General features: G+C 32.9%; 200 protein-coding genes, 3 pseudogenes, 5 riboswitches and 1 other annotated feature (1 of these 209 cut by a window edge). Of the genes and pseudogenes, 53 read left to right on the plus strand and 150 right to left on the minus strand.

Annotated features, from left to right (window positions below):
- Nucleotides 1–301 (plus strand): hypothetical protein (locus B7R67_RS22000; RefSeq protein WP_158095005.1); only part of this gene is annotated, 301 nt, incomplete at its 5' end.
- A 108-nt stretch (nucleotides 302–409) separates the two neighbouring features.
- Here B7R67_RS22000 and B7R67_RS02320 read toward each other — a convergent pair.
- From B7R67_RS02320 to B7R67_RS02380, 13 genes are all read right to left on the minus strand, one after another.
- On the minus strand, nucleotides 410–847 hold the full coding sequence (locus B7R67_RS02320) for a hypothetical protein (protein WP_088067180.1): 438 nt from the start codon (nucleotides 845–847) through the stop codon (nucleotides 410–412).
- Between the two features lie 174 nt (nucleotides 848–1,021).
- The gene (locus tag B7R67_RS02325) at nucleotides 1,022–2,356 is read right to left on the minus strand and encodes an LLM class flavin-dependent oxidoreductase (RefSeq protein ID WP_088067181.1); all 1,335 of its coding nucleotides are present in this window, start codon (nucleotides 2,354–2,356) and stop codon (nucleotides 1,022–1,024) included.
- A 14-nt stretch (nucleotides 2,357–2,370) separates the two neighbouring features.
- A complete protein-coding gene (locus B7R67_RS02330; RefSeq protein WP_088067182.1) occupies nucleotides 2,371–2,904 on the minus strand; it encodes a GNAT family N-acetyltransferase in 534 nt (177 codons plus the stop codon).
- A 10-nt stretch (nucleotides 2,905–2,914) separates the two neighbouring features.
- Entirely contained in the window at nucleotides 2,915–3,391 is a 477-nt protein-coding gene (locus tag B7R67_RS02335) for a DinB family protein (RefSeq protein ID WP_088067183.1), read from the minus strand.
- A 10-nt stretch (nucleotides 3,392–3,401) separates the two neighbouring features.
- Nucleotides 3,402–4,568, minus strand: a complete 1,167-nt coding sequence (locus tag B7R67_RS02340; RefSeq protein WP_208615620.1) for an amidohydrolase — start codon at nucleotides 4,566–4,568, stop codon at nucleotides 3,402–3,404.
- 25 nt (nucleotides 4,569–4,593) lie between these two features.
- Nucleotides 4,594–5,604 carry an LLM class flavin-dependent oxidoreductase gene (locus B7R67_RS02345; RefSeq protein ID WP_088067185.1) on the minus strand — a complete coding sequence of 337 codons (1,011 nt, stop codon included), beginning with the start codon at nucleotides 5,602–5,604 and terminating at the stop codon, nucleotides 4,594–4,596.
- A gap of 22 nt (nucleotides 5,605–5,626) precedes the next feature.
- Nucleotides 5,627–6,379, minus strand: coding sequence for an amino acid ABC transporter ATP-binding protein (locus B7R67_RS02350; protein ID WP_088067186.1), 753 nt, complete (start codon nucleotides 6,377–6,379; stop codon nucleotides 5,627–5,629).
- Complete coding sequence (locus B7R67_RS02355) at nucleotides 6,376–7,086, minus strand: amino acid ABC transporter permease (protein WP_088067187.1); 711 nt, start codon at nucleotides 7,084–7,086, stop codon at nucleotides 6,376–6,378. Before B7R67_RS02355 ends, B7R67_RS02350 begins: the two co-directional genes overlap by 4 nt.
- Nucleotides 7,083–7,865 carry an amino acid ABC transporter permease gene (locus B7R67_RS02360; RefSeq protein ID WP_088067190.1) on the minus strand — a complete coding sequence of 261 codons (783 nt, stop codon included), beginning with the start codon at nucleotides 7,863–7,865 and terminating at the stop codon, nucleotides 7,083–7,085. The genes B7R67_RS02355 and B7R67_RS02360 overlap by 4 nt, the downstream gene beginning before the upstream one ends.
- Nucleotides 7,866–7,890: 25 nt before the next feature.
- The gene (locus tag B7R67_RS02365; RefSeq protein ID WP_088067192.1) at nucleotides 7,891–8,718 is read right to left on the minus strand and encodes a transporter substrate-binding domain-containing protein; all 828 of its coding nucleotides are present in this window, start codon (nucleotides 8,716–8,718) and stop codon (nucleotides 7,891–7,893) included.
- 44 nt (nucleotides 8,719–8,762) lie between these two features.
- Nucleotides 8,763–9,308: an NADPH-dependent FMN reductase gene (ssuE, locus tag B7R67_RS02370; protein WP_088067194.1), complete on the minus strand. Its 546-nt coding sequence runs from the start codon at nucleotides 9,306–9,308 to the stop codon at nucleotides 8,763–8,765.
- Nucleotides 9,309–9,492: 184 nt separating this feature from the next.
- The gene (locus B7R67_RS02375) at nucleotides 9,493–10,380 is read right to left on the minus strand and encodes a LysR family transcriptional regulator (protein ID WP_328587359.1); all 888 of its coding nucleotides are present in this window, start codon (nucleotides 10,378–10,380) and stop codon (nucleotides 9,493–9,495) included.
- A 364-nt stretch (nucleotides 10,381–10,744) separates the two neighbouring features.
- The gene (locus B7R67_RS02380; protein ID WP_088067196.1) at nucleotides 10,745–11,119 is read right to left on the minus strand and encodes a hypothetical protein; all 375 of its coding nucleotides are present in this window, start codon (nucleotides 11,117–11,119) and stop codon (nucleotides 10,745–10,747) included.
- A 551-nt stretch (nucleotides 11,120–11,670) separates the two neighbouring features.
- Between B7R67_RS02380 and B7R67_RS02385 the strand changes: the two genes are divergently transcribed.
- Nucleotides 11,671–12,921 carry an MFS transporter gene (locus B7R67_RS02385; protein WP_235822067.1) on the plus strand — a complete coding sequence of 417 codons (1,251 nt, stop codon included), beginning with the start codon at nucleotides 11,671–11,673 and terminating at the stop codon, nucleotides 12,919–12,921.
- 282 nt (nucleotides 12,922–13,203) lie between these two features.
- On the opposite strand, the pseudogene B7R67_RS22430 reads toward B7R67_RS02385, so the two are convergent.
- Nucleotides 13,204–13,580 (minus strand): annotated as a pseudogene (locus B7R67_RS22430) (glutathione-dependent formaldehyde dehydrogenase); the annotation flags it as partial.
- 263 nt (nucleotides 13,581–13,843) lie between these two features.
- On the minus strand, nucleotides 13,844–14,713 hold the full coding sequence (locus B7R67_RS02395) for a GNAT family N-acetyltransferase (protein WP_088067197.1): 870 nt from the start codon (nucleotides 14,711–14,713) through the stop codon (nucleotides 13,844–13,846).
- Nucleotides 14,714–15,013: 300 nt separating this feature from the next.
- Nucleotides 15,014–15,098: riboswitch (cyclic di-GMP riboswitch) on the plus strand.
- A 20-nt stretch (nucleotides 15,099–15,118) separates the two neighbouring features.
- Between B7R67_RS02395 and B7R67_RS02400 the strand changes: the two genes are divergently transcribed.
- Nucleotides 15,119–15,715: a hypothetical protein gene (locus tag B7R67_RS02400; RefSeq protein ID WP_088067201.1), complete on the plus strand. Its 597-nt coding sequence runs from the start codon at nucleotides 15,119–15,121 to the stop codon at nucleotides 15,713–15,715.
- 118 nt (nucleotides 15,716–15,833) lie between these two features.
- Here the strand turns inward: B7R67_RS02400 and B7R67_RS02405 are convergent, their stop codons facing one another.
- Complete coding sequence (locus B7R67_RS02405) at nucleotides 15,834–16,151, minus strand: cupredoxin domain-containing protein (RefSeq protein WP_088067613.1); 318 nt, start codon at nucleotides 16,149–16,151, stop codon at nucleotides 15,834–15,836.
- 366 nt (nucleotides 16,152–16,517) lie between these two features.
- Here B7R67_RS02405 and B7R67_RS02410 point away from each other — a divergent pair, with 366 nt between their 5' ends.
- Nucleotides 16,518–17,384 (plus strand): hypothetical protein, encoded by an 867-nt coding sequence (locus B7R67_RS02410; RefSeq protein ID WP_088067203.1) that lies wholly within the window; start codon nucleotides 16,518–16,520, stop codon nucleotides 17,382–17,384.
- Nucleotides 17,385–17,490: 106 nt separating this feature from the next.
- Here the strand turns inward: B7R67_RS02410 and B7R67_RS02415 are convergent, their stop codons facing one another.
- From B7R67_RS02415 to gntK (B7R67_RS02475), 13 genes are all read right to left on the minus strand, one after another.
- Nucleotides 17,491–18,579 carry a DNA alkylation repair protein gene (locus B7R67_RS02415; RefSeq protein ID WP_088067205.1) on the minus strand — a complete coding sequence of 363 codons (1,089 nt, stop codon included), beginning with the start codon at nucleotides 18,577–18,579 and terminating at the stop codon, nucleotides 17,491–17,493.
- 29 nt (nucleotides 18,580–18,608) lie between these two features.
- Complete coding sequence (locus B7R67_RS02420) at nucleotides 18,609–19,379, minus strand: hypothetical protein (RefSeq protein WP_088067207.1); 771 nt, start codon at nucleotides 19,377–19,379, stop codon at nucleotides 18,609–18,611.
- Nucleotides 19,360–19,857, minus strand: coding sequence for an ECF transporter S component (locus B7R67_RS02425; RefSeq protein WP_088067209.1), 498 nt, complete (start codon nucleotides 19,855–19,857; stop codon nucleotides 19,360–19,362). Before B7R67_RS02425 ends, B7R67_RS02420 begins: the two co-directional genes overlap by 20 nt.
- 14 nt (nucleotides 19,858–19,871) lie before the next feature.
- Complete coding sequence (locus B7R67_RS02430) at nucleotides 19,872–20,471, minus strand: histidine phosphatase family protein (protein ID WP_088067211.1); 600 nt, start codon at nucleotides 20,469–20,471, stop codon at nucleotides 19,872–19,874.
- Entirely contained in the window at nucleotides 20,468–21,208 is a 741-nt protein-coding gene (cobS, locus tag B7R67_RS02435; protein ID WP_088067212.1) for an adenosylcobinamide-GDP ribazoletransferase, read from the minus strand. Before cobS ends, B7R67_RS02430 begins: the two co-directional genes overlap by 4 nt.
- Before the next feature lie 10 nt (nucleotides 21,209–21,218).
- Nucleotides 21,219–21,779, minus strand: a complete 561-nt coding sequence (gene cobU / locus B7R67_RS02440; RefSeq protein WP_208615621.1) for a bifunctional adenosylcobinamide kinase/adenosylcobinamide-phosphate guanylyltransferase — start codon at nucleotides 21,777–21,779, stop codon at nucleotides 21,219–21,221.
- Between the two features lie 129 nt (nucleotides 21,780–21,908).
- Nucleotides 21,909–23,024, minus strand: a complete 1,116-nt coding sequence (locus B7R67_RS02445) for a Ger(x)C family spore germination protein (protein ID WP_088067214.1) — start codon at nucleotides 23,022–23,024, stop codon at nucleotides 21,909–21,911.
- A gap of 8 nt (nucleotides 23,025–23,032) precedes the next feature.
- Nucleotides 23,033–24,499, minus strand: a complete 1,467-nt coding sequence (locus tag B7R67_RS02450) for a spore germination protein (RefSeq protein WP_088067215.1) — start codon at nucleotides 24,497–24,499, stop codon at nucleotides 23,033–23,035.
- Nucleotides 24,496–25,566, minus strand: a complete 1,071-nt coding sequence (locus B7R67_RS02455) for a GerAB/ArcD/ProY family transporter (RefSeq protein ID WP_088067216.1) — start codon at nucleotides 25,564–25,566, stop codon at nucleotides 24,496–24,498. The genes B7R67_RS02450 and B7R67_RS02455 overlap by 4 nt, the downstream gene beginning before the upstream one ends.
- A 496-nt stretch (nucleotides 25,567–26,062) precedes the next feature.
- On the minus strand, nucleotides 26,063–30,238 hold the full coding sequence (locus B7R67_RS02460; protein ID WP_088067218.1) for a S8 family serine peptidase: 4,176 nt from the start codon (nucleotides 30,236–30,238) through the stop codon (nucleotides 26,063–26,065).
- 507 nt (nucleotides 30,239–30,745) lie between these two features.
- On the minus strand, nucleotides 30,746–34,906 hold the full coding sequence (locus B7R67_RS22725) for a S8 family serine peptidase (RefSeq protein ID WP_088067220.1): 4,161 nt from the start codon (nucleotides 34,904–34,906) through the stop codon (nucleotides 30,746–30,748).
- A gap of 335 nt (nucleotides 34,907–35,241) precedes the next feature.
- Nucleotides 35,242–36,492 carry a helix-turn-helix domain-containing protein gene (locus tag B7R67_RS02470; RefSeq protein ID WP_088067222.1) on the minus strand — a complete coding sequence of 417 codons (1,251 nt, stop codon included), beginning with the start codon at nucleotides 36,490–36,492 and terminating at the stop codon, nucleotides 35,242–35,244.
- Between the two features lie 250 nt (nucleotides 36,493–36,742).
- Entirely contained in the window at nucleotides 36,743–38,290 is a 1,548-nt protein-coding gene (gene gntK / locus B7R67_RS02475) for a gluconokinase (protein WP_142289508.1), read from the minus strand.
- Nucleotides 38,291–38,686: 396 nt separating this feature from the next.
- On the opposite strand from gntK (B7R67_RS02475), the gene B7R67_RS02480 reads away from it, so the two are divergent.
- Complete coding sequence (locus B7R67_RS02480; RefSeq protein WP_088067224.1) at nucleotides 38,687–39,535, plus strand: MurR/RpiR family transcriptional regulator; 849 nt, start codon at nucleotides 38,687–38,689, stop codon at nucleotides 39,533–39,535.
- A gap of 152 nt (nucleotides 39,536–39,687) precedes the next feature.
- Here the strand turns inward: B7R67_RS02480 and B7R67_RS02485 are convergent, their stop codons facing one another.
- A complete protein-coding gene (locus tag B7R67_RS02485; protein WP_088067226.1) occupies nucleotides 39,688–40,296 on the minus strand; it encodes a TetR/AcrR family transcriptional regulator in 609 nt (202 codons plus the stop codon).
- 176 nt (nucleotides 40,297–40,472) lie between these two features.
- Between B7R67_RS02485 and B7R67_RS02490 the strand changes: the two genes are divergently transcribed.
- Nucleotides 40,473–41,666: a YhgE/Pip domain-containing protein gene (locus B7R67_RS02490; protein WP_088067228.1), complete on the plus strand. Its 1,194-nt coding sequence runs from the start codon at nucleotides 40,473–40,475 to the stop codon at nucleotides 41,664–41,666.
- Between the two features lie 70 nt (nucleotides 41,667–41,736).
- Here the strand turns inward: B7R67_RS02490 and B7R67_RS02495 are convergent, their stop codons facing one another.
- Nucleotides 41,737–41,919 (minus strand): hypothetical protein, encoded by a 183-nt coding sequence (locus B7R67_RS02495; protein ID WP_088067231.1) that lies wholly within the window; start codon nucleotides 41,917–41,919, stop codon nucleotides 41,737–41,739.
- A gap of 154 nt (nucleotides 41,920–42,073) precedes the next feature.
- Between B7R67_RS02495 and B7R67_RS02500 the strand changes: the two genes are divergently transcribed.
- Nucleotides 42,074–42,937, plus strand: a complete 864-nt coding sequence (locus B7R67_RS02500) for a hypothetical protein (protein WP_088067233.1) — start codon at nucleotides 42,074–42,076, stop codon at nucleotides 42,935–42,937.
- Between the two features lie 170 nt (nucleotides 42,938–43,107).
- Here B7R67_RS02500 and B7R67_RS02505 read toward each other — a convergent pair whose 3' ends face one another.
- From B7R67_RS02505 to B7R67_RS02535, 7 genes are all read right to left on the minus strand, one after another.
- A complete protein-coding gene (locus tag B7R67_RS02505; protein ID WP_088067235.1) occupies nucleotides 43,108–43,584 on the minus strand; it encodes a YbaK/EbsC family protein in 477 nt (158 codons plus the stop codon).
- 108 nt (nucleotides 43,585–43,692) lie between these two features.
- Entirely contained in the window at nucleotides 43,693–44,790 is a 1,098-nt protein-coding gene (locus tag B7R67_RS02510) for an MBL fold metallo-hydrolase (protein ID WP_088067237.1), read from the minus strand.
- A 257-nt stretch (nucleotides 44,791–45,047) separates the two neighbouring features.
- Entirely contained in the window at nucleotides 45,048–45,509 is a 462-nt protein-coding gene (gene ribH, locus B7R67_RS02515) for a 6,7-dimethyl-8-ribityllumazine synthase (RefSeq protein WP_088067239.1), read from the minus strand.
- Between the two features lie 16 nt (nucleotides 45,510–45,525).
- Nucleotides 45,526–46,719 carry a bifunctional 3,4-dihydroxy-2-butanone-4-phosphate synthase/GTP cyclohydrolase II gene (locus tag B7R67_RS02520; protein ID WP_088067240.1) on the minus strand — a complete coding sequence of 398 codons (1,194 nt, stop codon included), beginning with the start codon at nucleotides 46,717–46,719 and terminating at the stop codon, nucleotides 45,526–45,528.
- Between the two features lie 12 nt (nucleotides 46,720–46,731).
- Nucleotides 46,732–47,379, minus strand: a complete 648-nt coding sequence (gene ribE / locus B7R67_RS02525; RefSeq protein ID WP_088067242.1) for a riboflavin synthase — start codon at nucleotides 47,377–47,379, stop codon at nucleotides 46,732–46,734.
- Nucleotides 47,380–47,725: 346 nt separating this feature from the next.
- A riboswitch (FMN riboswitch) is annotated at nucleotides 47,726–47,873 on the minus strand.
- Nucleotides 47,874–48,050: 177 nt separating this feature from the next.
- Complete coding sequence (locus tag B7R67_RS02530; protein WP_088067244.1) at nucleotides 48,051–49,112, minus strand: hypothetical protein; 1,062 nt, start codon at nucleotides 49,110–49,112, stop codon at nucleotides 48,051–48,053.
- 511 nt (nucleotides 49,113–49,623) lie between these two features.
- Nucleotides 49,624–50,892 (minus strand): APC family permease, encoded by a 1,269-nt coding sequence (locus B7R67_RS02535; protein WP_088067245.1) that lies wholly within the window; start codon nucleotides 50,890–50,892, stop codon nucleotides 49,624–49,626.
- A gap of 131 nt (nucleotides 50,893–51,023) precedes the next feature.
- Here B7R67_RS02535 and B7R67_RS02540 point away from each other — a divergent pair, with 131 nt between their 5' ends.
- Nucleotides 51,024–51,923, plus strand: a complete 900-nt coding sequence (locus B7R67_RS02540; RefSeq protein WP_088067246.1) for a LysR family transcriptional regulator — start codon at nucleotides 51,024–51,026, stop codon at nucleotides 51,921–51,923.
- A gap of 280 nt (nucleotides 51,924–52,203) precedes the next feature.
- On the opposite strand, the gene B7R67_RS02545 is transcribed toward B7R67_RS02540, so the two are convergent.
- The 4 genes from B7R67_RS02545 to B7R67_RS02560 all read right to left on the minus strand — a co-directional run bounded on the left by B7R67_RS02545 (nucleotide 52,204) and on the right by B7R67_RS02560 (nucleotide 56,999).
- Nucleotides 52,204–53,550: a GntP family permease gene (locus tag B7R67_RS02545; protein ID WP_088067248.1), complete on the minus strand. Its 1,347-nt coding sequence runs from the start codon at nucleotides 53,548–53,550 to the stop codon at nucleotides 52,204–52,206.
- 20 nt (nucleotides 53,551–53,570) lie between these two features.
- Complete coding sequence (gene gntK / locus B7R67_RS02550) at nucleotides 53,571–55,115, minus strand: gluconokinase (RefSeq protein ID WP_088067249.1); 1,545 nt, start codon at nucleotides 55,113–55,115, stop codon at nucleotides 53,571–53,573.
- Entirely contained in the window at nucleotides 55,115–55,840 is a 726-nt protein-coding gene (locus tag B7R67_RS02555; RefSeq protein WP_088067251.1) for a GntR family transcriptional regulator, read from the minus strand. The genes gntK (B7R67_RS02550) and B7R67_RS02555 overlap by 1 nt, the downstream gene beginning before the upstream one ends.
- Nucleotides 55,841–56,039: 199 nt before the next feature.
- Nucleotides 56,040–56,999, minus strand: a complete 960-nt coding sequence (locus B7R67_RS02560) for a LacI family DNA-binding transcriptional regulator (protein ID WP_088067253.1) — start codon at nucleotides 56,997–56,999, stop codon at nucleotides 56,040–56,042.
- A 304-nt stretch (nucleotides 57,000–57,303) separates the two neighbouring features.
- On the opposite strand from B7R67_RS02560, the gene B7R67_RS02565 reads away from it, so the two are divergent.
- Together B7R67_RS02565 and B7R67_RS02570 are read left to right on the plus strand one after the other, a co-directional pair.
- On the plus strand, nucleotides 57,304–57,483 hold the full coding sequence (locus B7R67_RS02565) for an H-type small acid-soluble spore protein (RefSeq protein WP_088067255.1): 180 nt from the start codon (nucleotides 57,304–57,306) through the stop codon (nucleotides 57,481–57,483).
- 279 nt (nucleotides 57,484–57,762) lie between these two features.
- The gene (locus tag B7R67_RS02570) at nucleotides 57,763–59,169 is read left to right on the plus strand and encodes an amino acid permease (RefSeq protein ID WP_088067257.1); all 1,407 of its coding nucleotides are present in this window, start codon (nucleotides 57,763–57,765) and stop codon (nucleotides 59,167–59,169) included.
- A gap of 52 nt (nucleotides 59,170–59,221) precedes the next feature.
- On the opposite strand, the pseudogene B7R67_RS02575 reads toward B7R67_RS02570, so the two are convergent.
- Both B7R67_RS02575 and B7R67_RS02580 read right to left on the minus strand, forming a co-directional pair.
- Nucleotides 59,222–60,426: pseudogene (locus B7R67_RS02575) on the minus strand (macrolide family glycosyltransferase).
- A gap of 32 nt (nucleotides 60,427–60,458) precedes the next feature.
- Entirely contained in the window at nucleotides 60,459–60,722 is a 264-nt protein-coding gene (locus B7R67_RS02580) for a hypothetical protein (RefSeq protein WP_088067259.1), read from the minus strand.
- A gap of 628 nt (nucleotides 60,723–61,350) precedes the next feature.
- On the opposite strand from B7R67_RS02580, the gene B7R67_RS02590 reads away from it, so the two are divergent.
- Together B7R67_RS02590 and B7R67_RS02595 are read left to right on the plus strand one after the other, a co-directional pair.
- Nucleotides 61,351–61,479, plus strand: coding sequence for a YjcZ family sporulation protein (locus B7R67_RS02590; protein ID WP_088067263.1), 129 nt, complete (start codon nucleotides 61,351–61,353; stop codon nucleotides 61,477–61,479).
- A 172-nt stretch (nucleotides 61,480–61,651) separates the two neighbouring features.
- The gene (locus B7R67_RS02595) at nucleotides 61,652–61,831 is read left to right on the plus strand and encodes a small acid-soluble spore protein H (RefSeq protein WP_088067265.1); all 180 of its coding nucleotides are present in this window, start codon (nucleotides 61,652–61,654) and stop codon (nucleotides 61,829–61,831) included.
- A gap of 382 nt (nucleotides 61,832–62,213) precedes the next feature.
- Here B7R67_RS02595 and B7R67_RS22005 read toward each other — a convergent pair whose 3' ends face one another.
- Together B7R67_RS22005 and thiC are read right to left on the minus strand one after the other, a co-directional pair.
- Nucleotides 62,214–62,384, minus strand: coding sequence for a hypothetical protein (locus B7R67_RS22005; RefSeq protein ID WP_158095006.1), 171 nt, complete (start codon nucleotides 62,382–62,384; stop codon nucleotides 62,214–62,216).
- Nucleotides 62,385–62,399: 15 nt separating this feature from the next.
- Nucleotides 62,400–64,178: a phosphomethylpyrimidine synthase ThiC gene (gene thiC, locus B7R67_RS02600; RefSeq protein WP_088067266.1), complete on the minus strand. Its 1,779-nt coding sequence runs from the start codon at nucleotides 64,176–64,178 to the stop codon at nucleotides 62,400–62,402.
- A 134-nt stretch (nucleotides 64,179–64,312) separates the two neighbouring features.
- A riboswitch (TPP riboswitch) is annotated at nucleotides 64,313–64,427 on the minus strand.
- Between the two features lie 232 nt (nucleotides 64,428–64,659).
- Nucleotides 64,660–64,769: riboswitch (TPP riboswitch) on the plus strand.
- A gap of 57 nt (nucleotides 64,770–64,826) precedes the next feature.
- Between thiC and B7R67_RS02605 the strand changes: the two genes are divergently transcribed.
- Genes B7R67_RS02605 through B7R67_RS02625 form a run of 5 tightly spaced genes read left to right on the plus strand, consistent with a single transcriptional unit; the run spans nucleotide 64,827 to nucleotide 68,555 of the window.
- A complete protein-coding gene (locus B7R67_RS02605) occupies nucleotides 64,827–65,474 on the plus strand; it encodes a thiamine phosphate synthase (RefSeq protein WP_235822068.1) in 648 nt (215 codons plus the stop codon).
- On the plus strand, nucleotides 65,458–66,561 hold the full coding sequence (thiO, locus tag B7R67_RS02610; RefSeq protein ID WP_088067268.1) for a glycine oxidase ThiO: 1,104 nt from the start codon (nucleotides 65,458–65,460) through the stop codon (nucleotides 66,559–66,561). Before B7R67_RS02605 ends, thiO begins: the two co-directional genes overlap by 17 nt.
- A gap of 16 nt (nucleotides 66,562–66,577) precedes the next feature.
- A complete protein-coding gene (gene thiS, locus B7R67_RS02615) occupies nucleotides 66,578–66,781 on the plus strand; it encodes a sulfur carrier protein ThiS (RefSeq protein WP_088067270.1) in 204 nt (67 codons plus the stop codon).
- Between the two features lie 2 nt (nucleotides 66,782–66,783).
- Nucleotides 66,784–67,551, plus strand: coding sequence for a thiazole synthase (locus B7R67_RS02620; RefSeq protein ID WP_088067272.1), 768 nt, complete (start codon nucleotides 66,784–66,786; stop codon nucleotides 67,549–67,551).
- Nucleotides 67,548–68,555, plus strand: a complete 1,008-nt coding sequence (locus B7R67_RS02625; protein ID WP_088067274.1) for a ThiF family adenylyltransferase — start codon at nucleotides 67,548–67,550, stop codon at nucleotides 68,553–68,555. Before B7R67_RS02620 ends, B7R67_RS02625 begins: the two co-directional genes overlap by 4 nt.
- 202 nt (nucleotides 68,556–68,757) lie before the next feature.
- Here the strand turns inward: B7R67_RS02625 and B7R67_RS02630 are convergent, their stop codons facing one another.
- The 4 genes from B7R67_RS02630 to B7R67_RS02650 form a co-directional block, all read right to left on the minus strand.
- Nucleotides 68,758–69,573, minus strand: coding sequence for a hypothetical protein (locus B7R67_RS02630; protein WP_088067276.1), 816 nt, complete (start codon nucleotides 69,571–69,573; stop codon nucleotides 68,758–68,760).
- A gap of 487 nt (nucleotides 69,574–70,060) precedes the next feature.
- The gene (locus B7R67_RS02640) at nucleotides 70,061–70,261 is read right to left on the minus strand and encodes a cation transporter (RefSeq protein ID WP_088067279.1); all 201 of its coding nucleotides are present in this window, start codon (nucleotides 70,259–70,261) and stop codon (nucleotides 70,061–70,063) included.
- Nucleotides 70,262–70,273: 12 nt separating this feature from the next.
- Entirely contained in the window at nucleotides 70,274–72,667 is a 2,394-nt protein-coding gene (locus tag B7R67_RS02645; protein ID WP_088067281.1) for a heavy metal translocating P-type ATPase, read from the minus strand.
- Between the two features lie 13 nt (nucleotides 72,668–72,680).
- The gene (locus B7R67_RS02650) at nucleotides 72,681–72,980 is read right to left on the minus strand and encodes a metal-sensing transcriptional repressor (RefSeq protein WP_088067283.1); all 300 of its coding nucleotides are present in this window, start codon (nucleotides 72,978–72,980) and stop codon (nucleotides 72,681–72,683) included.
- A gap of 117 nt (nucleotides 72,981–73,097) precedes the next feature.
- On the opposite strand from B7R67_RS02650, the gene B7R67_RS02655 reads away from it, so the two are divergent.
- Nucleotides 73,098–73,652 (plus strand): hypothetical protein, encoded by a 555-nt coding sequence (locus B7R67_RS02655; RefSeq protein ID WP_088067285.1) that lies wholly within the window; start codon nucleotides 73,098–73,100, stop codon nucleotides 73,650–73,652.
- Nucleotides 73,653–74,125: 473 nt separating this feature from the next.
- Here the strand turns inward: B7R67_RS02655 and B7R67_RS02660 are convergent, their stop codons facing one another.
- Together B7R67_RS02660 and B7R67_RS02665 are read right to left on the minus strand one after the other, a co-directional pair.
- Nucleotides 74,126–75,802 carry an acyl-CoA dehydrogenase family protein gene (locus tag B7R67_RS02660; RefSeq protein ID WP_088067287.1) on the minus strand — a complete coding sequence of 559 codons (1,677 nt, stop codon included), beginning with the start codon at nucleotides 75,800–75,802 and terminating at the stop codon, nucleotides 74,126–74,128.
- A gap of 32 nt (nucleotides 75,803–75,834) precedes the next feature.
- Nucleotides 75,835–76,212: a MerR family transcriptional regulator gene (locus B7R67_RS02665; RefSeq protein ID WP_088067289.1), complete on the minus strand. Its 378-nt coding sequence runs from the start codon at nucleotides 76,210–76,212 to the stop codon at nucleotides 75,835–75,837.
- Nucleotides 76,213–76,515: 303 nt separating this feature from the next.
- On the opposite strand from B7R67_RS02665, the gene poxB reads away from it, so the two are divergent.
- Together poxB and B7R67_RS02675 are read left to right on the plus strand one after the other, a co-directional pair.
- Nucleotides 76,516–78,252, plus strand: a complete 1,737-nt coding sequence (poxB, locus tag B7R67_RS02670) for a ubiquinone-dependent pyruvate dehydrogenase (RefSeq protein WP_088067291.1) — start codon at nucleotides 76,516–76,518, stop codon at nucleotides 78,250–78,252.
- 578 nt (nucleotides 78,253–78,830) lie between these two features.
- On the plus strand, nucleotides 78,831–79,466 hold the full coding sequence (locus tag B7R67_RS02675; protein WP_088067293.1) for a FusB/FusC family EF-G-binding protein: 636 nt from the start codon (nucleotides 78,831–78,833) through the stop codon (nucleotides 79,464–79,466).
- Between the two features lie 69 nt (nucleotides 79,467–79,535).
- On the opposite strand, the gene B7R67_RS02680 is transcribed toward B7R67_RS02675, so the two are convergent.
- Together B7R67_RS02680 and B7R67_RS02685 are read right to left on the minus strand one after the other, a co-directional pair.
- Complete coding sequence (locus B7R67_RS02680; protein WP_088067295.1) at nucleotides 79,536–80,282, minus strand: TerC family protein; 747 nt, start codon at nucleotides 80,280–80,282, stop codon at nucleotides 79,536–79,538.
- Between the two features lie 486 nt (nucleotides 80,283–80,768).
- The gene (locus tag B7R67_RS02685) at nucleotides 80,769–82,481 is read right to left on the minus strand and encodes an ABC transporter ATP-binding protein (RefSeq protein WP_088067297.1); all 1,713 of its coding nucleotides are present in this window, start codon (nucleotides 82,479–82,481) and stop codon (nucleotides 80,769–80,771) included.
- A 413-nt stretch (nucleotides 82,482–82,894) separates the two neighbouring features.
- On the opposite strand from B7R67_RS02685, the gene B7R67_RS02690 reads away from it, so the two are divergent.
- Nucleotides 82,895–85,921 carry an efflux RND transporter permease subunit gene (locus tag B7R67_RS02690; protein WP_088067299.1) on the plus strand — a complete coding sequence of 1,009 codons (3,027 nt, stop codon included), beginning with the start codon at nucleotides 82,895–82,897 and terminating at the stop codon, nucleotides 85,919–85,921.
- A gap of 238 nt (nucleotides 85,922–86,159) precedes the next feature.
- On the opposite strand, the gene chbG is transcribed toward B7R67_RS02690, so the two are convergent.
- The 8 genes from chbG to B7R67_RS02730 form a co-directional block, all read right to left on the minus strand.
- The gene (gene chbG / locus B7R67_RS02695; protein WP_088067301.1) at nucleotides 86,160–86,867 is read right to left on the minus strand and encodes a chitin disaccharide deacetylase; all 708 of its coding nucleotides are present in this window, start codon (nucleotides 86,865–86,867) and stop codon (nucleotides 86,160–86,162) included.
- Nucleotides 86,864–88,195: a 6-phospho-beta-glucosidase gene (locus B7R67_RS02700; protein WP_088067303.1), complete on the minus strand. Its 1,332-nt coding sequence runs from the start codon at nucleotides 88,193–88,195 to the stop codon at nucleotides 86,864–86,866. Before B7R67_RS02700 ends, chbG begins: the two co-directional genes overlap by 4 nt.
- 16 nt (nucleotides 88,196–88,211) lie before the next feature.
- A complete protein-coding gene (locus tag B7R67_RS02705; protein ID WP_088067305.1) occupies nucleotides 88,212–88,532 on the minus strand; it encodes a PTS lactose/cellobiose transporter subunit IIA in 321 nt (106 codons plus the stop codon).
- Between the two features lie 76 nt (nucleotides 88,533–88,608).
- Nucleotides 88,609–89,925 carry a PTS cellobiose transporter subunit IIC gene (gene celB, locus B7R67_RS02710; protein WP_088067307.1) on the minus strand — a complete coding sequence of 439 codons (1,317 nt, stop codon included), beginning with the start codon at nucleotides 89,923–89,925 and terminating at the stop codon, nucleotides 88,609–88,611.
- Between the two features lie 21 nt (nucleotides 89,926–89,946).
- Entirely contained in the window at nucleotides 89,947–90,252 is a 306-nt protein-coding gene (locus B7R67_RS02715; RefSeq protein WP_088067312.1) for a PTS sugar transporter subunit IIB, read from the minus strand.
- 278 nt (nucleotides 90,253–90,530) lie between these two features.
- The gene (ypeB, locus tag B7R67_RS02720; protein ID WP_088067314.1) at nucleotides 90,531–91,871 is read right to left on the minus strand and encodes a germination protein YpeB; all 1,341 of its coding nucleotides are present in this window, start codon (nucleotides 91,869–91,871) and stop codon (nucleotides 90,531–90,533) included.
- A gap of 15 nt (nucleotides 91,872–91,886) precedes the next feature.
- Nucleotides 91,887–92,633, minus strand: coding sequence for a spore cortex-lytic enzyme (sleB, locus tag B7R67_RS02725; RefSeq protein WP_407920368.1), 747 nt, complete (start codon nucleotides 92,631–92,633; stop codon nucleotides 91,887–91,889).
- A 211-nt stretch (nucleotides 92,634–92,844) separates the two neighbouring features.
- Nucleotides 92,845–93,942, minus strand: a complete 1,098-nt coding sequence (locus tag B7R67_RS02730) for a zinc dependent phospholipase C family protein (RefSeq protein WP_088067318.1) — start codon at nucleotides 93,940–93,942, stop codon at nucleotides 92,845–92,847.
- A 533-nt stretch (nucleotides 93,943–94,475) separates the two neighbouring features.
- Between B7R67_RS02730 and B7R67_RS02735 the strand changes: the two genes are divergently transcribed.
- The 3 genes from B7R67_RS02735 (at nucleotide 94,476) to B7R67_RS02745 (ending at nucleotide 97,660) form a co-directional block, all read left to right on the plus strand.
- Nucleotides 94,476–95,534 (plus strand): endonuclease/exonuclease/phosphatase family protein, encoded by a 1,059-nt coding sequence (locus tag B7R67_RS02735; RefSeq protein ID WP_407920369.1) that lies wholly within the window; start codon nucleotides 94,476–94,478, stop codon nucleotides 95,532–95,534.
- 345 nt (nucleotides 95,535–95,879) lie between these two features.
- A complete protein-coding gene (locus B7R67_RS02740; RefSeq protein WP_235822069.1) occupies nucleotides 95,880–96,311 on the plus strand; it encodes an AbrB/MazE/SpoVT family DNA-binding domain-containing protein in 432 nt (143 codons plus the stop codon).
- A 233-nt stretch (nucleotides 96,312–96,544) separates the two neighbouring features.
- Entirely contained in the window at nucleotides 96,545–97,660 is a 1,116-nt protein-coding gene (locus B7R67_RS02745) for a GerAB/ArcD/ProY family transporter (RefSeq protein WP_142289509.1), read from the plus strand.
- 327 nt (nucleotides 97,661–97,987) lie between these two features.
- Here B7R67_RS02745 and B7R67_RS21850 read toward each other — a convergent pair whose 3' ends face one another.
- The 4 genes from B7R67_RS21850 to B7R67_RS02760 all read right to left on the minus strand — a co-directional run bounded on the left by B7R67_RS21850 (nucleotide 97,988) and on the right by B7R67_RS02760 (nucleotide 104,360).
- A complete protein-coding gene (locus tag B7R67_RS21850; RefSeq protein WP_142289510.1) occupies nucleotides 97,988–98,206 on the minus strand; it encodes a hypothetical protein in 219 nt (72 codons plus the stop codon).
- A gap of 469 nt (nucleotides 98,207–98,675) precedes the next feature.
- Nucleotides 98,676–99,605 (minus strand): DMT family transporter, encoded by a 930-nt coding sequence (locus B7R67_RS02750; protein WP_328587360.1) that lies wholly within the window; start codon nucleotides 99,603–99,605, stop codon nucleotides 98,676–98,678.
- 444 nt (nucleotides 99,606–100,049) lie between these two features.
- A complete protein-coding gene (locus B7R67_RS02755; RefSeq protein ID WP_088067325.1) occupies nucleotides 100,050–101,528 on the minus strand; it encodes a protein adenylyltransferase SelO in 1,479 nt (492 codons plus the stop codon).
- Nucleotides 101,529–101,840: 312 nt separating this feature from the next.
- Nucleotides 101,841–104,360, minus strand: a complete 2,520-nt coding sequence (locus tag B7R67_RS02760; RefSeq protein ID WP_088067327.1) for a vitamin B12-dependent ribonucleotide reductase — start codon at nucleotides 104,358–104,360, stop codon at nucleotides 101,841–101,843.
- Nucleotides 104,361–104,754: 394 nt separating this feature from the next.
- On the opposite strand from B7R67_RS02760, the gene B7R67_RS02765 reads away from it, so the two are divergent.
- The gene (locus tag B7R67_RS02765) at nucleotides 104,755–105,249 is read left to right on the plus strand and encodes an acyl-CoA thioesterase (RefSeq protein WP_088067329.1); all 495 of its coding nucleotides are present in this window, start codon (nucleotides 104,755–104,757) and stop codon (nucleotides 105,247–105,249) included.
- 64 nt (nucleotides 105,250–105,313) lie between these two features.
- Here B7R67_RS02765 and B7R67_RS02770 read toward each other — a convergent pair whose 3' ends face one another.
- From B7R67_RS02770 to B7R67_RS02780, 3 genes are all read right to left on the minus strand, one after another.
- Nucleotides 105,314–106,021, minus strand: coding sequence for a M48 family metallopeptidase (locus B7R67_RS02770; protein WP_088067331.1), 708 nt, complete (start codon nucleotides 106,019–106,021; stop codon nucleotides 105,314–105,316).
- Between the two features lie 249 nt (nucleotides 106,022–106,270).
- Nucleotides 106,271–108,007, minus strand: coding sequence for an AAA family ATPase (locus B7R67_RS02775; RefSeq protein ID WP_088067333.1), 1,737 nt, complete (start codon nucleotides 108,005–108,007; stop codon nucleotides 106,271–106,273).
- Nucleotides 108,008–108,397: 390 nt separating this feature from the next.
- Nucleotides 108,398–108,694, minus strand: coding sequence for a hypothetical protein (locus B7R67_RS02780; RefSeq protein ID WP_088067335.1), 297 nt, complete (start codon nucleotides 108,692–108,694; stop codon nucleotides 108,398–108,400).
- A 305-nt stretch (nucleotides 108,695–108,999) separates the two neighbouring features.
- On the opposite strand from B7R67_RS02780, the gene B7R67_RS02785 reads away from it, so the two are divergent.
- Nucleotides 109,000–109,740 (plus strand): hypothetical protein, encoded by a 741-nt coding sequence (locus B7R67_RS02785; RefSeq protein WP_088067337.1) that lies wholly within the window; start codon nucleotides 109,000–109,002, stop codon nucleotides 109,738–109,740.
- A gap of 162 nt (nucleotides 109,741–109,902) precedes the next feature.
- Here B7R67_RS02785 and B7R67_RS02790 read toward each other — a convergent pair whose 3' ends face one another.
- The 5 genes from B7R67_RS02790 to B7R67_RS02810 form a co-directional block, all read right to left on the minus strand.
- Nucleotides 109,903–110,766 carry a carbon-nitrogen hydrolase family protein gene (locus B7R67_RS02790; protein WP_088067339.1) on the minus strand — a complete coding sequence of 288 codons (864 nt, stop codon included), beginning with the start codon at nucleotides 110,764–110,766 and terminating at the stop codon, nucleotides 109,903–109,905.
- 130 nt (nucleotides 110,767–110,896) lie between these two features.
- Nucleotides 110,897–111,565 (minus strand): ribose-5-phosphate isomerase RpiA, encoded by a 669-nt coding sequence (rpiA, locus tag B7R67_RS02795; protein ID WP_088067341.1) that lies wholly within the window; start codon nucleotides 111,563–111,565, stop codon nucleotides 110,897–110,899.
- 366 nt (nucleotides 111,566–111,931) lie between these two features.
- Nucleotides 111,932–113,281: an FAD-binding oxidoreductase gene (locus B7R67_RS02800; protein WP_088067343.1), complete on the minus strand. Its 1,350-nt coding sequence runs from the start codon at nucleotides 113,279–113,281 to the stop codon at nucleotides 111,932–111,934.
- A gap of 241 nt (nucleotides 113,282–113,522) precedes the next feature.
- Nucleotides 113,523–115,802 (minus strand): glycoside hydrolase family 65 protein, encoded by a 2,280-nt coding sequence (locus B7R67_RS02805; protein WP_088067345.1) that lies wholly within the window; start codon nucleotides 115,800–115,802, stop codon nucleotides 113,523–113,525.
- A 97-nt stretch (nucleotides 115,803–115,899) separates the two neighbouring features.
- Entirely contained in the window at nucleotides 115,900–118,269 is a 2,370-nt protein-coding gene (locus B7R67_RS02810; RefSeq protein WP_208615622.1) for a glycoside hydrolase family 65 protein, read from the minus strand.
- Between the two features lie 175 nt (nucleotides 118,270–118,444).
- Between B7R67_RS02810 and B7R67_RS02815 the strand changes: the two genes are divergently transcribed.
- The gene (locus tag B7R67_RS02815) at nucleotides 118,445–119,236 is read left to right on the plus strand and encodes a DUF1189 family protein (protein ID WP_088067347.1); all 792 of its coding nucleotides are present in this window, start codon (nucleotides 118,445–118,447) and stop codon (nucleotides 119,234–119,236) included.
- A 36-nt stretch (nucleotides 119,237–119,272) separates the two neighbouring features.
- Here the strand turns inward: B7R67_RS02815 and B7R67_RS02820 are convergent, their stop codons facing one another.
- Nucleotides 119,273–120,292, minus strand: coding sequence for a LacI family DNA-binding transcriptional regulator (locus B7R67_RS02820; RefSeq protein WP_088067350.1), 1,020 nt, complete (start codon nucleotides 120,290–120,292; stop codon nucleotides 119,273–119,275).
- Nucleotides 120,293–120,670: 378 nt separating this feature from the next.
- On the opposite strand from B7R67_RS02820, the gene B7R67_RS02825 reads away from it, so the two are divergent.
- From B7R67_RS02825 to pgmB, 4 genes are all read left to right on the plus strand, one after another.
- Nucleotides 120,671–121,957 (plus strand): ABC transporter substrate-binding protein, encoded by a 1,287-nt coding sequence (locus B7R67_RS02825; RefSeq protein ID WP_088067352.1) that lies wholly within the window; start codon nucleotides 120,671–120,673, stop codon nucleotides 121,955–121,957.
- 187 nt (nucleotides 121,958–122,144) lie between these two features.
- Nucleotides 122,145–122,993: a carbohydrate ABC transporter permease gene (locus B7R67_RS02830; protein ID WP_088067624.1), complete on the plus strand. Its 849-nt coding sequence runs from the start codon at nucleotides 122,145–122,147 to the stop codon at nucleotides 122,991–122,993.
- A gap of 13 nt (nucleotides 122,994–123,006) precedes the next feature.
- Nucleotides 123,007–123,831, plus strand: a complete 825-nt coding sequence (locus tag B7R67_RS02835; protein ID WP_088067354.1) for a carbohydrate ABC transporter permease — start codon at nucleotides 123,007–123,009, stop codon at nucleotides 123,829–123,831.
- A gap of 19 nt (nucleotides 123,832–123,850) precedes the next feature.
- Nucleotides 123,851–124,522, plus strand: coding sequence for a beta-phosphoglucomutase (gene pgmB, locus B7R67_RS02840; protein WP_088067356.1), 672 nt, complete (start codon nucleotides 123,851–123,853; stop codon nucleotides 124,520–124,522).
- 110 nt (nucleotides 124,523–124,632) lie between these two features.
- On the opposite strand, the gene B7R67_RS02845 is transcribed toward pgmB, so the two are convergent.
- From B7R67_RS02845 to B7R67_RS02910, 14 genes are all read right to left on the minus strand, one after another.
- Entirely contained in the window at nucleotides 124,633–125,964 is a 1,332-nt protein-coding gene (locus tag B7R67_RS02845; protein WP_088067358.1) for a cytochrome P450, read from the minus strand.
- A 227-nt stretch (nucleotides 125,965–126,191) separates the two neighbouring features.
- Entirely contained in the window at nucleotides 126,192–127,079 is an 888-nt protein-coding gene (gene pstA / locus B7R67_RS02850; RefSeq protein WP_088067360.1) for a phosphate ABC transporter permease PstA, read from the minus strand.
- On the minus strand, nucleotides 127,076–127,969 hold the full coding sequence (gene pstC / locus B7R67_RS02855; RefSeq protein ID WP_088067363.1) for a phosphate ABC transporter permease subunit PstC: 894 nt from the start codon (nucleotides 127,967–127,969) through the stop codon (nucleotides 127,076–127,078). The genes pstA (B7R67_RS02850) and pstC (B7R67_RS02855) overlap by 4 nt, the downstream gene beginning before the upstream one ends.
- A 70-nt stretch (nucleotides 127,970–128,039) precedes the next feature.
- Complete coding sequence (locus tag B7R67_RS02860) at nucleotides 128,040–128,933, minus strand: phosphate ABC transporter substrate-binding protein PstS family protein (RefSeq protein WP_088067365.1); 894 nt, start codon at nucleotides 128,931–128,933, stop codon at nucleotides 128,040–128,042.
- Nucleotides 128,934–129,278: 345 nt separating this feature from the next.
- Complete coding sequence (locus B7R67_RS02865; protein WP_088067367.1) at nucleotides 129,279–130,454, minus strand: sugar ABC transporter permease; 1,176 nt, start codon at nucleotides 130,452–130,454, stop codon at nucleotides 129,279–129,281.
- Between the two features lie 15 nt (nucleotides 130,455–130,469).
- Complete coding sequence (locus tag B7R67_RS02870; protein ID WP_088067369.1) at nucleotides 130,470–131,984, minus strand: sugar ABC transporter ATP-binding protein; 1,515 nt, start codon at nucleotides 131,982–131,984, stop codon at nucleotides 130,470–130,472.
- A 116-nt stretch (nucleotides 131,985–132,100) separates the two neighbouring features.
- Entirely contained in the window at nucleotides 132,101–133,249 is a 1,149-nt protein-coding gene (locus B7R67_RS02875) for a sugar ABC transporter substrate-binding protein (RefSeq protein WP_235822070.1), read from the minus strand.
- A 389-nt stretch (nucleotides 133,250–133,638) separates the two neighbouring features.
- Nucleotides 133,639–135,180 (minus strand): response regulator, encoded by a 1,542-nt coding sequence (locus B7R67_RS02880; protein WP_088067371.1) that lies wholly within the window; start codon nucleotides 135,178–135,180, stop codon nucleotides 133,639–133,641.
- Between the two features lie 24 nt (nucleotides 135,181–135,204).
- Nucleotides 135,205–136,620 (minus strand): sensor histidine kinase, encoded by a 1,416-nt coding sequence (locus B7R67_RS02885; RefSeq protein WP_088067373.1) that lies wholly within the window; start codon nucleotides 136,618–136,620, stop codon nucleotides 135,205–135,207.
- Nucleotides 136,610–137,602 carry a sugar-binding protein gene (locus B7R67_RS02890; RefSeq protein ID WP_088067375.1) on the minus strand — a complete coding sequence of 331 codons (993 nt, stop codon included), beginning with the start codon at nucleotides 137,600–137,602 and terminating at the stop codon, nucleotides 136,610–136,612. Before B7R67_RS02890 ends, B7R67_RS02885 begins: the two co-directional genes overlap by 11 nt.
- A gap of 408 nt (nucleotides 137,603–138,010) precedes the next feature.
- On the minus strand, nucleotides 138,011–139,387 hold the full coding sequence (locus tag B7R67_RS02895; RefSeq protein WP_088067377.1) for a purine-cytosine permease family protein: 1,377 nt from the start codon (nucleotides 139,385–139,387) through the stop codon (nucleotides 138,011–138,013).
- Between the two features lie 420 nt (nucleotides 139,388–139,807).
- Nucleotides 139,808–140,728 carry an N-acetylglucosamine kinase gene (locus B7R67_RS02900; RefSeq protein ID WP_088067379.1) on the minus strand — a complete coding sequence of 307 codons (921 nt, stop codon included), beginning with the start codon at nucleotides 140,726–140,728 and terminating at the stop codon, nucleotides 139,808–139,810.
- Between the two features lie 48 nt (nucleotides 140,729–140,776).
- Nucleotides 140,777–141,859 carry a PAS domain-containing sensor histidine kinase gene (locus B7R67_RS02905; protein ID WP_407920370.1) on the minus strand — a complete coding sequence of 361 codons (1,083 nt, stop codon included), beginning with the start codon at nucleotides 141,857–141,859 and terminating at the stop codon, nucleotides 140,777–140,779.
- A gap of 25 nt (nucleotides 141,860–141,884) precedes the next feature.
- Complete coding sequence (locus B7R67_RS02910) at nucleotides 141,885–142,538, minus strand: response regulator transcription factor (protein ID WP_088067383.1); 654 nt, start codon at nucleotides 142,536–142,538, stop codon at nucleotides 141,885–141,887.
- 409 nt (nucleotides 142,539–142,947) lie between these two features.
- Here B7R67_RS02910 and B7R67_RS02915 point away from each other — a divergent pair, with 409 nt between their 5' ends.
- The 3 genes from B7R67_RS02915 to B7R67_RS02925 are packed head-to-tail and all read left to right on the plus strand — an operon-like array spanning nucleotide 142,948 to nucleotide 145,227.
- Complete coding sequence (locus B7R67_RS02915) at nucleotides 142,948–143,070, plus strand: cytochrome c oxidase subunit 2A (RefSeq protein WP_088067385.1); 123 nt, start codon at nucleotides 142,948–142,950, stop codon at nucleotides 143,068–143,070.
- Between the two features lie 17 nt (nucleotides 143,071–143,087).
- The gene (locus B7R67_RS02920) at nucleotides 143,088–143,564 is read left to right on the plus strand and encodes a cytochrome c oxidase subunit II (protein WP_088067387.1); all 477 of its coding nucleotides are present in this window, start codon (nucleotides 143,088–143,090) and stop codon (nucleotides 143,562–143,564) included.
- A 1-nt stretch (nucleotide 143,565) separates the two neighbouring features.
- Nucleotides 143,566–145,227: a b(o/a)3-type cytochrome-c oxidase subunit 1 gene (locus tag B7R67_RS02925; protein ID WP_088067628.1), complete on the plus strand. Its 1,662-nt coding sequence runs from the start codon at nucleotides 143,566–143,568 to the stop codon at nucleotides 145,225–145,227.
- Between the two features lie 381 nt (nucleotides 145,228–145,608).
- Here the strand turns inward: B7R67_RS02925 and proC are convergent, their stop codons facing one another.
- Nucleotides 145,609–146,430 carry a pyrroline-5-carboxylate reductase gene (gene proC / locus B7R67_RS02930; RefSeq protein WP_088067389.1) on the minus strand — a complete coding sequence of 274 codons (822 nt, stop codon included), beginning with the start codon at nucleotides 146,428–146,430 and terminating at the stop codon, nucleotides 145,609–145,611.
- 251 nt (nucleotides 146,431–146,681) lie between these two features.
- Nucleotides 146,682–146,894, plus strand: a binding site (T-box leader).
- A gap of 103 nt (nucleotides 146,895–146,997) precedes the next feature.
- Here proC and proB point away from each other — a divergent pair.
- Nucleotides 146,998–148,101, plus strand: coding sequence for a glutamate 5-kinase (gene proB, locus B7R67_RS02935; RefSeq protein WP_088067391.1), 1,104 nt, complete (start codon nucleotides 146,998–147,000; stop codon nucleotides 148,099–148,101).
- A gap of 164 nt (nucleotides 148,102–148,265) precedes the next feature.
- A complete protein-coding gene (locus B7R67_RS02940; protein ID WP_088067393.1) occupies nucleotides 148,266–149,513 on the plus strand; it encodes a glutamate-5-semialdehyde dehydrogenase in 1,248 nt (415 codons plus the stop codon).
- A gap of 199 nt (nucleotides 149,514–149,712) precedes the next feature.
- Here the strand turns inward: B7R67_RS02940 and rlmD are convergent, their stop codons facing one another.
- From rlmD to B7R67_RS22290, 5 genes and pseudogenes are all read right to left on the minus strand, one after another.
- Entirely contained in the window at nucleotides 149,713–151,095 is a 1,383-nt protein-coding gene (gene rlmD / locus B7R67_RS02945) for a 23S rRNA (uracil(1939)-C(5))-methyltransferase RlmD (RefSeq protein WP_088067395.1), read from the minus strand.
- A gap of 14 nt (nucleotides 151,096–151,109) precedes the next feature.
- Entirely contained in the window at nucleotides 151,110–151,970 is an 861-nt protein-coding gene (locus B7R67_RS02950; RefSeq protein WP_088067397.1) for a DNA-3-methyladenine glycosylase family protein, read from the minus strand.
- 352 nt (nucleotides 151,971–152,322) lie between these two features.
- Nucleotides 152,323–153,123: a delta-lactam-biosynthetic de-N-acetylase gene (gene pdaA, locus B7R67_RS02955; protein WP_235822071.1), complete on the minus strand. Its 801-nt coding sequence runs from the start codon at nucleotides 153,121–153,123 to the stop codon at nucleotides 152,323–152,325.
- Nucleotides 153,124–153,681: 558 nt separating this feature from the next.
- Nucleotides 153,682–155,199: pseudogene (locus tag B7R67_RS02965) on the minus strand (fumarate hydratase); the annotation flags it as partial.
- Nucleotides 155,200–155,311: 112 nt separating this feature from the next.
- A complete protein-coding gene (locus B7R67_RS22290; protein ID WP_088067404.1) occupies nucleotides 155,312–155,479 on the minus strand; it encodes an SE1561 family protein in 168 nt (55 codons plus the stop codon).
- 187 nt (nucleotides 155,480–155,666) lie between these two features.
- Between B7R67_RS22290 and yfkAB the strand changes: the two genes are divergently transcribed.
- Nucleotides 155,667–156,782 (plus strand): radical SAM/CxCxxxxC motif protein YfkAB, encoded by a 1,116-nt coding sequence (gene yfkAB, locus B7R67_RS02975; RefSeq protein WP_088067406.1) that lies wholly within the window; start codon nucleotides 155,667–155,669, stop codon nucleotides 156,780–156,782.
- 284 nt (nucleotides 156,783–157,066) lie between these two features.
- A complete protein-coding gene (locus B7R67_RS02980) occupies nucleotides 157,067–157,285 on the plus strand; it encodes a hypothetical protein (protein ID WP_088067408.1) in 219 nt (72 codons plus the stop codon).
- 162 nt (nucleotides 157,286–157,447) lie between these two features.
- Here the strand turns inward: B7R67_RS02980 and B7R67_RS02985 are convergent, their stop codons facing one another.
- From B7R67_RS02985 to cax, 3 genes are all read right to left on the minus strand, one after another.
- The gene (locus tag B7R67_RS02985) at nucleotides 157,448–158,251 is read right to left on the minus strand and encodes a YfkD famly protein (protein ID WP_088067410.1); all 804 of its coding nucleotides are present in this window, start codon (nucleotides 158,249–158,251) and stop codon (nucleotides 157,448–157,450) included.
- Nucleotides 158,252–158,342: 91 nt separating this feature from the next.
- Complete coding sequence (locus tag B7R67_RS02990; protein WP_088067412.1) at nucleotides 158,343–158,951, minus strand: YczE/YyaS/YitT family protein; 609 nt, start codon at nucleotides 158,949–158,951, stop codon at nucleotides 158,343–158,345.
- A 25-nt stretch (nucleotides 158,952–158,976) separates the two neighbouring features.
- Entirely contained in the window at nucleotides 158,977–160,035 is a 1,059-nt protein-coding gene (gene cax / locus B7R67_RS02995) for a calcium/proton exchanger (RefSeq protein ID WP_088067414.1), read from the minus strand.
- Nucleotides 160,036–160,196: 161 nt separating this feature from the next.
- Between cax and B7R67_RS03000 the strand changes: the two genes are divergently transcribed.
- The gene (locus tag B7R67_RS03000; RefSeq protein ID WP_088067416.1) at nucleotides 160,197–160,607 is read left to right on the plus strand and encodes a pyridoxamine 5'-phosphate oxidase family protein; all 411 of its coding nucleotides are present in this window, start codon (nucleotides 160,197–160,199) and stop codon (nucleotides 160,605–160,607) included.
- Between the two features lie 121 nt (nucleotides 160,608–160,728).
- Here B7R67_RS03000 and B7R67_RS03005 read toward each other — a convergent pair whose 3' ends face one another.
- From B7R67_RS03005 to B7R67_RS03040, 8 genes are all read right to left on the minus strand, one after another.
- Entirely contained in the window at nucleotides 160,729–161,226 is a 498-nt protein-coding gene (locus B7R67_RS03005; RefSeq protein WP_088067418.1) for a VanZ family protein, read from the minus strand.
- 61 nt (nucleotides 161,227–161,287) lie between these two features.
- Nucleotides 161,288–162,160 (minus strand): UTP--glucose-1-phosphate uridylyltransferase GalU, encoded by an 873-nt coding sequence (galU, locus tag B7R67_RS03010; protein ID WP_088067420.1) that lies wholly within the window; start codon nucleotides 162,158–162,160, stop codon nucleotides 161,288–161,290.
- A gap of 78 nt (nucleotides 162,161–162,238) precedes the next feature.
- Entirely contained in the window at nucleotides 162,239–163,228 is a 990-nt protein-coding gene (locus B7R67_RS03015; protein WP_088067422.1) for a lipoprotein, read from the minus strand.
- A 42-nt stretch (nucleotides 163,229–163,270) separates the two neighbouring features.
- Nucleotides 163,271–164,197, minus strand: coding sequence for a GDP-mannose 4,6-dehydratase (locus B7R67_RS03020; protein WP_088067424.1), 927 nt, complete (start codon nucleotides 164,195–164,197; stop codon nucleotides 163,271–163,273).
- A gap of 1 nt (nucleotide 164,198) precedes the next feature.
- Nucleotides 164,199–165,515: a UDP-glucose dehydrogenase family protein gene (locus B7R67_RS03025; protein WP_088067426.1), complete on the minus strand. Its 1,317-nt coding sequence runs from the start codon at nucleotides 165,513–165,515 to the stop codon at nucleotides 164,199–164,201.
- A gap of 200 nt (nucleotides 165,516–165,715) precedes the next feature.
- Entirely contained in the window at nucleotides 165,716–166,477 is a 762-nt protein-coding gene (locus B7R67_RS03030; RefSeq protein WP_088067428.1) for a glycosyltransferase family 2 protein, read from the minus strand.
- Nucleotides 166,470–167,855 (minus strand): O-antigen ligase family protein, encoded by a 1,386-nt coding sequence (locus B7R67_RS03035; RefSeq protein WP_088067430.1) that lies wholly within the window; start codon nucleotides 167,853–167,855, stop codon nucleotides 166,470–166,472. Before B7R67_RS03035 ends, B7R67_RS03030 begins: the two co-directional genes overlap by 8 nt.
- A gap of 42 nt (nucleotides 167,856–167,897) precedes the next feature.
- Complete coding sequence (locus B7R67_RS03040) at nucleotides 167,898–168,704, minus strand: glycosyltransferase (protein WP_088067432.1); 807 nt, start codon at nucleotides 168,702–168,704, stop codon at nucleotides 167,898–167,900.
- A 360-nt stretch (nucleotides 168,705–169,064) separates the two neighbouring features.
- Between B7R67_RS03040 and B7R67_RS03045 the strand changes: the two genes are divergently transcribed.
- Nucleotides 169,065–169,430 (plus strand): hypothetical protein, encoded by a 366-nt coding sequence (locus B7R67_RS03045; protein ID WP_088067435.1) that lies wholly within the window; start codon nucleotides 169,065–169,067, stop codon nucleotides 169,428–169,430.
- A 115-nt stretch (nucleotides 169,431–169,545) separates the two neighbouring features.
- Here the strand turns inward: B7R67_RS03045 and B7R67_RS03050 are convergent, their stop codons facing one another.
- The 20 genes from B7R67_RS03050 to B7R67_RS03145 form a co-directional block, all read right to left on the minus strand.
- On the minus strand, nucleotides 169,546–170,676 hold the full coding sequence (locus tag B7R67_RS03050) for a glycosyltransferase family 4 protein (RefSeq protein WP_088067437.1): 1,131 nt from the start codon (nucleotides 170,674–170,676) through the stop codon (nucleotides 169,546–169,548).
- A 142-nt stretch (nucleotides 170,677–170,818) separates the two neighbouring features.
- Entirely contained in the window at nucleotides 170,819–171,739 is a 921-nt protein-coding gene (locus B7R67_RS03055; protein WP_088067439.1) for a glycosyltransferase, read from the minus strand.
- Between the two features lie 36 nt (nucleotides 171,740–171,775).
- The gene (locus B7R67_RS03060; protein WP_208615623.1) at nucleotides 171,776–173,197 is read right to left on the minus strand and encodes a lipopolysaccharide biosynthesis protein; all 1,422 of its coding nucleotides are present in this window, start codon (nucleotides 173,195–173,197) and stop codon (nucleotides 171,776–171,778) included.
- Nucleotides 173,198–173,374: 177 nt separating this feature from the next.
- The gene (gene rfbB / locus B7R67_RS03065) at nucleotides 173,375–174,388 is read right to left on the minus strand and encodes a dTDP-glucose 4,6-dehydratase (protein ID WP_407920371.1); all 1,014 of its coding nucleotides are present in this window, start codon (nucleotides 174,386–174,388) and stop codon (nucleotides 173,375–173,377) included.
- A gap of 1 nt (nucleotide 174,389) precedes the next feature.
- Nucleotides 174,390–175,253: a dTDP-4-dehydrorhamnose reductase gene (gene rfbD / locus B7R67_RS03070; RefSeq protein ID WP_088067445.1), complete on the minus strand. Its 864-nt coding sequence runs from the start codon at nucleotides 175,251–175,253 to the stop codon at nucleotides 174,390–174,392.
- A 4-nt stretch (nucleotides 175,254–175,257) separates the two neighbouring features.
- Complete coding sequence (rfbC, locus tag B7R67_RS03075; RefSeq protein WP_088067447.1) at nucleotides 175,258–175,818, minus strand: dTDP-4-dehydrorhamnose 3,5-epimerase; 561 nt, start codon at nucleotides 175,816–175,818, stop codon at nucleotides 175,258–175,260.
- Nucleotides 175,819–175,845: 27 nt separating this feature from the next.
- Nucleotides 175,846–176,724: a glucose-1-phosphate thymidylyltransferase RfbA gene (rfbA, locus tag B7R67_RS03080; RefSeq protein WP_088067449.1), complete on the minus strand. Its 879-nt coding sequence runs from the start codon at nucleotides 176,722–176,724 to the stop codon at nucleotides 175,846–175,848.
- A 247-nt stretch (nucleotides 176,725–176,971) separates the two neighbouring features.
- Entirely contained in the window at nucleotides 176,972–177,958 is a 987-nt protein-coding gene (gene tagU / locus B7R67_RS03085; RefSeq protein WP_407920365.1) for a polyisoprenyl-teichoic acid--peptidoglycan teichoic acid transferase TagU, read from the minus strand.
- 193 nt (nucleotides 177,959–178,151) lie between these two features.
- Nucleotides 178,152–179,060, minus strand: coding sequence for a polyisoprenyl-teichoic acid--peptidoglycan teichoic acid transferase TagU (gene tagU / locus B7R67_RS03090; protein WP_088067451.1), 909 nt, complete (start codon nucleotides 179,058–179,060; stop codon nucleotides 178,152–178,154).
- A gap of 196 nt (nucleotides 179,061–179,256) precedes the next feature.
- A complete protein-coding gene (locus B7R67_RS03095; protein ID WP_088067453.1) occupies nucleotides 179,257–180,639 on the minus strand; it encodes a hypothetical protein in 1,383 nt (460 codons plus the stop codon).
- 190 nt (nucleotides 180,640–180,829) lie between these two features.
- Nucleotides 180,830–182,020, minus strand: a complete 1,191-nt coding sequence (locus B7R67_RS03100) for a glycosyltransferase family 4 protein (protein ID WP_088067455.1) — start codon at nucleotides 182,018–182,020, stop codon at nucleotides 180,830–180,832.
- 45 nt (nucleotides 182,021–182,065) lie between these two features.
- The gene (locus B7R67_RS03105) at nucleotides 182,066–183,058 is read right to left on the minus strand and encodes a hypothetical protein (protein WP_142289512.1); all 993 of its coding nucleotides are present in this window, start codon (nucleotides 183,056–183,058) and stop codon (nucleotides 182,066–182,068) included.
- Between the two features lie 270 nt (nucleotides 183,059–183,328).
- On the minus strand, nucleotides 183,329–184,135 hold the full coding sequence (locus B7R67_RS03110) for a glycosyltransferase family 2 protein (RefSeq protein ID WP_088067458.1): 807 nt from the start codon (nucleotides 184,133–184,135) through the stop codon (nucleotides 183,329–183,331).
- 39 nt (nucleotides 184,136–184,174) lie between these two features.
- The gene (locus B7R67_RS03115) at nucleotides 184,175–185,500 is read right to left on the minus strand and encodes a glycosyltransferase (protein ID WP_088067460.1); all 1,326 of its coding nucleotides are present in this window, start codon (nucleotides 185,498–185,500) and stop codon (nucleotides 184,175–184,177) included.
- Nucleotides 185,497–186,660 (minus strand): beta 1-4 rhamnosyltransferase Cps2T, encoded by a 1,164-nt coding sequence (cps2T, locus tag B7R67_RS03120; RefSeq protein WP_088067632.1) that lies wholly within the window; start codon nucleotides 186,658–186,660, stop codon nucleotides 185,497–185,499. Before cps2T ends, B7R67_RS03115 begins: the two co-directional genes overlap by 4 nt.
- Before the next feature lie 37 nt (nucleotides 186,661–186,697).
- On the minus strand, nucleotides 186,698–187,315 hold the full coding sequence (locus B7R67_RS03125) for a sugar transferase (RefSeq protein WP_407920372.1): 618 nt from the start codon (nucleotides 187,313–187,315) through the stop codon (nucleotides 186,698–186,700).
- A gap of 89 nt (nucleotides 187,316–187,404) precedes the next feature.
- Nucleotides 187,405–188,268 carry a UTP--glucose-1-phosphate uridylyltransferase GalU gene (gene galU / locus B7R67_RS03130; protein WP_088067464.1) on the minus strand — a complete coding sequence of 288 codons (864 nt, stop codon included), beginning with the start codon at nucleotides 188,266–188,268 and terminating at the stop codon, nucleotides 187,405–187,407.
- Nucleotides 188,269–188,584: 316 nt separating this feature from the next.
- Entirely contained in the window at nucleotides 188,585–189,358 is a 774-nt protein-coding gene (locus B7R67_RS03135; protein ID WP_088067465.1) for a tyrosine-protein phosphatase, read from the minus strand.
- On the minus strand, nucleotides 189,355–190,050 hold the full coding sequence (locus B7R67_RS03140; RefSeq protein ID WP_088067467.1) for a CpsD/CapB family tyrosine-protein kinase: 696 nt from the start codon (nucleotides 190,048–190,050) through the stop codon (nucleotides 189,355–189,357). Before B7R67_RS03140 ends, B7R67_RS03135 begins: the two co-directional genes overlap by 4 nt.
- Nucleotide 190,051: 1 nt before the next feature.
- Nucleotides 190,052–190,780, minus strand: a complete 729-nt coding sequence (locus tag B7R67_RS03145) for a YveK family protein (RefSeq protein ID WP_088067469.1) — start codon at nucleotides 190,778–190,780, stop codon at nucleotides 190,052–190,054.
- 450 nt (nucleotides 190,781–191,230) lie between these two features.
- Here B7R67_RS03145 and B7R67_RS03150 point away from each other — a divergent pair, with 450 nt between their 5' ends.
- Nucleotides 191,231–191,380 carry a BH0509 family protein gene (locus B7R67_RS03150; RefSeq protein ID WP_208615624.1) on the plus strand — a complete coding sequence of 50 codons (150 nt, stop codon included), beginning with the start codon at nucleotides 191,231–191,233 and terminating at the stop codon, nucleotides 191,378–191,380.
- 75 nt (nucleotides 191,381–191,455) lie between these two features.
- Here the strand turns inward: B7R67_RS03150 and B7R67_RS03155 are convergent, their stop codons facing one another.
- Both B7R67_RS03155 and B7R67_RS03160 read right to left on the minus strand, forming a co-directional pair.
- Nucleotides 191,456–193,291, minus strand: a complete 1,836-nt coding sequence (locus B7R67_RS03155) for a methyl-accepting chemotaxis protein (RefSeq protein ID WP_088067470.1) — start codon at nucleotides 193,289–193,291, stop codon at nucleotides 191,456–191,458.
- 146 nt (nucleotides 193,292–193,437) lie between these two features.
- Nucleotides 193,438–194,127, minus strand: a complete 690-nt coding sequence (locus B7R67_RS03160; protein ID WP_088067471.1) for a winged helix-turn-helix domain-containing protein — start codon at nucleotides 194,125–194,127, stop codon at nucleotides 193,438–193,440.
- Nucleotides 194,128–194,339: 212 nt separating this feature from the next.
- On the opposite strand from B7R67_RS03160, the gene B7R67_RS03165 reads away from it, so the two are divergent.
- The 3 genes from B7R67_RS03165 (at nucleotide 194,340) to pstA (B7R67_RS03175) (ending at nucleotide 197,193) form a co-directional block, all read left to right on the plus strand.
- Nucleotides 194,340–195,293, plus strand: coding sequence for a PstS family phosphate ABC transporter substrate-binding protein (locus tag B7R67_RS03165; RefSeq protein WP_088067472.1), 954 nt, complete (start codon nucleotides 194,340–194,342; stop codon nucleotides 195,291–195,293).
- A gap of 75 nt (nucleotides 195,294–195,368) precedes the next feature.
- Nucleotides 195,369–196,313: a phosphate ABC transporter permease subunit PstC gene (pstC, locus tag B7R67_RS03170; protein ID WP_088067473.1), complete on the plus strand. Its 945-nt coding sequence runs from the start codon at nucleotides 195,369–195,371 to the stop codon at nucleotides 196,311–196,313.
- Between the two features lies 1 nt (nucleotide 196,314).
- Complete coding sequence (gene pstA, locus B7R67_RS03175) at nucleotides 196,315–197,193, plus strand: phosphate ABC transporter permease PstA (protein WP_088067474.1); 879 nt, start codon at nucleotides 196,315–196,317, stop codon at nucleotides 197,191–197,193.
- Nucleotides 197,194–197,267: 74 nt separating this feature from the next.
- Here the strand turns inward: pstA (B7R67_RS03175) and B7R67_RS03180 are convergent, their stop codons facing one another.
- From B7R67_RS03180 to B7R67_RS22010, 16 genes are all read right to left on the minus strand, one after another.
- Nucleotides 197,268–199,316 carry an LTA synthase family protein gene (locus B7R67_RS03180; RefSeq protein ID WP_088067475.1) on the minus strand — a complete coding sequence of 683 codons (2,049 nt, stop codon included), beginning with the start codon at nucleotides 199,314–199,316 and terminating at the stop codon, nucleotides 197,268–197,270.
- A gap of 550 nt (nucleotides 199,317–199,866) precedes the next feature.
- Nucleotides 199,867–200,832 (minus strand): phosphotransferase enzyme family protein, encoded by a 966-nt coding sequence (locus B7R67_RS03185; protein WP_088067476.1) that lies wholly within the window; start codon nucleotides 200,830–200,832, stop codon nucleotides 199,867–199,869.
- Between the two features lie 89 nt (nucleotides 200,833–200,921).
- A complete protein-coding gene (locus tag B7R67_RS03190; protein ID WP_088067477.1) occupies nucleotides 200,922–202,475 on the minus strand; it encodes a response regulator transcription factor in 1,554 nt (517 codons plus the stop codon).
- Complete coding sequence (locus B7R67_RS03195; protein ID WP_088067478.1) at nucleotides 202,453–204,282, minus strand: sensor histidine kinase; 1,830 nt, start codon at nucleotides 204,280–204,282, stop codon at nucleotides 202,453–202,455. The genes B7R67_RS03190 and B7R67_RS03195 overlap by 23 nt, the downstream gene beginning before the upstream one ends.
- Before the next feature lie 287 nt (nucleotides 204,283–204,569).
- Nucleotides 204,570–205,841, minus strand: coding sequence for an ABC transporter substrate-binding protein (locus tag B7R67_RS03200; RefSeq protein WP_088067479.1), 1,272 nt, complete (start codon nucleotides 205,839–205,841; stop codon nucleotides 204,570–204,572).
- 131 nt (nucleotides 205,842–205,972) lie between these two features.
- The gene (locus tag B7R67_RS03205) at nucleotides 205,973–206,803 is read right to left on the minus strand and encodes a carbohydrate ABC transporter permease (protein ID WP_088067480.1); all 831 of its coding nucleotides are present in this window, start codon (nucleotides 206,801–206,803) and stop codon (nucleotides 205,973–205,975) included.
- Nucleotides 206,803–207,741 carry a carbohydrate ABC transporter permease gene (locus B7R67_RS03210; RefSeq protein ID WP_235822072.1) on the minus strand — a complete coding sequence of 313 codons (939 nt, stop codon included), beginning with the start codon at nucleotides 207,739–207,741 and terminating at the stop codon, nucleotides 206,803–206,805. Before B7R67_RS03210 ends, B7R67_RS03205 begins: the two co-directional genes overlap by 1 nt.
- A gap of 414 nt (nucleotides 207,742–208,155) precedes the next feature.
- A complete protein-coding gene (locus B7R67_RS03215) occupies nucleotides 208,156–208,860 on the minus strand; it encodes a DUF4386 domain-containing protein (RefSeq protein WP_088067482.1) in 705 nt (234 codons plus the stop codon).
- Between the two features lie 60 nt (nucleotides 208,861–208,920).
- A complete protein-coding gene (locus tag B7R67_RS03220) occupies nucleotides 208,921–209,142 on the minus strand; it encodes a helix-turn-helix transcriptional regulator (RefSeq protein WP_088067484.1) in 222 nt (73 codons plus the stop codon).
- An 8-nt stretch (nucleotides 209,143–209,150) separates the two neighbouring features.
- Nucleotides 209,151–209,594, minus strand: coding sequence for a hypothetical protein (locus tag B7R67_RS03225; RefSeq protein WP_088067486.1), 444 nt, complete (start codon nucleotides 209,592–209,594; stop codon nucleotides 209,151–209,153).
- Between the two features lie 157 nt (nucleotides 209,595–209,751).
- Complete coding sequence (locus B7R67_RS03230; RefSeq protein ID WP_088067488.1) at nucleotides 209,752–210,102, minus strand: DUF805 domain-containing protein; 351 nt, start codon at nucleotides 210,100–210,102, stop codon at nucleotides 209,752–209,754.
- A 197-nt stretch (nucleotides 210,103–210,299) separates the two neighbouring features.
- Nucleotides 210,300–210,644, minus strand: coding sequence for a DUF805 domain-containing protein (locus B7R67_RS03235; RefSeq protein ID WP_088067491.1), 345 nt, complete (start codon nucleotides 210,642–210,644; stop codon nucleotides 210,300–210,302).
- Between the two features lie 204 nt (nucleotides 210,645–210,848).
- Nucleotides 210,849–211,745 (minus strand): hypothetical protein, encoded by an 897-nt coding sequence (locus B7R67_RS03240; protein ID WP_088067493.1) that lies wholly within the window; start codon nucleotides 211,743–211,745, stop codon nucleotides 210,849–210,851.
- A gap of 219 nt (nucleotides 211,746–211,964) precedes the next feature.
- A complete protein-coding gene (locus B7R67_RS03245) occupies nucleotides 211,965–212,909 on the minus strand; it encodes a DMT family transporter (RefSeq protein WP_088067495.1) in 945 nt (314 codons plus the stop codon).
- A 226-nt stretch (nucleotides 212,910–213,135) separates the two neighbouring features.
- Nucleotides 213,136–214,101 (minus strand): nuclease-related domain-containing protein, encoded by a 966-nt coding sequence (locus B7R67_RS03250; protein WP_158095007.1) that lies wholly within the window; start codon nucleotides 214,099–214,101, stop codon nucleotides 213,136–213,138.
- A gap of 74 nt (nucleotides 214,102–214,175) precedes the next feature.
- Nucleotides 214,176–214,331 carry a hypothetical protein gene (locus B7R67_RS22010; RefSeq protein WP_158095008.1) on the minus strand — a complete coding sequence of 52 codons (156 nt, stop codon included), beginning with the start codon at nucleotides 214,329–214,331 and terminating at the stop codon, nucleotides 214,176–214,178.
- A 313-nt stretch (nucleotides 214,332–214,644) separates the two neighbouring features.
- On the opposite strand from B7R67_RS22010, the gene B7R67_RS03255 reads away from it, so the two are divergent.
- Nucleotides 214,645–216,564, plus strand: coding sequence for a heavy metal translocating P-type ATPase (locus B7R67_RS03255; RefSeq protein ID WP_088067499.1), 1,920 nt, complete (start codon nucleotides 214,645–214,647; stop codon nucleotides 216,562–216,564).
- 252 nt (nucleotides 216,565–216,816) lie between these two features.
- Here B7R67_RS03255 and B7R67_RS03260 read toward each other — a convergent pair whose 3' ends face one another.
- Genes B7R67_RS03260 through B7R67_RS03270 form a run of 3 tightly spaced genes read right to left on the minus strand, consistent with a single transcriptional unit; the run spans nucleotide 216,817 to nucleotide 218,718 of the window.
- The gene (locus B7R67_RS03260; protein WP_235822073.1) at nucleotides 216,817–217,677 is read right to left on the minus strand and encodes a YihY/virulence factor BrkB family protein; all 861 of its coding nucleotides are present in this window, start codon (nucleotides 217,675–217,677) and stop codon (nucleotides 216,817–216,819) included.
- Between the two features lie 17 nt (nucleotides 217,678–217,694).
- Nucleotides 217,695–218,228: a hypothetical protein gene (locus B7R67_RS03265; RefSeq protein ID WP_088067501.1), complete on the minus strand. Its 534-nt coding sequence runs from the start codon at nucleotides 218,226–218,228 to the stop codon at nucleotides 217,695–217,697.
- 13 nt (nucleotides 218,229–218,241) lie between these two features.
- Nucleotides 218,242–218,718 (minus strand): low molecular weight protein-tyrosine-phosphatase, encoded by a 477-nt coding sequence (locus B7R67_RS03270; RefSeq protein WP_088067503.1) that lies wholly within the window; start codon nucleotides 218,716–218,718, stop codon nucleotides 218,242–218,244.
- Between the two features lie 303 nt (nucleotides 218,719–219,021).
- A riboswitch (TPP riboswitch) is annotated at nucleotides 219,022–219,126 on the plus strand.
- A 116-nt stretch (nucleotides 219,127–219,242) separates the two neighbouring features.
- Between B7R67_RS03270 and thiT the strand changes: the two genes are divergently transcribed.
- The 8 genes from thiT (at nucleotide 219,243) to opp4A (ending at nucleotide 227,152) form a co-directional block, all read left to right on the plus strand.
- Nucleotides 219,243–219,824, plus strand: coding sequence for an energy-coupled thiamine transporter ThiT (gene thiT / locus B7R67_RS03275; RefSeq protein ID WP_088067504.1), 582 nt, complete (start codon nucleotides 219,243–219,245; stop codon nucleotides 219,822–219,824).
- 174 nt (nucleotides 219,825–219,998) lie between these two features.
- On the plus strand, nucleotides 219,999–220,154 hold the full coding sequence (locus tag B7R67_RS22015; protein WP_158095009.1) for a hypothetical protein: 156 nt from the start codon (nucleotides 219,999–220,001) through the stop codon (nucleotides 220,152–220,154).
- A gap of 312 nt (nucleotides 220,155–220,466) precedes the next feature.
- Entirely contained in the window at nucleotides 220,467–220,919 is a 453-nt protein-coding gene (locus B7R67_RS03280; RefSeq protein ID WP_088067505.1) for a Dps family protein, read from the plus strand.
- 596 nt (nucleotides 220,920–221,515) lie between these two features.
- A complete protein-coding gene (locus tag B7R67_RS03285) occupies nucleotides 221,516–222,541 on the plus strand; it encodes an ABC transporter ATP-binding protein (protein WP_088067506.1) in 1,026 nt (341 codons plus the stop codon).
- A complete protein-coding gene (locus tag B7R67_RS03290) occupies nucleotides 222,522–223,448 on the plus strand; it encodes an ABC transporter ATP-binding protein (RefSeq protein WP_088067507.1) in 927 nt (308 codons plus the stop codon). Before B7R67_RS03285 ends, B7R67_RS03290 begins: the two co-directional genes overlap by 20 nt.
- A 15-nt stretch (nucleotides 223,449–223,463) precedes the next feature.
- Complete coding sequence (opp4B, locus tag B7R67_RS03295; protein WP_088067508.1) at nucleotides 223,464–224,429, plus strand: oligopeptide ABC transporter permease; 966 nt, start codon at nucleotides 223,464–223,466, stop codon at nucleotides 224,427–224,429.
- Between the two features lie 14 nt (nucleotides 224,430–224,443).
- On the plus strand, nucleotides 224,444–225,349 hold the full coding sequence (locus B7R67_RS03300; RefSeq protein ID WP_088067509.1) for an ABC transporter permease: 906 nt from the start codon (nucleotides 224,444–224,446) through the stop codon (nucleotides 225,347–225,349).
- 24 nt (nucleotides 225,350–225,373) lie between these two features.
- Nucleotides 225,374–227,152 (plus strand): oligopeptide ABC transporter substrate-binding protein, encoded by a 1,779-nt coding sequence (gene opp4A / locus B7R67_RS03305; RefSeq protein ID WP_088067510.1) that lies wholly within the window; start codon nucleotides 225,374–225,376, stop codon nucleotides 227,150–227,152.
- 52 nt (nucleotides 227,153–227,204) lie between these two features.
- On the opposite strand, the gene B7R67_RS03310 is transcribed toward opp4A, so the two are convergent.
- The 3 genes from B7R67_RS03310 to B7R67_RS03320 all read right to left on the minus strand — a co-directional run.
- Nucleotides 227,205–228,611, minus strand: a complete 1,407-nt coding sequence (locus B7R67_RS03310; RefSeq protein ID WP_088067511.1) for an amino acid permease — start codon at nucleotides 228,609–228,611, stop codon at nucleotides 227,205–227,207.
- Between the two features lie 279 nt (nucleotides 228,612–228,890).
- Nucleotides 228,891–230,177 (minus strand): Glu/Leu/Phe/Val family dehydrogenase, encoded by a 1,287-nt coding sequence (locus B7R67_RS03315; RefSeq protein WP_088067512.1) that lies wholly within the window; start codon nucleotides 230,175–230,177, stop codon nucleotides 228,891–228,893.
- 14 nt (nucleotides 230,178–230,191) lie between these two features.
- Nucleotides 230,192–230,686: the 3' portion of an ornithine--oxo-acid transaminase gene (locus B7R67_RS03320; protein WP_088067513.1), read on the minus strand. The gene runs 717 nt beyond the window's last position; 495 of the gene's 1,212 nt are visible here — the last part of the coding sequence; the start codon falls outside the window, past its right edge; its stop codon occupies nucleotides 230,192–230,194.

Here is a 230,686-nt window from a genome sequence, read left to right on the forward strand (position 1 = left end):
AACAGATTTGGCTCCGTTTATAAGCAAAGAAATTATGAATGAATGTGCAATGAGGGATTTTGAAGTAAACGGTATGAAAGGTTTAACTGAAATGGCACCTTTTATTAGTAAAAATATATTAAATGATTGTGCCCGCAAAAGTTATGAATTACACGGAATTAAGTCGTTAACTGCAATTTGTCCGTTTATTGATAAAGAGCTTATAAATGAACTTTCTCTTGATGCAATATCCAAAAAAGGGATTAATGAAATCCTTACAATTATTCCTTTTATAGATTCAAAAATAATTAACTTCAAATAATTAGTGGGCAATCGTAATAATAGCTATTTTGACCTATCCATGAGGATAGGTTTTTTTCTGTAAATCATGGATAACTTTACCATTTGGATAAATTTAAATTTATACTTTTTATACTTGTGCAATTAGCCGATATAAGAGTAAAACAAGGAATCCTGATGTACTTTTGTACAATCTTTTTCTAATGGTTACTAGGATGGTGATACAAATAATGGATACACTTACAATTGGAGAAATAACGATCTTAATTGCTGTAGGTATATTTATCTTAAGTGTAGTACTGCTTGGAGTAAGCAAATTGATGGATCGACCAAATAAAGTGTTACAAAAATGCATTAATAGTAAAATTTGGGAATCTGAAGCTGAATCTGAATACTTAAAACTCAAATAGCCAACTCCGATTAATGTAAATACACCAATCACTAAATTTATGATTAATAAAATTGAAAGTACTTTAGGGGAAAATGCGCCTGTTGTAGAACGAGTTTTTAAATTCGTATTTTGATTTTTTTCTACAAAATTCGTTTCATTTGATTCCAAATTTTCCATATTGAATTTCACTCCTTTGAAATGATTATCTGAATTATGGAATAGAATCCTTAATTTTTACTTAAAAAATATTTATTACAAAACAAAATTGATAAATATGTTTGAGATGATTAAAGCGAGCACAAAAAAAGCTTATAGACAAATGAGTACAGTTCCCATTTATCTATAAGCTAATTAATTATTTGTTTTAACTAGTTTAGCAGCATTTCGATTTTGCGGTACTTGCAAACCTAAGTTTCCTCTTAAAGTAGAAGACTCATACTCTGATCGATAAATTCCTCTTTCCTGTAATAATGGAATGACCTGTTCAGTAAAATCTTTTAATGCACTTGGAATTGCGGAATAGATCATCAGTCCATCAGCTGCCTCCTGTTCATACCACTCTTGAATTAAATTTGCGATTTTTTCTGGCGTACCGATAAATGCACTTCTAGGCGTAGCAGCCTGTAAAGCCACCTGTCGAAGTGTTAATCCTTTTTCTTTCGCTTCTTTCTTAATTTTATCTGTATTACTTCGAAAACTATTTTTTCCTAAATCACCAATATCCGGAAATGGTTCATCTAACGGATATTGAGAAAAGTCATGATGCTCAAAGAAGCGACCTAAATAATCCAACGCATTTTCAATACTTGTTAAATTAACAAGATCTAAATATTTCTGTTCAGCTTCTTCATCTGTGCGACCTACTATTGGAGCAATTCCAGGGAAAATAACGATATCATCTTTTGATCTTCCGTATGCTACTGCTCTTTCTTTTACATCTCTATAAAATTCTTTTGCTTCTTCAATATTATCATGTCCAGTAAATACTGCATCAGCTGCCTTAGCAGCTAACTCTTTACCGCTTTCTGATGAGCCTGCTTGAAATACAACTGGTTGACCTTGTTTTGAACGTCCAATATTTAGAGGGCCTTCAACCTGGAAGTAGTCCCCTTTAAAATTTAATCTGTGCAGTTTTTCTGGATCAAAAAACACACCTGATTCCTTATCACGAATAAATGCATCATCTTCCCAAGAATCCCATAATCCTCTAGTTACTTCTAAATGCTCATCTGCAATTTTATAGCGATCATCATGTGTAGGGTGACCTACTCTACTATAGTTTTTAGCTGAACCTTCAAGTGGTGAAGTAACTAGATTCCATCCAGCTCGACCATTACTTATATGATCTATTGACATAAATTGTCTTGCTACTGTAAATGGCTCACTATAAGTAGTAGATAGCGTACCGACTAACCCAATATTCTTTGTTACTGCTGCTAGTGCAGATAATATTGTAATGGGCTCAAAACGATTTAAAAAATGCGGGATCGATTTTTCTGTTATATATAACCCATCTGCAATAAAAACTAAATCAAATTTTCCATGTTCAGCAATTTTTACTTGCTCTTGATAATAGGAAAAATTAACACTTGCATCGGTCTGTACTTCTGGATGACGCCATCCTGACATACTCCCTCCTACGCCATGTACTAGTGCACCAAGCTTTAGTTTTTTTCGATTTGTCATCTTTTTCCCCTCCATTATTTCGTTAAGATTGCAGTATCTTTTATATTTAGTTCATAGCTTTTAACTAAAGTGTCCCCATTCATAAACTCATATTGTTGTGCTCGCTTAAACCCTATTCTTTCATATAACTTAATAGCAGATTTCATTATATCTGATGTATGAAGAACGATTCGATCATTTCCCCACTCTAAAGAAAGATTGCAGCTTGCTCGAATTAGTTCTGTTGCAATTCCTAATCCTCGTGCTTTAGGAGAGACACCTAGTAGCCGAATAATAGGATCATTAATTTCTAACTTTGACAATCCATATGCTTTTTCGGCAGAATCATAGATAAAACATGCACCTAACATGACATTATCAGCAAGCGCAACTAGCTTTGTTTTCGTATTGCTATGATCAGTTGCATCAATAATGCTATTTTTATAGTTTTCCCACTGTTCCTTAGAAAGAATAGCAGCATATTGCTCATACGCTTCTACTAATACTTTTTTTATATTATCTATTTCATTTGGCTTAGCTTCTCTAATAATTAAGCGTTGTGTAGACATCTTTACCTCCTCAACTAACTAGGTTATATTCATATGAAATACGTTGAATTTGTTTTAAATGAAGCTTTACATGTGAAATAAAAGACTGAATAATTTCTTCAACCGTAACATGTTTGTTTTGAGGATTTATCCCACTTTTATTCCAATCATCACTTGTTAATCGTTTAAGTAATTGAGCATTGTAATTTAGAACAACACGGTATGTTTCTAGCACGTCGGCAACATTCCCATCATTTGCATACTGACCTTTAATCCATTCATCTTGATTAAAAGCCGGTAATTTAACGCTTGATCCTGCTAAAACTTCTCTTAATCGGAAGTTCACTACAAACAAATGATCCAATAAGTGCGTTAATACTTCTGCAATACTCCATGATTTATCATTTTTCTTCCAGTGTAATTGTTCTTTTGGAATATCGATTGTTTTTTGACGCAGTAGCTCATATATTTGAAGATATTCACTTAAATCAATTGATAAAGTATTCATCTAGTTCCTCCTATATAGTAACTACATTTTTTGATAGCTCATTTAAAAGAGCAATTGAAAAATCTGTAAAGAATTTTACGCTTAACGGAATCGCTCTTTCGTCTAAATCAAACTGTGGATGATGCCATTCATAGTTTCCTTCAGTTCCAAAGAATACGAATAATCCAGGAATATCATTTAAGTAATAAGAAAAATCTTCACTCGCTGCTGTCATTTTTGGTTCAATTACTTTTAGATTTTGTTGGTGTGCAATTCCCTGTGCAATAAGAGCTAACTTATCATCATTCATAACAGGTGGTGGACCAGGATTCCAAATGACCTTAACCTCTGAGTTAAATGCATTACTAACTGAATCACTAATTTCACCTAATCTATCCTTGATGGTCTGCCTAACCTCATGATTAAACGTACGAACTGTTCCGCTAAAAACCGCTTTATCTGCAATCACATTCCAGGCGTTGCCACTGTGAAATTTGGTTACACTTACGACTGCACTTTCAAGAGGACTTATACTTCTACTAATAATTGATTGCAAAGAAGTAATAATGTGTGAAGCAGTTAAAATTGAATCTAAACCTGCTTCCGGGACTGCAGCATGACTCGATTTTCCTTTTACTTCCACAGTAAAACCATCAGCAGATGCCATTAAGGGACCAGACTTGATTCCTAAAGTTCCAATGGGTAAATCAGGTTTATTGTGCATACCGATCATAACTTTTGTATCCTTTAGGACATTTGTTTTAATTATTTCTAATGCACCTTTCCCAATTTCTTCTGCTGGTTGAAAAATAATTTGTACTTTTCCTTGTAGATCTTTTTCAAATTTCTTCAATAAAATAGCTGTGCCTAAAATTCCAACAGTATGAAAATCGTGACCGCATGCATGCATTTTATTTGGATTTTTTGATGAATAAGGTAATCCAGTTTCTTCTTGAATTGGTAGTGCATCAATGTCCGCTCTAATTGCAATTGTAGGGCCTTTGTTTTCATCGCCAATTTCTGCAACTAGCCCTGTTTTTAAAGGTAAAGGCAGTATACGAATGTTATACTCTGTTAATAGTTGAACAAGTTTAGCTGTTGTTTCGTATTCTTCAAATGCTAACTCCGGATTTGCATGAAGTTCTCTTCTTATTTCGATCAATCTTTCAATTAAATCAGTTGGTATATCGTAATTCATGATCTCCCCCCCATTAACTAGTGCCCTATACTGTTATTTCTGTAAATGCTTCCTTAATTAATTGAAGAGAGCGTACTCTTCGTTCAAAATCTGGGATTAATGATGTAAAAATAAATTCATCAATGCCAAATTCATTTTTATAGTTAAAAACTCTTTTCTGAAATGCTTCTTTCGTTCCTTTAAGAACATCTGCATCACGTATTTCAGTTGTATACGATTGACCTGCTTGTTTGGCATAAATCTCAGCTTGCTCAAGTGTACCTACGTTAACGATCTGACCGTTTCCTAACGTTACTCTGACAGTTTGTAAATGGCTTGATAACTTTTGTGCCTCTTCTTCTGTTTCTGTTACAATCGTAGATAGCGCTAAAATAAACTTCGGTGCTCTACCAAGTTCATAATTAAATGAATCATGATAAACTTTTATTGCTTCCTTAGCTGCATCTGGATCATTATTTATGAATAAAGCAAATGCATATGGATAACCTTTTTTAGCTGCAAACTCTGCACTAGATACACTTGTTCCTAATAGGAATAAAGGAACTCGAATCTGTGGTAAAGGAGAAGCTTGTAAAGAATCAGATGAACTGACCTCTGAAGCATCTTGATACAAAAAGTTCTCTAGTTCATTAATTTTCTCTTCAAGGGATTGCACTTCTTTCATATTTTTTTGTAACTCTTGACTTGATTTCGGAAAGCCCCCTGGCGCTCTACCAATGCCAAGCTCTACCCTACTAGGTGATAAATTTGCCAATACATTAAAATTCTCAGCTACTTTATACGGGCTATAATGCTGGAGCATTACCCCACCTGATCCAACAGAAATTCGTTCAGTTTTGGCAAGTATATGAGATACAAGTACTTCTGGTGAAGAACCAGCAATTCCTTGCGAATTATGGTGCTCTGAAACCCAAAATCGATTAAAGCCTAATCTTTCTGCTTCTATCGCTAGATTTATAGTATTTAGTAGAACTTCATTAGCAGTTTGACCTGGAAAAATAATACTTTGATCTAAAAATCCATATTTAAGCCCCATATACCTTTCCTCCATTTTTCATTTAAATATAGTACATATCTTCTTGTGAAAAGCGTTTTAAAAACTGAATCGTTCTCTCTTCTTTTGGTGATTGAAATATGTCTTTCGGATTGCCTTCCTCTACCACTATGCCACCATCCATAAAAACAACATGATTGGCTACATCCCTAGCAAATGCCATCTCGTGTGTAACGATAATCATCGTAATGCCTTCTTTTGCTATTTTTCGAATAATCGCTAATACTTCACCAACTAATTCAGGATCTAATGCAGATGTAGGTTCATCAAATAAGATAACATCAGGATTTAATGCTAGTGCCCGAGCAATTCCTACTCTTTGTTGCTGCCCGCCTGATAATTGAACAGGGTAAGAGTCTAACTTATTTCCTAATCCTACTTTCTCTAGCAATTCAACACTTTTCTTGTATGCCGCTTCCTTAGACCATTGTTTGGCTACTATTAAACCTTCCATGACGTTTTCAACTACTGTTTTATTTTTAAATAAATTAAATTGCTGAAATACCATTGCTGTTTTTTTTCGTAACGAAAGTATTTCCGACTTTGAAGCTTGACTAAAATCTACGTTAAAATCATCTATTGAAATTCTCCCATGACTTGGTTTTTCTAAATAATTTATACAACGTAGTAAGGTAGTTTTCCCTGATCCACTTGGTCCTAGAATGGCAACAACCTCACCTTTATTCACTTTTAGATTGATTCCTTTTAACACTAGATTTTTTCCAAATGATTTTGTAACATTCGATAATGTAATCATTTCACTCCACCTCGACTAAATACACTAAATCTCTTTTCTAGTAAACCAGTCATTCTTTCGATAACAAATGTAATCCCCCAAAAGATTAATGCCGCTGCAATATACGCCTCAAAAAACTTCCAGTTCGTAGATGCTACAATTTGAGCCTTTGCGTTTATATCTACAACCGACACGATGAAAGCTAAGGTTGATCCATGTAACATTCCAATGAAAGTATTTGATAAATTTGGTAAACTAACAGCAAATGCTTGCGGAAATACAATTCGTCTAAGTGTTTGAGATGTTGTCATTCCAACAGAATACGCTGCTTCTAACTGGCCTCGATCAATACTTAAAATTCCCGCCCTAACCACCTCGGATAAATACGCTCCCGCTGTAATCGAAAAGGAAATTATTGCAAAGGCCATCATCGGAATTGATGATGAGTTAAAATCAAGATGATACTGTTTAGAAAAGGAATCTAACAACATCGATACTGCATAATAAATAATTAACAAATGGGTGATCATCGGTGTTCCTCGAATAATCGTTACATAACCAGATGCCACCTGACTCAGTAATGGGACATTATAAATACGAACAATTGCAGTAAACGTACCAATAATAGATCCAATAAGGACTGATAAAACCGTAATGAAAAGTGTTGTTGGAATAGCTGGCAGAATTTGAAGGAATGCCTGCCAAATAAATGAGATATCTAGTTTCATAATCTCGTACCCTCTTTCACTACAACGACATCGCGGTTCATTTTTCCAAATAGATTTCGAATTTTAAAAGATTTTTCTGGCTTTTCAACAGTTGATCCCTCGTATTTACCAAATCTTAATTCAAGTAAGCTAAATCCTTTTTCAAGAAATACACTCAGAATAAAATAAACAATTGCAAGTGCAAGATAGGACTCAATAAAATGTCGATTTAGTAAACCTAATGTTTGAGATTGCCCAGTTAACTCCATTACACCTAAAGTAAATGCTAATGAAGTATCTTTTAGCGTTCCAATTAATAGATTTCCTAATATCGGGATCCATATCGCAAATGCTTGTGGTGCTATAATTCGCTTAAAAGCTTGATAGCCATCCATTCCAACTGAATATGCCGCTTCAATTTGGCCCCGGTCCACGGCACTTACTGATGCTCGAATTCCTTCTGAAATAAAAGCGGCACTGTGTAATCCATACGTTAAAATGACAAAATACAAAGCATCAATTTTACTAACATCTACATTTACTTGCTTCAATATTTCTGGCACACCATAATAAATTAAAAACAATTGAATTAATATTGGCGTTCCTCTAAAGAACGAAACATATACTTGTGAAATTCTTTGAAAAACCGGAACTTTGTACATCCTTGGTAGGGCGATGAGTAGTCCAACGCCCAAACCTACTAAGATTGAACTTCCTACTATAATTAAAGAAATTTTTATGAAAGGAAGTAATTTAATAAAGTATTCAAAGACTAATCCAGCTTTAAACTCAGCACCCATTCCTTCTCACCCTCTGGTTTTAGCTTTAGTTATCTGATGTGAAATCCGAACCTAGCCATTGTTTGCTTAAGTTAGCAAGTGTTCCATCAGCTTTTAATTGTAAAATTACTTTGTCTATTGCATCTGCTAATTTTTGATCTTTCGTATCATTTTTTCTAAATGCAAATAAAACATCTGCCTCTGTTAAAGCTGGGCCAACAGTTTTCAATTCACCTTTTGGATCGATTAAAGATAAGACAAAATCAGCAGAAACTGTCGCATCTACACGGCCTGAAGTAATTTGTTGCACAGTATCATTCGCACCGCCATTTTGATAGACAATTTTAATCGCATTATTATGCTCCTTGTTATAGTTTTCAAGAATTTGAGCCTCTGCACTTGTAGCTGATGTTAATACCTTTTTCCCCTTTAAATCATCGATTGATTGAATTGAATTATTTCCTTTCGCAACAACGATTTTATTTTTCCAATGTGCGTAGCTTTCTTTATTAAATAAATACTTCTTTTCCCTCTCTGGATTTTTTTCTATTTCGTGAGCAACAAAATCTATTTTTTTAGTTTCTAAGCTTAGTAATAAGTTCGAGAACTCGTATGTCTTTAAATTGAACTTGTATTCAGGTAATCTTTTATCAATTTCTTTTACTAGTTCAACATCAAACCCAGTTAATTTTCCATCTTTATCGATAAAGCAAACTTTTGGAAATTGTGTACCTGTACCAACAACAATGCTCTCCACTTTTGCTTTCGTACTTGCTGCTTCAGCGCCTTCATCTTTTTTATAATGCTTTAGAACAACAGTTAAAAGTAGAGCCAATACTGCTAATGATGCCAAAGTAATTACAAATTTTTTCATTTTTGATATCCCCATTTCCCAATTTATTTAAATCGTTATTTGACTTACGGTCTTACTGCTAACCAAATTAACTCTTCCGATAGTTCTTCTGCTGATTTATTTAACCTTTCTTCAAGTTCGATTGATAACGTAAACTCATTCGAATATTCTCTTTTAACCCAATCATCAATCGCATATACTCCAGTTATAAAATGATTTCCACCAAGAACTGTGAGAACTGGCTTTAATGCATATTCCAAACTTAGAAAGTGTGCGATTGTTCCGCCTATAAAGATAGGGAATATTACTTTATTTTTTAAACCCTTTTCAGGTATCAGATCTAAAAATGTTTTTAACACCCCAGAGTAAGATGCCTTATAGACAGGTCCAGCAATTACAACCCCAATCGAATTTTCAATTTTATTTAAAGCCTCTTTAATTTCTTCATTGTTAAAGTCGCTTTTCATTAAAGCATCCGAAGGTAAATCTGTAATATTTACTTGACATACATTAATACCTTCTTTCGTCCACTTTTCTCTTATAAATCGAATGATGCCATTTAGTCTTGAATTTGGTGATGAACTAGCAGAAATAATAACAATATCCTTCAAAGCTCTCCCTCCTTTTGATTTAAAACCATAATACCTTATAGGTTAACTAGGAATTAATTGTACTAAACTTTATCACTGACAGAAAATTTCGTCAATGAGTTTTCCAATAGAACTTTTCTATCGTTTTATTAAATATTTGAATTAGCTAGGAAAATTGTTTTTTTAATAAAATAAAAAGAGCTGGTTAATTTACCAACTCTTTACTTAAACTAACTATTTCATTCACCAAATCAGAATACTCCCCGCGATTCGAAAAAATATTCGTTTGTAGATAAATTCCATTTGTTTCTTCAATTTTTATTGGATGTAGTAAACCTTCGTTCACTTCTTTTTTCACACTTATGCTAGGCAAAAAGCCAATTCCAAATTGTTCTAAAATAAGTTTTTTGGCCATCTCTGAGCTATCTGTATGAATTCTTATATTTGGTGGAGCTTCTAAGTTTTCAAATAACCTATGTATTCTAAGCCAATCTAAAGAACCACATTCAAAAAAAATGAGATTTTCCTTTGCAATATCTTGGATTGTAATGACTTCCTTTGATATAAAGTAGTGATCTGGATAAACATAAAGTGTTATTGGATCTTCAAATAATTTAATTGATTGTAAACTTGGGTGACTAATATTTCGAACAAATCCTATATCAATTTCATTATTTAGTACTTTATTTATCAATTCATCGCTCTTTCCTGTAATCACTTTATAATGTATTTCTTTATTACTTACGGAAAGTTTAGGTAAAATTTCTGATAAAACATAATTTGATACCGATACTGTGCAGCCAATTTTCAACTCATTATTATGGGATTTTTTAGGGTTAACGTGCATTTTCCCTTTCTCATAAATTTGTACTAACTGTTGCGCATACGGTAAAAAACGCTTACCTTCCTCTGTAATATTTACTTGTTTTCCAATCCGATGAAAAAGTTTACAATTTAATTCTCTTTCTAATGTCTGAATTCTTGCTGTTACCGTTGGCTGAGACAAAAAAAGTGATTCCGCAGCTCGATTAAAGCTACCGTAATGAATAACATGAATAAATGCCTCTATATTTTCTATATTAATTTCTTTCACTTCCTTAATCTCATAATTTCAGTAAACAAAATATTATTCTTATATTTTATTCTTTACATATTCGTCGATGTTTTTCTAAATCCTTTTTATGTAAAAAAATATCCTGAGTCTAATCATTTTTTGATCGATCTCAGGATATTTTTTAAGTTTAGTCAAATAAGAATGTTGATTTCCGTTACAGGATGCTCGCTTTTTAAAGAGCAGGGACAAGGAATGGCAGGAGATAGGAGAAAGAAAAACTTTAGTGAATTTTATTGATTTCCTCTAAGTTATTTCCCGTCCTGTCTTTCCTGCTCTAACCTTTCACGTTATTCCCACTGGATTCTTGCAACGAAACTTTTAGTATCATATTAGCAAATAATTCTTATGCTAATTTAACTTTTCGAACTACTTGTAACTTAACATGTTTTGGTATATCGCCTTTAACAGTAACTTCTCCATTAGATAGAGCAATTTTTGCTCCCCAACCATTTTTAAACTTTTTAATTTTCACTTGAAGTAATCTAATTTCCACCAGACCTAATCCAGATTTGTTTTTTACTTCTAATTCATGAGTTCGTGCATTACCTATATTATGTAGAAGTAACTTTACTTTCATAATAGGTTCCTGATCACTTTTTACGATAACGTATGCGTTCCCTAACTCATCCTCTTTAAATTGGTCGTATGATACCGAAAAACTATTTGTACTTAAATAAATTTCTCCTTGATCATTTACTTTGTAAACTGGTGAAAACATATGTCTCTTCTCCTTGCTGTATATTCTCAACTATGTAAAATAAAGAAAGCTTGTCTATTGGTCAGCCTTTTAGGCGAAGTCAGAGACGTAGTTGCACTTATACTTTATTCCTAGAATTGGCCAATACGTCGAGTACTCATCATCGCTGCAATTTATACTTTCTTAAAATGAAATAAAAAATTGACGATGAAATAATTTAAATTATTTTAGCGTCAATTCTACTATTAGTATGGCTAAACGATTAAAAAATGTACTTTCCAATTTTTAATATGTTTAAATTCTATTTCCTTGTATTTCAGACAGATTCTTATAGTTTAGTAAAAATTTAATGAAATTGCAATTTTAATACACTACTATTTATAACTAATTTTTGGAAATTCCCTTATTAAAATAAAGGGATTATTTTACATTAAAACTTCAAATCCAAATCATAGAATTTTACCAATAAATATGCTATTGTTCTTATGAATTATTTAAAAATTTAAAATCGAATATTTTATCTGTATTTTTCATCAAGTTAAGAATCACTAAATAGGAAGAAGGAAAGTCAGTTGATTTACAGTAAACAAGACGTACTACATAATGAATCCCAAAGTATTAAAAACGGAGCCGCATCTACAATTGCAATCAGTTTATCTAATAACTATTTTATTTTGTTTGCAATCGCAATATTAGGTGCTACCAATTATCAAGTTAGTTTAATTTCTTCCTTACCTTCAATTGTCGGAATGGCTGCAATGCTTCCAGCAGCGTTTATGGTTAACAAGTTAGAAGAAAAAAGAAAATTTACAGCTTACTCCATTTTCTTTACACGATTTTTTCTTCTAATTATGGTTTTTCTTCCATTTATTAAATCGGAACATATGGCTTGGTTTTTCGTTATCTTAATTGCGTTGATGAACTTTCCTGGCACATTTTTGAATTTGAGTTGGCAAGCATTTATTGGTGATTTAATTCCTGCAGAAAGAAGAAATACATTTTTTGGTCAACGAAATAGAATATTAACATTTACTGGAATGATTGTGACACTTGTCGCTGGTATATGTATGAAATCAATTAATTCTTCGAATGCTCTACCATATCAATTACTATTTTTATTTGCGTTTCTATTTGGAATGATCGAGTTTTTTTACATTCTGAAACATAAAGAGGAGAAGCAAGAGATTAAACCATCAAATCATTACTCCCCTTTTTCGAAACATCTTTTCAAATATAAGCCTTATATTACATTTTTAATTTGTGCACTTTTTTTTAACTTCGCATGGCAAATGGCTTGGTCTTTATTTTCGATTTATCAAATTAGATATGCTCACGCAACTGCTTTTTGGATAAGTTTATTTACAGTAAGTAATCAGTTATCACAAATTGTTAGTTTTCCTTGGTGGGCGAAAATGGCAAACCGATATAGTAATACTCAATTATTAATTTGGATTTCAATCGGCATGGCTTCTGCACCCATTCTAAATATATTATCTACGAATTATGTCTATTTATTTATTGTAAACTTTACTTCTGGTTTTTTTGTATCTGGTACTGTTTTAATTTTATTTAATAGTTTATTAGAAGCTACTGAAGAAGAACATCGAACTTCTTATATTGCGAATTATAATTTCTTACTATCGATTATTGCTTTTATTGCACCACAAGTCGGAGTATTTCTACTGGAAACATACAGTATGAATATCGCTATGATTATATCAACGATTTTTAGAGGATTGGCTGGCGTTCTATTTGGCGTTATGGCATATAGAATGTCACATTCAAATGAACTAGATTATAAACACGATAAACTTTCGCTTTAAGAAAGAAAAACAGAAACGTTGAAATTAATCAATACGGGGTACTCCTTAAGTGGTTTATTCTAAAAATGATCGATGATTCTTTTTTACAACATAAAATAATCTTGTAATCACCAAATTTTCATAAAGGAAGTTGGGTGATGTTCATTTCCAATACAGGATGCATGCTTAAGAGCAGGATTAAGGAAAGGCAGGATCAAGGGGAAAGTGAAAGGAAAAGATATTAAAAGCCTGATTTTCCTGTTTTCCCTGTTTTTCCTGCCCTTCCTGTTTTTCCTGCCTTTTTTATGGCTTAAGGACCACTTTAATACAATTATCTTCCTTATTATTAAAGATATGGTAAGCATGGTCTGCTTCGTCTAATGATAATTTATGGGTAATTATTTTAGTTGGATCAATGTTCCCTTTAGTAATTTGTTCATCTAAGTATGGCATGTATTGTCTAGCTGGTGCTTGCCCCATTCGTAAATTAATATTTCGATTAAAAAAAGCTCCTAATGGAAATGCGTTATAATTCCCACCATAAACTCCTGTAATTTGAACGGTACCACATTTTTGAACTGCTTTTGTCGCAATTTGAATTGGACCTAATGTTCCACCTTGAAGTTTTATTTTTGCTCAATAAATTCTAAAGGTGATTTTTTCCCATCCATTCCTACACAGCTCTCATCTTGCTCATCCTAAAGTCACTTTCATAATGTTACCTTTTGCTTTTTAAATATGTACCTATTTATGTATAGTTACTCATAAATTCAACAATTTCAAAAAAAAGAGCCCTGTAACGGACTCTTTAAATACTCTACAGGAATCTCATAATATGTAAGCTCTGTGAACCAAGCTTATTTATCAGTATGAATAGTGTTTTACTTTTTACATTTCTTGTTCATTAGTTGTAATTAACTAATTCCTTAAATTACTTAAAACTTTATCCAAATACTTGTGCAGCAATACCAAATAAATGATTATTTCGAGTAGGCATTGAGTTCGAATTTTTTATCATGATTGGAGGTTGGCTAACTTTCTCAAACCCTCTATTTTCTAACCATTTCATAAATTTCTCATCCATTAATGGTATATCGATTCGTAAGCTTCCTATATGGTTAAGTGCCAATTGATTAATTAAATAGGTAGCCGCTTTATAATTTGGTGCTACAATAGGTCCTAATATCATATTTACTGGACCAATTACTGAAAAAGCATATCCTACAATCTTACCTACCCCATCTTTTATGACCAAAGATTTTTTGGACTGTTTCATTCGATTTAATAAGAACCCTCTTCGTGAGTCACCAAAAGCTTCACTATCTAATTTTACAACATCCTCAAAATCACTATTTTCTAATTGAACTATTTGATACCTTTCATCTATTGGTTCATCTGACACATAATAGTGAGTACAAATAAATTTAGTTACACTCCCTACTTCAATAAATCCCATTTTTTCATATAATGGCTTTCCATCAGTGGTTGCGATTAATAAGATAGCAGTTTGTTCTGGTACAAGATTCAAACACGCCTGTGTTGTTTGTTTACCTAGGCCTTGTCCTCTATAATCTTTATGTACGATGACCATTCCAATAGATGCTAATTTGGTGTCATAATGAATAATTGCTGCACTAGATACTAATTGTCCGTATTTATTTCTATGTCCTACAATTTTTCCAGATTTCATCACTGTCGCTATCTCATCTCGATCATAATCCCATCCCACAGACTCAGATAAAGTTATTAATGAATCAATATCACACTCTCCTAGAATGTCTAATTTTAAATTATTTATTGTGTTTTTGAACATATATTACCCCTTATCAAAACTACATATTATCCTGATACGTGTTCGTAGAATCCTTCTTTTTTATACCCCAGAAATTGTAATATTCTAATTAAAAGAACTAAACCCTTCTACTATTTTAAAAAAATTATCAATTAGAGTTAATTACTTGTTCAACTAACCTGCATTTGATTCAATAATAAAATGAGCTACCTAAGAGCCGTATTCTTATTTCACTAAACAAGTATTAGTTGAACAAGTTATGTGTTAGATTAAAATTCCACTTAAATTTTTGTATTTAAGTCCGATAAATTATATGAAATACAATAAAAAGGGTACAATCAGGGAAACTTGATGTCACAAAGCCATCGGGGCTAAGGATGAAAATCTATGCCAGCCAGCTGCCGTTACCAAGAGGAGGAAAAGGTAATGAAAATTAAATGGGTTTCAAATGTAATGAGTAGTTTATTTGCTTTAACACTGATTTTTGGTTCAGTGTCTATCGCAAGTGCGAAAGGGCCAGAAGGAGGTAAATCCCATGAGAAACCTGCTAAAGACCACGAGCAAACACAGAAAAAAATTGTTATTAAATCAAATGTAGGAAAAAACCTGGAAAAGCGTTTAAAAACTTCAGAAGCTTCTATAAATAATATTACTAAGTCCATAAACGCGTTTTTCGGAGTAAATGAGGATGGTACAACAGATAAAACATTGAGCAAGAAGAGTGCATCATCCACTTACAATAGCTATAAAGGAAAACTTAATGCGGAAATTAATAAGTTACGTGCAGTAGACAAACAGCTTGCTAAAGATAAGAAAAAATACAAATCCATTTCTGCGGAATTAGAAGCACTAGAGCTTAAGTCAAAAGAACTTCAGAAATTGGCAGCTGATGAAATTACACGAGTTAAAACGTTAACAGAAAAAGCTTCAGCTCCAAAAACAACAGAAGAAGAAACACAGCCAAGTGAGACAACAACACAGCCAACTGAACCGAAGATTGAACCAATACAACCAACTACTTGAACAAGTTAATCATAAAAGTCAGCATTCATGTAATGTTGGCTTTTTTTGTTACTTAGTTATTATGCAAACAAACGCCTACTACTGCCAATAAAAAAGCAAGACCTATTGGCCCTGCTTGTTATTTGACTACTAATTTTCCAACCATTCCATTGTTTAAATGGTATCGACAAATTAGTTCATATGTACCGGACATTTTAGGTGACACGTTTATACTTTTTTCTTTTCCGGGCTGAACTTCTTCGTCAATTCCCAGCTTTTTCACTGTAAAAGTATGTTCTTTGCTACCCACATTTTTCAATACCAATGTCGTCGTTTTTCCTTTGAGAATTGTTATGACATCCGGATTAAAGTAATCGTCATTTAACTTGATTTCAATTGGTGATTGGGTTTCGGCAAATACGATTCCTGATGCTAGATTTGTCGTAACAACAAACATTGCAAGTAAAAAAAACAATCCTGTTAACCACTTTTTCACAGAGCATCCCTCCCCTCCCTAGTCTTTAACACTATTTTTTCTAATTCCCGAAATATTATTACTATAAAATGGTTTCCAAGTTGCTTTCAAATCGTATTACTTTTATTTATCCCCTTATAGTAGTAAAGCCAACACATTAGTTTTATTTTTAACATCATGAAAGTTGGGAGATATACCGAATACTTTTTTGTTGGAAACAGAACGCCTACTAAATCATACTTTATTTAATGGGTATTGATTTCTTTGAAATCAATTAGGAAATCTTTATGATACAATTCAAAAAATTTGATACTATAAAGTTAGTATGAATTAGGAAAGGATACTAAAATGACAGTCAATTATCGTTTTTATGAGAGTCCTTCTGATCTTGATTTACAGTATGATTTTTGGAATAAGATGACAAAATCTTTACCATACGCTTGGAAGCCAACTTTATCTCCTAAGTTATTTGAACAGCAATCAGAGTTTAATCCGAAATCTAGATGTTTTGCTTTTGACGGAGACCAGCTTGTAGGATATATGAGTTTTTCTGGTAAAGGTGAGTTTGTTTCATTAGGTTATCCGTGGGTATTACCTGAATACGAAGGTAAAGTTCAAGATGAATTGTTTGAAAAAGTTTTTCAATTTGCCATTAGTGAAGAATATGGTGGAAAACTACTTGCACAACGTTTTAGAGCACAATGGGAAAATCAAATAAACTATTTTTTATCAAAAGGTTTTGCCATTACAAGTCGTTCCCAAATAGTTGGAGCACACTATCCACTCCTCATAAAAAACATTCAAAGTATTCCTGGTTTCACATTTGAAATAAAGGATCAATTTCAATTTAACGTTTGGAAAGAATTAAAAATGAAGCAACAAATTCTTACAAATGAACAAATCAAAATGATGAACGAGTATTATAGCTCAATTGATTTCGATTATGCTGTTGAATGTAAGTTAGAAAATCAACCCATTGCATATTTTGGTATTACTATAAGACCGGATACAGGCTATTCCGAAATACTTGCAGTAGCCTATTCTGATGCGGCCATTCCATATTTTTACGATATTATGTCAATCATCCATAATGAGAATGTTAACCGAAAAGTTCAAAGTGTTACAATAACAAAATCTCAAATTCCTAAAGGAATCTTGCAAGAAAAATTAGGATTTACCCCACTAACTGAAGATGTGATGATGCATAAACGGTAAGATAATTAGAACAAGCAAATTGATAAAGTAAAAGAGATTCCGATATTTTTTTGGAATCTCTCAGTTTGTAGACTAAGTCCTATTTATCTGATTTTCAGACTTACTTTTATTCTAAAAAGAAATCTTTCGTTCCACTTTCCAATCCGTTAATGAATAAGCTGATGCTATGTTGACCTGGGTAGTGTTTTCTAGTTGAAAGATCCTTGAATGAGTGCACTTTGTTGTAGGTTAATGTTTTGTTTTTTTCAATTGTATTTTCGGATATTTTGAATATTTTCTTTGAACGATTGCCTTTAGATTTTACATAATCAATGACAAATTCAATTCGAATTTTTGTAGGAGATGGTGCGCTACTAAGAATCTCAAAGGAAAAGTTCAAATCTTCCCCTATCTTAATTTGATCTGTATACAATTGAAAATTAGCAATAGTGATTGCTTCTGTTGATTGGAATCCGAAAATCGTTAAAGCTTCTTTATTGCCTTTTTTCAATAATGTTCTGCAAGCGTGTTTTATAATCCAATTAGTATGTGGATTTTTTCCATACCATTCTTTAGCAAGCTCTAAAACTAAATTTGGATGATCTTTTGAAATATCATTTAAATTATTTGCTACACTTTTACGTACATATAGTGACTCATCTTCCTTTAAGTTTTCTAAAATCGGAAGAATCGGTGTAGGGTCTATTTTAAGATTTTTAAGGACCATACCCCAAGGCAATTTCGGACGACATCCTTCGCTAGCGAGTCTTCTGACATGTTCATTTGAACTTGTAGACCATTTCAACATTTGTGCCATCATTCGCTCTTGATCTAGCACAATAAAAGGTCTAACAGCAAATTCTGAAGTCGAGTGCTGGGTAAATAACTCCAAAGCCTCCATCGACCTTTCCCAACTTTCTAATCCATAAACCTCAACAAAATCTGGAAAAAAGATACTACTTAAACTATTTTCAGGAAACTGACCCTTGATTTTCGTTAAAATTTCGATTGCTTCTTCAAAATGATTTGGTAAAGTTTCACCTAAAGAAATTGTAATATGTCTCATTCTTTCTTTAAGTGTTTTTTCTTCCCATTTTTCATCAAAGATTTTTTCTATAAAAGTATCGCGATTAAAATCTGAATAAACCTTACTTATCTCATTTGCAATCTTTAGAATTAAATCATGATTATAGATATTTTTTAAAGCCTCTGCCATCTTAATTCTCCAATACTTTTATTCTTAAATTAAATTATCTCACCTATTAAAGTGATCGGTTGTGTGATTTGACTCTTTAATTGTTCAATGGAATCCTTTTTAATAATTGCTAGGGCACATGTCGCTGGCCCTGCTGATTTATGTAATTGGATACTAGATTGATTAATGAACTTTATTTCTTTATTATGTGTTTCCATCAATTGAGTCAATTCATACGCTACACCTTTTGAACCAATCGGTAAAATATCAGAAACCTCATCACAATTAGTTAAATGCTTTAATGAATTAAAATTTATAATTTCGTTTTTATGTTCATTTAAATCTTCCAATACTTCTTGTCCTACTTTTGGAAAACCTACTAATATAACAAAATCATCTGGTGTTACTTCTTTTTTATAAAATGGGTTGTGAATTTCTCCCATTAAGGTGATTCCTAAGCCTGTTTGTTTTGTTGGAATATTCTCTTCTGTACTTCCTGTAATACTAATTTCCAATTTCTCACTGAAAAATTGAGCCTCATTATATTCTTTTATCGCTTTTTCGATCCCACTTATAATTTTCTTTCCTCTACCTTCCATTTCAACACATAAAGTATTAATTAAAACGGTAGGCTTTGACCGAAATGCTAATGTTTCCACAAGACACACTTTTGCGGTTAAATAACCGACGATTTCCTCATCAACTTTTACTAAATCATGCTCGCTCATACCTATTCCACCGCAACTATCACAAACGATTGTAAAATATCGTGTTGAATCTATTTGCATTAATGTCAAATCTCTATAGTTTAATACGTGCACGTTTCATCACCTTTTGAATTATAAATGCTAAAACAATATTTGCTGCTGAAACTAAAGTTAATGGGAGAACCATTAATAGAAAAAAACTACTAACTGTCTTAATTGTAAATGAGTGATTTAATAAGGCAATTAATATCCCACTTAATAACGTAGCAACTGGGCCATTTAAGATAATAGCGATTGCCATTGCTATGTATTGGTTCAATTTTTCAAATAATACGCCAAACATCCAAACAATAACAAGCATTTGAATTGCGATAAATAAATGCACTGGTACTGAAAGCGGAAAACCCGACGTAATAGCTGTAAGTAGATGCCCTAACGCTCCAACAATACCACCTGCGATTGGCGATAAAATCATAGCAGCAAGAAATGCCGGCAATGAATCAAATGCAATTGTAGAGAAAATTTTTACATTAGCTAATACTGCACTTAGTGCGATGAATAATGAAAGTAAAACAATTCTTTTTGTGTTCAAGTTTCTCCATCCTCTTAATTTAGTTGAATGATGTTTCTTAAAAATCCAAAACCATTATTATATTCAATTTCGATAATGCAGCCATTACCCGTATAAACCTTCCAAAAATGATCTAAATCCAAACCAAGTATACTTAAGAGTAATAGTTTTATAATTCCTCCATGTGAAACGATAATCGAATCTTCATTTTTTAAAATTATTTCATTACAAAATTCGTTAACCCGCTCCGAACACTGAAATAAACTTTCTCCATTTGGAATTTGATAATGTATCAAATCCTCATTCCATGCATCAATGATTTCTGGAAATTCATTTACTAGTTCAACATACGATTTTCCTTCGAATAAACCAAAATTCGTTTCCCTTAATCGGTTATCGATCATTTTAGATTTCTCAATTATCGCTTCAATTTCATCACTTAGTAAAGTACAGCGACTAAGTGGACTTGAATATAAATGATAGCTCGAAGTACGATCAATTATTTTGGAAAATTGAGCAACCACATTTTTCATTTGATTTAAACCATTTTCTGTTAACTCATAATCTGTCATTCCTGCATAAACTTGTTGTTTATTACCGATGCTTTCTGTATGTCTTATTAAAAATATTCTCATAGTAATCTCTCACCAATCGTCGCAAATATTAAAAAGCATAACTGAGATATTTCAATTGTAAAACCAATCACATCTCCTGTAATCCCATCAAGTTTTTGATTAATTCTTTTCGTTACGAAGGCGATCAACAAGAATGTTAAACAAATTGCAAAAATTACTGCTAATTCATTTAAAAAGATACTACCTAGAAATATTAATAAAATAAAACTAATTAATACAAATAAGGAACTAGGTTTCTTAGCCTCAATCATAAACTGACTACCAAATCCCTCATTTCTAGCATAAGTGCTCAACCTACACGTGAATAAAGCAATGCATCTTCCTATAATTGGAAATAAAAAAATCAAAAATAATGAGCTTTTTGATAAAAATAACCAATCGCCTAAAAATAGAATAATTAATGAAATGACACCAAATGCACCAATGCGACTATCTTTCATAATTTCTAGAATTCTTTCTTTTGAACGATGGCTAAATATCCCATCAGACGTATCAGCTACCCCATCAAAATGCAATCCGCCTGTTAAGAAAAGATAAAATACTATTGTAAGAAATGCATTTGTATCTTTGCCTAATACAAAGGATAAGATACTATTCATACACACTAGTAAAATTCCAAACAATACCCCTACTAGTGGTACCATTCTAATTCCTTTTCCTAAATCAGATTCTATAAATTCATAGTTCTTAACTGGAATCGTTGAGAAGAAACCTAGGATCATTTTAAATCGGTTCATTTACTTACTCCTATTTTATTCTTAAGGGTATACCAGCTGTAACAAGTATAACCTCTTCTGCTTGTGAAGCTATTTTTTGATTCATGCGTCCAGCTAGATCTCGGAAGATTCTTCCTAGTCTATATGAAGGAACTAATCCATAACCTACTTCATTTGATACAATTACTAATTTTTTATCGCATTGTTTACAAGTATCTATTAATTCGTAAACTTCATTTTCTATCACTTTTTCTAGTTGATCTACTTGCTCATTTGTTATTGTGTCAAAATCTGTGTAATGATCAAACATTAGATTCGTCATCATTATCGTCATACAATCTACTATCACATATTTTGCATGTGAAAAATTCTCATTTCTTTTAAGTGATTCAAATTGTTTATATTGTTCGATCGTATGCCACTCAGATGGACGATCTTCTTGATGTCGTTTTATTCGATCATTCATATCTCCATCTGTTGGAATAGCTGTAGCAATATAAACTACATCACTAGAATTTGTTTGCAATTCCTTTATCCGTCTTTCTGCGTAAGAACTCTTGCCGCTGCGAGCTCCCCCTATTATAAGAATCAACCCGATCACCTCTTTGCGTTAATTTCTCCTTTTTATTCAGTTCACTTCTATCATAATTCATTTTTAAATAAAATGAGCATAAAAAAGAAGGTTTAGTAAGAAATTTGGCCTTCTTTTCATGCTCACTATTCATCTTTTATAAGTTTTACTTCCTAATACATGTACATTTACTTGAATATCTTTTATTGAATCACTGTTTACTTCGTTTAGTGCTTTTATATTCCAATCTTTTCGATAAAATCGATAAGCCTTTTCTGATAGATTGAGGAGATCTGCATGAAGCTCTTCACCTTGTTTGATTGTTTTTAAAACTTCTTTTTTTATTTTTTTACTAGCATCTGAGCTTATTTTTTTGTTACTTAAATGATTCTCATTTTGTGCAACTGCTACTTCTGTTTTTATTTTGATGATGTATTTTGGCTTCTTGCCACCCTTTACCACTTTAACTGAACCTTTCGAACTTCTTATCTCTAAGTTAACTTTATCTTTTTCGAGGTAAAGTGGCCTATTATAATTTTCTTGCTTCATAAAATTTAGTGGATTTACATCTTTTAATGACACTTGTCCTTTAAACTTTTTCTGAGAAATGACGTATGCACCATTTATATAAGCCACTTTGTCTTCTTTTTCTTCTTTAAAACCCTTATCGTCAATATCTAGTGATGGAAGTAAAATTGTTCCAACTGGTTGAGTATACCTGGAAATGAATTGATGAAACTTCAAGCTAAGTAAAATTAAACTGCCTCTACTTCTTTCATCCGGAGTATTTACAACTGTATACAAAAATGGCAAATTAAAAAAACTTTGGCTCATAAAGATATCTTTTATATCCCTATCTGTGCCATAAATCCACAATGTATATCTTAATAAAGGGCGCCCACTAATAAATGAACTAATTTCTTTCATCTTACTTTTAATGATTGATTTACTTAAAACAACAGCACTAACATGACCATAGTATAACGGAATGGGAGACCGTTCTTCGATTTTAGTAAACGCTGCGAGAATCGTTTTTCCTGTCGCTTGACCTATTAATGGCGGAGCTGCGACTTGTGGTGCTCCGCTTTCTTGCTTTGCTATATTCGTAAAGTTAAGTGCTTGTACAGTTACAATATACTGATTATCTTTAAAATCAATACCAAAACCTGTAATCAATGTCTGATCGATTATCGTTCGATCGCCCCAGCATCCTGTTAAGATCAATAATTGAGGGACCATCAATAGGAAGAGTAGTAATTTTTTCACTCAATTCATCACTCCTTCCTACGGTCTACATCGACTGGATGGAGTGATTGATTTCTTTTTTTCTTATATTCTTGCGGAATTTTAATGAGTACACTAAAAAAGTCTGAGATACTAGGTACCGAAAATAAAGTGATATATGGTTGGCCGATGCTTTCTAGTGAAACAAGCATCGTAGTAATTAGAAAAAAACCTGTAAAAAAGCCAATTAATCCTAATATTGATGATAATAACAATACAAAAAAACGCAGGATTACGATATTCCCAGCAATATTTTGATTAATTAATGTATAGCCTGAAATAACAGTTAATGCTACGATTACAAGCATTGCAGGAGATGTTAGTCCTGCACGTATTGCAGCATCACCTATAAATAGTCCACCTAATACTGCAACTGTCTGCCCTACTGCTTTTGGTAATCGGATTCCCGCTTCTTTAAACAATTCAAAAAATACTAGCATTAAACAAGCCTCAAGTGGTGCTGAAAAAGGCAATCCATTTCTAGATACAGCAATCGTAGCAAGAAATTGATACGGTAATTGATCCATATGATACGTTACCATTGCAATATAGAATCCAGGTAATAATATTGTTGTTAACACCGCAAGTATTCTAAGATAACGGACCACATTCACAAAATAAAAACTTGAATGGATATCCTCAGGCGAATAGACAAGCTGATTTAAATTTGTTGGACCGATTAAACAAGTCGGATTCCCATCAACAATTACCGCAAACCTCCCCTGATTTAAAGATTGAACAACGAAATCAGGTCTACCTATATTATCAAGAAGTGGAAAAATGGAGAACGGTTGGTCATATAACGCCTCCTCAATTTCATAACTACTAACTACGATGTCTTTTTTGATCAAACTTAGACGGTGTTTTACTTCTGATAAAATTTTTGGATTAATAATATCATCAATATAAACTAGCAATACCTTTGTCCTACTCCGTATACCGATCTGAAACTCAATACTTTTTAAAGTCGATGTTTTAAGTCTTTGACGAATTAAAGCCATATTATCGGAAATATTTTCAACAAATCCATCTCTTGGTCCCCGAATTGAATTTTCCAAATTTGATTCTTCAGGATTACGTTTTGGTGGATTTGCTACAGGAATAAAGAATATTTCATTTAAATAGGAATTAAATAAGACAAGCTCTCCAGAAAATAGATTTTCTTCAACTTCCATTTTTAAATTTTTTGTTGATCTTAACTTTTTAGCTTCGACCAAATTACTTAATAACTCGAAATTAAACTTTTCTTCTTCACGTATGACATTAAAAATGTCGGTGATAATTTGATTACTATATTGATTATCGATCAAATTTGGACAAAACATTATGACGACAACATGTAACTTTTCACCATCTTTAAACTTTTTCGTTCTAAAAGCAATATCTGATGAATGATTAAAAGATTCAAGAAACTCTAATAGATCTGTATTGTCTATCGTAGTGGTTTCCTTTTTCATGCTGAATCACCTTTTAATTTTGACATAATTAATAGTATGAGCATCATGCATAGTAAAAAAATTAAATTGATTGGAAAAAAGTAGTTTTGTAAAAAATTATAAAATGACGTTGCATTCCACGGAATCATTGCCCCCACCAATAAAATGAATGAAAACATTGGTAAACTCCATTTTTTGCGACCACTATAATTAATAATATAGTTTGCAAGAAATAAATTTAAACTAATCCGAATAAAAGCTCCCGACAGCCATTGAAAAATAGATAAAAAATCCAATCTCGTAATATTAACGCCTAAAGTTAGTAACTTCCATTGTTCATAAACTGGATTTCTCATTTTTTCTGCTTCATTCGTTCCAAATTCCGTAATAGCTCCTGTAAGTGGACCTAAAATTAGCAATAATAAAATAAAGCTAACTACGACTAACCATTTAGCTTTTACTTTATCGTTCAAATAAGAGTTTAAAAATAAGATAAAAACAATTTCGAAAAAGCCTGAGCAAGTATAGATAAATCCATAAAAAAAATCATGATATCCATTTTCAAAAATAGGAAATAATAGACCATAATTTTTATTCTTTCCATTGCCTATTCCAACAATGAAACCAAAAAATGTAACAATTGGTAAGATCATAAATGCGATTGCACTAATCGAACGAATTCCATTATATGCAGCGTAAAAACAAATAACGGAAATTAAAAGTATAACAACGAACATAGGAATATCCTGTGTGTAGTTTGTATTTGCCCAAATAAGTGTAAAACGTAAAGTTACATACGCAGACATTAAAAAGTAAATGACAAAAATAGTTGAAAGCAAATAAGAAATTGGTTTATAAAATACTTTAAACATGACAGATAAAATGTCTTCATTTTTAAACTTTTTATATAAATAGCTAACTAAAGAAATCCAAATCATAAATGGGATCACGCTAGCAATTACTGTTACCCATGAATCGCGTAGTGAAGATGTCAATACACTTGGAACGATAAAAACATGCAGCATAAACCCAGTTGACATTATGAGTAGGACATATATATGAACTGATTGAATCATCTTTTTATTCATAAAAAATCTCCCTACAAAACCTTTATTCTTTAAGTTAACCCGTAGAGAAATTCTTTATGTATAAATTTTCCAATATAATTATTTAGGGCAGGATGAAGGGAAGGCAGGATCAAGGAGAAAGTAAAAGATATGAAATAATTTTGCTCTATTAAATTATTTAAAAAGAGCTATTTCTGATTTGAAAGAATATAGATTGTGCACTTTCTAAGTTTTATAATCTAACTGGTATGGGAAATTTTTTCCTTTATTTGCATTTCTTTAGATTTTAATTGTAATTTTACTAATTTTATTTGCAGTTTTGCCATTTTTTATTACGATTTTCGGAATTTATTTGCAGTTCAGACTATATTTGGCGCTACACTTCATTTCTATTTCTCACTACTTTTGAGATAAATCAACGAATATAAAATACTAGTTTTAACAGAGCCAATGCACAAAAAAACTTCTCCCAAATACAAATGAGAGAAGTTTTCTTTAAAATTTATTTATCCTAACATTATTTCTTCAAGCCTAATTGAGCTAAGATGCTGTCTAAAGTAGCACCCTTGTATGTGTTCTTAGCTTTAGGAGGATTTGGTACGGTTGAATTTTGTAATCCATAATTCTTAATGACAAAATCCATATCTTTTGCGTCTACTACTTTATCAAAATTAAAGTCAGCAGAAGCTTTACTTGTACCCCAATATGTTTGTACAGCTAATGCATCTAGAATGTCGATTACGTTATCTTTGTTTTCATCTCCTGCAGGAGCAATCGGTAGTAGATCTCTCATATATCTTCCAGTTAATACTCCACGTATATTATCAGATAAAAAGTCGACTGATTTACTCATCGTAAAATGTCCTGGAACATCTACTGTAATCGTATATGGTTTTGAATCTACCTTAACTCCATCAAAAGAATATTGACCATCAGTTGATGTGATTGGTGCATTAAGGACGGTTTTCCCGTCATATGATTTCAATGTGACTTTAGCTCCAATCTTACTCTTATCTAGTGACCAATTCGGTTCACCAGTTGTTGGATCAATTTCTCCTTCTAATTGAAGTGAACCTTCTAAATTTGAAACTTTCGCTGTTAAATCATAATTCTCAGTATAGTTATATACATCTTCTGTTCTAACATTTGATTGGTCAATTGTAGCTGTATTCACATTGTAAGTTTGAATCGCTGTTCCTGCAGTGTATGCCTTATCTAATGTTTTAACATCGAAATCAAACAATTGTAGATCCTCTGGTAGGTTTTTACTTCCTAAATAATTAAATGTAAATGAATATTGAGTAGTATCATCCCAAGCTGTTGGTGCAGTTGAAACGGTTACTTTAGCATCACCATATTGTGTTACTGCATCATTCACTTTTACATTTTCAATCGATGCTTGTTGATTAAAGACATTCATTGTCACAATCGACGTTTTTAAGTTTTTAATATTGTTCGAACGAACAGAATAATTTATCGTATCACCTGTTGTAGCAGTATGTTTATTAGCTTTTAAATAATAGTAAGGTGTCGTATTTTTTAAAAATACAACTTTAATTTGTGACGATGCATTTAAAGCAGCATCCAATCCATAAAATGTAACTGGTAATTCAGGCATACTACTATCAACTAAAATCTGATCAGAAAAGTCTCCATTTTTATCGACATTTATTGGTGATGAAGGGAATCCCCATTCTCCCCATCTTGTCACAATCGTATTTTGTGATTGATCTGCTTGAATTCCATATTTTGCAGCCTCATCAATTTCTGGATCATTTACATGAAGTTTAAAGTCATATAAGAATTCTCCATTAGAATCTAGTTGACTATCATTGTATTCAATTACTTTTTGATCTAATGTATCAAAACTAGAAGTTATTTTTGGAGTACCAAACTCTAACATGAAATCAGTTGATTTTGAGAATGTTTTTCCACTTTCGCTTGTGCCAACAAGCTTTAATTTGTAATGCCCCGGTCTTAAGACTTTGTAATCATTACTAATTGGATTTTTTGGATCATCTGTAAACGGATAGTAAATTGCACCAACTAGTCTTCCTATTGAATAAAGATAGTTTTCATCTAAGTATTGAGTATTAAATGATCCCACATACCCTATGTCTTCACCAGTCGTTGGATCTTGGATAACCACATCTAATGTTTTCATAAAAGATTTTATAGATAAATATCCATCCATGAAAGGATATGCATATGTCGGATTCGTAATTTTAGTGGTGAAGATTGGATTATATAAACCAAAAGTATCGATTCCTTCATCAACTACTCGAACACCAAAAGGAATTTGATATTGTTCGGTTGGATCTGCATTATTCGTAAATGTGACATATCCTTCATATGTTCCTTTTTCAGCTTTTTTTGGTATATTCAAATCAAATTTGAATGATTTTGAACTATTTCCATTTAGCTTAACGGATGTAGGCCCTGATAGAGTTACGTTATTTGTTGCCGCATCTTTTGAACCTCTTAACCCAGTTTGATATTTTACAGCTACACTAAATGTTTTTTCTTTTTCGCTTCTATTTTTTAATGTTACGTTTCGAGACTCTGAAATATTTTTATTATCAAATCCAAATGAACCAAAGCTCATTCCGCCAGTTAATTCTTTGATTGTTTTTTGTTTTCCATTTACAATTGTTGGTGTTTTATCAACTACTTCAAGTTCTACATTTGAATGGATCGCTTCATACGCATCTACTCGTCCACTTCCAACTTCAAATACACTGTAAGCTTTTGATAATGGATCAGCAGTATTCATTAAAATTGATTTAATATCTTCAGGCTGTAAGTCTTGATTCGATTGAAGTAATAATGCAGAAACACCCGCTACATATGGAGTTGCCATTGATGTTCCTGATAAGCGTTCGTAGGCATATTTATAATCTTCAGGTTTTGATCCATCTGCCGTACTATTATTGACATAAAATGGTACAGTTGAAAGAATGGACACACCTGGAGCAGTTACTTCTGGTTTGATATCATAGTTCATACGAGATGGACCTCTTGAACTAAATCCCGCTAATTCATCTGATGCAGTTTGTACTTTTGAATAATCACCGAATGACACATCATTTTTACCTGCTTTAATAGCTTCTGTAATTTTTAACCCTTCATCATATGACACTGAGAATGAAGGAATAGCGTCAACTGACTCTCCTAAAAACGCTTGAATCGCCCCTTCATTTTTGTTAGCTACATTGTTAGCCATTAAAACGCCTACTGCACCAGCTGCTTTGGCATTTTTAATTTTATCGATTAACGCAAACTCGCCGCGTTGAATATAGGCTATTTTTCCTTTAAGATCTTTTCCTGTATAATCCTCTGGATATCCTAAACCAACATCCACTAATTCATTTGTTGAACCTTTTAATGCTGGTATATCATCTGAGTAGTTTTGAGCTAATTGTCTTAAAGTATAGTTACTGCCATTTTGCGTTCCACTGAATTGATAAAGATCAATTGCAACAGATGATGCTCCTACAGTTAATGCTAACGCGGCTGCCCCAGGTGAACCTAATGTGTACATATTGTCACCATCATTCCCTGCAGCTACAACCGTTGTTACACCACTAAGTACAGCATTATTTACGGCTACCGAAGTTGCATAAAGTGGGTCATTTAGCGATGCACCTAATGACATATTGATGACATTCATGCCGTCTTTTACAGCTTTATCAATTGCAGCAATGATATTATCACTTTCGCCCATCCCACCAGGTCCAAGAACACGGTAAGAATATAGGTCGGCTTCCGGAGCTACGCCCAACTGCTTATATTCACTATTTGATTTCCCTCGCCCACCGATAATACCAGCAACATGAGTACCATGTTCAGTATAATAATCTGAACCATTTTCATATCCTGGTTTACCAGCTTTTACCCAATCTGCATAAGTAGTTTCCATTGGATCGTTGTCATTATCTACAAAGTCATATCCACCTTTGAAAGCATCTTTTAAATCTGGGTGATGGTAATCGATCCCTGTATCAAGAATACCTATTTTTATTCCTTTGCCCGTAAAGCCTTCAGCGTGTAGTTTATCTAATCCATCGTATGGAGTGTAGTTCGCTACTTTCGACTCGTCAGCTTTTAAATTGCTATTCTTATCAGAGTCTTTTGGAGGATCAATTGAAAATTTTTCATTACTCCAAACTGTTTTAACAGCTTTTGATTTTAATAGATTTTTTATTTGATTTGCTGGTAGACTCATAGATACACCATTAAAGGCATTCTTATATGAGCGCTTAATTTTAAAATCTACCTTTTTATTATTTTCATCTTTTAGAACTTGTCCTACATCATTGCTAAAAGTTGCATGATCTTGATCTACTAACTTAGCTGCATCCGCTTCAGTTAACGATTTGCCTTCAGACTGAGCTTCTATCGTCGCAACTTTTGCAGGCTTATTCGAAAACTCAACAATAACAGATGTTTGTTTTGTAGTTTTTTGATCGACCTCAGAAGAAATATGTAATCCTCTTGCTTCGTTCGTCGAAATCTGTTTTAAAGCAGCCCGCTGTTCGGATGTTAAATTAGCAAGTATAGTTTCCGTATTCGTTTTCCCTGCCGCTTTTGAAACATTCGTCACATGAGCAATCGGTGCAACAACAACACTCGATGTTAGAGCTAAAACTGTAAAGCCGTTTGCCAACTTACTTCTCTTTAATCTCTTCCCCATTTAACTTCCTCCTGGCTTCTTTCTATCTAAAGGTAAACTAAAAAAGCATGTAATATATGATTAATCTAAATAGAATTCTATTTTCTTCGTCATATATTTTAACTCATACATTTAATTTCCTTCCTTATTAAATTATCTGTATTTTCAAAAACTTGGTCAATTGGGTTATTTTTTTATTGATTTATCAATGTTTTATTTAATTTACATCATTTATCGACGGGATTCCCCTAATTTCATCATTAATTTAAAGAGTAAATAACCCAATTTTATAGAAAAAAGGAATCCAAATAAGTTGGATTCCACAGTGTATACAAAGTCCTATTTATCTGATTATCAGACTGATTGAAAACGCTTGTCTTTCGAGGCGCGAAGCCTGGCGAGGAGCGGAGTTACCATTAACGGTAATGAGCACCGCAGACAGGCGAAGTAACGAAGAAAGCGAGCGTTTGCCAACAGTCTGAGGAATCCACATAAGATGGATTCCTCAATTAATTAAAAAAATCAAATTTATTCTAATCCTAATTCTTTTAAAATACTATCTAACGTCATACCTTTATAAGTAGTTTTTGCTTTTGGTGCGTTATCAACTGTAGGATTTTGTAAACCAAAGTTTTTCACAATGAAGTCCATATCCTTTTTATCCACTACTTTGTCAAAGTTAAAGTCTGCTGAAGCTTTATTAGTACCCCAATAAGTTTGTACAGCTACCGCATCTAAAATGTCGATAACATTATCTTTATTCACGTCTCCAGCTGCAGCGGTTAGTAAATTCAAATTATATCTCTTTCCTAAAGTCTCACCACGAACTTCATCTGATAATAGTATTTGTTTATTCATTGTAAAATGGCCAGGTACATCAACTACTAAATTATAAGGTTTTTGATCAGCCTTCAATCCTTCAGCAGTATATTGTCCACCATTATTGTAGATTGGAGCTTGAACAGTTGTTTTTCCATCATAAGAAGTAACTGTAACTTTTGCACCAATTGCACTTTGATCAAGCTTATAATTTTGCTGACCTGTAACTGGATCAATTGTCCCTTCTAATCTTAATGCCCCATCTACCTTTGAATAGGTATTCTTAATGTTATAAGATTCCATGTAAGTATAGACATTGTTCGTTACTACATTTGATTGATCAAGTGTAGAAGCAGTCATTGTATACCAATCATGTGGTACTGCTTTTGTATATTTCTCTGCTGTTTTCATATCAAAATTAAATAGTTGTAAGTCTTCTGGTAAAGTCTTCGTACCTGTATAAGTAAATGTTAATGTATAAAGTTGACTAATTCCAGAAGGTGCTGAAGTCATAGAAACTTGTGCATCACCGTATTGTTTTACCGCATCATTTACAACTACATTTTGAATTGTTGCAAGATTTGGATCTACTTTAAAATTTATTTTAGTAGTTTTTAAGTTTTTAATATTGTTTGAACGAACACTGTAATTTACAGTATCACCTGTTGTGACTACCTGCTTATTTGCTTTTAGGTAGTAATAAGGGAAATTTTGATCCACAAATACAACTCTTAACATATTTGTAGCATTTCCAGTAAAGTTCCTTGCTGCATCCATACCATAAAATGAAACTTGTAACGGTGTAGAGCGCTTCTTAACTAAAATCTTGTCAGTATAGTTTCCATTCTTATCTGTTTTAATTGGTTTAGTCGAGAATGGACTATCGTAAAATGATACGACTGCATTTGTTGATTGATCAATTGGCAAACCTAAACTACTTGCTACCGCTGTTTCAGGATCATTTAGATTAATATTAAAGTCATATAAGAATTGTCCATTTGAATCAAACTGATTATCTTTGTATTCAATTACTTTTTGATCTAATGTATCAAAACTTGAAGTCATTTTTGGTGCTGCTACATCGTAAATAAAATCAGCAGTCTTCGTAAATGTTTTATCCTTATCATTTGTACCTACTACTTTTAATTTATAGTGACCAGCTTTTGCTACAACCGGATCATTACTAATCGGATTTTTAGCATCACCAGTAAATGGATAATAAACTGAACTAAATCCTCTTCCAACGTAGTAATCCTGATTTTCATTCATTACAATTGGTGTAAAAGAGCCAATTAGTCCAAGATCTTCACCTGTTGTAGCATCTTGTAGTAATACATCCAATGTTTTCATATGGGACTTCAATGATAAATCAAATGATAAAAACGGGAAAGCATTTGTTGGCCAACTTGTATCAGTACTAAACATAGGAGTGTCGATTTTTAAGTAATCAATACCTTCACTTACAACACGACCACCAAATGGAATTTGGTAATTTTCAGTTGGATCCGCTGTGTTTGTAAATGTGATATAGCCTTCGTATGTTCCTTTTTCTGCTGTTTTTGGAATATTTAAGTTAAACTTAACTGTGTTTTGGCTAATTCCATTTAATTTTACAGATGTAGGGCCTGTTAATGTTACATTATTTTGAGCCGCGTCTTTAGAGCCTCTTAATCCACTTTGGAATTTCACGTCAACATTAAACGTTTTCGCCTTTTCACTACGATTCTTTAAAGTAATATTACGGGAGTCTGTAATATCCTGATCATCGAATCCATATGAACCGAAACTAATACCACCTGTTAATTCTTTTATTGATTTTTGTTTGCCTTTAATAATCATTGGCGTTTGATCAACTACTTCTATTTCTACATTTGAATGGATTGCTTCATATGCATCTACTCGTCCACTACCTTCTTCAAATACGCTATAATTTTTCGATAATGGATCAGCAGTATTCATTAAAATTGATTTGATATCTTCTGGTTGTAAATCCTTATTTGATTGAAGTAATAACGCTGACACACCCGCTACATAAGGAGTTGCCATTGATGTTCCTGATAAACGCGCATATGCATATTTATAATCTTCAGGTTTTGTTCCATCAGCTGATTTATTATTTACATAAAATGGTACAGTTGAAAGAATCGCTACACCTGGAGCAGTTACTTCCGGTTTAATATCATAATTTATACGAGATGGACCTCTTGAACTAAACCCCGCTAATTCATCTGATGCAGTTTGTAGTTTCTTAAAGTCGCCGAATGTAAAATCTGACGCACCTGCTTTTATTGCAGCCGAAATTGCTAAACCTTCATCATTCGAAACTGAGAATGCAGGAATAGCATCTACAGATTCGCCAAGGAATGCTTGAATTGCACCTTCAGCTTTATTTGTTTCATCATTATACATTAATACGCCAACAGCGCCTTTAGCTTTTGCATTTTTGATTTTATCAATTAATGCAATCGTTCCACGTTTAATAAAAGCAATTTTTCCATTTACATCCTTACCATTAAAGTCTGCAGGATTTCCTAGTCCAACATCAACTAACTGATATGTTTTTCCTTTTAAAGATGTCATATCGTCAGAATAATTTTGCGCTAATTGTCTTACTGAGTAGTTTTCCCCATTATTTACGCCGGTATATTGATAGACATCTAAAGCAATTGATGAGGCACCTACAGTTAAAGCTAAAGCTGCTGCTCCAGGTGAACCAAGCGTATACATTTGATCCCCACTATTTCCTGCTGCTACAACTGTTGTTACTCCACTTAATACTGCGTTGTTTACTGCAAGGGACGTTGCATAAAGTGGATCATTCAATGAAGCACCTAATGACATATTAATAACATCCATACCGTCTTGTACTGCACGGTCGATTCCAGCAATTATGTCTCCCTCAGTTCCAGAGCCATATGCTCCTAATACTCGGTAAGAATATAGGTCTGCATCAGGTGCTGCACCAACAGTTTTATATTCACTATTTGCTACACCACGACCACCAATGATTCCGGCAACATGCGTACCATGCTCAGTGTAATAGGTTGATGTTCCACTAATCTCAGGTTTACCTGATTTTTTCCAATCTGCGTAAGTCGTTTCCATTGGATCATTATCATTGTCAACGAAATCATACCCACCTTTAAATGCATCCTTTAAGTCTGGGTGATTATAATCCATCCCAGTATCTAAGATTCCTACTTTAATTCCTTTACCTGTAAATCCTTCAGCATGTAAACGATCTAAAGCATCATATGGCGTATAGTTTGCAACATTTGCTTCATCAGCCTTTAGTTGATCGTCCTCTTTTGGAGGATCAATTGTAAATGTTTGGTTACTCCAAACTTTTGTAACAGCTTTTGATTTTAATAAGTTTTTAATTTGATTTGCTGGTAATGTCATTAACACTCCATTGAATGCATGTTTATATGAACGATTAATTTTATAATCTACTTTTTTACTATTACCATCCGTTAATAATTGGCTAACATCCTCTGAAAAAGTTTCATGGTCTTGATCAATTAATTTTTGTGCCTCTGTTTCTGTTAATGATTTATCTTCCACACTCGCTTCAATTTGAGCGACTTTAACAGGTTTATTAGCAAATTCAACAATGACACTTGTTTGTTCTGAAGACTCCAAATTAATATCAGAGGAAATTTCTTGTCCAGTATTTTCATTTGTTGAAAGCTGATTTAAAGCAGCCCTTTGCTCCGAAGTTAAATTTGCTAGAATATCTTCTGCTTTACTCGGACTTGCTGCTTTTGATACATTTGATGCTTGTCCAAGTGATCCTAAAATAAAGCCAGATGTTAAAGCTAAAACAGTAAAACTTTTTAAAACTTTACTTTTCTCTCTCTTTTTCCCCATTTTTCTTCCTCCAGTTTCTTTTCAATAAATAATTACTAAAAATAACCTTTTTTAGACAAACTTCTCAAGTAAACTTAAAAATAAAATGAACTAGTCATTTATATGTATTAATTACATTATTAGGAATTTTCTTTTTTTAATCAATTGGGTTATAAAAACCTTAATTTATCAATGCTTATTTCACATTGTAAGAAAACCGACAAATATCTACATCGTTTTTATTGAAAATAAACCAACTTTAGTAGATAATCAGTATTTTTATTAACGTTATTAATTTAGAAATAACAAAAAAAACATAGACTCTTAACGAGTCTATGTTTTTACTTTTTAAACGTTTATATTTTATCTTCAATTTTCTCATACAATTCGGCAGCTTTTTGATATTCTTTTACTTCTACAAAATACTTATATAGCTTTTTTCCGAACTGTTCGATGTAAAACTTATTATTAGTAGAATAAAAAAACGGAAGAGCCTCTTCAGCTAAAAATTGATAGTACTTATTCAAATTTCCCTCAGCCTTCAATTTAAATAATTTTATTAGCGTGCTATGTACCGGACTTTTTAACGCTTTCGCTAATGATGCAGCTCTTTTTAATATATTTAAAAGTATTTCTTTTTCAATAAGTGCTCCTTCAGTACATGTTTCTAAATAGTTACATAAACGTCGCAAATAAGCTACAGACTTTTTATTTTCTGTTACGTTAATACTTTCTTCAAAATAATATAATGCAGTTTCATATTCTTGACGTTTAAAATATTTAACCCCAAGATTATTTAATAAAATAGCTTTCCGTTCACGATCACCTAGTACATCACAATTATGAATTAAATCTTTATATCGCTCTACTACTTCACTAAAATTTATTTCTAATTCACTACCATATTGTAATAACATAAGTGTTTCAGAACTAATTGCGAATAAATAATTATTTGTTCTTTGAAAAAATTTAAGTGCCATTTCTGCATATTTATATGCTAATATTTTCGAACTTCCAAAATGATAGGCAAGCGCAAGATGATGATAATACTCTTCATTCCTATACTCATCGATATTTATCTTTTTTAATACTTTAATTGCCTTTTGGTGATCTTCGTTACTAAGACTTGCGTAATTAGAGATATAAAACATGCCTTGAAGATGATAGAATAAATTTTTCTCATAGCTAGATAAGTTATGAAATTCTTTTTTTACATATGTGAGTGTTTGGTTAACCATCTCTAAATTTGAATGGTTGAAATAATATCTGGCTCTCAGTAAATAATAGTGGGCTGCGTATTGTGAATATTCAATAAAGGGCATTTGTTCTAGTTCAGCTTTTATTTCTTCAATTTGAGCTTCCTTTTTCATAATTAATGCATCATGCCATAGATGTAAATTTTTCTCTAAATTAAAAAAAGATTGGACTTCATGATGAATATTGATTCCTAAACGATCCGAAAACATAGCTATGATATCAGCTGAATATGCTGTTTTCCCTCTTTCGATTTTGCTTACATGAGTAGTCGTACATATCCCTTCTCCAAGCATCGCTTGAGTTAGCCCCATTTTTTCACGATAAAACTTAATGATTTCCCCCTCAATCATATGTACCCTCCTCTATCTCTATCTACTTATCTATTTATTCTTTACTAAATTTTAATATCCTTTTATGAATTTACTAATTAATGCGATTTACCTAACGAGTTAATAAACAGATAAAAAATAAGATAGAGTTCCTATATAGAACCCTATCTTAATTACTACTACCTTACAATCCGCCTGTTACTTTTAGATTATTAGACAAATACATTTAAGGTCATTTTGAAAATGTAACTGCAGAAATATTGTTTCTAGATTACTTGATCCATTTTTTTTGGAAACTTGCGATACTTTCATATTCTTCATTTAATTTTCTAGATAAACTAATATAAATACCAATTAAGTCTTTATAAATCTCTACATTTTCTTTTTTCGGTTTATGACTGAATGTTGTTCCAACAAGCTCAGACATAATTGAAAAATCTTCTATCTCACCTAGTGCATATCGTCCTAAAACGACTGCACCTAAGCAAGAACTCTCAACACTTTCTGGACCCCCTACTTCTTGGTTAAAAATATCAGCTAACATTTGTCTCCATAATTCAGATCTCGCAAAGCCACCTGTCGCTTGAATCTTTTTAGGCATTCCTATTACTTCCTGCAAGGCTAAAAGTACAGTATATAAGTTTAGTATTACTCCTTCTAATACCGCTCGAATCATATGTTCTTTTTTGTGGTGTAACCCTAATCCAAAGAATGACCCTCTTGCATTCGCATTCCAAATCGGCGCTCTTTCTCCAGCTAAATATGGGTGAAATATTAATCCATCTGAACCAGGAGTCACTCTTGCAGCAATTCTAGTTAAAACTTCATAAGAATCCACCCCTAGGCGTTTTGCTGTTTCAACTTCAGCTGATGCCAATTGATCTCGAACCCATCTAAATGTCATTCCTCCATTGTTAACTGGTCCACCAATAACCCAATGCTTATCAGTCAAAGCATAACAAAAAATTCTACCTTTCGGATCACTAACCGGTTTGTCAGTAACGGTTCGAATTGCACCGCTTGTGCCAATCGTTACAGCGACAACTCCCGGCTCAATCGCATTTACTCCTAAGTTTGATAACACCCCATCATTTGCTCCAATTACAAATGGAGTCGATTGACTAATTCCGATTTCACTAGCATATGCATCTTTTAAATTAGAAAAATAATATGTAGTCGGCACTGGCTCTGATAAATTTTGCTCAGTAATTCCGCAAATTTCTAATGCTTCTTGATCCCAATTTAGATTTTGTAAATTAAATAATCCAGTAGCTGATGCGATTGAATAATCTACTAAATATTGCTCAAAAAACTTATAAAAAACATATTCTTTAATCGATATAAATTTACTTGTATTAGAGAACACATCCGGCTTTTCATGACGCAGCCAAGTTATTTTAGCTAGTGGAGACATTGGATGGATTGGAGTACCTGTTCTTAAATAAATAGATTGCCCGTTCATTTCATTCTTGATTTTATTTGCCCAATCTACAGCACGACTATCTGCCCAAGTTATGCATTGCGTTAATGGCTGTCCATTTTGATCAACAGCAATCACACTATGCATCGCACTACTAAATGAAACAAGTGCTAATTCATCTTTGCTAATTTTACTATTTGCAATTGATTGCTTCATTACTTCTACTACTGCCCTAAAAATTTCCTCTGGGTCTTGTTCGGCAGTTTGTGGCGTAGGACTATAAAGGGGATATTCAACATTATGCGAACTTACGACTTTCCCGTTCTTTTTAAACAAAACTGCTTTCGTACTAGTTGTACCGATATCTACTCCTAAATAATATTTTTCTGTATTTATCATTTACTATTCACCTGATCCTTGAATATTTGAACATTATTTTGCTCTTTTACTAAATTTTTCTTTATTTGAGATTAATAATATTTTTATTAGACTGATCGATTTCCGATATTAGGATGCTCGCTTATTTATATATCCGAGCGATTTTAAAAGAAAAATTATTCCTAATTAAAATATGGATTAAAAAAATTTTTTCGATAATAATGATTATATACGAAATATTTTTACAAGAAAGGGTTTTCATATTATTATTAAATAGAACTCTCTTTTCCTATATAATAATAATTAAGTAAATTACTTTGCATTTCTAACTTTTCAACAGAATACTTTACTCAAATTAAACTATTTTAAAAACTTATTTATTTACAAAATAACAATTCCTTGAAAGGTGTTTATAACATGGTACAAGCGAACAGTTTAGGTAAAATTCGTTCTTATTACGCAAGGTTAAGTGATAAAGAAAAAAAAATTGCAGATTATATATTACAAAACCCTAAGCATATTATTCATAGTACAATAACAGAAGTAGCTGAAGACTTAAATGTTGCTGACGCGACTGTTTTTAGATTTTGTAAACGAATTGGTTTTAAAGGATACCAAGCACTTAAAATCGCATTAGCAACAGAAATAATGACACCTATTCAGCAAATTCACGAAGAAATTAGTGAAAAAGACGATGAAATATCAGTTGCTAATAAAATATTTAAATCAAATATTCGTACTCTAGAAAATACAGCTCAAATTTTAGATAGCCAATCTTTTAAAAAAGCAGTAGATCTAATCCTAAATGCTAATCGAGTTGAAGTATATGGCGTAGGTGGCTCATCTGTTATTGCAATGGATGCATTTCATAAATTCATCCGAACAGGTATAAAAGCAAATTCATACGCTGATTTACACTTTCAATTGATGTCAGCTTCTCAACTAACAAAAGATGACGTCGCTATTGTTATCTCACATTCTGGGTCCAATAAGGACATTCTTCGTATTTTGCATGTATTAAATGAAAACGGTGCCAAAACAATCGGTATTACTGGATTTCCAAAATCACCATTAAGTCAAAATGTAGATGTATCACTTTATACATCTTCTGAGGAAACGGAATATCGACCAGAAGCGCTTGCTTCTAGAATTGCACAATTAAGTATTATTGATGCATTATACGTGAATATTATGATCTTAAATTCGCACAAAGCTAAAACATCTTTTGAAAAAGTTAGAACAGCTATTTCAGAAACTAGATCATAAATTTATACGATTGGAATAAATGAAACGATCTCAATAGTTCATAATAAACTAAAAAAACTCACAAAGTTAATTCCTTTGTGGTTTTTTTTCATTTAAATTTTTGTAAAAGAGGAACTTAGTAAGCGTGGTGACGATTCGTCTCTATCACTTTCTTACTTCATTATTTGACCAATAAATATCTTCATGAATTTCAACATCTTCATATGCATGATAGCCATTTCATCAGGTGAACTTGGTTCATCATTTCCTAACCATTGTTCGATCACACCAAAAAATGCTGAAGAAATAAACGCAGTAGTGTATTCATGTGGTATATCAATCATATATTGATTTTCGATGATATCGACCAGCTTATCATATAAAGCCCCTTTTATATATTCCTTCATTTTTTTCGGAAAAGCTGGATCTCCCTTTGAACTAAGAAGTATTTTAATAAAGCGTTGATTTTCCATTAAATAATGGAATACCTTAAGAATGGGTGGATAAATCATATCTTTTGAATAAAACTCGTCAAATTCATTTGGCTTTAAATACTTGAGTTTATCTTGTAATCCTTCTAGTATCTCATTTTGACTTTTTTCCATTAAATCATATTTATCTCGATAATGAAGATAAAATGTTCCACGATTTAATCCCGCCTTTAATGTAATATCTCTTACTGATATAGCTTCGAACCCTTTTTCTTCTATTAAATCTAACAATGTCTCTTTTATTAAATCCTTCGTTTTTGCAACTTTTATTTCCCTCAATGACTGTGTCACCTTATACCATCCTTTAAACTATTTAGTAATAACTGAACAATTTTCATAAATGTGTTTAATAATGAACACATATAATTGTATTGCTTATTGTGATTGAATAAAGCTCATTGTAATATCTTCTCATAACGTTAGTCAACACGTTGTTCATTAATCAATAAAAATAAGGAGGCAATTATATGAATTTATTTAAACAAAAACAAGCTATTTTAGCTCCTTTACTAGTGATAGTTGTTGCGATTATTTTTTGTCTTACATTAGCATCATCTGTAAATCCAACTCCTAAAAATCTTCCGATTGCAATCGTAAACGAAGATCAAGGCATCATGATACCTAACAAAGGAACTGTTAACCTAGGAAAGATGATGGTTTCAAAAATAACTGAGCTATCTAAATCAAATAACGGTGAAAAGCCAGCAATAAACTGGGTACATGTTCCAAATGAAAAGACAGTACGTAAGGAGCTAAAAGATCAAAAATATTATGCTGCTTTAATATTCCCTAAAGACTTCAGTCAAAAACAAGCATCATTAAAAACAGCAAATCCTTCTCCTATTACGATTAAAATTTTAGTAAATCAAGGGAAGAATACGAATGGGTCCACAATGGCCAGTCAAATATTGTCTCATTTAGTGGAAAATATTAATATGACTATTCATACTGAAATTTTTAATGAGTTAAAGAAAAATGGTAATTCAATCCCAATCAATCAGGCTGAAGTATTGGCTAACCCAATACTAACAAAAGTTGAAAATGTAAATGCAATTGGCACCCATACAGCAGGAGGGAATGCTCCAGTTATATTAATTACACCGCTTTGGATGTCTAGTTTAATCGGAGCAGTCATTGTCTTTTTAGCGAAAAGAAAAACAAAACCATCTAATTCAATAAATAAATTTAAAATTGTTTTGGAACAGTTAATATTAGCTGTCATTTTGTCATTACTAGTTGGTTTTGGTATAACTCTAATGGCAACATGGATTGGCTTTACGCTTCCAAATTTCCTTGATGTAGCTATCTATTTAGCCATCACTTATTTCTGTTTCCATATACTAATTTCTGCTGTCATGTCGTGGATTGGATTCGGTGGAGTTGCAATCTTTGCGTTAATCTTCTTCTTCTCAGGTTCAATAATTGGCATGCCGAAAGAACTACTACCAACATTCTCGAAGGATTGGATCTATTCATGGGTTCCAATGCGATTTGGTGCAGACGGATTAAGAGAAATTTTCTATTTTGATAAAGGATTATCGCTAAGTCATCCAATGAATGTAATTATTTCAATTGGTGCTATTTCAACTATCTTACTTCTTTCTTCAGTATTAAAAGGTAGTAAAAATTCTAAAGAACAATCTACTAATCTTGCAAACTAAAGACTAAAACTTTATAAAAAGCTATAAAAACTTTGTTCGTTTAATAAACAAAATTTTTATAGCTTTTTTATTACAAACTATCTAAATAGAAGGTAATTACTAAAATCGAAAACATAATCGACCCTACAACAGTGTTAAATAAGGTACGCTCATTATTTTTAATTTTTTTAAGTAAAGCCACGCTGTTTGCAAAGAAAAGTGCTAATAATATTGGATCAATATAAATAACCATAAAACCAAGAAATAAATCCATAACCTATCTCCTTTACGTTACTTTACTATTCATATTACACAATTTTTAGTCTTTATTTTCTATTTAAGATAAATCTACACAAACTATTCAAATTCTAACAATCTATTACAATATTTTCAGTGTAATATGAAATTAAATAACAAGGAGGAATATTATGGAAAACATTAAACTTACAAAAATCACCTTAATTTTTGTATTAACTCTATTTTTAACTCCTTTTTTAAGTACAAGCATTTATTCTGTAGATGCCAAATTACAAGATTCCTTTACAAAAGATGAACAAAAAGAAGAGAAAAAGCTTCACAAACCTCTTACCAAAGAAGAACGCAAAGAGAAAATAAAAAAAATAAAATTCTCATTTGGTAAAGTTAAACAAGAACAAATTGATGAATTAAGTGATGAAATGATTGAAGAATTGAGTAAAGATGATGGAGAAATTGTTAGTATTACACAGCAAGATTCGACAGTACAAGACTCTTCGAAAGAAGTGACTCTTTCTCAATTAAGAGCAATGCCAAAAACCGATTATAGTATGACTCTTGTTGCTCAACGAATTTCTGAAAAGGGCTCTTCTTATGATAATTTTAAATTCACAGCAGAAGGAAGATGGCATGTCAATCCTTTTTGGGAATTAACAGATAGTATTGCGGTTGGTTGGTCTGATAACTTTGTAATGTACAATGACTATGCAACTCATTATGGATTGTTAGGTGCTCAACAGTATGCATGGTCATGTACCCGTGATACTATCAAAAATCAGATTGGTGTAGGATATGATGTTGATTTAAAGTCAGGTTATGATGATTGGAAAACAATATTAGTTGCGAAAGTTTATAAAAATAACGGAACAGGTGTTGGATCAGTTAAAACTGAGTATATGCATACTTCTATGTCTCCTTCTAATCCGACTATAGTAATCTCCCTTGGAAGCGATAGTAAACCCCAATTCAGTTTCTCAGTTAGTGGTGCAACTAGGAAAGAAAATGCATCTCCAGCATATGCCGATTTCACGTATTAGTAAAGTTAGATTAAGTAGAGACTAATTTAGAAAAAACGAGTTTGTTTTTTAATAGAATACGAATAACTTTTATTAAATAAATAGAAAAGACACCTTTAGCCTGTTACTTAAGTAGGTTAAAGGTGTCCTAAATTATGTATGTCCAAAAGATCCTCTAATAAAAACAAAAATTACTTGATACAAACAACCTTACCTTTAGTCATTTCAATCAACTCATTCGGTGTTAATTGAAATATTGCTTTCGGATGACCTGCAGCAGCCCATACCTCTCCATACTGTAGTAAATCCTCATCAATAAATGTAATCAGTTCATTTTTATGCCCTATTGGTGCTACTCCACCAATTACGAAACCAGTCTGTTCACGTACAAAGTCGGCATCGGCTTTACCTAATTGATCATTAAGTAATTTTTCAATTTGTCTCTCATTTACACGATTTATTCCACTTGCTACTACTAAGACAGGGCTATTTGAACTTTCTATTTTAAAAATGATTGATTTAGCTATTTGAGCTACTTCACAATTTAATGCATCCGCTGCTTCTTTAGCAGTTCTTGCACTATCTGATAGCTCAATAACTTTGTTTGAATAACCTAATTCAATTATTAAATCTTGTACTACTTGTGCACTTTCTTTTAATCCTTCCACCTTTATCACTTCCTTAAATAAATTAATTTTTTACTTATTCCATAAGAAAGAATACATTCCTGCTAATTTTCATTATTTTACTAGAAAAAATTCTCTATCTATTTCTCCCTACTTCCACCAAATTGAACTAGGAAAATCGCCAGTAGTTAGATTGATTGTCTCACCAATTTTAGGAGTGGCATATTTAACGCCATTTTCTTTCGCAGCCTTTACAGCTCGTTCAATTGGATCATTCCAGTCATGAAATGCTAACGTGAATGCGCCGAAATGTATTGGTACAAGAACTTCGCCTTTTACATCAGTAAATGCTTTAACGGTTTCTTCTGGCAACATATGAATTACTGACCAACGCGCATCATATTGTCCACATTCCATAAATGCAATATCAAACGGTCCGTACTTTTCACCAATTTCTTTAAAATGAGGAGCATACCCACTATCTCCACTAAAATAAATTTTCGTTTTCTCACTTAAGATAACCCAAGAACACCATAAAGTAGCATTACGATCGGTTAAGCTTCTTCCAGAGAAGTGTCTTGCAGGCGTACAAGCTAAAGTTAAGTGTTCAAACCTAAACTCATCCCACCAATTATGTTCAGAAATACACTCTCTAGAAACTCCCCAGCTTTCTAAGTGACTTCCAACTCCAAGTGGAACAATAAATCGATCTACTTTCTGTTTTATTTTCTTAATTGTCCCGTAGTCTAAATGATCATAATGGTCATGAGATAAAATAACGGCATCAATTTTAGGTAAATCACTAATTTCAATTGGTAAACCTCCACTATATCTTTTACCACCAAACTGTGGAAACGGCGTCGGAGTATTCCCAAACATTGGATCAACTAGAATATTTTTACCTTCTATTTCAATTAATAAAGCTGAATGTCCAAACCAAGTAATTTTCGTATCTCCTTTATTTGAATTGAATAAAGTCGAAGCTTCAATTTTCTCCATTGGTATATGATCTTTAGGAGTTCGATTTGGACTTTTCTTAACAAAATCTCTAATCATAGATAGATTTGTTTTAAAATTCATATTCATACTTGTCGGTATTTGATTTATAAACTTTCCATTTTTATAATTATCTAAAGTATTAAAAGATCCCATTTGCTCTTTTGAGTACTTCTTTCCGAAATGTGGATATGTATTTAGAAACATCATTATAATGATCACTATCAAAACTAAACAAAGTAAAAACAGCATAAATTTCCCCCTCCAAATTAAACCTTTAATAAAATTTACACTACCACAAATTCAGAAGATTTAACAAATAATCAGATGGTTTTTCATATAAAAAATATTCTTAATAGCATAGTGGAAATAAGCTGTTTAAGTGGAATATAAGTCACTCTTCTGAATGAATAATTCATAAAAAAAGGGAGGTTAAATTAACCTCCCAGTGTGTAGACAAAGTACCCTAATTTAGATTATCAGACTACCAGTTTCTTCTATTATATATACTAGTTTATAGCTCTTAATAAATTAGCCATTTCAATAGCTGAAATACCAGAGTCCCAGCCTTTATTACCTGATTTCGTACCAGCTCTTTCAATCGCTTGTTCAATATTTTCTGTCGTTAATACACCAAAGATTACAGGTACGCCAGTTTGTAGCGTAATTGCTGCTACACCTTTAGCTACTTCATTACAAACATAATCATAATGAGTTGTTGATCCACGGATAACTGTTCCAAGCGTGATGATTGCATCATATTTTTTTGAATCTGCTAGTTTTTTTGCAATTAACGGAATTTCAAATGCTCCTGGTACCCAAATTACATCAACATCAGATTCTTCTACACCATGACGAATTAAAGCGTCTTGTGCACCGCCAAGTAGTTTTGATGTAATAAATTCATTAAAGCGTCCTACAATTATTCCAATTTTAAGTCCTGATCCTACTAAATTTCCTTCAAACTTCATTTTAATCTCTCCCATTTTAATAGTTTAGTAAATGTCCCATTTTTTCTATTTTAGTATTTAAATATTTTTCATTTTCAGCCTTCATGTCAGCTTGAATTGGCACTCGATTATTAATCTTAATTCCGTAAGATGTAAGCTCTTCTATTTTTACAGGATTATTTGTTATTAGATCGATACTAGCTATACCTAGCTCTTTAATAATTTGAGCACTTATTGCATAGTCTCTTAAATCTGCATCAAATCCTAAGTTTAAATTTGCTTCAACAGTATCAAACCCTTCCTCTTGAAGCTTATAAGCTTTTAACTTATTAAGTAGACCAATTCCTCTTCCCTCTTGGCGCATATATATAATTACACCTTTGCCAACCTCTTCAATCATTGATAATGCTGAATGCAACTGAGGTCCACAATCGCATCGGCATGATCCAAATACATCTCCAGTTAGACACTCTGAATGAATACGTACAAGCACTGGTTCACCGTCATTAATATTCCCTTTTACAATTGCGATATGTTCCTTACCATCTATCTCATTTGTATAACCGATCATTTTAAAATCACCAAAATCGGTAGGTAATTTAATTTCAACTTCTCTTCGTACAAGTTTCTCTGTTTGACGTCTATAATGAATTAAATCTTTAATTGTAATCATTTTTAAATTAAACTTGTTTACGATTTGAATTAGTTCAGGAACTCTTGCCATCGTTCCATCATCATTCATAATTTCACATATAACACCAACTTCTTTTGAACCTGCCATTCGAGCTAAATCAACAGCTGCTTCAGTATGTCCTGGTCTCTCAATTACTCCTCCGTTTTTAGCAACTAAAGGAAACATATGCCCAGGTCTTTGAAAATCTGCTCCAGTTGATTCATCATTTAACATTTGCAAGACTGTATGTGAGCGCTCAAAAGCCGAGATACCAGTAGTAGAATCAATGTGATCAATACTTACCGTAAATGCAGTACCATGAGAATCTGTATTTTTAGCTACCATTTCAAATAAATCTAGCTTTTTTGCTATCGCTTCAGAAACTGGCGCACAAATTAATCCACGGCCATGTGTCGCCATAAAGTTTATATTTTCAGGAGTTGCGTATTCCCCAATGACAACAAAGTCCCCTTCATTCTCTCTGTCTTCATCATCACAAACAATAATAATTTTTCCATTTTTCAAGTCTTCAATTGCTTCTTCTATTTTAGAGAACATGAGCTTACTCCTTTATAAATAGCCATTTTGAGATAAAAATGAAGTTGTTATTGGTGATTCCTTTTTCATCTCATTCATTCCAAGCATCTTTTCAACATACTTTCCTAATAAATCAAATTCAATATTAGCGATGTCTCCAACCTTTTTGCTACCTAAGATTGTATGTGAACGAGTATGAGGAATTAACGAAACTGTTATACAATCAGTTCCAACTTCAAATATCGTTAAACTTGTTCCATCAATCGTAATACTGCCTTTTTGAATACAATATTTAGCAAATTGAATTGGTATTTTAATTTTATAAATCACCGCATTTTCCATAGCGTTAACGGATTGTATTTCACCCGTACAATCGATATGTCCTGATACAATATGACCGCCGAATCGTCCATTTGCCGCCATTGCTCTTTCCAAATTTACTTTTTGACTTGTAGCTAAACTGTTTAAATTACTAGCTTGAAATGTTTCCGGCATGACATCAACAGAAAATTCATTTTTAGTAAAATCTGTAACAGTTAAACAAACTCCATTTACAGAGATACTATCTCCTAAATGAGCATCCTCTAAAATTTTTGTAGCCTGAATAGTCATCACCAATGTTTTACCTTTTTTTACGATATTTTTTACAGTTCCTATTTCTTCAACGATTCCAGTAAACAACTTATTTTCACCTCATTTCGGAGAAACACCCGGCTATCACTAGCTACATGTCCTTTAGTCGAATTTTTAAGATCAATTTCTAATTTCATAAATAGTTGATCCAACTCTTCACATCCTCTAATTCAAATTAATTTGAAAAAGTGAAAAAGCCCCTTAGAAAAAACTCCTAGGGGGCTTTAGATGTTTAAGAAAGGAAGCATACTTAAATAAACGCTAGTACAATATGATTTTAGTAAAAATGCAATATTGTAACGCGTCTATTGCTATACCAAGAAATTGGTACAACAAACTAAGCCTATATAATTAATTATTTCAAAAAACAACAAATAACTAACTATATATGCACTCCATCCTTCTCCCATCCAGACTATACTGTCGGCTCTAGATTCTAACTAGATCAGCAACATATAAAAAAACTACATGAAGCTCACGGGCTTAGTATAAAAATATACAACACCGCCGGTTGGGACTTTCACCCGACCCCGAAGGACACACTAATTATCAAATTTGGTTTCATTATAACGAGCAATTATTTGATTGTAAAGAATTTATGATCCAATTTTGAGTTTGAGTAAATTGACTTTAATTAAATTATTGATTAAAAAAAGTGAAAAAACCATAGATATAACGGTATTTTCACTTTGTCTTTAGTTAAAATATTAATTTTTAAATTATTTGCTTTTGCAGTTTACCTTTGAGGATATTAATTCATAAAATTTTTCCATTTCGTCAGGTCGCAGATGTAGTTTTATGACATTTTGCTTAAATCCGTACATAAACTTAGCTTGTTGCTTTGAAAAAAACTCAATTTCAATGATAGAATCATCAGCTATAAAATCTGGGAGTATCGCATTAAAAACTTCTTTTATTTCATTCTTCGAACTTACCCCAGGTTTTTTAAGATAAACAATAGACTTTATATCATCCAGTGAAACTGTTAATTGCTTCATCATACCTATCTGAATATGAAGAGACTGACCAGTAACAATGAAAGGACAATTTCGAATAGCTTGAATATGTGCAATCAGTATTAAAAGTGCATAAACATTCAATATTAATGCAATCACAGAAAAGATTGGTTTCCATGAATGTAGTAGAAAGTGGAATCCAACTGATTCCAGAATAAGCGCATGAATTAGCATGATATATAATGCAATTGCACTAGTTTTTTTATGATAAGTAAACAATTGACTATTCGATTGATCGAGATATTTTTTTCTATTCCATGAAAATAGAGCGTAATAGAATACGGTTAACTCTGAAACGATTATTTCTTGTATTCTAGATATGCTCAATTTAAAGGTCATTGCTTTTTCTAAACGAAATTGAAAATAGGGGATTTCTGATTTATTTTCTCGGTATTTTTTAATAATTTTAGGGAGTTTTCTAACTATTTTATAAAAAATATATAATTCCAAAATAACAAAAACACCTTCACAAGCAATCAATAAATTGTTTAGAAATGAATAAGAAGACAGCTGACTTTTTGGAACAATTAAATTAACAAAACCGTATCCAAAGATTACAACAATCGATAAATATTTTAGTGAGTATCGTTTTCGAATCACAAGCAAATATGCAAGAAGAGGAATAAATATAAGGAAGTCGAACAAAGTAGCAATTACAATTCCATCAGGAAGTGGCTGCATTATTTCAAGTCGATAGATTAAAAAATTTGAAACAATTATTAATACAAAAAAACTAAGCAAACTTAATTTGGATTTGGACACCATCAGCTTCCCCCCTTTTTTGTATAATATAATTATATCTTAATTTAGGTATATAGTCTTAAAACAAATGGATAAATTCTGGAAATTAATTCAAAAAAAAGAAACTTCAGTTCATTGAAGTTTCTTTTTTTGCTGTTGAAAAATAATCTTGTCAAGTAATGACCAAATTTTGTAAAGGAAGTTGAGTGATGTTCATCTCCACTACAGGATTCTCGCTTCCCATGGGGCGAAAGCTGAGCCTCCTCGGCAAGCCTGCGGGGTCTCAGCCTTTCCGCATTTTTCATAGGAGTCGAGCATCCTTTCGTTCCAATTAACTTATCCTTCAAAAAGTTATTCATTAAAAACGATTTAAACTGAATCAGTTTAAACAACAATTTCAAAAAAAGCACAATCTTTAAAGGTTATAAATCATTTTTCTTATGTTCACTTAATGACCTTTTTTCATATTGACCGATAGATATTTCAACACTCTGAAAAGAAACTTCATTCCATTGAAGTTTCTTTTTTTATTCTTTTATTCATTCCCTACTCGAATCATCTGATCATGCAGTTTTTTGGAATCTCTTCTTTGAAGCCAAATAAAGTAACATGAGACTAATGTGATAATTCCTAGAATAATCGGTGAAGAAAACAGCAGTATTCCTAAGAAGCAAAGTGATAAAATAAATGCACCGATTTTAAAAAATAAGGAATCAAATAATCGTAAACATGCTAGCACGCCTAGTAAAGCGTTGCATAGGAAAAATGCATTTGCAATTGCTACAAGCGTTTGAATCGTAACGAGATCATTAAAGTAAAGTATAAATACAATTACATGAATGCTGAACAAACTAAATAATGCTCGAGTTGCAACATTATTTTTACTTTTAAAAGAAAGCCATGAAGGTAATAGTCCGTTTTTTGCTTGATCAGCGATTAATCTTGAAACGGCCCCTATTACTAGAAGAATTGTACTAATGCAAAGTGCAATCGTTATTGTTGAAATAATTGGAGTTGACCAGCTTCCAAATAAACTTTGAAGTAATGGTGCTAAAGATTGATCCATGCCATTTCCATTTTTCGAATGAACCCATTGGAAAGCAAAAGCAACGATCAGACTGACTATTGCTATAATCGAAAAACTTAATATAACTGCTCTCGGTATCGTTCGCTCAGGAGTTTTCACTTCTAAAGAATAGCTACCAATGACTTCCCAGCCTATTAAAGCCCAAAATAATAAAAGTAAACTTTCACCAAAATCGGTAACAGTGATTTGATTCCCTAAAGTGAAGCTGCCATCGACTGTAAATAATGTGTGAATACTTCCTACTATTAGTGTTAAAACAATGAAACTAGACATAAAAAACGCAAATTTACCTACATCAGCAATGCTTCTAGTTAAAACAATATAAACAAGACAGAGTATTCCTAATGCTAACCACTTTTCATCAAAGAATGTTTGTTTTGTCAGCAATTGTAGATAATGTCCTGCCGTACCTGTAACTGCAATGGGCCCAAAACACACCGCAAGTAAGAAGAAGATCGCTGAAAGATTTTTTATGTGACTTCCAAATGCACGCTCAACTGCTAAAGGTACTCCAGAATCTCCCGGAATCATCAAGCTTAATTTACCAAACATTAATGCAAATATTAAACTCAAACTAAGCATAATAATCCAAGCAAAAATTGCATAGTTACCGGCTGTTTCATATACTGCAGGTGGTAAAATAATAATCCCCGACCCTAAAATGGGGCCAATCATTAGTCCACTGAGTAATAGAAAACCAATTTTTCGATTCCTCATTTATTATCCCTCCAAAAATTATTGAAACAAATTGAAATCTCGTATACTTTAATTATATGAGGCTACTTTCAATCGGTAAAATGAATAGTTACGATATAAACTATCGGCAAATCCGATAATAGGAGGTTTTTATGGAAATCCGTCATTTAATAACTTTTAAGGCAATTGTAGACATGGGCGGGTTCTCTAAAGCTGCAGTTCATCTCGGCTATGCACAATCCACAGTTACTGCACATATTCAAGCACTAGAACAAGAGTTAGGAGTACCTTTATTTGATCGAATAGGAAAAAAGGTTCAATTAACAGAAGTAGGAGAAAACTTCTTGGCTCACGCATTAGAAATGATTCAACTGTATATAAAAGCAAAAGATGTATTTCAAACAGAAAATGAAGAAATAGCAACCTTAAGAATTGGTGCTCCCGAATCACTAACAATCTATCGTCTTCCTCAAATCATTCAATCTTTTCGATCGCAATATCCGAAAGTTAATATCATTATGAAGGCTGGTTCTTGTTGGGATTTACAAGATGAATTACGAAGGGGCGACCTTGATATTGCTTTCTTTTTACAAGCACCTAGAAGCGATTCCGATTTGCATATGGAAACACTAATTGAAGAACCACTTGTCATTCTATTACCTCCTTCATCGGACAATAAATCGCTTCAGTCCTTTACTTTAAACGATAACGAAAATATTATTCTAACTGAGCAAGGTAGTTATCGGGATTATTTTGAAGCATTTTTAAGAAGTAAAGGAATACAAACTGAAACAGCCATGGAATTTTGGAGCGTAGAAGCTATTAAACAATGCGTGATATGTGGACTTGGAATATCAATGTTGCCACTTGTTACCGTACAAAATGAAATGAATCAACAAAAACTAAAAATAATTCATTGGGATACAAGTTTAGGTAGCGTGTCTACCATCATGTCCTGGCACAAAAACAAATGGCATTCACGTGCCGCTAGAAAGTTTATGGATCTTGTAAGAGCTCAAGCACCTAGTTGGGATCATTCTTTGAAAGAATAGTCTCTGATTAAAAAAAGCTGTCTATTTAGACAGCTTTTCCTTGTGTAGACAAAGTCCTATTTATCTGATTTTCAGACTGATTGAAAACGCTTGTCTTTCGAGGCGCGAAGCTTGGCGAGGAGCGGAGTTACCCTTAACGGTAATGAGCACCGCAGACAGGCGAAGTAACGAAGAAAGCGAGCGTTTGGCAGGCAGTCTGAAAGGCTGTCTATTTAGACAGCCTTTCGTAAATGATATAAATTTTAGGTAACTACCATAATTATAAATAGAATGGCAATAATTATACGAATAAACTTAGTAATAGGATAAATCCTAATCCACAAACCGAAATAATTGTCTCTAATAATGTCCAAGTTGAGAAAGTTTCTTTCATACTTAATCCAAAATACTCTTTAAACATCCAGAAACCTGCATCATTAACATGTGATGCAATTAAGCTACCTGCTCCTGTAGCAAGTACAACTAAAGCAAGGTTTACATCAGCTGTACCTAACATTGGGATCACTAATCCAGAAGTAGTTAATGCCGCAACGGTTGCAGATCCTAGTGAAATACGTAGAATTGCCGCGATCAGCCATGCTAAGATGATCGGTGACATAGAAGTTCCTTTGAATAACTCGGCTACATAGTCACCTACACCACCATTAATTAATACTTGTTTGAAGGCACCCCCGCCTCCAATAATTAATAGCATCATACCAATGTGCGAAATAGCTGTTGTACAAGAATCCATTACTTCTTTAATTGGTATTTTTCTAGCTAATCCCATTGTGTAGATTGCAACTAATAATGAAATAACCATCGCAGGAGAAGCGTTACCAATAAAGCGTATAATTGCAAGTGCTTTATTATCTTCAAATCCAATTGTTTTTTGAAGTAAAGTAATAACTGTCGCAATCGACATTAAAATAACCGGAAGCATAGCAGTAAATACACTAATTCCAAACCCTGGCGTTTCTTCAAGTTTAAAGACCTTTTGTTCACCTAATGAAGCAATGTTCCCTGTTTTCTCAAATGATGCAGGAACCAATTTTTTAGCAATCTTTGTAAATAAAGGACCAGCAATAATAACCGTTGGAATAGCAATGATAATACCGTAAAGTAATACTTCACCAAGATTTGCACCATATTCACCAGCGATTACAGTTGGCCCTGGATGCGGCGGTAAAAAACCGTGTGTTACAGATAGAGCTGCAGCCATTGGTATTCCAAGATACAAAATAGACACTTTTAATTGTTTTGAAATTGCAAATACGATTGGAATTAATAATACTAATCCTACTTCGAAAAATAAAGCTACACCGATTATAAACGAAGCAGCAACTACTGCCCACTGAATATTTTTTTCTCCAAATTTATCTACTAACGTCATTGCGATACGTTGAGCTCCCCCAGAATCAGCAATCAACTTCCCAAGCATCGCACCAAGTCCGAATATTAATGCTAAGTGACCAAGTGTTCCACCTAATCCAGTTTCAATTGTTGTCACAACATCATCTAACTTCATCCCAAGAGCTATAGCTACTCCAAATGAAACAATGATTAATGAAATAAACGTGTTTAATCTTAAACCCATGATTAAAATAAGTAATGTTATAATTCCTATGGCTACAATAACCAGTGGCATTTAAATTCCCCCTATTGAATCTATTTATTTTTATTAATTAATCCTCTTTGATAGTTTGCTATTCGTCTATAATCTATTTCTAACACTCTCGATAGGCTAATAAAGATTGGTAATAACTCCCTGTATTCTTTTACTGCATCTTCATTAGGAGAATGTTTGTGAGTATTTCCGATCATTTCAGAAACTACTTCAAAGGATTCTATTTTCCCTATTGCATATAGACCTAAAATACAAGCACCAAGACAAGAACTTTCATAGCTTTCTGGTACAACTACTTCTAAGTCAAATATATCGGACATCATTTGACGCCATACATTTGACCTCGCGAATCCACCAGTTGCTTGGATTCGAGATACTGGGCCATCCATACATTCAATTAAAGCTAAAAATACTGTGTATAAATTGTATATAACACCTTCAAGTGCAGAGCGAATCATATGTTCCTTCTTGTGTGCCATCGTTAATCCAAAGAAGGATCCTCGTACGTCAGGGTTCCATAATGGTGCACGTTCACCTGCTAAGTAAGGATGGAATAACAACCCATCTGCCCCTGGTTTTACACTTTCAGCAATCTTTGTTAATACTTCATATGGATCAATACCTAGTCTTTTTGCAGTTTCAACCTCTGAAGCCGCAAATTCATCACGAATCCAGCGAAAAACCATCCCACCATTATTTACCGGACCACCGATGACCCAATGTTTTTCCGTTAATGCGTAGCAAAATATTCGTCCTTTTTCGTCAGTTTGTGGATGATCAATAATAGTTCGTATCGCACCACTTGTCCCTATTGTGACTGCAATTTCTCCTTTTCGAATCGCATTCACACCAAGATTAGAAAGTACGCCATCACTTGCACCAATGACAAAAGAAGTTTGTAGATTGATTCCCATTTGGCTAGCTAAAATAGGATTACAGTTTGTAAAAATCTCTGTGGTAGGTACTAGCCTTGATAGTTGTTCAGTTTTGATTCCTGCTATCTGTAAAGCTCCTTCATCCCAATCTAGTGTGTTGAGATTCATCATCCCCATAGCTGAGGCAAGAGAATGATCTACAACATATTCGTCAAAGAATTTTTTAAATATATATTCTTTAATGCCTATATATTTTTTTGCTTTTAAAGCAATCTCTGGTTTTTCATTTACAATCCATGTAATCTTGCTTAAAGGCGACATCGGATGAATAGGAGTTCCTGTTCGTTTGTAAACTTCATGACCATTTAATTCTTCTTTAATTTTATGTGTCCAAGACTCACTTCGATTATCTGCCCATGTAATACAAGGCGTTAATGGTTGATCATTTTCATCCATGACAATTAAGCTATGCATAGCACTACTAAAAGAAATAAACAATATCTCTTTTTGAGAATGTTGCTTCATAATTTTAGAAATAGCCTGTATTACAGCTGAAAAGATCTCTTCCGGGTCTTGTTCAGCTGTTGAAATATCAGGAGTGTAGAGTGGGTATCCGATATTCTCTTGCTGGATGACTTCGCCTGCTTCACTAAATAAAACGGCTTTTGTGCTTGTGGTACCGATATCTACCCCTAACATATAGCTTTTCATTATTCTTGTTCTACTCCTTTTGAAAGCATTTGTTGAGACCTCCAAAGATCTTCTACTTTTCCTTGAACATCATCAAAGTTTTGATGTAAAGATTGAATCATAAGGTCTCTATTCTTTGTACTAATTGCGTCAATGTATAGTTGATGATTTTCAACTATTCGTTGAAAGTCTTCGTACTTTTCCTTGAAACGAACTCGCATTGATAAAAGTATAAACGCTTCCATTACTGGTTTTGCATTATTCCAGATCATCATGATGTATGAATGATCAATTGCTCGAATGATTGTTTCATGGAATAAGACATCTTGATATGAAAACTCATCAGCATCTTGATATTTAATTGCGATTTTCATCATTTCAAGAATTTTACTCAGTTCCTTAACCAATTCTTTTGTGTCTAATTTTACCAACCGTTCGAATACAAACGTTTCGATAAGTAATCGGACATCATATATTTCTTCTATTTCTTTTTCAGTTAATCCAATAACGACTGCACCCATTCTCTCTAACCGAATTAAATTTTCAGATGCAAGAGTTTTTAATGCTTCTCGAATAGGAGAACGACTTACATTAAAGTCGGCAGCCAATTTATTTTCTGATAATTTGGTACCGCTTTCAATTAGCCCAGAAATTATCTGCATTCTTAATTCATATGTGACGCGATCACCCGCTGAAGCTTTTGATAACCATTTTGCCGGATAAAGATATTGATTTGATTCTGACATTTATTCACCCTCATTTTCATACGAGTATACTTGTATACAAGTATTATAAAAACATAATTCAAAAAATGCAAGCGCTTTATTTTTTAAGAGCAGGTTTAAGGAAAAAACTTATTTTCCTTAAACCTGCTTTACCTTATGAGGACACAATAAAAAAGCAAAAGTTAGTTTATAAACTAACTTTTGCTTTTTTCATCTTAATTTATACGGTGGAGCGCTCAATTAATCTAACTCTAATTTCTTCTTGAGAAATCTCATTTTTAATTGCTTGCGTAAAAAGTTTCCTTCCTACTTCTCTTAATGGAATTTCGACTGTTGTTAATTTCATTACTTTTGCAATTGGTTGATTATCGAATCCAACTATTGCCAAGTCTTTAGGGATCTCAATTCCTAGCTCATTACAGCATGTTTGAATTCCTGCTGCAACTTGATCACTAGTAACTAACAATGCTGTTGGTCTATTGTTTAACTTTAACAATGATTGAACGACTCTTTCTCCATCCTCAAAATAATAACAATTGTCAAATACATAATCGGCATTAATCTGTTCATGATATTTACGATGAAAATCAAGATATGCAGATTCTCTTTGCTCACTATTTACCCCGGTTCTCCTACCGATACAGTATCCGATTTTTCGATGACCTTTTTTATATAAAAATTCTAATGCAATTATGAAGCTATTATAATGATCAATAAAAGTAGAAGAAATGTTGGTATTTCTTGTGTCCTCAAATAAAATAATTTGTCCAAACTTCTTATATTCCTCAATTGTTTCAAGTGAACATTCCCTCGAACAGATAATTAGTGAGTCAATTTGTTTATGTTGTAACATCTCTAATGCTTCGATTTCTCTTGTTAAATCGTAATTTGATTGAAATAGTACTAATTTATAATTATTTTTTATTGCTTCGTTCGCAATTCCATCAATTAAAAATCCAAAATATGGGTGATGAGAAAATGGAATGACTACTCCAATTAAATTCGTTTTTCCTTTACTTAAATTGACCGCATTATAATTTCGTTGATAGTTCGTTCGCTCTATTGCTTTTAAAACTGCATTTCGTTTTTCTTCACTAACATATGGTTCATCATTTAAAACACGTGAGACAGTAGTTACTGAAACTCCGGCTATTTTTGCAATATCTCTTATATTAGACATTTTCCACCTTCCCTAAAACTTTTTCTTGCTCTGAAACTAGTTCCATACTTTAAGCTCAATTTATATTATGAAAGCTCTCTTAAAGGGCCTGGAAATTATTGGAGGAACTTTTATGCAATCACTTTTTGGATTATTTTGTTTAGTTTTTATGTGCAGTTCAATTTTATTCTTAGCTTCAATTGCAATCATACAACAAGAAAAGAAACGAGTTAAGAAATGAGTATGAAATTTCAGTGCATTTATGAATACTTAAACATTCCAAAGCAAATAATACTATCGGTTAGTAATTAAAGGAGGTATTATGATGGATACTGAAAGAGCATTAGAAATTGTAGCTGCACCAGGAATGATCAACGTAACATGTGAGGGCGTGCCTGTATATATTCAGCATGTTAATAAGAATGAAGGAACAGCTAGAATCTATCCCCTTGATAACCCACAGAATGATAAAGAAGTTTCATTAAGTCACTTAAAAGAACATTGAAAGATAAAATTTGGCCGCCTATAAATAAACCTCAATGAAAGAGGTTTATTTTTTTATTGGCTTTTAGCAAATAAGACTAGATTCACAAAATTTAAAAAAATGTCGAAAAATTCTTTGAATATTTTAAAAACGTATGTTATTATAAAAATCACTTAAGGAACTATATCTTTTCGTTGTTAATTGTCAGAATTTTCTATTATTTAAGGTCAAATTAGAAAATATTAATCTTTCTAAATAGAAAAATTAAAGACTAACAACTTAATACTAGAGGAGGCCATTATGAATTTATTTCGAAAAAAATCTGTTACAGGAAGTTCACCAAGTTCACTTAAGCAAGTTCTAGGCGCATTTGATCTTACAATGTTAGGAATTGGAGCTATCATTGGTACAGGGATTTTCGTATTAACTGGTGTAGCTGCAGCTGACTACGCTGGTCCAGCACTTATTCTTTCTTTTATTATTGCGGGTTTAGCTTGTACATTCGCTGCTCTTTGTTATTCTGAATTTGCTTCGATGATTCCAGAAGCTGGAAGTGCATATACTTATAGTTATGTTGCTTTTGGTGAAGTCATCGCTTGGATATTAGGTTGGGATATGGTACTTGAATATGGACTAGCTTCTTCTGCAGTAGCAAGTGGATGGTCAGGGTATTTCCAAAGTTTATTACATGGTTTTGGAATAAGCCTTCCAACTGCTTTCACAAGTGCGTTTGACCCTTCTAAACACACTTATATTGATTTACCGGCAGTCATAATTGTTTTAATCGTTACGTTCATTCTTACTAGAGGTGTTAAAGAATCAGCAAAACTTAACACAATCATGGTAATTGTAAAATTAGCGGTAGTAGTACTTTTCATCGCAGTTGGTGTTTGGTATGTTCAACCACATAACTGGACTCCATTTATGCCAATGGGATTCCATGGTGTAACAGCTGGAGCTGCAGTAGTTGTATTTGCATATTTCGGTTTTGATGCAGTATCTACTGCTGCTGAGGAAGTAAAGAATCCTCAACGCAACTTACCAATCGGTATCATTTCGGCTTTAACAATTTGTACAATCCTTTATATCGTTGTTTCATTAATTCTTACTGGTATCGTTCCATTCGATCAACTTGGTGTTAAAGATCCTGTTGCATTCGCACTAGCTTTCATTCATCAAGATTGGGCTGCTGGCTTCATCTCACTTGGAGCAATCATCGGTATTACAACTGTATTAATCGTAATGATGTTTGGACAAACTCGTCTATTCTATGCAATGAGTAAAGATGGTTTATTACCAGGTAAATTATCTAAAGTTAACAACAAAACAAAAGTTCCTGTAACTTCTACTTGGGTAACTGGTGGATTGGTTGCTTTATTCGCAGGTTTAATTCCACTAAATAAATTAGCTGAGTTAACAAATATCGGTACGCTATTCGCTTTCTCTGCTGTTTCTCTTGGTATCTTAGTATTAAGAAAAACTCGTCCAGAATTAAAGCGTGGATTTAGAACTCCTTGGGTGCCTGTAGTTCCTGTATTAGCTGTTCTATTCTGTGGATATTTAATGTTACAACTTTCATCATTTACTTGGAAAGGATTCGCAGTTTGGTTAGTCATTGGATTAATCATCTACGCAACTTACGGGTACAGAAATAGTAAACTAAATAATAATAAGAATATTGATAAAGATTCAAATCAAACAGCATAATAAAAGAAAAATCCCATTATAGGTAACTATAGTGGGATTTTTTTGTATGTTTTTAGATTATATTTAAACTATTTTTCAATTGAAAAATCTCATTAACAGCTTGTTGATAACCGCCTGTTTTTTGAAAAGCTTCTTTCAAATTTGCGACCTCTTTATGGTATGATGACTGATCCAACACATACTCTGCTGCTTCACGCATTTGACTTGCTGTTAAGTTTTTCATTTGCAATTGGATACCTGCTCCGATTTTGGCTACTTGTTCTGCAATGATTGGCTGATCTGCACTTTGCGGGATGACTACTAACGGTACTCCATAATAGAAACTCTCATTTGTACTGTTCATTCCACCATGTGTAATAAATAATTTAGTGTATTTTAATAATTCGGTCTGCGGAACGTATTGTTTTACAATGAAGTTTTCAGGGATTTCTCCTAATTCTGCTTGTTTGATTTGGTTTCCTATTGACATGACAATTGTGTGATCGCTATCTCTAAAAGCTTCAAAACAAAGTTTATAAAAGTCAGTAGCCCGATTAAAAACGGTTCCGAGAGAAATGTAGATAACACGTTTTTCCTTTATTTCACTAAAGTCGAAATGATCTTGGGTTATTCGTGAAGTAATAGATGGACCAACAAATTTGTAAGTTTTATCAAATGTATCTCCTAATGGCTGGAACTCCCTTGTTGTATATACAATTGTAAGTGGTGCAGGATTAAAAAAAACTTCGTAACGTGATTCGATCTCAACACCATATTTTTCTTTAACCATTAATGTAAGGTTCTGATATTCATCGTTGATTTGCTTCATTACTTCTTCAGGGATATTTTTTGAGTGCTGTTCCAACATATTATCAAACGATGCATTCGTTTGTGCAAATGAAGTACAAGAATTTATTGCAGGAAGTTTAAGAATTTGGGCAAGCAAACGTCCACATCCAAACATAGAATCATGAATAATTAAATCAAAATGCTCACCCTTAATTTGTTCAAGGATACTAGGTATGACGATATTTGCTGTATGTAAAAGACCGTTGACTCTTTCATGTATATAATTCCTTCCTCCCGAAAGAAAGGCTTTTAAAAATTTTTCACTATCAATTGTTCGTACAGTAGCCCCTGTCTTCTCAATTCGTTCTCTAAACGTTTCAATTGAAAAGTACACTACCTCATCTCCACTGAAATAAGCTCTTGGACAACTCCAATAGTCGGATTAATATGTCCTTCTGATCCCCCATTAATAAATAAAACACGTGCCATTTAAAACACTCCTTAGAAAATGATGTCCTACTTTATTTTTGATTGTTTGGGACTGAAATTGCTGACTCTACTACAATATCATTTTTTAATTTAACTGCGATTGTACCGATCCACTTATCAGTCGGTTGCATTTGCTCGTTACAAGTAAAATAGCGAATATGAATAGATGTTTTCGTATCTTTGCTAATTACATGACAAGCTAATACTTCACTTAATTTTTTAAGAGCGACCTCTTTTTTCATTCCAATGATTTCTTCTTTAATAAAAGACTCGTAATAGTTCTTCAATGGAAACATTTATTTGCCCCCTATAAATTGTAACTCATAATTGTATAAGAGTAACAACACGAGAAATTTTCGTTATTTATTCAATTGTGTAGCTTCGAATGCCCTCTATAAGCGTTCCCAATATCATTCGTTAATAATTAAGTGATCATAACGTGCCTCTCCTATTGGATATTTCACACCAACTCCAAGACAGAACATTAGTTCTCATTTTTTTATTATACTTAGTATACTTCATTTCAACCTCTAATTTTATAAAAAAATTTAAATAAAGCTGTTTTGTAAGTATTAAATAGTTTGAAAAGGACTGTGCTAATAGACTGTAGGTTTTGAAATTTGCATTGTAACGTATGTGGGGGGATCTCGGAGGTTCCTTTCATTTGTAATGCCTTTTTGTAGATTATTGGCAGAATTTTATCCATTTATTATTATCTCTTATCAAACAAAGTATCCTCTTTGAATGCAAGCTCTAAACTTACTTTATAGGTATGAGCCTAATTACGATATAGACTAGTTTCATAGTTCGTAAAAAATCATACGATACATTATCCACCTCTCCTAATTGTAATTTCTCAATTAGTTACATTACCCTAGAGGGAATTCATTTCCCTTAATAACTTCATGAAGGAGGTAACATAATATGAGTACTGGACATCACCATAACCATCTTAACGGTTTTGCGTTAATTGTTGTTTTATTTATCTTATTAATCATTGTTGGAGCAGCTTGCTGGTCTGGATATGATCACTGTGGATATGGACACTGGTAATTAATTAAAAACTATAGAACTCCTGTTGCTTAAACGGGAGTTTTTTTATTTTATGAATGCTTTAGAAAATTGGCTTTTAAATTGCTAATAAAAGTACGAAATTTTAAATGAATACACTGTCCCTACTCGGTTAATACTAAATAAGGTTTTATTATTAATTAGGAGGTACGTTATGAATAAACAACGAGCTCAAGAGATTGCTTCTTCACCGGTAATGGCTAACGTGACGTATAATGGTGTACCAATTTATATTCAACATGTTGATGAAACAAATGAAGTTGCTAGAATTTATCCGATTGGTCAACCGGATCAAGAAGAAGATGTTTCGATCAATAGCTTGACAGAGCATTAATCTGTACATAGAAAAAAAAAAACAAACCTCAGAATTGAGGTTTGTTTCACGCTGTTGAAAAATTCGTAAAAGAAGTTGAGCGATGTTAATTTCCACTACAGGATTCTCGCTTTCCATGGGGCGAAACCTGAGCCTCCTCGGCAAGCCTGCGGGGTCTCAGCCTTTCCGCATTTCCCATAGGAGTCGAGCACCCTTCCGTTCCAATAAACTATTCATAAATAAAAGTATTCATAAAATGATTTGAGTTTGATGGAGTTATAAATATTCCTCAAAACATATTAACTTTAATATTCGATAATAGATCATCAAAAGTTATAACTTTTTCATCAATAATGTTCACCTAATTGGCTCTTATCGAGTTTCTTGTTTCTGAAATTATATTTTACCAAGATAAACTTTCAATTAAGCTGCATTTACTACATTCTTGTATCGTATCTTTCGCTTTAAAATCGTGAATACAATTCTTTTGAAGGTTTTTTAGCTCTTTTTTTAACTGATTCATTATGATTTCTAATTGTTTTATTTCTGTTTTTAATTCTTCTACCCTGTTCATAAAAGGCTCACACCCTTATTGGTAGATTTCTCCACCTGTTTTTCTAAATTCATTTGCTTTTTCCTTCATACCTTCTTCAATTAAAGATTCCATCTGAGGATCTTCCTGTTTTACTAAATCTCGAATATCTTGTGATATTCTCATGCTGCAAAATTTCGGGCCACACATTGAACAGAAATGTGCTGTTTTAGCTCCTTCTGCAGGTAAAGTTTCATCATGATACTCAAGTGCTCTTTCTGGATCAAGGGAAAGATTAAACTGATCACGCCATCTGAATTCGAATCTAGCTTTTGATAAAGCATCGTCTCTTTTTTGTGCTCCTGGATGGCCCTTTGCTAAGTCGGCTGCGTGCGCTGCAATTTTATATGTAATAACCCCTACTCTTACGTCTTCTTTATTTGGCAGTCCTAAATGTTCTTTAGGTGTTACGTAGCAAAGCATTGCTGTTCCAAACCAACCGATCATTGCTGCACCGATTGCTGATGTAATATGATCATAGCCTGGTGCTATATCTGTTGTCAGCGGACCTAATGTATAAAACGGTGCTTCTTGGCAGATTTCTAATTGTTTATCCATGTTCTCTTTTATTAAATGCATTGGCACGTGTCCAGGTCCTTCGATCATGACTTGAACATCATGTTTCCAGGCAATTTTTGTAAGCTCGCCAAGTGTCTCTAATTCAGCAAATTGCGCTTCATCATTTGCATCAGCAATTGAACCTGGACGTAGACCATCCCCTAATGAAAACGTTACGTCATACGTCTTCATAATTTCACAAATCTCTTCAAAATGTGTATATAAAAAATTCTCTTTATGATGAGCAAGACACCATTGTGCCATGATAGACCCGCCTCTAGATACTATACCTGTCACACGTTTTGCTGTTAACGGAATATATCGTAATAACACTCCAGCATGAATCGTAAAATAGTCCACACCTTGCTCAGCTTGCTCAATTAAAGTATCTCTAAATACTTCCCAGCTTAAGTCTTCAGCAATACCATTAACTTTTTCAAGTGCCTGATAAATAGGGACTGTTCCTACTGGTACAGGTGAATTTCGTACAATCCACTCACGGGTAGTATGAATATTTTTACCTGTCGATAGATCCATCATTGTATCTGCTCCCCAACGAGTAGCCCAAGTCATTTTTTCAACTTCTTCTTCAATTGAGGATGTGACAGCTGAATTCCCTATATTGGCATTAATTTTCACATGGAAATTTCGGCCTATAATCATAGGCTCACTTTCTGGGTGATTAATATTTGATGGGATTACCGCTCTCCCTCTAGCTACTTCTTCGCGAACAAATTCCGCTGAAATGTTTTCTCTTATTGCAATAAACTCCATTTCAGGCGTAATAATCCCTTTACGAGCATAATGTAATTGAGTGATATTCCCATTTTTCTTTGCACGTAACGGCTTTCTTTTTAGTCCTTGAAAAATTTCAACTTCGCTTTTCTCTGTTGCCTTTTTATAACCATTATCCTCAGGTTTTACTTCACGACCTTCATACTCTTCAACATCATTACGATCAAGAATCCAATTTTCTCTAATCGGCTTCAGGCCCTTACGGATATCCACCGTAGTAGCTGAATCTGTATATGGTCCACTTGTATCATATACTCTAACCGGTGCATTCTCCTCTTCACCAAATGACCCAGTTGTTGGACTTAATGCAATTTCTCGCATTGGTACTTTAATGTCCGGTCTAGATCCTTCAACATAAACTTTTTTACTACCTGAAAAACTAGACATGATTGAAAAATTCATTTCGTTTACAGAATTACTCATTTGATTTCATTCCCCTTTTAAAAAAATTTAAAAAGGACGAAATCTAATCCATTTTAAGCATGAAAAAAGCCGTGTCTTATTATTTAAGACCCGGCTAATTGTTAGCATAACTACATTAATGACGGTAATCATTAACGAGAAATTTCTAACTTCCCCACGCTGGTATGAACCAGATCAGGTCCTGAGGGTTAAGAAACTTGAACGCGTTTCTCTCTCAGCCCAACTAATTGGACACCCCTAGTCAAACTATTAAAATGTTCAAACCTAATATAAACCTAGATTTATAAATTGTAAATCATTTTATTTCCCTAAATTTTTACAGAAATCCTAATTTAAAAAAATTATTAGTATCTTTCATCCACTAAAAAACTAGATATCATCCTACTTCAAGACCATTTTATGGTAAAAAATAAACTAGTATAAATAAATTTTTTATTGAATATTATTTTTTATATGCTATTCTAAAATTAATTTTCATAGAATTCATCACTAGGGGATCCCTTGATAAGGGCTGAGAATAAAGTAGCTACTTTTAAACCCTTAAAACCTGAACAGGCTAGTACCTGCGTAGGAAAGTGGCGCCTCACATATTTATTTTCTGTGTGCAAATGTAACCACTTTTCTATTTTTAGGAAAGTGGTTTTTCTTTTGAAAAAATCTGTTTATGAAAGAAGCTGTACGATGGAACTTATTGCAATTACAGACGATCAGCACCCGATAGAAGTACTCGCTTCCAAAATTATTCAAATTATTGATGTTGTTGACTATGTACATATTCGTGAGAAATCAAAAAAGGCAATTGAAATTATCACACTCTTAAATATCTTAAAAATAAACAAAGTAGACATGAAAAAAATTGTCCTAAATGACCGGTTGGATATTGCAATCTTCACAAATCTATCCAATCTACACCTACCTGGACATGGACTTCCTCTTGTAGATGTAAAAGAATATTTTCCTAATTTACGAGTTGGTCAATCAGTCCACACACTTACAGACGCAATACAAGCAGAAAATGATCAAGCAGATTACGTTATATATGGTCATTGTTTTGAAACAAATTGTAAAAATGGATTACCACCTAACGGAATTGAACGATTGCCAGAAATGAAAAAAAATTTAACGATACCAATTTATGCAATAGGTGGAATTTTACCAGAACATGTCCAGTTACTAAAAGAGAATAATATCAACGGTATAGCGATAATGTCTGGGATATTTTCATCTCGAAACCCTTTAGATTCTGCCCTTAAATATTACGAAAGGTGCAAACTTACTTATGAAAAAGAGATTTGATGTTGTCGTAATTGGAGGTGGCGTTATTGGATGCTCAATAGCTTATTATTTAGCAAAGGAGAAAATTGATGTCGCAGTTTTAGAAGGCCAACAAATTGGTCAAAAAACAACGAAAGCCGCGGCCGGTATGCTTGGTGCACATTCTGAATGGGATCAGTCTGAGAATTTCTTTACTTTTGCAAGGAGCAGTCAATTAACTTATTTTCATTTACAAGAAGAATTAAAAGAATTAAGTGGCATTGATATTGAACTAAAAAAAGGTGGGATTTTTAAACTAGCTTATACTGAGTTAGAAAAAATGCAATTAGATCCACTTCTTTCTCAAACTTCAGCACGCTGGTACAACCGAATGGAAATAAAAAATCAAATTCCTGACATTCACCCTGACATAATTGGTGCAGCATATATTGAAGATGATGTAAACGTATTACCTGCTTCTGTTTGTCATGCATTTGGTAAAAGTGCTCAAATGTTGGGTGCTTCTATTTTTGAATTTTCACATGTACTAGAAATTCAAAAAAATGATGAAGATTTTCTAATTAAAACAACGAATGGCCATTTTATAGCTAAAACTGTTGTAGTTGCAAGTGGCGTTTGGAGTAACCCATTTTTTAAACAACTTGGAATTGTCCATGAACTGATTCCAGTTAAGGGCGAGTGTATCTCTGTCAGAAGTGAAAAAGCAATATTAAAACATACTCTTTTTCACAAGCAAAATTATATTGTCCCAAGAAATGATGGTCGCCTTGTCATTGGAGCAACAATGGTAGATAACGAGTGGAATGAAAATCCAAGCTTAGGTGGAATTGAGGTATTAATTCAAAAGGCTAAAAAAATGCTTCCTACAATTGCGGATATGAAAATTGATTCATTTTGGGCTGGACTAAGACCACGCACTCTCGATCATAAACCATTTATTGGAATTCATCCTGAAGATCCTCAAATCTTATTTGCTACAGGACATTTTCGAAATGGGATTTTGCTTGCCCCAGCCACTGGAAAATTAATTCGAGATTTAATTCTTAAAAATAAAGTAGAAAATACCTGGATAGAAGCTTTTAAAATTAACCGATCATCTTCGGTTTAAACGAGGTGAAAAATAGTTGGATATTAAATTAAATGGAAAGAACATACCACTTTCAAATCAGATAACTTCAATACAAGATTTACTTAGAGAATATCAATTAGAAAATCGAATCGTTGTAGTAGAGCTAAATAAAGAAATTATCTATAAAGAACAATATTCGAACACACTTCTCTCAAATGGAGACAGTGTAGAATTAATACATTTTGTAGGTGGAGGTTAATCATGTTAAAAATAGGAAATCAAACATTTACATCAAGATTATTATTAGGAACAGGAAAATACCCCTCTTTTGAAATTCAGAAAAAGGCTGTAGAAATTTCAGAGGCAGAAATCTTAACTTTTGCTGTTAGAAGAATGAATATTTTTGAAGAGTCCCAACCAAACTTCCTCGAACAATTAGATTTAACAAAATACAAGCTATTGCCAAATACAGCTGGTGCAAAAACAGCAGAAGAAGCCGTTCGAATTGCGAAATTAGCAAAAGCTTCTGGTTTATGTGACATGATAAAAGTAGAAGTGATTGGATGTGATAAATCATTATTACCTGACCCAATCGAAACATTGAAGGCTTCTGAAAGATTATTAGAAGAAGGATTTATCGTATTACCTTATACTTCTGATGATGTTGTATTAGCAAAACGCTTAGAAAACCTTGGTGTTCATGCAATCATGCCTGGTGCATCTCCAATCGGTTCAGGAAAAGGAATTATTAATCCATTAAATCTTAAATTCATCATCGAACAATCAAATGTACCGGTCATTGTAGATGCTGGAATTGGTTCTCCTAAGGATGCAGCTTACGCAATGGAACTAGGTGCTGATGGTGTTCTACTAAACACTGCTGTTTCTAACGCGAAGGATCCTGTAAAAATGGCAACCGCTATGAAACTTGCTATTGAAGCAGGAAGGCTTGGTTATGAAGCAGGTAGAATGGAAGAAAAAATCTATGGTGAAGCTAGTAGCCCATTCACAGGGTTGGTGAATTCTTGATCAATCGATATGCAAAACAAGAATTATTTATTGGTGAAATTGGTCAACAAAATATAAAAAATGCCAGTGCTATTATTATTGGAGTTGGTGCACTCGGTTCATCAATTGCAGAAATGCTTGTAAGAGCAGGTGTTGGAAATCTCACAATTGTCGACCGTGATTACGTAGAATGGAGTAATTTACAAAGACAAACTCTATATACAGAAGATGATGCAAGAAATAAATTACCTAAAGTAATTGCCGCAAAGAATCGTCTTCAACAAATAAATAGTGAAGTAGTAATTAATAGTTTCATAACAGATATTACTAGTCTTAATATCGAGGAATTAATAAAAGATCAATCGATTATTCTAGATGCTACAGATAATTTTGAAACGAGAATGGTCGTTAATGATGCAGCAGTTAAACATGGAATCCCATTTATTTTCGGTGCATGTGTAGCAAGTTATGGTCTCACTTTTCCAATTATTCCTGGAAAAACACCTTGCCTAAATTGTCTATTAAATCATATTCCAAGCTTAAATATGACGTGTGATACCGTTGGGGTTATTAGTCCAATCGTACAAATCATAGCTGCCTACCAAGTAACTTATGCAATGCAATATGTTACGAATTGTGAGTTACCAACGAGTTTACAATCGATTGATATTTGGAAACATGAAAAGTCTGAAATCAATATAAGCAAATTAAAAAATGATAATTGCCCAACATGTGGACCTAATCAAAATTTCCCGTATTTGGCTACTGTTAATGAACTTAAAACAGATGTTCTGTGTGGAAGAGATGCAATTCAATTAAGAGTAATGTCTCCAAACTCTCTCTCTTTAAAAGATACGTCTAAAAGATTAATAGGAATTGTAAGTGACTTAATTGTAAATCCATACTTATTGTCATGTACTTTTGAAAGCCATCGCATTGTTTTATTTAAAGATGGTCGGGCGATTATACATGGTACAAAGGAACCTTCTGTTGCAAAAGAGCTTTACAATAAAATAGTTGGTTAAATTAAAAAGCAGGAAAACAAAAGTTCTCCTGCTTTCAGACTGTCGACAAACGCTCGCTTTCTTCGTTGCTTCGCCCGCCTGCGGTGCTCATTACCGTTTAAGGGTAACTTCGCGCCTCGAAAGACAAACGTTTTCAATCAGTCTGAAAATCAGATGAATAAGACTTTATCTACACACTGAAAGCAGGATAACGAATGTTCTATTATGGCACATCAACTACAAAGGGTACAATAAAGACTTTCCCATTTTGTTTAAACTGTCCCCATATTTTATACAATCCCTTTTTAGGAAAACTAGTCATGAATTCAGCATCTGGTCCGCTTGATTTTTCATTCATTGGATGAACATGCAAGTACGTATTTGTATCACTACTAATAGCTACAACATGACCGATTGCACCTAAATAAGGTTGCAAATTCGTAATGGCATTTTTTGTAGTAGCATCTTTGATTGTAAACGTCATTTTAACTTCTTTATCGGTTTTTAATTGATCAAATTTTAATGTAACTTCTTTTCTATCAACTACTTTTGTTAATACTTTATCTGCTATTAAAGGAATAGGTTTATTAGGTTTCCCCGACACATCTACTAATCTAGTTTTTACATTTTTAGTAGACCCCATAGGTATAAAATCCGCAAATAATTTATATTCTCCGCCATACGGAAAATTTGGTGTAACTGTAAATAACCCTTTTCCATTATACTGTGGATGCAAATGGTCAAAAAAAGATAAATCCTTACTAACTACAATCAAATGCATTAACTTTTCGTGTTCAAGTTCAAATTGACTTACAGGTTTTCCATTTAAGTTGTTTACTTGTATATTTAATGTTGTATTCGTACCGCTAACGGGATTACCATTAAATGAAAAACTTACTTTTGTAGAATCTTTTTCTTCCTTTGTTTCATGATTCATATTGTTCATATTGTGATTCTCATGGTTTGTATGAGTCTTAGCTCCACAACCACTTAACCCAAAAACCACTACAAAACTAAGTAATAACAACAGGTATTTCATCTAATTCTCTCCCTAAATTAGTTTAATTTTTATAAAAAAAGCAAACGATCTGTTCGCGCACGCTGTTGAAAAATAATCTTGTCAAATAACTATCAAATCTTCGTAAAGGAAGATGAGTGATGTTCATTTCCACTACAGGATTCTCGCTTTCCATGGGGCGAAACCTGAGCCCTCCTCGGCAAGCCTGCGGGGTCTTTAGCCTTTCCGCATTTCCCATAGGAGTCGAGCATCCTTTCGTTCCAATCAACTCTCTTCAAAAAAAAGTATTCATAGAACAAATTATTAATCAGTTTAAAAGACAAATTCAAAAAAAGCATCGTCTTATGGGGAGTTATAAATATTGCTCAAAAATATAACGTTTATCTTCTTTAATAGAACATCAAAAAATACTAACTTATCATCAAGAAAATTCACACTTAATGACCTTTTTTATATTGACCGTTATATATTTCAACACTCTGAGCGAATGATCCGTTCGCTTTTCTTTTTACAGAATATCGTACCCTTGATCTTCAATTGCTTCTTTCACTTTTTCAAGTGTTTCTGCGTTTGTATAATTGAATGCTACTTCTTTATTTTCTAAGCTTACAATTACATTATTTGTATCGGAAATACTTTCTACAGCTTTCGTCACTGCAGCTTTGCAGTGTCCACATGTCATACCATCTACTTTTAAAATTTTTTCCATTACTAAATCCTCCTAAATTTTTATGCGTTTTAATCTTAATGCATTTAAGACTACCGAGACAGAACTGAATGCCATTGCAGCACCTGCAATCCAAGGCTGCAATAATCCCATCGCTGCGATCGGTATCCCTAAACTATTATAAAAAAGGGCCCAAAATAAGTTTTGGCGAATATTATTCATCGTTTTCCTACTTAGTGCTATAGCTTTAGGGATATGTGATAAATCCCCACCCACTAATGTAACATCTGCTGTTTCAATCGCCACATCTGCACCAGTGCCAATTGCCATTCCGATGTCAGCTTTTGCAAGCGCAGGAGCATCATTAATCCCATCTCCAACCATCGCAACAATCTTTCCTTGTTTTTGAAGATTCGTGACGATTTCGGCTTTTTTATCTGGTAAAACTTCTGCAAATACGTTTGTAATGCCAACTTGCTCAGCTATCGCTTTTGCAGTGTATTTGTTATCACCTGTCACCATAAATACTTCGATATTTAAATCCTTTAAAGCTGCAATCGCATTTCTTGAGGATTCTTTAATTGTATCTGCGACAGCAATCATACCTTCTATTTTTTCATTAATTGCAATTAACATACCTGTCTTACCGGCAGTTTCAAACGATACTAATTGCTCCTCAAGAGCAGAAAAATCAATATTTTTTTCTTTCATCAATTTTCTAGTACCAATCGTGATTTGATTCGTTTCAATCATTGCTTCAACACCATGTCCAGGTATGGCATTAAAACCACTTATTTCAGCCAATTTTATCCCTTGATTAATCGAATATTGTACAATCGCCTGAGCTAAAGGATGCTCTGACATGTTCTCAACACTTGCAACAAGTCTTAAAAAGTCCTCACGTTGATTAAGATTAATGACATCCGTTACTTCAGGTTTTCCTTTTGTAACAGTACCTGTTTTATCAAGTATGATTGTATCTATTCTTTGGGTCGTTTCTAAAAACTCTCCGCCTTTATATAAAATACCATTCTCTGCGCCTTTTCCACTTCCAACCATAATTGAGGTTGGTGTAGCAAGTCCAAGTGCACAAGGACAAGCTATAACTAATACTGCAATTCCAACTTCAATTGATTTTGGTAAATTATACGGATCAATCACGAAGTACCAAATTATAAAAGTTAAAATAGCTACTCCAATAACAATCGGTACAAATAGATTCGAAATACGGTCGGCCAACCTTTGAATTGGTGCTTTTGATCCTTGAGCTTCTTCAACAATCTTAACAATATTAGCAAGTGCAGTGTCTTTTCCGACCTTCTCGGCTTTAATTGTTAAAATACCATTTCCATTAACAGTTGCTCCGACAACTTTGTCATCAGTTTTCTTATCAACTGGTAATGACTCTCCTGTTATCATTGATTCATCTACAGTTGATAATCCCGATATGACAACGCCGTCTACAGGAATTTTCTCACCTGGTTTAACTAATAGATGATCTCCAACTTTTACAGCTTCTAACGGAACTGACACTTCTTTACCATCTTCTAAAATCGTTGCTTCTTTCGCTTGTAATTCCATTAGCTTTGAAATTGCCTCAGTTGTTCTTCCTTTAGCAACATGTTCAAAATACTTCCCTAATAAGACTAAAGTAATCAAGATCGCACTTGTTTCAAAATATAAATGTGGCGTATAGAAATGATTAGTAATTGTCTTGATCGACTCTACTAGGCTATAAAAATAAGCCGCAGATGTACCAAGTACAACGAGTACGTCCATATTTGCACTATAATTTCGAATTGCTTTATAAGCTCCGACATAGAAATGCCATCCAATAATGAATTGTACTGGAGTCGCAAATAGTAATTGGAACCAAGGATTCATAATGAAATCTGGCTCCCAAAGATTCATACGAAATGGCAGATGAGATACCATAGAGTACAATAATGGTAGAGATAGTAAGATTGAAATAACTAATTGAATCTGTTTATTTTTTGTTGTGTCTTTTTCCTTAACTGCAACTTCGTCTTTAAGTGATGCCGCATAGCCTATCTGTTTTATTTTATCGATTATCGATTGAATTGAACGAACTTCAGGTAAATATGAAATAGTTGCGATATTCATTGCTAAATTAACGTTTATTTGGACAATACCTTCCATTTTTCTAACTACTTTTTCAATCCTTGCTGAACATGCTGCGCACGTCATTCCCTCAATATTTAATGTAATTTTATCAACTGCAACCTCGTAACCAATCGTATGGATTTTTTCAATTAAATCAGTTGTCTGATATTGCTCTTTATCATACAAAATAGTAGCTTTTTCTAAAGCAAGATTTACATTTGCATTGACTCCATCCATCCGATTTAAACTTTTTTCAATTCGGGTTGCACATGCAGCACAAGTCATTCCCTCAATAGTAAGAGTTAACTGATTTGCTTCATTCATCTGATCAACCCCTTTATTTTACATAACGCTTAATAACATCCATTAATTCGCTTACTGATGCTTCACCATTATTTTCTTTAACTGCTTTAACCATACAATGATTTGCATGTCGTTCAATTAAAGAAAAACTTACTTTTTTCATAGCTGCTTCTACTGCCATAATTTGAGTTAAAATATCTATACAATAACGATCCTCTTCGACCATTTTTTGAATGCCTCTTACTTGCCCTTCTATTCTACGAAGACGCTTCATTAAATCAGTTATTTCTTCTTCGCTTCTTGGAACCATTTGATCATCATGACAATTTTCCATTTTATCACCTCACCATCATTATATACTCATAGGGGGTATAGGTGTCAATTTTTTATTCTTTTTTTTTGCAGTTGTCCATATGATGATAAAAATGAGTTATTTAGGGGGTATCATTTCATGGTTACCGGTTGGATCTGTATTAGCATATCGATTTTAATTACGGTTATTTCCATCTATTTAAAACCAACTAAAAATGACAAAATGCATCAAATGATGTATATGATGATGATTAGTATGACATCTGGTTTAACAATAGGTGTACTAATCACACTTTCTAATCAGCAACAGTTTTTCTATTCCTTACTTTTCTCTTTGGGCATATCTGCAGTCATTGGTCTTTTCATCGGTTGGCAATTACATTTCCTCGCATTACTTGAGGGGATTTTCTCAGGAATGATGGCTGGTATGATGGGAAGTATGATTGTTGTTATGCTTTCAATAACAGAAGCACAAACATTATTGTTAATTTGTTTATTATTGGTAACTTGTACCTCTCTGTTTTGTTCAACTATGTTTTTAAGTGAGAGATTCCCAAAACTATTATCATCATTCTTTCCAGTAATAATGATTTCTAGCCTGTTGGTGATCCTAACTGTTTATTACTCATTTACTCATTTTGAACATATCCCTATCTCTCAGTACCATAAAGTTCATATTTTGAATAAAAAATAAGACACCCTCAAAAAAAGGGTGTCTCAGACTGTTGACAAACGCTCGCTTTCTTCGTTGCTTCGCCTGCTGAGCGGTGCTCATTACCGTCTAAAGGTAACTCCGCTCCACGCCAGTCTTCGCGCCTCGAAAGACAAGCGTTTTCAATCAGTCTGATAATCAGATAAATAGGACTTTGTCTACACACTGAGACACCCTTGAAAATAGGGTGTCTTATTTTTAGGGCAGGATTAAGGAAAAGCAGGATTAAAGGGAAGCGAAAAGATAGTAAATGATTTTACTTCTTTTCAGTGTTGAAATAAATAACAGTCAATATGAAAAAAGGTCATTAATGAACATTATTGTTGATAAAGTTCTAATTTTTCGATGTTCTATTAATGAATTTAAATGTAATATGTTTTGAGCAAAATTTATAACTCCAAATACTTTTATTGAAGAATAGACTTTACCATCTTTTATTGATTTCCTCTAAATATTTACTGTCTTACTTGCTTTTCCTGCCTTTCCTGCCTCTCAACAATATCATCATAATACTTTAAATGGAGTTGTTCTGTGTTCAATTCATCTTTTTGATATCGTTCATGAATGATTATTTTTGCAATGTATTCTTTCCGAACATTTTCTTTCGCATCTTCAATGGCAGTTACAACTTCTACTAAATCTGCCATTTTATTTGTTATTTTTTTTGCATAATAAGTTTGAAGATTAGAATCTAGTGAACAAGTATATTTGACGACTTCATCTAATTCATCAAGCTTTTTCTTTACGATTTCACTTTCTTTTATGAATGATTTAGGTGCATTAAATAACTTTTCTTCAATAAACGATTTAAAAATTGGGTATCCATCCATTTTATTAAAAAGCCTTAAAATCTCTAATCCTAGAATATTTGCGGTTCCTTCCCAAACTGTAAGTACTTGAGCATCTCTTAAAAGTCGTGGTGTAACAAAATCTTCTATATAGCCATTTCCACCATGCATTTCAATTGCCTCATGAGCGAAATGAATTGCTTCATCAGCTGAACGCATTTTTAAAACGGCGATTAGTAGTCGAACTAAAGTTTGTTCTTCATATGTTCCATTTTCATTCCCGATTACTCTGTCATATAATGCTACTAAATTAAATACCGCACTAGTTTGAACCTCTTGAATCGAGGCAAGTTTTGATAATGTTTCTTGGATCATTGGGTACTTTGTTAATATTTGTCCAAATGCTGGTCTATTTTCAGCATATTTTTTTGCTTCCACGTAGGCCCTTCTCATAATTCCAATTGAAGCTACAGCATTACAAATTCTAGATAAATTTAATGCCTCCATCATATAATTGATTCCTCTAGAGGGATCTCCAATTAAATAAGCTTTTGCACCGTTAAACTCAACTTCTCCTGAAGGAACGGCTCTTACACCTAACTTATCTTTTAAACGCCGAATCGTGAAACCATTATTTGTACCATCCTCATTTTTCCAAGGTACTAGAAACAAACTTAAACCTTTACTCCCAGACGGAGCGCCTTCGATTCTTGCTAAAATTGTCGTGATACCACATTGACCAGCATTACTAGCAAAATACTTTTCTCCGTAAATACGATAATACTCATCTTCTTTAACTGCTCTCACAACATTTGCTCCAACGTCTGATCCGCCTTGCCTTTCAGTTAGAAAAGTTGCTCCTTCATATAATTCAGTTTCACCAGTTGATAATAGATGAGGAAGGTATTTTTCTTTTAGCGATTCATCTGCATATCTCTCTACTAAAAACGTAGCAGCCATTGATAAAGTGACTGGACAATAAAAACCAGCTTCAGTTTGCGATAGTAGATAACCTTGTGCATAGGAATAAATATAATTCCCTTTAATTCCTAACTCTGGAATTGGTTTATGAAGATAGCCAACAATTCCTCTACTATAAGTATCTTTTACAGTTTGTTTATACCCTTCGTTTACCCATATATGGGATATATCATTTCCATAAGCATCATACTTGATTAAACGAGGTTGACCTTCTCGATCTGTATGAATAGCACGTTGATCGATTTCGTTTGCACAAAGTTCTCCGAATTCCTCTAATTCTCGAGTAGCCCATGAAATAAACTCTTCATTAAAGTACTTTTTTAGAATCGCTTTTAGATTATGGTCTTCATTATAAAAATTCATTACCCCACCACCCTATCTATTTTTCGAAAGTATTACCCAATCTCTAATAAAGTTTTTTCAAGCTTACTCTTCATCATGATAATTTCTTCTTTTAAAAGGTTCAGTTCATTAATTTTTTCATTTATTTCTTCTATCTTCTGATTCCCATATTCGATTGTTTTTCTTAGTTGTTTTTTTCCAGTACGATCAATTAAGAAAAGATCAATCATTTCCTTTATTTCTTGTAAACTAAAGCCTAAATGCTTTCCCCTTTGGATTAAATAAAGACGTGTACGATCTTTTTGAGAATATTCTCTTCTACCGCTTTCAGTATAAGTGGGATGTAATAAACCTATTTCCTCATAGTATCTAAGTGTTCTATGGGTCATCTCAAATTCATTAGTCATCTCTCGAATCGAATAAAATTTCAATTTCCCTCCTCCTTTAAGCTTAGATTCATTATAAATCTTACGTAAACGTTAGATTCAAGATAGAATCTTTCGACAAAAATGATTTATTCCCTTTTTTACATCGTAACTTTGAAAGAGAGTAAATAACTCTAACTGCTCTTCCAGTCTTCTTAGCCCTCAAATATGTAAATTATGGTATAACGTAATGGATTTCTGCAAAGCATACATTTAGTTAGAATTTTATTTAAACTTCGTATTTTTAAGTTTTTAACAAAATACATATGAAATAGTTCTGACTTTAAATAGAACTAGAAGGAGAATACGATGAGGAAAACCATTGCTGATTTACTAATTGATTCATTGATTCAGGCAGGAGTTAAAAGAATTTATGGTATTGTTGGCGATTCATTAAACGCAGTTTTAGATTCAATAAAAAACTCTAAAAGGATTGAGTGGATTGGAGTTCGCCATGAAGAAGTTGCGGCTTTTGCAGCCGGTTCAGATTCTTTATTAAGTGGAAGCATCGCAGTTTGCGCAGGAAGTAGCGGTCCAGGAAACCTCCATTTAATTAATGGTTTATACGATTGTCACCGTAGTCGTATTCCTGTGCTTGCGATTGCTGCACAGATTCCAAGCATTGAAATTGGAAGTGAATATTTTCAACAAACTCGACCTGAACAATTATTTAAGGAGTGCAGTCACTTTTGTGAAACCGTATATAGAGCAGAACAAATGCCTCGTCTTGCAACGATTGCAATGCAGCATGCAATCGCTCGAAAAGGTGTTTCTGTACTTGTTTTACCTGGAGACATTGCCGCTCTAGAAGATAAGCAAACTGTTCCTGAACAAACCATTCATGTTACGAATCCAGTAATCAGTCCCTCAAAGCCTGAACTAGAAAAACTTGCGGGTTATCTTAATGATGGAAAAAAAGTTACTTTGCTTTGTGGAGCAGGTTGTGAAGGTGCTCACTCTCACTTAATGCTGCTTTGCGAAAAATTAAAATCTCCGATGGTAATTGCACTTAGAGGGAAAGAATTCCTTGAATATGATAATCCGTACAATGCAGGATTAACTGGTCTTATTGGCTATTCATCGGGATACCATGCAATTATGGATTGCGATGTATTATTAATGCTTGGTACCGATTTCCCTTACCGACAATTTTATCCAGATGATGCCGTCATTTTACAAGTAGATGTGCGAGCAGAACATTTAGGCCGACGAGCTGAACTGACATATGGTTTATGTGGAGATGTAAAAGAGACGATTAGCCAATTACTACCTCTATTAACAGATGTGAAGGAATCAAGTCATTTAGAAAAGTATGTCTCAGCCTACGCAAATGTCCGAAAAGATTTGGATAGCTTTGCAGTTGGAAAACCTGGTCGAAAACCAATTCATCCACAATATTTAACAAAGGTAGTTAGTGATCTTGCTAATGAAGATGCGATTTTTACTTGTGATGTCGGTACTCCAACGTTATGGTCAGCCCGTTATTTACAAATGAATGGAAAGAGAAGGTTACTTGGTTCTTTTAACCATGGAACAATGGCCAATGCCATGCCACAAGCAATCGGCGCCCAAGTTTCAAGGCCAGATTGCCAAGTAGTTGCTTTATGTGGAGATGGTGGATTATCCATGTTGATGGGTGATTTATTAACAATCCATCAACATAAACTACCTGTAAAAGTGATTGTATTTAATAACAGTGCACTTAGCTTCGTAGAATTAGAAATGAAAGCCGCTGGTTATTTAGAAACAGGAACGAGCTTAGATAATCCTAACTTTGCTAACGTAGCACAAGCAATGGGGATAGAAGGAATTCGTGTAGAGGATCCTGCAGATTTAGAGTCTGCTGTTCAACGAGCTTTTCAACATAATGGACCTGCCTTACTAGATGTTGTTGTGAATCGCCAAGAGCTAGCAATGCCTCCAAAAGTCACAATTGAACAAGCTCACGGTTTCACTCTTTGGACATTGAAAGCTGTATTAAATGGTCATGCAAGTGACGTAATTGATCTCGCTAAAACTAATTTATTAGATAAATTTCATTTATAATCGAAATTCCTGATTTGAGAGCCTAAAGTTAGCAAATACGATGAATTTTCTACACCTATTAATAAAAAAGGGCATTAAGTGAACTTTATTGATGGATAAATTTTTTAATGTTCTATTAAAGAATATAAATGTTAGTATTTTTGAGCAATATTTATAACTCCGATAAGACGATGCTTATTTTTAATTTGTCGTTAAACTGATTAAATTTAAATCGTTTTTAACGAATACTTTTTTTGAAGGATAAGTTAATTGGAACGAAAGGATGCTCGACTCCTATGGGAAATGCGGAAAGGCTAAAGACCCCGCAGGCTTGCCGAGGAGGCTCAGGTTTCGCCCCATGGAAAGCGAGAATCCTGTAGTGGAAATGAACATCACTCAACTTCCTTTACGAAAATTTTAGTTATTTGGCAAGATTATTGTTCACAGCTTGATAATAACCACTGTACTGTAATCAGTGGTTTTTTTATGTCTAATTTATTTCATAGTTAAATAATACATATAATTTATGGTAAATTTGAGGTAAATTAGAAGGTGTTAAGTTCCTTTTAAACTTTCCTGTCAAATTAGGAGTGATATAAATGAAACCTTTTATTAGAACTGAACAATATAATTTTATTAAACATCAAATGCAAATATTAGCACAGGGACATGCTACGGTAAATGATATGGCTGTGTTAACTGCATTACATTCTTTAGTCAGTGAAAGAATATTAAATTTGTTTTCTGACATGGACGATCAGCAACAGCTTCTATTTAATCCAATCAGTACAATAAAAAATTCTGAGCAAGCAGATAGTTTTTTAAGACAATTAAAGCCTTATATAATTCCATTTAAAGAAGTATCTGAACAATCAATCAAAAAACTTTTTCCTAAAGCTAAAAAGCTGAAACTTCCAGTATTAAGCAATATCGATTTGTTTGAGACAACTTATTTAGGCTGGGATGATTTAGGCTCTAATTCAAAATTTATTGTTACTTATTACAATGGCAAACTAATTGGCCTACAAGGTACTTTTAATCCGATTAATAAAAGAGGTAACTGTACAATTTGCAATAAATATGGAGACTTAGGATTATTTATGACTAAAACAAAAGGAAAAGTTGAAGGAACTTTCACACAAAGAGGAAATTATATTTGTAAAGATAGTATTATATGTAATCAAAATATTATGTCACTAGATAAATTGAATGATTTCATTACATTAATAAAATAGAGCAGGATTAAGGAAAGGCAGGATCAAGGGGTAAAAATTTTTCCCTTTTCCTGCCTTTCCTCCTTTATATTATACCTCGTTGTGATCAGTAGATTTCTTTTTAGAAAGAAACCAACCTCCTAATGCAATTAGAAGCATTACAGACCAAAAGATCGTATTCCATATTGGACCTTCTACAAAATGGTGCGAAATAATGTGGAGTGATGGATGCGCTAAAGTATGCATTAACAGCTTAACTCCAACCCAACCTACGAGTAACATTGCTGCTGTTTCAAGGCTCGGTCTTGTTGTTAACAATTTAACAAAAATACCTGCAGCAAACCGAATTACAATTAAACCAGCGATCGCTCCAATAATGATGATAATAAACTTAGCGCCATCCATTCCACCAATTTCCCCCATTTTTGTATCAGGGAGATCAATAACAAGTGCCACCGCTGCTAAGATTGAATCAATTGCAAACGCAATGTCTGCTAGTGAAATTTGGGCAACTGTCTTAGCGAAACTCTTTTCTTTTTTTACCTCTTCATCATTGTGCCTTTTTAGTAAATGCTTTACTGCAATGAAAATCAAATAAGCAGCTCCGATTGCTTGCACCTGCCAAACGTGAAAAAGAAATGAAATAATAAAAATAGCGCCAATCCGAAATATAAACGCTAGTAATAATCCAATATTAATAGCCTTCTTTTGTTGTTCTTCTGGTAAATGCTTTGCCATAACTGCTAGCACTAAAGCATTATCAGCTGATAAAAGCCCTTCTAATAAAATTAGAATAATTAAAACCCAACCAAACTCTAATAATAAAGATAGATCCATAATATCCCCCTATTTTTTAATCTCTTTTTAATTATATTCCCATTTATACTTCTTACTTATCCGATTTTTTGAATTTTCCATTACAATTTATAACTACATCTTTACAAAAAGTAGAAAGACGGGACCTTCGCTTTTAAATAGGCTCTGTTAAAAAAGAATGTTGATGATTTCTGTTCCAGGATGCCCTAAAGAGCAGGAACAAGGAAAGGCAGGATCAAAGAGAAAGGGAAAGAGATTAAAAGACTTTAAAGTTTAATCAATTTCCTTTAAGTATTCCTTTCAATTTGTTTTCCCCTTCTTTCCCTGCTTTGCCTGCTTTTTATTTCTCCCACCTTCCACTCAAAAATCTTTCTCAAAAATGTGTTTTGTAAATTATCAACAATTAACATTAACAGAGCCTTTAAATAAGAAATAAAAAAATAGAGGCAACGTTGTATTACATAAGCTGCCTCTTTCTTTTAATACTTATTTATATTCTAAATTACTTTATATTTGATGTGCATGAAGCTTTGCAAATATCCCATCTTCTTGAGACAGTAGCTCCATATGAGTCCCATCTTCAGCAATTCCATCTTCAGTGATAACAAGAATTCGATCTGCTTTTTTAATTGTACCTAATCGATGAGCTATAACTAATGTTGTTCGATTTTTTGATAAATCATTCAATGCTTCTTGAATAATTGCTTCTGTTTCAGTATCTAAAGCAGAAGTCGCTTCATCCAAAATTAGGATAGGTGGATTCTTTAAAAACATTCTTGCAATTGCTAAACGCTGCTTTTGACCTCCTGATAGCTTTAATCCTCTCTCACCAATTTGAGTTTCATAACCTTCAGGCAGTGAAGCAATTAAATCAGTTAAGTGCGCTTTTCTAGCAGCATCTTCTATTTCCTCTTGAGTTGCATCTAATTTACCATAAGCAATATTCTCTTTTAGCGTACCGGTAAATAAAAATACATCCTGTTGTACAATCCCAATATTTGCACGTAACGACTCTTTCGTCATATTTCGAATATCGATCCCATCAATCGAAATTGCACCATTTAACACATCGTAAAATCGTGGAATTAATGAACAAATAGTTGTTTTCCCTGCACCAGAAGGGCCAACAAAAGCAACTGTTTTTCCTGACTCTATTGAAAAGGACATATCATTTAATATTGTACGCTTGTTCTCATATCTAAACGTAACATTTTTGAATTCAATGTCTCCTTTTAAAGTTGAAACTTCAATTGCATCTTCTGTATTTTCAATATCTGGCTCAGTATCGATTAATTCAACAAACCGTTTAAAACCTGCCATCCCCTTAGGATATAGCTCAAGTAATGCACTAATTTTATCAATTGGTTTAAACAAAATATTTAAGTATAAAATGAATGCTACTAATTCTCCATAAGATAAAATTTTAGTAAAACTTAACCATGCTCCAAAAACTAAAATGATAAGCGTCATTAAACGAGTAGATACATAGATCCCTAATAGATTCCAACTCATTACTTTATAAGCTTTCAGTTTCGTTTTACGGAAGAATTGATTATTAGTGTTGAAGCGCTTCATCTCATACTGTTCATTCGTAAATGATTGTACAACTCTTACACCAGAAACACTGTCTTCTACCTGAGAATTAACATTAGCAATATTCCCATACATTTGACTCCACGATGCATTCATTCTCATGTTTGAGTATGAAATTAACCAAACCAAAAACGGTACAATAATGATTGCAACTAAAGCAAGCTTTACATTGATTGCAAGCATAATCCAAAATGCTCCAATAAAAGTCATTATGGCAATAAATAAATCCTCTGGACCGTGATGAGCTAATTCACCAATATCCATTAAATCATTTGTAATACGACTCATAATATGTCCTGTTTTCGTATTATCAAAAAAACGGAACGATTGTCGTTGGACATGATTAAATAACTCTCGACGCATATCTGTCTCAATATTAATTCCAAGCTTGTGTCCCCAATAATTAACTACAAACTGCATACCGGAGCTTACTAAATATAATAGTAACAATCCAATGCTTACTGAAATTATTTTACTCCAATTTCCTTCGGGTAGCAGTTTGTCAATAAACCATGAAACAGCTAAAGGAAAACCAAGTTCCATCAGTCCAACTAATAACGCACAAAAAAAGTCTATATAAAATAGCTTTTTATGAGGGATATAATAACTAAAAAAACGCTTAATCATAAAGTTTTAGCACCTCAATTCCAATAAAAAATTATTTCTTCAGATGTTTCTACCTTATCACATGTAATTTAAGCCTGCTATCATTTCAGAATTTTCTAACCAGAGAACTCTGCTAAAAAAGATTGATTCGTTTAAGTCTTTCTAACTCCTGAATTCTGACGGATTTTTACTTAAAAATCATTTTTAGTAGAAATCGATAATACACATTAACAGAGAATTTAAAGTATAAAATTTGATTGATTTTTAATAGAGTTTTCATGGCTAATTCATCATTAGTAAGTATTGAGATGTCGAATTATGCCCGTAAATATTTTGTAAATTCACAATAAAATGTATTTTATTTTCCTAGAGAGTGTGTTACGATTCACCTTGTGTGTTACTGGGTATATTTACCACAAAGGAGGAAATTTTTCATGTCTTGGTTTACAAAGTGGGCATTCAATAATAAAGCCGCCGTAACCTTTTTATCTGTTCTTATTTTATTAATCGGAGTAGTCAGTTATAGCAAACTTCCTATGGAATTTTTACCAGCTGCAGATCAACCAATTGTATCTGTAATTGTCATGGGGCAAGGCACTGATTCAAAAACGATGGAGGATCAAGTAACAAATCCTATAGAGAATGCCGTTTCCGGTGTAAAATTTAAAAGTCATATTTATTCAAGTACAAGTAATGGTTTTTCAAAGATTGATTTGTATTTTGAATCAGGCACTAATATGAAAGATGCCAAACAGGACGTTCAAGAGTCCATAAGCAATGTCACTTTACCTCAAAATGTTAGCAAACCTACAATCGTTCAACTAAATACTTCCATGATCCCTATCGCAGATATAGCTATTACTTTCGAAGATGGTTTAAGTCCAAATAATATTGATTTTGCAAATAAAAAAGTTATTCCATATTTTAAAGACATTAAAGGTGTAGCAGATGTTCAAACATACGGAACAGAAAAATCATTTGTTTCAGTAAAAATTGACAATGCTAAACTTGCTCAGAAAAAAGTTTCACTTGAAAGTGTCATGGGTATTATTCGTGGACAAAACTCAGCTGTTTCAGTTGGAGAAGAAATAATAAATGATAAAACTAGCAATATAAAAGTTGTCGGAAATATAGATACTTTAGATAAAGTAAAAAATCTTTCAGTCGCTGATCATGTAAAGTTATCTGAAATTGCAACTGTTGAAGTAAAAAAACCTACAAATAATATTACTAGAATTAATGGAAAAGACGGTTTATTGTTAATCGTTACAAAGGATAGTAACTCTAATGCGGTTAGCATTACAAAAGATATTCGAAAAGCTACAAAAGAATTAAATAAAAAATATAAAAATATGAATTCTGATGTCATGGTTGCAACGTCAGATATGGTTAAAACCTCTGTACATGCAATGATTAAAGAGGTTTTACTAGGTGCTTTATTTGCAACAATCGTCATTATGTTATTCTTACGAAACATTCGTTCAACTTTAATTACAATTGTTTCGATTCCTCTATCATTATGTTTAACGTTATTCTTACTTTCACAATCTGGCATTACGTTAAACGTGCTAACTCTAGGAGGAGTTGCTGTAGCTGTTGGTCGTTTAGTAGATGACAGTATCGTAGTAATTGAAAATATTTTTAGAAAAACACAAACAGAGAAGTTTTCAATACAAATGATAATCGATGCAACAAAGGAAGTAGGTAGCGCCATAACAGCCTCTACTTTAACTACTGTTGCAGTATTTTTACCAATCGGGATCATTAGTACGGGTCTTAAAGATTTCATGCTTCCATTTGCTTTAACAATTACTTACTCATTGTTAGCTTCATTATTTGTAGCCTTAACAGTCGTTCCTTTATTAAGCGCATTTTTCCTAAAGAACGCTAAATTAAAAGCACATAAACCGTCAGTACGATACAAAAAAATTCTTACTTGGTCTTTAAACCATAAGTGGGTAATTGTTGTAGTATCATTGTTACTATTTATTGGCTCAATAGGAACTTATTTTGCGATGCCAAAGGGTGCAACGGACAATTCATCTTCAGACTTTGTTCAAACAACTTTAACATATCCAAGTGACACGCCTATTGAAAAAGTAAAAGAAAACACTCTTAAACTAGAAGATTATATTTTAAATCAAAAAGGTGTAAAAGGCGTTTACACTCAATTAGGAAGCACATCTGATGCAGTAAAATACGGAGATGTACGCTCTTCTACACAAGCAATCTACTTAATTACACTTAAAGATAAAAAGCTTACTGATAAAGTTGTAAAACAAATTAATACGCAAAAATCTTTGTATTCCGGTGCAGAATTAAGTACTACAGCATCCACTTTATTTGGTGGGGCAAAAACACAAATCTCAATTGATATTGTTGGAAATGATTTAAATGATTTAGAAAAAACAGCTAGCGATATTAAAGGTAAAATTAAAACTATCGATGGAATTAAAAAGGTTACTACAAACGAGGAAGATAAAAAGAACGTTTATTCATTAGAAGTAGATCCATCAAAAGGAAATGCACAGCAGCTATCTCAGCAGTTGTTTGTCATGTTGAATCGCACTCCACTTGGAACTGTTTCAATTGAGCAGCAACCAACTGACGTATACCTTGAGCCAGTATTAGAACCAAAGACGCCAAATGATCTCAAATCAATTCCAGTTATGACTAAAACAGGCATGGTTCCTGCCTCATCAATTGCAGAGCTAAAAGTAGAAGAAAAACCAACTACTCTATACCATAAAGATGGCGATACGTATTTAAGTATTTCTGCTGAAGTAAAACCTGATAAACTTTCAAAGATTAACCAAGATTTAAATAAAGTTATTTTTGGAGATAAAAAGTCGAAGGGTATGAAACTTGCTGATGGTGTAAATGTATACATTGGCGGTGCTCTTGCTCAACAATCACAAGATTTCTCAGATTTATATATGATTATGCTTGTCTCAATCGGGTTAGTTTTCCTAATCATGATTATTACTTTCAAAACATTCCGTGCACCAATTGCAATCCTATGTTCTCTACCATTAGCAGCAATTGGCGCAGTGCTTGGTTTAATCGTAAGTCGTATATCAGTAGAACCGACAGCACTTTTAGGAGCATTAATGCTCATTGGAATTGTTGTAACTAACGCGATTGTTTTATTAGATCGAGTAAAACAGAAAGAAAAACAAATGATCTTACGCGATGCAATTATTGACGCAGCTGTAACTCGAATTAGACCAATTCTAATGACTGCTGTCGCAACAATTTGTGCTATGTTACCTCTTTTATTCAAAAAAGCTGAAACAGGTAGTTTAGTATCTCAAAGCTTAGCAGTTGTAGTAATCGGTGGATTAACGGTTTCAACATTGTTAACCTTAATTGTTATCCCAGTTATTTATGAATTACTTTACTTTAGAAAGTCGAAAAAACAACGTAAGCAAAACGATACGAATAAACCAGTTACGATCTAATATAAAAGAACCAGCTCTATTATTGGAGCTGGTTCTTTGTGTTTGTTTTGTAATATCGAATACTACGAACACTTTGTGGACTTTATTGATAAAGCTGTTAACTTTGTTGATAAAGTCATGATTTTTGTTGATATCACAGCGCGTATTGTAGATAAAACAAACTATTTGTTGATAAAAGCTAGGAATCCAATCCTTATCTGATGATTTCATGCCGGAAGCATGTGTTTTCCTATGCATTTTATAATAAAACAATCTCTTTTGGTAGCTGAACTGTTGATAAAACCTGCGTCTCTTTTACACGATCTTTTGAGTAGGACGAATTATTTAGAATCTCATGATCTAGGTAACCTGGATGGCACATTACTTCGACTGATTGGCCATCTTGTACACGTGTTAAAATTTTATCGAAGTAATCGGCTGTCACACCTTCTCCGTAAAAATCATGAAGAAATACATCTGTGTATGGCGTTATTCCTTCCAAGGCATCTTCTGATATACGTCTTGCACTTAAATGATATTTATGAGCCAGTTTTTGAACGACTGGTAGAAACTCAGGAATAGTGTGAACATGATGGTGGCTGTCAAAATGAGTAAGTGTCAGTCCTGTTTTTAAAAACTTTTCAATTTGCGCAGTCCATTCTCTCTCCAAATCATTCAGTGAGATATTTCGATCTTCAATGAATTCGCGGCGACTCTTGAAATATCCATTTTTATTAACAAGTGTAGGAACATCATTTAAAAGAGGTTTTCCACATGTTAGTACTAAATGTATACCTACTAGTAGATTAGGATTTTCTTTAGCTAGCTCTACAGCATGACTAACACCTGGCATATTCATCATCATTGTAGCTGAGTTAACAATTCCATTCTTATGTGCATCTATAATGCCATAATTAATACCTCGGGAATAGCCAAAGTCATCTGCATTTACTACTAATTTAATCATTTTGTTTTCACCTCTTTAAAAAATTGAGGTAAGTGTGCCTTATGCGCTTCTAGCATTTCATCTACAATTTGTTTGGCAACTTTATCAGATGCTACTAATGGATTGATCGTTAATGCAAGTATTGCTTGATCATAATTACCAGTTACTGCTGCTTCACATGCTATCCGTTCAAAGGACTTAATTTGCTGAACAAGTCCTCTTACTGAGATCGGTAAATCTCCCATTACGATTGGCTTTGGACCATCTTTTGTAATCACACAACTAACCTCTACCGCTGAATCATTTGGAATACTTGCAATGGATCCATTATTCATCGTATTTACTGGTTGAATATCACCTTTATCATTAAAAATAGAAGATATTAAACGGACTGCAGCATCGCTATAATATGCTCCACCGCGTTTTTCTAGCTGTGGTGGTTTAATTGATAGATTCGGATCTTTATAGAGTTCAAAAAGATCATCCTCCAGTTTTTTTACAACCTCAGCACGTGTACCAACTGTTTCAGCATTTTTAATATCTTTTTCAACCATTTCACGTGTTTTATAGTAGTAATTATGATAAGGGCAAGGAAGTGCATTTAGAGCACGGAGAAACTCTGGTTCCCAGCCATATCCTTGAATATTTTTTACAAAACTAGAATTCTCTGGATTCGTTAAGAGCTCTATGACTTGATCTTTTACACTTTCTCCGTCTACAAATACATCTAGTCCATAAACCATATGATTTAATCCTGCGAAATCGATTCTTACACGAGAATGCTCAACATTGAGTAGTTTTGCTATACCCATCTCCATTCCAATTGGAACATTACATAATCCAACTACTTTTCGATGGTCTGTATAGCGAAGAACTGCTTCAGTTACCATGCCAGCTGGATTTGTGAAATTAACTAGCCACGCATCAGGACAAAGCTCTTTCATATCTTTCACAATGTCTAATATAACTGGAATTGTCCGCAAACCTTTAAACAAGCCACCTGGACCATTTGTTTCTTGTCCTAGCACCCCATATTTTAGAGGAATTCTTTCATCCTTTGCCCTTGCTTCTAGCAATCCAACACGAAATTGTGTTGTTACAAAATCAGCATCTTTAAGGGCTTCACGTCGATTAAGTGTCAGATGAACTTCGACTGGGAGGCCTGCCTTTTGGAACATTCGTTTTGCTAGCTGACCTACAATCTCTAACTTTTCTTTTCCTTCTTCAACATCAACAAGCCATAATTCACGTAATGGAAGCTCATTATATCGTTTAATAAAACCTTCTACTAATTCTGGAGTATAACTCGAACCTCCACCAATTGTCGCAATTTTTATCGCTTTGCTCATTTCTATGTAACCTCCTTTATTGGTTGTTAATCTCTTGCCGTAATTCAACAATCTCCCTAGCTAAATCCTTTAGCGTCATTGCTGTCATTAAATGATCCTGTGCATGAATTAAAAGAATTGGCGTATCAAAATCTTGTCCCCCAGCTTCTGCTTGAATTAATTGAGTTTGAAAGCGATGTGCATGACTAAATTCGTTATCTGCCTCTTGAAGCTTTTCTAAAGCTAATTCAAATTTTTTTTCTTTTGCAGCGTAAATTCCTTCCATTGCAAGACTTCTAGCATTCCCACTATGCAAAATCAGCTGAAAGGATAGGTTGTACAATTCTTCCTTTGTCAATAGAATCACTCCTTTACTAGATTTAACTGCAACAATACCAAGAGCCTGCCGCAGGGCAAGCTCCAATATGCTTTTCTTAGTTAGCTGAACCTTTTTCAGTTTTTAAGTTTTGTTTATCCCACATTTTAAAGAATGGGAAGTAGATTAAGAATGCAATAACAAGGTTAATCAATTGCATTGCAGATCCTCTCCAATTACCTCCTGTTGCCAGCCAACCGCCAATAATTGGTGGAGTCGTCCAAGGAATTGCAATACCATGAGTTTTTGGAGCAAAACCTGTTTTCATTCCTATAAATGTGGTTAAAACCAGAACTAAAGGAGTTAAAATAAATGGAATCAGAAGCAATGGGTTCATAACTACCGGAGCCCCAAAAGTAATCGGCTCATTAATGTTAAAGATACCAGGACCAATTGATAGTCTTCCTAGTTGTTTGGCGTGTTGACTCTTCGCAAACAACAGCATCATTAGTGCAAAGACGAGTGTTGCACCAGAGCCACCCATATAAATGAAGATATCAAAGAATTGTTGTGTAACAATATTTGGCATTGCGTGATGAGCTTGTAAAGCTACACGGTTTGCATCCGTAGCTGCCAACCATATAGGACCCATTACTCCACCAACAATAGCAGCACCATGTAGACCAACGGACCATAATAATTGAATTAATAAAACAGCTATTAATGCTCCAGCTAAAGTTCCTCCAAGTCTACTAAGTGGGTCTTGTAAGAGATCGCCAACAACATTGTGTAACGTTTCGTAATGTGTATTTTCAATTAATAAACGAATAATCCATACACAAAGAATAACTAAGAATGCTGGGAATAAAGCTACGAATGATTTACTTACACTTGGTGGTACACCTTCTGGCATTTTTATAACAAAATTCCTTTGAATAACCCATCTATAAATTTCAGTTGAGAATAAAGCAATAATAATAGCAACAAACAGTCCCTTACTTCCTAAAAGTGCCATTGGTAGTACACCACCGACTTTAACCGCTGCAGCTGCTCCATCAGGAGTAAACATTGTGAAATAAGGTGTTGATAATATAAATGAAGCAATTGAGATTGCACCAGCATTCAATGGATCAACTTTGTAATGTTCAGCGAGTCGATATGCAATACCGAATCCCGCGATAAGTGCCATAATATCAAATGAAGCATTTACAGGATATAAAAGCTTAGTTAACCAAGCATCGCCGAATGTTTTTGCCATAAAATCTGCATAACCATCAAATGGTAAGAATCCTACAATTAAGAAAAGTGAACCGATAATAATTAGAGGTAGTGTTAAAATAATTCCATCACGTAATGCTTGCAAGTGTCTTTGACCAGCAATTTTACCTGCAACAGGCATTACTTTCTCTTCTAACATTTGAGTAAAGTTGGCCATACGAATCACCCCTATATGAAATTATGAACCTATTAAATCGATTGCAAATTTCAGGACATCTGCACCTTTACACATCCCATAATGGACGGGATTTATGGCATCTACCGGTATTCCTTTTTCTAAGCCTACTTTTTTTAATTGTGGGAGTAGGTACCGTACTTGAGGACCTACGAGTAATACATCTGCTTGATCAAGATGATTTTTAACATCATTAGCACTTACTGCCCAAATCTTAGCTTCGATGCCTTCAGCTTTTGCAGCAGCTTCCATTTTTGTGACTAATAGACTTGTTGACATGCCGGCAGCGCAACATAGTAAAATGTTCATTATATCCCCCTTTCTCTCTAAAGAAAACGCTTTCAACGCAATTAAACAACTAACAAGCAGGATTTATCCCGTAATTACCCCTCTCCCTCTAGAATTTTAATCTCAAGAAATATATATTCATGATTTTGGACATTAGGACAAATAAAAAAAAATTTTTTTATCACTTGATACCCTTATTTTCAATGCTTCTTCCTTCCTTTTGGCTTGTTTAAGAAAAAAATAAATAGAGCCTTAAGTCATATACTTAAGGCTACTAATTTTAAATGAAGATATAATTTTTAGTCATAGTTTTCAATAAGAACATTTAATTTTTTAATTTGTTCTTCCACTCCAGTGTTTGCATTAATAAATACTTGATAAGTGTCATTGCCTCTTATACCAACAAATTCATAACAGAGTATTTCCTGATTTAGTTTATTTAATATAATTGCTTGACGTTCTTCCATTATTTTTATGCTTGTATTGATACTTTTACGTGCTTCTTCAACCGAAATTTTTGGTTTTGGAATCGTCCTTTTTGTAAATGCTGATAAATAATTTCTTGATGATAATCCAACAATACTTCCATCATCAAGTGCAATCTTCATCGTAACAGCTTCAGGATAAATCCTTACTCCATCCTGTTTAGTTACATATGTAAATACTCCGATCGTATCATATTGTGAGCTTTCAGTGAGTTCCATATTTAAGAACTTATTTCGTTCTAAAAATTTTAGTCCGTTAATGGAAGCCTGATTCAAATCAATTTTTTGTGGCTTTATTTCACGATTGTCTATAACCCAAACAGGATATCCTCCTTTCTCAGTAATATCCATATAAATTTCACTATTTGTCTTTGGTTCTTTTATTTCTAAACTGTAATAACGATCTTTTAATTTATCACCTGTCAGTTCAATTTTAATCTCTGCTGTACCATTTAATTCTAGAAACTTTTTGGCTATTTCTTTTGCTTGTTCTTTCGTTATTTTATTTCCTTTTACATTCGCAAGATTTCCTCGATTTACTTTATAATTTGTCAGTGCCGGGTCCGCATTTGCATCTGTATAAGTTGTTACATTTCTTTCTACATTTTTAAATCCATCAATAATCATGTTATTTTTTGGATTTTGATCCTTTGCATAAGCGAGTTCAACATCCATCCAGCGTAATTTATTTTCAAAAACAAGGTGTTGTACTTTTCTAATTTCTCCTTGGATTTCAGCAGAGTTTTCATATAATTTTTGTAGTGTTCCGTATTCACTTTCAGTAAGCGGCTCTTTATCCAAATCTCTGACCGCAGTTCGATAACTGAAATCACCAATATTTGTTAGAAATTCTTCCGTTTTATTAATTGGCAAAAGTCTAAGTGGTAATTGACCTACGTTTGAACGTGCTTGTGATGTAAGTCCCCATACTTCAACAAGAGCTGGAGAAATAGATGTTTTTGATTTCATTGCTAATGTATCGCCAATTTTATCGTGAAGTAAATCAACTTCATAAGATAATTCGTGAAATGCACGTTGATAGTTATTTTCTGCTTGTATATTAATTTCTTTTTTCGCTTTATGTTCTGAATAACCCCAATATGATGTACCAATAATACCGATTGCTAAGACTCCTATTGCAGCTTCTTTAATCACAAAAACACCCCTATCTTATCTGCAAAATATATGTCTACCGATTTGTTTAATTTGTGGTCGACTCCAAATCCAAGCACTTGTCGCTGTATCCGGATTGAAATAGTAAAGAGCATTTTCACTTGGATCCCAACCATTCACTGCATCTAGAACGGCCTTTCTAGCAGTTTCATTTGGTGTTAAATAGATTTGGCCATCCGCAACTGCCGTAAATGCACCTGGCTCAAAAATTACACCAGATACGGTATTTGGGAAAGAAGAATTACTAACTCGGTTTAATATGACTGCTGCAACAGCCACTTGTCCAATATAAGGTTCACCCCGTGATTCACCATAAACTGCATTTGCCATTAGCTGAATATCATTTTGAGAGTAACCATTAGGAACATTAGCACCAGATTTCCCTGTATTCCCTGCATTTTCATATTTTGTAGCTTTTACGATCATCGCTTTTGTTTTAGCACCTACAATACCGTCGACTGGCATTCCGAAATTTTTTTGGAAATTCCTAACAGCCCAATAAGTGTTATAGCCAAATACCCCATCAACTTTACTAGTGTAATAGCCGTTATATTTTAATCGAGATTGCAATTCAATCACATCCTCACCTGTAGCACCCATTTGAAGGACTTGGCTTGTAAAAGCATTAACATGGTTTTGTTGTATATTGCTAAAAAAACTAACAAAAACGATCCAAAAAATTAATGGACCTTTTAGAAAAATTAGTTTCTTCATTTTAAACCTCCTAAGTATCAATATTCTCATTTGTATTTTTTTCAAGAAACCCCAATTTATGTAAATCTTTTTTTCCAAAAAAGAAAGATGTCTCATCAGTCAAAGTACAGACTTGCTAGACATCCATTTATAAAAAAGACTATGTTAAAATGAAATATTGATTTTTGAGAAAAGAAACAGACCACAGGTGAAGCAACGAAGAAAGCGAGCGTTTGGCGGGCAGTCTGAAATTGTCTGGCAACTAGTTCTTTACGATTTTTAAACTTGATACTTGATGATTAAAGTTACCTAATTCATTTACATCACCTGCTAGAACGATGGATGCTCCTTTGTAATTTGCATCGGTATATAAAGTTACTTGATAGCCTGGTGCAATATGAATTGAAGAAATGGTATCATTACCAATACCTTTTACTAACTGGTCATAATCATAATTACCAGATCCCAGTAATTCTGACACACCGCCAAAAGCATTTTCATTGTATACCGTCACAGGCATATCTACACCGTTTACTCGAAAGAACATATCTATGAATCCAGCAGTCTCTCGTTCTGCTTGATTCAACTGAGCAAGAGTCGGATTTTTCACTTCGTTCTTCCACATGGCAGAATAATAATTACTGTAAGATGCTTGCCAAAACCAATTGATGATATTATCATTCCAAACTTGTGGTAAAACGGATTTTGCTTGTACAGCAGCTTGATGAATCCATGCTTCAGGATCAGTTGAATAAATCCAATTATATAGACCTGAATTTGGCACTGTCGTTTGGTTTTGAATACTTTCGGCATATGTTTCATACTTCGAATGATAGCCAGGTGCGCGGTGATCTAGATTGGAAATATTTGAAGCATGTAGAGGCTGTGTTACATCTGTAAAATAATGCAAAGATACGCCTAAGTAATAAAATGCATTGTAAAAATCGCCTTTTTTATAGTAATCCGATGCTAGATTAAAATACTTTCCTCCTGATTGACGAGCTGTTGGATAAGAAAGTCCTGTATAATTTGTTTGTGTGTCTGGATCATAAAAATGAGACATAAAGGTGCCCGTATCATAAAAAGGATTAATATGATCTGCATCGTATAATCCTTGCTCCCAACGATCACGAAACTGATTAAGTAGAGTTGTAGGCTTGTTTATTTCAGAACTCGTATTATCCGCAATAAGTTTGACACTACCATTTACGATAAAATGATGTGTACTATGATCTTGATTATGTACATCCTCGTCAGACCATGCGAATGCCTTCTGATAATTGCCGAATAATGATGTGATTGCAATTGCACTTCCAGCAACTAATGATAATAGTTTTTTTGATTGAATACGTTTTTTCATAATACACCTTCTTTTTGTAATTTATTATATAAGTCGTAACAATTCCTAAGTGGATATTTTTGTTATATGAAAATTTGTTAATTTTTGGGAAGTAGTTTCCTAGGTTATTATTCTATTAAAAATGAACATACAATCATCATATAATATGGAAATGCTGTTTCTAATAAACTCAGTCGAAGAAAGAGCATACCAAAGTTTATGGATAAATTTCCCATTAACAATACTTCTATTTAATTACTAAAAAAACCTTCATATTCAAAAGTCCTTTCTAGACCAAACTTCCATAAAGCAAAAAATTGTGCCTACATTTAAGTAACTTTTTAGTAATACATTTTACCTTTTGGACTTCCTAGTTAATGTTTAGATTCATTGTCAGTTTGCTCAGTAAAAAAGTTCTTTCAGCATAAATCTTATAATCGACTTTTGTAATTTGTTGTAAAATTAAGAAAATACAATCTCCATTTTGATTTATAATAGGAATTGGCTACTAAAACTTTTTTTTACAAAGTGAAGTATTTGGGGGGAATTGAATGATTGTAAAAACTTTAAAAGTAGTTTTGTACATAATTTTTAGTTTTACATTATTAATCGCTGGTTTTTTGGCGTATGTGACTTTCACAGACTATAAGCCATCTGAAGTTATTCCACTTAATATTAAACAAAATAAAGAACAGGTTTTGAAAAAAGGAGTGCCTTTTTCAATTACTACATTTAACATCGGATATGCAGGACTGGATAAAAATCAGGATTTTTTTATGGATGGCGGAACAATGTCTAGATCTAGTAGTAAAAAGCAAACATCGACAAATATAAGAGCAATTACTTCATTTATTAAAATTGAAAAATCTGATATTAATCTAATTCAAGAGATTGATAGAAACTCTTCGCGTAGCTATCATATTAACGAAGTAAACTACCTTACAAAAAGATTACCTGACTATAGCAATACATTTGCAGTAAATTATAAGGTTCCTTGGGTTCCTGTTCCAATATTGCACCCGATGGGTTCAGCGAATAGTGGTTTACTTACTTTATCAAAGTTCAAAATTAAAAATAGTCATCGATATAAATTAGCAGGTCAGGAAAGTTGGCCACGTCAACAATTTGATTTAGATCGTGCTTTTATTGAAAGTAGAATCCCAATAGAAAACGGAAAAGATCTGATTTTAATCCACCTACATTTATCAGCGTACGATAAAGGTGGGAAAGTTCGTAAGCAACAATTGAAGTATTTATCGAATTACTTAGATAAAGAGATTAAAAAAGGAAATTATTTTATTTTAGGTGGAGATTGGAATCACGAAATTCCAACAACAGACCCGACCATATTTAAAACAACAGAAAAATGGCCTGATTGGCTACAAATATTCCCTTCTACATTTAAACCAGAAGGCTTCAAATGGGTTACAGATAAAACAACTCCTACATCTCGTTCAAATGACTTCCCTTTCAAAAACGGAAGAAATTTCCAAGCCATTATTGATGGTTTCTTAGTTTCTCCAAATATTTTAGTTAAAAATGTGAAAGGACATAACTTAGGATTTGAGAATAGCGATCATAACCCAGTAACTGCTGAGTTAGTATTAAAATAACTTTAATAAAACACAAAAAGCATAAAATGACCTAAAATAGGTGTTTTATGCTTTTTTATCATAAATATCCCTTTTTAAGACTCTGAGAAGAAAGTAACTTAATACATATATGTCCAAATCCTATTTATCTGATTGTCAATCAGTCTGACATGGATAGATATTCCATGCTTTTTTTATTAAGGCAAGGAGTATCCACTTAATACACAAAAATAATTACCAAAAATTACCTATCCTTAAAAGGAGAGAATATTTAAACACTTTGATATTATAAAACTATTCTAAACGTGTATGTTTTTTGCCTATACGTTGTGTTACAAAAAGAGAGATAAATGGGGAGTTACACATATGAAATCAACCGGAATTGTTAGAAAGATAGATGAATTAGGTAGAATTGTTTTACCGAAAGAAATAAGAACAACTATGCATATTGAAGGAAGAGCTCCTTTAGAAATTACTGTAGAAAAGGATTTGATCATACTTACTAAGTATGATGATTTAGTAGGTAAGAGCGGGATTGTGAGAAAAGTAGATGAATTAGGAAGAGTTGTATTACCTAAAGAACTGAGAAATACGTTTAATCTACAAAAAAATAAACCTTTAGAGTTTTTTATTGATGAAAGACGAATAATACTTAAACAATTTGATTTGGATAAAACATGTATGATTACAGGAATTATTGATGATAAAAACTTTGTTTTTGAAAATGGTAAGTTAGTGTTAAGTAAAGATGGTGCCAACATTCTTATCCAAGAATTACATAAATATATATCTCAATAAAAAAGCTAGTAAAAGTGAACTGATTCCTAGAATTCTTATTGAACTAGCGCATGCGTTAGTTGATGATCAATTAGGCTGCTAATGCAGTCTTTTTTATTTATGCACACAATCCTATTGATTTAGGGGTTACTATTTCCAAAAAACGGTATATCAAAAGAGAGATTTGGGTGAAAATAAAAACATCTATAATAGATGATAATTCTTCTTTAAGAATACAAAATCGAGGAAAAGTAATGAATCGAAAAACAAGTATTAGTGGTTATCAACTTTTTTGTATGATTTTTCTATTTGAAATAGGTTCTACATCCTTAGTGGGAATAACACATGTTGCAAAACAAGATGTTTGGATTAGCATGATTATTAGTATGCTCATAGGCTGTATGCTATTTTATGTACATATAAAATTATATGAGATTTATCCAGAGTACCAATTAACAAAGTATGTACAATTTATTTTTGGTAAATATGTTGGAAAAAGTTTAGCTATTGTGTATATCGTTTTTTTTATCTATATTGCAGGAAGAATATTACGTGATATAGAGGACTTGTTGACAATGACATTATTTACCGCCTCATCATTAATTTCAATCGGAATAATATTATTGTTTGCAGTAATGTACGGACTTTTCAAAGGGATTGAAACCTTCGCCAGATTAACTGAATTTTTATTTATTTTTATGATTATTTTTATTTTTATTACCTTAGGCTTTGAGTTGATCTCTAATATATTTCAGATAAATAACTTAAGACCGGTTTTAGAACAAGGTTGGGAACCTGTTATTAAGGCTGTATTTCCATTTGGCATTCTATTCCCTTTTGGAGAAATTATCGTATTCACAATGATCCTTCCATACCTAAATAAAAAAGAAAAAGCATATAAGGTAGGATTACCTGCAATGCTTTTTTCGGGTTTTATATTAGTAATATTTACTTTAAGTAGTTTAGCTATCTTAGGTGCTTCTGCAATAAGCAAATCAGAATATCCAATTCTAGTAGCTGCAGGTATGATTAATATTGCTGATTTTATCCAACGAATCGATACATTTATTATTCTTTTAATTGTTTGTGGAGGTTTCATAAAATTATCTATTTATTCTTTTTGTGCTATCTCAGGAGCAGCCGATCTTTTTAATGTGAAAAGTAGTTCCCAGTTAATTTATCCAATCTGTGTAATTATCCTAATTACTTCGTTATTAATGGCATCAAACCATGATGAACATCGTAATGAAGGTTTTGGAAAGGTTCCTTACTTTATACATATTCCTCTACACTTTATTATTCCGATATCATTACTTATCTTTTCTTTGACTCAAAAAAAATTAAGAGAAAAAAATGAAAACAGTACTTAAAAACGATTAGGTGCTGTTTTATTTATTTTTATACGCGTCTAAAGTTCAACTTAACATCCTGGTCAATTCACAATTAGTATATTTTAATTACCTCTAACCGTGGCGCTGGCCGTTTTTTTACTATCTAACAGTTTATTTAAAGAGGTAAAAAAGTTTGAATATAGAATGTATTTTTGAAAACTAATATATGTAAATTTCAAAAAATAGATAACTTTACCTTTTTTGAACTCGAAAATAAGTAGTACAAGAACAATGCTATGTTTTTCAACATGCTACTTCAATATCAAGAGCACCTATCCATCTCAAAAGAACAAATAGATACTCTCGCTATCGATATAGAAGATAAGGTAATCTGTATGCTGTAATCAATATTGATCTTATCCTTGAGATACTACCAAGAATTACCGCGACAATGGCACTCACACTTGAGTTTAAACCACTCACACTTACGTTTACAGCAATCACACTTGTTTTTGCGGCAAAAACACTTGCGTTTACGGCATTTACATTTCTTGTGTTCACTACACTCACATTTCTTTTGCTCATGACAACAACACTTCACTTGTTCGCAACAACATTTACACTTCGGAAATGGCGGGCACGGTGGAAACGGCGGACCCGGTGGACCTGGCGGGCTTGGCGGACCCGGTGGGCTCGGCGGGCTTGGCGGACTCGGCGGGCTTGGCGGACTCGGCGGGCCCGGCGGTTTCATTAGCTTAGGTCTATTATTCATTCAAGTATCACCCATTATGTTTGGATTATTTAGGTCTTCTAACTATCAATATGTTCGATTTGGGCTGCTTGTTAGTGTATTTGACTATATTTACTTTTTTTATTTAGATGAAAAAATGTACATATTTAATGAAAATGAAAGATTGCTATGCTGAAATTTGTGAATTTAGAGAAGAAATTAATTCAGTAGGGGATAAATTTAAAGGTAAATAATATGCAAAAAATCCACAAGGAACAATTTTACCTTATGGATTTTATCATTTATAAAAGTCTACTAGAAACACTACACATGCATTTGATGGTTTTTCTTAAATTTACGGGACAGATCTTCATATACTCCTGACCCGAACATCACGCCTATTAATATTAAAACAAAGCCGATTACTTGCGTTAAAACGATTTTTTCTCCTAAAAATAATACTGCTCCAATTAATGAAAAGAACGGATTAAGATTTAAAAATATAGCAGCTTCTGTTGTACCAACCTTCCCAAGAGCAAAATTATATAGCATATGACCCATGGCTGTCGCAACAACCGCTGATGCAAAAAATACAGCCCATATTCCTGCCGAATGATGTACCATACTAGCCATTCCGCCTGGCTCAAGTATTTGACTAATTCCAAATAAAATAATCGAACCCATTACTAGCATGTATCCCGTCATTAATCGAGGATCTAAAGTTTTAGAAACTTTTTTTATTAAAACGAAGCTTGATGCTTGAGCAAGTATTGCTAAAAATACATAAAAATCTCCATGTGATACTCCATGAAATCCTCCACCACTTTGGAAGACAATAAAAGCGACGCCTGCAAATCCAAATAAAACGCCGAGAATTCTAACAAAGGTCATAACACTACCTAAAAAGAAAACTGACAATAAAGCTGTTAGAAGTGGCCCCATACCTAGAATTAATCCGCCATTTGATGCTGAAGTTTGAGAAAGTCCTATTGATAAAAAATAATGATGCGCTACTACATTTAGTAACATCGCAAAGAAAACGTAACCGAACTCCTTTTTTGTAAGCATACGAACTTTTTTTAGTAAAAATAAAATAATAAAAACACTTACTCCGGCAGTAAAAACACGAAATGCTGTCATCGTAACAGGCATAAAGTTTGCCACTAGAACTTTTGTGGCAATAACATTAAACCCCCATACCACCATAATACAGAATAAAATGATGTAAATTTGTTGTTTCTTCAACTTCTCCACTTCTTTCTATCTAACCTAACATTAAAAACAAAAAGAGGGAAAAGATTCGTACTAAGATCCTCCCTCTTACTTTATAAATTTGAAAACTTGTAATATACCTTTTCTAATATAGTAAATTTTCGAGTTATATTCAAAATGTATGCTCAAATTAACTAAAATAGTTTCTTTTAATTTTACATGATTAAATGATTCATTTTGTTTCTATAACATTGTATTTCTAAAGCTTAAGTGTATTACAATAATCTTCTATTCTTACTATTCTTTTTAAAACTGGAAAAGAGATTAAAAGACTTTAGAGAATTTCAATATGTTTTCCCCTTCTTTCCCTGCCTTGCCTGCTCTTCCTGCTTTTACATTAACAGAGCCTAAAACAAAAAAATGCTATCTAAATAGATAAGATAGCATACTTTTTAACTATTCCATTTGGGTGAAGCGTTAGTTCCATCAAGTGCCACAGTAAGTTTGATATGGGCGATCTGGATCAGGTGGAAGTGTGCAGTAACTTTCTTGTTCATTCGTTTCCATATATGGATTAGAAAGTACTTTTAGCAGTTTCTCCATTACACTGTAATCCCCATTTTCTACTGCAGCTTTTAATGCTTCTTCTACTCGATGATTTCTTGGTATAACTGTAGGATTGTTGTCTTTCATCAATTGAAGAGATGCTTCCATTGATTCTGATTGTCTACTTAGTCGCTCTTGCCACAACTTCTCCCATTGTTTAAATTCTGGTGTCGTAAACAGATTCATATCCTCTTGCTTACCATAAGACAATGCTCTAAATGTATTTGTATAGTCAGATTTATGCTTCTCCATCATTTCAAGTAACTCATCAATTAATGACTTATCTTGATCCTCTTCATTGAATATTCCTAATTTTTTTCTCATCCCCGCTACCCAATTATCAACATATAGCATTGGATATTCAGAAATTGCATTTTGAGCTATTTCCAGAGCCTTCTCCTGATCCTCATGTAATAATGGTAATAAAGTTTCAGCAAATCGTGCAAGATTCCAGCCAGCCATTTTTGGCTGATTGCCATAGGCATATCGACTACGAAGATCAATTGAACTAAAAACAGTTGCAGGATCATACGTATCCATGAATGCACATGGACCATAGTCAATTGTTTCACCACTTATTGTCATGTTATCAGTATTCATTACTCCATGAATAAAACCTACCATTTGCCATTTGATAATTAGAGATACTTGGCGCTTAATTACTTCCTGAAGAAATAAGAAATATTGATTCGGATTATTTTTATCTATTTCTGGATAATGTCTTTGAATTGTATAATCTGCAAGTTCCTTTAGTTCACTGACACTTCCCCATCTTGAAACATACTGAAATGTACCAACACGAATGTGACTAGCAGCTATTCTAGTCATTATTGCCCCTGGTAATCTTGTATCACGCTGAATCTGTTCTCCCGTTGTTACAACTGCAAGACTGCGCGTAGTTGGAATGCCTAGAGCATGCATTGCCTCACTAATAATGTATTCACGTAACATCGGTCCAAGTGCTGCACGACCATCGCCACCTCGAGAATAAGGGGTTCTACCAGAGCCTTTTAATTGAATATCATATCGCTTATTTTTTGGAGTGATCTGTTCGCCTAACAATAAAGCTCTTCCGTCTCCAAGCATATTAAAATGGCCGAACTGATGCCCAGCGTAAGCTTGTGCAAGTGGTAATCCCCCATCTGGAACCTGATTACCAGCAAAAACATCTACACTTTCTTCACTTTCTAGTGCTTGAACATCTAATCCAAGAGATGTTGCTAATGGTTTATTTAATATGACTAATTTCGGTGAACTTACTGGATTTAATTCTTGAATAGTAAAAAAGAATTCCGGTAATTTTGAATAACTATTGTCAAAATTCCATCCCGCTCTATTTTTTTCATTTCCTTGATTCATTTTATCCCCCTTTTCAGCTTTTTCTTTTTTTGTTATTTACTCTCTACAACCATATTAAAAAACTCGCAGATTGGCATGCCTTTAGGCAAAGAAAGAGGCTTAGGTGTACTAATACAGGCAACTAAGTCAAGTTTCCTACACCGCTGCTATTTCATACTTTCTTTATGTATAACAAAAAAATCATAGCTTTACTATGATTTTGTTTTACTAGTTTAGTGTCTACTCTGCATAATGAATTATACTCTTCACTCTATTCCGCAATAATCGGAAATAGGCAAAAAAAATAGAAGTCCATTGGACTTCTTTTTTTGTCTACAAACCACACTTTAACTGTACTTGACAGTTATCGCATGTATTACAGCCACCATGCTCTACAACAGTTCCAATTAAACAGATTGGGCAAGTGTCTCCGTCTTCTACACCGACATTACCTGTTTTAACTGGTGCTTCGCTTTGTGTTTCAACCTTTATATTTTCATCTGTTTCTAATTCTACTTTTGTAAAATCATTTTCTTCGTTTGTTAGAGAAAGTACTTGAGCGTCACGAGAACCATCAACATAAACCGTACCGCCCTTTGCGCCACCTTTGTGTAATCTTTCATATACTTTTGCTACTTGTGCAACAGTATATCCTTTTGGAGCATTAACTGTTTTACTGATTGAAGAATCAATCCATCTTTGAATAATACATTGTACATCAGCATGAGCTTCTGGAGTTAGATCCATTGTTCCTACAAATTGTTCTGGAAGGTGCTCAATCATTTCATATACATTTTCTTCAGTTACTTCAAATCCGTTTGATTCTAGCCATTCCAAAGCAATATCAGCAACTACTGGAATAAATTTTCCTAATCGACCAGAACGGAAATAGACAAAATTGAAATATGGCTCTAGTCCAGTTGAAACGTTCATCATCGTTCCAGTAGATCCCGTAGGAGCAATTGTTAATAAATGCGAATTACGAATACCATTCTCTAGAATACCTTTTCGTATATCTTCAGGCATTTTCTTCATATAACCTGAGTTTATAAAACGTTCACGCCCATCCTCGAATGTTGATAAGAATGGGAATTCTCCCTTTTCTTTTGCTAATTCGATAGAAGTTTCGTAAGCAGTAGTAGCAATAACTTCGAATAGTTGATCTACAAGCTTGTTTCCGGCTTCTGAGCCGTATACTAGACCGCAACGGATTAGTAAATCATGTAATCCCATCACACCTAATCCAATACGTCGTTCGCCTCTTGCTTGCTTCGTGTTCTCTTCTAGGAAATACGGAGTTGCATCAATTACGTTATCCTGCATTCTCGTTCCAATTTGAACAGTTCGTTTTAACTTCTCCCAGTTCACATTACCATTTTCCGTCATTTCAGCTAAGTTAACTGCAGCTAAGTTACATACTGAGAATGGTGCAAGAGGTTGCTCTCCACATGGGTTTGTCGCAACAACTTTTTGTCCATATGATACAGCGTTTGTCATTTTGTTTGCATTATCTAAAAAGAAAATGCCTGGCTCTGCAGAGTAAGTAGCACACACATTAATTAAATCCCAAAGCTCTTTTGCTTTAATTGTGTGGTAAGTTCGTACACCGTAACCACGTGCCGCCCATTCACGTACATCTCCACATTCTTGCCATTCACGATCATAAATTGAACGCATTTCATCATCGTAGTTTTCTAAATCAGGGAATTGAAGCTTGTAATCCCCATCATTTTCTACAGCTTCCATGAAGTCATCTGTTAAGCATACTGAAATATTAGCACCTGTTAAAAATTCTGGATTATGAACAGAATACTTACCACCATCTTCTAAAAGTTCCATGGCTTGTTTAACTTCAGGTGTGTCTAATTTACCTTCTGCTTCAGCGATATGAATGAATGCTTCATAAGCAGCCTTTTCAGTTGCGCTAATTGGTTCGAATTTTAATTTACGTTCAACTTCTTCACGAATTAATTTTGATTTTGTTGTTTGTGCGATAAAACGTAACACTTTTGGATTTTGGTTTTTCGATACAATGAATTCTACAATATCAGGATGATTTACATTCATCATTATCATTTGTGCACCACGTCTTGATCCACCTTGAATAACTAAGTTTGTTAGTTCAGATAAGTCGTGCAACCAAGATACAGAACCACTTGAGCGTCCGTTCACACTATATACGATTGCATCACGAGGTCGTAATGTCGATCCGTTTGTACCTACGCCTCCTCCTCGTGACATTATTTCCATTACCTTCTTACGATGTTCACCAATCCCATCACGTGAATCATGTATATGAGGCATTACATAACAGTTAAAAAATGTAGTAGAAGCCCCTGTACCCGCACCTGCTAAAACACGTCCTGCTGGTACGAAAGTTTTGTTTGCTAATATTTCATAAAACATATCTTTAACTTCGGAGAATTTTTCTGGAGTCTCTGCAGATGCTAGCCCACGTGCAACACGGTCTGCAATTTGTTCATAGAAGATTTCAAGTGGCTTGTCTACTTTATTAAAAGCAACTGTAATGATTGCTCCATCTTCAAATTGAGGGTCTAATTGAACAGTTACTTCATCATTATTAGAATCAATGGCAATTACTTCACCATATCCACGACGAGGAAACTTTGGATCATCCTTATAAGTTAAAACAACAAGGTCACCTACACCTAAAGTCACTAATTTTATATCTTTAAATGAATAGCGATCTAACATAACCGTTCTAGATACACCTTTAAATGTTGTTTTGTGCATATCTGGATTAATTGGTGTAATCATTGGAAAATGCTTTATATCATTATTTAATTTCTGTATATTCGCAGGTAATTCGGCGTCAACTATTGTATTTATCATCACCTGTTCCTCCTCAGTATAGATTATATCGATTTTACCATATATCGATATATAGGTGTCCACTTCTTCACGAACACCCATATGTAGTATTCGTCCTCTTCAACAAGATATAAATATACCGATTTAAGAAGTAAAAGTCAATGTAAACGAACGAAATAAACTTATGAAAATTTAACCTTTTTCCCACAAAGTTCATTGACATTTTCTCTTTTAACTACAAGATAAATTTTTAGTTATTTCCAAAACAAAAAACAATTAGTAAAAAGCATTAAAAATAACCATTTCAATTCATTTTTAATATCGATATTTTCATACGTATTTTTAGAAAAAATTATAATAAATTTTCTAATAAATAGTGTACAATTTATAGATACTTAATGAATGGAGTAATACAATGATCACTTGTAAGGAAACGAGAGTTATTCGAACAAATTTAGTACTGCCGAATGATGTAAATAATCATAATACTTTGTTTGGTGGAAAATTAATGAATGACTTAGATATTATCGCTAGTATCTCAGCTATGAAATTTTGTAGATCATCAATTGTAACTGCTTCTACTGATTCAGTTGATTTTCTTCACCCTATTACGATGCAGGATGCTGTATTTTTCGAAAGTTATGTAACGTTCACGGGGACTTCATCCTTTGAAGTTTTTGTAAAAGTAACTGCTGAAAACCTAAAAACCGGAGAAGAGAAAGTCGCAGCAACTGCATTTTTAACTTTTGTCGCTTTCGATGAAGAAGGTAATCTAATTAAAGTACCTAAAATTGTTCCCGAAACTGAAGAAGAAAAATTCCTGTATCAAGGTGGCGAAGAGCGAGCTAAAATTCGTAAAAACAGAAGAGTAAAAAGTAAGGAATTAGCAGACTTTTTGTATAAGAAATAAGTAAATCACAAATAGAGTATCAGACTAAAATGGGACGACAAATGTCGTTCCCATTTTAGATTCCCTATACTGTCATTTTCCAACTTGATGCTGCTAGCCAATTTTCTCTTTCCTTATATTCAGGAATAATTTTACCGACAAGACGCCAAAATGAACGGTCATGATTCAAGTGGACCATATGGCACATTTCGTGTACTACTACATAGTCAATGACATTTTTCGGTGCCATTGCCAATTTCCAATTAAATGTTAATTGTCGTTTTGAATCACAGGTCCCCCAATTTGTATTACTATCTGAAATCCTGATCGAAGAAGGTTTTACTTTAAAATTAGTTTGAAACGTTTGAATACTCTTTTCAACTAATGACTTACACTGTTTATAATAAAATCGTTTAAGCGCCTGCTTTATCCTTTCATCATCTAAATCCTTCACAATGATATATAGCTTATCTTTTTCAAATACAACCTGATCTTGAAGAATGTTTACATCATGAGAGATTTGTATCGGATATGAATTCCCTAAATAAAGAAATGTCTCACCTATTTCGTAAGCTCTTTTTTTAGGACCATGAAGTCGCTCTTTCATTTCTTTTATTTTTTGTTGAATCTGCTCCCAATTCGCCTCTAGTAAGTGAAGTATCGTTTTCTCAGGCGTATTTCTCGGAGCCTGAACTTCAACGTTGCCATAAGCGTCTATATAAATACCTATGGATGAACGCTTTTTGTACATAATCGTAAAATTAATGTTTTCACCTAAGTAAGAATGTATCATTTAATCACCTTTATTTCGTTTACTATCAAAATCAACTGATTAATCTGTATCCCTATTTATATCATTAAATAGTTGCTATTCATATGATAATGCTTTCGTATCACTTTTGTATCATTCATGTTAATCAATATGCAAATATTGTAGAGTTGTTAAACAAAATAAAGACTGCAATTTTTATAATTGCAGCCCAGTGTGTAGACAAAGTCCTATTTATCTGATTTTTAGACTGTTCTTTAAAAACATACTATCTTATTCGAAACGATTTGTGTAATCTGTATCATCCTGATCAATTTTTTTTATATTTTTCTCAGTAACTAAATCGAATGAAATACCAACTTTTACGATAGGAGGTTCTGGTCGAGTACGTGCATATAAGCTTACGTAAATTTGTTCAATTTCCTCACCAGTAAGATCGCCTCTTTTTAATAGTTCTTGTGCAATTGAATGGACAAAATCAGCGTGCTCCGTGACAAGTTTTTTTACTTGTAACATTTGATCTTTCAAAAGAAGATTGATTTTAGGTCGAAGTGCTCTAAGTCCTTCTGCTTGTGAACCTAAAACTTGCCAACTAAACAATTCATCTCCCATACCAACCAAACCAAGATATGCCCCTCCAAGTAATGTAGCTTGTTGTAAATCGGATGTAACTCCATTTAATTTCTTGCCAAGAAACTCTTCCTCCACTGCTCTCGCAGCTAAACAAACTTGAATAGCTGCCAGAATCTCACTATCACTTCTATTATATCTTTCTGTTGTCGGCTTAGTCGCAGCTAGACCAAGTGCGTCACCCCTACGGATAATCGTTACCTTCCATACACGATCGTGAGGCTTTAATAAGTACTGGGCTACTGCGTGGCCCGCCTCATGATAGGCAACATTTCTCTTCTCATCCTCACTCATTGATCGGAGTGGCTGTTTTAGACCCCATTCATATGTCTCCATTGCATCCCTAAAATCATTATAATTTGTAACCTCAGCACCTCTTTGATGAGCAATTACGACAGTCTCGTTCACAATATGTTTAATTTGTGCCGGACTATAACCAATTGTATCAAGAGCAGCTCGTTCCGCTGTTAATGTATCATCGCTTTTCACCTTTTTAAGGTAATATTGGAAAACATCAATTCGCCCGTCATAGTCTGGAGAATCTACCCAAAGCTTACGGTCAAAGCGACCTGGTCGGAGTAGCGCTTGGTCTAGAACATCAGGTAAGTTAGTCGCGGCAATCGTAAGAACTGCAGGACGTTCTGCTTTCTTTTTCCTTAAACCTAATGAACGAAGCAATTTTGCAATCTTAGAATTGTCAATGTTTGGCGGGTCCATTTGTAATAACAGTTCATTAAGTAATCCTGACCCCATTCCCATCCCTAACAATCCACCGCCAGCTCCACCTCCGCCTTGCCGAGACATACCTATGGCGTCAACCTCATCAATAAATATAATGCATGCTCCGTATATACTAGCTAACTTTCTAGCTTTTTTGTAGATACCCATAACTTTTAAATTCCCTACGCCAAAGAACATATTTTGAAAGCTTGGTGCTGATGCATATGCAAACGGGACTTGTGCCTCATTTGCTATTACTTGTGCAAGATACGATTTCCCTGTTCCTGGAGGCCCACAAAGTAGCAATCCGCGGATTGCTTCACCACCCATTTCCTTAAACTCTTTAACACCCTTTAGTAGAGTAACAATTCGTTTCGCATTTTCAACGATCTCTGGGTTGCCTCGATAATCATCCCAAGTCGAACCAGTTTCTCCAGGTAATATCCAGTAGGTACGCCCCCTCGCTAAAAACCAGAAAAGCGCTACAAATTGTATTATCATAAACAACATTGCTAAGACCAACTGAAATAAAATACTAACTAGCGACAAAGCTACATTCCAATATGTTGGTCCTCCTTGTATCAGCACCACACCAACAATCACAATAACTGCTAACCAAATAATTAATCTTCGCCATTTTATCCATTGATATTTCTTCATGACATGACTTCCTTCAAGGGAATTTTTTGAATATTCTATGAACGATACAACCCATTTGTGCCTAGAAATATATGTATGCAAAAAATTAAATAAACTTTTTAATGACATAAAGAAAACTCGCCGATTAGCGAGCCTTTAGGAAAAAAGAGGCTTAGTTACACTTATACTTAACACTTAAAATTGACGTGTTTTCTACATCACTGCCTATTAGGCCTATTTGTCTGATTTTCAGACTGATTGAAAACGCTTGTCTTTCGAGGCGCGAAGCCTGGCGAGGAGCGGAGTTACCCTTAGACGGTAATGAGCACCACTAAGCAGGCGAAGTAACGAAGAAAGCAAGCGTTTGGCTGGCAGTCTAAAAGCCCTTTCATTTAAAAGGGCTCTTAATGTTTATTTAAACTTACTTACAATGTCTTTTAAATACTTAATCACTACAGCAATTCCACCAACGAAATAAAATGCAATTAGAATCCATCCAGTAGGATCAAGTGGAAACATAGATATTAAAAACTTCAAAGGAAAAATGAAGTAAAGAATATCTTTTAAATAGCCAAGGATAAAAGATGTTCCGAAAGACCCTTTCCAGAAAGAACGAATAAATGCTATTACAAAATCAAGTATCATTAATCCCATAATTGCCCAAATCGTATATAGCATCCAATCCGCAAGTCCGAAGCCTAAATCCATAATTATCACCACCTTTTACCTCATAATATTCAAAGAAAATAGGCTGGTGATATAAATTAACTTAATTTTCAGATAATATTTTTTAAGCATTATAAATATAGGATAAAGTCCATTGTGGAGGTCTTTATCCTTGTATTTAACATATTAATTGTAGTAAGAGATTAATGATAAATACGTCTTGTTCCACTTAATGATCGAAAAGAGTTTTTTTAGCCAAGTTAGCCCAACCAAATGAACCCAAGTTCCCCCATCTGTTTTTAAGCATAAAATATTTATAAATAAAATATTGAAAAGGAGAAATAGTGGTGGGATTATTTATTAACAAGAATGAACATCCTGATGTCTTTAAAAATAACGAAAAAATCCAAGTCTCCAATCAAGGGTTCGTTCGGCATAATTACTTAGCAGAGCTCATCCAAGAGCAACAAAAAACTAATCTGAACTTAGAAAAATCAATCTCTGAACTGAAACCACAATATGAGCAATTAGAAGAATTGCATACGAAGCAGTGGAATCATGTTAAAGATCAAATAGATAGTCTCATAGTGAGTAGCCATCAACGTGAAAAATTGGAAAGCATGTTGATTCAACGGATAACTACATTGGGAGAAAATGAAAGTCTAGAAAAAAAATCGTTAATTGATCAAATTAGTAATTTAAATGAAGCTTATAATGAAATTGTTAGTCGCTTAGAAAAGAGTGAATCTGATAAACAGTTACTCTTATCAAAACTAAATATGCTAATTGATCAACAAAAAGATGTTGCTGATTTAATGTTACAACAAGAAGAATTCCAAAACGGAGTTCTTGATCGATTAGACACCCAAGAGGCGTTAATTGAAAGAATTTCCCATTCACTCAACCACGTCCGCTCTATTATTTTTGAACGGGCGAGCTATCTAACTACAAAACTGGAAGAAAGCTATAAACAAACAACTGATTATGTATATAAGCTTTTGACAGGCTCTGACAAGAAAATTTCTTATACGACTTCAGTGAATAAAAAAGATGAAAAAGAAAAAGAAAAACAAACACAAACGGACTAAAAAACTTGTTTTGAAGATTTAACCCTGAATTAAGAAAAAAGAAGCTTCTCGATAAGCTTCTTTTTTTGTGTTCAAATCGTTCAGGGACAGGCTTATCTTGGTCGAAAATAAAAAATTCTTTTCGATACATTTTGAATCCTCTCTTCTTTTAAAAGAATAAGCTTATTCAGTCTCCCAATCAGTATAAAGATCTGTACGTCGATCGCGCCAAGTAGTAACAGATCCTTTTTCACGAACTTTATATAATAAATCTAAGTTTAGGTCAGCTGTAACAATCATGTCCTGATTAAATTCCCCTTCTACCATAATTCCTTGCGGAGGAAACGGTATGTCATTTGGTGTAATTACGACTGCCTGACCAAAATTTGCTCTCATAAAATCAACAGTTGGAAGCGAACCAACTGTACCCGTGTTAACAACATATACTTGATTTTCAATTGCTCTAGCATGACTCGTATAACGAACTCGATGAAATCCATGTCGGTCGTCTGTGCATGACGGACAGAAAATGACGTCTGCTCCTTTTGCTTTTGCCATTCGAACGATTTCTGGAAATTCAATATCATAACAAGTTAGCATAGCAATTTTCCCTTTTTCAGTTTCAAAAACCTCAAGAGACTCTCCCGCACTCATATTCCACTCATTCACTTCTGTCGGAGTAATATGGAGCTTTGCTTGTTCACCTATACGTCCATCTGGGTAAAACAGATGTGCTACATTATATAGATGTTCCCCTTTACGGATTACGTGTGTTCCTCCAATAATATGCATCTTATATTGTTTAGCTAACTTACTAAATAAAGAACGATATTGTTCAGTATAGTTAGGTAATTCTTGAATAGTTAACGCATTTCCTTTTTCATTACCGATTGACATAAGTTGCGTAGTGAAAAATTCAGGAAAAAGGATAAACTCCGCCTCAAATTCCTCTGCTGTTTTAATATAATGTTCTACTTGGTTCGCAAACTCATTAAAAGAATTAATCGTATGAAGCTGATATTGAACCGCTGAAACTCTTAATTGCACGCGAATCCCCTCTTCCTATTTACTATTTATATTTTATATCTTATTATTCGATAAATAGGAAAAACGAACAAGTATTAACTTTTACCAATCCTTAGTAACCCATTCTAATTAAATAACTTTCAGTAAAGAATCATTTACTTAACAAAATGACCTTTTTTTGTTGATCCAAAGTGATTACAAGATCAGTAATTCCAACGAATAATCCATTTTCCACAACTCCCGGAATCATATTAAGCTCTTGCTCTATTATTTCAGATTCAACATTATCTGGTATACTACAGTCAAAAATAAAGTTACCGTTATCTGTAACAAATGGAGATGTTTCATTTAAACGAATTTCCGGGATTAAACCAAGTTCTCTAATCTGTTTTTCAGTCATTTCCATACCAAACTGTATAACTTCTACAGGAAGTCTAAACTGGCCTAATTTCATGACCATCTTTGAAGGATCTGCAACTACGATAAATTTTTTTGCTGCTTTCGCAATGATTTTCTCTCTTAAGAGCGCCCCGCCTCCACCTTTAATTAGCTCCAGATTTGGATTGACTTCATCTGCTCCATCAATCGCAAGATCAATTCGTTGAATTTCACTAAAATTAGTGATCGGAATGCCTACTTCTTTAGCCAGCCTTTCTGTTTGTATCGAAGTCGGAATACCTTTAATATTAAGCCCCTCCTTAACAAGCTCTCCTAGCTTTTGAATTGTATATTGCACTGTTGACCCGGTACCCAGGCCCAAGACCATGCCGTCTTTTACAAACTCTACTGCTTTTTCACCTACAATTTGTTTATCATTCATTTTGACACCTACTATTTCATTAGTTTTTATACTTTTATAATTAGTATCAGTTATAAACAAGGATTTAAGTTTTTACACTATATTTAATTAAAGGGCATTCGAAAAAAATTACACTGGTCTTAAATAAAAAGAATCAGATCCATATGTATCTGATTCAGTGTGTAGACAAAGTCCTATTTATCTGATTATCAGACTGATTAAAAACGCTTGTCTTTCGAGACGCGAAGCCTGGCGAGGAGCGGAGTTACCCTAAACGGTAATGAGCACCGCAGACAGGCGAAGCAACGAAGAAAGCGAGCGTTTGGCGGGCAGTCTGAAGCAGATCCAGATGGATCTGCTTTTTTCACTCAAACTTTAATAAAATAATTAAATCCATTTAAAAAGAGGAGGAATGCTTTGAGGAAATTTAAATAGATTTAATGGATCATATTCTCTTTTTACTGCTCTAAGACGATTTAAATTTCCTCCGTAGTATGCTGTTGGCCAATCTCTGATAAATCGATCAGGCCAATTCACATAGTCACCAGTAGTATATCTTGTTAATGCATTCCTTAACTCTTCTATCCAACGAATACTTTTTCCTTCCTCTTCTGGTATTCTCCAATCAGAAAGATATTCTTGAGCGATCTTAGCATTTCGATAAAAGAAGGCAGTTTCATTTGGCTTGAGTTTACTTACAGCTCCCCCAAGAGATTGGTGCCATATGCTTGATCTTACATTTGGCGCATTTTCTAAGAATCTTTTCATGATCAAAATTGCATTCTTTGGTAAAGGATCATATAGAAATGAACCTGATCTCTTTTTATAGGCTGGTATGTTTCCACTTGCTTCATCAAAAAAGTGAACAGCTTCTATATAAGGAACTTGCTTCACCATCACTTTTATAGGTGATCCTGTCTCAGTTAGTGGACGGATCAGTTCTTTCAATTTCGATACTGGACCTACAAATTCACCTTGAGCGATAATTTGATTTGCTTCCTTAGATTTTAGTTCAATTTCTGAAGTTAACCGGTCATCCGTACGAATTGCCCAATACTGCCATGCATCAAAAGCATCCTCTAAATCTTTCCACTCCCAAATAATAGAGAATATAGATACAGTAGAGATTGGATGTACATTAAATTTAAGTGATGTAACAATGCCAAAATTTCCACCTCCACCACCGCAGCACGCCCAAAATAAATCACTGTTCTGTGTCTTATTTGCCTTAATCAGTTTAGCCTCTCCGTGTCCATTTGCTATTACAATTTCTACTTCTAGAAGATTGTCACAAGTTAGTCCATACAATCGTGTCAACATTCCAATGCCTCCACCGAGTGTAAGACCGACAAGACCAACACTACTTTCAGTTCCTCCAGGGATCGTCATACCCTTTTCCCATAAATCATTATAAACTTTCCCTAAATTAGCCCCAGCTTCAATTTTTGCTGTCATTTCTTCACGGTCAACTGTTACTTTATTCATTTCACTTACGTCTATGATTAGACCACCATTTACAAGTGAGAAATTTTCATAACTATGTCTGCCGCTTCTAACTCTAAATGGCATATTGTTTTCTTTTACCCAATTCAAAGCGTTCAATACATCTCTTACTTTCTGACAAAAAACGATTATTTTGGGAAACTTTGGATTGTTTAAAGTATTATTTGTTCTGGCCTGCACATATTCTGCATCATTTGGTGTAACAATCCGACCAGTTAACTTTGTCTTTTTCAAAATATAACCCCTTTCTTAATTAATTAGAAAGAATGCTATATTTTATGAGAAACTAAAAGAAAAGTCGCATGCCCTAAAAATTGAAAAATTTTATTTCACAATTTTTTAGCAAGATTTAGACAGATGTTAATAAAAATTGCACCAATCTGTTTACTGAATACAAAAAACACTAAGATTTAGCAATAATCTAAGCGTTTTTTCCATCATTTTGACTAGCTCTTTTCCCTCTTTACGTTTAATTTTAAACTTCTAGATTACGAACAATACGGTCTGAAAGCATTGTTTCCTTATTGTAAATTTTGATAACAAATGGTTCGCCACTGAGAAGAGTAAGAATGATTTCTGATTGATTAATCATTATTTCTATTAATCTACCTAGATATTTAATTTTGAAAACGTACTGTTTCCACCCTTCTGGAAGTGATGGTGAGAAGGATAGTCCGGATTCCTTAATCCGCATTCCTGCAAAGCCATAAATAATGGCCATCCAAGTACCCCCCATATTTGCCATGTGTAGTCCATCTTTTGTATTTTTATGAGAATTGTCTAAATCCAGTCTTGCTGTTTCCATAAAATAATAATTTGCTTTTTCTTTATATCCAACCTTTGAGGCCATTATGCTAAAAATACATGATGATAATGAAGAATCATGAGTTGTCAGCTTTTCATAATAATTATAGGAATTCTTAATGACTCGCTCTTCCTGTTCGTCCTCTAATAAGAAGTGCGCTAATACTGTATCAGGTTGTTTGCAAACTTGATAGCGATATAATGTAAGTGGATGATAATGAAGAAGTAGTGGATAATTTTCTTTTGGAGTCCCTTCAAAATCCCATACATCTTTTTGTAAAAACGTATCATCTTGCATATTAATATCTAATGTTTCATCATATGGGAGATACATATTTTCACTAGCACGTAACCATTCTGACATTTCTTCTTCCGTTATTCGTAACTTTTTACTCAACTCATTAAATAATTCAGGATTATTTTCATGTAACAAATGACAAACCTTTACAGCCCAGTTCATGTTATGTTTCGCAAGGACATTTGTATAATAATTATTGTTTACAATACACGTGTACTCATCTGGACCTGTAACAGCATCTATCTTAAATAATCCTTCATGATAATGTCCCATATCAACCCATAACCGAGCCGTTTCAATTAAAACTTCTGCGCCATACTTAGCTAAAAACTCGATGTCTTCTGTAACTAAATAATATTGAATATAGCTGTATGCAATATCAGCACTTATATGATATTGTGCAGTACCCGCCGGGAAAAATGCTGAGCATTCTGTACCTGATATTGTTCTCCATGGATATAGAGCTCCCTGTTTATGTCCCATTTCTTTTGCTCTATTTTTTGCATTTTCTAAAATAGAGTAACGATACAGTAATAACTGCTTTGCAAGTTCAGGATACGTCATTAAAAATACAGGGAAAATATAAATCTCTGTATCCCAAAAATAGTGGCCTTCATACCCTTCACCTGATAATCCTTTTGCAGCAATATTTGAATAGTTGTCGCGGCCTATAGATTGAAGTAATTGATAAACATTAAAACGGATCCCTTCTTGCAATCTATTATCTCCATCAATTTGAATATCTCCACATTCCCAGAAATTCATTAGATAATTTTTCTGTTCTTCCGCAAGTTCTAAAAAAGAGTATTTACGAACAGAATCTAACTTTTCACAACCACTATTTATGATTTGTTCTCCATGCCGTAGTGTATCCGTAAACACGTTCCACTTAGTTATTTCTATAGTCGTCTCCAAATCAGAAGTAATATTTGCTTCAACATGTTTCGAGAAAACTTCCACTTCTTTTAGATGCGAGCTACTTACTTCAAAATCTGATACACAGCAAACTTTTAATTGTGATGCCTTTGTCTCATTTACTACTACAAGATATTCTCCTATTACTTTGGACTCAATAGTAGATAATATTTTTGCATGACTAGAAGCAACACGTGGATCTTTTTTGTCTACAAAGTTTGATACGTCTCCATTCACCTTAGATATAATCTCTACTTTCCCATAAAAATTTACAGGTTCAATCTTCACATTTTGGACGAATAATTCTTTATGTACAAAAGAAACCAATCTTTGAAATGTAACCAAAATCTCTTTTCCAAGTGGGGAACGCCAATGAATTGTTCTCTCGCTAACTCCTCTATCCATATGTAATGCGCGACTATGTGAAAGAGTTTCCCCTTCCGCTAAAGAAAATCGTTCTCTTTCTATTCCTAAGTAAATTTCTATCTCTTGGGAATCGATGACATTAACTAGCTTTTGTTGTGTTTCCGGAAAAGCAAATAATTTTTCTCCATAATTAATGTCAATTTCTTCATGAAAAGCATTAATATATGTACCTCGAATAGAAGAAGATAATTCTCCATATCCTTCTTCAAAATTGCCACGAACGCCTAAATAACCATTTCCAAGCATATAGATGCTTTCTTCCTTCATTAACTCATTTTTATCTAAATAATTTGTAGTTATTTTCCACGTCATACGCTTCCTCCACTAGCTTAGAATCTAAAAATAAACAAGTTGTTTTACCTAATCAAATTAAGTAAAACAACTCGAACATGTTTGAGACTCATAATTATTATATTTTCATAGATTCAACAGAGATTGTATCTGTTAGAGTGATCTCTTTTCCATAAACAGAAAGATTGATTGCTTGATTAATATTTGTATTTTTGACAATCGTTACAACATCAGCAGTTGCTGTTACTTCTAAAATATCACCATGCCAGTGAATTAAGAAATTAAGTTCTTTCCACTGTTTTGGAAGTTTTGGAGAGATGCGAAGTTGACCATTTAACATACGAACACCACCAAATCCATTTACAACACATTGCCAGATACCACCTAATGAGGCTGCGTGGATTCCATGATCACTTGTTTTCATATTTGTTCCAAGGTCAATTTCTGATGCTCTACGGAATAGGTCATATGCCATTTCATAGTCGCCCATATCACATGCTAAAACACAGTGAGTGGATAATGATAAAGATGAATCATGAAGTGTTTTAGGTTCATAGTACTTCCAATTTGCTCGTTTAACTTCTTGATCAAATAAATCTTCAAGGAGATAGAATAGCACCATAATATCTGCTTGTTTAGATACTTGAATATTGTTAACTTGCTCTAAATTATAATCTTTGAATAGAGAGCCAACGTTTTCTTGATTTTTATATTTTGTTAAGTCAATCATTTCCTTTGTTAAATAAGTATCATCTTGTGGAATGACAAGATCTTCTTGTCGAGGTTCTGGTAAATAAATAAGATTTACTTTGTTTTTCCAATTCGCATATGTCGCTTCAAGGTTAATTTTTTTATCTAACTGTTGGAATAATTCTACCTTAGTTTCTTTTAGTAAATGATAGTATTCTATTGCCTTCTTAATGTTCCAATAAGCTGTATAGTTTGTAAAAGCATTATTGTTAACGTGCTCTTTATACTCATCTGGTCCAATTACATTATTAATATGGTATTGTTGTTTTTCCTCGTTCCATTCCAAACGAGATGCCCAAAACTTTGCTGTATCCATCAGCAATTCATAACCATATTTCTCCATGAAATCCTCATCTTTAGTTACTTGGTAATATTGCCATGTAGCAAAGGCCACATCTGATGTGATATGTTGCTCAATAAAACCTGACCAAATCTTTGTTGCTTTTCCAGTAATAATATCAGCTGCTCCCCAAACTGGTGTCACTTCTCCATCCTCTAACCAAGCCGATTCCCAAGGAAACATAGCACCTTCAAAGCCATTCTCTTGTGCTTTTTTGTGTGCACCAGGTAGTGTATTATATCTGTACTCTAATAAACTACGGGCTGTTTTAGGATTAGAATAAATAAAATATGGTAATAAGAATAGTTCCGTATCCCAAAAAGTATGTCCTTTATAGCCTTCACCCGATAAGCCCTTCGCACCTATGTTCATTCGATTATCATGAGCTGGAGTCATTACTGTCATATGATATTGTGCAAAACGAATTGCTAATTGATCGAATTCATTTTCTGACTCAATCGTTATTGGCGAAGATTTCCAAACTTTATCTGCCCATGCTTTTGAATGAAGGTCAAATAAAGATTCGTATCCTTCTTTGTATATAGTTTTCATATGAGCAAGAGATTTTTCAGACAGTTTTCCAAGTGAATACTCAGTTTCTTGATAGTCTTTATCACGACTAGTGAAAACATTGGTAAGTTTCTCAATCACTAACGTTTCATTTTTTGCTAATTTAATAGGGTGATAGTTAAAGTAAATCTTACGTCTATCCATTAAAATTAATCCATCAGCATCTATATTTTGAGTATCTTTTTTAAATAAATGAGTTGTGTTAAAAACAAAATCAATATGAGACTCTTTTGTTGTTTGAACAAGTTGCATGAAACGCTTGTCAAACAGACGTTTTTCGCCTTCCTTAAAATGCTGTACACCACTATTTGTTGTTTGTGCATTTATCCCTGAAGTTAGTTCAATATTTGCATCAACATCAATTGCTTTGATTTCGACGCGTTGCCCAATTAAGTGAAGATCATCAAGTGAAATAAAACGACGGAATCTAATGTCATACTTCTCTCCAACAGGAGATTCCCAAGTAATTCTTCTAGTCAATTCCGCTTTCTTCAAATCAAGAGTGCGTTCGTAGCTGTGGATCGTACCAAGATTAAGATTAAAAAAGTGACCATTCAACTTTATATCCATCCATAGTATATCTGCAGCATTTGGTAATTCAGTTACTTCATTATCTGCAAATTTATTAAATGTTCCTGCAACGAATAAATTACGCGTTTCATTTACATATCTTTCTTCGGTCGCAGCTCGCTGTCCCATATAACCATTGCCAAGGCTAAAAATGGCTTCACACTTTCCTAGTAAATCTGAATTAAATTGAGATTCAGTGATAATCCAATTTTTTTTGTTGTTTACCCCTTTATCATATTTCATTATATGATTCGTCATAAATCATCAATCCTTTCATATGAGTTAGTCTAGAAAACGCTTTTACACTTCTAAGGACATTTTAACCAAAACGTTTCGGTAAATCAATAATTTGTTTAAAATCACATTTCTAGTATTAATTTATGTTATAATTAACCAAAAAAATTTAAACGTTATCATTAGTAGGTGAATCTTAATGAGTTATGTAGATCAATTTATTGCAAGCATTGGTTTTCAATTTAAAAAAGTTGCACAATGGCGCAATCAAACGATTTGGAAATCAATCTTATATATCTGTTCCCTTATTTTATTAGTCAACCTATTAGTTAGTGTATACAGGCTCTCAAACCCTGTATCTATCAAACAAGAGTTAAGATTGCTGCCTGAAAGTTATACAATTAGTAAAGATGGCACAATTCATACTTCAAAAATAAGATTAATTCGACTACCACAAATCGATACACTACTTACCATTGGTGAAACAAAGCCTTCTCCGAGTGAATCACAAGGGCTTAAAAATGTGGTTGTTTTAGGAGAAAAGAAATGGGCTGTTGGAAGAGTTGGCTATCCTCTAAAAGAAATGTCATACGATACCTTCCCACCCCTTTTAAACGAAAAGGATGGAATTTTATCAAAAAAAGAAATTGTTGAGCTTTCAGGAAAAATTGACCAAATCGTAAAGTTCTATGCTCCCATTTATCAATACGCTAGGGTAGCTCTAAACTTAATCATTCATATTATTCTAATTAGCTTATTGGCCTTCGCTGGACGTAGTTTTCGTAAAATGGTTCCAATCACCTATGGAGAGGCATGGACAATTACAGCTTACGGAATTACGGCTCCTATTGTTCTATTTACCTTAATCCAACTCATGGGACTAAATATTCCGATCTTACCCGTTCTTTATTGGGTTACAGTTGGAATTTTCTCCCTATGGACAATTCGACAAATTGATACCGAAACAGAAGAAAAGGCTCTAGAGAAATAATTCTCTCTAGAGCCTTTCTTCATTGTATTTTCTTAGTCATTTCGAAACAATTGAAGCTACTGAGTCACGTAAAATAAGTTTATTTTTAATTTCAACAACATGTGCAGATTCTTTTTTTTCAATTAAATCAACCAACATTTGCGTGGCAGCAACACCCATTTGGTACGGAAATTGTCCAACCGTTGTAAGTGGTGGCGTGACATATCGTGACAATAAAATATTATCAAATCCAATTATTGATAAATGCTCTGGTACTTTTAATTGAAGTTCACGAGCAGCTTGCAATACACCTAGCGCCATGACATCACTCGCACAGAAGACAGCAGTAATTGAAGGATTATTTAGTAAGATTGGAATCATCTCATGTTTAGATTTCTCTTCTGAAAAATCTCCAACGATGACAAGCTCTTCCTTATATTCCAAGCCTACTTCCTTTAATGCTTCCTGATAGGCCCGATGACGGACTTTACTAACATGTGCGTTTTCGGAGCCGTTTACAAAAACGATATTTCTATGCCCCATACGATACAAATATTTAATGGCATTTTTTGCACTTTCAAATTGATCTGAAGTAACATAGCCAACGTTTTCTCCCTCAGCAGGAATATCAATTAATACACAAGGTGTATTACTTTGCACAGCTTCTTGTAAATATGGATCCTCTAGCTTTAACCCTTGAATAATAACTCCATCAAGTTGTCTCTCAGCGCACAACTGTTTATAAGTTTTATTTCGTTGTTTTGAAGTAGAAGTACTAAGCAAAACAAACTCATAGTCTAGTTCTGCCAGTTGATCTGATATTCCACATAACGTTTCATACATAAAGTTATCTTTAATATTTTCTCTTTTAATATCTGAAACGATTAATCCAATTGTCCTTGACTGTTTCATGACTAGACTACGCGCAAGAATGTTTGGACTGTACCCTAGTTTGTCTGCAACTTTTTGGATTTTCAGTTTGGTTTCTTCACTAACATCCGAATATCCATTTAAAGCACGTGAAACAGTCGTAATGGAAAAACCTGTTTCTTTGGCTACATCTTTTAAGGTTGCCATGCTTGTCTCCACCTTTTCAATATTATAGGTCCTAATATTTTATATTTCTTTCATCAAGTGTACTTATACTATACCTTAATTACTTAAAAAATTAATTATATTCCCGCAACTCCCTAAAGGTTTCGGAACTTTTCATATTTAATAATCATTAAATTCATCTTTATTTTAAATGTAAAACACTGAGTTTTCAATTACTCTATTTCATTTTGTACAAAAAATATTCATTAAATCACTCTTGCAACCGAAACGTTTTGAATGTAAACTAATGAATAAGTTAGTAAGCGATTTCAATTTAAATTATTGATAATCTATCATTCTACTATACTTCTGAAATCGACTTTAATACTATTAAACATTTAAGAATGGAGTGGACATTTTATGAAACTTTGGAAACCAGTGGTATCAGCTCTTGCTTCAATAATGGTTTTAGGTTTAACAGGATGTGGTAGCGATAACAGTGAAAAAGTTAGTAACTCAGATTCTAGTAGTTTAAAAGGTAAAACAATAACAGTTGGTTCTTGGAAAGGAACTGAAGCAGAAGTAACAACTTGGGATAAATTGCTTAACGATTTTGAAAAGACATCAGGTATTCATGTTAAGAAAAAAATTTATAACGACTATGAAACTCAATTACAAACAGATCTTGTAGGTGGCACTGCACCTGATGTTTTCTATGTAGACGCTTTTCTTTCCCCATCACTTTCAGAAAAAGGTGTACTTGAACCACTAGATAAATACATATCGGGAACAAAAGACTTTGAAAAAAATGACTTCTTCAGTCCAGCCTTCAATGCGTTTAAAGGAAGCGACAATAAACAATATGGTATTCCAAAGGACTACTCTACACTAGGTCTTTATTACAATGAAAAACTTTTAAAAGATGCAGGGTTAAGCTCTGAAAACATCCCTGCAACTTCAGAAGAGCTACCTGCATTTTTGCAACAGCTTAAAGATAAGCTTCCAAAAGGTGTTGTACCAGCGCTTACAACTTCTGAGTTAGCACGTCACATGTTTCTACTACAAACTGAAGGTACAAAAATCACGGACAGTAAAGGCTATGCTGTATTGAGTAAAGACGACCAATTAAAAAATTTACAACCACTTGTAGATGCCTATAAAAATGGTCTTGTTAAACGTGCTGCTGACCTTGGCCAAGGTTGGTCTGGGGATTCGTTTGGTGCTGGTAAAGCAGCAATTATGATTGAGGGTAACTGGGCAATTGCTCATTTAAAACAAAATTTCCCTGGTGTTAAGTTTGGTACAAAGGAAGTTCCAACCATAGGCGGTAAAAAAGGCTCTATGATGTTTACAGTTAGTTATGCAATGAATTCACAATCACAACAAAAAGCTGCATCATGGGAATTTATTAAATATGTAACAGGTAAAACTGGCATGAAAACTTGGGCAGAAGGTGCTGGTGTTCTTCCATCACGTCAATCTGTAGCAGATGCTATAAACATTAAAAATGATACACTCAAAGCTCCTTTCTTAGCAGCTGGTTCATATGCTACTCCATGGCAACAAGGAGATACCCTTTCAATTGTTGCTCGTGAATACAACAACCTACTTCCAGCAGCTCTTAAAGGTGACTTGACACTGAAAGAAGCTATGAAAAAAGCAGAAGACGCAGCAAATAAAGATATTAAAACACAGCTAAATAAATAAACAATAGGCGCTCCTTATGTGTACAAAAGTGAGGGCGCCTATTTACTAATCACAATGACTATTGTATTAAAATCATGGTTGTCCAGTATAAAGTAAGGGGTGAAAAGCGTTGCGTACAAACACTATACAAGTTACAAAGAAACAATCCACAGCAAAAAAACGTGAAACTCTCCAAGGATATGGATTCATGCTTCCAACATTAATCATCCTTTTCATCTTCACAATTCTTCCAGTTGGTTATTCTTTATTTTTATCCTTTACAAAAGTTAACTTATTCGGCGGAATTAGCTATGAATGGGTTGGATTAAAAAATTATTCAAATGCACTTCAAGATGAACGAGTTTGGATTGCATTAAAAAATACTGCTCGATACGTATTGATTGTTGTTCCTTCACAAACAATCATTGCACTTATTATGGCAGCAGTTCTCAATTCAGGTATAAAATTTCAAACGACATTTAGAACAATCTTTTTCCTACCTACTCTAACATCAAGTTCTGCATTAACAATGATTTTTATGTTTTTGTTTAGTTTAAATGGTCCTTTAAATAATATTTTACAAAGTTTAGGCATTTTAAGTGAACCTATTAACTTTATTAACGAAACAGGATTTGCTCTTACAACCATTATGGTAATGAACATTTGGTCGACTGTTCCTTACTTTATGACAATCTATCTTGCTGGACTACAAGACATTCCAGATTCGCTTTATGAAGCAGCAGAGCTCGATGGTGCTAACGCATGGCAAAAATTGCTCAAAATTACGATTCCAAATTTAACACCAATTACAAATTATGTTTTATTAATGGGAATCATAGGGTGTTTCCAACTGTTTGATCAGGCATATATTATTTCGGGCGGTACAGGAGGTCCAAATAATGCAACACTGACATTCTCACTTATTATTTACCAATATGCATTCAAAACTTTAGGAACAATGGGATATGCATCAGCACTTGCAATTATCCTGACAATTATCATTTTCACAATTTCAATGATAGCTCGCAAAATAAATAAAGAGGAGTCACTTTATTAAAGGGGGGATTACGATGAAACAAAAAAAATGGTCACGTATTCTATTATATTCCATACTAATTTGTTATGCCTTAGTCACACTTTATCCATTCCTTTGGGCAGTACTCGCGGCATTTAAGCCTTATAGAGAAATTGTTGCTGGAGGAATGTCATTATTGCCTAAAAATCCAACACTAGAAAATTTTAATTATATTTTCACCCGTGACCCACTTTTCCCTAAATGGATCTTAAATTCATTCATCGTTTCAACTATTGGAATGATCGTAAATGTAATTTTAAACTCAATGTCTGGCTATGCACTTGCTCGTATTCGATTTCCAGGCCGCCATTATTTATTCCTTCTAATTCTGGCAGTTATGATGGTACCTGGACAAATCTTGTTAATTCCAAACTTTTTAATCATGAAGTCTTTAGGTTTCCTTGATTCATATAAAGCACTTATTCTTCCTGGCGCAATTAATTTTGCATACATATTTATGATGCGTCAGTTCTTTATTAACTTTCCAAAAGAAGTTGAAGAAGCAGCTTATATTGATGGGCTTAATAGATCACAAACCTTTTGGAAAGTTGTGTTCCCAATGGCACGCGCGTCTGTTGCAACACAGGCAATCTTTGTATTTCTGGCATTCTGGAATGAATTCTTAAAACCACTTCTTTATATTACATCTCCAGAAAAGTATACGCTAACACTTGGACTACAATCATTCCAAAGTCAGAATGCAACTCAATGGAACTATATTATGGCAGCTTCTGTTGTTTCAATTATTCCAATTATTATTTTGTATATTGCGCTAAATAAATACTTTATGCAAGGACTTAGAATTGGTGGAGACAAGTAAATAAAGGAGAATAAGTAAAATGTTAAAAAAACTTGAAGCAATCATTTTCGATCTTGATGGTGTTATAACTGATACTGCCGAATATCACTTCCTTGCATGGAAAAAGCTTGGAGAAGAACTTGGTATTCCGTTTGACCGTGAATTTAATGAAACGCTTAAAGGGATCAGTAGAATGGATTCTCTTGAACGGATATTAGAATTAGGCAATAGAAATAATGAATTCACTACTGAACAAAAGCTGGAATTAGCAGAACGGAAAAACAAACATTATGTCGAATTAATCAAAGACATTACCCCTGCAAATTTACTACCAGGAGTTGAAAAATTCTTACAGCAAATTAAACAAGCCAATCTTAAAATCTCGATGGCTTCGGCTTCAAAAAATGCATTAATGGTCGCTGAGGCACTTGGTGTAAAACATTATTTTGACCATATTGTTAATGCGGCGACAGTTACTAATTCAAAACCAGATCCTGAAGTATTTTTAAAAGCAGCAGCAGCCATAAATGCAAAGCCTGAAAATTGTATTGGAATTGAAGATGCAGCTGCCGGAGTCAACGCTATTCAATCTGCTGGAATGTTCGCAGTTGGAATTGGCGACAGGAATGTACTTGGACATGCACATATTGTTTTAAAGTCAACTGAAGAGTTAGATCTTAAATCATTATGTTCAGAGTACGTCAATAATTAAGCAAATAACCCACTACAATAATTAAAGCCGTACCGATCTACCGATATTTTATCGGTTCAAGGTTACGGCTTTACTTAGCTAATTGAATTCTAAAAATGAGGAATGAAACCTTATCTTCTCTTTCTCACAATCATTCGAAGTCCACTTTTCGGACGAAGTGTAATGAAGGGTTCAGGCTCTACTTTATGTTGATTTTGTAAAAGCTCAACTGTAAATTGTTGTGCAATAGTTGCTAATACTAGCGTAGCTTCCATGATTGCGAAATGATTACCGATGCAAACTCGTGGTCCACCTCCGAAAGGAAAAAAAGCATATTCAGGTACATCTTTGACTTTTCCATTTATAAAGCGTTCTGGGATAAATTCCTCGGCATTTGAAAAATATTTTTCAGAATGCTGCATGATATATGGACTGATCAGGACTGTTTCCCCTTTATGAATTTTGTAATTCCCAATCCTAACATCTTCGATTGCTTTTCTGCCAATAAGCCACGCTGGAGGATAAAGTCGAATACTCTCCCAAATAATTTGTTGTGTATAGACTAACTCTTTCATATCATCATGATTTGCTCGTCTATTTCCTAGAACACGATCAACTTCTTCATATAATCGTTCAGCTTTGCTAGGATGTTGGGATAAAAGATATAAACACCATGACAGTGTATTTGCTGTTGTTTCATGACCTGCCATAAAAATTGTCATTGCTTCATCTCTCAATTGTTGATTCGTCATACCTTCACCTGACTCTTCATCCCTTGCTCGCATTAGCACGCCCAATAAATCTTCTTTTATATTGGAATCACTTCTTTTTTCTATCATTTCGTATAGTACTTTATCTATTGCATTAATAGCTTCGGTTAAGGATTTATTTTGAGGAGTGTGCAAAGCAAGAGGTGCTTTTAGGACAGAACGGATTCTTTTAGTAGCAATATCCATAATGATATCAAGATGCTTACCTACTCGTTCATGCCCTTGATACATATCCATACTAAACATTGTTTTAACAATAATAGCTAATGTGAGTTCCATCATATCTCTGCTAATGAGACGTTCTTCGCCATCTTTCCACGAGCAAAGAAATTCTTCCGTAATCATCGTCATTTCCTCTGCATACGTTTGTATATGTTGCTTTGTAAATGATGGCTGCATTAAGCGTCTTTGTCTCATATGAACTTCATCCTCGCTTGTCAGCAATCCCTCTCCAAGCAATGTTTTCATTTCTTGAAATGGTTTTGATTTATGAAATGAATTCTGTTTAGTTACTAATACTTCTTTTATAAGAGCAGGCTCTAACAGTAAATTCATTTTACGATGCGCAAATCGAAAAGAAACGATTGTATCATGTTTATTATAGAGATCACTTAAAAAGTGTAGTGGGTCCTTTCGAAACTCATTGAGATGTCCTAATGGTGAATAAGAAGCGAGTCCTTTTACTTCAAGCATAAAATCACTCCATTCAGGAAAGTTTGTCAGAAGATATTCTTATTATATTAAGGGCATTAGAAAACTCATGCTTTTTCTACAAAGAAATTAGCGAGCATTTAGTTTCACTTTAATGTGTACCTAAATTGTCAACTACGTCGAGTTTCTACTCCGCTGCCAATTACTACTTTCTTAATGAACAACAAAAATCCCTATGGAAATTTTCCATAGAGATTAAAAGGATCAGTTTATTTATTTGCTCCTGTAAAGCGTCTATTTAAAAATTTCGCAAAAACTCTAGCAAATAAGTTAAATAGTAGAACCATTACGATCAAAACTGCAGCCGATTTTGCAGCAATAAGCTGTGCATCAGGAACAATACCTTCTGAGTTAAGCTTCCATATATGAACAGTTAATGTTTCTGCAGGTCTAAAAATATTAAATGGGTTAACAGGTGAGTTAATTGGAGCCGCAGAATTTAAGACTGGACTTGTTAAGCCCGCTGTATAAATTAATGCTGCTGCCTCACCGAAAATTCTTCCTGCTGCTAATATGATACCAGTAATTAATTGTGGAAATGCAGCTGGAATACTAATTCTTATAATCGTTTGCCATTTAGTTGCGCCTAATCCAAGACTTCCTTCTTTACTAGTTTTAGGAACATTTAATAAGGCAGTTTCACTTATTCTTGTCAAACTTGGGAGATTTAAAATCGAAATTGCTAATGCACCACCGATTAGTGTATATCCCCAGCCCGTCATTGTTACAAATACTAATAAACCGAATAAACCAACTACAATCGAAGGTAATGAAGCTAAAGTTTCAATACATAGTCTTAGAAATCCTAAAAAACGACCTGGTTTTGCATATTCTGCCATGAAAATTCCAGCCCCAATCCCGATTGGAACTGAGATAATTAAAGTTAAAACTAAAATATAAAAGGAATTAAAAAGTTGAGGTCCTATTCCACCACCAGCTTGCATATTGCTAGGTTTTCCAAATAAGAAATTGATGTCCCAAAATCCCCAACCTTTTTTAATAATTTCACCTAATAAAAATAATAATACTACTACAACGAAAGTAGCTATTATATAAAATACAGCTGTCCATACTTTATCCATTTTTCTTGCAATCATGATACTTTACCTCCTTTTCTCCCTATTAGTCGTATGATTAGAATAAAGAGGAAGGATATTAAAAGTAAGATCATTGATAGAGTCCATAAAGCGTTATTCCATGCTGTACCATTTAATGTGTTTGCCATATCCATTGTTAAAATACCTGTTAATGTTGCTGTCGGGTCAAAAATACCATTTGGAAATTTTATTGTATTTCCAATTACCATTTGTACTGCTAATGCTTCACCAAACGCACGTGCAAGACCTAGTACAATAGCTGTTAATAAATTTGTTTTTGCAGCTGGAATAATTGCCATCTTAATTGCTTGCCATCTTGTTGATCCAAGTCCGTAAGATGCTTCAATATATGTTTTAGGTACCGCTCGTACTGCATCTGAAGCAATACTTGAAATTGTAGGTAAAACCATAATACTAAGAACAATTACACCTGCAATTAAACTAAAACCTACTCCACCTGAAATATTCCTAATAAAAGGAACTAGTATTGTTACACCAAGAAAACCATATACAACGGATGGAATTCCAACTAAAATCTCCAAAGCAGGAATTAATATTTTCTCACCAAATTTAGGTGAAATATAGTTCATGAAAATTGCTAGTGCAATCGCAATTGGTGCAGCAATTATTACAGCACCAACTGATACTAATATTGATCCAACAATAAAAATTAACGCACCATATGTTGGATTTGTTCCATTTGGACTCCAATTTTTGGAGAATAGAATTTCACTTAATGAAATATGATTCACTGTAAAAGATTGGATTCCTTTACTTACAATAAATCCAATAATTGCGATTGTAATACCAATCATCAATAAACCACATAAAGTTACAAGAGTTCTTCCAAGGTATTCAATTAGGAAAAAGTTTCTTTTTTTGAAATTCATGACAAACCCCTATCATCCATTTATAAATTTATGAGAGTTGGTAGTCAACCAACTCTCAGTTTTATATTATTTATTTTAATCCTGACATTTCTGAAACTGGGATATAACCCATTTCTTTTAACTTAGCTGAGAACTCATCGCCACTTAAGAACTCGATGTATTCTTTAGTTGGTGATTTTGCTTCACCTTTTGTAATCATGTATTCATAAGAGTAGAAAGGATATTTACCAGCTACGATGTTTTCTGTTGTAGGTTCTACACCATCAATTTTCACTGTTTTTAAAGCATCTTTTTTATCTCCTACTAAATAAGAGTTTGCTAAATAAGAAATTGAACCTGGTGTGCTATTTACTGCTTGTTCAAGTGCACCGCTTGAATCTTGAACAGTTCCAATGCTGTCATTAACTTTTACGTCTTTCATAATCGCATTAACAAAAGATGCACGAGTTCCAGATGATGCTGGACGGTTAATTACATTAATTTTTTCATCTTTACCGCCAACTTCTTTCCAGTTTGTTACTTTACCTGCGAAAATATCTTGAATTTGTTTTATAGTAAGTGAATCCACGTTAACTTCTTTATTTGTAGTGATTGAGAAGCCGATACCAGCTACTTTTACTTCATTTAATTCGCTTGCTTTAGATGGGTCTTCTAATTTTTCAGCTGCAGGAACATCTGAGTTACCAATCTGAATTGCACCAGCTGATACTTGGTTAACACCTGTACCACTACCGCCACCTTGAACTGTGATAGATACTGAAGGGTATTTTGCCATAAATTCTGTAGCAGCTTCATCAGCAAGCGGTTGTAATGCTGTTGATCCTGCTGCACTGATTGTACCTGTTAATTCTACTTTTTTATTATCTGAACTTGAAGTTGACTTATCATCTTTTGTATTATTACATCCAGCCATAATACCTGTTAATAGCATTGCAGCAAATGTTATCTTTAATCCACGTTTCATGTTTGTGTTTCCCCCTAAAGTGTTTTGTTTTCCTCTACGTTCTCTACTATAAATATTTTAAGTTAAGGTAGTTTTAATCAATCGTAAAGAAATTGTAAACTTTATTAGGGTATGATCTTTTTCGTTTATTTTTGAGCATACTAAAAGGAGATTAGCTAAAACCAATCTCCTTTTATAATCTACTTATAGTCGTCTAAAAGTTATTTGTAAGAGAATATATTTTTCCTACTTTTTCATAATAATTTACTGGAATAACGAGAAACAGATCAAATTTGAAACTAACATATAGAGAATAAAAAAACAGAAACAAGCCAATCATAATTGACTGTTTCTGTTATAAAAAAATTACTTACCTTTATTGCGAGTCATTACATCGAATACAACCGCAAGTACAAGAACAGCACCACGAATGATATATTGGTACGAAATGTCGATACCCATAAGGTTCATACCACTCGTTAATGATGCCATTACGAATGCACCAATGATTGTACCCGTTACTTTACCTACACCACCTGCAGCAGAAACACCACCAACATAAGCTGCAGCAATTGCATCTAGCTCAAACATTGTACCTGCTTGGGGAGAAGCAGATGCAAGTCTAGCTGTAAACAATACGCCTGAAAGTGCAGCAAGCATGCTCATTGACCCAAATACAATATAAGTAATTTTCTTTACACTAATACCACTTAACTGTGCAGCCTCAGGATTTCCACCAACTGCATAAATGTGACGACCTAAAGGAGTTCTTGTTGTAATGAAATGATAAACTACTACAACAATAAACATAATAACTGCAGTCCAAGAAATACCTTGAAATCCTGCAAGAATGTAACAGATATAACCAATAATCCCTGAAATAAATACTAATTTTAATACTTGCATAGGCATAGAAAGTACTTCAAAACCATACGTTATGTTTACTTTTCTCTTTTTAAAGTCGCTCCATACAAGCAGAATAATTGAGATTAAACCAATTAATAACGTTGAAATGTGTAAACCATTCCAGTTTCCAAAACTCGGAATATATCCATTTCCAATCGCCTTAAAACTTTCATTCGAAACGATAATTGTACCTGTGTGAACAAGAGACTTAAGTAATAATCCCTTAAATATTAACATCCCCGCTAATGAAACAACGAATGAAGGGATTCCTAAATTAGCAACAAAGAAACCATTAATTAAACCAATTATTGCACCAAAAACTAGTACTGCAATGATTGAAATCCAAACTGGTAAACCATATTGTGTTAAAAATAGCGCAACTACTGCTCCTAGAAATCCAGCAACAAAACCAACTGAAAGATCAATATGTCTAATAACAATTACCAGTGTCATCCCTACAGCAAGAACGGCAACATAACCTGTCATATTGATTAAATCACTTAAATTACGAGATGACATAAATAAGCCATCTGTATTTAATGTAAAAACAATCATTATTACTGCAAGAGCAATATACATACCATATTCACGGATGTTTTTCTTAAATAGCATTCCTGCTTCTTGAAAAAAATTCATATTAATCAACCTCTCCTAAACCGTTGCAAGAGCCATAACGCTCTCCTGCGTTGCTTCTTCTCTTGATAATTCCCCAGTTATTTTACCTTCTGCCATAACATAAATTCTGTCACTCATACCAAGGACTTCTGGAAGTTCAGAGGAAATCATGATAATACTCATGCCTTGTTCAACCAAAAGATTCATAAAACTATAAATTTCAAATTTCGCACCTACGTCAATTCCACGTGTAGGTTCATCCAAAATAAGCACATTAGGATTTGTAAATAACCACTTACTTAACGATACTTTTTGTTGATTACCTCCGCTCAATTTCCCAACGATTGAAGTAATTGAAGGAGCTTTTATGTTTAACTTATTTAAATAATTATTTGCAACTAAAATTTCTTCATGTTGATTAATCACACGTGTTTTTGAAATTTCAAATAAGTTCGTAATTGAAATGTTATTTTTAATATCTTGTTCAAGAATCAATCCGTCACCTTTACGATCTTCCGTCACATAGGCTATACCTGCTTTTATCGCATCTTTTGGATGCTTAAAGCGTTTTGTTTCATCCTGTACCAAAATAGTGCCATCAAGTTTGAAATTAGTTGGGTTACCAAAAATACTTTTCGCTAATTCTGTTCGACCAGATCCCATTAATCCAGCAATCCCGATAATTTCACCTTTTCGAACATTTAGATTGATATTGTGAAGAATCTTTCGGCCTAACTTTGGATCATACACATTCCAATCTTTCAGTTCTAGTGCAACTCCACCAAACTTTTGGTTAGGGCGCTTCGGATAAATATCATCAATCTCACGACCTACCATGTGCTTAATGATTGTATTTTCCGTAATTTCACCTTTATTTAAAGAGCATATTGTCTTCCCATCTCGAAGAACAGTAACGGTATCTGCTATCGCAATAACCTCTTTTAACTTGTGCGAAATCATGATACAAGAAATCCCTTGATTCTTTAATTCTTCCATTAAGTAAAGAAGATTTTCACTATCATCCTCATTTAATGCCGCCGTAGGCTCATCAAGAATTAACAATTTAACATCTTTACTAAGTGCTTTTGCTATTTCAACTAGCTGCTGTTTACCTACGCCTAACTCTTTAATTTGTACATCTGGATTTACATCTAATTTTACTTTTTTAAGCATTTCCATTGCTTTCACAATCGTTTCATTGAAATCAACAGTCACACCTTTTTTAATTTCATGTCCAATAAAGATGTTTTCGTAAACGGAAAGTTCAGGAAAAAGAGATAATTCCTGATAAATGATGCCGATTCCCTTTTTCTCACTATCGCTTATTTTTGAAAATTTTTGGATTTCATCTCCAAAAACAATATCTCCGGTATATGTTCCGAACGGATAAATACCACTTAAAACCTTCATTAACGTCGATTTCCCTGCGCCATTTTCACCTACTAAACAATGTATTTCACCTTTTTTAACTTTAAAGTTAACATCGCTTAAAGCTTTAACACCTGGAAACTCTTTTGAGATATTTCTCATCTCCAAAATAAATTCACTCATATGATCTGTCTCCCGAATTTGCCATATATTCTGTCATTGATTGAACAGTATAACTAACAAAATAGTGACAGTTAGACCATCACTATTTTGCAAAATTAAACTATTTCTAATGTGAATTACTTCAATCCAGTAAAGTCTGAAGCACTATAGTAACCAGAATCAACTAATTCTTTTTTCACTGAGCTTTGATCAACAACAATAATATTCGTTTGTTTTGTTTTGATATCAGCTTTACCATTGTTTGTAACTCCTGAAGCATCAGGTGTTTCATTTTTTAAGATAGATGTTGCAGTTGAGATTGCATCTGTAACTAAAGTACGAACATCTTTGAAAACAGTCATAGATTGTTTTCCATCGATAATGTATTGTACTGAAGCTTTTTCAGCATCTTGACCAGTTACTAAATATGAAGTTACATCTTTGTCAGCTTTAAACGTATCAGCAATTGAACGAGCTGTTCCATCATTTGGAGCAAGAACTAATACATCGCCTTTGTCAGCTTTTGTAGCTTTCGTTAAGTTAGATGAAGCTAAGTTCTTAGCTACGTTGAAATCCCAGTTAGTTGTTACTTGACCGATAATTTTCGCTTGCTCGTCACGAGTTAAGTCAGCTTTATCTTTTAAACTAACTGCTGCTGCTGAATTCTCAACTTTGAAAGTACCATCAGCAATTTTAGGTTGAAGAACTTTCCAAGCACCTTGGAAGAATAAGAATGCATTGTTATCAGATGCAGCACCAGCATATAAGTATAAAGGTTGACCTGATTTACCTGAAGCATTATCTACAAGGTATTGTGCTTGTGCAGCACCTACAGCAACGCTATCAAATGATACATAGTAATCAACTGCGTCAGTACCTGTAATTAAACGATCGTAAGAAATTACTTTAACACCAGCAGCTTTTGCAGCCTCAGCTGAAGCAGCAGCAGCAGCGCCATCTTGTGGACAAATAATTAAAACTTTGATGCCTTTTGCAATTAAAGAATCAACATTTGCTTTTTCTTTTGCAGAATCACCTTGTGAGAATAAAATTTCAACTGAATAGTTTGTATCTTTTAAAGCATTTTTAAATCTAGTTTCGTCTTGAGTCCAACGCGGCTCGTCTTTTGTAGGTAAAACGATACCGATATCAACTTTACCATTTTTGCTTTTCTTACCAACTGAAGAGCCCTCATTTGAAGTAGCAGAAGAGCCACATCCTGTCGCAAGAAGAGTCATTACTAAAAACACTGAAATAATTGCAAAAATCTTTGATAACTTTTTCAAAGTGTTTCCCCCTTTTTTTCTGGTTACGCTTTCATTAATTAGATTAACACGGCACCTTTGAAAACGCTTTCCCTATTACCTTCACTCATTTGTCTATTACCTGTACTAATTTATCTCTTTCAAGAAACCGTTTACATCTCTGTCTATAAAACTAGCATTATTTTAACATCGAGATATATTAATACAGTAAAATCAAAATTCAAACAAAAAAAAGTCAAACCGGAGACTTAATAAAAGTACAGAACAAATTGACTAGCAATTTGTAAATACGATCATTAAGTATGTAGTTAGACTCTTCTATCATAAAATATTTAAGCTAATTTTTTCGTACAACTGTTCCAAATTCATCATTTGTTGATTTTCAAAACTCTAATGCTACTTCTACACATTTAAAGATTCATTAGTATCTTTTTTCTAAATTCTTTCGGCGACTCATTTGTACATTTTTTAAAAACTCGGCTAAAATAGTTTGGATCATTATAGCCTACTTGATAACAGATTTCCTTTAAACTTAATTCTCTTTTTTCCATTAACTGAATTGCTTTGTTAATTCTCATATTCATTAAATAATCACTGAACGTCTCGCCAGTTTGCTTTTTAAATAATTTACTAAAATAAAATGAATTTAACTTTAAATAATTTGCCACTTGCTCTAATGAAATATCCTCTATAAAATGATGCGCAATATATTCTCGAGCCAATACCATCATATGATTCATTTTAATTTCTTTTTCACGTTCAACTTTTGTCACTAAATTGATGATTTGCTGCTCCACAATTTTTCTCAATTGGTCAATTTCATCTATGTCAGGAATATGAAATTTCTCTACTTCAATAGATGAGTTACGAAGAGATTGAACAATTTCATTAAATAAAGAACTTAATTCAGCTCTAACTTGTGTAACATCATGATTAATAAACCCTTCAAATAATTGTTTGAATTGGTTCAGTAGTTCCTCCAAATCAGCTTTTCGAAAGTTTTCTATTAAAGTTTGTTTTTCTTCATCCGAAATGCTTAATGAAAATTTCTCTGAAAATAGACGAACTCTTGTTAAATCATCGCACTCTACACTTGCATTAAAAGCCTCATTATATGATTGTCTCAACCCTTCAATTCCTTGTTTAACGGAACCAATTCCAATCAACGTTTTATAGCTTGTTTGATTCTCTATATATTCAATCGTCTTCAAAGCATCCTCATATAATACGAGCTTTTGATGATTTTCTTCTTGATTTGACTCTACTGGAATAAAGACGACTAATTGACCATCTACTACAGGGCTAACTAAACAATCTCTCGAAGATTTCATAAAATGCCTAACGCATTCATAAATTCTCCTTTGTTCCTTTTCATCCTGAAGTATTTCTTTTGGAAATTTAATGACATTTGCATATCCAACTTCAATCTCAAAACCTAGAATTCTAGACAACTGATTCACGTTTAGTTCCTGAACCGTATTAAACATTAGCATTAATGTGCATTCATTTTCAGTTAACGGTCGAATAAGTGATAGATTTTCAATCGACTCTAATTCTTGTAATCTCTTCTTATGATCCTCTTCAATCTCTGAGGTCATCTTTTGAAGTAACGATATGATATGCTCTCTTTTAGCAGGCTTTAATATATAATCCTTAACACCTAATGAAATTGCTTCTTGTGCATATGTGAAATAATCATATGCTGTTACAATGAATATTTTTGTATCAGGTAGTTTTTGCTTAATAACAGAAACAGCTTCGAGCCCCTGAATACCAGGCATTTTTATATCCATAAAGATAATATGAGGTTGATATTCTATTGATTTTTCAATAGCTATACGTCCATTTTCAGCCTGTTCAAATTGAAATTGATTAGGCATAGATCGACTAATCATTAATTCAAGTCCCTCACGCTCTAATGGTTCGTCATCCACAATTAGTAATCGGTACATAGTTTCCCTCCTTCGATTTTAAAATTATGATGAAACAGGAAGTTTTAAAGTAATGGTTGTCCCTTTATTAATTTCACTTTTAATATCAACAATATCCTCTTCCTCATAAAAGAGGCGCCAGCGTTTAAATACATTTGTCGTACCTAATCCAGTTGAGCTTTTTTGCGATATGATCGGTTTAGATGAAGTCAATAAGGCCATTTTAGTTTCCTCATCTATTCCAGCGCCATTGTCATAAATTTCAATGGAAATATATTTTTCACGTTTTTTTATATTAATGCCAATGACTGCACCTTTTTCCATTCCTTCAATTCCATGAATAAAAGCATTTTCAAGAAGCGGCTGTAAAGTTAAGCACGGGACATTATACCCTAAACAAGATTCTTCTATATCTAATTCAAAGCGTACACGATCTCTAAACCTTGCCTTTTGAATCGAAAAATATTCTTCAGCATTTTTAACTTCTTCCAAAAGACTGACAGGTTCATCTAATTTTCGTAAATTATAGCGTAACAAATTCGAGGTAGATACAGTAAGGTCACTAGTCTGTTCAGCTCCTTCAATATAGGCTAACTTCGAAATAACATTTAGCGTATTGAACAGAAAATGTGGATTTATCTGACTTTGTAAAGCCTTTAATTCAAGTTCCTTCACAAGGCGTTCCTTTTCGACTATTTCGATATTTTTAATCATCAAATTACTCAAATTTTTTGACATTTCATTAAGTATTTTACCTAGAATACCAATTTCATTGTTTTGATACAATTTAGGAGGACCTACATTGAAATTTCCCTTTCCGATTTGCTTGGCCATATAAACTAGACGATTAATCGGAATAACAATGCTTCTGGATAGCCAAATTGCAAAAACAATACTAATGATCGTCGTGATAACAAACAACTGTACGCCTAACTGATTCATAGACTGAGTATTTTCAATAATCTTCAAAAATACTGGTTGATAATTACTTAGCTCCAAATCAACCAAGTTCTGGCTATCTTCCCGAATAAAACCCGATATTTTTTCTATATCACGGTATTGCTCAGTATAACTTGAAAAATTTTGAGAGATAAGATTGTCTGTAATCGATGATTCTAATTCTAAAAATGAATCAATCATATGTGTAAAGTTTTCTAAAACAAGTTGATTATTTTTAGTAGCATTATGTGTTAACAATTCTTTTTTTAATTTTTGCAAATTGTTTCGATGCTCTAAAATTGATCGATAGTTTTTTGGTTGTTGATTAATAATATAACTACTTAATAATCGTAAATTCTCTTGTGTCTCAAAAGAAATTTGCTTATATAAAAATATTTTATTAATCATTAAATTATAACTCTCTTGAACTTTCTTACCGTTTTCAAATATAAAAAATGAAACTAGATTCAATAAAATAACAAGAATAGGGATGAAAATAAATAGCTTTGTTCTAATTTTCAACGTTTCTCCTCCTGATCAACGTTTCTTTCGTCACCACCTCGGTTGGTGTAAAATTTTCTTTATTTATCGCCTTTCCATGCAATGAATCTATCAATAATCTTACGGATTGAAAGCCCATTTCATAAGGCTTCTGGATAACTGTTGCCTTAATGGATTCGTTCTGAACTGCTTGAAGTGTACCTTCAATATTATCAAATCCAAAAATTTCAACTTGATTTAACTTTAAATTTTTTGAAGCATTTAAAATTCCAATGGCATCTAAAGCACTAGTACCAACCATAATCGAAATATCTTTATTATTGCGTAGCATACTTTCAGCTTGGAGTTTTGCTTGAATAATTGATATATTTGAGGATACTACATCTTTTACGATTAATTTCGGATAATTTCTAACAACACTTAAAAAACCATTTAATCTCATCTGTTGACTTTCCGATTTTTCACTTCCAATAATAATTCCAATTTTCCCAACACCATTTGTTTCCTCTGCAACAATTCTTCCCAATTGTTCTCCTGCATCAAAATTATTTGTACCAACATAGGCTATACGCTTACTTTTTGGTGCATCCGTATCAATTGTAATAACTGGTATCTGTTGTGAAACCGCTTTATTTATTACCGGTGCAAAAGTTTTTTCATCAAGACTTTGTACGATAATGCCGTCAACTTGCGAAGCAATTGCCTTTTCTAATAGCTTAATTTGTTCTTCCGGACTTGTACGTAAAGGGCCGATATATTCTACATTTACTCCATAATTTTTTGCAGCAACATCTGCTCCCTGTTGCACTTTTCTCCAATATGGATTATCAAACTCCTGTGAAATGAGAACAAAATGAAGCTTTTTATTCGTTTCTACTTCACGATTCTGTAACTTCTGAACTGATTTTTCGATATTGTTAGCATTTATTTCAAAATGAATAAGTACATAGACAAATAATAAAAAAAGTACACTTAAACTAATCACCCATTTTTTCTCTTCCATAACGCCCTCCAGTCCTATATTAAATAGTACATTTTGATTAAAGCGTTTACAAGAATAATAGATAACTTACAATTATTTCCGATGGATAATTTCGTGTTACTTTACTTAAATATTTGGCTCTGTTAAAAAAGAATGTTGATTTCCGTTTCAGGATGCTCGCTTTCCATGGGGCGTGAGGCTTTAGCCTCCTCGGCAAGCCTGCGGGGTCTCACCCTTCCCGCTACTCCCATAGGAGTCTCCCACCTTTCACTCCAATCATTGTCTTTAAATATTCACAGTTTAAATTCTATAAAAGCTTTTTCGAAATGCCTTTTGTAATATATCAGCAACTAACATCAACAGAGCCAAATATAAGAAAAATTCATTATCAAAAAAACTCCTCAATTTTTTGAGGAGTTTTTTTTACTATTATATATTTTCACTTATTATCTTCTTATTAGTTGTTGATTTTCTTTTTTGCTTCATAGGTAAATAATAAAATAATAATGGAATTAATAGACCGATGACCCAAGCAATATCCGTTCCGTTTAGTGCTTTAGCAATTGGCCCTTCATACATTTCAGCGTTTACAAAAGGAATTTCGAGAATAACTGCAACGAAATAAGCGATAATTGCTGTCCAATTAAATCTACCATATTGGCCATTTACATTAAAAACATCCTGTATGTTAAATTCTCCCATACTCAATAAATAGTAATCAATTAGATTAATTGCAGTCCAAGGAACCATAAAGTAGGATAGCAATAAAATGAAGCTTTCAAAATTATGCAAGAAGTTTCCTTTTCCCCAAATAGAAAGTGATGTACCTATAATTACTGTTAAGAACACTAACCAAAAACGTGTTTTTTCTGTTGCTTTTAAATTTGTAAATGCTTCTAGAGTTGTTGTAATAGACATAAATGCTCCATATAAATTAAGTACATTTACAGCTAAAACACCTAAAACAATCACTAGATAGATGATTACCGAGAATTGATTTCCAACTAAATTAGCAAGACCTGTACTTGAGTTATCTAAAAACTTAGGGATCGCTAAACTTAACAAAACACCTAAGGACATCATCCATACTGTTCCGATTACTGTACCCGCATATGTATAGACAAATGTTTTTACTGACGAGGTATTTGTAGGTAAATACCTCGAATAGTCTGCAACATATGGTGCATATGTTAACTGCCATGTTGCTGCAATACTTACCATTAATAAAAACGGCCCTATTTTAGTATGTCCAATCGAAAACATTGTTGAGGACATAGGTAAACTGAGAGCTTTATACGTTACTATAATGAATACAATTGTAAAGATGATTGCAAAATATTTTTCCATTTTATGAATTAAATCATATCCAAATAACGTAATTAATAAAGTAACAATGCTAAGTATTATAATTCCAGCATTGACCGGTAATGAAAATGCACTGCTAATTGCCTGAGCTCCTAAAACACCGCTACTCGCAAAGAAGCCCATATACATAAGAATAACAATAACAAGAGGAACAACAGCTCCTATTACGCCAAATTGTGCTCGGCTTTGAATCATTTGAGGGATTCCAAGTTTTGGACCTTGAACCGAATGTGAAGCCATAAAAATTGCACCTAATAAATTACCAATTACAATTGCTGTCACACCCCAAAATAGATTTAATCCAAAGACAACTGCTAAAGCTCCAGTTACAAGTGTCGTAATTTGCATGTTTGCACTAAACCAAATTGAAAACAAACTACGCGCATTACCATGTCTTTCATCCTCTGGAATAAATTCTAAGGTACGTTTTTCAACATTCATCATCCATTCCTCCTTCATTCCGAAATTCGTAAATACAAGTAGAATTATATACTATTTTGATTTTTCTGAAAATAATTCTATTCTCTTATTTTAAGGGTTAAGTAGTTTTACATTTAGGGATTTTTCAAATGGGCAATATATAGCAAAGTCTGCTTATCTGTCTGGTCAGAAAAAGGATTTAAATTGAAAAGTGCGAACACCAAGTGGACGTTGTTGATAAAGTTGTGAACTATGTTGATATATTACAGAGTTTTGTTGATATATTAATAGTTTTCGTTGATATAAGCCTAAATTCGGTTGATATTTGCTCGTTCCCATTGTTTATTTTGATTTGATACGATTGAAAACAATAAAAAAGCGCTGAATCTCATTAGGATTCGACGCTTTCATAGTGGTTTTTGTAATTATTCACTACTATTCCTACTTATACTGCTCACCAATAATAATGGCACCGATTACTGGATCATAAAGAGGTACAGAGACCTCAACTTGTGGTAAAGCTGTACTTAACTTCTCTTTTAGCGCATTGAAATAATCGGAGGATTTAATCAACAAGCTTCCCGCAACGGATAGGCGGAATTTTTCTGACCCCATTTGTTTGCTGATTCCCACGACTAAACGAACTAATTTCTCAAGCTCTGTTTCAACAATCGTCCGAGCAGCTTCGTCTCCATTTGCCCATGCTTCAAGAATAATTGGTGCACATGAAGCTACCTGATCAACGGGTATTGTTTTGTCTAAATAGAGTAAATCCACAAAATCTTCCGGAGTTGTCAATTGAAAATGAGCAAGTAATTTTTTGGTAAATGTCGTTGGGGCAATAACCTTGTCATGCTCCTGCATTACAGCCGCAATCGCATGTAAACCTATTTTAAAGCCGCCACCTTCGTCACTAATTAATCCACCCCATCCACCAGAGCGAATCGTTTTACCCTTCGAATCAATTCCCATCACAATAGAACCCGTTCCGGCGATTATCAAAGCATCTTTTCGACTGCCGTTACCACCAACAAGAGCAATTTCTGCATCATTCACAACTTCTAAATGACATGTAAAACCACTTTCACGTAAAGCTGACAAATAGATTTCAATATCTTTCGGTCGATCAATTCCTGCAGAACCTAGTACGAGAATTGCATCATTTAATCGTTCAGCAAAACAAGAGATCAATGCTTTATAAATTTCTTGAAATATTGGTCTAAGGCCTTCTATGCCGATGTTATTATAATTAGACGTCCCAAAGTTTTGGTCAAATAGCGTTTCTCCATCTGGTTGCTCCTTGACCACAACCCTCGTTTTCGTTCCTCCGCCATCCATTCCAATAATCAATCGATTATCCATTATTTGCTGATCCACCCTCTCATTTTGGAATGCTTCCCTACTTTTTGTTTAATACACTAGTGGGATCGATAAAGAAATCTCTGTGCCTTGTCCTTGTGAAGAACATATGTCAAGAAATCCACCGATACTTCTAGCTCGTTCCTCCATACTGAATAACCCAACCCCTGTTCGGTCTATAAGTGGATTAAATCCTTTGCCATGATCTGTTATTCGAACATGCACTTCTTTTTCGTCTTCCCATATTTCAACAAGTGCTTCGGAAACTTCTGCATACTTCCCAATATTCGTTAATGCTTCTTGGACAATTCGATAAAGCGCAGTTTCTACATTCGGTTCTAGACGTCTTCGAAGTTTACAGTCGAATTTTACTTCAGTGTCATAATACTGTTTGAAATTATCTATATACGTTCGAATGGCAGGAATAACCCCAAAATCATCAAGCACTGAAGGTCGTAAATTCCAAGCAAGCCCCCTTACTTCACTAATTATTTCAGTAACCGTATTTCGAAGGTTTATCAATTCCGTCGATTTGCTACTTTGATTATCAATTAAGTGATCCAATTGGATTGTAAGTCCAAATAGACTCTGACCAATTCCATCATGAATTTCACGTGAAAAACGCTTTCTTTCCTCTTCTTGAATATGCATCAGTTTTAGCATCATTCGTTTAATTTCCTCTTCCGCTTCCTTCAAAGCTGTCACTTCATTACGAATCGCTAAATATTGATAAGGTTTTCCATTCTCGTCTACAAAAGGCATGATCGTAGTGTTTACCCAATAGAACGTGTTATCTTTTGCTCTATTTTTAATGTCACCATGCCAAACCTTCCCAGAGCCAATTGTCTTCCATAAATCCTTAAAGAAACTTCTTGGATGATAACCCGAACTGATAACACGATGATTTTGACCAATCAACTCTTCCTTCGTATATCTTGAAATCTCACAAGTTTTTTCGTTAACATACTGTATCACTCCACGATGATCGGTAATTACGACAATTGAAGACTCGTCTAATGCAACTTTTACATCAGTCAAATGCTTAAGGAGCAATTTTAAATTGTCACGAAATGAAGGGTCATCTATAAATTTGTCAATTTGAGAAAAGTTATTTTTAGCGATTTGCTCAATAATTTTAGAGTGATAATTTAAATCTACTTTACTCAAAATCAAGCAACCCCTTTTGAAAAGCATATTTTACTAAGTCAGGCCTCGTTCGAAGACCGATCTTTTCCATTAGATTACTTTTATGCGTTTCAACTGTCTTAACGCTAATGACTAATTGTTCGGCAATTTCTTTGTTGGAATATCCTCTAGCAATCCAAACCAATACTTCTTTTTCTCTTTCAGATAAAATTTCATACGAGCTTTGTAATCCTTCTTGTTGCATCTTAATCAAATATTCGTTCATTAATCTTTTTGTTGCAGAAGGTGTTAAATAAGCGTTACCTTTGTGAATTAAATGGATCGCATTCAGTAGTTCTTCATGGGGAGAACTTTTTAAAATATATCCAGAAGCCCCTGCTTGAATCGCTCTAAACAAATATTCATCACTGTCATGCATCGTTAAAATTAGAATTTTGGTATCTGGCATATACTCTTTAATTATTTTTGTTGCTGTAATTCCATCTTTTCCATTCGGCATACTTAAATCCATTAACACGATATCAGGAGTTAGCTCTTTTGCAAGATTAATAGCTTCATCGCCATCTGCAGCAACCCCAACAATTGAGATTCCACTTTTCCCATTCAGCAGAACCTCTAGGCCTGTCCGAACGACAATATGGTCATCTACAAGCAATACACGTACCATTGTCTTCCCCACCCTTATTTGAAAACTTTTTAACAAAGTTTCCTCTTTACAAGCATTTTTAGTTTATTTATTAAAATTTCAAGATTACTATACCCCTAAAAAAAATTTGAGTCTAGCTGTTTTTTTTAATATTGGTACCTCTTTCATATGGAAGTTTCCCAGTTTGAAAAAACAGTACTTTTGAATCACTTATGATTCTCTAATGGATAGGGGAATTTTGAAAATTTTGTTAAGGGTTTTTTCCCACTATCTTCAGAGTTTCCCCTGATTCTTAGACATTCAAATTTAAATTACACTTAGTATGTAGAAATAAATTCTCATTGCTAAACTTTTAGTAAACGTTATCAAAAAAAGTTTTTTGAAGAAATAGCTTTGAGAAAATCGATTCTATAGGGGGATAGTCTTACGAATGAAAAAAGAAGGAAGAGAAAATGTAGATGACTTAAAAGGTACATTATTTAGCGTGTTTGGAATCGGTATTTTTATTTTTCTACTTTGGTTTGGGATATACGGATTCTATCTATATCGTTAAATGGGAGAGGTGTTAAAATGCATTTGCATAAGTACGAAAAAATTTGGATGGCTTTTGGGATTACTTCATTAATTTTATTTTTAACAATCATCGGAATTACTGCATTTGGTTTTCACCATCACCCAGCAACGGGTATGGACATAATTGATCCAAATAAAGTGCATCAGACTGCACCATTTGATCATCCTGGTGTAAATAAAATAGATCGTGACCACTATGAAGTTGTATTAATTGCTAAAACATTTGGATATGAGCCTACTAAACTACAAGTTCCAGTAGGTAAAAAAATAGTTTTTAAATTAACGAGCACTGATGTTGTTCATAGCTTTTCAATTATTAATACAAATGTAAATATGATGATCGTACCAGGACGTATTAACACTAAAGAATATACGTTCAAGAAACCAGGTAATTATTTAATTCTATGTAATGAATATTGTGGAGCAGGACATCAATATATGCATACTTCGATTGAGGTGGTAAAAGGTGAATAATATGATTACTAAAAAAGACTCTAGACTAGCCTTAACAAATATCGTAACCGCCTATATTGCTTTTTTAATAGGTACATTTTGTGGACTTTTACAGGTTTTTATCAGAAATAATGCTTTAGAACTTCCAGCATGGCTCGATTATTACCAGGTTTTAACTGCCCATGGTGTATTACTAGCCTTAGTTTTTACTACCTATTTTATTTTTGGATTTTTAGTTACAGGCATGAGTAAAACATTGGGTGGATTCGGCTCAAAAGTACGTTTCTTTTCTTGGGTTGGTTATCTTGTCATGACGATTGGAACATTGTTAGCTGTTGTTATGATTCTATCAGGGAAAGCTTCGGTTTTATATACATTCTACGCTCCTTTAAAAGCAAGTGGATGGTTTTATGTGGCTTTAGCTTTATTTGTAGTTGGTACATGGTTTAGTGGAGGTTCACTAATCGGACATTATCTTGTTTGGAAGGGACAAAACAAAGGAAAACTAAGCCCATTATTTGCATTTATGACGATTACGACAATTGTCCTTTGGATCATTGCGAGCTTAGGTGTGGCAGCGACTGTACTATTCCAGTTCATTCCATGGGCGTTTGGTTGGGTAGATACAATCAACGTTGAATTAAGCCGTTCATTATTTTGGTATTTTGGTCACCCGCTCGTTTATTTTTGGCTTTTACCTGCATATATCGCATGGTACACCATTGTTCCGAAAATGATTGGTGGAAAAGTCTTTAGTGATTCACTTGCAAGACTGTCTTTTATTTTATTTCTATTATTCTCAATTCCAGTTGGATTCCATCACCAACTTCAAGAACCTGGGATTTCTAGTTTCTGGAAATTTCTACAGACAATTTTAACGTTTATGGTTATTATTCCTTCATTAATGACTGCATTCTCTATGTTTGCAACTTTTGAAACGGCTGGACGAAAAAAAGGTGCTACTGGACTGTTCGGTTGGTTTTTTAAATTACCGTGGAAAGATGTTCGATTCACTGCTTTATTTATAGCTATGTTCTTCTTTATTCCTGGTGGAGCTGGCGGAATCATTAACGCAAGTTTCTCATTAAATGAAGTCATTCATAACACACTTTGGGTAGTTGGACATTTTCATATTACAGTAGGAACTCCAGTCGCAATGACGTTTTTCGGGTTAACTTTCTGGCTCATACCTTACTTGACCGGTAGAAAGCTAACAAAAGCTATTCAAAAATTAGCTTTTATCCAAATTATCACCTGGTCAATCGGCATGACCTTAATGTCAACTGCAATGCATATTTTAGGACTTTTAGGAGCACCAAGACGAACAGCATATACAGATTATGCCAATCATCCCGCAGCATTGGAATGGTTTAACGGGTTTTTAACGAATCATGTAACAGTAGCAGTTGGTGGATCAATCTTATTCCTATCAGCAATGATCTTAATCTTAATTGTTTTACAATCATTATTTACTTTACCAAAAGCAGAATCTAATACCGAGTTCGTCGAGTTTCCACTAGCAGAAAGTGACATTGAAAATACACCCAAAATTTTGGAAAACTGGTGGCTATGGATTGGAATAGCTCTACTATTAATTGCAATTGCCTATTCGATTCCTTTAGGTGCTATGATGCAACATCACCATCATATGCCTACTGGATCTAAAGGATTTATAACTTGGTAGGAGTTGAATAATATGTTTGTTTTTACCTTTTCACTAATATTAGTGATGACAATTAGTATCGCAATATGGGTTGAAATTGATACGATTGAAGAATAAATTGAAGCATGAATAGAGTTTCAACTAATCTAAATATCAGAGTTAGTGAATTTTATTTAGACACTAAAAGGCAACGTTTGATTAGAACGTTGCCTTTTACTTTTTCACATAAAAAAGATGAAGAGGCTAGGGTGACTACGATCGTCAATTTTCCTCTTCTTCTTTATCAGATGTACGCCTTTAAAACAAGTTCTGCTAGGCAATCCACATGCGTCAACTGTAATTGACAACACAATAGATGTTGGTGTACGTTCAAAACTGAATAAAAAATCGCCTTTTTTTGTTTTACATATGTTTTATGAGACTGGATAGTTCAACAGACTTTTGCGTACAACGCTTTATAGCTGAAATGATAGCTGTTCTTAAGCCTTTTTCCTCTAATATTGCTACAGCTTCTATTGACGTTCCACCTGGAGAACAAACCATGTCTTTCAATGCACCTGGATGTATTCCCGTTTCCAGTACCATTTTTGCAGAGCCTAATACAGCTTGAGCTGCGAATTTATATGCTTGATTTCTTGGCATACCATCTAATACAGCAGCATCTGCCATGGCTTCTATAAACATAAATACATATGCTGGCGAAGAACCACTTACAGATGTTACAACATCCATTAATTTTTCGTTTACTATTTCTGTTTGGCCAAAACTATTAAAAATATTCAGTATATCCTCTAAATCTTTTTCTGTAACCATTTCATTAGGACATAACGCAGACATTCCTTCTCCAACAAGAGCAGGTGTATTAGGCATTACTCTTACAACCTTTAACTTTTTATTAAAAGCTTCCTCAGTACTTTTAATGCTTTTTCCTGCAGCGATAGTTACGACTATAACATCGTTTTTTATCTGTTCGTTTATTTCGTTAATTACTGATGAGTATAGGTCTGGTTTGATAGATAAAATTAAAATGTCAGCATTTTTAGCTACCTCATTGTTGTCAGTAGTTATAGTTATATCATATTTTTTACTAGCATTTTTTAAATTTGTCTGGTTTAAATCTGAACAAATTATTTTATCCGAAGGCACTATATTTTTGGTTATCATCCCACCAATCATAGCTATCCCCATATTTCCGCATCCAATGAATCCAATTTGTTTATCCATATTTACTCAATTTTGCTCCTTCTAAAATAAATTATATCTGTTTGAAATTATTATTCTGAAAAAACTAATAATATCCCATACAATATAAAAAAACATTTTAAGAGAGTACATTGTTTTTTGCAATATAAAAAAACTTATGTTTAGACATGAATTTCACTTTATGCTTAGAGATATTTAGAAAATTAATTCAATTTAAAAAATTCCTCTTGACATAAAAACGCACTATATTGCATAATGTATAAAAATCAAATTGAAAATCGTCGAAGGGAACTAGTACATATATCTTCTTGCGAAAGAGAGTGGAATTCACCGGCTGAAAGATTCCTCGTATAGAAAGTATCGAACCTATCCCTGAGTCTTAAACGAAAGTTTAGGCGTATACCTTCGTTATAGGTGTCAAGCGGATATATATATTTATATCAATAAAGGTGGTACCGCGGAACAATGATCGTTTCGTCCTTTTTATTAAGGGCGAAGCGGTCATTTTTATTTTGCTCTTTATTGCTAAATAGCATGTTAGAAGTTTAATTTACAAAAAAATTCGCATTTAGAATAGGAGGTACAAAAGTGAAAAAACAGCGAATTGTCGTGAAAATTGGAAGCAGTTCTTTGGCAGTTAATCATGGAGGTATCTCTGAGGATAAGCTTTCTGATCATGTTGCTGCTTTGGCGCAATTGAAACAGGAGGGACATGAAGTGTTGCTGGTTACATCTGGGGCAATTGCTGCAGGTTTTTCTGCTCTTGGGTATCCAAGTCGACCTGTAACAATTAAAGGGAAGCAGGCTGCCGCGGCTGTAGGACAAAGTCTGTTAATGCAGGCGTATACGGAGGAATTCCGTAAATATGGTATCGTTACCGCGCAGCTTTTGCTGACGAGAACAGATTTTTCTAGAAAAGATCAATACAGTAATGCATATGCCACTTTAGGAGAGCTACTAAATCGTTCCTCTCTACCAATAATCAATGAAAATGATTCAATTTCTTTAGAGGAGCTCACTTTTGGTGATAATGATATGCTGTCAGCTTTAGTGAGTGGGCTTGTTTCGGCGGATATGCTCATGATTTTTACGGATGTGAACGGTTTATATGACCAAAACCCTCAGAAAAATGCGGATGCGAAAAAGTATTATTTCCTCCCTGAGGTTACAGAAGAAATTGATTCTCTTGCTGAAGATGCGGGCTCAAAACTTGGGACTGGCGGTATGAGATCAAAAATCGATGCTGCAAAGACGGCACTATCTCTTGGAGTGAGTGTATTTATCGGAACAGGATCTGGACAGGAGAAGTTTTTAGATGTTTTGAAGGGTAAAGGTGATGGAACGTATATCGGTAATGCTCCTCAAAAAGTGATTAAGATGAACAAGCAATGGATCGCGCTACATTCGCTTGTTAGTGGACAAATTGAAGTAGATGCCGGGGCTGCCTCTGCCATCATACATAATGGAAAAAGTCTTCTTCCTGCTGGTGTTACTAATGTGTCTGGGTTCTTTCGAGCGGGCGAAGTTGTGGAGGTCATTACACAACAAGGACTCTTGATAGGGAAAGGTCAGTGTAGATATAGTGCAGAGGAACTACGAGATATAAAAGGGATGCAGAGTCACGTCATTCAGGCTCAAGGCGTAAGACATAACTATGAAGTCATTCATAGGGATAATTGGGTTTCATTTTAAGAATAGAGAGGATCCGTTCAAGTGTAGCGGGCGTAATCCTCCGTCCTAAATCTGATTGATCTACTTAATATCTATGTAGAAGAGTCTTGGATGATCGTACCAAGTTGTCAAAGTTAAACATGCCTCAAGTTTATATTTTGAATCTTAAAAAGGAGGAAATGAAGATGAATGAAGTATTAGAAAAGGGACAAAAAGCGAAAAAGATAGCTGGAGAACTTGTTCTCAAATCCACAGTTCAAAAAAACAAGGCACTTGCTGCGATTGCAGATCAATTGATAATAGAAACACCCTATATTTTGGAGGAGAACAAAAGAGATATTGAAGTAGGTAAAGCAAAAGGAATGTCTGCTTCTATACTTGACCGCCTTACTCTGAATGAACAGCGCATTATTGATATGACAGAGGGTATCCGGCAGCTAATTGATTTGCGTGATCCTGTTGGAGAATGTGTAACCACATGGGAAAGACCGAATGGATTGTCTATTCAAGAAATGCGTGTGCCACTAGGTGTTGTCGGGATGATTTACGAAGCGCGACCGAATGTAACTGTGGATGCGGCCACAATTTGCTTGAAAACAGGAAACGCAGTAATCTTGCGTGGCAGTTCTTCCGCAACTTATTCTAACAAAGCCATCGTAGCTGTCATTCACCGAGCTCTTAAACAAACGAGCTTGCCTCCAGAAAGCGTACAGCTCATTGAAGATACGTCGCGAGATAGTGCAAAGCAGCTGTTTACGTTAAATGAGTATTTGGATGTTCTTATCCCAAGAGGTGGTAAACAGCTAATAGATACTGTAGTGAGAGAAGCGTCTGTTCCTGTATTGGAAACAGGTGCGGGAAATTGTCACATTTTCATTGATAAAACAGCGGATAAACAGATGGCATTTGATATTATTATAAATGCAAAAACACAGCGACCATCTGTATGTAATGCAATTGAAACAATTATACTTCATGAGGAGTGGGCGTACCGATTTGGTACCGAGCTCTTTTCTTCCTTAAAGGAAAAAGGAGTAGAGCTACGTGGAGATAAGAAGGCACTGGCTATCGATTCTTCAATTATACCTGCTTCAGAAGAAGACTGGGGAACTGAGTTTTTGTCCCTCACGCTGGCAGTCAAAATGGTCTCCTCTGTTGAAGAAGCTATTAACCACATCAATACTTATGGATCCATGCATTCCGAAGCGATTATTACAGAAAGGGAAGAAAGTGTGAACAAGTTTTTCACGTCCGTAGATGCCGCGGCGCTCTACCATAATGCTTCGACTCGCTTTACTGATGGTTTTGAATTCGGCTTTGGTGCAGAAATCGGCATCAGTACTCAAAAGCTACATGTAAGGGGACCAATGGGACTTCCTGCATTGACTTCTACAAAATACGTGATTCGTGGAAATGGACAAATTCGGAGATAAACCCGTTTTTCCACATTTTTCATTCCAACTTTTTTAGCAAATCATTATTATTTTTCGAATAAAGTCTTGATGCAAAAAGAGGGAAAAGGCTTGAGGTGACTGCGTTCGCCCCTTTTTCCTTTTCCCTGTTCGTGCAATTTATCAGATGTTTATTCTGATTTTAGCAAAGGTTTATTTTGGTTATCAGAAGTTGATTTGTTTACGCCTTTAAAACAAGCTCTGCCACACACTCCACATGTGCAGTATGCGGGAACATATCAACAGGCTGTAAATACTTCACATCATAAGATTTACTTAATACCTTTAAATCCCTAGCTAAAGTTGAAGGGTTACAAGATACATACACTAATTTCTTTGGTTTAATTTTTAAAACTGTATTTAAGAATTCTTCATCGCAGCCTGTTCTCGGTGGGTCAGTTACGATAACGTCTGGTTTCCAACCTTCATTTAACCATTTTGGTAATACTTGTTCAGCTTTACCAGCTTCGTAATGAGTGTTTGTAAATCCATGACTTAATGCATTTGTTTTTGCATCGATAATCGCTTCTTTTGTAACGTCCATACCTCGAACTTCCTTTGCATCCTTTGCAAGCCAAAGTCCGATTGTACCTACACCACAATAAGCATCTACAACTTTTTCTGTTCCAGTAAGTGCTGCTGCTTTTTTAACTTCATCATAAAGCTTTACTGTTTGTTCAGGGTTTAGTTGGAAAAATGCTCTTGCTGATAGTTCAAATGATAAATCACCTAGCTTTTCTTCGATTACTTCTTCACCTGCTAAATAAACTGTTTCACGACCAAAAATAACTGAAGTCATTTGATTATTAATATTTTGCATTAAGCTTGTAACTTCAGGCATTCTCTTTTTAATTTCACTGATCAGTTCATTTTTTTGTGGGAATTCTTTCGAACCCGTTACTAAAACAAGTTGGATTTGGCCTGTACGTAAACCAACACGAGCTACGATTGTTCGAATAACCCCTTTATTTTTACGTTCATTATAAACAGGTATATTTAAACGAGTTAAAATTTTCTTCACTTTACCTGTTACTTTATTTAAATCTTCATGCTGAATTGGGCAATGTCCAATATCCACAACATTGTGTGAGTTTTGTGTATATAATCCAGCAATAATTTTATTTTTTTCTAGCCCAGCTTGCAGCTGACTTTTGTTACGATAATTCCAAGGATTTTCCATACCAATTGTTTCTTTTATTGGCGTTTTTTCTAGTAAATCTTTCGCATACTTTTCCATTGCTTGAATGACAATATCTCGTTTATAACGAAGTTGCCCTTCATAAGATGCGTGCTGTATCTGGCATCCACCACATTTTTCATAAATTTTACAAGTAGGCTCTACACGATCATGTGATGCCTTTCTAATGCGTTGAATCTTTCCTTCTGCATACCCATTGCGGACATTTGTTACTTCTGCAACTACTTCTTCTCCAGGTAATGCTCCTTTAATGAATACAACTTGACGTTTGAAATAGCCAACACCTTCACCATTAATTCCAATACGCTTAATTGTTAATGGAAAAGATTGTCCTACTTCTAATTTATTTGTTAATTGATTACTCATATATACAACTCCATTTATTCTATGCTCTTCCAAAGATAAAGGGCAGCATAACTACCAAACGGTGAAACTTGCTCTTTCACATAATCCATTATCTCTTTTGAAGGTTTTTCATCTAAATTTAAAAGCTTTTGAAGTGCAATTTGGATTCCAACGTCACCAACCGGAAAAATATCTTTTCTACCTAAGCCAAATAATAAGAAATTCTCAACCGTCCAAGGACCTACCCCTTTAAGCTTAATTAACTCCTTGGCTATTTCTTCTGAAGGCAATTTCCGATACTCTTGGTGACTTAATACTCCTTCACTCCATGCTTTTGCAATTCCAATCATATATTCAGCTTTTCTTGTACTAAGCTGTAAATCTCTTAATTCATCAATCGTTAACATAGCAATTTTTTCAGGCGAAGGAAAGAACCAAGCATTACCAATTCTTTCTCCATACATTCGAACAAATCGTTTTGTTACTTGTATTGCAAATGTACGCTGTATTTGTTGATGAATAATACATGTAATTAAACAGGCAAAAGGATCATTAGATACGGTTATTGGTGTATGTCCAAAAAGGTCTACTAGAGGAGAAATCGTAGTCTGTCTTAAATGATGGTGTAGTTCTTCAAATTCCGTTTGCCATTGTAAAATAGTAGCAATTTCTTCAAGAATTTTTTCCTTATTTCCATGTTCACAAATTACTTCAAATTGAACTGGAACATCATTTATTTGCTTAACTTTTACGATTGCGCGATCATCATCTATATAGACTGGAATGCTTAAACGCTTTTCAGCAGTATGAACTGTAAATGTTGGTTCATGCTCTAATCTTTTTAAAACTTCTTCCCATTGATATGGCGTATCTAAAGAAACTTCTTCCTTCCACATGCTCCCGTTCCTCCTTAATTACTCTGAAGTGTATTATAGCATAACAAGTACCTCTTAAGTAAATTTGTGTGGAACGCAAAAAACTAGAGACAAATATCTCTAGTTTAAAAAAGATTTCAATTATCTAATTAACCTTTTATAAAACAAAAAAAGCTTGGGGACTAGGCAAGCTTTTTTTTTTGACACATTAAATTTTTAAGGGAATGGGGAAACTTTCAAGTCCAATCAGGCTTCTAAACTTATCAAATAGCGATATAGGTATTTGATATTCGCTATAATCAAATGATAACGATTATCATTATCAAAGTCAATAGTTTTTCGTAAAAAAACTACCCTTATAAAATAAGAGTAGTCATTGTTTCGGTAAATAAAACTCTGGATTAAAACCATTTTTCTCCATCATTAAATCATCTAAACTCTTGAAACGATATCCTCTTTTATGTAAACCCGTAATGATTGCATCCATTGCTTCCGCATTATCTTTTGATACAGTATGCATTAAAATAACCGCTCCTGGATGGATCATTTTCATAACATTATCGTACGCATATCTCCAACCTCTTTGTTGATCAACTTTCCAATCAACATATGCTAATGACCAGAAAATATTTTCATACCCTTGTTTATTAACTACTGCTAAAGTTCGTTCACTAAAAACTCCTCTTGCAGGTCTGAAATATTTCATATCTGTTCGGCCGGTTAATTCTTGGTATGCCATTTTCACTTGTTCCAATTCTTCAACGATTTTTTGATCCCCTATCGTTGTCATATCAGGATGACTCCATGAATGGTTTCCGACTATATGCCCTTCATTTACCATTCGTTTTACTAATTCAGGATTTTCCTTAATATAATGGCCAGTTATAAAAAAAGTAGCATGAACACCTCGTTTCTTTAATACATCTAAAAATTTCGGTGTAAAGCCATTTTCATATCCATTATCGAAAGTCAAATATACATCTTTTTTCGAAGTATCTCCTAAATAAACAGACCCACTTTTTAATACCAGTTTATTAAGTTGTTCACCAGCATCCGGTGGAATCTCATTTTTTGTACGAACAATTCCCCAACCATGTGGCGTATTACTATAGGCAAATGTAGTACTAGGAAATACTAAGATGAAAGTAAGAATAGATAAAATAATTTTTTTCAATTCATTCACCTCACTTAAAGCTAGTATTTGTAAATAAATTAGAAATATGAACAGTATTAGCATAGTTTTGAAATTAAAATAAAATTTTTTAGAAAGAACTAGAATCTAACGAGTTTTTGATTAATTTAGTCAAAAATTAGTTAATAACAATCGAAAAGTAGTTAGCTTGCACTTTATTTGCAGCTTTGGACGTGTTAATTGCTGTATTTATGCTTTTATTTGCCGTTTTATAATTTTTAATTGTAGTTTTCGAATTATTAATTGCAGATATGCATTTTTTATTTGCAGTTTTTGTACTTTTATTTGCAGTTTTCATATTTTTATTTGCAGCCACATCTCTATTTGCCGTATGTCAGCTTTTATTTGCATCCTTCTTCATCCTATTTGCAGATGCGCATTCTTTATTTGCCGTTTTCATACTCTTTATGCACTCACATCTTTATTTGCAGTATATCGGCTTTTATTTGCAGCCTTCTTCATCCTATTTACATATATCCCACATCATAAATCCCCTCAACAAAAAAAGCAATGTCATCTAAATGACATTGCTTTAACTCATTAAAATACTTTTTCAGCCATAGTAGCTAATTTTTCTAGTGAGCTCTTATCTACATCTTTATGCAATGAGTTCCCATGTGAATCCATTGTTACAACTGCTTTGAAATCTTCAACTTGTAAGTGCCACATAGCTTCTGGAATACCAAATTCTAAGTAGTTTACGTCTTTTACTTCTTTAATACATTGTGAGTAGTATTGTGCTGCTCCACCAATTGCATTTAGATAAACTCCACCGTGCTCTTCTAATGCTTTTAATGTTTTTGCACCCATTCCACCTTTGCCGATTACAGCGCGGATGCCAAATTTTTTCATAATGTCGCCTTGGTATGGCTCCTCACGGATACTTGTCGTTGGGCCAGCAGCTTTAATATGATATTTGCCTTCTTCGTCTTTTAATACTACAGGTCCACAGTGATAAATAATTTGTCCATTTAAATCTACTGGACAATCGTGGTCTTTTAAATGATGGTGGATTGCGTCACGTCCTGTATACATCATTCCACTAATTGAAACAACGTCTCCAACTTTTAATTCGCGAATTTGTTCTTCAGTAATTGGAGCTACTAATTTTACTTCACGAGGTGCTTCAGTTGTTTCAGTTACCTCATTTGTAAAGCTAATTTCTTCGCCATCGCGATAAATCCATTCTGAGATTTCACCAGTTTCAGCGTTGATTTTCATTCCTAAACGGCGGAATGCCCAACAGTTATACGCTACTGATACGAAGAAACTTGCAGGTAAACGGTTCATTACACCAATTTTACAGCCTAGTAGAGTTGTTTCTCCACCAAAGCCCATTGTACCTACACCAAGCTTGTTTGCATTTTCCATAATATATTCTTCCATTGCTTTAAGCTCTGGAATTGGATTTTCATCATCATTTAAACGGAATAGTTGATCTTTTGCTAGCTCATAACCGCTAGTACGATCTCCTCCAATACCAACTCCGATGAAGCCTGCACTACAGCCTTGTCCTTGAGCTTGGTAAACGCTGTGTAGTATACATTTACGGATTCCATCTAAATCACGACCTGCTTTACCAAGTCCTTCAAGTTCACATGGTAAGCTGTATTGGATATTTTTATTTTCACATCCGCCACCTTTTAAGATTAGGCGAATATCGATATAGTCGCTTTCGTGTTGTTCAAACTTAACAACTGGAGTACCTGGTCCTAAGTTATTTCCACTGTTTTTTCCGAATAAAGAATCTACAGAGTTAGAACGAAGCTTACCATCTTTTGTAGCCTGTTCAATTGCAGCATAAATTGCTTCCTTTATTACAAGCTGGTTTACACCAACTGGCGTTTTTACTTTAAAAGTAGGCATACCAGTATCTTGGCAAATCGGTGAAACATCACCCTCAGCCATCATAATATTATTTGTAATCGTTTCTAATGCGATCGCACTTCTTGTACCAGCAGTTTCACTTGCTTTAGCTTGACGGATTGCTTTACGCACATCCTTTGGTAAATTTGTTGATGTTTCAACAATTAACTGATAAATACTCTCTTGTATCTGTTGCATTACTGCTCCCCCTCAACCCTTTATAAAAAGCCAGAATGTTCCCGTATTCATTATAATACAATTTTTAATAAACGGCATAAAAAAAAGCCCATTTAAATGGACTTCCTTAAGCGCGATTAACCTCACGACATTTTGTTTCTAAGTCATCTAGAACTGATAGTAATTGATCTAATTCTTCTAAGCTTAGCTCTTCAGCTTCTAATGATTCAATCGTTTCCATGACCGAGTTAAAACGTTCTTTAATATAAGATAATTGTTCAACTGAATTTGACATGAGTTTCTCGCTCCTTTTTATATACTTATAGTCTTATTATACCCTGCATCGTTAAACTTTCGACATTTTTTTTAATTTTAAGAAGTTATTCCTATACAATGCTTACTATTCTTTCTTATAATAATTGAGGAAAATTAAATTTATATAATACTTATGGGTGCTTTTATGTACCTAAAGGAGTTTTTAAATGAAAAAATTATTACAACAAATAACACCTACTTATGATCCTTGGGAAGCATATATGGATGTTGAGGAATATGGCAAAAATGAGCTTACAAATGTTGAGTTTACGACAACTACAATTTGTAATATGCGTTGTGAGCATTGTGCTGTTGGGTATACATTACAACCAAAGGATCCAAATGCTTTACCAATTGAGCTAATACTAAATCGTCTAGAAGAGATTGAAAAGCTTCGTTGTATTAGTATTACTGGTGGAGAACCAATGCTATCTAATAAAATGCTAAACGGTTATGTTATTCCATTACTGAAATATGCTCATGAGCGTGGAGTTCGTACACAGATTAACTCAAATTTAACACTAGACTTTGAACGTTATGAAAAAATCATTCCCTATTTAGATGTATTACATATTTCTCATAACTGGGGGACAGTTGATGAATTTGTTGAAGCAGGATTTGCAATGATGGACCGCAAGCCTAGTTATGAGCAACGTGCCAAGTTATTTGAAAATATGATCGAGAACAGTCGCCTTCTTGCTGAAGCTGGAGTGATGGTATCTGCTGAAACAATGCTAAATAAACGTACTCTGCCATACCTAGAAAAAATCCATCGTCAAATTGTTGATGAAATGAAGTGTCAACGTCATGAAGTACATCCTATGTATGCAAGTGATTTTGCAAGTACATTAGAAGTACTGACAAAAGAGGAACTTCGAGAAGCTATATCTACATTGCTAGATGTTCGTGATGAAAACATATGGATGCTATTTGGTACACTACCTTTCTATCCATGTAGTGATGACCAACTTGATTTAGATATTATTCAAAGACTTTACAATAGCAAAAATGTTACGTTACGTAATGATCCTGATGGCCGCTCTCGTTTAAACGTAAATGTCTTTGATGGTAGTATCATTGTTACCGATTTTGGTGATGTACCTCACCTAGGCAACATTCAAACGAATACACTTCAAGAAGCTTATGATATTTGGACATTATCTAAAACAGCAAAAGAACTTAGTTGCCATTGTCCTGCGGTTAAATGTTTGGGGCCTAATATTCTTGTAAAAAACAGCTATTATCCTACTACTGATTTCTCAAATAGAAGTTCCAAGCTTTAAAAGAATAAAAAATTTCCGATATATAAGTAACGCTATGATACATAAGTAAAAAGTTTTATGTATTGTGGCGTTGTTTTTTTTATATGATAAAAATTGGTTATATGACCCTGTTTTCAGAAAACGATTGATTGTGAACTAATTTTAACATTCTTTCCCGGCAAATCACGTTATTACTTTTGAACTACCAATTTTTCAAAAAACGACATCCTATTTTTTCACATCTTAGAACAATCCTATAAAAATAATCTATACACTAATATTTTTGTAATTAGAGGTGGCAGCATATGCAAACTAATCAAACCTCACCTAAGACTGAAACAGTAGATCGAAGACACTTTTTAAAGAAATTGACATTTTTTCTAATCGGATTCACTGTCTTAACTCCATTTAAAAATCCTTTTGAATCAACTAAAGCTTTTGCAGTGGAAAAACCAAAACCGACCGGTATAACTTGGGGACAATTAGAAAATTTAACTTGGGAACAAATTGAAAACTTAAAGTAAAGAAAATTCCCGATTGGAGAGCCATAGGCGAAAACAGTTGCTTAGTTGCACTTATACTTAATAGCGAAAATTAGCAACTACATCAAGTTTCTATTCCGCTACCAATTTATATTATCTTAATGTGAAAAAAGCATGCCTTCTTTTAATGGCATGCTTTTTATTTTATCTCGGATGTGGAGATGTAATATATCCAAATGATACATAATCCTGAACAGGTATCCACGCACCTACACCTTGTGAAACTATATTTTTTACTTGAAGTGATTTTTTATTCCCTTTTAAGATTAAATAAACTTCTCCAAAAGTAACTTTACCTTTTTCATTTACAGCAGGAGCGTATGTATATAAATACCCGAGCTGCTTTGGCGGGACATTATAGAATCGTTCATTTTTAGTCCCTGCACCAATTACAGTTTGAAAAGCCAAAGGAAGAGTCGTTTTTTCAGAAGCATCATGCATCATTAATTTAATAACTTCGTCAGAATTCCTTACTTTGGCAGTTAAACCACCACGTATAACTTGTTGTGAATTTTGGTAGTATTTTACTCGTTTATATGATTTTTCTCCTCTATTATCTAGAAAATTAGTATTAATTTTTTTATATTGCCAATTGATCGTTGTCTCATTTGATTCATAATTTAATGGCCAAACTCCTAAAAAAATCTTCGCATTGTATCCTACTGCAAAAGGAGCTTTACTAACTGATGATTCATTAAACATGCGGATAAGACTTGGATTCTCAATTTTTACATTTGATGAATCTAGTAACTTTCTAGCCAACTCTCCTGGTTGGAGTTCTGGAAGATCCTGCGTTGGATTTGGATAAGTATTCTCTTTCGTAACATTTGCTGCCGATCCGGGGACTTTAATTTCAGAATTGGCTGCATAAGTTGTTTTTTCATTATTGAAAGAAATAAATAAGAAAATTATATTTAGAAGAATGAATGGTTTTAGCCATTTAGACATGTTCATGCCCCTTTCACAAATAAGGAAATTATTTACTATTAGCATGAACAATTTATGTAAATATATGTATTCAATCGATTGAAAAATTAAGTTACGAACTCAGCTTTAAAAATAGTTTTTCGATTGGAGCTCTTATTCTTTGTAGAATTGGTCCTATGCTGAATGTTATTAATACTGTTCCGATACCGATTGGACCTTGAAGTAGAAATGCTAAAACTAAGGCGAACACTTCACCTATTGTTTTTGCAACTCCTAAACTTACACCGAATCGCTTATTAAATGAAATCATTAGGTCATCAATTGGACTTAAAGGAAACTTAGCTTGTAAATAAATTGCAATTCCTATTGTCATGCTCAAGATTGCTAGTACTAATTGAACGTATCTAGTAACGATATTGGCATCAAATAAATGCTCCGACTCGATAGTTAGCCAAAAATCAAGAAATCGCCCTATTAATATAAACGTAATTGCTGCTAGCCATTCTGGTCGTTTCTTTTGTAAAAAGGCATTTATAAACAATAAAATAGATGAATTGATAATGATCCAATTTCCTACAGAAAAACCAAATGTTTTGGACTCTCCTACAGCTAATGCATCCCATGCACTCGCTCCTAAACCAGCTTTAATTGCTAAGCTAATGCCTAATGTTAAAAAAAGTAGTCCTATTATATAAAATAGAATCCGAATGATTTTATTCAATTATTTCCACCTTCGATCCACTTTTTTATAATAAGTAGAAACCGATGCCCATAATAAAGTAGGCAGCTAATAGAGTTAGTCCTTCAAACCAGTTTGTATCCCCATCGTTCATAATTGAAATGGTTAAAAATACTGACGTTATCATCGAAATTAATTCAGGCATTGAAAATATTAATGGCATTCTATGATCTATAAATAATGAGCATATAACTAACACTGGTGCAACAAACATTGCAATTTGTAACGATGAACCAACTGCAATTTCTACCGAAACACCTACTTTATTTTTATATGCCATAACAATTGCAGATGCATGTTCAGCTGCGTTACCAACAATTGCAACGACAATTATACCTATAAATAATTCAGTCCAACCAAATTTATCTCCAACTGTCGTAAAGGTATGAACAAGCTTTTCTGATACATACCCTACAGCTACTGTAGCCACAGCTAATATGATCATGGCTTTCCATGTACCCCATTCAGCCTCTTCATGTTCCTCTACTTCTTCTTGATTTTTTGCTACATATACTCCACGGTGAGTTACTAGTTTAAAATAAAGCGCTGCTAAATATAAAACCATTAAAATAATCGAAACTCCAACGCTAAGAGTCATCTTATCATCGGGAGTCATTCCTACGGAAAAAATTTCAGGGATGACAAAAGCTAGTACTACTGCAAAGATTAGTAAACCAGAATTATGCCTTGCATCATAAACATTAAAGCTTTGTCGCTTATATTTTAATCCACCTACAAAAAATGACAGTCCACCTACTAAAAGTAAATTGCCGATTACAGAACCAGTTAATGATGCTAAAACTACTTCTACTAATCCATTTTGCAATGCAAAAATTGCAATAATTAACTCTACTGCATTACCAAATGTTGCATTTAAAAGCCCACCAACTCGAGGCCCTGCTGCAATTGCTAAACTCTCTGTTGCTCTTCCCATAATTCCTGCTAATGCAATAATTGTTATGCAGTATACGATAAATAAAATAACTTCATTCCAATGCATTAAGCTACCGATTACTGATAATGGTACACCTATAAAGGTAATAATAAAGAATAAACGATGAGCCATAATAACCTCCTAAATAAAATTCCTTATTAACTATCATATGCAAAAGACCTAAAAAAATAGGTTTAAATGTAAAACAATTAACAAACACTTAAAGTGGAAGCGATTCGTTCGACCATAAAAATCGTTCAAAAAAAGAAGATTTGAGTAAAGGAGTTTTTAAAATGATTCAAGAAAATATAATGAAAGTATTAAAAGCAAAACAATTAGGTTTATTTACTACTATTCGTGAAGACTTTCCACATAGCTGCTTCATGATCTTTTTCTTTAAAGGACTAACACCATATATCGCTACTAGTAAAAACTCACAAAAAGTGGATGATATAAAAAACAATCCAAATGTACATATTTTATTAGGACATGATGGCGATCGATTAGATGATAACTTTGTGGAAATGTTTGCAAAAGCTGTAATAATCGAAAATGCAAGTTCTGAAGAGAAGGTTTGGACTGAAGAATTATCTAGATGGCTTGAAGGTCCAGATGACCCTAATTACGTACTTATTCAAATGAATCCGGTTAAAATAGGCTATATTGAAAATGCCGGCGACGAACCTACTTTTATTTCACTATAATTCGTAATGATAACAAGTGGAATTAGAAAAATAGAAATAGCTTTTGAAGTAGATGAAACATGGGGATTTATGAGGTATCTGCCAGATGATAATATCAAAAAAAAGACATTAGATCCAAAATCTAATGTCTTTTTTTGAATTTCTTATAGATTATTAAAAATAAACTAGCCCCTACTAATGCACCTATTGAATCAATTACTACATCCTGTACTAATGGTGTTCGATCGGCAGTAAATGATTGATGAAACTCGTCAGAAGCTGCATATATTATAGAAGAAATTAAACCAATCAAGAAGTATCTCTTAACATAAAGTTTTGACAATCTGGTCGTAAAAAAAGCAAGTAACAGATAAATCGAAAAATGGGATAGTTTTCGAATAAAGAATTCTGTAAATCCAGGGATTCCAAGTGCTTTTATACTAACCTCATGTCCATCATAATGAAAATGGATAAAGTCAAAATTCCCCATAATATTATAAAGAAATTTTAAATGGCTTAACTGCGGTCTAATATCTTGTTTTTCATATGGTGTAGCTGACGAATAAAAAATAATGCCAGCTATAAGTAGAACGGGTAGCCAATACTTTAAAATTGTACTAATCGTATTAGATTGCTTCATTGGAATCTCCAAATAAAATCGAGTATTAAATTACGGATGATAAACTTTAGTTTAACGAAACTTAACTTAATTGTTCAATTTTTTGTTTTAAGTATTGAATTAGATCTTCTTTTAAATCTTCACGTTGAAGTGCAAAGTCAATTGAAGTCGTAATAAATCCTAATTTTTCACCAACATCGTATCGTTTTCCTTCAAATTGAAACGCATATACACTTTGAATCTTATTTAGCTTCGCGATGGCATCCGTTAATTGAACTTCACCACCTGCTCCAATTTCATGTTTGTCTAAGAAATCGAAAATTTCAGGTGTTAAAACATAACGTCCCATAATTGCTAAATTAGATGGCTGTGTACCTTTTGCTGGTTTTTCTACTAAGTTTTGAACTTGGTACAGATTATCTTGATTTTCTAAAGGATCAATAATGCCATAACGCTGAGTTTCTTCATCAGAAACAAATTGAACACCTATTATTGATGATTGCGTTTTCTCATATTCATCCATAAGCTGTTTTACACATGGTGTATCAGATTGAACGATATCGTCACCTAATAATACAGCAAATGGTTCATCTCCAATAAATTTACGTGCACACCAAATTGCATGTCCTAATCCTTTTTGTTCTTTTTGACGAATATAATGGATTTCCACTTTTGATGGTTCTTGAACAACTTCAAGCATTTCAAACTTTTGCTTCTCTAATAAAGATTGTTCTAATTCGAAAGCTTTATCAAAATGATCCTCGATCGCTCTTTTACCTTTTCCTGTAACAATAATAATATCTTCAATACCTGAAGCAATCGCTTCTTCAACTATATATTGTATTGTTGGTTTATCAACAATTGGTAACATTTCTTTAGGCATAGCCTTTGTAGCTGGTAAAAACCTAGTACCAAATCCTGCAGCAGGAATAATGGCTTTACGAACTTTTTTCATTTTTTACCTCCAAAGTATAAAATCCCCTTTGGTTAAATCATATTTGACTTAGAGGGGATTTTAAAATTAATTAAAATATTATTTTGATTTGTTCTCTATAATTTGTAAATCAACAATTTTATTAGGGTTGTTTTCTGCAGAGATAAAACTAGTAATAAAATCACTATTTACGTTGTAGGTATAGTATGTTTGTTTGCCGACTTTTTTAGCTTCTACACTTGTCCCCTTCATAATTGAAGAAATAGTTCCATAAGACTCATCTAGTGGAAGCCTGATTCCAGAGATTGCACTATTTGTTACATCATAGTATACGTCAAAATTTTTATATAAATAAGTTGTAACTCCATCGTCAGTTACACTAACGATAGAACCTTTTCCGATTTGACGCTCCATTTTCCATTGGCTACCACCTACTACAACTGGTGCTCCTTCAATGATCCCCTGATTTAAATATGATTTAAATTCGCTACCTCTTATTAATTGAGCATTTTTATCATAGTCAATTTGTCCTTCAAAAATTGCAGAAGTACTAATAAACTTATCATCTTCAAGAATATCTTTTGAATCGCTTCCAATAAAATCATTATAAACTTTATTTAAGGAATCACTTCCAACAGCCATTTTTACAATATGATTATTCTTTAGTAAATAAAAGATTGATTTACCACTACTTTCGTCATATGAGAAAGCAACCTTCTCATCACTATTTTTGGATGGAAGTTCGTGAATCAATGTGTTTCCACTTTTAATGGTGATATCAAAATTGTTATTCCCTACATGTAGACCATTAGACGATAAAAAAGCAGGATCTTTTGATTCAATATATGATAATTGGTCATCATCATTATATTTTAAAGTTAGTTGCTTGTTTTCGTAGTTGTAATCTTCTTTTAACTTGCTAGTTGGTTTACCTAATACATCTTCAACTGTACTGACAGAATCGCCTAATTTTATGCCATATAAAATCGATTCATTTGCCAAAGATGAATAACCAGCTTCTTTAATAATCTCTTTTTGACATCCAGTTAACATAATTAAAAGGAAAAAGAGAAAGAAAAACTTTTTCACTAAAACACATCCTTCTGACAATAAAAAATTCTAAATTAAGGCTTACTTGTTTTTATAATATTCGATCGTCTTTAATAAACCTTGCTCTAGTGTAAATGCCGGATACCAACCTAATTGTTCATTTGCTTTTTTATTATTTAAATAACTATGTTTAATATCGCCCGAGCGTTCTTCAGCATATTTCGTTTCAATTTTTGAATTGATTACTCCCTCTGCTACGTTAATTAACTCGTTTAAGGATATTTTTGTATTAGTCGAAATATTAACTACTGTATTTATTGGCTTTTCACTAGCGATTAAATTAGCTGAAACAATATCTTCAACATAAATAAAATCTCGTGTTTGTTCACCATCTCCGAATACAGTGAATAGCTCATTATTTACAATTTTATCAACTAAAATTGAAATTACGCCACCTTCACCTTTAGGGTCTTGTCCAATTCCAAATACATTTGCATATCTAAAAATCGTGTAAGGAATATTATGTAATTGATGATAAACTTGGATATAAAATTCTGGTGTGAATTTAGATGCACCATAAAACGAAATTGGTTTGATTGGATGAACTTCGTCAACACCTAAATATTGAGGCTCACCGTATACTGCTGCTGAAGATGGATAAACTAATCGACATTCTTTTGTTTCATTTATCATCTTAACTGCTTCTAACACATTAATTGTACCTAATATGTTAATACTAGCATCCTCAGCTGGATTTTTTATAGAAAGTTGAACATCGATTTGAGCAGCATGATGATTAATTACATCAGGCTGCTCCTCTTTTACAATGTCAATAAAATTTGAGCTTCGAATATCTTCTTCATACAGCGTGACATTCTCTGGTACATTTGAAAGTTTGCCAGTAGATAAATTGTCTACAATAATAACTTCATAACCTTTTGCTAAATATGCTCTCGCTAGATTAGAGCCAATAAATCCTGCTCCCCCAGTTATTAGTACTTTGCTCATCTTATTCTCCATCTCCTATTACAGTCTTTCTTCCAATTGACTCATAATAGAATCCCTTTTTATTTATCTCATCACAATTAAATACATTTCTACCATCAAAAATAACAGGTTTTACTAAAGTACTTTTTACGCGATCTAAATCTAATTCACGAATATCAGACCACTCAGTTAAGATAACAACTGCATCCTTACCTTCAATCACATCATAAATATCGTCTTTAGTTGTTAGATTTGGAATTACTTTTTTAGCGTTTTCTGCCGCTACAGGATCATAAGCAGTAACTTTTGCACCCGCAGCTGTTAATTCGCGAATAATATCGATAGAAGGCGCGTCACGCATATCATCTGTATTTGGTTTAAATGCTAAACCTAATACTGCAAAATGCTTACCAGCGATTTCGCTAGCATAATAATTTTTAATTTTTTCAACGATTACATATCGTTGATTGTCATTTACTTTTGTAATTGTTTCAAGAATGCTCATTGGGCTACCAGCATTTTGTGCAATTGAAATAAGAGCACTTACGTCTTTAGGGAAACAAGATCCTCCATAACCTACACCAGCTTGTAAGAACTTTGGACCAATACGATCATCTGCTCCAATACCTTGTGCAATCTCTTGAACATCTGCTCCTACTTTTTCTGCTAAGTTAGCAATTTCATTAATAAAACTAATTTTAACTGCTAAAAATGCATTTGCTGCGTACTTAATCATTTCAGCTGTTTCAATAGAAGTAACAATTATATTTGTGTTAAATGGTTTATGTAATTCAGTCAATACTTCAGCAGCTTTAGTTGTTTCAGTACCAATAATTGCACGTTCCATGTTCATCGTATCATAGATCGCTGAGCCTTCACGTAAGAACTCTGGGCAAGATGCGACGTCAAACGTATGACCACTCTTATTAGATTGGCTAATAATATTTTTAACATGTTTATTTGTTCCAACTGGAACAGTGCTTTTCGTTACGATAACTTTGTAACTATTTAAATTTTCACCAATTTCTTTAGCAACTGCTTCTACGAATTCAAGATTAGCAGAACCATCTGCTTTTGGTGGTGTACCAACAGCAATAATAACTACATCAGCTTTCTCCATGCCTTCTTTTAGGCTTGTAGAAAATTTCAATCTGCCTTCTGCAACATTTTTAAGTACAAGTTTATCTAAACCTGGCTCGTAAATTGGCATTTCGCCTTGAAGAATTTTTTCAATTTTCTTTGAATCTATATCGATACATACAACATTGTTACCTATCTCACTAAAGCAAGTTCCAGAAACAAGTCCTACGTAACCTGTGCCTACTACACAAATATTCATTTAAAATCATCCTTTTTTTATACTTATTTTACTTTTATTTTAAAGTCGAAACTAAATTCGACTCATTAATAAAAGCTGCTCTTATTAATTAGGAAACAACCTAATTAAAGAAAGAAGCACTGTATAACTTTGCACTCGTTAATAATTATAATATTTTTAAACTAAATTTAAAAATATTATACCAAGATAGATATAATATTTTATTTTTTATGTTTTCTAAATGCATTCCAAGCATAATTTCCAAAATACCAAGCAGCTTTTGGTATTGAAAAACCCTCGATATCTCGATATACTGACCAATTTTGTTTAGCGGCCTTTTTCTTATTGCTTGAGATTGAATTTTTTACAAGACGATAAATACCTAGTTCCTCCTGTAAACCATACGCGTGAACACCCGTTTTTAGAATAGATAGCCAAAGGACAAAGTCTTGTCTAGTTCGAATATTTTTCATCTTTACTTTTCCGAGCTTTTCTATATTCAACATCACGGTTGAACACCCAATAATCGTATTCTTTAATAAAAACTTGTAACTTACTTCATTTGGAGCTTGTACGTTTTTACCTGTATCCGATCCATCCTCGTTTATCATTCGATATGAAGTAAATGTAAATGAATAATCATTTTTCTCCATAAATTGTACTTGCTTTTGCAATTTATCAAATGTCCATAAATCATCACTATCAACAAAAGCAATATACTTTCCTTTTGCATAATCAATAGCAGTGTTTCTTGCAATTGCAGCACCACTGTTTTCTTTTAAAAGAACGACTTTAATTCTTTTATCTTCTTGCTCAAATTTTTGAATGATTTCTCTACTTGAGTCAGTAGAAACATCATCAACTAGGATTAGCTCCCAATTCTGATATGTTTGCGAAAGAACACTGTTAATTGTGTCAACAATGAATTCCTCAGCGTTATATACAGGCGTTATGATTGAAACAAGAGGCTCTAAATTACTCAACTATTCCACTCTCCTTGTTTGCAGCCTGTTCAGAATTAACCTTTCTCTTCCCTAATTCTAAGAAAATGAAGACAATGATTAATATTCCCCAAAATCGAGGTGTAACAAAATCTCCACGATATAAGGATGTAACGATTAAGTGTATAAATAGAAACAATGAAAATAAATAATAATCATTTTTATTTCTAATAACGAATAACTTTAACCCCATGTAAACAAAGCCATACAGTAAAGCAACAAAACCAAATAGTCCATGTTCAAAAATTAAATCCACGAAAATATTATTTGAAGTTGTACTAACTGCTTTTCCATTTGGTAATAGTCGTGATAATTGAATAAATTCAAATGATCCAGGACCGTATCCAAATAATGCTGATAGCCAAGAATGATCAAATACCCATACAAAAGGCATTGCATACATATACATGCGGCTATGTTTCTGAATATCAAATACACCTGCTAGTCGTCCGATAATCGGTTCTAGGAATTCGTGAATTTTACCTGAGAAGATAAAATAGAATGCAATTACTGCCAAACAAAGTAGGCCTAAAATATAGAAAATAATCTTCTTATTTTTTAAATTTGAAGTCAAAAGTAAGAAGGTAAACAATACACATAAAATCGCTAAATTAACATAGCCACTTAATGAATACGATAAAATTAATACAAAAATTGTTGGAATAAAAATAAACAAGCCATATTTGAATTTTGATTTAACCATTACATAGCCGATTATTAATAAATCAACTAAGAACGGAGCTAAATAACTTGGTTCATCTGCAAATGATGTCAATCTAAAGTCAAATAATGTTTTTCCTCCAACAGAATGAACAAATGATCGTGTAGAAATATTTAGAAATGGAATATTGTATAAGAATGAGAAGAATTGCCATACCCCTACAATTGTAATGATCAAGAGTGCAACTACATATGCCCATACAATTTTATTCAAAGTTCGATTTTTAAATTTAGAAATAACTTGTGTACTAATATAAAAAATTGAAAAAAATATTACATAATTAATTAGCCTTTTTATCAAATCAGACTTTAAATACTGACCGTACTCAACCGAATATAATGTAAAGTAATTATACACAGTTACTAATAGTGAAAAAATAATCGGCAAGATAAATACAAGTAAGAATCTAACTTGCTCTTGTTTATGGATACTATGAAAATTTTCAGTTTTTCTAACCATAAAATAAAGAATCACTAGTCCACCAAAAACACAACCGCTAATCAAAAATGAACTAGGTAAACCCGGTATTATTTTTTGAAAAACAGTTGAGACTGAAAATGGTATAAAAAAGAAATATACCATCAATAAAATCATCATAAGCTTTTCATAATTTTTTCGTATGTATTCGAAACTTAACATATCTATTGAAGTCCTCTCAATCTATTTAAGCGTAAATATTCTTCAGTTAGTCTTAAATTGAAGAATTTCTCCTAAACCTTTTATTAAATTTACAAAAGGTTTTTCAAGCATATTAAATTTTTTTATGAAAAAGGCGATAAAATATAAAAAAGCTAATGGTGTATTGTAAATTCTTTTAAACATTGGGCCTTTTCCTATAAACTGTTGTGCTGATAAAAACTCTGTTGATTCTTTTTTAGGATGATACACGACAATTTTGGGAACATAACTGATTTTATAACCTTTTTTTAGAAGATCGATTAAAAATATATTTTCTTCACCTGAAGGATATTTTGCACCTAAACCAAAACTTTCATCAAATTTAAGGTCTGCTTTTTTTACTACTTTTAAATTCAAGAACAATTCGATTGAAGATTTTCTAAATAAACCTCTAAATGATACATTTTCTTCAGCTTTATCGCTATAGTCTTTGTAATAATATTCACTATCTGGGTCATATATTTGGAAAGTGCAGATACCATTTTGTTTATTTTCTTCAAAATACTGCTTTATATTTTCAAAGGAATCTTTTGGGTACCAGCAATCATCATCTGAAAAAGTTATAATTTCCCCTGAAACGTGTTTTAAGCCCTCATTTCTTGAATGGGACAATCCTTTTCTCGTCAATTTTATTTGTTTAATTTTATCTTTTAGTAAAGATGAATTAATTAGCTCTTCGACGTGGTCATGATTACCTTGACTTACAACAATTATTTCAAATTGCTGATAAGTTTGTTGTTCTATACTCAATAGTAGCCGCTTTAGCTCTAATTCTCGACTTCCAAGTGTAGGTATAATTATACTAATCATGCAAAATCCTCCATATTTAATCAATTCACGTCAAATTTCAAGCATTTACGTAAATAACTTGTATATTATAACATAGCTTTTCCTTATATAAAATATAATATGATTGAACTTAAAAATGCTTAAGGCATTCTATTTATCAAGGTTTAATATTCATTTTTTTAATATTAATCGAATTGTTACATTAAACTAATCTTTTTAATTAACTCTTAATACATTTGTTAAATTACTGAAACTAAAAGTAGATTTTTAAACTTTATTTTAAAAATTTTGAAGTTAATTTCTTATACAATTTGCAAAAAATGCTATACTAACAATATAATTAATCAATGTAAAGTTTGAACCTATTGCATGGAGGAAAATATGTTAAAGAAAATTTTTACGATCATCGCTACTTTTTCAATACTGAGTGCGTTAATGATGGGCTGCGAAAAAGAAGTTTTAAAATCTAGAAGTATCAATGATGCCGACCACTATATTCAGAATAATATAAGTCAAATGAACTGGAAGACATTTAAACAACTTACTTCAAGTAATGCAACAATTACAAAAGATGATTTTATTAAACTTAAAAGTAATCTCTCTCAAAACAAATCAGCATACTTTTTCACTTCGAACTCAACTTTAAAGGTATATAATTACAATAGTTCGAATCACATTATTTATATTTCAAAATGGGTAGACGAAAAAGGTCTAACTAAACTAAAATCTGTTGAATTCTTAAATTAACAAAAAAAGCTAACCTCTTTTTGAACTTAAAGTGTATTGGCCGGCCAATGTCAGATGTTGTTTAACATTGGCGAGGCAGTACACAGTTCATGAGGTTAGCTTTTTTATAAATTGATTAGAAAAGAGAATCGTACATTTCTTTATGACTATTCAAGCATTTTTTTGTATTATAGTTATTTAAGTAATGATTATAAAACTTTATTTTTTCATGATTTAACTTCTCAGGCGAAATTAAATTTTCTTCCATTTTCTTTATTAATTCCTCTACTAAAGTATACTTATTTTCTTCAAAATGAATAACTTCTTCCAAACCATCAATTCGTGTCCCATATGCAACATTTTTTCTTGCCATTGCCTCAACTGCTGTTCGACCGAACGATTCCTTGATAGAAGTAAGAATAAAAATATCACTCAAGTAAAAAATTTCATTCATTTTTTCGATAGGTACGTTAATTAATGCAATTAATTGTTCTTTTCCAATTAAATCTTCAAGTTGTTTGATAATCGCATTAACTTGCTGTTCTTCCTTCTCTGAACGATCAGTGCCGATTGTGATTACAACCTTAAATTTATAGCGTTTCTCTAGTTCTTTAATAATTTCAACGGCAAGTGGCCAGTTTTTATCTGGGGAATATCTACCTGAAAATCCAATTACGATTTCATCATCTAAAACATTATATTGTTCTCTGATTTTTACCCTTACATTAGGATCATACGTATCAAATAAATCTCCTGCTGTATTCGGTATTACGATTAGTTTTTCCTCATTACCGATATTGTTCTTTTTATAAATCTTTCTATTATTATATGTTGTTGTGACGATATATGTAAAATTCTTTGAGAACCGTTTAATTAGTTTTTGCGTCATGTTACCATATTTATCTAAAACACCGCGGTCTGTGTAAATTAATTTAATTTTACTTGAAATTAAACGAAACGTTTTTAGTATATTTACTAAAATCATCGTTGAAGGCATTTGTACATGGATTATATCTGGTTTAATTTTATTAATTTCACTTCTTATTTCAAATAACAATTTCATTAGTTCGCCTTTTGTTTTTCCTTTTAAAACAAAATTTGTATAGTTATCTAAAATAATTTGGTTTTTAACTTTTTTTGATGAAGAAGGTGTAATCATATGGAATTCAAACTCTTTTTCCAAACCATTCATAATAATCTTCATTGATTCTTGCGCTCCTCCAACAATATCTAGAGAAACATCAGACAAATAGACAATTTTCTTCAAAACAAATCCTCCTAAATAGTAAACAAATAGTTAATCAAACTTTTGAAAGATTATCAATTATAAGCGCACAAATCATTCAACTTAATAATAAAGTACTAAGCTAAACGCTTAGTACAATTAGTTTCCATAATACAACTTACATTCAAGCCTTTATCGTTTCCTTCTCTTTCATTAATCTTAAAAGTATTTTCCCTGAAACAATGTAATTTTCTAAAATAAATTTACGTTTCTCAAAGCTACTTTTAAGAATATAATCTGTTGATGCATCTTCCTTATGATACATTTTAATCTCTGGAGAATAGAGCATTTTAAAATGATCTCGTTGAGACATTAAAAGCAGTATATCTTCTTCCATGAACATAAATGTTTCAGAATATAAACCATCATACTTTGAAATGTAATCTGATGAAAATATTAAACAACTACCGTGTAGCTGGATATTTTCTTGTTTTACTAAATGGTTTATTGGTTTATTTGGATTTTTCTTTACAGCTCTTTTAATCATTCTAGCCAATTTAAATTTTTTCAAATTTGTTTTTAAAGCTGTTTTAATGATATAAGTGTATTTCCATTTCGTACTTGAGCTATTTTTTAGCATTTCTTCGTACATTTTTACATCTCTTTCAAGCTCTTCATAACTTACTAATGTTTCTCTTGCTGGATTTTGATGTCTACCGTCCCTGGCAATAATATCCGGACCAAGAACAGCGAACTTTTCTTCTTCATAAATCTTTACGACTTTTGTAATAAAGTCTTTTTGTTCAAAAATAGTATCATTATTGATTAGACAAATAAAATCAGAATTCAACTCATTTTTAGCAAATCTAAATCCAAGATTATTTCCTTTTGCAAATCCAAGATTTTCATCGCTCTCGATGAAATAAACATTTTCTATTTCATTAAATTTCGCGATGATATTTTTCATTGACTCATTGTATGAGGCATTATCAACAACAACAATATCATAATTTGGATAATCAATATTATTTAATATTGATTCTATACATTCTATCGTATCTTGCTCAGCAAGATAATGTAGAATTACAAACGTAAATTTATTCATTTGGCACCTCAAAAAATGACTTCAGTATTTTAATGATTATCTTTTAATTAAACCCTTAATTACTTTAAACTCTTTTGTAACAATCAATCCTATACCATATAAACATGAAGCAATGATTAATTTCACAATGATTGAGATCAGAGTATTTTTGATATCGAAATGAATCAAAGCCATTCCTACAATCATAATGATTGCAATAATGCTATGTTTTTTCAACTCTAAAAGAAACTTTAGTAAACTTTTATTTAATACAACTTTAATTAACATTCTGTATGCAATAAAGAAATTAAAAATATAAGCTAGCGTTACAAATATCGCTACCGTTTTTATATTACCAAAAAACAAACCGATCGTAATAAATGATACTATACAAATTGTAGATTGTATCCCAGTTCTAAATAGCTGCTTTGTTTCATTTGTTGCCTGGAAAATTGCACTGGCACTTGATGTAGTCATTTGTGACCAAATTGAAAGACTTAGTATTTTAAATACTGGTATTGAAGCAAGCCATTGACTGCCAAACATAATCAAAATAATTTCTTTCGCTGAAAAGTAACAAAATATACTAAAGAAGATACCTAGTAAGGATAAAATTCGAATTACTTTTATAAACTGATGATATATTTTTTCTCGATCATGTTGATATTCTGAAAGAATTGGATGCAAAACTGGTGTTATAACATTAGTTAGATTACTAACTGGATATAACATTAATTTATAAGCTTTATCATAATAACCTAATGGTACTTGTCCTAAAAACTTACCAATTAGTAGATTATCTGAATTTCTTGCAAAGTAATTAATAAAGTTAAATCCGAATTGAAAAGCCGAAAACGAGCGAATTTTCTTCACACTGTCACTTTTATAGTTAAAAATTATTTTAAATCTAATTGTAATGTAATTCCAAACAAATGTTGCTAATCCCATAAATACAGTATTCCAAACAAGTGCATAATATTTAGCCCCATTAAGCGCTAAAATAATAGTAAATATCCCACCAAGAATGGTTACTACAACTGTTCGAATACCTAGTTTTTTAAATTCTTTTGCCTTAATTAACAAGGCGTTTGGAACAATATTTAAGACATTAAAAAATATACCAATCGCTAGAATTCTTCCTAATCCTATATATACATCATTGTTATAAAACATTGAGATTGGATATGAAAATAAGATAAAGGCAATCGACGATACAAATGCCACTAAAATCGTAAATAAAAAGATATTTGAAATATCTCGTTCATCTAATTCTTTATTTTGAATAATCGCTGGTCCAAAGCCCATGTCTGATAAAATTGAAAAGAAGCTGATAAAAACAGAAATTATGGCTACTATTCCATAATCGCTCGGGGTTAATAACCTTGCTAATACGGCATTGATTAATAGTTGTATAATGATATTAGAATATCTAGATACAAAATTAATAAATGCAGCTTTTTTTATAGAGACATTACTCATTTCCTTTAATTTCCTCTTTTCTGCACTCATTTACAAACAACTAATATTGTAATACAAACTATCATTATTTTTCCATGAAAATGTGTACAACTCTTTAAAAGTAGTTTAAGCCCTATGAACAATATAAAAACATTTATTAATGTGTTTAATATTGTCCATAGGGCATTTTTTTACTTATTATTTATTACCATATTGTTTCTCAAAATATTGTTTATATTCACCAGATATAATTGTTTCCCACCATTCTTTGTTATCTAAATACCATTGAACAGTTTGAGCAATACCTGTATCAAAATTATAAGTTGGCTTCCAACCTAGTTTTTCTAATTTACTTGGATCAATTGCATATCTCTTATCATGGCCTAAGCGATCTTGTACAAACTCAATTAAATCTTCTGATTTACCAAGAGCTGATATGATTGTCTTAACGACTTCTAAATTAGTACGTTCGTTATGTCCACCTACATTATAAACTTCACCATTTTCTCCTTCATGCATAACTAAATCAATTGCAGAGCAATGATCAAGAACATGTAACCAGTCACGAATATTTTCGCCAGTTCCGTAAACAGGTACTTTTTGGTCGTTTAAAACTCGCGAAATTGTTAATGGAATTAACTTCTCTGGGAAGTGATATGGTCCATAGTTATTAGAACAACGAGTAATATTCATAGGCAATTTAAACGTTTCATGATATGCACGAACTAATAAATCAGATGAAGCTTTACTTGCAGAATAAGGACTATTCGGTTGTAAAGGAGTATCTTCTGTAAAGAATGTTGTTGGATCAAAGTCTAGTTCACCGTATACTTCATCCGTTGATACATGTACAAATTTCTTTACATTAATTGCTTTTGAAGCATCTAATAAAACTTGAGTGCCTAAAACATTTGTTTTTACGAATATTTCAGGTTCAGTAATTGAGCGATCAACATGACTCTCCGCCGCAAAATGCACAACATAGTCAAACTTTTCTTTGTTAAATAACTCCATAATTTCATCACGATTTGAAATATCAACTTTTGCAAAATGATAGTTCTCGTTATTTTCGATATTTTTATGCTTCGTTAAATCACCTGCATATGTTAGAACATCTAAATTAAAAATATCATATGAAGGATACTTATTTACCATATATTGTACAAAGTTACCACCGATAAAACCGGCACCACCTGTAACAGCTACTTTCATTCTATTCACCTAATTCCACCTCTTGTTTTAATTGAACTAAATATCTAGCTAACGCATCTTCCCATGTAGGTAATGGTTTAAACCCATTCTCTACTAGTTTTTGTTTTGATAGTCTAGAGTTTTTTGGTCGAACTGCACGTGTTGGATATTCTTCTGTTGAGATCGATTGTACTAAAACATCTTTACCTGCTAGTTTGAATATTTCTTTTGCAAATTCTGCCCAACTAGTAAATCCTTCATTCGTCGCATGATATATACCATATTTATCAGTCTTAATCATTTCAACTATTAGTTTCGCTAAATCAAATGTATAGGTAGGTGAACCTACTTGGTCACCTACTACATTTAATTCATTTCTAGTTTCTGATAATCTCAGCATTGTTTTTATAAAGTTATTACCATTAATTCCGAACACCCATGAAATACGCACGATAAAATAATTGTCAATTAATGATTGAACAATTTTTTCACCTTCATATTTTGTAAGACCGTAATAACCGATTGGATTTGGTTGATCATCCTCGTTAAATGGTTGATCACCTTTCCCCTCAAACACATAATCAGTACTAATATAGACGAATTTTGCGTCGTGTTTTTTTGCCGCCTCAGCTAAATATTTTGTTCCCTCTACATTAACATTTCGACAATTCTCTTGATCATCCTCAGCTTTATCGACTGCAGTATATGCAGCACAATGTATGATTACATCGGGCTTAAATGAATCAACTAAAGAAATAACTGCTGCTTTATCAGTAATATCAAGTTCATTTCGAGTGATTCCTTTTACCTCAAGATTATGTAGTTCACATTCTCGAACGACATCATAACCTAACTGCCCAGCATAACCTGTTACTAAAATTTTCATTTTATTACTCCCCGTAAATAAAATTATTTTCAGCTTCCGCTAATAATGGTGCAGTTTCATCCTTTGCTGATAACACTGGCTTTATATCCATTGGCCACTCAACATTTATATCAGGGTCATTCCAATTGATTCCTCTATCACAATCAGGTGCATATAGCTCATCAACTTTATATTGTACTTCTACGTCATCTGTTAATGTCATAAAACCATGAGCAAATCCTTTAGGTACTAATAATTGCTTCTTATTTTCCGCACTTAATTCGATCCCAAACCATTTGCCATAAGTAGGACTACCTTTACGAATATCGACCGCTACATCAAAAATCGAACCAAGCGTGCATCGAACTAATTTCGTTTGTGCTTTTGGAGCTAATTGATAGTGTAATCCGCGTAAAGTACCTTTTGTTGCAGAAAAAGAGTGGTTATCTTGAACAAAGTTCAAATTTAGTCCAAATTCTTTCATTTTTGAATCACTATAAGTTTCCATAAACCAACCACGATGATCTCCAAAGACCGCTGGTTCAATAACGACAACACCTTCTAAAAATGTTTCAGTAATTTTCATTTTACAATGACACCTCGAAATGTTTTATTAATATTTAATCTCACCATTTGCCACTTTTACTAGGTATTTACCATAGTTTGTCTTGCTTAATAACTCACTTGATTCTAAAAGCTTTTCTTTTGTAATCCAGCCATTAATATATGCAATTTCTTCTGGAGCAGAGATTTTAATTCCTTGATGCTCTTCTACCGTTTTAACAAAGTTTGTAGCAGAAACTAAGCTCTCATGAGTTCCTGTATCTAACCATGTATAACCGCGACCTAAAAGTTCAACGTCTAATTCACCCATTTTTAAGTAAGCTTCATTTACTGTTGTAATCTCTAATTCTCCACGATGAGAAGGTTTTACATTTTTCGCGATTTCAACAACTCGATTATCATAAAAATACAATCCAGTAATTGCATAGTTTGATTTCGGTACAGCAGGTTTCTCTTCAACACTTAATACTTTACCAGTTTCATCAAACTCAACTACACCAAATCGTTCAGGATCTTGAACATGATAACCAAATACTGTAGCACCTTTTTCTTTACTTGCAGCATTTTTTAATATTTTTCGCATTCCGCTTCCGTAATAAATATTATCACCTAGAATCATAGCAACAGAATCATTTCCGATAAACTCTTCCCCAATGATAAATGCTTGCGCTAAACCATCTGGACTAGGCTGAACTTTATATTGTAAAGAAATTCCAAACTGAGAACCATCTCCTAATAATGCTTCAAAGCGAGGCAGATCTTCTGGAGTTGAAATAATTAAAATCTCTCTTATACCAGCTAACATTAAAGTAGCTAATGGATAATAAATCATCGGTTTATCATATACAGGTAATAGCTGTTTACTTGTAACCATTGTTAATGGATAAAGGCGTGTACCACTACCGCCAGCAAGAATAATACCTTTCATAGTAAAGTCCTCCTAAAACTTGTTTGCAAGTCAATTTTATATAAATTAAGTAATTAATAGGGTTATGTAAAAAATTCGATTTTACAAAATTTTATTATCACATAAACCATTGCATTATTCCACTAATATCATTATAAGTTTCTACCATTTTTAGATAAAATAATTGATAAAATAGAAAGTAAATTTAATTAAAACTTAAAAAAAGTAAAACGGCACATGCTAATTAACATGTGCCGTAACAATCTTATTATTTACCATCAGTTCCTACATCAGTTTTATTTTGTTCTAAGTTTAATTCTAGATGATTTCTTAATAATGTAGATAAATAATTTCTCTCTTCATCAGTTACGAAGAAATAATATATTCCATTCATTCTTTTGTTCTCACCGTCAATTTTTAATTCTTCAATCGATGATGATGCATCCTTATAATCCTGTTGAATCGATACCATGTCATTGAATCCTAAATTTGTCACAACATTTTTTTCAATTGCACTTAAAATAGTTTGATAATTAGTAAGCGAAGATACGGAAGCACCTTTTTTAATAACTGCTTCGATCACTTGACGCTGTCTCATTTGACGTCCAAAATCTCCACGAGTATCCTGCTTTCTCATACGTGAGTAAGTAAGTGCCTTTTTACCATTCAAATGAAGTGGTCCTTTACTAAAATGGATACCTTGATATGTAAAATCTAAATCGTTCACAACATCAACACCATTAACAGCATCTACTATATCTTTAAATCCTTCCATATTGACTTCTAAATAATAATCAATTGGTATATTTAAGAAATTTTCGATTGAATCAACCGTCATTTGTACGCCACCAAAAGCGTATGAATGATTTAATTTATCTTTCTTATTCTTCCCTACTATTTCGCCGTAAGTATCACGTGGAATACTCAACATTTTTGTTGTCTTTTTCTCAGGATTAACCGTTAATACAATCATTGAATCGGCACGGCCAACGTCACCTTTTCGATGATCTACCCCCATTAACAAGATTGAAAAGGGCTCCATTTTTTTTACACTAACGACTTCCTGGCGTTTTTTAGTTTTCTTAATTTCTTTGTGAATTTTTTCAGTTGTCTCGTTCACCTTATTCCAAATTGAATAAGCGTATACACCTACACCCGCTGTTAATACAACTAACGCAATTACAACACTTAAAAGTACTTTTTTCATTGTAGACATTTTTTTAGTTGAGTGTAACTCTTTTCTAGACAAGATCATTCTCCTTCAATAATCCATAAATTAATTTTCAAATATTATTAATAGTCAGAAACAACTCTCTTCCTATTTTACTTTATTTGACATATATCTGCATATTTTTATTTTTGAATTAAGAGATTTAATGACTATCTAGTAAAAAAGAAAACGATCAAACTTCTAAGTATGATCGTTTCCTTATTTATACACCTCTGCATTATTTTAATTCAAGATGTTGTCTTAATTCGTTTGAAATTTTTAATCGATCCGTATCAGCTACTTGGAAGTAGTAAATTTTATTTATCATTGTTCCTTTACCTGTCATTTGCATTTGATCAATTGTTGAAGTAGCGTCACGATAATTCTTTTGGATTGTAACCATTTCATTAAGTGAAATATTCGTTTTAATATTTTTTGAAATTGCCATTAATAAATCATTATATTTTGTTAATGAAGAAATCGAAGTTCCTTTTTTCAACACAGCCTCGATCACTTGTCGTTGTCTTTGTTGGCGACCAAAATCTCCACGAGGATCTTGTTTTCTCATTCTTGTATATTTCAAGGCTAAATCACCATTCAAATGTAACGGTCCCTTTTTAAAATGTGTACCTTCATAAGTAAAATCTAAATCATTTACAACATCTACTCCATTTACAGCATCAACAATATCATGGAAACCTTCCATATTGACCTCTACAAAGTAATCGATTGGAACATTTAAAAACTTCTCTACCGTATTAACTGACATTTGAATTCCACCAAATGCATAAGCATGATTGATTTTATCTAGCTTACCTTTCCCTACTATTTCCGTACGTGTATCACGAGGAATACTTACCATTTTAGTTGAACCTTGTGCTGGATTAACTGTCATTAATATCAGTGAATCCGATCTTCCAACATCACCTGGGCGATGATCAACACCTAACAAAAGTATTGAAAAAGGTTGTTTCTTGTTTATATCCGTCTCACCTTGACGCAAACTACTTTTATTAATATCCTTGTGAATCGATTCTGTAGCCTTGTTTATGTTTGAATAGATTGAATATGCATAAACGCCTATTCCTAATATAATTACTCCAATAATAATTGAAAGAGTAATGATTATTTTTTTTGTTTTTGACATTATTTGTGCTCCTCTATAATTGAATCAAAATGGAATAGTTTGAGAAAATTAATTTCTTTATTAGTTTTTACTATTTATTCAAATAAATACAGCCATTTAGTGCTCATATTTTTAGAAAAAACCATAAAAAAACACAGGCTTTTCATTTAGAGTGTCCTGTGCTCAAATATAAAAGTTTACTATCTTTTTTTCAAACTTATCCTTTTGGAAAGTAAAAATCTCCTGCCTTTAAACCTCTTTTTATATTTGACGGTTTATCGGAAAAATTCCCAGAAACGACTATTAAATCTTTACTTGTAAATGGTTTTCCACTGTAGTTTATATATACTGAACATGGAGCGTTAGTAATTGCATTACTTCCATAATAATGTGCTCTTGATCCTAATAAAAACAAACTATTATCATTTATTTTCATTCTTACTGGATTATATCCTACCTCAATTCCATGCTTAGTAGTAACCGAAATATTATTATTATTAATATTAGCCGAACATGATGAATAGGTTGATCCAGTATCTGTTGTTTCAACAAAAATTCCGCTTGAAGGAATACGTTGACCACACCATCCTATATTATTATCTTTAATTGTTAATATTCGGAAATCCTCAATTCTTATCGCCTCAGTGCCAGCCTCAAATAAATTATTATCCGAAATAATAACAAAATTTGATTGTTTAATAAAAATATTGTTTCTCTTATCAGGGCTTTTCCCAGAAGCTGTGCCATGAAAAAAGAAGTTTCCTTTTAATATTAATCCATCTTGCCCTTCAAAATGGACATTGTCTATCCCTCCAACATCTCCATAAAAGTAGTTATCACTAACATTCCAATCTCCATGTTGGAAATAATTCCAATTAGATAATTTTTTATCCCATGGGAACATATTGGTTTTTACAGCATATTGAGTTTTTTGAATAGTACATCCTTTAATTCTAATTCTTGCAGTTTGTTGCCACTTATATTCTACTAATGTAGGGTTTCCTAAAATACCTATTTGATAATTACTTATAAAACAATTTTGTATTGTGACATCTCTAGTGTTTTGAATTGTAATTGCTGCACCTTTATATCCTGATTCACGTTCAAATTTTACACCATCAAATACGGTAAATAACTCTTTAATATTAAAAGCAATTGGGTTAAGTATGTCCGTTGATTGTATTAATACTCTTCCCCTTAATATCCCCCCACCTATAACCTTTATATGTTTAGAATATATTTTTACTTGATTAAACAAAAATGCTCCGTTTGGAATTTCAAGTGTAGCTCCATTTGAAGGGAAATTTTTAGCAATGTAATCAATTGCACTTTGTATAGTTTCTGTATTATCTTTTGCAAGTATTGTATAGTTAGCATCCTCATACCACTTGCCATTTGAAACATTATAATAGTTTGCATTTCCTTTAGCACCGAATGCTTCTATATTTATACTACTATTTTTTAACAAATCTATATTAAAAGAATTATCACTAATGTATTTATCAATAATATCAAAGTTTTCAACAATTTCGTTTCGATTAAAAGGGTCAGACCCCACCCATTTGTGTAATTCTAAATTTGTAGTTTTATGTGAGCTCATATTCTTGCACCTCTAAGATCCTGATATTTTCAAAATTATATCTGGGATATACTAATTTTGATGGTTATAACTTTATAAGTTATATCGGAATTATCGGAGGGCTGATTAACCTTATCATCTAACTTAATTATATTTACTAGATATTTAGAAAAGTAAACTAAATAAATAAAATTATTTATTACTCAACTTACTAATATAACTTACTAATTTGAGACACACATATTTTTATATCAAATTCACTAGATCTAATTTTCGCATTTATTATGATTTCATCCATATTTAATTTCGAGTCAATAATATCCTTAACATTTTCATATAATGCGTTAATATCTCCAGGCTTATATTTTAATCCATTTTTCTTATGTTCTACTATTTCATTGAGTCCACCCACATTTGTAACGATAAGTGGATTCCCAAAATTCATTGCCTCAATTGCTACTCTACCAAAAGCTTCATTTCGTGAACTAACGATTTCTATATCAGCATCACTTCTAAGCAAATCTATATCGTTAGTGTAATCAATAAATTCTATTATTTCTTCTAAATTATTTAATGCTATTAAATTTAAAAGATAATCATAATATTCCTTTTTTCTGCCTCCAACTAATTTAATACGAAAATTCGGAAATCCTTCTTGTTTTAATTTCTTGGCTAACAATATTAGATCTTCTTGTCCCTTTATCTCATAAATTGTACCGAAACAATATATATTAATTGGATTTTGTTTAATATTCTTTTTATTAATTGAAGTAGTTAATGGAATTCCATTATATATTCTTCTAAATTTATTTTTTTGTTCCTTACTAAGCTCTCCGAATAACTTTTGATATACTTCTTGGAAATTAGCTTTCAACGAATCCGCTACAAATATTATTTGATCAGCATTATCAACTATGCTCAGAATATACTTTTTTTGTTTTATACCTTTAATTCCAAACATTGCTCCAATGTCTTCTCTAACATGCCAAATATGTTTTAGATCTAATTCCTTTGCTAGGTCTGCACCGAACTTTATAACACTAGAATTACTATGGACTAAATTGATATTATTATCTTTAATCTTCTTTTTTATTTTCATTAGCTCTTTATTTCTAATTAATGAAAAGAATAGTTTTCTTATTAAATTCTGTTTAATCTCTATGTTATCCAAAAAGTAATAGGCTTCATAAAATGGAATATTTCTTTTAATTAATTCTTGTTTTAAAGTTCCTGCATTTAATATTTTTCTATAATCCTTTGTAAATAACGTACGTAAACCTAAAGTTTTAGGTATTAAAACATATGGTTGAACATTCATCGGAAGGTGGTCTAATAAATTTAATAATGAATGTGTAGCTCCACCTTTCGTATTCTCATGAGCAACATATAATACTTTTTTCATACAAATCCCTCAGTTCAAATTATTAACAGCTATAAAATTTAAACTTTATTCTGCTACTTTATCCGTTTTTGCCATGCTTAAGTAATAGCTAAAACATATCAATGAGAGCATAGCTATAATGTAATGATCTCTAAAAGGCTGTGTCGCATACGAAACAAATAAGACTGACAAAAATATTATTAAATAAATCGTTATCTTGTTTCTTCTCCCTTTAATACTGATTAAATTCACAAAATAGACTGTGTAAATATTCACTAATACTACTAAGTAAATCCATCCTCCAAGGATCATAACAAGTGATGAACTATTTATCCCTAAATGTACATGAATAGATTGATGAAGGAGATCTACATTATTTAAACCTATGCCCATCCCAGAAGCGTTGTAATAATGAAATGCGAGGTAATTTAAATAAGCTCTTTCATTATTTTTATTAGGGTATAATCCTGATTTAGAGAAAAAATCATTAATTAAATTAAAAGTATTATTAAATTCCGGTCCAAATTTATCCTTAAAAATAAATAGACATACTAAAATAGCAATTAGAAAAATGACAATACGGAAAACTCGGTTAATATTTTTAAAAGATAATCCTGAACTTAAAAATCTAAAATAAAAAAATAACCCTACAAAAAAGGTAAAAGTTAAGAAAATCATCTTATTATCATTAAATAAGGAAAATGAAAATGCTATAATTACTTCTAAAATTATTATGATTAAAATTTTTAATGACTTTCGTTCTAAATAGAAAAAAAGATTTAATAAAATTGTTGCAATCCAGAAAAAATTTAAAACACTTACACCATTCATTCCAATTAGCCCTGTCATATGGTCAAAAGCATTTGGGTTATAAATTAAAAAACGTTCCATCATAAACGTTCCAGTTTTAATTTGAATTAGGATAATGGCTGCGTTAATAAAAAAGTATAGATTCATAAAGATCGTTAATTTGTAGGTTAAGCGAGTCAGGACTTCATGTTCATAACTTCTTTTTAAATAAATTAGAAAGCTTATCAATGTTAATGGCATTAGCTGCATTAATAAATTTCCAATTAAAATATCTCCAAAACCAAACTTTACTATATTTAAAGAAACTACTAAAAGCAGAAGAAAAAATGAAATAAATTTGATTACATCGAATCTAAACCCTAAATATATTGTTCTAATTAAGATCAATGTCATTAGTATAAAATCGATATAATACCACTCTATATAAAATACTCTTCTATACCTCAAAAAAAAGAGAAAAAATAACAAGAATAAAGTTGTAGCCAGATCTACTTTTGTCAGCTTTTTCATAAATTGCCTCTATAATTCCTGTTGAATTTTTTTACAAATATTTTTAACTTTTTTATCAAAATAGAGAAATTTCCTCACATTTATAGGATACCACCAGTTTTTTTTATATAACTTTTTCTTATTTATTGAAATAAGTTTAGCCTTTTCGCTTTTAAATGAAGTGCTGCCATAATGAAAAATAAATGTATCATCGGCTAAAATGTTTTTATAACCTTTTTTTATAACTCTACACGAAAAGTCATTTTCTTCGCCATATCCCATTCCAAATGTAGCAGCATCAAAGAATCCTACTTCATCTAGAACCGACCTCTTAATATACATAGCATGTCCTACTGCAGTAGGAATAGTAGGATATATTTTTTCTGAAATTTTTTCTACAAGTTGTGAGAATCCTTCAATTGTGTATCCTTCTGGAAGAATATTATCTTGATTAAAAAATGGAACCGATGCAATAGTACCGTTATTAGTTAAAGCAGTAACGGTAGCAACCTTTTTATTTGAGTAAGCAGCATTATATAGTTTATCTATCCAAAAATTCGTAACTACTGTATCGGAATTTAATAAAATGACATCATTTTGAGACTGTTTCATACCTTTATTTACAGTTTTAACAAATCCTAGATTTGTTTCATTATCTACTATTGTTACACGATCATCAGAAATATTATTTAATAAGTATGAGATACGTTCATCCGGCGTTTTATCGTTAATAATAATAAACTGATGCTCCTGTTTATTACTACAGTTTAACAATGATTCAATACATTTTTGTGTTTCATCGTACCCATTATAAACTGGTATAATTACATCAATCATTTTATACCCCCAATGCAAATTTCATTTTCTTATTTTTTCTTATTTATACACATCAGTCATAATATCTTGAGCATGGTTCTCTATCATCTTCACATTATAATCTCTTGTAATATTCAAATGTTTTTCCAATAAGACTTCTTTGTTTAAGCTTTTTAGTAGTTTATATAGTTCACTTGAAGAATTAGAATCAACCGTCCAACCGAATTTTTCAAGAACTAAATCTTTGCTTCCAACATTTTCAGAAATTATAACAGGTGTTCCAAAACTTAATCCTTCTAATGCTACAAAGCCAAATGTTTCCTTCCACACACTTGGAACAACTAACACATCCAAGTTAGTAAAAATATCTTCTAATTGATCACTTCTAAAAGATCCATGTGTGAACACACTTTCCATTGGCTCTAAATTTGCACTATCGCCAAAAAGATGTAGTTCAAACTGATCACTGGCTAACAATTTAAAGGCTTCTAGCAAAATAAAAAAACCTTTATGTTCTTTATAAGGTCCAAGATAACCAATTCGAATTTTACTATAGTTAGATTTTTCTACATTGGCTTTCATGATCCCACTGTGAGTAATATTAACAACTTTACCCTCTATTTCTGGTAGATATTCTTTGTATACTTGCATCGTTACGACACTATTAAAATGAAAATAATCTATTTTCATTAAAATATCTAAATAATACTTTCTCAGAGTAACGTATTCTTCCGAGCGATTTTCATTAAAGTTATTTGATTCTAATTCTTTTCGCGTTGAGAGCTTACTAGGTTTCTTTGGTGGTATTAATTTTTTTAGTTTCTTTATTGTTGGATAGAAAGGTGTTTGTGTTAGTAATAACGCTTTTGTCCCCATAGCATGTAAAGAACAATCTGCACAACCTTTACCATTTTTATAATTGTTACAATTAGTACTTTCATGCTCTTTATATAAATTAATCGTAGGGCAAATACCAAAGTAATCATGTGTAGTATAAACAAGTTTTATCCCTAATGCTTTAGCAGATTCAAAAAATTCAGAGTGCAGTCCCATCAAAGTATGAATATGAATAACATTAGGTTTTACTTCAGTTAGAAAATCTAGATAAACTTTTTTCGGTACCCGCTTCATGAAGTCAATTGGTTCTTTTATTCCTCTAAATAACGGTAAAGGTAATGAATTTATAATTTGAAAATGACTGATATGATCATTTCTTTTTCTAATCTGGGAAATTCTAGTATGTGTGTTTAAAAAATCAATCTTTCCAGGAAATAGATGAATTACTTCATCATTTTTTGACTGTTCTTTCATTAGATCAATAGCATACTTAGTTAAACCTCCACTCCTAACTGGAGGAAGTCCTAATGTATAATGTAGTATCCTCATTTAGAATCAGATCCTAAGAATATATTTTCATACTTGTCTACAATTTTATCCCATGAATAGTTTTCTTTAATTCGATTCTTTGCTAACTTTTCCTTAATTTCTAATTCATTTAATGTTAGTTCATCTGCCAATTCGATAACTTTTGATAGTTCATTCTGTTTCTTACCGAAATATAATGCTGCGTCCCCGCCAACCTCTTTATTAAACTGGACATCTAGCAATAAATTTAAAGAAGTCGTTGCTAATGATTCGAGTAAAGAAGGGTTTGTGCCTCCAACCTCATGACCATGTAAATAAGCAAATGCATTAGTTCGTACCTGATATAATAAATCTTCATCATATATAGTACCGACAAATTTTATCCTATTATCGCTATCAAAATTTGTTTTATTCTTTAAATCATCGTAAAATCGATTCTTTTCTACATTTGTTACAATTACTAATTGCTTCGAAGATTTAGAACTCATAAATTCTCTAATCATTAGTTCATAATTATTTTCTGGAACAAAACGTCCCACAATTAAATAATATTCACTTTCCCTTAAATTCCATTTATTCAACCATTCTTGAAACTTATTTCTATCAATTTTTAATGGTGCTTTTACTGTTGCACCATATGCTATAAAAGTAGTTTTAGGAAAGTAGATTTTATAATCATTCTTAATATAATCCTCGATAGCCATAGAATCACAAACTACTAAATCTGCATTTTTTATCATTAATCGTTCAGAGAATTTCCAATATTGACGAATAAATGCATTCCATTTAGCACGCTTCCATTCATGTCCATCGGGATTCAAAAATACAGGTACTCCTAATTTTTCAAATTTCTTTTTATAAAAACTTACGAACGGACCAATTCTACACGCTAATATATAGACAATTGATTCCTTTATATTATTTTTTTGTATATATTTATAAACATTATCTAAAGCTTTAATATCATAAAGAACTGCTTTTGCAGCTCCTACTTCAGGGACTTTAACATTAAAACATCGTGCTCCATTGTGTTCAAATTCCTCTTCATTATTTGATAAACAAGAAACATGATATTTAATCTTTTCACTTTTTTTATATTCCGTTAACTTTTCAACAAAAGTTTCAAAACCTCCATAATTAGAAGGGATTCCTTTGCTACCTATTATAAAAATATTTTTCATTTGTTTATCCTCTTCTGGTAATAGACTATTTTTAATTTTAATGGGCATTTTTACTACCAAATAATACAGCAATTGTCATTATTATAAGATTTATGTCATTTAATATATTTCGGTTTTTAATGTATTCAATGTCTAATTCAACCATTTCTGCAAAACCAACACTGTTTCTTGCCCTAACTTGCCATAATCCTGTACACCCTGGGGTAACCAACAATCTTTGCATATCATAGTCAGTATAATCTGCTACTTCTCTAGGAAGAGGTGGTCTTGGACCTACCAATGACATTTCACCTAGTAATACATTAAACAATTGCGGTAATTCATCTATCGAAGTTTTACGAATAAATTTACCTATTCTAGTTACTCTAGGATCATCTTTCATTTTAAACATAGCTCCAGATACTTCATTATATTTAAGCAATGTTTGAAGTCGTTCTTCCGCATCGGTAACCATCGAACGAAATTTGTACATTTTAAATTCTCGACCGTTTTTACCTACTCTTTTTTGACTAAAGAATACTGGCCCTTTAGGGTCTTCTATTTTAATTAATATTGCTACTACTAAAAAAACTGGTATTAATAGGATAAGGCCAATAAGTGTTCCACAAATATCAATTAATCGCTTAGCGATTATATAAAATAAACTGGTACTTATGTTTTCTTCAGATAAAAAAGGTTGAGTTTTAGATTTTTGATGTAAATTAATAGTTTCCAATTTCGTCACTCTTCCCTATTCTAGTTTTCTTATTTAATTACTTGTTTTAAATACTCCATTAATTCGTCTTTTAATTCTTTATTTTTCAATGCAAAATCAATTGTCGTTTTGATAAACCCAAATTTCTCTCCTACGTCATGGCGTATACCTTCAAAGTCATAAGCAAAGACACGTTGAATTTTATTTAGCTTTTGAATTGCATCTGTTAATTGAATCTCGCCGCCCGTACCAACTTGTTGCTCTTCTAAGAACATAAAAATTTCAGGTGTAAAAACGTATCTTCCCATAATTGCTAAGTTAGAAGGAGCTGTTCCAGGTGCTGGTTTTTCAACAAAATTCTTTACTTCATGTCTTCTACCATTTTGTACAATTGGATCAACAATTCCATATCGATGAGTTTCTTTATTCGGCACAGTTTGTACACCAATAACCGAAGAACCCACCTCTTCATATTGATCAATTAATTGTTTTAAACCAGGTGTCTCTGCCTCTACAATGTCGTCACCAAGTAATACTGCAAACGGTTCGTTTCCAATAAATTTTCTTGCACACCAAACAGCATGACCCAACCCAAGCGGTTCCTTTTGACGAATATAGTGAATATCAATTTTAGATGAAGCTTGTACTTCTTCTAGTAAAGAAAATTTTTCTTTTTCTAATAAATTTTGTTCTAGCTCGATTGAATTATCGAAATGATCTTCTATAGCACGCTTACCCTTGCCTGTTACAATAATAATATCTTCAATACCAGATTGGATTGCTTCTTCAACAATGTATTGTATTGTTGGTTTATCTACAATTGGAAGCATTTCTTTCGGCATTGCTTTTGTTACTGGTAAGAATCTAGTTCCTAGACCAGCTGCAGGAATAATGGCTTTTTTTACTTTCTTCAAGTTGTTCACTCCCCAGTTGTAAAATTTCAAAAATTTCTATGTCTATAGTCATAAGAAATTAACTATACAAATAGAAATTTTTAAAATTGATTAAATAATAGGGCATCTAACCCCACCTCACACCATACTCTTGACGACATGCGTCTAAGCAAAGGATTAACAATAGCAATACAAAATAAATTATTTAGTCCTGTATATGTTTCTTTTGGAATGGATCTAATCTACTTATTATAAGAATGTTATTGTTTAAACCCTTTACCACAGTACAGCCGAGTACCTCCATAGATAACGGCTAGGAGATATTACCGGTCATTTATTAAATACCAAGTAAACGACTGAAGATATTTTGTTTTATTTTCATAGGCTCTTCTGGATAAATCATTGTTCCATCCACAATGGATTGAGCGTTTTCTTTTAAACGTAACTCTGTTTCAATTCCAAACTTTTTCCGAATAATCTCGTAAGCTTCAAACAACTCAAATTTTCGATTCTCTGTGTCGTGTGCATCTGAAGCGATTGCATGTGCAAGATTAGACTCTATACACTTAAACGAGAATTTTTGAATATTTTTCCCAAACTTTCCTGTTAATGATGATGCAGTTATTTGAGTCAGGATACCTTTTTGTACAAGTTTAAACAGTAAATCTGGTTCCCCCATTAATACTTTGTTCCTCTCAGGGTGGACAAGTATAGGAACTAACCGATTAGTTTGTAATTCATAAAACAATTCGTTCGTAAACCTTGGTAATTGAGATGAAGGAAGTTCGCATAATAAATAACGTCTTCCTTCATTTATTGAAACAAGTTGTTCCTGTTCTAAGTCTTGAATCATTTCTCCATACAACCTTACTTCTTGTCCCGGTAAAATCGTTAATGGAATCTCACATTTTTTTAACGCATTATTTAACTCGTCTATTTTTTTTAAAATCGTTTTTCTGTCTGTATTGTAACGTCCGTTTTGATGATGCGGTGAAGCAATTATAGTATGAATACCATTTTCAACAGCTGCTCGTGCCATCTCCATACTTTCTTCCATTGTTTTAGGACCATCATCAAGTCCATGTAGAATATGACAATGAATATCGATCATTCTTCGTTACCGTAATAGTAATAATAATTGTCTTTATTTTGTTCTGCTCGATTTAAAATAGTACCTAGAATTTTTGCGTTTACTAGCGTTAATAATTCTTTTGATTTTTTTACTTTTTCTTTTGCAGTGTAGCCACTACGAACAACTAAAATCGTTCCATCACAAATTTGCGAAACAATTTGTGCATCTGTTACAGCTAAGACTGGTGGGGCATCAAACAAGACTACATCATATTCTTCAGTCATTTGAGCGACCAAATTCTTCATTTTAACAGAAGATAGTAATTCCGATGGATTAGGTGGAATTGGTCCAGATGTTAAAATTGATAAATTATCTACTTTAGAAGATTGCGTAACATCTGATAATGACTTACCTTGTACAATTACAGATGATAAACCTTTAAAATTCTCTAGTTTAAAGACAACATGTATCTGTGGTTTACGTAAGTCTGCATCCACTAATAGTACTTTTTTACCTTGCTGAGCATATGTCACTGCTAAATTTGCAATTGTAGTAGTTTTCCCTTCTGAAGGCTCAGATGAAGTGACTAATAGTGTTTTTAAGGTAGTATCTATTGCTGAAAATTGAATATTTGTACGAACAGTACGATATTGTTCTGCAAACGGTGATTTAGGGTTTGTTAATGTAATAAGAAATCTTTTCATATTTTCTTTTGAAGCTTTTTTAAACATATTACGCACCCTTTCCTATTCTAAATTTAGTTTGTTTAGGTGAAATACTGTTTTCGGTTACTTCTGAAATAATTCCTAAAACAGGTAATTCTAATAATTCCTCTAGTTGTTTTTCCTTCTTTATTGTGTTATCTAGGTATTCAAGTAAGAAGGCTAATCCAACAGAAATCATTAATCCTAAAACAAAACCAATAGCAGTATTCAATTTCTTGTTCGGTTTAATTGGATTTGGATGTTCTCCAAGTTCTGCTTTTGCTAAAATACTAACGTTATTAACGCTCATAATTTTCCCAATTTTTCTTTGGAAAACATCTGCAATTGTATTTGCAATAGTTTGCGCTTTCTTCGGATTTGGATCTTGAACGGAAACTGTAAAAACTTGCGAGTTTGTTTCATTTGCAACTGTGATTTTTTCTATTAGTTCTGATACGGAGTAGTCTAAATGTAATTCTTTTACAACTTCATCTAGAATAGTAGGGCTCTTAATAATGACGTTATACGTATTAATTAATTGGATATTTGTTTGAACCTGATTATTTTGATAAATAGAAGAATCTCCTGATTCCTTTTCATTTACTAATAATTGTGTTGAGGATTGATAAATCGGTGTCAAAAATAAAAAGCTGATTACACCAGCTAATAATGTAGTAATTAACGTAATACTAATAATCATCTTCAAACGTTTATTAATAACGTCGAATAAATCTTGTAAACTAATCGTTTCTTCCATCATTTTCCTCCCGAAATTGACATTCTATCATTTTATTAAAATATTATTTCCGATTAAACCTAAACCAGTATAACATTAGACACTTATTAAGTTAAGTAATTTTTGCCACAGTGAAATTGGGGCACTCCATCAAAACCATTGATATAACTAAGTTTTTCTATTTATTCCAAAAAATTACAACTCATAAATTATTTTTAATTATTAAAAAAATCAATACATTACAATAATATAGAAAACTATTTTTATATAATTATTTCTAAACGATTTTTACTTTCAATTTATAATTTTCTAATTATTAATTAATCCTCAAAAAATTTTTTTAACTTTTTATAAAAATTCCTAGCACAATACAACTTTTCTGTTATATAATAATTATTAATTAAATATACTGTATTAATACAGATTGGAAAACAAACAATAAAAGCATTTAAATCTAAGGGAGTGTTGATGATGATGAGTAGAGAAGAGCGTAAAAACATGGTTCAATTTTTAGAGCTTACGAAAGGATTTTCAACTGAGGATTTAGTATTTATGACTGACGCGGATTTAGAACATATTTATAATTCTGCATACACATATATGTTACATCATGCTGAATAAGAAATTTTAAGTAAACACTGGTAGTTGCACTTATAAAAGAAGCTAGGTGATCCTAATCGGATTCACCTAGCTTTTTTAGTTCACTACAAATTGATTCGTTAATGTTGTAAGCGATTGTGCTACTTTATTAATTTGCTGGCTATTATCAAATGTTTGTTCCATTCGTTTCAATTGTTCATTTGAAGCACTCATCATCTCTTCAGCGCTTGCTAACGTTTGCTGTGAAATTGAACCGAATTGTAATGTTGTTTCTTCCATTAATGGGATTGTATCCTTTAATTTCGATAATTCTTGATGCATTTTGTCAATTTTTAGGTTGATATCCGTGATGGTTGTTAGTAAAGAATTAAACGCTAATCGAGATGATTCAACTGTTTCTGTACTATTCTCTGTATCAATTGCAAGTTGATTAAATTCAACAGTTGCATTTGCCATCATTTTTTCCATTTTGTTCACTGAAACAGCAATGTCTTCTGTTGCACTTGAACATTGCACTGCAAGATTCTGTACTTCTTTTGCAACAACGGCAAATCCCCTGCCCGATTCTCCTGCCCTCGCAGCTTCGATTGAAGCGTTTAGTGCAAGTAATTTAGTTTGATCTGCAATTGAACGGATCCATGTTACTACCTTTGAAATTTGCGAACTATGATTTGTTACATTATGTATAGTACTAGCCAATTGGCTGCATTTATGCTGAATTTGCTGGAAGGTTTTTAGTAACTCTGCAACATTGTCTTCTCCGTGTTTAGCAGAATTATTCATATTATTTGAAGCTTCCATTACATTCTTCATCGTTTGTAAAACACTTTCTGATTCCTCTTTCATATTGTGGAATACATTACTATTCGTAGTTGAACTAACCGCTGTTTCTTCAGCACCTAATTTAACGATATTCATAGTTTCTAATGAAGCCCTCGTATAGTTAAAAGAAGTTTCCGCAGTTTGTTGTAATTCCTTACTCGTTATCACCAACGAATTAGTCGTAGAATCAATATTTGATAGCATTTCTCTCATTTGGCCAATCATAGATTTAAAGCTTTTCGTTAATGAAACAATCTCTGGAATCGTTGAATTTGTTTCTACTTCAATCGTTAAATCGCCAGTTCGAACAATTCTCATTACATCTCTTAGTTTCTCAAGAGGATTAATAATTTTTCTTACCACAAAATATGTAGCAACCCCTGCAATTAAGATACTAATAATGATTGAGATTAGAAAAAAGTTCTTCATATTATAGATTTTTCCCATAAAAGAATTATCTTCAATCACAACTACATAATAACCATTTAACTCACTAATTTTAATAAAACCATAAGTATATGATTTATTTTTATACTGTAATTTACTTACCCCTTGTTGATTCTTAAGGAAAGTTGACTTTGCCTTGTCTAAAATTTTTAAATCTGTATGTAAATTAACTTTGTATGGCTTTACGACTAAGTCTTTTCCAGATACATAAAATGCTGTTGCCTTTAAACCTTCCTGTGATAGACTAACCATCTGATTTTTTACTACACTATTAATTCCTTTCTCGTATCCTACCTCATCGCCTATATATCGATATTGTAAACTTTGAGAGATTTCTTTCATGATTGAAGCTTCACGTTCGATTCGACTATTCATCATTGTGACTGTCGTTTTCTCCGCTTTATGATAAGAAATAAATGATACAACGGCTAACGATACAGTTATTAATAATACAGTGAATAAAACCAAGCGAGATTGAAGTGTAAAGCGTTCAATCGTATTTTTCCTTGTAGATTCTGATGTTTCTTTTTTTGAGATTATTTTGTTTTTCGTGATGTCCCTTTTAATTTTACTAAAAAAGCCTTTGTTTCTTATTTCAGAAGCTAATTTAGTAACCGTGTTTTTAATCCTGAAGATTAAGTCCTTGCCTTTTATTTTCTTCACAAAATACACCACATTTCTTCAAATTATTACAAAATCCCCTTAAGTTTAGTATATTTAGACAATGTTTAACTTAAATAAATTGAATGTAAATTTATTGTGAAATATGCCAAAAAATCCCATTTAATAAAATGGGATTTTTTAAGTAATTAACTTATATAAACTGTCTCAAAACGATAACCTTTTCCTTTTATCGTTTTTATATATTTTGGAAAGTTTGGTAGTTCTTCTATCTTTGTACGTAATCCATGTATATAGATATCTATTAATCTTTTATTTTTAAAAACTGAGATCACTTCCATTAATTCTTCCCTTGTTACAATGATTCCAGCTTTTTTTATTAAGTACAATAAAATCGAATATTCTCTGCCATTTAGTTCTATCCGCATTTTATTTCTGTAAATTTCCTCTCTATCTAAATAGATAGAAATATCGCCTAACTTTAAAACTGTTTCTCGATCTTCTTCAAATTTTTCGTTATAGCATCTTCTCATAACAGCTTTAATTCTTGCAGATAAATCCCTTGGATGAATCGGATATTTAACGTATTCATCTGCACCTGCTTCTATGCAAATAGCTGCTTCATACGAATCATATGTATCAACTAATAATATGATTGGTACTTCCGTTATACGTCTTATTCTCATTATTAAAGGTATAAATTCACTTAAAGCACGACTCTTCATTAATACAATGCAACCTTTTAAAAAACCTAGATGCACTTCTTCCTTAAAATTTCGATAGGAATAAGTGCTTATTTTAACCAGTCCAAATTGTTTACTTTGTTGAAGCACAACTTCAATCTCGTTTTTATCTTGAATGATAACAACTTGCTCCACCGTATTTTCTCCCCTGTTAGTTAATTTATTTTTAACTATTTTCTATTTATACGGTCATTTTAATTGGTTATTAAAAAAAAAGGGGGAATTTTATTATACCTTTACAAATTCTTAACGTTTAGTTAAAAGCTAGTTAACTATCATGGAATATATTAGAAATTGGTTAGAGAAACAAATACAAAATTATGAATATTTTTAGGGGGAAATCTAAAATGAAGCTTATAAAAACACCTTTACTAGTACTATCAGCCGCAGCAATGTTATCTTTAGCAGCATGTGGAAATGCAGACAAAACTACTTCAAGTAATTCTGATAAAAAATTAGCTGGAGATATCTTAATTGATGGTTCATCAACAGTTGCTCCAATTATGGAAGCAGTATCTGAAGAATATACTTCTGCTCAACCAGATGTTCATGCTTCAGTAGGAATTAGTGGTACTGGTGGCGGATTTGAAAAATTCACAAAAGGCGAAACTGATTTAAGTAATGCCTCACGTCCAATTAAAGATGAAGAAGCTGCAATCGCTAAACAAAATAAAATTGATTATATTCAATTAGAATTAGCTTATGATGGTTTATCAGTAGTAGTAAATAAAGACAATGATTTCGTTGACCAATTAACAGTTGAACAATTAGCAAAATTATGGTCAGTTGACAGCAAAGTTAAAACTTGGAATGAGATCAATCCAGCTTGGCCAAAAGAAGAAATTAAATTCTTTAGTCCAGGTACGGAATCAGGAACTTATGATTATTTTAATGAATCAATCCTAGCAAAAGCTGGTGAGCGTAAAGATGCGCAAATGTCTGAGGATGATAATGTTCTTGTTACTGGTGTAGCTGGTGAAAAAGGTGCAATCGGATACTTTGGACATGCCTACTATGAAGAAAACAAAGATAAATTAAAAATCGTACCAATCGTAAACCCAACAACAGGTAAGGCAGTTATCCCAACTGAAGAAACGATTAAAGATGGTTCTTATGCACCACTTTCCCGTGAAATCTTTACTTATGTAAATAAAAAATCACTTAAACGCCCAGAAGTAATGGACTACTTAAAATTCGCTAATGAAAATGTTCCTACTTTATCACAAGAAGTTGGATATGTACCATTACAAGATGAAAAATATGAAAGCAATATTCAGAAATTAGAAGAAGCTACAAAATAATAAATAAGATTTTTAAGAGGTAGGGTCTGGATGAAGCCTTACCTCTTTCATTCTTGAAAATAGGGGGTTTTTAAAATGATAGAATTGAAGAATTCTTCACCTGTACGACAAATAATAGCTGCAAATAAAAAGAAAAAAAATTCTACTGATACAATTTTAGAAAAATTGATGCCAAGATTATTTTTAATTTGTGCTCTAGTAGCTATATTCACTACTTTCGGTATCATTTTTACTTTGCTAGCTGAGACAGTTCACTTTTTTGACAAGGTTTCGATAAAAGAATTTCTAACAAGCAAACAATGGCATCCTACTTTAGGAAACCCTGATTTTGGTATTTTACCACTTATATCAGGAACTTTATTAACCTCTATTATCGCTACAATTGTAGCAGTTCCGATTGGTTTAACTTCGGCTATCTATTTAAGTGAATATGCATCTGATAAAACGCGTAGAACAATTAAACCAATTCTTGAAATTTTAGCCGGTGTTCCTACTATTGTTTATGGTTTTTTTGCTTTAACATTTGTAACACCACTTTTAAAAAGCATGATCCCTTCATTAGGTATTTATAATGCTTTAAGTCCTGGTCTTGTTATTGGTATTATGATTATCCCAATGATTACCTCTTTATCTGAAGATGCAATGAGTTCCGTGCCAAATTCTTTACGCGAAGGTGCATATGGGCTAGGTTCGACTAAACTTGAAGTATCATTAAAGGTTATCCTTCCTGCTGCAATGTCAGGCGTAATCGCATCATTCGTTCTTGGTATTTCTCGTGCAATTGGTGAAACGATGATTGTTTCAGTTGCTGGTGGAGCAAATCCAGTTTTCTCGTTTAACCCAACACAAGCCGTTCAAACTATGACAGCTTTTATTGCACAAGTAAGCCAGGGTGATGTAAGTTACGGATCAATCGGATATTTCAGTATTTATGCAGTTGGTACAACATTATTTGCCTTCACATTTGTAATGAACATCATTGCACACTTTATTTCGAAACGTTTTAAAGAGGTGATTTAATATGAATTTTATCGATCATAATAAAGTTTCTGCTAAAATTGGTAAACGATTAGTTAAAAATAAACTAAGCTCACAATTATTCTTTTTATCAACAATTTTTGGATTAATGATCTTAGCTGTTTTACTTTATCGTGTTGGAACACAAGGATTTTCATACTTATCTATAGATTTCTTTACGAATTTTGCATCACGTATCCCGGAGAGAGCCGGAATTAAAGCTGCTCTTTACGGAACAATCTGGTTAATGGCCGTTGTTATTCCAGTTTCATTAATCCTTGGTGTTGGTACTGCTATATACTTAGAGGAATATGCAAAGAAAAACTTTTTAACAAGATTCATTCAATTAAATATTTCAAATCTAGCAGGTGTACCTTCAATCGTATTTGGTTTATTAGGATTAACTGTATTTGTACGTCTATTTGGATTGGATCGAAGCATTTTATCTGGTGGTTTAACAATGTCACTTGTCATCCTTCCAGTAATTGTAGTTTCATCGCAAGAAGCAATTCGTGCAGTCCCAAACCAACTTCGTGAAGCATCATACGCTTTAGGCGGTACAAAGTGGAAAACGATTTTCCGTATTGTCTTTCCTTCTGCATTACCAGGTATATTAACTGGTAGTATACTAGCTTTCTCTCGAGCAATCGGAGAAACAGCTCCACTTCTTGTCATTGGAGCATTATCATATGTTGCTTTCGTGCCTACGGATCTATTCTCAGGATTTACAGTTATGCCAATTCAAATCTTTAACTGGACATCACGTCCCCAAGAAGCTTTTCAATTCGTTGCAGCTGCAGGAATTATTGTCCTTCTTGCTATGTTAATTATTATGAATGGTATTGCTGTTTGGATTCGAAATAAGTTCCAAAATCGTTACTAGAATCGTTACTAGCCTACTCCCCCATAAAAATTTGTATAAAAAAACTACGATTCATAATTGAATCGTAGTTTTTTTTATTTTACTTTAAATAACTCATCAGTATCGTATTGTTTACCATCTAAAAGATTGTATTGAACCATCTCGTAATTCTTTATCAATTGTTTTTGTTCAGTTGATAAGTCTGTAATTAATTCACCCTTCGTGTTCAAGCGGTTTGCACCTTTGATACCTGGGACTGTTTCTCTAATTTGAGTAAGTAAATCAAAATATGGTGGTCTCGCTAGCCCTGTTTTATCAAATACAATTGTACTTAAAAAGCTTGGACTTAATGATTCATAATGAACCTTTTCCGTATCATAATTTGTGTAAACAAAAAATGGCGTTTCAGAAAACTTACGTAAATCCTCAACCGGTGTTTTAGCTGAATAACCAGCCTCACTGAAAATTTCGCGGTCTTTACCGAAGCTCGGCATATGATCTCCCCAGAATACAACCATAGTAGGTTCATCAAAAGTATCCAAAAAGTCAGTAAGATGTTTAATTGCTAGGTCCGTCGCTTCGATCCCTTTGAAGTAGTTACTTAAAATAACATTATTCTCGGGCTTTAATTGATTAAAATAGGTTTCGTTATTATCGCTTTTATTATAAGGTAAATGATTTTGCATTGACACAGTATGAATAAACTTTGGACCATCTTTCTTCTTTAGTAGATCAATTAATTCCAAAGTAACTGATTCATCAGAGATATAATTACCAAACTTATCTGTATGCTTCATTGTTCCCATACTATAAAAATTTGTGAATCCTAATCGTTTATAAACTTCTTTTCGCTTATAAAATGCTGGATTATATGGATGCATCGCTTCCACTGAATATCCTGAATCTTTTAATACACTAACTATCGATGGCATATTTCCTTTGTTAGCTAGTCCGTCCTGATATGGCATTGATCCTGGTCTTAAGAATGCATTAGATTGTCCTGTTAATGCTTCGTATTCAACATTCGCTGTTCCCCCACCAAATGTAGGCGAAAGAAGATTTCCACTAGTATTCTCTGACATTATTTTATGAATAGTAGGGATTGGGTCACTTTGCAGATGAAGCCCAGTTAATTTTGAAGCGTCCCAAAAAGACTCACTCATTATAAAAATAATATTTGGTTTTTGTTGTAAATCTCCTAAACCATTAGGCCTTACATTATTTTCATTAGGAGTGTTTTTAACAATACTGTTTATTTTATTTTTACTATAATCGGATGGTTTATCCATTAACTCTTTTTTGAAATTCCCCATAAATGCAATAACAGGTCCGTTATATGCATAGTTGCTCGGTTGGTTCCATCTAATAAACTGAATTCCTGCCTTTTGCATATAAGGCAGTGTCCATTTTTCTCCGTAGTTCATAAAGCTATAAACAATGAAAATACCAAACGCCGCTAAAGCAACTCGGATTATAAGATGAATTCTAATTTTTGGCATAGATCTTTGAACCAAAATAATAAGTACAATTAAAACAACCGCTAAAACAATTGGTAACAAATTAACATTCTTTCTAATCATCGGAAGAACTTCACCTATAGTTGCTACAAGTGAAAAATCTGATGGATATAAAGGTTCCCCCAAAATTTTCAACTTATTGAAATGTACTTGACCGATAAAGAAAATAACTAAACCAAAAATCGTATTAGCAATATATAGATTTCGAATTATAGCTACAAAAATAAGATTTAAGCCAAATATGATAATAAACGTAACAAGAAAATGTGGTTTATGCGTTATGATATATTGAAAAGTTCGATTTAAGAAATTATCCTTCTGAACATATAGTAGATAGATTGATAGGATCATGGAGACTGAAACAGTATTTAATAGTACCATAATCGTATAGAACAACTTCGAGTTAAAATTGATTTTCTTTACGAATTCCATTTTTTCAACTATAAAACAAAGAACACAAAATAAAATCGCTGAAATGATTAAAATCTCTTTTTTATGAAATAATGCGAAATTAACCGCTCTTAGAAAATACCCTTTTTGAAAAAGCATAATTCCACAGAACATTAACAATGATGTTAAATAAAAACTTATGAATAAATTAAAGGTAACCCTCGTTCTTCCTGACATTTCTTACTCCTACTCCCTAAATTTATAAATATTATTCAATTCGATAGATATAATTAAAAAGATGCTCACAAAACTTGATTATAACACTATTTTAATTAAATTAATATTCCTGTAATACTTTCTTACAATAATATCCAATTTTAGAAATTTTTCAGAGACAATACGATCTGCTATCCTTATATAAATGAAGAAAACCCTGAAACGGAAATTAAAATTCTTTTTTTACAGAAAGGCTCTGTTAAAAAAGAATTTTGATGATTTCCGTTCCAGGATGCCCTAAAGAGCAGGAACAAGGAAAGTCAGGATCAAAGAGAAAGGAAAAGAGATTAAAAGACTTTAAAATTCAATCAATTTCCTTTCAATTTGTTTTCCCCTTCTTTCCCTGCTTTGCCTGCTTTTTATTTCTGCCACCTTCCACTCCAATCAATGTCTTAAAATTGCATAAAATCTTTCTCAAAAATGTGTTTTGAAAATATCAACAATTAACATTAACAGAGCCTACAAAAAAAAGGATGTCTCTATAGTCTTAGACTAATGAGACATCCTTTTTTTAAATATCAATAATCGTTTTCTTATTTACAATTCGTTCTTTTAGTTCTGCACACAGGTCAATTACTCTTTGTGTCTTCTCTTCATATTTCATATTCAATACATGATAAAGAGTTATATCACGACATTTTAAGAATGAAGGAATTCGCTTATACCACTCTTCATCTAGTACAAATTCCGTTTCGTATCCTTTTCGAAAGATCTCTAATTGCCTTTTAGCGAAATTAGACTTTTCTTCAAATGATGCCTTGCTTCCCCAAGCTGTATAATACAAAACAATTGCGATATCTGAAATAAAGTAATTATATTGCAGATCATCGAAATCAAAGGCTGTTATTTCTCCTTTATCATTTACGAAAAAGTTGTGAAGATGTAAATCACTATGGATTAACCCATAAGAATCTTTTTTTCTTTCATAACCTTTAATTTCATCAATTAATTCCTGCGTGTAGATACCTAGTTCTTCATCACTTAGCATTTCACTTAAATAAGCTTCTTCGTCCCAGTGCTCTCTATCGTTTGTTACCGGATAATCAACTGTTAATGCATGAAGCTTTCCAATCGTTTTACCCCATGTATACATTAGATTATCATTCCACACAGATGGGTTTGTACGATCTACTAATTGGCCGTCTGCCCATTCAAACATTGACGCGTAAAAGCTTGTGCCATCACTCGCATTTTGGACTTCGACTAAATTTCCGTTTAATGAAGTTAAAGAACCCGCTGCATTTGCTCCATTCTCTCTAACATATTTTAAGAACTTAAGCTCTGCCTCAATTTCTACTTTTGAGCGATGTGATGAATGCGTTAATCGTAAAATTCGATCCGTGCCATCAGCAAGCTTCCCTTTAAAAAGATAATTCTCGAACTCACCTACAGGTTTTTCTTCTACTGTTATGCCAAATTGTAATGCAGCATTATTCAAAATCTCTTTAGTAAAAACTTTTTCAACCGCTTGTTCCATATCTTAATCCCCCGAATAAAAAGAATGAATATCTAATTATTAATTCTCATTATCCCAAGATTTTCCTGCATTTTTTTACTAAATCACTTTTATCCATTCATATTTCGGTACTCATTAGGGGTCATTCCAACGATTTTTTTAAAGACTTTTCTAAAATATTTATCATCCTGATAACCAATTTTGCCAGCAATTTCATATATTTTTAAATTTGGAAACTTTAATAATTCTTTCGCTTTCTCTATTCGTATCGAAACAATATAATCAGATATATTTACTCCATAAATTTGTTTGAACTTTCGGGAGATATATTCACGGCTTAAATAAAATTTCTCTGAAAATTCCTGAAGCGAAATCTCCTCAGCATAATTTAGTTGAATATAATTTGCAATTGCTTCTATACTATTCAATTCTTTGTTCGTAGGATTATTTTCTTGAATAATTGATTGCATTCTTTCTCTTTGAGTCGCAATATAATCTTCTAATTCAAAATGTCCCTTAGCATTCCAGAATGTTTCTAAATTTACTTCTTGAATATTTTCAAGAGAAAGCTTGTTTATCCAGTGGTTAAGAAAAATTAGAAATTCTTGATGCAATGAATTTAGCTGAACATATGGAAGATAATTTTGCTGGGAAATTCTTTTTCCAAAAAGTTGAATGACTTCATCATAAATATAAATTTCTTGCTTCTCAACCATCTGTTCAAAGCGATTTATTATTTCTACTAAATTTATTAAATTATAATCTTTTATATCTTCAAATGTATAAACAGGTAAATCTCTTTTTTCCAAAATATTTAAATGCTGAAGTACTTTTATAGCTTCATCATAGCCAAATTGAATGGACTCAGTTGTCAGTTTTCTACTATTTGCAAAATGAAAAGGAAAGGGAACAATTGAGGATAATATTTTGGAAATGTAGTGAATAAATTCTGTAAAATTATTACCCCAGTATAGTAATCCAATTTCCTCGTTTTTTTGTAAATTTCGAAATGCAATTCCTTCATTCTGTTTTTGTAAGACTTCATTAACAATATTTAATAGTGCAAAATGGCATAATTCCTCTGGCCAAATATCTTGGAATGTCTCTATATTTCTTAATTTTAGTAATGAAACATGTAAAGGTAATCCTTCTTCATACCCTAACTGATATAACAAATTTTGATTATATTCTTTGCCGAAAATCGCATTTGTTAATTGTTTATCTCTGTATACAGGTAAAACTTCCTGAAGCAATCGAAAATCGTTTAACGCGTCTAATCTTTCTTTCTCCTGTTCATTCCAATCTGAAACAACCTTTACTAATGTTTCATTTAATATATCTGGATCAATTGGTTTTAATAAGTAATCAGAAGCACCGAATTGAATTGCTTCTCTCATATAGTGATAATCATCATAGCCTGTTACGACGATTACTTTACAATTTATACTCTCAGAGTGGAGCCATTTTAATAATCCTCTTCCATCTAGCTCCGGCATCATCAAGTCCGTAAAGATGATTGTTGGCTTTTCATGCTTAATAATATTTTGGGCAATTGCTCCATTTTCTGCTTCTAAAATTTCCGTAACACCAATTGCATCCCAGTTTGCAAGAAGTTTTATCCCTTCTCTAACATGCTTTTCATCATCTATCAGTAAAACTTTCATGATTAATTTCTCCTCTAGTCATTTCAATCGGTAAGATTATTGATACAACAAAATTTTCATACTTCACACTATCAATTTTCAATTGCGCCTTCTTACCATAATAGAATTGAATGCGATCAGAAATGTTTTTTAGGCCAATACTTTCTTGGGTATTCAAACCTTCCACTAAAAGTGATGAAGTAATTTGTTCTAATTCTTCTTTTGATACTCCTTCACCATTATCAGCTATCGTGATCTTTAATGTATAATCAGGTTGCCTTTTAATCGTAATATTTAATGCACCTAGTTTTTGTTGTTTTTCAAAACCATGTTTGAAGAAATTTTCTACAATTGGTTGTAAAATCATTTTAGGCATGATTACTTTTTCTAAGCCTTTTTCAACATCTAAATTATATTCAAATTTCCCATCATACCGTTCATTTTGAAGTATTAAGTAGTCATTGATATGATTAAGCTCATCTTTAAGAGTTACAAAATCTTCATTATTTTTCATGCTATATCTCATAATTTTTGAAAGTGACATAATCAATCGATACACTTTAATTCCGTCGTTCTTTAACGAAAGCGTTCCGATCGACTGCAAAGCATTATATAAAAAATGCGGATTTACTTGAGATTGTAAAACTTTCAATTGATTTGTTTTATTCTCGATTTGCAACTTATATTCTTTTATATATAATTCGTTTAATGTGTCTACCATTGATGTAAAATGTTTTCCGAGTTGTCCAAATTCATCATTACCTAACGAATCAAATGAAACAGCAAGTTCACCTTTTTCTATACGCTGCATATCTCGGATTAATATGCGTATTGGTCGAGTGAAACGAAATGAAACAATAATTGTTAAAATAATGACGAGTAAAACTGAAATTGCTCCGAGTGTTACAGTGATCTTCAACAATTGATTCGAATTATGATAAAGATTTTTATACGGTATACTCTTAATGATTGTCCATTGTTGATGATTGCTATTTATTTTGTCATAAACATATACTCCGCTAAAGTCTTTATCCTTCCAATCAAAACTTGTTTCACCTGATTTATCTGAGCTTATCTTTTCATACCATTTTGTTTTCAGCTTCGTCCCGATTAGCTTTTTTTCAGATGAATAAAGGACTACATTTCCATCCCCCACAACGAATAAGTGTTCTTCGCCTTTTTTATAGATACGATCGAAAATCTCTTTAATCCGACCTAATTCAATATCAATTGATAAGAAACCTAGCCATTGATCAGATGTTACGTTATTTAGAAAATAATGTAATGAAACAACTTGCTTTACAGGTTCTACTCTGAAGTCAGATAAATTATTATAGTTTTGAATCGCATGAGTAGGCTCAATATAATACGAATTTCTTGAATAACTTAAATTTCTGTATGCGCGTATTTTATTGAAATTATATAGCTTCCCTCTACTGCTAACCTTTGCATTGTAAACCGTGTAATCATCCTTACCTTTCGTTAAATACAAATGCAGCTGCTCAATCTCTCTTCTTGAAAAGTATAGACCTAGTAGACTTCGATTAATTTCAGCAGAATTTTGTTCAATATAAGTAGAAGCTCCATTTTCTAAAACAGACAAAAATGGTCTATTACTGTAAATTGACAATGGAATTCCACGAATCTCATTAAAGTAGTTCAATAAATCATTTCCACTACGCTCTAATAAATCATGATTTGTATTTACAAATTCTTTCGTAACTGTGTTTTTAGTATAAAAATAACTAGCTATAATTGATAACCCAAATGGGATGATGGTTGCAATTAATAGCAAGACAATAAGTTTACTTCTAATACTGTTTTTCATGTTAACATCCTTTGCGGAAACGTTTGCATTTTATACATCTAGTTTATCAGAAAGTATAAATTTTACCTATATAAAACTAGGCTAATCATCTATTACATGATTAGCCCTTTTTGTACAGATATTTAAACTAATAGAAAACGCTTGTCTTTCAAGGCGCTAAGACTGACGAGGAGCAGAGTTACCATAGAGGTAATGAGCACCGCAAGCAGGCGTAAAGCGAAGAAAGCGAGCATTTATCAATAGTCTGAGGCTAATCATGTATTCATGATTAGCCTCAATTTAATACTTTATTTTTTTAACTTCATCCAAGTATCTTCAAGAGATTTTAACATTTCGTTAGCAGATTTTTGCTTTCCAATATAAGCTTGCATTGATGCACCAAACTCATTTGTTGCTCCATCTGGGTATTTAAACCAGTTCCAAGATAATGTTTTACCTTCAGAAGAATATTTTAATAAATCGTCAGCGATTGGTCCTAAGTTTTTACCTTCAATTGTGCTTAAAGCAGGGATAAACTTAAATTTCTCTACAATGTATTTCTTACCAGTTTCAGAAGTAACCATCCAATTTAAGAATTTTTTAGCTTCTTCTTTATTTTTAGAGTTTTTGTTAACTACCCAGTTATTTGGTACACCCATTGGTAATTTGTCCATTGCTTCTTTGTCATCATTGATTGGAATTGGTAATACTCCTAAATTCATGTTTGGAGTAATTCCGTCAACCATACCTTGAATCCAGTTTCCTTGTTGGATCATAGCAGCTTTACCTTGAGCAAAGTTTGTAACTTGAGTGTTATAGTCAGTTGTTAATGGGTTTTTATTACCATATTTAATCGTTAGATCAAATAATTTCATGAATTGCTTAAATTTCTCATTGTCTTGAATTTTAACTTTTCCAGAAGAAACATCAGCCATGAATTGATCTGGATCTTCTTGTTGAGCGAAAGGAATATTTAATAAGTGAATTCCTAAGATCCACCACTCACCATATCCGATAGAGAAAGGTGTGATGCCTGCTTTTTGTAGCTTTTCAGCTGCTGCAGTTAATTCGCTTAAAGTTTTTGGTGTTTCTGTAATACCAGCTTTTGCAAATAAATCTTTATTGTAAATAAAGCCATAACCTTCAGTATTCATCGGCATACCATAAAGTTTGCCATCGATTGTCATTGGTTTTTCAGTACCAGGGTATAAATCTTTTACCCAAGCTTGGTCAGATAGATCTTCTAATTTATCTTTCCAAGTAACTGCTTCTTGGAATCCACCGTTGTTAAAAATATCAGGCTCATTACCAGATGCAAACTGAGCTTTTAATGCAGCACCATAATCAGCGCCGCCACCAACTGTTTGGATTTTAACTGTAACGTTTGGATTTTCCTTGTGGTAATCATTTGCCATTGCTTCTAAATCTTTCGCAATCTCAGCTTTAAACTGGAATACGTTTAATGTAACTTTTTTATCCTTTGAATCATTTGAACCTTTGTCTGAAGATCCCCCAGAACAAGCAGAAAATAACATCATTGAAGTTGTTAATGCTGCTGCTACTTTTAGCACCTTTTTCATTAAAATAAACCCCCGTCTCAATATTCTTTATTTTGAATACGCTTTCATTATACATTTAATTAGAATTAATTAATGATAGCTAATATTGACATGATGGGTGGAAAATATTGATAAGCTTCCACCCCATCACACTATTTTATTGAACCGCTCGTAATTCCTTTAATAATATGTTTTTGTGCTGCAAAGAAGAAAATTAATAATGGAGTAATACCTAAAACAAGTCCAGATAAAGCTAAGTTCCATTGTTTTGTATATGCTCCAAAGAAATAGAATGTAGCAAGTGGAATCGTTCTTAACTCCATATCCCTCAATACAAGTGATGGTAATAAGAAGTCATTCCAGATCCATAACGTATTTAAGATAACAATAGTTACTGTAATTGGTTTTAATAGTGGAAAAACAACTTTCCAGAAAACCATCGTCGGTGAACAACCATCAATAATAGCTGCTTCCTCTAACTCAATAGGAATCGTTTTAATAAAACCATGATATAAGAAGATTGATAATGCTGAACCAAAGCCTAGATACATCACTATTAATCCCCAATGGCTATTCATTAAATGAAGTTTACTTCCAACTTTAACCAGTGGTATCATGATTGATTGGAATGGAATAACCATTGCCGCTACAAAGATAAAGAAAATGACATTTGAAATTTTACTTTTTGAACGAACTAATTTATAAGCTGCCATCGAACAGAAAAAGACGATCACAACATTACTAACAATTGTCACGATTAACGAGTTCATTAACGCTTTCCAGAAATCCATAATTTGAATGGCTTGTTGATAGTTTGTAAAATCTAAGCTTTTTGGAAGCGAAGATGTATTTTGTAAAATATCAGCAAATGATTTAAATGAATTTCCTAATACATAATAAAAAGGAACTAAGAAGATGAGAGCAAGTATGATTGCCGCTATTTCTAATATAAAAGTAAGGCCAGTATATCGTTCTTTTAGCATTATGCCTCAACCTCCTTCTTCTTCGTAAGGTAAACTTGAATAACCGAAATTAACGCAACGACTACGAAGAAAACAATCGCCTTTGCTTCACCTAAACCATAACGGTTATTAACAAAAGCCTCAGTATAAATATTTAAAGCCAACATTTCTGTAGACTTAAATGGTCCACCATTTGTTAATGAAAGGTTTGTATCAAACACTTTAAATGACCATGAAATTGTTAAGAATAAACAAACAGTTACAGCTGGTGCTACCATTGGAATAATGATTTTACGTAACACCTGGAATTTATTCGCACCATCAATTTGAGCTGCTTCTATTAATTCCTGTGGTACACCTTGTAGGGCCGCTACATAAATAACCATTATGTAACCTGCACCTTGCCATACCGCTACGATTACAATTGCCCAAAACGCACCTTTTTCTTCACCTAAAAGGGCTCTTTGTAAAAAGTCTGAATGCAATAATTGTCCAATCGAAATTAATCCTTTATTAAAAATGAACTGCCAAATAAATCCTAATAATAAACCACCAATTAAGTTCGGAAGGAAAAAGATTGTTCTTAAAATATTTCTTGTCTTTAATGCTTGAGTCACAATTAACGCTAAACTAAAACCAATCACATTGGTTAAGATTACAGCGAATAATGTATATTTTCCTGTTAAAATAAATGAATGAATAAAATCTTTGTCTTGTGTAAAAATGTATTTATAATTTTCAAGTCCGACCCATTTTGCTGAATCCGCTACTCCATCCCACTCAGTAAATGAATAGAAAAACCCTATTAAAAATGGCGTTAACACGATTGCTGCAAATACAATAGTTGCTGGTCCTATAAACGTAATATAATTTAAAAAATCTCGAAACTTTTTAGAAGATGACTTCTTTGTTGCGACATCTGTTGAAGTTGAATCAATAGCTTTTTTTGTTTCAATCATCTGTAACACCTCCACTAATATCATAAAATACCTCTCCATCTATGAAAACGTATTCATTTGAACAGTAGGGTGGAATATATTGACTAGATTAATTTTTTTGAGGTTGATTTCCGATACAGATAAGAAAAGGCAGGATCAAGGAGAAAGAAAAAGATATTAAAAGACTTTAGAATAATTTTATTGGTTTCCTCTATGTAATTCTCGTCTTATATGTTTTCCCTGCTCTTTCCTGCCCCCTTCCTGCTCTTAATTTCAGAGCCTTTTTATTGTTATTTCAAACAAAAAAAGCTGCAATTAAGCAGCTAATTTCTACATTTTCTTTGAGTTGTTAAACTATATTTTTCCTAAGAACAATAATCTTTTTTGCAATTAAAAATAATACCTTTTAAACGAATTAGGCGGAAGTCAAACTCCTCATTTATTTTTTTGAGAAAAAGAAAATATCACTTTCTCATCGAATCCTTTAATGATTAGCCATAATGCTAAGATCATTTCATTAGCAGCTACTGGCAGAGCCATGATCCCACCTATAACAGAAATTTGGTCAATCGCACCAAACATTACTAATAATGCACAAATAAAAACTAGCAATGCTCCTGACATTCCTAAGATTGATATTGCTCTAGGAACAAGTTTAGTTTTAAAAAATATATAACTGTACATCATTGTATTAATACCTAACATAAATAGTGGACCAAGCATAAATGTCCAATCATGTACTGCTTTTAATAAAGTTCCCGAAGCTTGAAAAGAAACGATATCTGGGGCTCCCGATGCAACAAATTCATGACTTAAAGTTAATAAAGACAATACGCTGATTATCCCAACCGTAATAATAATTGCTTCAAGAAATCTAAAGCAGACATGCCATAGAGCAATTGTTTCATTATACTTTCTTAAAATTGGAAACATTGTTGTGGCAGTACCTATCGCTGATACAACAAGAAATAATTCCATTAGCGCTCCCAATGTCACCTGGTTAGCATGTTCGGAACCTATAACCAAGTAATTTGGACCTTTTAAAATCGGCTCATATAGTTTAAGGCCAATAATAGCCGTAACAGCCGCAAGAATAAACAATACCCCCACAATTTTTGCCGCTCTTTTATTTGAAATCATTTTTTTATCCCCTATCTATTATAAAATCAAAAATGGTAAAGGAATACAAAAAAACTACTTCTATTTTGTTTCGTCAGCGTAAAAGAAAACCTCCTCCAATGATAAGTTAAAGGCGCGTGCAATTCGAAAGGCTAGTTCTAATGATGGGGAATAGTTTCCTTTCTCTAGAGCCATGATTGTTTGTCTTGTTACGCCCACCTTGTCAGCCAATTGCTGCTGAGTCATTTCATTATGATTGAAACGTAATTTCCGTATATGATTGCCGACAAGAACTTTGCCCATTTAAAATCTTACACTCCTCTCTTATAGTGATACAGTTTCGTAACAGAACCAACTACATCCGAAATGAATCCCGATATAATTAGAATAATGAACATAACTTGTGAAGGCTGATAGATGATAAGTGATCCCATTGCAAGAACAAATCCAATAATAAACACAAAAAATGAATTTCGATTAGCTTTTAAATCAATTAATTTATCCAGTTCATCAGCAAATTTTGGTTCTTTTTCTCTAGTGGTAATTCGATAGAAAATGTTAAAAATGATGCTAATTATGATATGCGCGGCAATTGAAATCAACGTTAGTATGAGGACAAAAGAACCCCAAAAACGAAAAGCTTCTGATTCCACCCCGCTATTTGGAAACTGAGGAAACATATACAAGCAATAAGTTATGAAAATGAATATCGCACTAATTATCGATACAATACTCTTCTTTTCTTGGTATGTCATGGTCTACACCTCCTGTAAAGTCACTTTTACATCTGGTAAAGTATTATATGCTTGATGTAAAGCAAAGTTTACATTTTGTTATGAAAATGATTCTTTTGAACAAAAAAAACCACCTTTTCCAAGGCGGTCTACTTCTTAAATCACGAATCTTCTTCTATTAACCCAATCCTTTAGGATTAAATCCGAAACGGTTTTCGCCATCTTCACTATCCAAGCACAAGAAAATAATTAGAATAATTGTACCGATAATAGGAATTAATCCGATTAGTATCCACCAACCACTTTTGCCTGAATCATGTAACCTACGAACTCCAACAGCTAAATTTGGTAAAAAAACAAATAAACCATAGATCCCAGTTATTAATTTATCAATATTTGCAAGGTTTTCTAAAATTGAAAGTATAAGAATAATAATTGCATTAAACAGATAAAACATCCAATACTCTTTTCTTCTTGCTCTACCTTGGAAGACTGCATAATTCTTTATTACTTTTAAATACCATTCCACAATTGATCCCTCCTAAGCAGTTAATATGGTACATTTAAGTCTATTCCTAACCTCAAGTGAACATTATCAATTTTATGAATTTCGTTTTATTATGTAACGTAAAAAAACCGCCTATATACTAGGCGGCTACTGTCATAGATAAATTCTAAAACATAATTTTCAGACTGGTGGAAACATCCTTATTCGTAAATTAATTTCTAAACTCTTGGAACTGGCCCAAATCGATTTTCACGCTCTTCACTTCCAAAACAGAAGAAAATTAGAAGGATAATCGATCCGATTAGCGGAATCAAACAAAGAAAATACCACCAGCCACTTTTACCAGCATCATGTAATCTGCGAACACCGACTGCTATTAATGGTAGTATAGTTGCCAACCCATAGATTCCAGAAAGATAACCGTTCATATTTGCAAAATTTTCTATTAGTGTTAGTAAAATAGTAATAATGACATTGAATAGCATGAACATCCAAAATTCAGTTCTACTCGCTCTTCCTTCAAATACTGCATAATTCTTTAATACTTTTAAGTACCACTGCACTGCTGATCTCTCCTTAGAAGTTAATTTAGTAAACATAAGTATGTAACTAATATTGTAAGATTAACATATTTTAATGACTATGATTTCCTATTATTAGTATTATTTTAAAAAAATTTCTTTTTTGATAAATTTTATAAAAATGTTCTTTATAATTTAACAAAAAAGAACCGCCTTTATACAAGGCGGCTTAAGTGTTTTGATAAATTATTTATTTACATGAGTTAACGTAGCACCATATGGAGTTACATCAAAAAAGTCTCCATAACCAACGACCTTACCACTGCCATTTGCGATGACTGATTTTCTAGACTTCCACGTTGCTCTCCATTGTTTTGGAACGTCTTCGGCACGACGATTTACGATAATATTCATTTTTTTAGTTTCAATTTGTTCCTTAGTCAGATTTTTTGTATCAATTTTTTTAAAGTCTGATAGGATTAAATTTTTTGTTTTATCCGATATCGCACCACTTTGTACAAAAATGTCAAACATTAGTGCATATCCTCTTTTTGTCCATAATCCAAATGTTTTGTAATACTTATCTGTTTGCTCAAAATACCATTTTGAGGCTTTAATTTGTTCGTTAATACACTCTTTACTCTTACCAATTTTTCTAAAATAAGTCTTCCAAGGTTCTACAATTTGATATTTATCATTAGGGTTGCTAATTGATTCTCCCCAAGCAATCTGTTCTTTTATCGATTTGTTCATCATAACATCTTTAAATGTATTATAAGAATCCATATCTCCATTAAATGCTTTTAAAACTATATCATTATGATTCGTTATCATATTTTTCATAATTGGTTGTAATGTATTAGTACCAAAATTTTCTTGAAGAGCACCAAATGATAATCCTGCTCCGTCAAAATTCCCGCTAGTTGCACCAAATCCATCTGATGATGGTAATGATGTTTCATACCATGATGTAATTTCTAATGCCATCTTTTTTATTGAATTACTTGCTGGAAGTTTAACTGGACTGATCATTTGTGAACTTGAAGTTGTCTTCTTTGTAGCAGCTTCCGCTGGTCCAACTATGGTTCCCACAGATAAAACAATCGATGTTGCCAAAATAACATTCTTAATTGATTTTTTCATGATCGTCTACTCTCCCTTACAATTAATCTATTTATCTAGTTAAATTAACTTATTTCCTTTTTATAAACCAAAAATATTATATCACGATAATTTTATTCGTTCTATCCTATAAAATCTTCCAATCCCATTCAAGCCAAACCTTCTCTTAATAAAACAAAAAGCAACTCCACCCTAATACGATAAGGAAGAGTTGCTTATATTCAGCTTTTAATATTCAAATTAAGATGCACTTTTCATCTGAGAATTTCGTTGATCCTTTTGATAATTTACAATAATTATGCCGGAAGTTACCATAATTAAGCCGATGAAAACTAAATATGATAGTACCTCATTAAGCATGATCGATGATAAAATCACCCCAAAAACTGGCACTAAGAATAAGTACATTGATACTTTTCCAACTTGATTATATTTCATTACATTGTTCCAAAGAATAAATCCAACAGCCGATAATAGCGATAAATAAACGAGCATTCCAAATGTAACTAAATCAAAGTGAAATGGAAAAAATCCTGCAGTTAATCCACCAATTAATAATAATCCAAAAGAACCAATCATCATTTGATATGCTGTTAAATAAGCAACATCAACCTTCTTAGCCGCCTCTTTTGCAAGTACGTTACCATAACCCCCAAAGGCCATTGCGATTAATAATAAAATCTCTCCAATTCCTAAATGCAACGAAAGAGTTCCTTTTGTTATATTTACGATGATTACTCCTGCAAATCCTACCGTTACACCAACCATCTTTCGTAAAGTTAAACGATCATTTTTATACATAAAATGTGCAGCTAATAGCTGGAAAAATGAAGTAGTTCCTGCAATTATGGACCCTTGAACTCCAGTTGAAAAACTTAAACCTATATAGAACAAAACATATTGTAAAAACGTTTGAAATAATCCAACTTTCCCTACTGTAAAGAAAGTATTTCGTTGGAAAGATAACTTACGTCCAATAATCGTAAAAAAGATAAAAATTAATAGTGACGCTAAAAAGAAACGGTAGCCTGCGAAAATCATTTGCTTCCAAATCTCATTTTTTTCGATGTTTAAGTGTGCATAGCTTAACTTAATAAATGGAAATGCGCTTCCCCATAAAAAAGTTGTAATAACCGCTGATAAGATTACTCCCAAAGGATGTGTAAAAAATTTTTTTGCAGACATTTTTCCCCTCCATCTGTCTCTCTCTATACAGTACAGTCTATTCTATCATCTAGACTAACATTTATGACAGAAGAATATTTTCAATAAATATGAATTCGACCTTTATCAACGGAAATCTTTCTTTTATCAACGAATCTACATGCTTTATCAACAAAATTTAGTACTATATCAACAAATTCCACACCTTTATCAATAAAATACACATTCTGTTCGTATTTACTTTTTGTTAATCATCAAACTGAAACAAGTACTTTGTGCTTTTATTGAATCCAATTTGAGTTAAATTAAGTGACTTTAACAAATAGGATGCGCTCGAACTTGATGACAATTGCAAGAAATCTCTACATTCACAATTCGATATTGATTGACCAATTAAATAGCCGTAATCATATATTGCCTGAACATGTGCTACCTTTGATTTATGTGAGCACTCACAATACCAACTGCCATGAGCACGCTTCATTATACGAGTAATACAATTTGGACAAAATACTCCTTTAATAATGTCATTTTTATTAATATTGTACTTTTCTAATACATTAGAAATTAAAGGAGTATGATTCTTTAATATAGCTTTAGTTATTTTTCGTTTTTGATTTGTTGAAACTATTTGATTGGTTTTTATTTCATTAAGCATTTGAATTTTTAAAGGAAGATGTTCTGTGTGAAATACGTTTTCAAGAACTTTGGATGTGCGAAGTGTGGTTTTTATAACAGATGAAGTATTGCTAATGATAATAAATGAGTAAATAGGGGGAATATCCAACTTGTGTCTACTAAGGAAACTTATTAGCTCTTTTTGATGACGATTAACTTGTAAAATTGGATTAGGAAAATTTTCTTCATTTTGCCCAAGAACTCGAATAAATTGATGAAAATCCCTGTCAAACATAAGATTACCTAACATATTTTTTATTTCTAATAAAAGAATGTACTTACTTGTGATAATTAAAGTATCAATTTGAAAGAAATGATCCTCACTTTTTAATCTTATATTATGGAAGATACTGTACTCTTTCTTTGGTAAAAAGTTTAAATAATAATCAACTTTTTTCTCACCTACATATCCCGATTTGATCTTCATAAAATCACTTTCAATTGTTGATCGCATCGAATGTTCTTTTGGTAATCTCCTCAATAGTGCTTCTAATTTCAGTAAAGTAATAGGGGGTTTTCTTTCTTTAACAATCAATAACATGCCACTCCTTTTTTGGCCCTTCTTGAATAAATAGCCATTACTAGCTTAATTATCTAACGAAATTACGTTCATATCGCTTTCATTTGTGACTCTTTTACGAATAAATTCAATGAGATTTGCTGTTTATCAACAAATCTACACTCTTTATCAACAAAAATTAGTACTATATCAATAAAAATAATCACTTTATCAACAATTTCCACAGATTTATCAATAAAGTACACAATTTGTTCGCCCTTGCTGCCCTTAAACTCGCACTCCCCCGAAAATCAGAAAAGTTCACGTACATTTCACTTTTAGAAATATTTTTTATCAATAAAGCAAATAATTTCATCACAAATCTTAGAATGTGGTAATATATATTTAATAATAATTATTTTAAATAAGGTTTCTTTGAAAGAAACAACTTAGAGTTTTAAATAAATAGCAAGATCTTATAAAAGCACGCTGCTGTCCAAGGACGGCAGCTTTCGTCGTTTTATAAGGGTAATGAATTTGATTATTTTTCTCAATTGAAATAAGAAAGGGGTTTTTAATATGGAAGCAAGTTCAAAAGTTTCAACAATTCAAGCTACATATGAAGCCGACCATGTACAATCTTCAACTTTCCTTTCAAAACATGGTGAGTTAATTGCTGCTTTAATTTCGGGTGCATTAATTTTAATAGCTTCATTTCTTAAGTCAGATAATTCAACGATTGCAATTTTATTATATGTTTTAGCTTTTTGTATTGGAGGGTATGCGAAGGCAAAGGAAGGTATTGAAGATACAATTGCTGAAAAAGAACTAAACGTAGAAATGCTCATGATCATTGCCGCAGTTGGTTCTGCAGCTATTGGATATTGGACTGAAGGTGCAGTACTTATTTTTATCTTTGCATTAAGTGGTGCGTTAGAGACTTATACTCTTAATAAAACAAATAAAGAAATCTCATCATTATTATCACTTCAGCCACAAACTGCAATACGTTTAAACGACGATGTTGAGGAAGTCGTAAGCATTAAAAGTTTAAACATCGGTGACTATATCTTAATTAAAGCTGGCGAAAGAATTCCCGCTGATGGTCAAATTATTAAAGGCGAAACTTTAGTTGATGAATCAGCTCTTACTGGTGAATCAATTCCTGTTGCAAAAAATATGAAAGATGAAGTTTTTGCAGGGACGATTAATATTAAAGGAACACTTGTTGTTGAAATTACGAAACATAGCGATGAGACTTTATTCCAAAAAATCATTAATCTTGTTCAAACAGCTCAAAGTGAGCAAACACCTTCACAACAGTTCATTGAAAAATTTGAAGGCGTTTATGTTAAAGGTGTTTTAATAACAGTATTAATTATGATGTTTTTACCTCATTTTGCATTAGATTGGTCGTGGAAAACAACTTTTTATCGAGCAATGATTTTATTAGTTGTAGCATCACCATGTGCATTGGTAGCATCGATTACACCAGCTGTGTTATCAGCTATCTCAAATGGAGCTAAATCTGGCATACTTGTTAAAGGTGGTATTCATTTAGAACGTTTAGGTGTATTAAAGGCAATTGCGTTTGATAAAACAGGTACTCTTACAATTGGTAAGCCTGAAGTAACAGGATATGAAATTATCGAAGACATGGATCGAACTGAATTATTATCGATTGTCGCATCAATTGAAAGATATTCTACTCATCCATTAGCCGCAGCTATTGTTGATTACGCAACAAAGCAAGGAATAACGATTTCTTCATCTTTTGAGCAAATTGATGACCATGCTGGCTTTGGTGTATCAGCCGTATTAAATGGTTCTGAATACCGAGTTGGTAAAAAAGAATTTGTTTCAATGAAACACAATCCACTTGTTCAATTTGAGCAACAATGGGAACAAGAAGGAAAGACGTTAGTTTATGTAGGTACACAAGATAAAATAGTTGGTATATTTTCATTAAAAGACTTAGTTCGTAATGAATCAAAGCTTGCTTTAAATACATTAAATAAACTAGGTGTTCAAACAGTCATGATTACAGGAGATTCAGAACAAACAGCTAAAGTAATCGCTGCTGAGAGTGAAATTAACGAATACTTTGCATCATGTCTACCAGATGAAAAAGTAACAATTGTTAAAAAGCTAAAAGATCATTACGGTCAGGTTGCAATGGTTGGTGATGGAATTAACGATGCCCCTGCCCTAGCTACAGCAAATGTAGGGATTGCAATGGGCGGAGGAACAGGCGTTGCTTTAGAAACTGCCGATGTTGTTTTAATGAAAAATGACTTAACAAAAATTTCAAAGGCCATTACTTTATCAAAGCGAATGAATAAAATTGTAAAACAAAATATTATTTTTTCATTAAGCATAATTGCATTTTTAATTTGTTCGAATTTCTTACAAATCATTGATCTACCGTATGGGGTTATAGGTCATGAAGGAAGTACGATTTTAGTAATTTTAAACTCATTAAGATTGTTGAGAGATTAAAAAAAACCGTATCATACAGATTGTATGGTACGGTTTTTCATTATTATTTAATGATAATCATTATGTCCATTAGCAGATCCACTTGTTTTACCTTTTGGATGAGAACTGCTTTTTTGCTTTTTGTTTGATTTATCATTATGGTTTTTCTTATTATTGCTCATTTGTAAAGTCCTCCCTTATTGAAGTCTTTTTTAGTTTATCTAACTAAAGAAAGACTACTCATGGAAGATAACTCCAATACAATAGAAGGAATTATTTCGGATCAATCAATTTTGGTTTAGGTTTTCCGTATTGTCGTTGTTTAATTAATGCATTTAATTCCCCACCGATAATAACTACCATTGAAGATATAAAGAACCAAATCATTAATACAATGATTCCACCTAAACTGCCGTAATGACTTGTAAAATTACCAAAATTGTCTACGTAAAATGCAAAGCCAAATGATGAAATAATCCAACCAATCGTTGCAAATAAAGATCCGAAGAAAACTTTCTTGATATGCACTACTTTACTTGGTCCGATAGAATAAAGAACAGTAAACACAATCATTAAGATAACAAAGCTTAATGACCAACGAATAAAGCTCCAGGTATATAAAAACTCTTGAGATATTCCTAAAAAATCAAAAACAAATTCAGCGATAACTTTTCCAAATACAGGTATTAATAGTGCAAAAACAATTACAAAAATCATTATAATTGTTAAAAGAATCGAAACCCCTCTTGTGACGAAATAGTTTCGTTTATCCTCTACATCATAAGCATCATTAAGAGCTCGAATAATTGCGTTAATACCATTTGACGCGGCCCAAATTGTCGCAATTAACCCAATAGATAAAACGCCACCATGTGATTGGCCAATTATTAATTGTAAATTACTTCGAATAATTGCCATCGCGTCTGGTGGAGCATACTGACTTAAAAACGAGAGTATTTCATTAGTTGAAAGAGGTAAAAAAGTTACGACTTGTGTTAAAACAAGCAGAAATGGAAAAAGAGATAGCATTAGGTAATATGCTAGCTCCGCCGAACGAGATACGATTTCGTCTTCCATACACTTTTTCAATAAATCCCAAACAAATGCTACAATGAAATTCTTTTTGTTAATCAAATTGACACCTTCAATTGTTATTCTTTAGATGTTGTACCTGCCAATAAAATTGATTCAACTTTCTCTTGTACCTCATCTGCATTTTCTGCAGTTATATCCTCAATACCTTCTAAAGTAGCTTCTAATTGCTCGTCAGTTTCTGACTTTTCATTATTTACTTCTAATGCAGTTGCTGAAATTTGAGATTTTCCTTCTTCTAAATCAATTGAATTTTCAATTTTCTTTTCTACTGCATCCGCTGCTTTTTCTGTCACTTTTGAAGTTCCTTTATCAAACTTGTTTAAAGTTGAATCTTTAATTTCGATCCATTTATCTTTAACAAGTTGAACATTTCCTTCTAATTTCTCAACTGAATTTTGTACAACTTTCAATTGATTTCTTACAGCACCTTTTACAATTTCTGGATCTTCCTTAAATTGGTTTAGTTTGTTTGTAACGCTCTTTCCTTTACGTGAGATCTTTTCACGATTTTCTTTATTAAGTAAAGTAACTCCTGCACCAATTGCGACTCCGACTAGAATATTGCGTAAAGCTTTGTTACGTTTTGACATTCTTCATCCTCCTCTAAACAGTTAGTTGGTGTTGCTTTAAAATATGCTGAAGTAAATGTGAGCAGCCTTCTTCAATGATGTTATATACTTCATCAAAATTGCCAGTATAATATGGATCAGGTACTTCCTTCCAAATTGATGTTGGAACAAAATCTGAAAGGAGTTTTATTTCTCCTATACAATTATTTCTTGCTAAATTTACTAAATCCTCTTTATTCTGTGCATCCATAGCAACAATATAACTAAAATATTTAAAGTCATTATCTGTCACTTTTCGAGCTTTCATACCTTCACAATTTATACCTTTTCCGCTTAATAATCCTTGTGTTCCCTTATGTGGAGGATGACCAATATGCCAATCTCCAGTACCAGCTGAGTCTATCAAAAATTGTTTATCTAACCCTTTTTCTGTCACTAAATGACGAAAAACAGCCTCAGCCATTGGCGAGCGACAAATGTTACCTAAACAGACAAATAATACATGAATCATCTCGATGTCTCCTTCAAATTATTTACACTTTCTGCCAAAAATTAGCTGTTCCGTTTCGTATTCATTCTACACGGTAAATTTTAAAATGAAAAGCAAGCTAATGTGAATAATTTTAGCCAATATAAATAAGATAAAAGTTATATTGCTTATTTTTTACATAATAGCGATTATTCACACACAATTTTTAAAAATAATTTTGATCAATATCTAAAAAATTCAATTAACTTTTTTTAATTTTATTAATAAATTAATTGTATTTTTAAAGCCCCTTGACTATATTTAATAGAGACAACTAAATGTACGATGAACCACAAGGGGAGCCATTAGGCTGAGAGTGAATAGAGTAGCTATTCTTACCCTCCGAACCTGTTAGTTAGTACTAACGTAGGGATGTGGCACGATGAAAAGCAACACTGGGATCATCATGCTACCAGTGTTGCTTTTTTTGTTCTGTTCTTTCCTTATGTCTAATGTTGATGATTCATTTCATTACATTGGTTGTTCACGAAAAGGGGGAAATATTAATGAGGAATTCAAAAATTCAATTGATGGCAGAAATGGCGATGTGTGCAGCATTAGCAATCGTTTTTGATTTCTTACCGTTATTTACAGCGCCTCAGGGTGGCTCGATTTCTTTAACAATGATTCCAGTATTTTTAATTGCGTTCCGTTGGGGTTTAAAACAAGGTCTGATTACAGGTCTTTTATTGGCAGCACTTCAACTTGTAACTAAGCTTTCTTTCGTTAACCTGATACAAGTTTTTTTAGATTATATAGCTGCTTTTACAAGTCTAGGTTTAGCTGGTCTTCTGTACAAACAAATCAAAAATAGCTTAACAAATGGAAACAAAGCAAGTGTAGCATTCTATATTATTTTAGGAACTTTTATCGGTTCACTTGCCCGCTTCATCTGCCATTTTATTGCAGGTATTATTTTTTACGGCTCATTCGCACCTAAAGGGACTCCAGTACCTCTTTATTCATTAGTTTATAACGCTTGGTACATGGTTCCTTCCTTCATTATTAGTGCAATCATTTTAATCATATTACTTTATTCTGCGCCAGTTCTTGTTAACGTTAAAAAGAATCGGAATCAAGCTGCATAAGCAATTAAACCAGAAACTAACCCTACTCAACCAGAGTAGGGTTTTTTCTATGTCATAGGCGTTATTTTCAAATTTATTCATTTAATTTTTGAACACTTTGTGAATTTTAGTTATCTGCAGATTTTATTAATCATATATTTAAATACAGAAAAATTATCAAAGGAGGTTTACACATTGCTATATGATAAACTTATTTTTTTCATTTTCATCATCATCCTTCTCGGTATGATTGGTTCGTTTTTCTTACTATTAAAAAATGCGTTTAATGTGAGCGATTCAGTGACAATTGATTCTAAGCCTCCACTCCCAGAGGAAAAAGTACATTCTTAACTTAAAAGCAGGGAAAACAGGTAAGGCAGGATTAAGGGGAAAACATTAAAGATTATTTCTTCTATTCTTTTACTTACCAATTTATTCCATTTTTATAACATTAACCAATCCCGCTATATTTTAACATTCTGAAAACCATTCATTTTGGATGGTTTTTTCTGTTTGTTAAAGAATAGCATTTACTATTTAACGTAAAATTTACTAATTGTTGTCTCAATTTTCAAATATTACCATCACTTTTTCTAGTTATTTTCAGATATGATGGTGTATATGGTTTTATTATTCTTTTACATAATTAGAGGAGGTATTTAAATGGATACGTCATCCATCTCAAAAACGACTGTTGATGTATTAAATAAACAAATAGCTGATTGGAATGTTCTATTTGTAAAGCTACATAACTATCACTGGTATGTAAAAGGACCAAATTTTTTCACACTGCACACTAAATTTGAAGAATTTTACAACGAGGCAAGTTTACATATTGATGAACTAGCAGAACGAGTGTTAATTATCGGTGGGAAGCCACTTGCTACAATGAGGGAATATCTAGATACTTCAAACATAAAAGAAGCATACAAGCATTTAAAAGCTGATGAAATGGTTCAAGATTTAATCAAAGACTTTTATTACGTAATTGAAGAACTTAAAGAAGGCATGGAAATTTCCGATTTAGAAAATGATCCTGTTACGCATGATTTACTTTTAACGATTAGAGAAAAACTTGCTAAGCATATTTGGATGCTGACAGCATTCTTAGACTAAGTTGTTGTTGCATTACTAAAATAACTTACTACTGCCTGTTTTTTAGGCAGCTAGCAAGTCAATTAAGTCAGCCAAATTAATAAAAACAGTGTAATTCGAACTAGATGATTCAAACTATTTTCGGTGCACTGTTTTTATTTTTTATAAATAATAAACGACTAATTTTTTAAATCTTTTTTTATTTTTCTAATAATACGTAGGAGAAAAGAACTAGGTACTAAAAACTACCATTCTCTTTCATTTCCTATTTTTTCCACAAAATTAATCCATTTTCCGACATATTCCCCTTTTTTCCCCCTTTATTTTAAAGCGCTTACATTTTTAATTTCAGTAATTTTTTAGAAACCTTTAATCATTTATCTTTCCTTATAAGGTCGTTATTTTATTAATTTATCAACCTTTTCGCTATTCATTATTTAATTATCTTCTTAAAAGTAAAAACGAAAAGTTAATAACAAATAGATAATTAGTTAATAGGAACTATGAAATTGTACAAATTGTTTTAATATTGAAACTATTACATAAAATATATTATACTAATGAAAATTCTTACTAAACTAACAATTTCTTCATAGTATCGCGAAAGGAGACAAAATATGTCAAAACCTCTTTTGGAAATCGAACATTTAACGACAGCATTTCGTATAAATAACCAATATTACCCTGCTGTTGATGACGTATCATTAACTGTCCATGAAAACGAAATACTTGCTATTGTTGGTGAATCTGGATGTGGAAAAAGTGCGCTTGCCCTATCAATATTAGGACTTCATTCTAACAACCGTACTAAAATGAATGGTTCGATCTCTTACAAAGGAACAAATTTGCTAGAGTTAAATGATAGTAAAATGAATAACATCCGAGGCAAGGAAATCGGAATGATTTTCCAAGAACCTCTTACTGCCCTTAATCCTTTAATGACGGTTGGAAAACAAATTGAAGAGAATTTGGACTATCATACAAATTTAACATCATCACAAAAAAAAGAGCGTGCACTACAATTGCTTGCTCAAGTTGGTATTCCAAATCCGGCAGTAACTTATAAACAATATCCACATGAATTATCTGGTGGCATGAGGCAACGTGTTATGATTTCGATTGCAATTGCTTGTAATCCATCGTTCATTATTGCGGACGAGCCTACTACTGCATTAGATGTTACAATTCAAGCCCAAATTTTAGATTTATTAAAAGAAATACAAAGAGAAACTAAACTAGGAATCATCTTAATTACACATGACTTAAGTGTTGTTGCAGAAGTGGCAGATCGCGTTGCTGTTATGTATGCTGGTCAAATAATTGAGACTGGTTCAGTAGAAGAAATACTAAACAAACCATTGCACCCGTATACGCGCTCTCTTTTAAACTCTATTCCTACTACTCATTCAAAAAATCAAAGACTACATATTATTGAAGGAAATGTACCTCCATTAGACAAGCTACCTAGAACTGGTTGCCGATTCAGCCATCGTATTCCTTGGATTCAATCTTACGCTCATGAGAATCAACCTATCTTACACGAAGTCACACCAAATCATTATGTACGCTGTTCTTGTTATAAACATTTCCATTTCAAGAACGAGAAAGGAGCACCGAAAATAAATGTCTCTATTAAAGGTTGAAAACTTAAAAGTTCATTTCCCTATTCGTGGTGGAATTTTTCGAACAGTCGTTGATCATGTTAGAGCAGTAGATGGAATTTCATTCGAACTAAATGAAGGCGAGACATACGGTCTTATCGGGGAGTCTGGAAGTGGAAAATCTACTGCTGGTAAAGCAATTTTACAATTAACACAATCGACTGAAGGAAGTATTAAGTTTTTAGATAATGATTTAGTTTCATTAAGTAAAAGGCAATTAAGAGAATTTCGCCAGGAAATTCAGATGATTTTTCAAGATCCCTACTCTTCATTAAATCCTAAAAAACGAATAATTGATTTAGTTGCAGAGCCTTTAAGAAATTTTGAAAATTTATCGGCTGAAGAAGAACGTGAAAAAGTACTTTACTACCTTAATAAGGTTGGACTTTCACCTGAGTCATTATATAAATACCCACATGAATTTTCTGGTGGACAAAGACAACGAATTGGCATCGCTAGGGCTTTAACTTTGCAGCCTAAATTAATCGTAGCAGATGAGCCAGTTTCTGCATTAGACGTATCAGTACAAGCACAAGTTCTAAACTTTCTACAAGATTTACAAGAAGAATTCAAATTAACTTATTTATTTATCGGCCACGATTTGGGTGTTATTCGTCATTTATGTGATCGAATTGGTGTAATGTACCGTGGAAGACTTGTTGAAGAAGGAACGACTGAAGATATTTTGACTAATCCACAACATATTTACACTAAACGATTAATTGCCGCAATACCGGACATTCGTCCAGAAGCTAGAGAAGAAAAGATTAGAGCAAGACAAGCAGTTAGACAAGAGTATGAACTAAATGCTTCATCCTACTTTGATGAAAAAGGTCGTCCATTTGATTTAAAACAAATATCAGATACTCATCGAGTAGCACTACCATAGAAAGGAGTAACGAATATGCTGAAATTTATCATCCGACGCATACTCATCATGATTCCTCAGTTAATTATCCTGAGTATGCTAATATTTGCACTAGCTAAAGCAATGCCAGGTGATGCATTAACAGGTCGATCGATAAACCCAAAAGCAAACCCACAAGAAATTGAAAAATTGCGTGAAGAAATGGGTTTAAATGATCCTGCTTACGTTCAATATTTACATTGGGTTCAAAATGTTTTAAAAGGAGATTTTGGCGTTTCATACACTCATAAAATCAAAGTAGTTGATGTAATTGGAGATCGTATTGGAAATACTGTACTTCTTGCCTTCTGCGTATTTATCGTGACATATTTACTAGCAATTCCACTTGGCATTATAAGTGGTAGGTGGAATGATACATGGGCCGATAATTTAATAACCGGTTATAACTATGTAGGATTTGCTACCCCCCTATTTATTTTTGGATTAATTGTATTGTTTATCTTTGGATTTTATCTAGATCTTTTTCCAACGGGTGGTAGCGTAGACCCTCAAATTGCTAATGGAACTTTTGCTTATTACGTAAGCAAATTAGATCATCTTGTTTTACCATCTCTATCAGGTGCACTTATTTCAACTGTTGGGATTTCCCAATATTTACGTAGTGAAATTATTGATACTAAAGTAAAAGATTTTGTAAGAACGGCCAGATCAAAAGGCGTTCCTGAATCAAAGGTTTATTCAAGACATATTTTACGTAATTCTTTTTTACCAATTGCTGCATTTTTAGGTTATGAGATTACTGGTTTAATAGCTGGTTCAGTATTTTTAGAGTCAATCTTCGGCTATCCAGGAATAGGACAGTTATTTGTCAAATCCGTCATGTTGCGCGATTTTACCGTAGTAAATGCACTCGTCTTAATGACTTGTCTTGCAACACTATTTGGAACATTAATCTCAGATATCATATTAAGCGCTGTAGATCCACGTATTCGGATTGAATAAGGTAGGTGACTTCTATGGAATTAAAAATTGAAAATCAAACTCATATTATTGAACAAAGTAAAAGTCCATCTGGATTTAGTGTCATTTGGGCAGAATTCAGACGAGATAAACTAGCTTTAGGTTCTCTTATCCTGCTTGGCCTAATATTATTAATTGTGTATGGAACTTCACTTGTCTTGAATCAGGATCAAATTGTGAAAGTTGACTTTCTATCAATCTATGAGCCTCCTTCCTCTACTCATTGGTTAGGAACTGATTATGGAGGGCGTGATGTATTCGGGCAATTAATAATTGGTACGAGAAATTCTTTTACAATTGGATTTTTTATCACAATTATTACAAATATACTGGGGCTAGTACTAGGTTTAGTAGCTGGTTATTTCGGTGGTTGGGTAGATAGTATTGTTATGCGTATTATTGACTTTTTCCTATCCTTACCAACGCTAATGCTAATCATCGTATTCGTTGTTGTTGTACCGACATTTTCAATCATTAACTTTATCCTTATAATGAGCCTTTTCTTATGGACAGGTAAAGCAAGATTAATTCGTTCAAAAGTATTATCAGAGAGTGAATTAGATTATGTAGCAGCAGCTAAATCGATTGGAACTCCAAATTGGAAAATCATTATCTCACACGTATTACCAAATGTAAGCTCATTAATTATTGTTGCATTTACTTTAAATTTAGCAGGCAATATTGGCATCGAATCTGGTCTAACATTTCTTGGATTTGGTCTACCAGAGAGCACTCCAAGTTTAGGGACACTAGTAAGTTATGCGACTAACCCTGATGTTTTACAAAATAAGTTGTGGATATGGTTACCTGCATCGGGCATGATTTTAGTGCTCATGCTGAGTATAAATTTCATCGGTGAAGCGCTAAAGCGTGCAGCTGATGCTAGACAAAGAAGAGGTTAATTAACATTTAAGGAGAGTGGAAATATGAAGAATGCAAAAAGCTTTTCGAAAGTATTAAGTGCAATGGCAGTATCTATGTTGATACTTTCAGCTTGTAAAGGTGGCGACACGAAAACAACGACAACTACTAAGCAAATCGATCAAGCTGCTTTTCCAATTAAAGTTTCAAATAGTAAAAAATCAATTTCCGGTGGCGTTTTAAAGTACGGATTAGTTTCTGACACACCATTTGAAGGCATCTTAAATACCGTTTTCTATGAGGGCGATCCTGATTTTCAAGTTCTTCAATTCTTTGATGAAGCACTTCTTTCAACAGATGAAAACTATATTTATGACCAAGATGGTGCGGCTACATATAAATTAAGCGATGACAAAAAGACAATTACACTTAAAATTCGCGATAATGTTAAATGGCATAATGGCGATCCAGTTACAGCTTCAGATTTGGAGTACGCGTATCTTGTAATTGGTAGTCCAAAATACACTGGTGTACGCTATGATTCACAAATGTCTATGATTGAAGGTATGGAAGAATATCATAACGGTAAAGCAAAAAATATTTCTGGTGTGAAAGTAATTGATGATCACAACATTTCAATTACATTCAAGGAAGCAAACCCATCAGTGCTTACTGGATTATGGACATACCCACTACCTAAAAAATATTTAGCTAACGTTCCAATTGATAAATTAGTATCATCTGACCAAATCCGTAAAGCTCCTATTGGCTTTGGACCATTTAAGATTAAGAAGATTACTCCAGGGGAAGCTGTAGAGTTCGAAGCAAATAAAGATTATTGGAATGGTGCTCCAAAACTTGATGGTGTACTTTTAAAAGTTGTTAACCCGTCAATTGCTACATCTTCTCTAGCAAATGGAGATATTGATGTCGCTTCTGTATCGGCTGACCAATATGATCAAGCTAAAACACTAAAAAATATTCAATTAGTTGGTAAAACAGAGTTAGCTTATTCTTACATTGGATTTAAGCTAGGTCATTATGATGCGAAAAATGGTGTAAACGTAATGGATAATCCAAAATTCCAAGATAAACGTTTACGTCAAGCAATGGCGTACGCAATTGACAATAAAGCAGTTGGGGAAAAATTATACAAAGGATTACGAGTGCCTGCAACATCAGTAATTCCACCATCATTCCCTAAATACTTTGATAAAGCTCTAAAAGGATATCCTCATGATGCTGAAAAAGCTAAAAAATTACTTGATGAGGCTGGCTACAAAGATGTGACTGGAGATGGCTTACGCGAAGATCCAAGCGGAAAACCATTTAAAATTAATTTCGCTTCTATGAGTGGTGGCGATATTGCTGAACCATTAGCACAATTCTACATTCAATCATGGAAAGATGTTGGCTTAGATGTTCAATTACTAGATGGACGTTTACATGAGTTCAACTCTTTCTACGATATGGTAGAAAAAGATAATCCAAAAGTCGATATTTTCGCAGCAGCTTGGGGAACAGGTTCTGACCCAGACCCATCTGGTATTTGGGCAAAAAATGCACCATTTAACTACGTACGCTGGGTAAATGACGAAAATGACAAATTATTAAAAGAAGGTATTTCACCAGAAGCATTTAATGAGAAGTACCGTCAAGAAGTATATGATAAATGGCAAGAACTTGTAAATGAAGAAGTTCCAGTAATCCCTACTTTATTCCGCTTTGGTTTAGATGGCGTTAATAAGCGTGTTAAAGGTTACAACCTAACTGCTGGTCAAGGATTCCAAGGACACTTACAAGATATTTCTGTAACAAGTAAAGAGTCAGAAAAAAATAAGTAAACACAAAAAAAGGTAGAGGATGATTGAAATCTCCTCTACCTTTCCGTATTTATTAACTTACTTTTTTCTTCATATCTTGCTCATGTTTTTCAATTTTATGTTTTGCAGAGAAGTGATAATAGACGATACATAAAATCATAAATGGAATACCGTAATACAATGCAACTCGTTGGTCTGGGATAAATGCAAGACTGATAATGACAGCTACATTTAAGATTAAAGCAACGATTGGAACGAATGGGTAAAGAGGTGTTTTATATTTTAAGTCCTCTAATTTCCCACCTTCTTGAAGGTATTTCTTTCTACCTAAAAGATTTGATAATGCAATGCTTGCCCAAACAAATAGGCAGCCAAATCCTGCAATTGATAATAACCATAGATAAACCGTGTCTTCTGCGTAAATACCACTTAATAGAGATAAACATCCAAAAAACATACTAAAAGTTAAAGCGTTTAAAGGTACACCTTTTTTTGTAAGCTTTCCTAATTTCGCACTAACCATTCCTTTTTGAGCCATAGAATACATCATACGTGAAGTCGCGTATAAACCTGAGTTAGCAACTGATAGAACTGCTGTAATAATAACAAAGTTCATAATATCTGCCGCATATGGAATACCGATGTTATCAAATACTACTACGAATGGACTATCTACTAAACCAGCTTTCTCCCATGGGAATAAGCCTGCTAAAACAAATATTGATAAAACAAAGAATACTAGGATTCGCCATACAGTGTTATTAATAGCTTTTGGCACAGCTGTAGCTGGATCTTCACTTTCACCAGCTGCAATTCCTACTAACTCCGATCCTTGGAATGAGAAGTTTACTGCAACCATTGTGACACAAATAGCCAAGAAACCATTAGGGAAAAGTCCCCCATGATCAGTGAAATTCGAAAGCATAGGTGCTTTCGTACCTTCCATTGGTACAAAGCCAAACATTACTGCTCCACCTAAAATGATAAATACAACAATTGTCACTACTTTAATACTTGCAAACCAAAATTCAACTTCAGCAAAACTCTTAGTTGAAAGTGCGTTTATTGTGAATAATATTACCCCAAATACTACACACCAAATCCAAGTTGGTACATCTGGAAACCATCTCTTCATTAACATACTCACTGTAATTAACTCTAAACCGATTGTTACCGACCAGTTTAACCATGCCATCCATCCAACTACATAGCCTGACGCTGGTGAGATATATTTAGTTGCATAAGTTTGATAAGAACCAGCATCTGGTAAATTAACTGCTAATTCTCCTAAACATAGCATTGTTAAATACATTACGAGTCCACCTACTAAGTAGGCTAATATTGCTCCACCTGGGCCAGCTTCACTAATTGTATAGCCTGATCCCATAAACAAACCTGTCCCAATTACTCCCCCAAGAGCAATCATAAACAAGTGTCTGCTTTTAAGTTCTTTCTTTAACCCCTGTTCTTGATGATTCATGAAAAACCCTCCCCCTGATGCAAATTGCTCGTATAAATTAAAATATTCTGTTATATCAGAATATAATTTTTATACCTATTTCGAGAAAAACGTCTGTCTAATACTTTGATATTACTGATAGAATTTTCAGATAAATATTGGAAGCGTATTCAATAAAATTTTATCTGAATAATATATAATTATAAAAATAGATTTTATTATCTGTCAAATAAAATTACACTAGTTTACAATAATAAGTGCTCCAGATGAAAATTCATCTGGAGCATTTCTATTAATCTATTAAACCCATCCACGGAAACGAGATGCTTCCGCCATTTTACGAATACCAACCATATAAGCCGCTAATCTCATGTTTACTTGGCGATTAACTGAAGTTTGGTAAACACTATCAAACGAACGAACCATTTTATCACGAAGTTTTTGAGCAACTTCTTCATCAGACCAATAATAACCTTGGTTATTTTGAACCCACTCGAAATAAGAAACAGATACTCCACCAGCACTTGCTAGTACGTCAGGAACTAGTAAAATTCCACGCTCTGTTAGTATTTTAGTAGCTTCTAAAGTCGTAGGACCATTTGCAGCTTCAACTACGATTGATGCTTGAATATTGTGAGCATTTTCAATGGTAATTTGATTTGAAATTGCAGCTGGAACTAAAATATCACAAGGTTTTTCAAGTAATTCTTTGTTTGAAATAACATCAGTAAATAAGTTCGTTACTGTTCCAAAGCTATCTCTTTTTTCTAGTAAACTCTTAATATCTAAACCGTTTGGATCGTATAATGCGCCAAGTGCATCTGAAATACCAACTACCTTTGCACCTGCTTCAACCATGAACTTCGCTAAGAAGCTACCCGCATTTCCGAATCCTTGAACAATGACACTTGCACCCTTTAAATCGATTCCTTTACGCTTAGCAGCTTCTTCGATACAAATTGTAACACCTTGAGCTGTAGCTGTTTCGCGTCCTTCTGATCCACCTAATACAAGTGGCTTACCAGTAATAAATCCTGGAGAATCAAACTCTTGAATTCTGCTGTATTCATCCATCATCCAAGCCATAATTTGAGGATTTGTGTATACGTCTGGAGCAGGAATATCTTTTGTTGGACCAACGATTTGACTAATCGCACGAACATATCCTCTACTTAAACGCTCTAACTCAAAATTTGACATTTTTCTTGGATCACAAATGATACCGCCTTTTCCTCCACCGTATGGTAAATCAACGATACCGCATTTTAAGCTCATCCACATTGATAAAGCTTTTACTTCATCCTCATTTACTTCAGGATGGAAACGAATTCCACCTTTTGTAGGACCTACAGAATCATTATGTTGTGAACGATAGCCAGTGAAAATTTTCACTGAGCCATCATCCATTCTTACCGGAATTTGAACTGTTAAAAATCGTAAAGGTTCTTTTAATAACTCATAAAGTTCTTTTGAATAACCAAGTTTATGAAGTGCTTCTGAAATTACTTCTTGAGTTGACTCAATTAATTCTCTGCCTTCTTCTTTAATCTTGTTTTGTACTTCATTTTCTGGGATTTTAGTTGTCATTTTTATCGCTCCATTTATACAGTTGCTTTATATTGGCTAAACACTTCGTTAATTTGTTGAATTGACCAGTCTAAATCTTCTTTAGAAATAATTAATGGTGGTGCAAAACGAATTACTGTATCATGTGTTTCTTTACATAATAAACCTTGTTTCTTTAATGCTTCACAATATACACGTGCAGGAACATGAAGTTCAACACCAATAAATAATCCACGTCCTCTTACTTCTTTAATGTGTGGATGATCGATTTCTTTTAATTTTTCCATAAAGTAGTTTCCAAGCTCATTTGAACGCTCAGCTAACTTCTCTTCTTCAAGAACTTCTAAAGCAGCTACAGAAACAGCACAAGCTAATGGATTTCCACCAAAAGTAGATCCGTGAGAACCTGGCTCGAATACACCTAGGATTGAACGGTTTGCAGCAACACATGAAATTGGGAATACTCCGCCTCCAAGTGCTTTACCTAAAATGTACATGTCAGGAGTTACTCCATCCCAATCACATGCAAA

This window comes from Gottfriedia luciferensis (assembly GCF_002156865.1).
In the GTDB taxonomy this organism is placed as follows: domain Bacteria; phylum Bacillota; class Bacilli; order Bacillales; family Bacillaceae_G; genus Gottfriedia; species Gottfriedia luciferensis.

Excerpts from the sequence above, each read along its gene's own strand:
- B7R67_RS02730 (WP_088067318.1), bottom strand. The coding sequence starts at position 93,942 with ATGAAAAAACGTATTCAATCAAAAAAACTATTATCATTAGTTGCTGGA.
- B7R67_RS02535 (WP_088067245.1), bottom strand. The coding sequence starts at position 50,892 with ATGAGGAATCGAAAAATTGGTTTTCTATTACTCAGTGGACTAATGATT.
- B7R67_RS02985 (WP_088067410.1), bottom strand. The coding sequence starts at position 158,251 with ATGTCTAAATGGCTAAAACCATTCATTCTTCTAAATATAATTTTCTTA.
- rpiA (WP_088067341.1), bottom strand. The coding sequence starts at position 111,565 with ATGAATGATAAACAAATTGTAGGTGAAAAAGCAGTAGAGTTTGTAAAA.
- B7R67_RS02545 (WP_088067248.1), bottom strand. The coding sequence starts at position 53,550 with ATGCCACTGGTTATTGTAGCCATAGGAATTATAACATTACTTATTTTA.
- B7R67_RS02910 (WP_088067383.1), bottom strand. The coding sequence starts at position 142,538 with ATGGTACGTGTATTGCTTGTAGATGACCATATTGTCGTTCGGACAGGC.
- B7R67_RS02590 (WP_088067263.1), top strand. The coding sequence starts at position 61,351 with ATGAGTACTGGACATCACCATAACCATCTTAACGGTTTTGCGTTAATT.
- B7R67_RS03310 (WP_088067511.1), bottom strand. The coding sequence starts at position 228,611 with ATGAATCATCAAGAACAGGGGTTAAAGAAAGAACTTAAAAGCAGACAC.
- B7R67_RS02415 (WP_088067205.1), bottom strand. The coding sequence starts at position 18,579 with ATGGCAGAGGCTTTAAAAAATATCTATAATCATGATTTAATTCTAAAG.
- B7R67_RS02700 (WP_088067303.1), bottom strand. The coding sequence starts at position 88,195 with ATGAGCAAAGCGATAAAAATTGCGACAATTGGTGGAGGTTCGAGTTAT.
- B7R67_RS02530 (WP_088067244.1), bottom strand. The coding sequence starts at position 49,112 with ATGGTGTCCAAATCCAAATTAAGTTTGCTTAGTTTTTTTGTATTAATA.
- B7R67_RS22005 (WP_158095006.1), bottom strand. The coding sequence starts at position 62,384 with ATGAACAGGGTAGAAGAATTAAAAACAGAAATAAAACAATTAGAAATC.
- proC (WP_088067389.1), bottom strand. The coding sequence starts at position 146,430 with ATGGATAAACAAATTGGATTCATTGGATGCGGAAATATGGGGATAGCT.
- B7R67_RS02355 (WP_088067187.1), bottom strand. The coding sequence starts at position 7,086 with ATGAAACTAGATATCTCATTTATTTGGCAGGCATTCCTTCAAATTCTG.
- B7R67_RS02920 (WP_088067387.1), top strand. The coding sequence starts at position 143,088 with ATGCATTTGCATAAGTACGAAAAAATTTGGATGGCTTTTGGGATTACT.
- sleB (WP_407920368.1), bottom strand. The coding sequence starts at position 92,633 with ATGAGAATATTGATACTTAGGAGGTTTAAAATGAAGAAACTAATTTTT.
- B7R67_RS02950 (WP_088067397.1), bottom strand. The coding sequence starts at position 151,970 with ATGTGGAAGGAAGAAGTTTCTTTAGATACGCCATATCAATGGGAAGAA.
- B7R67_RS02740 (WP_235822069.1), top strand. The coding sequence starts at position 95,880 with ATGAAATCAACCGGAATTGTTAGAAAGATAGATGAATTAGGTAGAATT.
- B7R67_RS02660 (WP_088067287.1), bottom strand. The coding sequence starts at position 75,802 with ATGAATTTTTATAATGAAGACCATAATCTAAAAGCGATTCTAAAAAAG.
- ribH (WP_088067239.1), bottom strand. The coding sequence starts at position 45,509 with ATGAAGTTTGAAGGAAATTTAGTAGGATCAGGACTTAAAATTGGAATA.
- B7R67_RS03290 (WP_088067507.1), top strand. The coding sequence starts at position 222,522 with ATGTCTCTATTAAAGGTTGAAAACTTAAAAGTTCATTTCCCTATTCGT.
- B7R67_RS02755 (WP_088067325.1), bottom strand. The coding sequence starts at position 101,528 with ATGAATCAAGGAAATGAAAAAAATAGAGCGGGATGGAATTTTGACAAT.
- B7R67_RS03035 (WP_088067430.1), bottom strand. The coding sequence starts at position 167,855 with ATGTTAAGTTTCGAATACATACGAAAAAATTATGAAAAGCTTATGATG.
- B7R67_RS02805 (WP_088067345.1), bottom strand. The coding sequence starts at position 115,802 with ATGACGTGGAAAATAACTACAAATTATTTAGATAAAAATGAGTTAATG.
- B7R67_RS02350 (WP_088067186.1), bottom strand. The coding sequence starts at position 6,379 with ATGATTACATTATCGAATGTTACAAAATCATTTGGAAAAAATCTAGTG.
- B7R67_RS02325 (WP_088067181.1), bottom strand. The coding sequence starts at position 2,356 with ATGACAAATCGAAAAAAACTAAAGCTTGGTGCACTAGTACATGGCGTA.
- tagU (WP_088067451.1), bottom strand. The coding sequence starts at position 179,060 with ATGTCAAAAACAAAAAAAATAATCATTACTCTTTCAATTATTATTGGA.
- B7R67_RS02715 (WP_088067312.1), bottom strand. The coding sequence starts at position 90,252 with ATGAACATTTTACTATGTTGCGCTGCCGGCATGTCAACAAGTCTATTA.
- B7R67_RS03095 (WP_088067453.1), bottom strand. The coding sequence starts at position 180,639 with ATGAGCTCACATAAAACTACAAATTTAGAATTACACAAATGGGTGGGG.
- B7R67_RS02835 (WP_088067354.1), top strand. The coding sequence starts at position 123,007 with ATGAAACAAAAAAAATGGTCACGTATTCTATTATATTCCATACTAATT.
- poxB (WP_088067291.1), top strand. The coding sequence starts at position 76,516 with ATGAGGAAAACCATTGCTGATTTACTAATTGATTCATTGATTCAGGCA.
- B7R67_RS02450 (WP_088067215.1), bottom strand. The coding sequence starts at position 24,499 with ATGAAAAAGGAAACCACTACGATAGACAATACAGATCTATTAGAGTTT.
- thiO (WP_088067268.1), top strand. The coding sequence starts at position 65,458 with ATGAAAAAGAGATTTGATGTTGTCGTAATTGGAGGTGGCGTTATTGGA.
- B7R67_RS02595 (WP_088067265.1), top strand. The coding sequence starts at position 61,652 with ATGAATAAACAACGAGCTCAAGAGATTGCTTCTTCACCGGTAATGGCT.
- B7R67_RS03135 (WP_088067465.1), bottom strand. The coding sequence starts at position 189,358 with ATGATCGATATTCATTGTCATATTCTACATGGACTTGATGATGGTCCT.
- B7R67_RS02365 (WP_088067192.1), bottom strand. The coding sequence starts at position 8,718 with ATGAAAAAATTTGTAATTACTTTGGCATCATTAGCAGTATTGGCTCTA.
- B7R67_RS03195 (WP_088067478.1), bottom strand. The coding sequence starts at position 204,282 with ATGAAAAACAGTATTAGAAGTAAACTTATTGTCTTGCTATTAATTGCA.
- B7R67_RS03140 (WP_088067467.1), bottom strand. The coding sequence starts at position 190,050 with ATGTTTAAAAAAGCTTCAAAAGAAAATATGAAAAGATTTCTTATTACA.
- B7R67_RS02870 (WP_088067369.1), bottom strand. The coding sequence starts at position 131,984 with ATGAGTGAATTTATTTTGGAGATGAGAAATATCTCAAAAGAGTTTCCA.
- B7R67_RS02680 (WP_088067295.1), bottom strand. The coding sequence starts at position 80,282 with ATGGATCTATCTTTATTATTAGAGTTTGGTTGGGTTTTAATTATTCTA.
- B7R67_RS03040 (WP_088067432.1), bottom strand. The coding sequence starts at position 168,704 with ATGATTAGTATAATTATACCTACACTTGGAAGTCGAGAATTAGAGCTA.
- B7R67_RS03245 (WP_088067495.1), bottom strand. The coding sequence starts at position 212,909 with ATGTCTGCAAAAAAATTTTTTACACATCCTTTGGGAGTAATCTTATCA.
- B7R67_RS02940 (WP_088067393.1), top strand. The coding sequence starts at position 148,266 with ATGAATGAAGTATTAGAAAAGGGACAAAAAGCGAAAAAGATAGCTGGA.
- B7R67_RS02895 (WP_088067377.1), bottom strand. The coding sequence starts at position 139,387 with ATGAATGTTGAAAAACGTACCTTAGAATTTATTCCAGAGGATGAAAGA.
- B7R67_RS02685 (WP_088067297.1), bottom strand. The coding sequence starts at position 82,481 with ATGATTAAGCGTTTTTTTAGTTATTATATCCCTCATAAAAAGCTATTT.
- B7R67_RS02495 (WP_088067231.1), bottom strand. The coding sequence starts at position 41,919 with ATGGATTTATTTCTTGGTTTTATGGTTATTTATATTGATCCAATATTA.
- B7R67_RS02690 (WP_088067299.1), top strand. The coding sequence starts at position 82,895 with ATGTCTTGGTTTACAAAGTGGGCATTCAATAATAAAGCCGCCGTAACC.
- gntK (WP_142289508.1), bottom strand. The coding sequence starts at position 38,290 with ATGATAAATACAGAAAAATATTATTTAGGAGTAGATATCGGTACAACT.
- gntK (WP_088067249.1), bottom strand. The coding sequence starts at position 55,115 with ATGAAAAGCTATATGTTAGGGGTAGATATCGGTACCACAAGCACAAAA.
- opp4A (WP_088067510.1), top strand. The coding sequence starts at position 225,374 with ATGAAGAATGCAAAAAGCTTTTCGAAAGTATTAAGTGCAATGGCAGTA.
- B7R67_RS03005 (WP_088067418.1), bottom strand. The coding sequence starts at position 161,226 with ATGAAGCAATCTAATACGATTAGTACAATTTTAAAGTATTGGCTACCC.
- B7R67_RS03265 (WP_088067501.1), bottom strand. The coding sequence starts at position 218,228 with ATGTCAAAACGTAACAAAGCTTTACGCAATATTCTAGTCGGAGTCGCA.
- B7R67_RS03210 (WP_235822072.1), bottom strand. The coding sequence starts at position 207,741 with ATGATTGAAACAAAAAAAGCTATTGATTCAACTTCAACAGATGTCGCA.
- B7R67_RS02400 (WP_088067201.1), top strand. The coding sequence starts at position 15,119 with ATGAAAATTAAATGGGTTTCAAATGTAATGAGTAGTTTATTTGCTTTA.
- B7R67_RS02645 (WP_088067281.1), bottom strand. The coding sequence starts at position 72,667 with ATGAATGAAGCAAATCAGTTAACTCTTACTATTGAGGGAATGACTTGT.
- thiC (WP_088067266.1), bottom strand. The coding sequence starts at position 64,178 with ATGAGTAATTCTGTAAACGAAATGAATTTTTCAATCATGTCTAGTTTT.
- B7R67_RS02675 (WP_088067293.1), top strand. The coding sequence starts at position 78,831 with ATGAAACCTTTTATTAGAACTGAACAATATAATTTTATTAAACATCAA.
- cax (WP_088067414.1), bottom strand. The coding sequence starts at position 160,035 with ATGGCTCATCGTTTATTCTTTATTATTACCTTTATAGGTGTACCATTA.
- B7R67_RS03280 (WP_088067505.1), top strand. The coding sequence starts at position 220,467 with ATGGATACGTCATCCATCTCAAAAACGACTGTTGATGTATTAAATAAA.
- B7R67_RS03255 (WP_088067499.1), top strand. The coding sequence starts at position 214,645 with ATGGAAGCAAGTTCAAAAGTTTCAACAATTCAAGCTACATATGAAGCC.
- B7R67_RS02845 (WP_088067358.1), bottom strand. The coding sequence starts at position 125,964 with ATGCTTGAAGTAAAAGGACTCGCTTCTTATTCACCATTAGGACATCTC.
- B7R67_RS02820 (WP_088067350.1), bottom strand. The coding sequence starts at position 120,292 with ATGGCAACCTTAAAAGATGTAGCCAAAGAAACAGGTTTTTCCATTACG.
- B7R67_RS03270 (WP_088067503.1), bottom strand. The coding sequence starts at position 218,718 with ATGATTCATGTATTATTTGTCTGTTTAGGTAACATTTGTCGCTCGCCA.
- B7R67_RS02335 (WP_088067183.1), bottom strand. The coding sequence starts at position 3,391 with ATGAATACTTTATCAATTGATTTAAGTGAATATCTTCAAATATATGAG.
- rfbD (WP_088067445.1), bottom strand. The coding sequence starts at position 175,253 with ATGAAAATTTTAGTAACAGGTTATGCTGGGCAGTTAGGTTATGATGTC.
- B7R67_RS02410 (WP_088067203.1), top strand. The coding sequence starts at position 16,518 with ATGACAGTCAATTATCGTTTTTATGAGAGTCCTTCTGATCTTGATTTA.
- B7R67_RS03025 (WP_088067426.1), bottom strand. The coding sequence starts at position 165,515 with ATGAATATTTGTGTAGTAGGCACAGGTTACGTAGGACTTGTTTCTGGA.
- opp4B (WP_088067508.1), top strand. The coding sequence starts at position 223,464 with ATGCTGAAATTTATCATCCGACGCATACTCATCATGATTCCTCAGTTA.
- B7R67_RS02470 (WP_088067222.1), bottom strand. The coding sequence starts at position 36,492 with ATGATTGAGGGGGAAATCATTAAGTTTTATCGTGAAAAAATGGGGCTA.
- B7R67_RS03150 (WP_208615624.1), top strand. The coding sequence starts at position 191,231 with ATGATGAGTAGAGAAGAGCGTAAAAACATGGTTCAATTTTTAGAGCTT.
- B7R67_RS02865 (WP_088067367.1), bottom strand. The coding sequence starts at position 130,454 with ATGAATTTTTTTCAAGAAGCAGGAATGCTATTTAAGAAAAACATCCGT.
- B7R67_RS02815 (WP_088067347.1), top strand. The coding sequence starts at position 118,445 with ATGAGTTATGTAGATCAATTTATTGCAAGCATTGGTTTTCAATTTAAA.
- rlmD (WP_088067395.1), bottom strand. The coding sequence starts at position 151,095 with ATGAGTAATCAATTAACAAATAAATTAGAAGTAGGACAATCTTTTCCA.
- B7R67_RS02745 (WP_142289509.1), top strand. The coding sequence starts at position 96,545 with ATGAATCGAAAAACAAGTATTAGTGGTTATCAACTTTTTTGTATGATT.
- B7R67_RS02630 (WP_088067276.1), bottom strand. The coding sequence starts at position 69,573 with ATGAAATACCTGTTGTTATTACTTAGTTTTGTAGTGGTTTTTGGGTTA.
- celB (WP_088067307.1), bottom strand. The coding sequence starts at position 89,925 with ATGGCCAACTTTACTCAAATGTTAGAAGAGAAAGTAATGCCTGTTGCA.
- B7R67_RS02830 (WP_088067624.1), top strand. The coding sequence starts at position 122,145 with ATGCTTCCAACATTAATCATCCTTTTCATCTTCACAATTCTTCCAGTT.
- B7R67_RS03220 (WP_088067484.1), bottom strand. The coding sequence starts at position 209,142 with ATGGGCAAAGTTCTTGTCGGCAATCATATACGGAAATTACGTTTCAAT.
- B7R67_RS03300 (WP_088067509.1), top strand. The coding sequence starts at position 224,444 with ATGGAATTAAAAATTGAAAATCAAACTCATATTATTGAACAAAGTAAA.
- B7R67_RS03000 (WP_088067416.1), top strand. The coding sequence starts at position 160,197 with ATGATTCAAGAAAATATAATGAAAGTATTAAAAGCAAAACAATTAGGT.
- B7R67_RS02520 (WP_088067240.1), bottom strand. The coding sequence starts at position 46,719 with ATGTTCTCTAAAATAGAAGAAGCAATTGAAGACTTGAAAAATGGAAAA.
- B7R67_RS03225 (WP_088067486.1), bottom strand. The coding sequence starts at position 209,594 with ATGACATACCAAGAAAAGAAGAGTATTGTATCGATAATTAGTGCGATA.
- B7R67_RS03205 (WP_088067480.1), bottom strand. The coding sequence starts at position 206,803 with ATGCTAAAAGAACGATATACTGGCCTTACTTTTATATTAGAAATAGCG.
- B7R67_RS02460 (WP_088067218.1), bottom strand. The coding sequence starts at position 30,238 with ATGGGGAAGAGATTAAAGAGAAGTAAGTTGGCAAACGGCTTTACAGTT.
- B7R67_RS03285 (WP_088067506.1), top strand. The coding sequence starts at position 221,516 with ATGTCAAAACCTCTTTTGGAAATCGAACATTTAACGACAGCATTTCGT.
- B7R67_RS02890 (WP_088067375.1), bottom strand. The coding sequence starts at position 137,602 with ATGGAAGAGAAAAAATGGGTGATTAGTTTAAGTGTACTTTTTTTATTA.
- cobS (WP_088067212.1), bottom strand. The coding sequence starts at position 21,208 with ATGAACCGATTTAAAATGATCCTAGGTTTCTTCTCAACGATTCCAGTT.
- B7R67_RS03215 (WP_088067482.1), bottom strand. The coding sequence starts at position 208,860 with ATGATTTCAAATAAAAGAGCGGCAAAAATTGTGGGGGTATTGTTTATT.
- B7R67_RS02880 (WP_088067371.1), bottom strand. The coding sequence starts at position 135,180 with ATGTACCGATTACTAATTGTGGATGACGAACCATTAGAGCGTGAGGGA.
- pstA (WP_088067474.1), top strand. The coding sequence starts at position 196,315 with ATGAATTTTATCGATCATAATAAAGTTTCTGCTAAAATTGGTAAACGA.
- B7R67_RS02560 (WP_088067253.1), bottom strand. The coding sequence starts at position 56,999 with ATGTCTAATATAAGAGATATTGCAAAAATAGCCGGAGTTTCAGTAACT.
- cps2T (WP_088067632.1), bottom strand. The coding sequence starts at position 186,660 with ATGAAAAATATTTTTATAATAGGTAGCAAAGGAATCCCTTCTAATTAT.
- B7R67_RS03100 (WP_088067455.1), bottom strand. The coding sequence starts at position 182,020 with ATGAAAAAAGTATTATATGTTGCTCATGAGAATACGAAAGGTGGAGCT.
- rfbB (WP_407920371.1), bottom strand. The coding sequence starts at position 174,388 with ATGAAAGTAGCTGTTACAGGTGGTGCCGGTTTTATCGGTGGTAACTTT.
- B7R67_RS03180 (WP_088067475.1), bottom strand. The coding sequence starts at position 199,316 with ATGTCAGGAAGAACGAGGGTTACCTTTAATTTATTCATAAGTTTTTAT.
- B7R67_RS02900 (WP_088067379.1), bottom strand. The coding sequence starts at position 140,728 with ATGGATAATCGATTGATTATTGGAATGGATGGCGGAGGAACGAAAACG.
- B7R67_RS02430 (WP_088067211.1), bottom strand. The coding sequence starts at position 20,471 with ATGAGAATATTTTTAATAAGACATACAGAAAGCATCGGTAATAAACAA.
- B7R67_RS03115 (WP_088067460.1), bottom strand. The coding sequence starts at position 185,500 with ATGAGGATACTACATTATACATTAGGACTTCCTCCAGTTAGGAGTGGA.
- B7R67_RS02825 (WP_088067352.1), top strand. The coding sequence starts at position 120,671 with ATGAAACTTTGGAAACCAGTGGTATCAGCTCTTGCTTCAATAATGGTT.
- B7R67_RS02555 (WP_088067251.1), bottom strand. The coding sequence starts at position 55,840 with ATGTCAGAATCAAATCAATATCTTTATCCGGCAAAATGGTTATCAAAA.
- B7R67_RS02340 (WP_208615620.1), bottom strand. The coding sequence starts at position 4,568 with ATGAATTACGATATACCAACTGATTTAATTGAAAGATTGATCGAAATA.
- B7R67_RS22290 (WP_088067404.1), bottom strand. The coding sequence starts at position 155,479 with ATGTCAAATTCAGTTGAACAATTATCTTATATTAAAGAACGTTTTAAC.
- B7R67_RS02490 (WP_088067228.1), top strand. The coding sequence starts at position 40,473 with ATGAATTTATTTAAACAAAAACAAGCTATTTTAGCTCCTTTACTAGTG.
- B7R67_RS02860 (WP_088067365.1), bottom strand. The coding sequence starts at position 128,933 with ATGAAACGTGGATTAAAGATAACATTTGCTGCAATGCTATTAACAGGT.
- B7R67_RS02620 (WP_088067272.1), top strand. The coding sequence starts at position 66,784 with ATGTTAAAAATAGGAAATCAAACATTTACATCAAGATTATTATTAGGA.
- B7R67_RS03145 (WP_088067469.1), bottom strand. The coding sequence starts at position 190,780 with ATGGAAGAAACGATTAGTTTACAAGATTTATTCGACGTTATTAATAAA.
- B7R67_RS02810 (WP_208615622.1), bottom strand. The coding sequence starts at position 118,269 with ATGACGAATCATATAATGAAATATGATAAAGGGGTAAACAACAAAAAA.
- B7R67_RS02765 (WP_088067329.1), top strand. The coding sequence starts at position 104,755 with ATGATCACTTGTAAGGAAACGAGAGTTATTCGAACAAATTTAGTACTG.
- B7R67_RS03200 (WP_088067479.1), bottom strand. The coding sequence starts at position 205,841 with ATGAAAAAGGTGCTAAAAGTAGCAGCAGCATTAACAACTTCAATGATG.
- thiT (WP_088067504.1), top strand. The coding sequence starts at position 219,243 with ATGAGGAATTCAAAAATTCAATTGATGGCAGAAATGGCGATGTGTGCA.
- B7R67_RS02330 (WP_088067182.1), bottom strand. The coding sequence starts at position 2,904 with ATGTCTACACAACGCTTAATTATTAGAGAAGCTAAGCCAAATGAAATA.
- B7R67_RS02320 (WP_088067180.1), bottom strand. The coding sequence starts at position 847 with ATGGAAAATTTGGAATCAAATGAAACGAATTTTGTAGAAAAAAATCAA.
- B7R67_RS02345 (WP_088067185.1), bottom strand. The coding sequence starts at position 5,604 with ATGGGGCTTAAATATGGATTTTTAGATCAAAGTATTATTTTTCCAGGT.
- B7R67_RS02640 (WP_088067279.1), bottom strand. The coding sequence starts at position 70,261 with ATGGAAAAAATTTTAAAAGTAGATGGTATGACATGTGGACACTGCAAA.
- B7R67_RS02980 (WP_088067408.1), top strand. The coding sequence starts at position 157,067 with ATGCAAACTAATCAAACCTCACCTAAGACTGAAACAGTAGATCGAAGA.
- B7R67_RS03190 (WP_088067477.1), bottom strand. The coding sequence starts at position 202,475 with ATGAAAGTTTTACTGATAGATGATGAAAAGCATGTTAGAGAAGGGATA.
- B7R67_RS22725 (WP_088067220.1), bottom strand. The coding sequence starts at position 34,906 with ATGGGGAAAAAGAGAGAGAAAAGTAAAGTTTTAAAAAGTTTTACTGTT.
- B7R67_RS03240 (WP_088067493.1), bottom strand. The coding sequence starts at position 211,745 with ATGAAAAAATCAATTAAGAATGTTATTTTGGCAACATCGATTGTTTTA.
- B7R67_RS02510 (WP_088067237.1), bottom strand. The coding sequence starts at position 44,790 with ATGCTGTTTTTACTTTGTTTAGTTTTGATAGTGATCATTATAATGATG.
- pgmB (WP_088067356.1), top strand. The coding sequence starts at position 123,851 with ATGTTAAAAAAACTTGAAGCAATCATTTTCGATCTTGATGGTGTTATA.
- B7R67_RS02915 (WP_088067385.1), top strand. The coding sequence starts at position 142,948 with ATGAAAAAAGAAGGAAGAGAAAATGTAGATGACTTAAAAGGTACATTA.
- rfbA (WP_088067449.1), bottom strand. The coding sequence starts at position 176,724 with ATGAAAGGTATTATTCTTGCTGGCGGTAGTGGTACACGCCTTTATCCA.
- B7R67_RS03315 (WP_088067512.1), bottom strand. The coding sequence starts at position 230,177 with ATGACAACTAAAATCCCAGAAAATGAAGTACAAAACAAGATTAAAGAA.
- pstC (WP_088067473.1), top strand. The coding sequence starts at position 195,369 with ATGATAGAATTGAAGAATTCTTCACCTGTACGACAAATAATAGCTGCA.
- B7R67_RS02565 (WP_088067255.1), top strand. The coding sequence starts at position 57,304 with ATGGATACTGAAAGAGCATTAGAAATTGTAGCTGCACCAGGAATGATC.
- B7R67_RS02500 (WP_088067233.1), top strand. The coding sequence starts at position 42,074 with ATGGAAAACATTAAACTTACAAAAATCACCTTAATTTTTGTATTAACT.
- B7R67_RS02455 (WP_088067216.1), bottom strand. The coding sequence starts at position 25,566 with ATGAATAAAAAGATGATTCAATCAGTTCATATATATGTCCTACTCATA.
- B7R67_RS02405 (WP_088067613.1), bottom strand. The coding sequence starts at position 16,151 with ATGTTTGTTGTTACGACAAATCTAGCATCAGGAATCGTATTTGCCGAA.
- B7R67_RS02580 (WP_088067259.1), bottom strand. The coding sequence starts at position 60,722 with ATGTTTCCATTGAAGAACTATTACGAGTCTTTTATTAAAGAAGAAATC.
- B7R67_RS03185 (WP_088067476.1), bottom strand. The coding sequence starts at position 200,832 with ATGGAACAAGCGGTTGAAAAAGTTTTTACTAAAGAGATTTTGAATAAT.
- B7R67_RS02925 (WP_088067628.1), top strand. The coding sequence starts at position 143,566 with ATGATTACTAAAAAAGACTCTAGACTAGCCTTAACAAATATCGTAACC.
- B7R67_RS03165 (WP_088067472.1), top strand. The coding sequence starts at position 194,340 with ATGAAGCTTATAAAAACACCTTTACTAGTACTATCAGCCGCAGCAATG.
- pstA (WP_088067360.1), bottom strand. The coding sequence starts at position 127,079 with ATGATTGCAAGAAAAATGGATAAAGTATGGACAGCTGTATTTTATATA.
- B7R67_RS02650 (WP_088067283.1), bottom strand. The coding sequence starts at position 72,980 with ATGGAAAATTGTCATGATGATCAAATGGTTCCAAGAAGCGAAGAAGAA.
- B7R67_RS02760 (WP_088067327.1), bottom strand. The coding sequence starts at position 104,360 with ATGATAAATACAATAGTTGACGCCGAATTACCTGCGAATATACAGAAA.
- B7R67_RS03105 (WP_142289512.1), bottom strand. The coding sequence starts at position 183,058 with ATGCAGCTAATGCCATTAACATTGATAAGCTTTCTAATTTATTTAAAA.
- B7R67_RS02570 (WP_088067257.1), top strand. The coding sequence starts at position 57,763 with ATGAATTTATTTCGAAAAAAATCTGTTACAGGAAGTTCACCAAGTTCA.
- B7R67_RS02780 (WP_088067335.1), bottom strand. The coding sequence starts at position 108,694 with ATGGATTTAGGCTTCGGACTTGCGGATTGGATGCTATATACGATTTGG.
- tagU (WP_407920365.1), bottom strand. The coding sequence starts at position 177,958 with ATGATCTTGTCTAGAAAAGAGTTACACTCAACTAAAAAAATGTCTACA.
- galU (WP_088067420.1), bottom strand. The coding sequence starts at position 162,160 with ATGAAAAAAGTTCGTAAAGCCATTATTCCTGCTGCAGGATTTGGTACT.
- B7R67_RS02360 (WP_088067190.1), bottom strand. The coding sequence starts at position 7,865 with ATGGGTGCTGAGTTTAAAGCTGGATTAGTCTTTGAATACTTTATTAAA.
- B7R67_RS03060 (WP_208615623.1), bottom strand. The coding sequence starts at position 173,197 with ATGAGTAATGTCTCTATAAAAAAAGCTGCATTTATTAATTTTGTATCT.
- B7R67_RS02540 (WP_088067246.1), top strand. The coding sequence starts at position 51,024 with ATGGAAATCCGTCATTTAATAACTTTTAAGGCAATTGTAGACATGGGC.
- B7R67_RS02395 (WP_088067197.1), bottom strand. The coding sequence starts at position 14,713 with ATGTTCAAAAACACAATAAATAATTTAAAATTAGACATTCTAGGAGAG.
- B7R67_RS03045 (WP_088067435.1), top strand. The coding sequence starts at position 169,065 with ATGTTAAAGAAAATTTTTACGATCATCGCTACTTTTTCAATACTGAGT.
- chbG (WP_088067301.1), bottom strand. The coding sequence starts at position 86,867 with ATGATTAAATTAGTAGTAAATGCAGATGACTTTGGCTATTCCCGAGGT.
- B7R67_RS02380 (WP_088067196.1), bottom strand. The coding sequence starts at position 11,119 with ATGTTTTCACCAGTTTACAAAGTAAATGATCAAGGAGAAATTTATTTA.
- B7R67_RS02770 (WP_088067331.1), bottom strand. The coding sequence starts at position 106,021 with ATGATACATTCTTACTTAGGTGAAAACATTAATTTTACGATTATGTAC.
- B7R67_RS02480 (WP_088067224.1), top strand. The coding sequence starts at position 38,687 with ATGGTACAAGCGAACAGTTTAGGTAAAATTCGTTCTTATTACGCAAGG.
- rfbC (WP_088067447.1), bottom strand. The coding sequence starts at position 175,818 with ATGAAAATTACTGAAACATTTTTAGAAGGTGTTGTCGTTATTGAACCA.
- B7R67_RS02655 (WP_088067285.1), top strand. The coding sequence starts at position 73,098 with ATGGTTACCGGTTGGATCTGTATTAGCATATCGATTTTAATTACGGTT.
- B7R67_RS02775 (WP_088067333.1), bottom strand. The coding sequence starts at position 108,007 with ATGAAGAAATATCAATGGATAAAATGGCGAAGATTAATTATTTGGTTA.
- yfkAB (WP_088067406.1), top strand. The coding sequence starts at position 155,667 with ATGAAAAAATTATTACAACAAATAACACCTACTTATGATCCTTGGGAA.
- B7R67_RS21850 (WP_142289510.1), bottom strand. The coding sequence starts at position 98,206 with ATGAGCAAAAGAAATGTGAGTGTAGTGAACACAAGAAATGTAAATGCC.
- B7R67_RS03055 (WP_088067439.1), bottom strand. The coding sequence starts at position 171,739 with ATGAATAAATTTACGTTTGTAATTCTACATTATCTTGCTGAGCAAGAT.
- B7R67_RS03020 (WP_088067424.1), bottom strand. The coding sequence starts at position 164,197 with ATGAGCAAAGTACTAATAACTGGGGGAGCAGGATTTATTGGCTCTAAT.
- pstC (WP_088067363.1), bottom strand. The coding sequence starts at position 127,969 with ATGAATTTCAAAAAAAGAAACTTTTTCCTAATTGAATACCTTGGAAGA.
- B7R67_RS03110 (WP_088067458.1), bottom strand. The coding sequence starts at position 184,135 with ATGATTGATGTAATTATACCAGTTTATAATGGGTACGATGAAACACAA.